The sequence below is a fragment of the Caballeronia sp. LZ034LL genome (assembly GCF_031451215.1).
Classification (GTDB): domain Bacteria; phylum Pseudomonadota; class Gammaproteobacteria; order Burkholderiales; family Burkholderiaceae; genus Caballeronia.
On the sequence record NZ_JARUXR010000003.1, the window covers coordinates 682,303 to 909,797 of the forward strand.

General features: G+C 65.1%; 209 protein-coding genes and 1 pseudogene (1 of these 210 running past the window's edge). 81 read left to right on the plus strand and 129 right to left on the minus strand.

The genetic code is table 11. The features are described from left to right. Window positions 1-222: 222 nt before the first annotated feature. The 7 genes from QCE83_RS24210 to hutG are packed head-to-tail and all read left to right on the plus strand — an operon-like array spanning window position 223 to window position 6,040. Entirely contained in the window at window positions 223-978 is a 756-nt protein-coding gene (locus QCE83_RS24210) for an IclR family transcriptional regulator (protein WP_309817290.1), read from the plus strand. 56 nt (window positions 979-1,034) lie between these two features. Further along, on the plus strand, window positions 1,035-1,805 hold the full coding sequence (locus tag QCE83_RS24215; protein ID WP_309817293.1) for a transporter substrate-binding domain-containing protein: 771 nt from the start codon (window positions 1,035-1,037) through the stop codon (window positions 1,803-1,805). Window positions 1,806-1,822: 17 nt separating this feature from the next. Beyond that, entirely contained in the window at window positions 1,823-2,491 is a 669-nt protein-coding gene (locus tag QCE83_RS24220) for an amino acid ABC transporter permease (protein WP_309817295.1), read from the plus strand. Beyond that, the gene (locus tag QCE83_RS24225; protein WP_309817297.1) at window positions 2,488-3,252 is read left to right on the plus strand and encodes an amino acid ABC transporter ATP-binding protein; all 765 of its coding nucleotides are present in this window, start codon (window positions 2,488-2,490) and stop codon (window positions 3,250-3,252) included. The genes QCE83_RS24220 and QCE83_RS24225 overlap by 4 nt, the downstream gene beginning before the upstream one ends. Continuing rightward, window positions 3,249-3,797 (plus strand): HutD family protein, encoded by a 549-nt coding sequence (locus tag QCE83_RS24230; RefSeq protein WP_309817299.1) that lies wholly within the window; start codon window positions 3,249-3,251, stop codon window positions 3,795-3,797. Before QCE83_RS24225 ends, QCE83_RS24230 begins: the two co-directional genes overlap by 4 nt. Then, window positions 3,794-5,203, plus strand: a complete 1,410-nt coding sequence (locus QCE83_RS24235) for a formimidoylglutamate deiminase (protein WP_309817302.1) — start codon at window positions 3,794-3,796, stop codon at window positions 5,201-5,203. The genes QCE83_RS24230 and QCE83_RS24235 overlap by 4 nt, the downstream gene beginning before the upstream one ends. Window positions 5,204-5,230: 27 nt before the next feature. Further along, the gene (gene hutG, locus QCE83_RS24240) at window positions 5,231-6,040 is read left to right on the plus strand and encodes an N-formylglutamate deformylase (RefSeq protein ID WP_309817305.1); all 810 of its coding nucleotides are present in this window, start codon (window positions 5,231-5,233) and stop codon (window positions 6,038-6,040) included. On the opposite strand, the gene QCE83_RS24245 is transcribed toward hutG, so the two are convergent. After that, window positions 6,041-6,913 (minus strand): LysR substrate-binding domain-containing protein, encoded by an 873-nt coding sequence (locus tag QCE83_RS24245; protein WP_309817308.1) that lies wholly within the window; start codon window positions 6,911-6,913, stop codon window positions 6,041-6,043. It abuts the gene before it with no gap. 97 nt (window positions 6,914-7,010) lie between these two features. Here QCE83_RS24245 and QCE83_RS24250 point away from each other — a divergent pair, with 97 nt between their 5' ends. Beyond that, window positions 7,011-8,207, plus strand: coding sequence for a YbfB/YjiJ family MFS transporter (locus tag QCE83_RS24250; RefSeq protein WP_309818734.1), 1,197 nt, complete (start codon window positions 7,011-7,013; stop codon window positions 8,205-8,207). Window positions 8,208-8,213: 6 nt separating this feature from the next. Here QCE83_RS24250 and QCE83_RS24255 read toward each other — a convergent pair whose 3' ends face one another. After that, entirely contained in the window at window positions 8,214-9,407 is a 1,194-nt protein-coding gene (locus QCE83_RS24255) for a GGDEF domain-containing protein (RefSeq protein ID WP_309817311.1), read from the minus strand. Window positions 9,408-9,749: 342 nt separating this feature from the next. On the opposite strand from QCE83_RS24255, the gene QCE83_RS24260 reads away from it, so the two are divergent. Then, window positions 9,750-10,004, plus strand: a complete 255-nt coding sequence (locus QCE83_RS24260; RefSeq protein WP_309817314.1) for a hypothetical protein — start codon at window positions 9,750-9,752, stop codon at window positions 10,002-10,004. A 209-nt stretch (window positions 10,005-10,213) separates the two neighbouring features. Here the strand turns inward: QCE83_RS24260 and QCE83_RS24265 are convergent, their stop codons facing one another. The 3 genes from QCE83_RS24265 to QCE83_RS24275 form a co-directional block, all read right to left on the minus strand. Next, a complete protein-coding gene (locus tag QCE83_RS24265) occupies window positions 10,214-10,972 on the minus strand; it encodes an SDR family oxidoreductase (protein ID WP_309817317.1) in 759 nt (252 codons plus the stop codon). A gap of 117 nt (window positions 10,973-11,089) precedes the next feature. Then, window positions 11,090-13,825, minus strand: a complete 2,736-nt coding sequence (locus QCE83_RS24270) for an ATP-dependent Clp protease ATP-binding subunit (protein ID WP_309817320.1) — start codon at window positions 13,823-13,825, stop codon at window positions 11,090-11,092. A gap of 168 nt (window positions 13,826-13,993) precedes the next feature. Then, window positions 13,994-14,830, minus strand: coding sequence for a helix-turn-helix transcriptional regulator (locus QCE83_RS24275; RefSeq protein WP_309817323.1), 837 nt, complete (start codon window positions 14,828-14,830; stop codon window positions 13,994-13,996). Window positions 14,831-14,922: 92 nt separating this feature from the next. Between QCE83_RS24275 and QCE83_RS24280 the strand changes: the two genes are divergently transcribed. From QCE83_RS24280 to QCE83_RS24290, 3 genes are all read left to right on the plus strand, one after another. Further along, window positions 14,923-15,822, plus strand: coding sequence for an SDR family oxidoreductase (locus QCE83_RS24280; RefSeq protein WP_309817327.1), 900 nt, complete (start codon window positions 14,923-14,925; stop codon window positions 15,820-15,822). 66 nt (window positions 15,823-15,888) lie between these two features. After that, complete coding sequence (locus QCE83_RS24285; protein WP_309817330.1) at window positions 15,889-16,587, plus strand: SDR family NAD(P)-dependent oxidoreductase; 699 nt, start codon at window positions 15,889-15,891, stop codon at window positions 16,585-16,587. A gap of 207 nt (window positions 16,588-16,794) precedes the next feature. Further along, on the plus strand, window positions 16,795-17,052 hold the full coding sequence (locus tag QCE83_RS24290) for a hypothetical protein (protein WP_309817331.1): 258 nt from the start codon (window positions 16,795-16,797) through the stop codon (window positions 17,050-17,052). 84 nt (window positions 17,053-17,136) lie between these two features. Here QCE83_RS24290 and QCE83_RS24295 read toward each other — a convergent pair whose 3' ends face one another. Then, window positions 17,137-18,075 carry an AraC family transcriptional regulator gene (locus QCE83_RS24295; RefSeq protein WP_309817333.1) on the minus strand — a complete coding sequence of 313 codons (939 nt, stop codon included), beginning with the start codon at window positions 18,073-18,075 and terminating at the stop codon, window positions 17,137-17,139. A gap of 98 nt (window positions 18,076-18,173) precedes the next feature. Here QCE83_RS24295 and QCE83_RS24300 point away from each other — a divergent pair, with 98 nt between their 5' ends. Beyond that, entirely contained in the window at window positions 18,174-18,917 is a 744-nt protein-coding gene (locus QCE83_RS24300; RefSeq protein WP_309817334.1) for an SDR family oxidoreductase, read from the plus strand. A 13-nt stretch (window positions 18,918-18,930) separates the two neighbouring features. Here the strand turns inward: QCE83_RS24300 and QCE83_RS24305 are convergent, their stop codons facing one another. Genes QCE83_RS24305 through QCE83_RS24315 form a run of 3 tightly spaced genes read right to left on the minus strand, consistent with a single transcriptional unit; the run spans window position 18,931 to window position 21,093 of the window. After that, complete coding sequence (locus QCE83_RS24305) at window positions 18,931-19,725, minus strand: hypothetical protein (protein WP_309817337.1); 795 nt, start codon at window positions 19,723-19,725, stop codon at window positions 18,931-18,933. A gap of 60 nt (window positions 19,726-19,785) precedes the next feature. Next, window positions 19,786-20,151 (minus strand): DUF3331 domain-containing protein, encoded by a 366-nt coding sequence (locus QCE83_RS24310; RefSeq protein WP_309817339.1) that lies wholly within the window; start codon window positions 20,149-20,151, stop codon window positions 19,786-19,788. A 24-nt stretch (window positions 20,152-20,175) separates the two neighbouring features. Next, the gene (locus QCE83_RS24315) at window positions 20,176-21,093 is read right to left on the minus strand and encodes an AraC family transcriptional regulator (protein WP_309817342.1); all 918 of its coding nucleotides are present in this window, start codon (window positions 21,091-21,093) and stop codon (window positions 20,176-20,178) included. A gap of 510 nt (window positions 21,094-21,603) precedes the next feature. On the opposite strand from QCE83_RS24315, the gene QCE83_RS24320 reads away from it, so the two are divergent. From QCE83_RS24320 to QCE83_RS24330, 3 genes are all read left to right on the plus strand, one after another. Further along, window positions 21,604-21,912 carry a DUF4148 domain-containing protein gene (locus tag QCE83_RS24320; RefSeq protein WP_309817344.1) on the plus strand — a complete coding sequence of 103 codons (309 nt, stop codon included), beginning with the start codon at window positions 21,604-21,606 and terminating at the stop codon, window positions 21,910-21,912. Between the two features lie 35 nt (window positions 21,913-21,947). Next, complete coding sequence (locus QCE83_RS24325) at window positions 21,948-22,730, plus strand: alpha/beta hydrolase (protein WP_309817348.1); 783 nt, start codon at window positions 21,948-21,950, stop codon at window positions 22,728-22,730. A gap of 140 nt (window positions 22,731-22,870) precedes the next feature. After that, entirely contained in the window at window positions 22,871-24,241 is a 1,371-nt protein-coding gene (locus QCE83_RS24330) for a DUF308 domain-containing protein (protein ID WP_309817350.1), read from the plus strand. A gap of 13 nt (window positions 24,242-24,254) precedes the next feature. Here QCE83_RS24330 and QCE83_RS24335 read toward each other — a convergent pair whose 3' ends face one another. The 3 genes from QCE83_RS24335 to QCE83_RS24345 form a co-directional block, all read right to left on the minus strand. Beyond that, complete coding sequence (locus tag QCE83_RS24335; protein ID WP_309817353.1) at window positions 24,255-25,472, minus strand: NYN domain-containing protein; 1,218 nt, start codon at window positions 25,470-25,472, stop codon at window positions 24,255-24,257. Window positions 25,473-25,549: 77 nt separating this feature from the next. Next, window positions 25,550-25,939 carry a cupin domain-containing protein gene (locus QCE83_RS24340; RefSeq protein WP_309817356.1) on the minus strand — a complete coding sequence of 130 codons (390 nt, stop codon included), beginning with the start codon at window positions 25,937-25,939 and terminating at the stop codon, window positions 25,550-25,552. A gap of 94 nt (window positions 25,940-26,033) precedes the next feature. Then, a complete protein-coding gene (locus QCE83_RS24345) occupies window positions 26,034-26,861 on the minus strand; it encodes an AraC family transcriptional regulator (protein ID WP_309817359.1) in 828 nt (275 codons plus the stop codon). A 160-nt stretch (window positions 26,862-27,021) separates the two neighbouring features. Here QCE83_RS24345 and QCE83_RS24350 point away from each other — a divergent pair, with 160 nt between their 5' ends. Beyond that, entirely contained in the window at window positions 27,022-29,184 is a 2,163-nt protein-coding gene (locus tag QCE83_RS24350) for a hypothetical protein (protein WP_309817361.1), read from the plus strand. Window positions 29,185-29,193: 9 nt separating this feature from the next. On the opposite strand, the gene QCE83_RS24355 is transcribed toward QCE83_RS24350, so the two are convergent. From QCE83_RS24355 to QCE83_RS24410, 12 genes are all read right to left on the minus strand, one after another. Continuing rightward, complete coding sequence (locus tag QCE83_RS24355) at window positions 29,194-29,601, minus strand: polyketide cyclase (protein ID WP_309817364.1); 408 nt, start codon at window positions 29,599-29,601, stop codon at window positions 29,194-29,196. Between the two features lie 7 nt (window positions 29,602-29,608). Next, complete coding sequence (locus tag QCE83_RS24360; protein WP_309817367.1) at window positions 29,609-31,258, minus strand: DNA-binding protein; 1,650 nt, start codon at window positions 31,256-31,258, stop codon at window positions 29,609-29,611. A 234-nt stretch (window positions 31,259-31,492) separates the two neighbouring features. Then, window positions 31,493-31,813: a DUF4148 domain-containing protein gene (locus QCE83_RS24365; protein ID WP_309817369.1), complete on the minus strand. Its 321-nt coding sequence runs from the start codon at window positions 31,811-31,813 to the stop codon at window positions 31,493-31,495. 193 nt (window positions 31,814-32,006) lie between these two features. Then, window positions 32,007-32,387 carry a VOC family protein gene (locus QCE83_RS24370; protein WP_309817372.1) on the minus strand — a complete coding sequence of 127 codons (381 nt, stop codon included), beginning with the start codon at window positions 32,385-32,387 and terminating at the stop codon, window positions 32,007-32,009. A 51-nt stretch (window positions 32,388-32,438) separates the two neighbouring features. After that, window positions 32,439-33,290 (minus strand): amidohydrolase family protein, encoded by an 852-nt coding sequence (locus QCE83_RS24375; RefSeq protein ID WP_309817374.1) that lies wholly within the window; start codon window positions 33,288-33,290, stop codon window positions 32,439-32,441. A gap of 23 nt (window positions 33,291-33,313) precedes the next feature. After that, window positions 33,314-34,963, minus strand: a complete 1,650-nt coding sequence (locus QCE83_RS24380) for a class I adenylate-forming enzyme family protein (RefSeq protein ID WP_309817375.1) — start codon at window positions 34,961-34,963, stop codon at window positions 33,314-33,316. A gap of 68 nt (window positions 34,964-35,031) precedes the next feature. Next, a complete protein-coding gene (locus tag QCE83_RS24385) occupies window positions 35,032-36,120 on the minus strand; it encodes an ABC transporter ATP-binding protein (protein WP_309817377.1) in 1,089 nt (362 codons plus the stop codon). 39 nt (window positions 36,121-36,159) lie between these two features. Further along, window positions 36,160-37,749 (minus strand): NAD(P)/FAD-dependent oxidoreductase, encoded by a 1,590-nt coding sequence (locus QCE83_RS24390; RefSeq protein WP_309817378.1) that lies wholly within the window; start codon window positions 37,747-37,749, stop codon window positions 36,160-36,162. A 17-nt stretch (window positions 37,750-37,766) separates the two neighbouring features. Continuing rightward, window positions 37,767-38,618, minus strand: coding sequence for an ABC transporter permease (locus QCE83_RS24395; protein ID WP_309817380.1), 852 nt, complete (start codon window positions 38,616-38,618; stop codon window positions 37,767-37,769). Further along, window positions 38,615-39,448, minus strand: a complete 834-nt coding sequence (locus QCE83_RS24400) for an ABC transporter permease (RefSeq protein ID WP_309817381.1) — start codon at window positions 39,446-39,448, stop codon at window positions 38,615-38,617. The genes QCE83_RS24395 and QCE83_RS24400 overlap by 4 nt, the downstream gene beginning before the upstream one ends. Before the next feature lie 16 nt (window positions 39,449-39,464). Continuing rightward, window positions 39,465-40,544 (minus strand): ABC transporter substrate-binding protein, encoded by a 1,080-nt coding sequence (locus tag QCE83_RS24405; protein WP_309817382.1) that lies wholly within the window; start codon window positions 40,542-40,544, stop codon window positions 39,465-39,467. Between the two features lie 36 nt (window positions 40,545-40,580). Further along, window positions 40,581-42,074, minus strand: a complete 1,494-nt coding sequence (locus tag QCE83_RS24410) for an aldehyde dehydrogenase (protein ID WP_309817383.1) — start codon at window positions 42,072-42,074, stop codon at window positions 40,581-40,583. A 142-nt stretch (window positions 42,075-42,216) separates the two neighbouring features. On the opposite strand from QCE83_RS24410, the gene QCE83_RS24415 reads away from it, so the two are divergent. Next, complete coding sequence (locus QCE83_RS24415; protein WP_309817384.1) at window positions 42,217-43,113, plus strand: LysR substrate-binding domain-containing protein; 897 nt, start codon at window positions 42,217-42,219, stop codon at window positions 43,111-43,113. An 18-nt stretch (window positions 43,114-43,131) separates the two neighbouring features. Here the strand turns inward: QCE83_RS24415 and QCE83_RS24420 are convergent, their stop codons facing one another. The 3 genes from QCE83_RS24420 to QCE83_RS24430 are packed head-to-tail and all read right to left on the minus strand — an operon-like array spanning window position 43,132 to window position 46,009. Continuing rightward, complete coding sequence (locus QCE83_RS24420; RefSeq protein ID WP_309817386.1) at window positions 43,132-44,397, minus strand: patatin-like phospholipase family protein; 1,266 nt, start codon at window positions 44,395-44,397, stop codon at window positions 43,132-43,134. A gap of 27 nt (window positions 44,398-44,424) precedes the next feature. Continuing rightward, window positions 44,425-45,207, minus strand: a complete 783-nt coding sequence (locus tag QCE83_RS24425) for a 3-hydroxybutyrate dehydrogenase (protein ID WP_309817389.1) — start codon at window positions 45,205-45,207, stop codon at window positions 44,425-44,427. A 25-nt stretch (window positions 45,208-45,232) separates the two neighbouring features. Next, window positions 45,233-46,009, minus strand: coding sequence for an acetoacetate decarboxylase (locus tag QCE83_RS24430; RefSeq protein ID WP_309817391.1), 777 nt, complete (start codon window positions 46,007-46,009; stop codon window positions 45,233-45,235). Window positions 46,010-46,381: 372 nt separating this feature from the next. Between QCE83_RS24430 and QCE83_RS24435 the strand changes: the two genes are divergently transcribed. Then, entirely contained in the window at window positions 46,382-46,564 is a 183-nt protein-coding gene (locus tag QCE83_RS24435) for a hypothetical protein (protein ID WP_309817394.1), read from the plus strand. 36 nt (window positions 46,565-46,600) lie between these two features. Here the strand turns inward: QCE83_RS24435 and QCE83_RS24440 are convergent, their stop codons facing one another. From QCE83_RS24440 to QCE83_RS24450, 3 genes are all read right to left on the minus strand, one after another. Further along, window positions 46,601-47,203 carry a hypothetical protein gene (locus QCE83_RS24440; RefSeq protein WP_309817396.1) on the minus strand — a complete coding sequence of 201 codons (603 nt, stop codon included), beginning with the start codon at window positions 47,201-47,203 and terminating at the stop codon, window positions 46,601-46,603. Between the two features lie 11 nt (window positions 47,204-47,214). Next, a complete protein-coding gene (locus QCE83_RS24445; RefSeq protein WP_309817399.1) occupies window positions 47,215-48,066 on the minus strand; it encodes an oxidoreductase in 852 nt (283 codons plus the stop codon). Between the two features lie 138 nt (window positions 48,067-48,204). Beyond that, window positions 48,205-48,819, minus strand: a complete 615-nt coding sequence (locus QCE83_RS24450; protein WP_309817404.1) for a hypothetical protein — start codon at window positions 48,817-48,819, stop codon at window positions 48,205-48,207. Between the two features lie 430 nt (window positions 48,820-49,249). Between QCE83_RS24450 and QCE83_RS24455 the strand changes: the two genes are divergently transcribed. Next, window positions 49,250-50,413 (plus strand): porin, encoded by a 1,164-nt coding sequence (locus QCE83_RS24455; RefSeq protein WP_309817407.1) that lies wholly within the window; start codon window positions 49,250-49,252, stop codon window positions 50,411-50,413. Window positions 50,414-50,463: 50 nt separating this feature from the next. On the opposite strand, the gene QCE83_RS24460 is transcribed toward QCE83_RS24455, so the two are convergent. After that, a complete protein-coding gene (locus QCE83_RS24460) occupies window positions 50,464-51,099 on the minus strand; it encodes a TetR/AcrR family transcriptional regulator (RefSeq protein ID WP_309817410.1) in 636 nt (211 codons plus the stop codon). A gap of 86 nt (window positions 51,100-51,185) precedes the next feature. Between QCE83_RS24460 and QCE83_RS24465 the strand changes: the two genes are divergently transcribed. After that, on the plus strand, window positions 51,186-52,304 hold the full coding sequence (locus QCE83_RS24465; protein ID WP_309817413.1) for an MBL fold metallo-hydrolase: 1,119 nt from the start codon (window positions 51,186-51,188) through the stop codon (window positions 52,302-52,304). Window position 52,305: 1 nt separating this feature from the next. Here the strand turns inward: QCE83_RS24465 and QCE83_RS24470 are convergent, their stop codons facing one another. Next, window positions 52,306-52,914 carry a TetR/AcrR family transcriptional regulator gene (locus QCE83_RS24470; RefSeq protein ID WP_309817414.1) on the minus strand — a complete coding sequence of 203 codons (609 nt, stop codon included), beginning with the start codon at window positions 52,912-52,914 and terminating at the stop codon, window positions 52,306-52,308. Window positions 52,915-52,928: 14 nt separating this feature from the next. Next, a complete protein-coding gene (locus QCE83_RS24475) occupies window positions 52,929-53,633 on the minus strand; it encodes a glutathione S-transferase family protein (protein ID WP_309817417.1) in 705 nt (234 codons plus the stop codon). Between the two features lie 153 nt (window positions 53,634-53,786). On the opposite strand from QCE83_RS24475, the gene QCE83_RS24480 reads away from it, so the two are divergent. After that, complete coding sequence (locus QCE83_RS24480) at window positions 53,787-54,245, plus strand: MEKHLA domain-containing protein (RefSeq protein ID WP_309817420.1); 459 nt, start codon at window positions 53,787-53,789, stop codon at window positions 54,243-54,245. Between the two features lie 7 nt (window positions 54,246-54,252). Here QCE83_RS24480 and QCE83_RS24485 read toward each other — a convergent pair whose 3' ends face one another. Continuing rightward, window positions 54,253-55,113 carry an NmrA family NAD(P)-binding protein gene (locus QCE83_RS24485; protein ID WP_309817422.1) on the minus strand — a complete coding sequence of 287 codons (861 nt, stop codon included), beginning with the start codon at window positions 55,111-55,113 and terminating at the stop codon, window positions 54,253-54,255. Between the two features lie 175 nt (window positions 55,114-55,288). Here QCE83_RS24485 and QCE83_RS24490 point away from each other — a divergent pair, with 175 nt between their 5' ends. Then, on the plus strand, window positions 55,289-58,024 hold the full coding sequence (locus QCE83_RS24490) for an MGH1-like glycoside hydrolase domain-containing protein (RefSeq protein ID WP_309817425.1): 2,736 nt from the start codon (window positions 55,289-55,291) through the stop codon (window positions 58,022-58,024). A gap of 4 nt (window positions 58,025-58,028) precedes the next feature. Here the strand turns inward: QCE83_RS24490 and QCE83_RS24495 are convergent, their stop codons facing one another. From QCE83_RS24495 to QCE83_RS24510, 4 genes are all read right to left on the minus strand, one after another. Continuing rightward, on the minus strand, window positions 58,029-59,486 hold the full coding sequence (locus QCE83_RS24495; protein ID WP_309817429.1) for an NAD-dependent succinate-semialdehyde dehydrogenase: 1,458 nt from the start codon (window positions 59,484-59,486) through the stop codon (window positions 58,029-58,031). A 115-nt stretch (window positions 59,487-59,601) separates the two neighbouring features. Beyond that, window positions 59,602-60,549 (minus strand): ornithine cyclodeaminase family protein, encoded by a 948-nt coding sequence (locus QCE83_RS24500; RefSeq protein ID WP_309817433.1) that lies wholly within the window; start codon window positions 60,547-60,549, stop codon window positions 59,602-59,604. Window positions 60,550-60,584: 35 nt separating this feature from the next. Further along, a complete protein-coding gene (locus QCE83_RS24505) occupies window positions 60,585-62,033 on the minus strand; it encodes a TIGR00366 family protein (RefSeq protein ID WP_309817436.1) in 1,449 nt (482 codons plus the stop codon). 60 nt (window positions 62,034-62,093) lie between these two features. After that, window positions 62,094-65,483 (minus strand): molybdopterin-dependent oxidoreductase, encoded by a 3,390-nt coding sequence (locus QCE83_RS24510; RefSeq protein WP_309817439.1) that lies wholly within the window; start codon window positions 65,481-65,483, stop codon window positions 62,094-62,096. A 123-nt stretch (window positions 65,484-65,606) separates the two neighbouring features. Here QCE83_RS24510 and QCE83_RS24515 point away from each other — a divergent pair, with 123 nt between their 5' ends. From QCE83_RS24515 to QCE83_RS24545, 7 genes are all read left to right on the plus strand, one after another. After that, on the plus strand, window positions 65,607-66,515 hold the full coding sequence (locus QCE83_RS24515) for a LysR family transcriptional regulator (protein ID WP_309817442.1): 909 nt from the start codon (window positions 65,607-65,609) through the stop codon (window positions 66,513-66,515). Window positions 66,516-66,853: 338 nt separating this feature from the next. Next, the gene (locus QCE83_RS24520) at window positions 66,854-68,074 is read left to right on the plus strand and encodes an efflux RND transporter periplasmic adaptor subunit (protein WP_309817446.1); all 1,221 of its coding nucleotides are present in this window, start codon (window positions 66,854-66,856) and stop codon (window positions 68,072-68,074) included. A gap of 33 nt (window positions 68,075-68,107) precedes the next feature. Beyond that, window positions 68,108-71,272: a multidrug efflux RND transporter permease subunit gene (locus QCE83_RS24525; protein ID WP_309817449.1), complete on the plus strand. Its 3,165-nt coding sequence runs from the start codon at window positions 68,108-68,110 to the stop codon at window positions 71,270-71,272. A gap of 1 nt (window position 71,273) precedes the next feature. After that, entirely contained in the window at window positions 71,274-72,737 is a 1,464-nt protein-coding gene (locus tag QCE83_RS24530) for an efflux transporter outer membrane subunit (RefSeq protein WP_309817451.1), read from the plus strand. Further along, window positions 72,734-74,014 (plus strand): paraquat-inducible protein A, encoded by a 1,281-nt coding sequence (locus QCE83_RS24535; RefSeq protein WP_309817453.1) that lies wholly within the window; start codon window positions 72,734-72,736, stop codon window positions 74,012-74,014. Before QCE83_RS24530 ends, QCE83_RS24535 begins: the two co-directional genes overlap by 4 nt. Then, the gene (locus QCE83_RS24540; protein ID WP_309817457.1) at window positions 74,011-75,615 is read left to right on the plus strand and encodes an MlaD family protein; all 1,605 of its coding nucleotides are present in this window, start codon (window positions 74,011-74,013) and stop codon (window positions 75,613-75,615) included. The genes QCE83_RS24535 and QCE83_RS24540 overlap by 4 nt, the downstream gene beginning before the upstream one ends. Continuing rightward, the gene (locus tag QCE83_RS24545; RefSeq protein WP_309817459.1) at window positions 75,612-76,199 is read left to right on the plus strand and encodes a PqiC family protein; all 588 of its coding nucleotides are present in this window, start codon (window positions 75,612-75,614) and stop codon (window positions 76,197-76,199) included. Before QCE83_RS24540 ends, QCE83_RS24545 begins: the two co-directional genes overlap by 4 nt. On the opposite strand, the gene QCE83_RS24550 is transcribed toward QCE83_RS24545, so the two are convergent. The 3 genes from QCE83_RS24550 to QCE83_RS24560 form a co-directional block, all read right to left on the minus strand. Continuing rightward, window positions 76,193-76,672, minus strand: coding sequence for a hypothetical protein (locus QCE83_RS24550; protein ID WP_309817462.1), 480 nt, complete (start codon window positions 76,670-76,672; stop codon window positions 76,193-76,195). The genes QCE83_RS24545 and QCE83_RS24550 overlap by 7 nt on opposite strands. A 137-nt stretch (window positions 76,673-76,809) precedes the next feature. Continuing rightward, a complete protein-coding gene (locus tag QCE83_RS24555; RefSeq protein ID WP_309818737.1) occupies window positions 76,810-78,042 on the minus strand; it encodes a Zn-dependent hydrolase in 1,233 nt (410 codons plus the stop codon). Beyond that, the gene (locus QCE83_RS24560; protein WP_309817466.1) at window positions 78,042-79,340 is read right to left on the minus strand and encodes an L-fuconate dehydratase; all 1,299 of its coding nucleotides are present in this window, start codon (window positions 79,338-79,340) and stop codon (window positions 78,042-78,044) included. The genes QCE83_RS24555 and QCE83_RS24560 overlap by 1 nt, the downstream gene beginning before the upstream one ends. Window positions 79,341-79,535: 195 nt before the next feature. Between QCE83_RS24560 and QCE83_RS24565 the strand changes: the two genes are divergently transcribed. From QCE83_RS24565 to QCE83_RS24580, 4 genes are read left to right on the plus strand one after another with little or no spacing between them, the layout of a single operon-like run. Further along, window positions 79,536-80,297, plus strand: a complete 762-nt coding sequence (locus QCE83_RS24565) for a GntR family transcriptional regulator (protein WP_309817468.1) — start codon at window positions 79,536-79,538, stop codon at window positions 80,295-80,297. Window positions 80,298-80,355: 58 nt separating this feature from the next. Continuing rightward, window positions 80,356-81,870 carry a sugar ABC transporter ATP-binding protein gene (locus QCE83_RS24570; RefSeq protein ID WP_309817471.1) on the plus strand — a complete coding sequence of 505 codons (1,515 nt, stop codon included), beginning with the start codon at window positions 80,356-80,358 and terminating at the stop codon, window positions 81,868-81,870. A gap of 18 nt (window positions 81,871-81,888) precedes the next feature. Beyond that, complete coding sequence (locus QCE83_RS24575) at window positions 81,889-82,917, plus strand: ABC transporter permease (protein ID WP_309817475.1); 1,029 nt, start codon at window positions 81,889-81,891, stop codon at window positions 82,915-82,917. A gap of 59 nt (window positions 82,918-82,976) precedes the next feature. Next, a complete protein-coding gene (locus tag QCE83_RS24580; RefSeq protein ID WP_309817478.1) occupies window positions 82,977-83,918 on the plus strand; it encodes an ABC transporter substrate-binding protein in 942 nt (313 codons plus the stop codon). A 154-nt stretch (window positions 83,919-84,072) separates the two neighbouring features. On the opposite strand, the gene QCE83_RS24585 is transcribed toward QCE83_RS24580, so the two are convergent. The 4 genes and pseudogenes from QCE83_RS24585 to QCE83_RS24600 all read right to left on the minus strand — a co-directional run bounded on the left by QCE83_RS24585 (window position 84,073) and on the right by QCE83_RS24600 (window position 87,271). Next, complete coding sequence (locus tag QCE83_RS24585; RefSeq protein ID WP_309818738.1) at window positions 84,073-85,164, minus strand: TrkA C-terminal domain-containing protein; 1,092 nt, start codon at window positions 85,162-85,164, stop codon at window positions 84,073-84,075. Window positions 85,165-85,248: 84 nt separating this feature from the next. Continuing rightward, a pseudogene (locus QCE83_RS24590) lies at window positions 85,249-85,773 on the minus strand (aspartate-alanine antiporter); the annotation flags it as partial. A gap of 136 nt (window positions 85,774-85,909) precedes the next feature. Next, the gene (locus tag QCE83_RS24595) at window positions 85,910-86,674 is read right to left on the minus strand and encodes a hypothetical protein (protein WP_309817484.1); all 765 of its coding nucleotides are present in this window, start codon (window positions 86,672-86,674) and stop codon (window positions 85,910-85,912) included. 471 nt (window positions 86,675-87,145) lie between these two features. Continuing rightward, a complete protein-coding gene (locus QCE83_RS24600) occupies window positions 87,146-87,271 on the minus strand; it encodes a hypothetical protein (protein WP_309817487.1) in 126 nt (41 codons plus the stop codon). A gap of 344 nt (window positions 87,272-87,615) precedes the next feature. Here QCE83_RS24600 and QCE83_RS24605 point away from each other — a divergent pair, with 344 nt between their 5' ends. Then, complete coding sequence (locus tag QCE83_RS24605; RefSeq protein WP_309817491.1) at window positions 87,616-88,479, plus strand: acyltransferase; 864 nt, start codon at window positions 87,616-87,618, stop codon at window positions 88,477-88,479. A 22-nt stretch (window positions 88,480-88,501) separates the two neighbouring features. Here QCE83_RS24605 and garD read toward each other — a convergent pair whose 3' ends face one another. Continuing rightward, on the minus strand, window positions 88,502-90,094 hold the full coding sequence (gene garD / locus QCE83_RS24610) for a galactarate dehydratase (protein ID WP_309817495.1): 1,593 nt from the start codon (window positions 90,092-90,094) through the stop codon (window positions 88,502-88,504). Window positions 90,095-90,284: 190 nt separating this feature from the next. On the opposite strand from garD, the gene kdgD reads away from it, so the two are divergent. Further along, the gene (kdgD, locus tag QCE83_RS24615; protein ID WP_309817498.1) at window positions 90,285-91,202 is read left to right on the plus strand and encodes a 5-dehydro-4-deoxyglucarate dehydratase; all 918 of its coding nucleotides are present in this window, start codon (window positions 90,285-90,287) and stop codon (window positions 91,200-91,202) included. Between the two features lie 142 nt (window positions 91,203-91,344). Beyond that, window positions 91,345-92,697: an MFS transporter gene (locus QCE83_RS24620; RefSeq protein ID WP_309817500.1), complete on the plus strand. Its 1,353-nt coding sequence runs from the start codon at window positions 91,345-91,347 to the stop codon at window positions 92,695-92,697. A 54-nt stretch (window positions 92,698-92,751) separates the two neighbouring features. Here QCE83_RS24620 and QCE83_RS24625 read toward each other — a convergent pair whose 3' ends face one another. After that, window positions 92,752-93,084, minus strand: a complete 333-nt coding sequence (locus tag QCE83_RS24625) for a DUF2322 family protein (RefSeq protein WP_309817504.1) — start codon at window positions 93,082-93,084, stop codon at window positions 92,752-92,754. Between the two features lie 44 nt (window positions 93,085-93,128). After that, a complete protein-coding gene (locus QCE83_RS24630) occupies window positions 93,129-93,605 on the minus strand; it encodes a hypothetical protein (protein WP_309817506.1) in 477 nt (158 codons plus the stop codon). Between the two features lie 113 nt (window positions 93,606-93,718). On the opposite strand from QCE83_RS24630, the gene QCE83_RS24635 reads away from it, so the two are divergent. Further along, on the plus strand, window positions 93,719-94,261 hold the full coding sequence (locus QCE83_RS24635) for a hemerythrin domain-containing protein (protein WP_309817508.1): 543 nt from the start codon (window positions 93,719-93,721) through the stop codon (window positions 94,259-94,261). A 46-nt stretch (window positions 94,262-94,307) separates the two neighbouring features. Here QCE83_RS24635 and QCE83_RS24640 read toward each other — a convergent pair whose 3' ends face one another. Further along, on the minus strand, window positions 94,308-94,505 hold the full coding sequence (locus QCE83_RS24640; protein WP_309817510.1) for a DUF2934 domain-containing protein: 198 nt from the start codon (window positions 94,503-94,505) through the stop codon (window positions 94,308-94,310). 171 nt (window positions 94,506-94,676) lie between these two features. On the opposite strand from QCE83_RS24640, the gene QCE83_RS24645 reads away from it, so the two are divergent. From QCE83_RS24645 to QCE83_RS24675, 7 genes are all read left to right on the plus strand, one after another. Then, window positions 94,677-95,117, plus strand: coding sequence for a DUF3597 domain-containing protein (locus tag QCE83_RS24645; protein WP_309817512.1), 441 nt, complete (start codon window positions 94,677-94,679; stop codon window positions 95,115-95,117). A 105-nt stretch (window positions 95,118-95,222) separates the two neighbouring features. Next, complete coding sequence (locus tag QCE83_RS24650; RefSeq protein WP_309817515.1) at window positions 95,223-97,502, plus strand: FdhF/YdeP family oxidoreductase; 2,280 nt, start codon at window positions 95,223-95,225, stop codon at window positions 97,500-97,502. A gap of 10 nt (window positions 97,503-97,512) precedes the next feature. Beyond that, the gene (locus QCE83_RS24655) at window positions 97,513-97,662 is read left to right on the plus strand and encodes a hypothetical protein (protein WP_309817517.1); all 150 of its coding nucleotides are present in this window, start codon (window positions 97,513-97,515) and stop codon (window positions 97,660-97,662) included. After that, window positions 97,659-98,717: an FUSC family protein gene (locus QCE83_RS24660; RefSeq protein ID WP_309817519.1), complete on the plus strand. Its 1,059-nt coding sequence runs from the start codon at window positions 97,659-97,661 to the stop codon at window positions 98,715-98,717. Before QCE83_RS24655 ends, QCE83_RS24660 begins: the two co-directional genes overlap by 4 nt. A gap of 54 nt (window positions 98,718-98,771) precedes the next feature. After that, window positions 98,772-99,440 (plus strand): HAD family hydrolase, encoded by a 669-nt coding sequence (locus QCE83_RS24665; RefSeq protein WP_309817521.1) that lies wholly within the window; start codon window positions 98,772-98,774, stop codon window positions 99,438-99,440. Window positions 99,441-99,518: 78 nt separating this feature from the next. Further along, a complete protein-coding gene (locus tag QCE83_RS24670; protein ID WP_309817523.1) occupies window positions 99,519-99,983 on the plus strand; it encodes a GNAT family N-acetyltransferase in 465 nt (154 codons plus the stop codon). Continuing rightward, entirely contained in the window at window positions 99,980-100,597 is a 618-nt protein-coding gene (locus QCE83_RS24675; RefSeq protein WP_309817526.1) for an NAD(P)H-dependent oxidoreductase, read from the plus strand. The genes QCE83_RS24670 and QCE83_RS24675 overlap by 4 nt, the downstream gene beginning before the upstream one ends. 10 nt (window positions 100,598-100,607) lie before the next feature. On the opposite strand, the gene QCE83_RS24680 is transcribed toward QCE83_RS24675, so the two are convergent. Next, on the minus strand, window positions 100,608-102,074 hold the full coding sequence (locus tag QCE83_RS24680) for a PLP-dependent aminotransferase family protein (protein WP_309817529.1): 1,467 nt from the start codon (window positions 102,072-102,074) through the stop codon (window positions 100,608-100,610). Window positions 102,075-102,177: 103 nt separating this feature from the next. Here QCE83_RS24680 and QCE83_RS24685 point away from each other — a divergent pair, with 103 nt between their 5' ends. Further along, window positions 102,178-102,945 (plus strand): NAD(P)H-binding protein, encoded by a 768-nt coding sequence (locus QCE83_RS24685; protein WP_309817531.1) that lies wholly within the window; start codon window positions 102,178-102,180, stop codon window positions 102,943-102,945. A 5-nt stretch (window positions 102,946-102,950) separates the two neighbouring features. On the opposite strand, the gene QCE83_RS24690 is transcribed toward QCE83_RS24685, so the two are convergent. Further along, a complete protein-coding gene (locus tag QCE83_RS24690; RefSeq protein WP_309817533.1) occupies window positions 102,951-104,057 on the minus strand; it encodes a porin in 1,107 nt (368 codons plus the stop codon). Between the two features lie 137 nt (window positions 104,058-104,194). Then, window positions 104,195-104,506 (minus strand): curli-like amyloid fiber formation chaperone CsgH, encoded by a 312-nt coding sequence (csgH, locus tag QCE83_RS24695; RefSeq protein ID WP_309817535.1) that lies wholly within the window; start codon window positions 104,504-104,506, stop codon window positions 104,195-104,197. A 168-nt stretch (window positions 104,507-104,674) separates the two neighbouring features. Between csgH and QCE83_RS24700 the strand changes: the two genes are divergently transcribed. After that, the gene (locus tag QCE83_RS24700) at window positions 104,675-105,151 is read left to right on the plus strand and encodes a LuxR C-terminal-related transcriptional regulator (RefSeq protein ID WP_309817537.1); all 477 of its coding nucleotides are present in this window, start codon (window positions 104,675-104,677) and stop codon (window positions 105,149-105,151) included. A 27-nt stretch (window positions 105,152-105,178) separates the two neighbouring features. Here the strand turns inward: QCE83_RS24700 and QCE83_RS24705 are convergent, their stop codons facing one another. Together QCE83_RS24705 and QCE83_RS24710 are read right to left on the minus strand one after the other, a co-directional pair. After that, complete coding sequence (locus QCE83_RS24705; RefSeq protein WP_309817539.1) at window positions 105,179-105,925, minus strand: SDR family oxidoreductase; 747 nt, start codon at window positions 105,923-105,925, stop codon at window positions 105,179-105,181. Between the two features lie 17 nt (window positions 105,926-105,942). Further along, on the minus strand, window positions 105,943-106,689 hold the full coding sequence (locus tag QCE83_RS24710; protein WP_309817541.1) for a glucose 1-dehydrogenase: 747 nt from the start codon (window positions 106,687-106,689) through the stop codon (window positions 105,943-105,945). A 157-nt stretch (window positions 106,690-106,846) separates the two neighbouring features. On the opposite strand from QCE83_RS24710, the gene QCE83_RS24715 reads away from it, so the two are divergent. From QCE83_RS24715 to QCE83_RS24725, 3 genes are all read left to right on the plus strand, one after another. Continuing rightward, complete coding sequence (locus tag QCE83_RS24715; protein WP_309817543.1) at window positions 106,847-107,746, plus strand: LysR family transcriptional regulator; 900 nt, start codon at window positions 106,847-106,849, stop codon at window positions 107,744-107,746. A gap of 165 nt (window positions 107,747-107,911) precedes the next feature. Continuing rightward, window positions 107,912-108,130: a hypothetical protein gene (locus tag QCE83_RS24720; protein WP_309817545.1), complete on the plus strand. Its 219-nt coding sequence runs from the start codon at window positions 107,912-107,914 to the stop codon at window positions 108,128-108,130. A gap of 241 nt (window positions 108,131-108,371) precedes the next feature. Next, window positions 108,372-109,853, plus strand: coding sequence for a SulP family inorganic anion transporter (locus QCE83_RS24725; RefSeq protein ID WP_309817547.1), 1,482 nt, complete (start codon window positions 108,372-108,374; stop codon window positions 109,851-109,853). A 51-nt stretch (window positions 109,854-109,904) separates the two neighbouring features. Here QCE83_RS24725 and QCE83_RS24730 read toward each other — a convergent pair whose 3' ends face one another. Continuing rightward, window positions 109,905-111,872, minus strand: coding sequence for an alkaline phosphatase PhoX (locus QCE83_RS24730; protein ID WP_309817548.1), 1,968 nt, complete (start codon window positions 111,870-111,872; stop codon window positions 109,905-109,907). A 407-nt stretch (window positions 111,873-112,279) separates the two neighbouring features. On the opposite strand from QCE83_RS24730, the gene QCE83_RS24735 reads away from it, so the two are divergent. After that, window positions 112,280-112,543, plus strand: coding sequence for a DUF4148 domain-containing protein (locus tag QCE83_RS24735; protein WP_309817551.1), 264 nt, complete (start codon window positions 112,280-112,282; stop codon window positions 112,541-112,543). Window positions 112,544-112,549: 6 nt separating this feature from the next. Here the strand turns inward: QCE83_RS24735 and QCE83_RS24740 are convergent, their stop codons facing one another. The 7 genes from QCE83_RS24740 to QCE83_RS24770 all read right to left on the minus strand — a co-directional run bounded on the left by QCE83_RS24740 (window position 112,550) and on the right by QCE83_RS24770 (window position 123,268). Further along, window positions 112,550-113,959, minus strand: coding sequence for a heavy metal sensor histidine kinase (locus QCE83_RS24740; RefSeq protein ID WP_309817552.1), 1,410 nt, complete (start codon window positions 113,957-113,959; stop codon window positions 112,550-112,552). Continuing rightward, entirely contained in the window at window positions 113,956-114,633 is a 678-nt protein-coding gene (irlR, locus tag QCE83_RS24745; RefSeq protein WP_309817554.1) for a heavy metal response regulator transcription factor IrlR, read from the minus strand. Before irlR ends, QCE83_RS24740 begins: the two co-directional genes overlap by 4 nt. Next, window positions 114,633-117,872, minus strand: a complete 3,240-nt coding sequence (locus QCE83_RS24750; protein WP_309817556.1) for a CusA/CzcA family heavy metal efflux RND transporter — start codon at window positions 117,870-117,872, stop codon at window positions 114,633-114,635. Before QCE83_RS24750 ends, irlR begins: the two co-directional genes overlap by 1 nt. Before the next feature lie 6 nt (window positions 117,873-117,878). Further along, on the minus strand, window positions 117,879-119,333 hold the full coding sequence (locus tag QCE83_RS24755) for an efflux RND transporter periplasmic adaptor subunit (protein WP_309817558.1): 1,455 nt from the start codon (window positions 119,331-119,333) through the stop codon (window positions 117,879-117,881). 10 nt (window positions 119,334-119,343) lie between these two features. After that, window positions 119,344-120,612, minus strand: a complete 1,269-nt coding sequence (locus tag QCE83_RS24760) for a TolC family protein (protein ID WP_309818740.1) — start codon at window positions 120,610-120,612, stop codon at window positions 119,344-119,346. Window positions 120,613-120,789: 177 nt separating this feature from the next. After that, a complete protein-coding gene (locus QCE83_RS24765) occupies window positions 120,790-121,050 on the minus strand; it encodes a DUF4148 domain-containing protein (protein ID WP_309817561.1) in 261 nt (86 codons plus the stop codon). 25 nt (window positions 121,051-121,075) lie between these two features. After that, window positions 121,076-123,268: a heavy metal translocating P-type ATPase gene (locus tag QCE83_RS24770; protein ID WP_309817564.1), complete on the minus strand. Its 2,193-nt coding sequence runs from the start codon at window positions 123,266-123,268 to the stop codon at window positions 121,076-121,078. A gap of 72 nt (window positions 123,269-123,340) precedes the next feature. Between QCE83_RS24770 and cadR the strand changes: the two genes are divergently transcribed. Beyond that, the gene (cadR, locus tag QCE83_RS24775) at window positions 123,341-123,772 is read left to right on the plus strand and encodes a Cd(II)/Pb(II)-responsive transcriptional regulator (protein WP_309817566.1); all 432 of its coding nucleotides are present in this window, start codon (window positions 123,341-123,343) and stop codon (window positions 123,770-123,772) included. A gap of 18 nt (window positions 123,773-123,790) precedes the next feature. Here the strand turns inward: cadR and QCE83_RS24780 are convergent, their stop codons facing one another. From QCE83_RS24780 to QCE83_RS24790, 3 genes are read right to left on the minus strand one after another with little or no spacing between them, the layout of a single operon-like run. Continuing rightward, complete coding sequence (locus QCE83_RS24780; protein ID WP_309817569.1) at window positions 123,791-124,822, minus strand: alpha/beta hydrolase; 1,032 nt, start codon at window positions 124,820-124,822, stop codon at window positions 123,791-123,793. A gap of 39 nt (window positions 124,823-124,861) precedes the next feature. Further along, window positions 124,862-126,385, minus strand: a complete 1,524-nt coding sequence (locus QCE83_RS24785; RefSeq protein ID WP_309817572.1) for a M81 family metallopeptidase — start codon at window positions 126,383-126,385, stop codon at window positions 124,862-124,864. Window positions 126,386-126,416: 31 nt separating this feature from the next. Beyond that, complete coding sequence (locus tag QCE83_RS24790; RefSeq protein ID WP_309817575.1) at window positions 126,417-127,730, minus strand: MFS transporter; 1,314 nt, start codon at window positions 127,728-127,730, stop codon at window positions 126,417-126,419. A 134-nt stretch (window positions 127,731-127,864) separates the two neighbouring features. Here QCE83_RS24790 and QCE83_RS24795 point away from each other — a divergent pair, with 134 nt between their 5' ends. After that, window positions 127,865-128,812, plus strand: a complete 948-nt coding sequence (locus tag QCE83_RS24795; protein WP_309817578.1) for a LysR family transcriptional regulator — start codon at window positions 127,865-127,867, stop codon at window positions 128,810-128,812. Window positions 128,813-128,820: 8 nt separating this feature from the next. Here the strand turns inward: QCE83_RS24795 and QCE83_RS24800 are convergent, their stop codons facing one another. Next, the gene (locus tag QCE83_RS24800; protein ID WP_309817581.1) at window positions 128,821-130,041 is read right to left on the minus strand and encodes an MFS transporter; all 1,221 of its coding nucleotides are present in this window, start codon (window positions 130,039-130,041) and stop codon (window positions 128,821-128,823) included. Window positions 130,042-130,244: 203 nt separating this feature from the next. Here QCE83_RS24800 and QCE83_RS24805 point away from each other — a divergent pair, with 203 nt between their 5' ends. Together QCE83_RS24805 and QCE83_RS24810 are read left to right on the plus strand one after the other, a co-directional pair. After that, window positions 130,245-131,384 carry an AAA family ATPase gene (locus QCE83_RS24805; RefSeq protein ID WP_309817584.1) on the plus strand — a complete coding sequence of 380 codons (1,140 nt, stop codon included), beginning with the start codon at window positions 130,245-130,247 and terminating at the stop codon, window positions 131,382-131,384. Then, window positions 131,381-131,872, plus strand: coding sequence for a hypothetical protein (locus tag QCE83_RS24810; protein ID WP_309817588.1), 492 nt, complete (start codon window positions 131,381-131,383; stop codon window positions 131,870-131,872). The genes QCE83_RS24805 and QCE83_RS24810 overlap by 4 nt, the downstream gene beginning before the upstream one ends. Before the next feature lie 20 nt (window positions 131,873-131,892). On the opposite strand, the gene QCE83_RS24815 is transcribed toward QCE83_RS24810, so the two are convergent. From QCE83_RS24815 to QCE83_RS24835, 5 genes are all read right to left on the minus strand, one after another. Continuing rightward, window positions 131,893-134,172 carry an EAL domain-containing protein gene (locus QCE83_RS24815; RefSeq protein WP_309817591.1) on the minus strand — a complete coding sequence of 760 codons (2,280 nt, stop codon included), beginning with the start codon at window positions 134,170-134,172 and terminating at the stop codon, window positions 131,893-131,895. Between the two features lie 115 nt (window positions 134,173-134,287). Continuing rightward, complete coding sequence (locus tag QCE83_RS24820) at window positions 134,288-136,402, minus strand: ATP-binding protein (protein ID WP_309817593.1); 2,115 nt, start codon at window positions 136,400-136,402, stop codon at window positions 134,288-134,290. A gap of 143 nt (window positions 136,403-136,545) precedes the next feature. Then, a complete protein-coding gene (locus QCE83_RS24825; protein ID WP_309817599.1) occupies window positions 136,546-137,184 on the minus strand; it encodes a PQQ-binding-like beta-propeller repeat protein in 639 nt (212 codons plus the stop codon). 53 nt (window positions 137,185-137,237) lie between these two features. Then, window positions 137,238-138,458: a helix-turn-helix domain-containing protein gene (locus QCE83_RS24830; protein WP_309817602.1), complete on the minus strand. Its 1,221-nt coding sequence runs from the start codon at window positions 138,456-138,458 to the stop codon at window positions 137,238-137,240. A gap of 72 nt (window positions 138,459-138,530) precedes the next feature. Then, window positions 138,531-140,195 carry a PQQ-binding-like beta-propeller repeat protein gene (locus QCE83_RS24835; RefSeq protein WP_309817607.1) on the minus strand — a complete coding sequence of 555 codons (1,665 nt, stop codon included), beginning with the start codon at window positions 140,193-140,195 and terminating at the stop codon, window positions 138,531-138,533. A gap of 506 nt (window positions 140,196-140,701) precedes the next feature. On the opposite strand from QCE83_RS24835, the gene QCE83_RS24840 reads away from it, so the two are divergent. From QCE83_RS24840 to QCE83_RS24860, 5 genes are all read left to right on the plus strand, one after another. Then, window positions 140,702-141,259 (plus strand): SCO family protein, encoded by a 558-nt coding sequence (locus QCE83_RS24840; RefSeq protein WP_309817609.1) that lies wholly within the window; start codon window positions 140,702-140,704, stop codon window positions 141,257-141,259. Between the two features lie 26 nt (window positions 141,260-141,285). Next, window positions 141,286-143,250 carry an RICIN domain-containing protein gene (locus tag QCE83_RS24845; protein WP_309817612.1) on the plus strand — a complete coding sequence of 655 codons (1,965 nt, stop codon included), beginning with the start codon at window positions 141,286-141,288 and terminating at the stop codon, window positions 143,248-143,250. Between the two features lie 21 nt (window positions 143,251-143,271). Next, entirely contained in the window at window positions 143,272-143,685 is a 414-nt protein-coding gene (locus QCE83_RS24850) for a hypothetical protein (RefSeq protein ID WP_309817614.1), read from the plus strand. A gap of 258 nt (window positions 143,686-143,943) precedes the next feature. Then, a complete protein-coding gene (locus QCE83_RS24855) occupies window positions 143,944-144,918 on the plus strand; it encodes a glycosyltransferase (protein WP_309817617.1) in 975 nt (324 codons plus the stop codon). 277 nt (window positions 144,919-145,195) lie between these two features. Next, window positions 145,196-146,752, plus strand: a complete 1,557-nt coding sequence (locus QCE83_RS24860; RefSeq protein WP_309817619.1) for a methyl-accepting chemotaxis protein — start codon at window positions 145,196-145,198, stop codon at window positions 146,750-146,752. Window positions 146,753-146,816: 64 nt separating this feature from the next. Here QCE83_RS24860 and QCE83_RS24865 read toward each other — a convergent pair whose 3' ends face one another. Continuing rightward, window positions 146,817-147,734 carry a LysR family transcriptional regulator gene (locus QCE83_RS24865; RefSeq protein WP_309817621.1) on the minus strand — a complete coding sequence of 306 codons (918 nt, stop codon included), beginning with the start codon at window positions 147,732-147,734 and terminating at the stop codon, window positions 146,817-146,819. A 106-nt stretch (window positions 147,735-147,840) separates the two neighbouring features. Between QCE83_RS24865 and QCE83_RS24870 the strand changes: the two genes are divergently transcribed. Next, complete coding sequence (locus tag QCE83_RS24870) at window positions 147,841-148,941, plus strand: NADH:flavin oxidoreductase/NADH oxidase (protein WP_309817624.1); 1,101 nt, start codon at window positions 147,841-147,843, stop codon at window positions 148,939-148,941. 12 nt (window positions 148,942-148,953) lie between these two features. Here QCE83_RS24870 and QCE83_RS24875 read toward each other — a convergent pair whose 3' ends face one another. The 6 genes from QCE83_RS24875 to QCE83_RS24900 are packed head-to-tail and all read right to left on the minus strand — an operon-like array spanning window position 148,954 to window position 154,438. Continuing rightward, window positions 148,954-149,343 carry a hypothetical protein gene (locus QCE83_RS24875; RefSeq protein ID WP_309817629.1) on the minus strand — a complete coding sequence of 130 codons (390 nt, stop codon included), beginning with the start codon at window positions 149,341-149,343 and terminating at the stop codon, window positions 148,954-148,956. Continuing rightward, window positions 149,340-150,035 (minus strand): substrate-binding domain-containing protein, encoded by a 696-nt coding sequence (locus QCE83_RS24880; RefSeq protein ID WP_309817632.1) that lies wholly within the window; start codon window positions 150,033-150,035, stop codon window positions 149,340-149,342. The genes QCE83_RS24875 and QCE83_RS24880 overlap by 4 nt, the downstream gene beginning before the upstream one ends. Before the next feature lie 8 nt (window positions 150,036-150,043). After that, window positions 150,044-150,727, minus strand: a complete 684-nt coding sequence (gene ligK / locus QCE83_RS24885; RefSeq protein WP_309817634.1) for a 4-carboxy-4-hydroxy-2-oxoadipate aldolase/oxaloacetate decarboxylase — start codon at window positions 150,725-150,727, stop codon at window positions 150,044-150,046. A gap of 2 nt (window positions 150,728-150,729) precedes the next feature. Next, a complete protein-coding gene (locus tag QCE83_RS24890) occupies window positions 150,730-151,755 on the minus strand; it encodes an amidohydrolase family protein (protein WP_309817636.1) in 1,026 nt (341 codons plus the stop codon). 18 nt (window positions 151,756-151,773) lie between these two features. Next, window positions 151,774-153,123 (minus strand): aromatic acid/H+ symport family MFS transporter, encoded by a 1,350-nt coding sequence (locus QCE83_RS24895; RefSeq protein WP_309817640.1) that lies wholly within the window; start codon window positions 153,121-153,123, stop codon window positions 151,774-151,776. Window positions 153,124-153,145: 22 nt separating this feature from the next. Continuing rightward, window positions 153,146-154,438, minus strand: coding sequence for a gallate dioxygenase (locus QCE83_RS24900; RefSeq protein WP_309817644.1), 1,293 nt, complete (start codon window positions 154,436-154,438; stop codon window positions 153,146-153,148). A 410-nt stretch (window positions 154,439-154,848) separates the two neighbouring features. Here QCE83_RS24900 and QCE83_RS24905 point away from each other — a divergent pair, with 410 nt between their 5' ends. Beyond that, window positions 154,849-155,136 carry a hypothetical protein gene (locus QCE83_RS24905; RefSeq protein ID WP_309817647.1) on the plus strand — a complete coding sequence of 96 codons (288 nt, stop codon included), beginning with the start codon at window positions 154,849-154,851 and terminating at the stop codon, window positions 155,134-155,136. 6 nt (window positions 155,137-155,142) lie between these two features. Continuing rightward, a complete protein-coding gene (locus QCE83_RS24910) occupies window positions 155,143-157,293 on the plus strand; it encodes a hypothetical protein (protein WP_309817651.1) in 2,151 nt (716 codons plus the stop codon). A 25-nt stretch (window positions 157,294-157,318) separates the two neighbouring features. On the opposite strand, the gene QCE83_RS24915 is transcribed toward QCE83_RS24910, so the two are convergent. From QCE83_RS24915 to QCE83_RS24965, 11 genes are all read right to left on the minus strand, one after another. Then, window positions 157,319-157,591, minus strand: a complete 273-nt coding sequence (locus QCE83_RS24915; RefSeq protein WP_309817653.1) for a DUF4148 domain-containing protein — start codon at window positions 157,589-157,591, stop codon at window positions 157,319-157,321. Window positions 157,592-157,785: 194 nt separating this feature from the next. Next, entirely contained in the window at window positions 157,786-158,925 is a 1,140-nt protein-coding gene (locus QCE83_RS24920; RefSeq protein WP_309817656.1) for a porin, read from the minus strand. Between the two features lie 213 nt (window positions 158,926-159,138). Continuing rightward, on the minus strand, window positions 159,139-160,188 hold the full coding sequence (locus QCE83_RS24925) for a phage tail sheath C-terminal domain-containing protein (RefSeq protein WP_309817659.1): 1,050 nt from the start codon (window positions 160,186-160,188) through the stop codon (window positions 159,139-159,141). A 199-nt stretch (window positions 160,189-160,387) separates the two neighbouring features. Continuing rightward, window positions 160,388-161,155 (minus strand): glutaredoxin domain-containing protein, encoded by a 768-nt coding sequence (locus QCE83_RS24930; RefSeq protein ID WP_309817661.1) that lies wholly within the window; start codon window positions 161,153-161,155, stop codon window positions 160,388-160,390. Between the two features lie 63 nt (window positions 161,156-161,218). Further along, a complete protein-coding gene (locus QCE83_RS24935) occupies window positions 161,219-162,310 on the minus strand; it encodes a TauD/TfdA family dioxygenase (RefSeq protein ID WP_309817666.1) in 1,092 nt (363 codons plus the stop codon). A 32-nt stretch (window positions 162,311-162,342) separates the two neighbouring features. After that, window positions 162,343-163,338: a DUF6282 family protein gene (locus QCE83_RS24940; RefSeq protein WP_309817669.1), complete on the minus strand. Its 996-nt coding sequence runs from the start codon at window positions 163,336-163,338 to the stop codon at window positions 162,343-162,345. Window positions 163,339-163,362: 24 nt separating this feature from the next. After that, window positions 163,363-164,259 carry an isocitrate lyase/PEP mutase family protein gene (locus QCE83_RS24945; RefSeq protein WP_309817672.1) on the minus strand — a complete coding sequence of 299 codons (897 nt, stop codon included), beginning with the start codon at window positions 164,257-164,259 and terminating at the stop codon, window positions 163,363-163,365. Then, window positions 164,256-165,095: an ABC transporter permease gene (locus QCE83_RS24950; protein WP_309817677.1), complete on the minus strand. Its 840-nt coding sequence runs from the start codon at window positions 165,093-165,095 to the stop codon at window positions 164,256-164,258. Before QCE83_RS24950 ends, QCE83_RS24945 begins: the two co-directional genes overlap by 4 nt. Then, window positions 165,092-165,892, minus strand: coding sequence for an ABC transporter ATP-binding protein (locus QCE83_RS24955; RefSeq protein ID WP_309817681.1), 801 nt, complete (start codon window positions 165,890-165,892; stop codon window positions 165,092-165,094). Before QCE83_RS24955 ends, QCE83_RS24950 begins: the two co-directional genes overlap by 4 nt. A 37-nt stretch (window positions 165,893-165,929) precedes the next feature. Then, on the minus strand, window positions 165,930-166,682 hold the full coding sequence (locus QCE83_RS24960) for an ABC transporter permease (RefSeq protein WP_309817685.1): 753 nt from the start codon (window positions 166,680-166,682) through the stop codon (window positions 165,930-165,932). Window positions 166,683-166,693: 11 nt separating this feature from the next. After that, on the minus strand, window positions 166,694-167,653 hold the full coding sequence (locus QCE83_RS24965; RefSeq protein ID WP_309817688.1) for an ABC transporter substrate-binding protein: 960 nt from the start codon (window positions 167,651-167,653) through the stop codon (window positions 166,694-166,696). A 107-nt stretch (window positions 167,654-167,760) separates the two neighbouring features. Here QCE83_RS24965 and QCE83_RS24970 point away from each other — a divergent pair, with 107 nt between their 5' ends. The 4 genes from QCE83_RS24970 to QCE83_RS24985 all read left to right on the plus strand — a co-directional run bounded on the left by QCE83_RS24970 (window position 167,761) and on the right by QCE83_RS24985 (window position 170,972). Continuing rightward, complete coding sequence (locus tag QCE83_RS24970) at window positions 167,761-168,489, plus strand: GntR family transcriptional regulator (RefSeq protein WP_309817691.1); 729 nt, start codon at window positions 167,761-167,763, stop codon at window positions 168,487-168,489. Between the two features lie 65 nt (window positions 168,490-168,554). Next, window positions 168,555-169,949 carry a 3-isopropylmalate dehydratase large subunit gene (gene leuC, locus QCE83_RS24975; protein WP_309817695.1) on the plus strand — a complete coding sequence of 465 codons (1,395 nt, stop codon included), beginning with the start codon at window positions 168,555-168,557 and terminating at the stop codon, window positions 169,947-169,949. Further along, window positions 169,946-170,557, plus strand: a complete 612-nt coding sequence (leuD, locus tag QCE83_RS24980; RefSeq protein WP_309817698.1) for a 3-isopropylmalate dehydratase small subunit — start codon at window positions 169,946-169,948, stop codon at window positions 170,555-170,557. The genes leuC and leuD overlap by 4 nt, the downstream gene beginning before the upstream one ends. A gap of 28 nt (window positions 170,558-170,585) precedes the next feature. Continuing rightward, entirely contained in the window at window positions 170,586-170,972 is a 387-nt protein-coding gene (locus QCE83_RS24985) for an ester cyclase (RefSeq protein ID WP_309817701.1), read from the plus strand. Between the two features lie 10 nt (window positions 170,973-170,982). Here QCE83_RS24985 and QCE83_RS24990 read toward each other — a convergent pair whose 3' ends face one another. From QCE83_RS24990 to QCE83_RS25025, 8 genes are all read right to left on the minus strand, one after another. Then, window positions 170,983-171,753 carry an ABC transporter ATP-binding protein gene (locus tag QCE83_RS24990; RefSeq protein ID WP_309817704.1) on the minus strand — a complete coding sequence of 257 codons (771 nt, stop codon included), beginning with the start codon at window positions 171,751-171,753 and terminating at the stop codon, window positions 170,983-170,985. Between the two features lie 11 nt (window positions 171,754-171,764). Further along, window positions 171,765-172,547: an ABC transporter permease subunit gene (locus QCE83_RS24995; protein WP_309817706.1), complete on the minus strand. Its 783-nt coding sequence runs from the start codon at window positions 172,545-172,547 to the stop codon at window positions 171,765-171,767. A 10-nt stretch (window positions 172,548-172,557) separates the two neighbouring features. After that, window positions 172,558-173,382, minus strand: a complete 825-nt coding sequence (locus QCE83_RS25000; RefSeq protein WP_309817711.1) for an ABC transporter permease — start codon at window positions 173,380-173,382, stop codon at window positions 172,558-172,560. Window positions 173,383-173,404: 22 nt separating this feature from the next. Then, on the minus strand, window positions 173,405-174,430 hold the full coding sequence (locus QCE83_RS25005) for an ABC transporter substrate-binding protein (protein WP_309818741.1): 1,026 nt from the start codon (window positions 174,428-174,430) through the stop codon (window positions 173,405-173,407). A gap of 89 nt (window positions 174,431-174,519) precedes the next feature. Further along, a complete protein-coding gene (locus QCE83_RS25010; protein WP_309817713.1) occupies window positions 174,520-175,458 on the minus strand; it encodes a TauD/TfdA family dioxygenase in 939 nt (312 codons plus the stop codon). Between the two features lie 116 nt (window positions 175,459-175,574). Next, the gene (locus QCE83_RS25015) at window positions 175,575-176,666 is read right to left on the minus strand and encodes a nitronate monooxygenase (protein ID WP_309817717.1); all 1,092 of its coding nucleotides are present in this window, start codon (window positions 176,664-176,666) and stop codon (window positions 175,575-175,577) included. Window positions 176,667-176,692: 26 nt separating this feature from the next. Continuing rightward, window positions 176,693-177,607, minus strand: a complete 915-nt coding sequence (locus QCE83_RS25020) for a LysR family transcriptional regulator (RefSeq protein ID WP_309818742.1) — start codon at window positions 177,605-177,607, stop codon at window positions 176,693-176,695. Between the two features lie 213 nt (window positions 177,608-177,820). Further along, window positions 177,821-179,332, minus strand: coding sequence for a CoA-acylating methylmalonate-semialdehyde dehydrogenase (locus tag QCE83_RS25025; protein ID WP_309817720.1), 1,512 nt, complete (start codon window positions 179,330-179,332; stop codon window positions 177,821-177,823). A gap of 111 nt (window positions 179,333-179,443) precedes the next feature. Here QCE83_RS25025 and QCE83_RS25030 point away from each other — a divergent pair, with 111 nt between their 5' ends. After that, entirely contained in the window at window positions 179,444-180,385 is a 942-nt protein-coding gene (locus QCE83_RS25030; protein ID WP_309817723.1) for a LysR family transcriptional regulator, read from the plus strand. A 67-nt stretch (window positions 180,386-180,452) separates the two neighbouring features. On the opposite strand, the gene QCE83_RS25035 is transcribed toward QCE83_RS25030, so the two are convergent. Next, the gene (locus QCE83_RS25035) at window positions 180,453-180,770 is read right to left on the minus strand and encodes a DUF4148 domain-containing protein (RefSeq protein WP_309817725.1); all 318 of its coding nucleotides are present in this window, start codon (window positions 180,768-180,770) and stop codon (window positions 180,453-180,455) included. Window positions 180,771-181,030: 260 nt separating this feature from the next. On the opposite strand from QCE83_RS25035, the gene QCE83_RS25040 reads away from it, so the two are divergent. Then, window positions 181,031-182,263, plus strand: a complete 1,233-nt coding sequence (locus QCE83_RS25040) for an FAD-dependent oxidoreductase (RefSeq protein ID WP_309817728.1) — start codon at window positions 181,031-181,033, stop codon at window positions 182,261-182,263. A 30-nt stretch (window positions 182,264-182,293) separates the two neighbouring features. On the opposite strand, the gene QCE83_RS25045 is transcribed toward QCE83_RS25040, so the two are convergent. Together QCE83_RS25045 and QCE83_RS25050 are read right to left on the minus strand one after the other, a co-directional pair. Beyond that, entirely contained in the window at window positions 182,294-183,196 is a 903-nt protein-coding gene (locus QCE83_RS25045) for a fructose bisphosphate aldolase (protein ID WP_404985523.1), read from the minus strand. Between the two features lie 203 nt (window positions 183,197-183,399). Further along, window positions 183,400-183,813: a hypothetical protein gene (locus tag QCE83_RS25050; protein ID WP_309817734.1), complete on the minus strand. Its 414-nt coding sequence runs from the start codon at window positions 183,811-183,813 to the stop codon at window positions 183,400-183,402. A gap of 289 nt (window positions 183,814-184,102) precedes the next feature. Here QCE83_RS25050 and QCE83_RS25055 point away from each other — a divergent pair, with 289 nt between their 5' ends. Together QCE83_RS25055 and QCE83_RS25060 are read left to right on the plus strand one after the other, a co-directional pair. Then, the gene (locus QCE83_RS25055; RefSeq protein WP_309817738.1) at window positions 184,103-185,299 is read left to right on the plus strand and encodes a GAF domain-containing sensor histidine kinase; all 1,197 of its coding nucleotides are present in this window, start codon (window positions 184,103-184,105) and stop codon (window positions 185,297-185,299) included. A 62-nt stretch (window positions 185,300-185,361) separates the two neighbouring features. After that, window positions 185,362-185,823 carry a response regulator gene (locus QCE83_RS25060; protein WP_309817740.1) on the plus strand — a complete coding sequence of 154 codons (462 nt, stop codon included), beginning with the start codon at window positions 185,362-185,364 and terminating at the stop codon, window positions 185,821-185,823. Between the two features lie 9 nt (window positions 185,824-185,832). Here the strand turns inward: QCE83_RS25060 and QCE83_RS25065 are convergent, their stop codons facing one another. From QCE83_RS25065 to QCE83_RS25075, 3 genes are all read right to left on the minus strand, one after another. Then, window positions 185,833-187,065 (minus strand): phosphatidylserine decarboxylase family protein, encoded by a 1,233-nt coding sequence (locus QCE83_RS25065; protein WP_309817743.1) that lies wholly within the window; start codon window positions 187,063-187,065, stop codon window positions 185,833-185,835. An 18-nt stretch (window positions 187,066-187,083) separates the two neighbouring features. Continuing rightward, window positions 187,084-188,172, minus strand: coding sequence for a catalase family protein (locus QCE83_RS25070; protein ID WP_309817747.1), 1,089 nt, complete (start codon window positions 188,170-188,172; stop codon window positions 187,084-187,086). An 81-nt stretch (window positions 188,173-188,253) separates the two neighbouring features. Further along, a complete protein-coding gene (locus QCE83_RS25075; RefSeq protein WP_309817749.1) occupies window positions 188,254-189,165 on the minus strand; it encodes an alpha/beta hydrolase in 912 nt (303 codons plus the stop codon). A gap of 102 nt (window positions 189,166-189,267) precedes the next feature. On the opposite strand from QCE83_RS25075, the gene QCE83_RS25080 reads away from it, so the two are divergent. Beyond that, a complete protein-coding gene (locus QCE83_RS25080) occupies window positions 189,268-190,119 on the plus strand; it encodes a LysR family transcriptional regulator (RefSeq protein WP_309817753.1) in 852 nt (283 codons plus the stop codon). Here QCE83_RS25080 and QCE83_RS25085 read toward each other — a convergent pair. The 6 genes from QCE83_RS25085 to QCE83_RS25105 all read right to left on the minus strand — a co-directional run bounded on the left by QCE83_RS25085 (window position 190,097) and on the right by QCE83_RS25105 (window position 193,904). After that, window positions 190,097-191,158 carry a phytoene/squalene synthase family protein gene (locus tag QCE83_RS25085; RefSeq protein ID WP_309817757.1) on the minus strand — a complete coding sequence of 354 codons (1,062 nt, stop codon included), beginning with the start codon at window positions 191,156-191,158 and terminating at the stop codon, window positions 190,097-190,099. The two genes, QCE83_RS25080 and QCE83_RS25085, sit on opposite strands and share 23 nt — an antisense overlap. 239 nt (window positions 191,159-191,397) lie before the next feature. Continuing rightward, a complete protein-coding gene (locus tag QCE83_RS35170) occupies window positions 191,398-191,880 on the minus strand; it encodes a toxin-activating lysine-acyltransferase (protein ID WP_404985528.1) in 483 nt (160 codons plus the stop codon). After that, window positions 191,877-192,047, minus strand: coding sequence for a hypothetical protein (locus QCE83_RS25090; protein ID WP_309817759.1), 171 nt, complete (start codon window positions 192,045-192,047; stop codon window positions 191,877-191,879). Before QCE83_RS25090 ends, QCE83_RS35170 begins: the two co-directional genes overlap by 4 nt. Before the next feature lie 3 nt (window positions 192,048-192,050). Further along, the gene (locus QCE83_RS25095; RefSeq protein ID WP_309817762.1) at window positions 192,051-192,278 is read right to left on the minus strand and encodes a hypothetical protein; all 228 of its coding nucleotides are present in this window, start codon (window positions 192,276-192,278) and stop codon (window positions 192,051-192,053) included. A gap of 469 nt (window positions 192,279-192,747) precedes the next feature. Beyond that, a complete protein-coding gene (gene galU / locus QCE83_RS25100) occupies window positions 192,748-193,674 on the minus strand; it encodes a UTP--glucose-1-phosphate uridylyltransferase GalU (RefSeq protein WP_309817765.1) in 927 nt (308 codons plus the stop codon). 77 nt (window positions 193,675-193,751) lie between these two features. Next, on the minus strand, window positions 193,752-193,904 hold the full coding sequence (locus QCE83_RS25105) for a hypothetical protein (protein ID WP_309817768.1): 153 nt from the start codon (window positions 193,902-193,904) through the stop codon (window positions 193,752-193,754). A 151-nt stretch (window positions 193,905-194,055) separates the two neighbouring features. Between QCE83_RS25105 and QCE83_RS25110 the strand changes: the two genes are divergently transcribed. Further along, window positions 194,056-195,195 (plus strand): acyltransferase, encoded by a 1,140-nt coding sequence (locus tag QCE83_RS25110; protein ID WP_309817770.1) that lies wholly within the window; start codon window positions 194,056-194,058, stop codon window positions 195,193-195,195. A 1-nt stretch (window position 195,196) separates the two neighbouring features. Here the strand turns inward: QCE83_RS25110 and QCE83_RS25115 are convergent, their stop codons facing one another. The 3 genes from QCE83_RS25115 to QCE83_RS25125 are packed head-to-tail and all read right to left on the minus strand — an operon-like array spanning window position 195,197 to window position 201,393. Then, a complete protein-coding gene (locus QCE83_RS25115) occupies window positions 195,197-197,656 on the minus strand; it encodes a glycosyltransferase family 4 protein (RefSeq protein ID WP_309817774.1) in 2,460 nt (819 codons plus the stop codon). Next, window positions 197,653-199,140, minus strand: a complete 1,488-nt coding sequence (locus QCE83_RS25120; RefSeq protein WP_404985532.1) for an oligosaccharide flippase family protein — start codon at window positions 199,138-199,140, stop codon at window positions 197,653-197,655. Before QCE83_RS25120 ends, QCE83_RS25115 begins: the two co-directional genes overlap by 4 nt. Before the next feature lie 30 nt (window positions 199,141-199,170). Then, window positions 199,171-201,393 (minus strand): hypothetical protein, encoded by a 2,223-nt coding sequence (locus QCE83_RS25125; RefSeq protein WP_404985534.1) that lies wholly within the window; start codon window positions 201,391-201,393, stop codon window positions 199,171-199,173. Between the two features lie 250 nt (window positions 201,394-201,643). Here QCE83_RS25125 and gmd point away from each other — a divergent pair, with 250 nt between their 5' ends. Beyond that, window positions 201,644-202,687 carry a GDP-mannose 4,6-dehydratase gene (gene gmd, locus QCE83_RS25130; protein WP_309817780.1) on the plus strand — a complete coding sequence of 348 codons (1,044 nt, stop codon included), beginning with the start codon at window positions 201,644-201,646 and terminating at the stop codon, window positions 202,685-202,687. Window positions 202,688-202,693: 6 nt separating this feature from the next. Then, window positions 202,694-203,611 (plus strand): GDP-mannose 4,6-dehydratase, encoded by a 918-nt coding sequence (locus QCE83_RS25135; RefSeq protein WP_309817783.1) that lies wholly within the window; start codon window positions 202,694-202,696, stop codon window positions 203,609-203,611. A gap of 51 nt (window positions 203,612-203,662) precedes the next feature. Here QCE83_RS25135 and QCE83_RS25140 read toward each other — a convergent pair whose 3' ends face one another. The 11 genes from QCE83_RS25140 to QCE83_RS25190 are packed head-to-tail and all read right to left on the minus strand — an operon-like array spanning window position 203,663 to window position 216,602. Beyond that, a complete protein-coding gene (locus tag QCE83_RS25140; RefSeq protein ID WP_309817786.1) occupies window positions 203,663-204,829 on the minus strand; it encodes a glycosyltransferase family 4 protein in 1,167 nt (388 codons plus the stop codon). A 24-nt stretch (window positions 204,830-204,853) separates the two neighbouring features. Further along, window positions 204,854-206,038 (minus strand): glycosyltransferase family 4 protein, encoded by a 1,185-nt coding sequence (locus QCE83_RS25145; protein ID WP_309817789.1) that lies wholly within the window; start codon window positions 206,036-206,038, stop codon window positions 204,854-204,856. Then, window positions 206,001-207,527, minus strand: coding sequence for a glucose-6-phosphate isomerase (locus QCE83_RS25150; RefSeq protein WP_309817792.1), 1,527 nt, complete (start codon window positions 207,525-207,527; stop codon window positions 206,001-206,003). The genes QCE83_RS25145 and QCE83_RS25150 overlap by 38 nt, the downstream gene beginning before the upstream one ends. Further along, the gene (locus QCE83_RS25155; RefSeq protein ID WP_309817795.1) at window positions 207,524-208,657 is read right to left on the minus strand and encodes a glycosyltransferase; all 1,134 of its coding nucleotides are present in this window, start codon (window positions 208,655-208,657) and stop codon (window positions 207,524-207,526) included. Before QCE83_RS25155 ends, QCE83_RS25150 begins: the two co-directional genes overlap by 4 nt. Next, window positions 208,654-209,625, minus strand: a complete 972-nt coding sequence (locus QCE83_RS25160; RefSeq protein ID WP_309818746.1) for a glycosyltransferase family A protein — start codon at window positions 209,623-209,625, stop codon at window positions 208,654-208,656. The genes QCE83_RS25155 and QCE83_RS25160 overlap by 4 nt, the downstream gene beginning before the upstream one ends. 25 nt (window positions 209,626-209,650) lie before the next feature. Continuing rightward, window positions 209,651-211,864 carry a polysaccharide biosynthesis tyrosine autokinase gene (locus QCE83_RS25165; RefSeq protein WP_309818747.1) on the minus strand — a complete coding sequence of 738 codons (2,214 nt, stop codon included), beginning with the start codon at window positions 211,862-211,864 and terminating at the stop codon, window positions 209,651-209,653. A gap of 30 nt (window positions 211,865-211,894) precedes the next feature. Further along, window positions 211,895-213,064 carry a polysaccharide biosynthesis/export family protein gene (locus QCE83_RS25170; RefSeq protein WP_309817798.1) on the minus strand — a complete coding sequence of 390 codons (1,170 nt, stop codon included), beginning with the start codon at window positions 213,062-213,064 and terminating at the stop codon, window positions 211,895-211,897. Further along, the gene (locus tag QCE83_RS25175; protein ID WP_309817800.1) at window positions 213,058-213,501 is read right to left on the minus strand and encodes a low molecular weight protein-tyrosine-phosphatase; all 444 of its coding nucleotides are present in this window, start codon (window positions 213,499-213,501) and stop codon (window positions 213,058-213,060) included. Before QCE83_RS25175 ends, QCE83_RS25170 begins: the two co-directional genes overlap by 7 nt. A gap of 7 nt (window positions 213,502-213,508) precedes the next feature. Beyond that, window positions 213,509-214,906, minus strand: coding sequence for a UDP-glucose/GDP-mannose dehydrogenase family protein (locus QCE83_RS25180; protein WP_309817803.1), 1,398 nt, complete (start codon window positions 214,904-214,906; stop codon window positions 213,509-213,511). Window positions 214,907-214,953: 47 nt separating this feature from the next. Further along, the gene (locus QCE83_RS25185) at window positions 214,954-216,351 is read right to left on the minus strand and encodes an undecaprenyl-phosphate glucose phosphotransferase (protein WP_309817806.1); all 1,398 of its coding nucleotides are present in this window, start codon (window positions 216,349-216,351) and stop codon (window positions 214,954-214,956) included. Between the two features lie 29 nt (window positions 216,352-216,380). After that, window positions 216,381-216,602 (minus strand): hypothetical protein, encoded by a 222-nt coding sequence (locus QCE83_RS25190; RefSeq protein WP_309817809.1) that lies wholly within the window; start codon window positions 216,600-216,602, stop codon window positions 216,381-216,383. A gap of 103 nt (window positions 216,603-216,705) precedes the next feature. Between QCE83_RS25190 and QCE83_RS25195 the strand changes: the two genes are divergently transcribed. After that, window positions 216,706-218,217, plus strand: a complete 1,512-nt coding sequence (locus QCE83_RS25195; RefSeq protein WP_309817811.1) for a mannose-1-phosphate guanylyltransferase/mannose-6-phosphate isomerase — start codon at window positions 216,706-216,708, stop codon at window positions 218,215-218,217. A gap of 54 nt (window positions 218,218-218,271) precedes the next feature. On the opposite strand, the gene QCE83_RS25200 is transcribed toward QCE83_RS25195, so the two are convergent. Together QCE83_RS25200 and QCE83_RS25205 are read right to left on the minus strand one after the other, a co-directional pair. After that, window positions 218,272-219,105 (minus strand): transposase, encoded by an 834-nt coding sequence (locus QCE83_RS25200; protein WP_309817813.1) that lies wholly within the window; start codon window positions 219,103-219,105, stop codon window positions 218,272-218,274. A gap of 333 nt (window positions 219,106-219,438) precedes the next feature. After that, the gene (locus QCE83_RS25205; RefSeq protein ID WP_309817815.1) at window positions 219,439-220,569 is read right to left on the minus strand and encodes an acyltransferase; all 1,131 of its coding nucleotides are present in this window, start codon (window positions 220,567-220,569) and stop codon (window positions 219,439-219,441) included. A 253-nt stretch (window positions 220,570-220,822) separates the two neighbouring features. Here QCE83_RS25205 and QCE83_RS25210 point away from each other — a divergent pair, with 253 nt between their 5' ends. Then, on the plus strand, window positions 220,823-221,944 hold the full coding sequence (locus QCE83_RS25210; protein ID WP_309817817.1) for an acyltransferase: 1,122 nt from the start codon (window positions 220,823-220,825) through the stop codon (window positions 221,942-221,944). 73 nt (window positions 221,945-222,017) lie between these two features. On the opposite strand, the gene QCE83_RS25215 is transcribed toward QCE83_RS25210, so the two are convergent. Both QCE83_RS25215 and QCE83_RS25220 read right to left on the minus strand, forming a co-directional pair. Continuing rightward, window positions 222,018-222,734, minus strand: coding sequence for a DUF899 family protein (locus QCE83_RS25215; protein ID WP_309818749.1), 717 nt, complete (start codon window positions 222,732-222,734; stop codon window positions 222,018-222,020). A gap of 30 nt (window positions 222,735-222,764) precedes the next feature. Beyond that, window positions 222,765-223,424 carry a glutathione S-transferase family protein gene (locus QCE83_RS25220; protein WP_309817819.1) on the minus strand — a complete coding sequence of 220 codons (660 nt, stop codon included), beginning with the start codon at window positions 223,422-223,424 and terminating at the stop codon, window positions 222,765-222,767. 619 nt (window positions 223,425-224,043) lie between these two features. Between QCE83_RS25220 and QCE83_RS25225 the strand changes: the two genes are divergently transcribed. Continuing rightward, window positions 224,044-224,196, plus strand: a complete 153-nt coding sequence (locus QCE83_RS25225) for a hypothetical protein (protein WP_309817821.1) — start codon at window positions 224,044-224,046, stop codon at window positions 224,194-224,196. A 70-nt stretch (window positions 224,197-224,266) separates the two neighbouring features. Beyond that, window positions 224,267-224,974 carry an MgtC/SapB family protein gene (locus QCE83_RS25230; protein ID WP_309817824.1) on the plus strand — a complete coding sequence of 236 codons (708 nt, stop codon included), beginning with the start codon at window positions 224,267-224,269 and terminating at the stop codon, window positions 224,972-224,974. On the opposite strand, the gene QCE83_RS25235 is transcribed toward QCE83_RS25230, so the two are convergent. Next, window positions 224,975-225,679: a glutathione S-transferase C-terminal domain-containing protein gene (locus QCE83_RS25235; protein WP_309817826.1), complete on the minus strand. Its 705-nt coding sequence runs from the start codon at window positions 225,677-225,679 to the stop codon at window positions 224,975-224,977. It abuts the gene before it with no gap. Window positions 225,680-225,856: 177 nt separating this feature from the next. Here QCE83_RS25235 and nudC point away from each other — a divergent pair, with 177 nt between their 5' ends. Continuing rightward, complete coding sequence (gene nudC, locus QCE83_RS25240; protein ID WP_309817828.1) at window positions 225,857-226,780, plus strand: NAD(+) diphosphatase; 924 nt, start codon at window positions 225,857-225,859, stop codon at window positions 226,778-226,780. Between the two features lie 112 nt (window positions 226,781-226,892). Further along, window positions 226,893-227,477: a histidine phosphatase family protein gene (locus QCE83_RS25245; RefSeq protein WP_309817830.1), complete on the plus strand. Its 585-nt coding sequence runs from the start codon at window positions 226,893-226,895 to the stop codon at window positions 227,475-227,477. On the opposite strand, the gene QCE83_RS25250 is transcribed toward QCE83_RS25245, so the two are convergent. Then, window positions 227,474-227,495: the 3' portion of a ribonuclease activity regulator RraA gene (locus QCE83_RS25250; RefSeq protein WP_309817832.1), read on the minus strand. Its footprint extends 710 nt past the window's final position; only the last 22 of its 732 coding nucleotides appear in the window; its start codon lies off the right edge, out of view — the gene reads right to left on this strand; the stop codon is at window positions 227,474-227,476. The two genes, QCE83_RS25245 and QCE83_RS25250, sit on opposite strands and share 4 nt — an antisense overlap.

A 227,495-nucleotide genomic window follows, 5' to 3' on the forward strand; every position in this document is an offset into this window, starting at 1 on the left:
CGGGTGGGGGTGTTATTCCGGTGGACCATTCCAGCCCGCCACCCCGCTGCATGAATTACTGACGGGCGCTCGCCATCGGCGAGCGCCCTTTCCTTTTTACTGTCTGGATAAGCGTAAACCCTATATTTAAATTTCTCACTCACTGAGAAACCGATTTTTGTCCAGCGGGAGCGGCGTGGCATTCTCTGTCCATCGACATCGCTTCAAGCAACGCACAACATCGTGAACAAGGAATCCAGCGTCATCGGGGCCGAGCGCCTGCTGCTCGTGCTGAGCGCACTCGCCAGCCACGGCAAGGCCATGTCCGTGAAGGACATGCTCGGCGCCACCGGTCTCGCGCAAAGTACGCTCTACCGGCAAGTCGCGCTGCTCAAGCGCTGGGGCTTCGTGTCCGAAGACGCCGGCTACTACGCGCCCGGTCCCATCAGTCTCCAGCTCGCGCTCGGCTTCGACGTCAACTCGATGCTCGTCGAAGCCAGCCGCGACAGCATGCTGCAACTCTCCCGCGCGACGCAGGAAAGCGTCGGCCTCATCGTCGCCGTGAACGACCAGGTGATCTGCCTCGAAATGATCGAGAGCACGCACTCGCTGCGCTGCTCCTTCGAGAAAGGCCGCGCCGTGCCGCTGCGTGCGGGGGCATCGGCGAAATCGCTGCTCGCCTTCATGGCCGACAAGACCCGCGCCGAAAGCCTCGACCGCCAGTTCGCCGACAACCCCGCCGCGCGCGCCGCCCTCGAAGCCGAACTCGACGCCATCCGCGCCCGCGGCTACGCAGTCAGCGACAGCGAAATCGATATCGGCGTATGGGGCGTCAGCGCGCCCGTGTTCCGCCGTCCGACGCGCGGCAGCGGCGGCGGCGCGGCCGCCTCGATCACGCTGATGGCGCCCTCCTCGCGCGCCGCCGGCCGCGAACAGCAACTCGCCGACTGGACCGTGCGCACCGCCAACGCCATTTCCACCCAATTGCAGTCCACCTGACCCGCATCAAAGACCGCACCAAAAACCACGACCGAACCACACCCGGAGCCCACACGATGAAACTCAAGAACCTCTTTACCGCCGCGAGCCTCGGCTTTGCGATCATGGCCGCCGTGCTGCCCGGCAACGCCGCCGCTGAAGACTCGAAGGTGCTGAACGTCGCCACCGACGCCACCTTCCCGCCGATGGAATTCGTCGACAAGGGCCAGCGCACCGGCTTCGACATCGACATCATGAACGCGCTGGCGAAGGCAATGGGCAAGACGGTCCAGTGGACCGACATCGACTTCAAGGGGCTGATTCCAGGTCTCGTCGCGCGCCGTTTCGATGCCGCCATCTCCGGCATCTACATCACGCCGGAACGCTCGCAAGTGGTCGACTTCACGCAGTCGTACTTCGCAGGCGGCCTCTCGGCGCTGGTGAAGGCCGATTCGCCGATCAAGACCCTCGCCGATCTCAACGGCAAGAAGGTGACGGTTCAGGTGGGCACGAAGTCCGTGAACTTCCTGCGTGACAACTATCCGCAAGTGCAGCGCGTGGAAGTGGAAAAGAACCAGGAAATGTTCGATCTCGTCGGCATCGGCCGCGCGGATGCCGCCGTTACGGGCAAGCCCGCCGCGTTCCAGTTCGTGCGCACCCGCCCCGGTTTCCGCGTGCTCGACAAGGAGCTGACCACGGAAGCGTATGGCATCGCCGTGCGCAAGGACGAGCCGCAACTGCGCGACCAGATGAACGCCGCGCTCGCCAAAATCAAGGCCGACGGCACCTACGACGCCATCGTCAAGAAGTGGTTCAGCACGACCGCCACGACCGCCAGCGCCAAGTAAGCCGACGGACCTGACCCATGCAACTCGACTTCACTCCCGCCTTCGCCGGCTGGGCCGACATCGCGCACGGCGCGCTGGTCACGGTGGAAGTGACCGCCGCCGCGCTCGTGCTGTCGTGCCTGCTCGGGCTTCTGATCGGCATCGGCCGGCTGGCGCCGCAGCGCCGGCTCGTCTACGGCTTCTGCACCGGCTATCTGATCTTCTTCCGCGGCACGCCGCTGCTCGTGCAGTTGTTCCTGCTGTTCTTCGGCCTGCCGCAGTTCGATATCCTGCTGCCCGCGTTCGTGTGCGGCATGCTCGGGCTCGGGCTGTATTCGGCGGCGTATGTGTCGGAAATCGTGCGCGGCGCGATTCAATCGGTGGATCGCGGCCAGACGGAAGCGGCGCGCTCCATCGGCATGTCGTCCGGACAGGCGATGCGCGCGATCATCCTGCCGCAGGCCATCGTGCGCATGATTCCGCCGCTCGGCAACGAGTTCATCGCGTTGATCAAGAACTCCGCGCTGGTGTCGCTGCTGACCATCCACGACCTGATGCACGAAGGACAGAAGATCATCAGCGTCTCCTACCGGTCGCTTGAGGTGTATATCGTGATCGCGCTCGTCTATCTCGTGCTCACCCAGACGACCAATTACATTCTTCACCGCGTCGAGCGTCGGCTGCGCGCAGGAGGCATGGTGCAATGAACAGCGCTCAACCCATCGTCAGCATCCGCGAACTCACCAAGTCCTTCGGCACGCATCGCGTCCTGAACGGCATTGACTTCGATATCCAGCCGAGCCAGGTCGTCGTCGTGATCGGGCCGAGCGGTTCCGGCAAGAGCACCTTCCTGCGCTGCTGCAACGGTCTCGAACAGCCGGAACGCGGCACCATCGACATCTGCGGGCATCGGCTCGTCGATCACGGCACGATGCTCAAGGAGCGCCCGCTCAACGCGTTGCGCACCGAAGTCGGCATGGTGTTCCAGTCGTTCAATCTGTTCCCGCATCTTTCGGTGCTGCACAACATCACGGTCGGCCCGCGCATGCTGCGCGGCGTGTCGAAAGCCGATGCCGATACCGCCGCGCTCGCGCTGCTCAAGAAGGTCGGCCTCGAACACAAGGCGCATGCGATGCCCGCGAGTCTCTCGGGCGGACAGAAGCAGCGCGTCGCGATTGCCCGCGCACTCGCCATGCAGCCGCGCGTCATGCTGTTCGACGAACCCACGTCGGCGCTCGATCCGGAACTCGTCGGCGAAGTGCTGCAAGTGATGAAGCTGCTCGCCGCCGAAGGCATGACGATGCTCGTCGTCACGCACGAAATGGGCTTCGCGAAGGAAGTGGCGGATGTGGTCGTCGTGATGGACGGCGGCGAGATCGTCGAGGCGGGTCCGCCCGCGCAGATCTTCTCGACGCCCACGCAGCCGCGCACGCGTTCGTTCCTGCAAGCCGTGCTGACGCGCGCATGAACCTCGCCCTGATACGCGGCGACGCGCTCGTCGCCTCACCCTGGAAGAACGGCGGCGGCATCACGCGCGAAGTCGCAGCGCAAGCCCAGGCGTGGCGCGCGAGCGTCGCGGATATCGACCGGCCCGGGCCCTTCTCGCGCTTCGACGGCATCGACCGCATGCTCGTGCTGCTCGACGGCGCGGGTCTCGTGCTCGGCGAACACGTCGTCGGGCAGGCGTTGGCGCTGGCCCGGTTCGCGGGCGAGACGCTCATCGACGCGCAGCTCACCGACGGCCCCGTCCGCGTGTTCAACCTGATGACGCAACGCGATGCCGCGCGTGCATCGGTGGATATCTGGCAGACGCCGGGCACGCGCGTCGTGAGCGGCGACACCGTGCTGCTGCACTGCGCGCGCGGCACGCTCGACGTGCGCGTCGGCGGGACGCATATCAGTCTGACGAAGATGGACACGCTGCGCTTGGACGAAGCGTGCGACGTCGAAGTCGGCATGCAAGGCGACGGCGCGCTGCTGTGCGCGTCGCTCGAAACCGAAGTCCGATCATGAACTCATCGAACGCATTGAACCCGACGCTTTTCGCGGCGCACGCGCTGCTGCCGGACGGCTGGCGCAGCAACGTGCTGCTGGAGTGGAACGACGCGGGCACGCTCGTCGCCGTGACGCCTGACGTGCGCGAGATACCTGCGAACGCTGCGCGCGCCGCGGGACCGGTCGTGCCCGGCATGCCGAACCTGCATTCGCACGCGTTCCAGCGCGCGATGGCGGGCCTCACCGAATATCGCGCGAACCCCGCCGACAGCTTCTGGAGCTGGCGCGACCTGATGTACCGCTTCGCGCTGCGCATCACGCCCGAGACGCTCGGCGCGATCGCGCGCTGGCTCTATGTCGAGATGCTCAAGGCGGGCTACACGTCCGTCTGCGAGTTCCACTACGTGCATCACGCCGAAGACGGTGCGCAGTATGCGCATCCCGCCGAACTGGCGATGCGCGTCGTGGATGCGGCGCGCGAGACCGGCATCGGCATGACGATGCTGCCCGTGCTCTATCAGCAAGGCGGCTTCGACGCACAGCCGCCGCGCCCCGACCAGCGCCGCTTCATCAACTCCACCGAAGGCTATCTCGACTTGCTGCGCAGCCTGCGCACGGCGCGTCCCGAAGACGGCGCGCTGCGTTACGGCGTCGCGCCGCACTCACTGCGGGCGGTGTCGGAGGCTTCGTTGCGCGCGTTGCTCGACGGTCTCGACGCCATGTCACCCGGCGCGCCCGTGCATATCCATATCGCGGAACAGACGGCCGAAGTAGACGCATCGCTCGCGGCGCTCGGCGCGCGCCCGGTGCAATGGCTGCTCGATCACTTCGACGTGAACGCACGCTGGTGCCTCGTGCATGCCACGCACGTCGATGCCGGCGAAACGCTCGCGCTCGCCCGCAGCGGTGCAATCACCGGGCTGTGTCTCACGACCGAGGCGAATCTCGGCGACGGCTTCTTCCCCGTCGCGGAATACCTCGACGCGCAGGGTGCGTTCGGCGTCGGCTCGGACAGCCATATCGGCGTGGACTGGCGCGCGGAACTGCGTCTGCTCGAATATGGCCAGCGGCTCCAGCGGCGGCAGCGCAACGTGCTCGCGTCGCCGGACACGGCGCAGGTCGCGGACCGGCTGTTCCACGGCGCGCTCGAAGGCGGCGCCCGCGCGACGGGCCGCGCCACCGGCAAGCTCGAAGCCGGCGCGCGCGCCGACTGGCTCGTGCTCGACGCCGATCATCCGAATCTCGCCGAACAAACGCCCGCGACGTGGCTTTCTTCCGTGGTCTTCTGCGAACATGGCGAAACGCCGGTGCGCGATGTTTTCGTCGGTGGAGAATGCGTGGTGCGCGAGCGTCGTCATCGGGACGAAGCGCGGCACTACGCGGACTATCGCCGGGCGCTCTCGCAACTGCTTGCCGACGCCTGACCGTCGGCCAACCCAGGACGCAAGCTCATGAACGATCTCTTTTCCCTCGAACGCGGCGATGCGCCGCTGCTGATCTCCATCCCGCACCTCGGCACGCAGATTCCGGACTCGTTGCGCAGCCAGTACACCGACGTCGCGCTGACGGTCGCGGATACCGACTGGCATCTCGACCGCCTCTACAGCTTCGCCCGGATGCTCGGCGCGACGATTCTCGGCGCGCGCCTGTCGCGCTATGTGATCGACCTGAACCGGCCGCCGAGCGATGAAAGCCTGTATCCCGGACAGACGACGACCGGCCTGTGCCCCGACCTGACCTTTCGCGGCGAGCCGGTGTATCGCGAAGGCTGCGTGCCCGATGCCGCCGAGAAGCAGCGGCGCGTCGCGGCGTACTGGCAGCCGTATCACGACACGCTGCGCGCCGAGTTGAAGCGTCTGCGCGAGCGGCATGCGAACGTGCTGCTGTGGGAAGCGCATTCCATCGCGAGCGTGTTGCCGCGTCTCTTCGACGACAAGCTGCCCGACCTCAATATCGGCACGCAGGACGGACGCACGGCGGCGGCTTCGGTGCAGCAGGAAGTGGAACGCGCGGCTGCGGCAGGTCCGTTCACGTGGATCGCCAACGGCCGCTTCAAGGGCGGCTATATCACGCGGCACTTCGGCGCGCCCCAGGACGGCGTCCACGCAGTCCAGCTGGAGATGTGCCAGTCGACCTACATGAACGAGGCCGCGCCGTTCGAGTATCGGCCCGAGGTGGCGCAGCAGGTCGAGCCGGTGGTCGAGAACATGGTGAGCGGCGCGCTGCGGGCGGTGGTCGCGCTGAGCACGGCGGCCGGCTGATCAGGCGTCATTGAGGAGCAAGTCTCGCAGCGCGTCGAGCGCCGCCGAATAGTGGCCCTTGCGCCAGACCAGCAGCGTGTCCACCTGCCCCAGCTTGCCGAGCGGATGGACATCGACGTCATCGTCGAGACGCGCCAGTTCCAGCACCGAGCGCGGCGCCACCGCGACGCCCGCGCCCGCCGCCACGCACGCGATGATCGCGTGGTACGAGGCCAGTTCCAGCACCCGCGCGGGACGGATGCCCTGCTGCTCGTACCAGCGCATCGCATAGGAGCGATAGGCGCAGCCGCGTTCGAACGCCACCAGCGTGAGGCCGGCCGGCTCCTGCGCCAATGATGTCGGATCCTGTCCGCGCGGCGTGACCAGCGTGAGTTCTTCACGAAACACCGGCACGGTGTCGAACTGCCCGGCGCCGAGCGCGTCCGGTTCGATCGGCCGCGCCATCACCGCCGCATCCACGTCGAAGGTGCGCACGCTCTCGATCAGCGCGCGCGTCACGCCCGTCGCCAGTTCCAGCGTCACCTGCGGCCAGCGCCGGTGATACGCCGCCAGCACGCGCGGCAGACGGCTCGCCGCCGTGCTTTCCATCGTGCCCAGGCGCAGGCGTCCTTGCGGCCGGTTCTCGCTGACTGCATGACGCGCTTCCTCGGCCAGCGCGAGCAGGCGTTCGGCGTAGGGCAGCAGGGTCTCGCCGGCGGGCGTCAGCACGAGGCGCCGGCCATCGCGGACGAACAACTCCGTGCCGAGGGTTTCCTCAAGCTGGCGAATGCGCGTCGTCACGTTCGATTGCACCCGGTTCAGCTTGAGCGCCGCGCGCGTCACGCCGTTTTCGCGGACGACCGCCCGAAAGATGGTGAGCGCAGCCAGGTCCATGATCTTTCCTGAAGATTGATTCCATCTCGATTATTCATTTTTCAAGATGGATCGGTCAAGGTAGGATCAGCGGACCATCGCTCTGACTTTCATGCTCATGGCATCGCCGCTGCCCGTCTCGTCCGCCTCCGCCCATCCCGCGCGCCATGCCGCGCTTGCCTGCGCCGTGGTGCTGGCCGTCGCGCTGGGTGTCGGGCGCTTCGCGTTCACGCCGCTGCTGCCGCTGATGCTGCACAACGGCGCGCTCGATATCCGGCACGGCGGCTGGCTCGCGTCGGCCAACTACGCGGGCTATCTGATTGGCGCGCTGTCCTGCGCGGCGATTCGCATCGACCACGCCCGCATGGTGCGGTTCGCGCTCGCCGCGACCATCTTGCTGACCCTCGCAATGGGCGTCGTTCACCTGTTCTGGCTCTGGACGGCGATCCGCTTCGCGGCGGGCGTCGCCAGCGCGTGGGCGTTCGTGTTCGCGTCGCAATGGGGCCTGCGGCGGCTCGCGGAACTCGACGCGCACGGCTACGGCGGCGTCATCTATGCCGGGCCGGGCGTCGGCATCGTCGCGACCGGCCTGCTCGGCGCGGCCGCCGCCGCGTTCGCCGTGCCCGCGCCATGGGTGTGGGACGGCTTCGCAGTGTGCTCGGCGCTGGCCGGCCTGGCCGTCTGGAAGACCTTCACGCGGCAGGTATCGGCCGCGCATGGCCGCGCGACGCATCACGGCGGCAGCGAAACCGGCGTAGCGCGCGCCGATTCGATCGGACTGATCGGGCTCTACGGACTCGCCGGGTTCGGCTACATCATCTCGGCCACCTTTCTGCCCGTCATCGCCCGGCAAGCCTTGCCCGGTTCAGCGTGGCCCGACTTGTTCTGGCCGGCCTTCGGACTTGCGCTGATCGCCGGCGCACTGCTGGCCGCGCGTCTGCCGCTGTCGTGGGATAACCGTCTGCTGTCGGCCGGGTTCTATCTGATTCAGGCAGTGGGGATCGCGTCGGGGATCGTCTTTCCCACGGCGCTCGGGTTCGGCATCGGCAGTCTGCTGCTGGGCTTTCCATTTACCGCAATCACGCTGTTCGCCATGCGCGAGGCGCGCCGCCTGCGCGGCGATGCAGCCGCCGGATTGATGGGCTATGCGACGGCGTCGTATGGATTGGGGCAGATCGTCGGGCCGCTGGTCGCGGCGCCTATCGCGGAACACACGGGTTCGTTCTCGGCCGCGCTGTGGATCGCAGCGGCGGCGCTGTTAGCGGGTGCTATCGGATTGGTCTGGCTGGGGACGCGTGCTTCAGCCCGGCGCTAGAAGAGATCAGCAGGCCACGCTGTCGCGCGGCGCTTGAGAACGCGTCGCCGGTTGCGCGAGTTCCACCCGGTTGCCGCCGAGCGACTTCGCCCGGTACAACGCGCGGTCGGCGATGGTCAGCAGATCGGTCAGCGCGGCGCCGGCCGTGCCGCATTGCGCCAGACCGATGCTCACGGTCGCGCGGATCTCCACGCCCGCCGCGCCGGGCGTGCCCGCTTGCGCGAAACGCCGGACCACGGCTTCCGCCGTCGCGCGGGCGCGATTGCAGTCGCGTCCCGGCAGCAGCGCGGCAAATTCCTCGCCGCCGATGCGCGCAAAAATCGCCTCCGGTCCCAGCGCGTCCTGCGCGATCGACGCGAAGGTCTTGAGCACGGCGTCGCCCGTTTCGTGACCGTGGCGGTCGTTGATGTTCTTGAAGTTGTCGAGATCGAGTGCAATCAGGCAGACCGGCTGCCGTGCATCCGCGCGCCGGATGAGGCGCGCGCCTTCCTCGAAGAACCAGCGGCGGTTGCCGAGCCCCGTCAGGTAATCCGTCCGCGATTCCCTCAGCAGTTCGCCATGCGCTTCGTCGCGCACGAAGCGCAGCAGGATCATCGGCAGAATGACGGAATAGAGCACGCCTTCGTACATCGTCGCCTTGGCGATCGCCGACAGCATGCCCGGCCCGAGCGACGCCGCCAGCCACGGCAGGATCAGCGCGCGCGCGGCATAGAAGAGCCCATGAAAACCCGCGACGAACGCCGCGATATCGCGCGACTGCAGGCGCCGGGCGCGATCGCCGCGCAGCAGCTCGCGGGCGGTCATGCCGCTGGCGAAGGCAATCGGGATGGCGCTGACGTAGTTCCACATCGGCACTTCCCAGCGCACGCCGGCGATGACCCACGCGAGCGCCACGGCGGTCAGCACGCCGATGGACAACCCGCCATGACGCCGGCCGTTCATGATGGCGACGCCGCGCAGCAGCAGTAGATAGCCCGACACCATGATGAGGTTGCTCAGCGCCGATCCGATCGCGCCGGGCAGCGCGTGGCGCACGGCGACGGCCGCGCAGCCGGCGGCAAGCGTCGCGTAGCCGGCGGCCAGCGTGCCCAGCTCCTGCCTGCGTCCGGCATGACCGCGGCGTTCCCACAGCGTCATCCCGCAACTGGCGAGGAGCGTGCCGATGGCAAGCAGATAGATGGTAATTAGATCGACATGCATGCTGTCGCGTGCCTGATGTGCCCGAAAGACTTTTCCGTGCGACTGTTAACGGCAGGCAAACGTCAAACTTGAAGTGAATCGGCGGCATGTGCTTTTTTCGGGCGCACGCTCCGCACTGTCGGACCGGCGGCAACGCACCGCGCGCGGCCGTTCTGTCGCCGCCAACACCTCGCCGCATCACACGAATGCAGACGGGCGCCGCAGTCTACCGCCTTTCCCTTACGCATCAACGGCTTGCACGATCCTCACGCCCGCGAACCGTTCGCTGGCACGGCTCTCGCAATGGATGTCGCGAGCGCAACGACACGCGCTCCCACCCAACCGGAACCCAGGAGATTCACCATGAAGATCGACAACCTCGCTGTCAGCAAAGACCTCGCCCGTGAAGAAATGGAAGCCATCGTCGGCGGCAGCGTTTTCCAGAACAACGGCGTCAACGCCAACCTCGAAGCCGGCGGCGTCTCCTTCGCGAGCCCGCAAACCAACGTCGCGCCCGTGACGCAAGTGGATGCATCGACGCACACGGACGTCGACCTGAAGAACATCACGAAGTCGGTCTCTTCGGTGGGCAGCCTGATTCAAGGCATGAAGATCTGAAGCACGCAATCCGGCGAGCGAAGGATTCGGGGATCCTTCCCTCGCCGGACGCAACACCGCTCAGCGCGGCGCCGATATCACTTCCAGCGCGACCAGATTCGATACGTAGCGGCCGGCGAAACTCGACGGGACATCGAAGAGAGCGCAGATTCGAGCTTCATCAACGGCGCGGAGATCTTCGCCGACGGCGGACAGGCGCAGGTATAACGTCAGATCGCCATGCCGCCCGAGACCTCGATGCGTTGCGCATTGATCCAGCGATTGTCCTCCGACAGCAGCGACGCGATCATCGGTCCGATGTCGTCGGGCAGGCCCGGGCGGCCGAGCGCCGTCATCTCGGTGACGCGCCGGTTGACCTCGGGGTTGTCGCGCACAATGCCGCCGCTGAAGTCGGTCTGAATCGCGCCCGGCGCCACCACGTTGACCGCGATGCGCCGTGGCGCCAGTTCCTTCGCCATGTACTTGGTCAGCACTTCCACCGCGCCTTTCAGCGAGCCATAGGCCGCGCTCTCCGGAATGATGATGCGCGTGAGGCCCGACGAGATATTGACGATCCGGCCGCCGTCGTTGATCAGCGGAAGCAGCTTCTGCGTGAGAAAGAACACGCCCTTGAAGTGGACGTCATAAAGCGCGTCGAGCTCGGCTTCCGTCGTCTTTTCGATGCTGTTGTGATGCGACGTGCCCGCGTTGTTGACGAGATAGTCGAAGCGTTCGGCGTGCCAGCCGGCGAGCGTGCGGCGCACGTCATCGGTGAAGGCGTCGAAGGCCGCGACCTTGCCGGTATCGAGTTGCAGCGCGGCCGCCTTGCTGCCCGTCTCGGCGACGAGCGCCAGCACCTTGTCCGCTTCCGCGCGATTGCTGTGATAAGTGAAGATGCAATCGACGCCGCGTTGCGCGAGATTGAGCACCGTGTTCCGACCGAGCCCGCGGCTTGCGCCGGTCACGATCGCGATCTTGCTGGCAGACATGAATGACCTCTCTGTGAAGTGAATCCACAGGATAGTCATTCGCATCCGTTCGCATAATCCGTGCAACGTTGCACGGGCTGTGCTGGCATGCGAACAATGACGCATGCCAGCATGAGATCAAGGCGTAGGCGGCGTGCCTTCGCCCGGCTGGTTCGCGAGACCCGCGCGGGTCACATCGAAGGCCAGCTTCTTCGTGCTCTCGTCATAGCGGCAGCGCACCTTCGCGCCTTCGCCGACCTCGCCGCCGAGCATCTCCCTCGCGAGCTGGTTCTCGATCGACTGTCGGATCTGCCTGCGCAATTCGCGCGCGCCGAACTCAGGCCGATAACCGACTTCCGCGAGATGATCCACGACGGATTCGTCGAATTCAAGCGCTATGTCCTGACTGTGCGCGAGACGCTGCACCTGATCGAGCATCAGCCGCACGATCTGCCGCACTTCATCGCGTCCAAGGGACTTGAACAGGATGATGTCGTCGATCCGGTTCAGGAACTCCGGCCTGAAGTGTTGCTGCAACACCTTCATCACGCCGCTTTGCAGCGACGCATCCGCATCCGACGCCGTGCTTGTGAAGCCCAGCACGCCGCGTTTCTGTCCGGCGATCACATCGGAACCGAGATTGCTCGTCGCGATGATCAGCGTGTTGCTGAAGTCGACCACACGGCCCTTGCCGTCGGTGAGGCGTCCGTCGTCGAACACTTGCAGCAGCACGTTGTAGACATCCGGATGCGCCTTCTCGATCTCGTCGAGCAGGATCACGCTGTAAGGCCGCCGACGCACGCGCTCGGTCAGCTGGCCGCCTTCGTCATAACCCACATAGCCCGGCGGCGAACCGATCAGCCGCGACACCGCATGGCGCTCCATGTACTCGCTCATGTCGACGCGCAGCATCGCGTCTTCGTCGCCGAACACGACTTCCGCGAGCGCCTTCGCCAGCTCGGTCTTGCCGACGCCCGTCGGCCCGAGGAACAGGAACACGGCAATCGGCCGATTACGCCCTTGCAAACCGGTGCGCGCGCGGCGCACGGCGTCGGACACGGCCTCGACCGCTTCGTCCTGGCCGATCACGCGCTTGTGCAACCGCTCTTCCATCTGCAACAGGCGCGCGCGTTCTTCCTCGGTCAGTTGCGCGACCGGAATGCCCGTGAGCGTCGCGACGATCTCCGCGATCTGCGCGACCGTCACCGTCGACGTGTTCGTGCCGACACGCTTCTTCCAGGTGTCGGTGGCGTCGTCGAGTTCCTTTTGCTTCTGTTCGAGTTCGCTGTCGAGCGCATGCGCGCGGTCGAACTGCTTGCGCGAGGCCGCGTAGTCCTGTTCCCGCCGCAACTGCGCGTGCTCCGCTTCCAGTTCGAGGATTTCGGCGGGGCGCGAAGTGGCCGAGAGATTCACGCGCGCGGCGGCCTGATCGACGAGATCGATCGCCTTGTCGGGCAGGAAGCGCCCGGTGATGTAACGGTCCGACAATTCCGCCGCGCCGACGATCGCATCGTCCTGGATGGTCACCTTGTGATGCGCTTCGAGACGGTCGCGCAGGCCGCGCAGGATGTTGATGGTCTGCGCGACGGTCGGCTCCGCCACCAGCACCGGCTGGAAGCGCCGTTCGAGCGCCGCGTCCTTCTCGATGTGCTTCTGGTACTCGGCGAGCGTGGTCGCGCCGATCAGGTTCAGCTCGCCGCGTGCCATGGCCGGCTTGAAGACATTGGCGATGTCGAGACCGCCTTCGCCGCCGCCCTGCCCCGCGCCGACGATCGTATGCACCTCGTCGACGAACAGCAGCAGCGTGTCGCGATTTGCGCCGATTTCATCGACGACCTGCTTCACGCGCTCTTCGAACTCGCCGCGAAACTTCGCGCCCGCGACCATCGAGTTCACGTTCAGCTCGACGAGCCGTTTCTCGCGCAGCGACTCGGGCACGTCGCCGTTCACCATGCGCTGCGCCAGGCCCTCGACGACCGCCGTCTTGCCGACGCCCGGCTCGCCGATCAACACCGGATTGTTCTTGCGGCGGCGCGCGAGCACTTCGACCATCGTCTCGATCTCGCGTGCGCGCCCGATCACCGGATCGAGATGTCCTTCGCGCGCAAGGGCGGTGAGGTCGCGGCTGAACTTGTCGAGATTCGGCGTGCGCGAAGGCGGCGTGTCGCCGCCGCGCGGCGGTGCGCCCGCGCCGACCGTCTGCGCGGTCTGCTGCCTGAGCGCCTGCGGATCGACGCCAAGCTTGCCGAGCAGTTGCCCGGCGAAGCTGTCGGGCACGTCGGCAAGACCGATCAGCAGATGTTCCGGCGCGACATAGCTGTGGCGCAGTTGCCGCGACGCGAGGAAGGCGCGGTCGAGCGCGCTCTTCAGACGCGGCGACACGCCGATCATGCCGTCCGCCGGCGGCGGCGACGTGCCGTAGCAGCCGGGCGCGTTGGCATCGATATAGGCACGGATCTGCGCGGGTTCGAGCCCGAGGCTCTTCATCAGCGACTCGATCACCGCGTTGTTCGCGAGCTCGTAGAGCAGGTGTTCCGTATCGACCTGCGAACATCCGGATTGCACGGCGCGCTCGGCCGCGCGCATCAGCATCTCTTTCGCGCCGTCGCTGAAATAGCGGTCGATGTTCGCGCCTTCGGCTTCGTTGCGCCGGGCGCTGGGGGCCGTGGCGGTATCGGCAGATGCGGGCGTCTCAGGCTGTTCAGGCGCGCCGCCGAGAAACAGCGACTCCAGCGGCGAGAGCGCGCGCTGATGCCGTGTCAGCTGGGCATAGTGAAAGTCGCATACGTCGATGACATGCCGCTGACCGTTGCGCAAGACGGCCAGCCGCACCGTGGCGGGACGCGCGGCGCAAACGTCGCACAGATGAGCCATGTTCGGATTCCTTTCATGAGGGCGTGCGCCCGGCCAGGCATCGATGCAACCGCTATTCCTGATCCCTGGCCTTGCAAGTGCCGTGAACAAGATCGGGCAGTCATGGTACTGCGCAAGCCGCCCTGCATGCGGGAACGATGTTTGCAGTAGGCCGTGCCGATTGCGCGCCTACGCGGACCTTGCTTGCTCGCCCGCCGCCAGCGTCTTGATGCGCCCGGCCACTTCGGCGTCAAGCGGTGTATAGACGATCATGCCGAGGTCAGGCCGGCCATCGACCGCGAAGGCCGAATACTCCAGCTCCACCGCGCCGAGCAACGGATGCTGCAGACGCTTGACGGCATGCACATCCGAGTGCCCGAGCACATCGTTGTCGCGCCACAGCGCTTCGAACTCGGGGCTGGCGCTGCACAGTTCATCGACGAGATCAGCGGCTTCCGACACGATCCCCGCACGCGCCACGTCCGCCCGAAACGCCCCGACGACAAAGCGCGCGACGTTCTCCCAGTCATGCTGCTTCGCGCGCACGGCGGGATGGCGGAACAGAAACTTCAGGATATTGCGCTGGCCTGGCGGCAATGCGCCGTAGTCGGTCAGCACGACGGCCGCCGCGCGGTTCCACGCCACCACATCCCACGTGGCTGTCTTGATGATCGCCGGACTGGCTTCGAGCGAATCGAGCAGGCGCTGCAAGCGCGGATTCACGCCTGCCACGGATTGATAACGGACTTCCGGCGGCCTGCCGAGACCGAGCATGAACAGGTGCTCGCGTTCGGTATCGGTCAGCAGCAACGCGCCGGCGATACGGTCCAGCACGTCCGGCGAAGGCGCGCCGCCGCGTCCCTGTTCGAGCCACGTGTACCACGTCGGGCTGATGCTGGCGCGTTGCGCCACCTCTTCGCGGCGCAGTCCGGGCGTGCGGCGGCGGCCCGTGAAGCCGAAGCTGGCCGGATCGAGACGGGTGCGGCGGCTACGCAGGAAATCGCCGAGTGAGCGCGGTGTGTTCAAGGTGTTAGTCGTTTTACTATGATGCCGTCACTACTTTAACGGGATAAGAAAACGCAGGATAGTGCATGGGTTCGATCAAGGAGAACCACACCATGCGAATCTTTCTGACAGGCGCGACCGGCTTCATCGGCTCGGCGCTCGTTCCCGAACTCATCGCGGCGGGTCATCAGGTCATCGGCATGACGCGTTCCGATGCCGGCGCGCACGCCCTGACCGCTGCCGGCGCCGAAGTCCACCACGGCACGCTCGAAGACCCCGCCAGCCTCCGCGACGGCGCAGCCCGCGCCGACGCCGTCATCCACACCGCCTTCGACCACGACTTCTCGCGCTTCGTCGAGAACTGCGAGAAGGACACGCGCGCGATCGCCGCGCTCGGCGAAGCGCTCGCGGGCTCGGACCGTCCGCTCGTCATCACGTCGGGCACGGGGATCGGCATCGGCGAACAGGGTGGCCTGGCGCGCGAGGACATCTTCAACCTGAAGCATCCGAATCCGCGCATCGCGTCGGAGATCGCGGGACAGGCGTTGCTCGAACAGGGCATCAACGTGTCAGTCGTGCGCCTGCCGCAGGTCCACGATCCGTTTCGTCAGGGGCTCATCACGCCGCTCATCGGCATTGCGCGCGAGAAAGGCGTCTGCGCGTATGTGGGCGACGGCGCCAATCGCTGGCCGGCGGGGCATCGTTCGGATGTCGCGCGGCTGTATCGGCTCGCCGTCGAGAAGGCCGAACGCGGCGCGCGTTATCACGCGGTCGGCGAGGAAGGCGTCAGCGCGCGCGACATCATGGAGTCGCTCGGGCGCGGCATGCAGTTGCCGGTCGTGTCGATCACCGCAGACGAAGCAAAGGATCACTTCGGCTGGATGGCGATGTTCATCGCCCTCGACATGCCCGCCTCCAGCGCACAGACACAAGCTCGACTCGACTGGCAACCCACAGGGCCGACGCTGCTGTCCGATCTCGATCAGGCGCGGTACCTGGAACAGTCCGCCTGAGCGTCGGGCGAGGAAAGCGGCTTGCGTTTATGATCGATCGGCACCCACCCTTTCGAGCGTGAATCCATGAGCGGCTTTCCTTATCGCAGCGCGCTGATCGTCGGCGCCGGAGCGGGCATCAGCGCTTCGCTCACGCGGCGCCTGCGCGCCGAGAACATTCCTGTCGTGATCGCGGCGCGCAACGTCGACAAGCTGGCCTCGCTGGTGGCTGAAACCGGCGCCGTCGCACTGCCCGCCGATGCCGCCGATGCCAGCCAGATCGACGCGCTCTTCAGCGAGACTGAAGCGCGCATCGGTGCGCCGGAGATCGTCGTGTACAACGCCAGCGGCCGCGTCCGCGGGCCGCTGGCCGAACTGGATGCGGCGGCGGTGGAACGGGCTGTCGCGGTCTCCGCGCTGGGCGCCTTCCATGTCGTGCAGCAGGCCGCGCGGCGCATGACGCCGGCCGGTCACGGCGCGATCCTGCTGACCGGCGCGACCGCCGGCGTGAAGGGCTTTGCGCTGTCCGCGCCGTTCGCGATGGGTAAGTTCGCGCTGCGAGGTCTCGCGCAAAGCGCCGCACGCGAACTGATGCCGAAGGGCATTCACGTCGCGCATTTCGTCATCGACGGCGGAGTGCGCGGCTCGCATCCCGAAGCCGCCGACGCGCCCGACAGCATGCTCGACCCCGATGCGATCGCGCAGTCCTATATCGATGTGCTGCGCCAGCATCGCAGCGCGTGGACGTGGGAGATGGAACTGCGGCCATGGGTGGAAAAGTTCTGAGTCGGCGCTGCACCGACAGGCGTCCCAGCTTCGTCGGGCGCACGCCGACATATCAACCGCGCCCGAAAGCTCTTCAAAACCGCCCTTTCCTTTGCTGACAAGGACTTCAACGCTCTCCGCACGCCGCTGGCACAGCTCTCGCATATGTATCTGCGAGCGCAACGAAACATGCTCAACCAACCCAACCAGCCACTCAGGAGAACCATCATGTTGAAGATCGACAACCTCGCCGTCAGCAAAGAACTCGACCGTGCCGAAATGGGCGCCATCGTCGGCGGCAGCGTGTTCCAGAACAACGCCATTAACGCCAACGGCCAGTTCGGCGGCGTGTCGTTCGCCAGCCCGCAAACCAATGTCGCGCCCGTCACGCAAGTGGATGCCTCCACGCACACGGACGTCGACCTGACCAACGTGACGAAGTCGCTCACCGCCGTCGGCAGCCTGGTTCAAGGCATGAAGCTCTGAGCATTCCGCAACACGAGCACAGGCACGAGATGGGACGGACTGCTCCGTCTCCTCTCCTGGAACCTTGGCCCCGCCTCACCTCGATCACGCCGAGGTTCCCGGAGAGGACTGCTGGCTTGCCGGCGGCCTCTCGTGCTGCTGCGCGTAGTGCGTCGGCGGCACGCCGACATGACGCGTGAACGCCACGCTGAACGCACTCGCCGAACCGTACCCCACGCGCTCCGCCACCTTCGCGACACTGCCTTCCTTCTGGCGCAGCAGCTTCCTCGCCAGCGCCATGCGCCACGACAGCAGATACTCCATCGGCGCCACGCCCACCGCACGGCTGAAACGCTCGAAGAACGCCGAGCGCGACAGCGCCGCCGCCCGCGCCAGCTCCACGACGGTCCAGGCCCGCTCGGGACGTTCGTGCATCTGCCGGATGGCCTGCGCCAGACGCGCATCGGCGAGACCGCGCACCAGGCCCGGCGATGCCGCCGTGCCCGTGGAACGCAAGGCCTCGATCAACAGCACTTCCAGCAGGCGCGCGAGCACCATGTCGCGCGCGGGCCGCTGCGCGCGCGATTCCTCCCGGACGAGCTTGACGAGCGTGGCCAGCCGGCGCTCGCCGCGCACATGCACGAGCTCCGGCAGCAAGGAAACGAGCAGCTCGGCATCCGGCGAACCGAACACGCAATGACCCACGAGAATCTGGATATCGCGTGGAGCGGTTTCCGCGCCGATCCGGAAGCCGCCGTCCGCCAGCGCGACCGGAACGGCATCGGCTTCGTCGGCTTCGGGCGGTTCGAGACTCGACATCGTGAATTCGTCCAGTTCCGGGACCAGCACGAAATCGTCGGTCTGCAACGTGACGGGCTCGCGGCCGTTGGCCACGAGACGGCACGCGCCTTCGAGCACCACGCAGTAGAACGGCATGTGCGCGTCCGAGCGCCGCACGCGCCACCGGCCACTGCCGCTCACCACCTTCGAGAACGCCGCAACCGGCTGCAACAAGGTGACGACGTCCGCGAACGGATCGATCATGGCCGGACTTCCTCGAATGAAAACTGGACGTTCGATTGTAGCAAGTCCGGCCCGGGCGACTTATCGTGAGAGCTCATTCACTCACCCGCGGATTTGCCATGCCCACCGTATTGATCACCGGATGCTCGTCCGGTTTTGGCCTCGAGATCGCCCGTTATTTCCTGGAGCAGGACTGGAATGTCATCGCGACGATGCGCACGCCGCGCGCAGACATCCTGCCGAAGTCCGACCGCCTGCGCGTGATCGCGCTCGACGTGACGGATCCGCACAGCATCAGCGCGGCCATCGCGAGCGCGGGGCCGATCGACGTGCTCGTCAACAACGCGGGCATCGGCTTTCTCAACGCGGTCGAAGCCACGCCGATGGCCACGGCGCGCGAGATCTTCGAGACCAACACGCTCGGCACCATCGCGATGACGCAAGCCGTGCTGCCGCAGTTTCGCGAGCGCCGCTCAGGCGTGATCGTCAATGTGACCTCCACCGTGACGCTGCGGCCGCTGCATCTGCTGTCCGTCTATACGGCCAGCAAGGCGGCGGTCAACGCGTTCTCGGAATCGCTCGCGCTGGAGCTGGAACCGTTCGACGTGCGCGTGCGGATCGTGCTGCCCGGACGGTCGCCCGAAACCAAGTTCGGCGACAACGCCCGGACGCGCATGCAAAGCGGCTTCCCCGAGCCTTACGCGAAGCTCGCGCAAACGGTGTTCGAGCGCTTCGAGAACGACCCGACCGTCACCTATTCGCGCGATGTCGCCGAGGGCGTGTGGCGCGCGGCCACGGACCCGTCAAGCCCGATGCGCATTCCCGCCGGCGCGGATGCCATCGAGTGGGCGAAGGCGGGCTGAGGCCTGAACAGGCTCACTCGGCTGTCGCGACCGCCGTTTCCACGCTCTTCGGCCGGCGCATCACGGCAAGCCGCTTCGTGCAGGCCTGAACAAGCATCGCCAGCGCCGCCGACTCCGCGAAAGCAAGCGCTGTCGGCTGGCGCGTCAGCGAGAACGCCAGCAGCAGGCAGAACGCGGCGAACGAGAAACGGCCGAGCACCATTCCGCGCAGCAGCGAGATCACGAAGTCCGGTCCATGCGCGCGATGCGACGACACCGACAACACGATCCCCAGCAACGGAAACACCGCGAGCAGCCCGCTCCACGAGGCGCTGGCCCAGCCGGACAAGGCGGTCACCGCCAGCGTCAGCAAGGCGCCGGCGGCCATCCGTCCGATCAGGTCGCCCCGTCCGAGCGGGACGCCTGCCGCGACCGCCGCACTGCGCGGCAGGAACGACTGCCCGAAGCAAACCGCGCCCAGCGCCACCGCCGCGGCCCATGCCGGCGACGCGGGCAGCATCGACAAACCCCACGCCGAAACGAACCATGCACCCAGCCCGGCGCTCAGCGCGACCGGCCAGGCGCGCGAACGGCAAGTCCACGCATAAGCGAAGTTGAAGGCTTCCGACGCGAAGATCGCGGAAAGAGAAAGGATCGCGGCGTGCGCGCCGAACGCGGGTCCATGCGCGAGCACGAGCAGCCAGAGAATCGGGCCGGCCACGACCGGCAAGCCGGCGAGCCATCCCGCAACGGACGGCCCCCACCATCTTCCCGACATCGACACGATCAACAGGAACAGCGGAACCAGCGTGAGCTTGAGCGCGAGCATCGCAAGGCCGTGCGGAGGTAAAGCCGGATCATACCTTCGCGCCTGAGCGGTGCGTGCCGCTTATCGCGGCATCGCCTGGTCGAGCACCGACGCCAGGATCATCGCGCCCGCATTGGACGGCACCGGCCGCGAGTTGGGCGCATAGACCTGATCGCCCGGCAGGATGGCGCCGCCGCTCATCGCACACACGCCGGCCGTGCGGGCCCGCATGGCACGCCACACCTGATCGCCGTAGCTGCAGCGCGTGGCGTCGCGCCATTCGATCGTGGCGGTGGTCGTCGACTGCCGCTCGATCAGCTTCACGGCCACGCGCCGTTCGCCCGTTTGCGTACCGTTGCGCCGGAACGGCGGCGCCTCGATACGCAGGCCGTTCAGTTGAAAGATCGTGCGTGCCCATGGATCGAGGGCGATGGCTGTTGCGGTCATGATCGACTCCTGTTGACGGTTCGTTCACGCGGCGTCGAGCGCGGAGGTCTGCCAGGACTTCGGCGTCGCGCCGGTGAGGCGCTTGAAGACCGTCGTGAAATGCGCCTGCGAACGGAATCCGCAGCCCAGCGCGACGTCGAGCACGCTGTGCCGCGACGTGCGCAGGAGCGCCTGCGCGCGCTCGATGCGCTTCTGCAACAGGAACTCGTGCGGCCGCATGCCCGTCGCGCGCCGGAACTGCGCGGCGAAATGCATGCGCGTGAGTCCCGTGCTCGACGCGATATCGGCGAGACTGAGGTTCTCGCCCAGATGCGCATCGACGAATTCGGCCACGCGATTGATGCGCCATTGCGGCAACGCCGACGGCACGCGTCCGCGCGCAACCGGCGCCGCGAAATGGCGCGCCACGAGTCGCGACACGATGGCAAGACTCACGCTCTCGACGAACATCCGCCCGGGCGGCGCGTCCCCGGTCTTGCAGACGCCGAGTGCCTGACTCAGGCGCTCGAGCGCCGGATCGCGGATCAGCCGTGGATCGCCGAGCACGATGTCGCCCGGATGCGCGCGCTGGAACAGGTCTTCGTAGCACTCCGCCAGCACCGCGTGCGGCACGAACAGATGCAGCACGTCCAGCGCCGATTCGAACACCGCGCCCACCCGGACGCCCGGCGCCGTGACCTGCACGATGCCCGCCGGCACACGGCCATGCAGCAGCGTGCGGCCGGCGTGATGGAAGGCGAGCTGCGCGCACCTGAGATTCAGGCCGATGCAATGCAGGTCGCCGCTGCCGTCGTGATTCACTTCGAGAGGCGCCTCGCCGTGATGCAGCCAGCGCGACATGGCCATATGGACCACCGGCCGTTCAGGCATGCGCCAGCGCGCTTCGATATCGATGGGAGAAACGCGCGGCATCGTGGCGGGCGAAAGCAGAGTCAGGGTCATGGCGGTTCGGTCCTTACCAGGAGTCTTGCGATCCGCCGGAGCACCGGCAGCGCGATGACTCAAAGTTAGAGAACCAGAAAGCGCGCGGCTAGCCGTACGTTGGGTTGACCATCCCGTCCAATGGTTGAGTCAACCTATATCAAGGTTTGATCCGCGTGCCTCGTTTCATGCGCCTGGCATGCAATCGGGCGATTCGGAACAGGCGCAGGCCGCGCGCGGCCGATTACACCTTCGTATGAACGTCCCGAACCTCGGTGCGACTCCGCTCATCCGCGCGACCCATCCATCCCTTCCTTGAGGAGCGCCAAGCCCCACAGCGCTCATGCAAACGTATCCGCGACTGAACCATGGTCAGTGCGCGCACGCGCTTTCGTAGAGGTGTTCGCGGGCGGAACGCGCTCCTACAGTGTGGTCACGGTCGCGATACGAAGCCACAAGACGCGGCGGATCACAGACCGGTACACGGCTTCAATCATTCGGAACCCGGATCAATCACTCAAGGAGATGGTCATGAACAAGTTTCTCGTCTGCATCGCGCTCGCGGCTCCTGCATTTGCGTTCGCACAATCGAATGGCCCCGTGACGCGTGCCGAAGTGCGCGCGGACCTGGTGGCAGTCGAACAAGCCGGTTATCAGCCGGCAGTCGCCAGCGACGCGAATTACCCGGCGGACATTCAGGCCGCCGAGGCCAAAGTCGCGGCACAGTCCTACGGCGGCGTGCAGACCGGCCACAGCGCGTCCGGCGCTTCCACGCACATGGCGATGAAGAATGCGTGCGTCGGCCCCACCGACTACTGCCAGCCCTACTTCGGCAGCTGAAACGCGCTGAATCTCGTTCGATCAAGGAGACTTCGATGAACCGCATCTTGCAAGCCGCTTCAATGCTGGCGCTGTCCGCCGGTATATTCGCATCGGCCTCGAACGACGCGATGGCGCACGCCCCGGTCCGCAACATCGTGCTCGTGCATGGCGCATGGGTCGATGGCTCGGGATGGAAGCCGGTGTACGACATCCTCACGCGCGACGGCTATCGCGTCACGCTGGTGCAGGAACCGCTGACCTCGCTGCAAGCCGATGTCGCCGCGACCCGTCGCGTGCTGGACCTTCAGGACGGACCGGCCATCCTGGTGGGTCACAGCTACGGCGGGTCGGTGATCACCGAAGCGGGCGTCGATCCGCACGTGGCCGCGCTGGTCTATGTCGCGGCCCATGCGCCGGACGTGGGCGAGGACGAAGGCGCACTCGGCAAGCAACGGCCGAGCGCTCTCGCGAAGCAGTCCAACGCAGTGGAAAAGACCGCCGACGGCTATACGTACCTGAACCCCGCCGTCTTCCCGCAAGACTTCGCCGCCGACCTGCCGCTTGCCCAAGCACGCTTCGAGTCGCACTCACAGATGCTCACGGCCGCGCAGGTCTTCACGACCCCGCTGACCGACGCCGCGTGGAAGACGAAGCCGAGCTGGGGCATCGTCGCGGGCAACGACAGGATCATCAATCCGGATCTCGAACGCTGGTACTACGCGCGCGCTCACAGTCATCTGACGGTGATTCCGGGCGCCAGTCATTCCGTGTACGAATCGAAACCGAAACAGGTCGCCGCGGTCATCGAAGACGCCGCGCAACACGCGCTCCGCTGAAAGACACGAAAAGGGCGTTTCATCTGCGCATTCGTCGCGCTTGCCGCCTGCACCGTCGATGCCTTATATAGAGAGTGGCCGCGCCTGCCGTACGCGCGGCCGCCCCGTACAGGACATGAAAGATCAGACGGAGGAACGCGATGGTTCGTCTCGTGATGATTCTGCTCGGCGTCGACTATCTGCGCTCTCGCTGGCGTTCGCTGCTGACGCTCGGCTTCCTGAGCATCCTGCTGGGCGGCGTCATCTTCACCGACGCGCTCGACGGCTCGCTCTACTTCCCGATCATCCCGTTCGCGCTGCTGATGCTGCTCGAAGGACTTGCCACGCTGGCTGTTGCGTGGACCGGCATGGGCGGACAGCGCACGCTGCGCTACGTCAAGGGCGCGACCTTCTGTCTCTCGGCGCTGCTCGTGCTGATCGGCGGCGAACACGGCAACTTCGCGCTCTCGCTCATCTTCGGCACGCTGTTCCTCGTCGATGGCGCGCTGCAAATCGTCTCGGCGCGCGTCGTGCGATATCGCCGCTGGCGGCTGGCGGCCGGCATCGGCGCCGTGGAGATCGCCATCGCGATCTTCTTCTATCAGCCCTACCCGGATCACTATGCGGGCACGGTGGCCTATTGCGTCGCGTTCGGGCTGTTCTTCGCGGGCTGGAACATGATCCTGCTCGCGTCGCGGGTGCGCGGCATGGCGGCGAATCCGGCCGCCGAAGGCGCCGTGCAGCGCGCGACGCAGGACACCACCCGCCCGCCCTCGTTCGCCAACGCCGTCTACGACGGCCCGCCCGCGCCCGACGAAGCGGCCTTGACCGTGCATGTGTGGACACCCGTCGGCACGGCGAAGACGCAGGCGAAAAGGCAATTGATCGTGGACCGCTACATTGCGGCCATCGACCGGAACGGCACCATCTCCACCGGCCACGCTGCGCTGGAAACGCCCGAGGGCGTGTATATCAGCCTGTATCCGGCGGTGGAGATCGACCGCTCGCCGAACGAATTCTCGCGCACGCTGCGGGCCACGCGCGAGAACGATGTCCCCGGACTGTTCCAGCCCGACTACGCGACCGAATCGACGGCCTGGTGTCCTTCGACCCAGCAGGTCCGCATCCGCAATTACGATCCGCAACGGCTGGCGCGTTTCTGGGACGAGTATCGGCGCGACGCGACCTACAACCTCGCCTACCGCAACTGTTCGAGCACGGTGGCGCGGGCGCTGGAGGCGGCGATAGAAGGGGCATCGGCCCGCGTGTGGGGTACGGGCGGCGGATGGCGGCCGCTGGTGCGGATCATGACGACGCCCGAGCTATGGGTGGCCGCGCAGGTGCGCAAGCGCGCCGCCACGATGGCCTGGACGCCCGGTCTCACGCTCGACTACGCGCGGGCGCTCAGCATGCTGGCGGATCCGCGTCCGTCGGGCTGGGTGAAGATGGCGCGCATCGCGCTGGCGACGATGTACCGCTCGCGGCAGCGCTGGCGCGCCGAGGAACATGCGGCGGCGCGCCACGGGTCGTGACGCGCCGTGATGCTCATTGCTCGACGGGTTTCTCTTCGGACTTGCGCGAACGTCTCGCGCGTGACGGCGCGCGTGACGACGATTTGCGCGAAGACTTCTTGGCGGGCGCGGCTTCCTCGACGGGTGCTTCAGCCGTTGGCGCGCCAGCCTCAGGCGCCTGGGTAGCGACCGGTGCTTGCGGTGCTTGCGGTGCCTGCGGCACGTCAGCCGCCGCCTGCCGGGCGCTCTTGCGCGCGCGACGCGGCGCGGCCGCCTTCTTTTTCTTCGCCTTGCCGGCGCTTTCGGCCGTTTCAGCCGTTCCGGCCGTTTCAGCTTCGCTGACCGGAAGCGCTTCGTCCGCTTCCGCCGACACGTGCGGCGCCACCGCCGGTTCCACCTGCGTCACTGCCGGAACCTCTGCCGGACGGACATCGGCGGAAACCGCCACTGCCGAGCGGAACACGAACGCGCCGGACTTGTCGTCGCGTCCGACTTCCAGCAGCCCGCGCGATTGCGCTTCATCCAGCAGATTGCCGAAGGCCTTGAAGCCATACTGGGTTTCGCTGAAGCCCGGCTTGCGGCGCTTGATCGCGCTCTTCAGCACCGATGCCCAGATCTTGCCGCTCTCGCCACGTTCGGAGGCGAGCGCCTCGAAGGTCTCGACCGTAATGGCGATCGCCTGCGACTTGCGCGCTTCCGTCTCCTGCTTCGGCTCCGATGCGCGCTTCGGCTCGCGGGTCTCGCGCGACTCGCGCCGGGCGGCCGCGCGTTGCTGCTCGCGGACGAGGTCGTCGTAAAAAATGAACTCGTCGCAGTTCGCGACCAGCAGGTCGGACGTCGAATTCTTCACGCCGACGCCAATCACCTTCTTCGCGTTCTCGCGCAGCTTCGAGACGAGCGGCGAGAAGTCGGAGTCGCCGCTGACGATGACGAAAGTATCGACGTGCGACTTCGTATAGCAGAGATCGAGCGCATCGACGACCAGGCGGATATCCGCCGAATTCTTGCCCGACTGCCGCACGTGCGGAATCTCGATCAGCTCGAAACTGGCTTCATGCATCGACGCCTTGAAGCTCTTGTAGCGATCCCAGTCGCAATACGCCTTCTTGACGACGATGCTTCCCTTCAGCAACAAGCGTTCGAGCACGGGACGGATGTCGAACTTGTCGTAATTCGCATCGCGTACGCCCAGCGCGACGTTCTCGAAATCGCAGAACACCGCCATGCTGACGCTTTCCTGAGGTCCAGCCATATGGTTCTCCGGCCTGTGCGGCACATTTTGCAATGCGCACATGATAGCTTGCCGGCGCGGTTCCAGAGGCGGGCGCGTCAGATCCAGAGGTCGTTGGGCACGGTGCGGTCGCTCTGTGCATCGCCGGTGTTCACCACGCCGCGCGGTTCGATCAGCATGATCTTCACCTCGCTCGCGGCAAACGGCTTGTGCTCCACGCCCTTCGGCACGACGCCGATCTCGCCCGCACGCAGCGTCATCGCACCGTCACGAAAGTCGATGCGCAGCTCGCCTTCGAGCACGATGAAGGTCTCGTCGGTATCCGCGTGACGATGCCAGACGAACTCGCCTTCGAGCCGCGCGACCTTGAACTGGTAGTCGTTCATTTCGGCGATGACGCGTTGTTGCCAGAAGCCGTCGATGCGGCGCGCCTTGTCGAGCGGATCGATGGCGATGCCTTGTCCGCGTGAGGAGGGAATGTCCTGCATGGTGCGACTCCGTGTTGTCATAGATGGAACGGAGCCTACTGTGCGCGCATGCGGCGCCGGGGTCTTGAACGATCGTGCAGCCGTGAGATGCCCGTCAACGCTGCGCTGCGATCGCCCGCCAGCGCGCGGGCGGCATGCCATAGGCGCGCGTGAACTGGCGCGTCATGTGGCTCTGGTCCGCGAAACCCGCCTGCGCGGCGACGTCGGCGAGCGGCGCCCCGGCGAGCATCAGGCGGCGCGCGAGATCGAGCCGGCGCAGTGTCAGATAGCGATACGGACTCGTGCCGTAGAACTTCCGAAAGTCGCGCGACAACGCGAAGCGGTCGCGCCCGGTCACGCGTTCGAGTTCATCGAGTGTCATGATGCGGTCGCAATGCGCGTGCAGGAAGTCATGAGCGCGCACGGCGCTTGCGTAGTCACCGGTGTCGTCGGCGAGTCGCGCGCCGGAAGCCTGCGCGAGCGCCAGCGCGAGTTCGGTCAGCGCGTCGTGCCGTTCGAGTGGTTCGAGCGGCGGCAGCGGGCCTTCCGTACGCCGCAGCAGCGCTTCAGTAGCGCGGGACACGCGCGGATCGGTGGTCAGTCCGCCCTCGATGAACGGCAGCGCGCGGCCGCCGAGCACGGCCTGGATCAACGCCGGATCGACATACAGCATGCGATAGCGAAAACCTTCGCCGGTGCCAGCCTGGCCGTCATGCGCTTCATCGGGATGCAGGACCATGGTCTGTCCCGCGATGCTGTTGCGCAGGCCGCGCCGGTAGTTGAAGCTCTGCACGCCCGCGAGCGTGCGGCCGATCGCGTAGGTATCGTGCCGGTGCATGCCGTACGCCTTGCCGCCGAACCAGGCTTCGATGCGCTCGATGCCCTCGCCCGGCACGGCCCGCCGCACCCAGTCGAGCGTGTTGTCCTGCCTGCGTCCGTCCATGTTCACTCTCAATCCAACGCTTGCGCTGATTCGCTGTCCAACTTCCGTGTCGAATACTAGCCGATGCGCACCGAATCCGTGCTTCGGCGCTTCCGCCTCAAGCATCGCTCCAGCACGCCGACAAGCAGACTGGACGCGGCATCAAGCAAAGGAACACGCAATGAAACGCTTGACACTCCTTCTGGCCTGCATCGTGGCGAACTCCGCCCTGTCCGCACCGCTCGCCTATACGACCTCATGGCTCGGCAACACCTGGGGCTATGGCGACGGCAAATGGATGCAGCAGGACATCCAGGCGCTGCACGTCGCCGCCGACGGCACCGTCTACACGAACTCGCCGTGGGACGAAAGCGGCGCCGAGATCGCCGCGTATCGCAATGGCGACCGCCTTGCCGTCGCCGGCGGGACGCACGGATGGGGCGCAGCGGGCGGCGACGCCGTGACGTCCAACGGCGCGTATCTTTACGCGGCGATGTCGATCGGCAATCAGAACGGCGGCCTCACCGGCGCGGACTATCCGCCGAATGGCTATACCTGGTTCGGCATCACGCGCCGGTCGACCGGCAACATCGCGCAGGGCGCGCCGTTCGCGGGCGGCGTGGGCAACAGCGCGAATGCGTCGAAGAACAGCTTTCTGATCGTCGATACGGTACCCACCGGCACCGATGCCGGCATTCGCGGACTGGCCGCGAACGACACCGAGCTGTTCGTCGCCGATCAGTATGCGAACCGCATCATCGTGTTCGATGCCGTGACGATGCGCCGCAAGCGTACGTTCGACGTGCCGTCACCGGGACGCATGGCGCTCGACAACGACGGCTCGCTCTGGGTCATCACCGGCGCGCTGACCGGGCAGCCGGCCATCGCGCACTATGCGGCGTCCGGCGCCCTGCTCGGCGGCGCGCCCGTGCTGCCGCCCGGCGCGGTGCCGGCGGACATCGCCGTCGCGCCATCAGGCGATCTGTATATCGCCGACATCGGCCCCGGCCAGCAGATTCTTCCGTACCGCAGGACCGCATCGGCGTTTCAGGCGCTGACGCCGGTCGGCACGCTGAACGGCGTGAGTCATGCGACGCCCGGAACCATCGAGGCGGGCCGCTTCAACTTCATTACGGGCCTCGGCTTCGACGCGGCAGGCAACCTGTACGCGGGCCAAAACGGCGAAGGCCCGCGCGGGCTGAATTCGGCGTCGGTGGGTTCGGGTGCGGTCCTACAAGCCTTCAGGGGAACCTCGCGCGCGTTGTTGTGGGAACTGGACGGCCTGGTCTTCGTCGACGGCGCTGACTTCGATCCCGGCGCGCCCGACACGATCTACACCGGCTCGAAGATCTTCAAGATGGACTGGACCCAGCCGCCCGGCAAGCAGTGGAACTACACGGCCTATACGGTGGACCGCTTCGCGTATCCCGACGATCCCGAACTGCATATCGGCCGTAATGTGCGCGGCGAGCCGATGGTCCGGCGTCTCAACGGCAACCGCCCGTATCTCTACACGCTCGATCCTTATTCGCACGAGTTGTACGTGCATCGCTTCGACGCGGCGCACGGCAAAATCGCGATTCCATCGGGCATGTTCGCCGAGAGCTTCATCTCCGGTGGCTATCCGGCGAACCAGCCGGCCTATGGCGAATGGCTGTGGCGCGACCTGAACGGCGATGGCCGGATGGACGATGGCGAATACACCGGCAATGCGTCGACGGGCAGCACGGTGGGCAACAGCTTCATCTGGGTCGATGCAGCGGGCGCGGTCTGGTTCGGCACGCCGACGAGCGGCATCCGGCAAATGCCGGTGCAGAGCTTCGATGCGTTCGGCAATCCGGTCTATTCGTACGTCACGGCGAAGACCTACGCGATGCCCGCGCCGTTCACGCGCATCGGACGCGTGCTGTATGTCGCGGCCACCGACACGATGTATGTCTCGGGCTTCACGCAGAACATCCCTTACGATGCTTCGCGCTGGAAGGAAGCCGGCCCGGTGCTCGCGCGCTACGACAACTGGAGCGGCGGCGCGCCGGTCATGACCTGGTCGATCGCGCTGCCATGGAATACCGCGAGCACGCCGCCCGTGACGACGGTCGGTCTTGCGACGGCGGGTGACTATGTGTTCGTCGCGGAGCTTTATACACAGAAGGTCGATGTGTACGACGCGCGCACCGGAGCGGCGGTCGGCGTGATGACGCCGGGCGCGAATGTCGGCGGCACGAGCGGCTATGTGGATGTGGAACTGGGCATCAGCGCGACGCGCCGGGCCAATGGCGAATATGTTGTGCTGGTGGAAGACGACGCGCGCGCGAAGATTCTTGTGTACCGGTGGACGCCTTGAGGATCAACGCTATGCCGCACCATAACGCGCAGCGAGCGTAGCGAGGTCGCGGCGGACCCAGTCGGCATCGGCGGCGAATTGCTCGTCGGACATGCCGGGCTGCTGGAAGAGCGTCAACAGCACTTCTGCGCCCGCGCCATTCGGAATCACGCGCAAGGGCATGGTGATCTCGTGACCGTCGGGCAGCGTCACGCGATGATCCATCACGCCGAACGCATTGTGCGCGGTGAAGCGGATCAGCACGTCGCCTTCGGGACCGCGTGCGCGCCAGTGATCGCCTTCGGCTTCCAGCGTCGATTGCGCGAGCCCCGAAGCCCAGGTCGGAAAGACTTCGGGACGCCAGATCGCCTCGTAGAGTTCGCGCCAGTCGCGCGCGATGGACACACTGAGCGTCGTGGCGTGCATCGTCGCGCTCATGGCCGTGTCAGCCTTCGATCTTCGACATGACCGCCGTCGCCGGATCGTAGCGATAACCCTTCTGCGCAAGCTGTTGCGACATCTTGTCTCCAATCAGCTTCTGCTGCGCCTCGCGGAACACGAGTTCGTGATCGGGCTTCAGGCGCTCCAGTTCCACCGCAAGGCGTCGCATGAGCGCGACTTCGCCGGTGCTGCGGGCATCGATGAAGAGGATTTTCTCGTTGGCCACGTCGAGACGCTGACGCAAGTCCTTGGCGTACGTGACCCACTGCTCCGCGTTGCCGCGCAGTTCGTCGTAGGACTTCGAATGCGCCTTGGCCTGCGCGGCGACCTGACGTTGCAGCGACGCCAGTTCCGACTCCTCGCCCTGCTCTTTTTCGACGAGACGCCGCGCGAGTTCGGTGGCGTTCTTCTCGGCGGTTTCGGCGCGCTCGCGCAGGGCCGTGACCTCGTTCGACACGCGCGCGAGTTCGGCGCTTTCCGTCGCCCGCTCCTCGGTGATGCGGTTGAATTGCGTGCGCGCTTCTTCGAGTTCGCCTTGCAGGCGGTTCACCTGCTCGCGCTGCGCAGAGGCTTCCTCGCCACGCGCGGACGCCGCTTCGCGTTCCGCCGTCAACGCGGCGCGCGCTTCGTTCAGCTCGGCTTCGAGGGCGGTGATGCGCTGGAGCGTATCGCTGGCGCGTGCTTCGGCGGCTTGCAGCTGGGCGCTGGCTTCGTCGGAACGGACTTGCGACGACTGGCTGAGCGTCGCGTGGTCCTGACGGGCCGCGTCGCGTTCCTGCGCGATGCGCGTCAGTTCTTCGTCCTTGCCGGAGATGAGCGCTTGCAGCTCCGCATGATTCTGGCCGATGCGCGCGATTTCCTCGTCCTTGCCCGACACCAGCGCTTGCAGGTTCGCATGCTCCTGACCGATACGTGCGATCTCGTCATCCTTGCCCGACATCAGCGCCTGCAGGTTCGCATGCTCCTGACCGATGCGTGCGATCTCGTCATCCTTGCCAGACACCAGTGCCTGCAGGTTCGCACGCTCCTGACCGATGCGCGCGATCTCGTCATCCTTGCCCGCGAGCATCCCGCTGAGTGTCTCGTTCGTGCGGCGCTGTTCTTCGAGCGATTCCTTCACCGCCTGCAATTGCGACTGCTCCATCGCTGCGCGCGCCTCGATCGCCTGCAAGCGCGCGCTCGTCTGCGAGAACTCGTCCTTCAGCCGCACCGCCGCTTCCTCCGCGGCACGCAGGCGGCTGCTGGCTTCTTCGGCTTCCCGTCGATAGTTCGCGGCTTCGTCGCCGGATTTCTGAATTTCGGCCAGCGCCTCGTCGCGGTCCGAGAGCGCTGTCGCGAGCCGCTGACTCACCACGCTCAGATGCTGCCCGGACAGGCGTTCGGTTTCGTCGCGCGAGACCGTCCACAACCGCCGCGCCACGTTGACGAGCGTTTCGGCGAGGTCGTCGGGCAGGCCGCTCGGGGCCTGCTGCGGCGGCACCTCGGGCTGACGCGCCTCGCGCCAGCGTTGCAGGCCGGCCGCGATCGCGACGATCGACGCGCCGGGCAGCTCTGCCCGGACGGTCAGCGGGGAAACCTTGCGGCCTTCTTCGGTGAGCCGAGTGGCGATGGACGCGATCTGCTCGTCGGTAATGGTGTCTACGTCGTTGGGCATATGCGCCTCGGAAATCAGTGGCGTCGCACGCAAACCGTCTGCGATGCGTTGTTACATTTGGCGAATTCGCCGCCGGAGGACATGGATGATACCGATTTTCCGTGAAGCGCTTGCGGTGCGGACCCGGTTCGGCGGTGCGCGACGCGGCTTTTTGCCGGTCCCGGCATGCATCAAGCCCGGACGGCATAGGCCGTCCGGGCTTGATGAAAAACCGTCTGGGTAGCGCTGAAACGCTTACGGCCTGGCGTACACCGAACCGAGGCCGATGACCGTCGTATCGCCCGAAGCGGCATTGGAGCGCGCGCCCGACACCACGCCGGCATCCGCCACCGCGCCGTATGCCGAACTGCCTTTCGCGGCGTTCAGCCGTGCTTCGGCCGCCTGGATGTTCTGCGGATATTGCGTCTGGTCGCTTGCCGGATCGTAGCCGGCCTGTTGCAGTTCGACGAGTTGCGCCCGGACTTCGGCGCGCGTCAGCGGCTGGTTCGACTGTGCGAACGACAGAGCGGGAAGCGCGACAGCGGCGGCGACGATCAGCGACGAGATGAGTTTCATGACTTACCTCCAATGGATGTGTTGGGAAGAGCCTGTTGTGATCCGCTGTGTGTTGCAGATCGTTCGGGCCTGGAGGTATTTGAACTGCGGGACGTATCTGCCGTGTTTCGCTGAAGGCCGATAATGAATCGACGTGTATCGTCGCGTCGGGCGGATACAGTGAGATACAAAAGGACGGCGGCAATTCAGCCGTTCACTGCGTCGCCACCCACCAAGTCGTGCCGGCGGCGTCGCGAAAGCCGCCGCGGAAATCATCGTCGTCACGCTTGCGGCCGGGCGCCTGCACGCTCTCCGCGCCCTGCCGCAGCGCGCGCTCGTAGACCGCCTGCGCATCGCGCACGTACACGTGCACATGCGTTCCCGCCGACCCCTGCCCGGCCGCCCCGCCGCCGATCATCACGATGCTGTCGTCGATGCGCACTTCCGCGTGCATCAGCGAGCCATCGGGCCGGTCGAAGCGGCGCACGAGCGACGCTTCGAACACCTGTTCGAGGAAGTCGATGACTTTCTCCGCCTGCTCGCACACCAGATACGGGCTTACCGACGGATACGACGCGGGTTTCCATTCGCTCATGACCGCTCCTTTGCGTGCCGACAAAGGCCCAGACTAACGCAAAAACCGCCGTCACAAACCGAGAAAAGCCAGCGCGTTATGGCAGCGCCAGTCCTCACGCACTTCGTCGGCCATCTCCAGCGCATCGAACTCTTCCAGCGCGCGCTCGACCGGCATCATCGGAAAAGCGGAGCCGAAGATCATGCGCTTCTTCAGCACGGTCCGGCCGTATTGCAGCAAGGCCTCATACCCGGAATGCGCAGTGGCCAGCAGCTTCGGACGCACCGCCACCGTGCCGATCCACACGCCCGGATGCCGCCACGCCACCGCCAGCAGTTCCTGCACCCATGGCCAGCCCGGCGGCGACGCGCACACGCGCAGGCCGGGATACGCCATCATCACCCGGTCGAGCGCGGCCGGATGACCGTACATCATCGACGTATGGGTGGAAAAGTTCGCGCCGCAATGGATGTTCACCGGCACGTCCAGTTCCACGCACTTCGCATACAGCGGAAACAGCAACGGGTCGTCGATCGCCAGCCGGTGTTCGAAGCCTTGCACGTTCAGACCGCGCAAGCCGAGCTCCCGCACGGCGGTCTCGAACTCGGCGACGGCTGTCGCGCCCGCATGCGGATCGACACCCGCGAAGCCGATATAGCGCTCGCCATGCTGGCGGCAGAACGCAGCCACATCCTCGTTCGATATCTTCACGCCGAACGTGCTGGTCAGGTCGCGCGCCTTGAGCACGACGTGCCGTGCCTGGAGCCGCTCGTAGATCGCGAGGTAGTCGGCGAGCGGATCATGACACACGGTGCTGGCCGCCTGCGCCTCGGTGCCCTGATACACGCGCCGGTAATTCGACAGATGGTCCGCAGGCCCGTTGAACTGCAACACGGGCGGACGACTCGAAAAGTCCACGAACATGAGAGACTCCTGCACAAATCAGGTCACCGCCAGCGCGCTTCCTGGCGGTCGTAGGTGTTCACGAAGGGATCGGCCGTCTCGGCAATCAGCCGCTTCTTGGCGATCTTCCTCGAAGGCGTGCGCGGAAAATCGCCTTCCATGTATTGGAGATAACGCGGCACCTTGAACGCCGCGAGATGCCGCGCGCAATGCTCGAACACGGCGGCAGGCGTCACCTCCGCGCGCGTGAAACCCTCGCGCAGCTTCAGATAGGCCTTCACTTCCTCGCGGCGCAGCGGATCGGGCACGGGCACGACCGCGGCTTCGTCGATGGCGTCCATGCTGCGCAGCACGGTCTCCACTTCCGTCGCCGAGACGTTCTCGCCCGCGCGCTTGATCATCTCCTTGATGCGGCCGACGATGTAATAGAAGCCGTCGGCATCGCGCCGGAACAGGTCGCCGGTGCGGAACCAGTCGCCGTCGAAACTTTCGGCGTTGGCCTCGGGCCGCTTGTAATAGCCCCACAAAATGCCGCGTCCGCGTATCCACAATTCGCCGACTTCATCCACATGCGCGGGGCTGCCGTCTTCCCGGCGAATCTGCAGCTCGCGGAACGGCGCGGGCAGGCCGCAGGTGCGCTCCAGCGCCTTCTCGCCGGCCCACGCCGGCACCAGCGCGCCTGTCCCCACCTCGGTCATGCCGAAGCCTTCACGCGCGATCACGCCGAAGCGCGCCTGCACTTCCTCGCGCGCCGGCCGGGTCCAGCCGTAGATGCTGATGTACTTCAGGCACACGGCGGCATCGCCCGGGCCGCGCGGATGCTGGCTCAACGCCGGCTCCGGAAAGATGCAGTAGTGAATGCGATAGTCGATCAGCCAGGACATGAAGCGCGTCAGGCTCATCCGCTCCGCAATGTAGGCGGTGCCGCCGAGCTTCAGCGTCATCAGGAACTGCCACAGCGGGTCCATGTAGAAGAACGGCGCCCAGATCAGCACGTTCTCGATGCCCGCGTCCGCGCCCCGGCGATGCCGCGCCGCGCCGTGGCAATGGATCATCCAGTAGTCGTGGCTCAGCATGCAGCCCTTCGGGAAACCCGTGGTGCCGGAGGTGTACTGGAGGTTCAGCAGATCGTCGCGGGAAACATGCGTCGGCGCCGCGAAGTCCGCGCGCCCCGAAGCCAGCAGCGTCTGCCATTGCAGCAGGTCGGCGCGCGCGCCGTACGCTCCGCTGACGATCACGCGTTCCCATGCCAGCAGTCCGGGCAGTGCGTCGAAGCCTTCCAGGCGTGGGACGTATTCTTCATCGATCACGAGATACTGGACATCGGCGTCATCGAGCACGAAGCGCATTTCATCGCGCGTATAGGCGGTATTGACCGGCACCATCACCGCGCCGATGCGCCCGAGCGCGATCCACGTCACCGGAAACTCGGGCGCGTTCTTCAACATCAGCGCCACGTGACAGCCCTTGCGCACGCCGCGCCTGACGAGCGCATCGGCAAGCTGCGACGCCGCGCGATCGAGTTCGGCGTAGGTCATGCTGACCCCGCGCTCGAACCACACGGCCGCGGTCTTGCCGCCGTAGAGCGCGGCCTGCTCGCGCACGAACTGTCCGAGCGACTCGGGCAACGCGAGCTGCTCCTGCCGTTTTCGACGGACGAGTTCGTCCTCCACGGTCGGCGACTGTGTTGTCATCGTGTTCTCCTGAAACCCATCCTCGTAGCGCGGCGCACTGCACGCCGCGGGTCTGGCCCTGGCTGACGCTAGTCCTGCGCGATCACCTGACAATCCTCCGGCGCCCAGTCGAGCATCACCGGCGCGCCCCGCGCATGGGCCGTGCCGTGCCTGCCGCCCTGCTGCTGCACGACGATCTGCATGTCGCCCGGCAGGCGCACGTGATGGCGCACCACACTGCCGAGCGTGATCGAATCTTCGAGCGTGCCGGCGTGGCGCGGCGCCTGTTGCGCCTCTTCGCCAGACGCTGCCGGCAGCATCCGCACGCTCTCCGGACGCACCAGCAGCTTGACGGCCGCGCCGCGCGACAGGCCGTTCACCCCGCGCGCCGCGCGCAGCATGCCGAGCGCGGTCGACACCACGATGTGCTCGCCGCCGCTCTCCTGCACCGTGCCCGCAATCAGGTTCGCCGTGCCGATGAAGCTCGCCGCGAACGCCGTCCGTGGCGCGCGATACAGCTCGTCGGGCGTCGCGATCTGTTCGACGCGTCCTTCGTTCATCAGCACGATGCGGTCGGACATCGAGAGCGCCTCGTCCTGATCGTGCGTGACGTTCAGCATCGTGATGCCGAGCCGCGCATGCAGCCGGCGAATCTCGAACTGCATCTGTTCGCGCAGCTTCTTGTCGAGTGCGCCGAGCGGTTCGTCGAGCAGGATCAGCGCCGGGTTGTAGACGATGCAGCGCGCCAGCGACACGCGCTGCTGCTGCCCGCCCGACAGTTCCTTCGGCTTGCGCGCGGCCAGGTCCGGCAGGCGCACCATGTCGAGCACCTCGTGCACGCGGCGGCGGATCTCGTCCTTCGGCACTTTGCGCACGCGCAGCGGGAACGCGATGTTGTCGAACACGGTCATGTGCGGCATCAGCGCATAGTTCTGGAACACCATGCCGAGGCCGCGCGCGCTCGGCGGCGCGTTCGTGATGTCGACGCCGCGCACGAAGATCTGTCCCGACGATGGCTTCACCATGCCCGCGATCAGATTAAGCAGTGTGGTCTTGCCCGAGCCGCTCGGCCCGAGCAGCGTGACGAATTCGCCCTGCTTCACGCTGAAGTCCAGCGGCGCGAGCGCCTGCACGTCGCCGTAGCGCCGCGAGACCTGCTTCAGTTCGATCATGTTCATCGTCGGAATCCGCTATTCGTTGCTTCGTTGCTTCGTCGCTCAATGCCGCTCGCAGCGCATCACGACCTGCGCCGCGTTGTGCCCCGGCACGCCCGTCACGCCGCCGCCGGGATGCACCGACGCGCCGCACTGATAAAGCCCTTTGACAGGCGTGCGATAGTCCGCCGCGCCGCGCACCGGGCGGCGGAAGAAAATCTGGTCGGCGCTGAGTTCGCCGTGATGCACGTGGCCGCCCGGCAGCGCGAAGATGCGTTCCAGATCGACGGGCGACAGGACCTGCGCCGCGTCGATGCATTCGCGAATGTCAGGCGCGTACTGCGCCAGCGTATCCAGCACGATCTCGACCAGCCGCTCGCGCTGCGTGTCCCACGAACCTTCGCGCAACGCATAGGGCGCGTGCTGGCCGAAGATGCTCATCAGATGCTTGCCCTCGGGCGCGACACCAGGATCCACCGCACTCGGGCTCATCACCACGAGCGGCGGATGCGGCGCGATCTCGCCATACTTGGCGGCGTCCCACGCGCGTTCCAGATACTCGACCGAAGGCCCGATACGCACCTGCGCCGGATAATCGAAGCCAGCCGCGCGTGCGTCGAAGTCCGTGAAGACGGGCAGGCGGTTCAGCGCGAGATTGACCTTGAACGCCGTGGAACGGTCGCGGATCTGCGCGACGCGTGCGCGAAACTCAGACGGCACGTGCTCCGCGCCGACCAGTTGCTGGAACAGCACCTTGGTCGCCACGTTCGAGATCACGCAGCCCGCCTCGATCAGTTCGCCCGATGCAAGCCGCACGCCGGTCGCGCGCTCGCCCTTCACTTCCACCGAGGCCACCGGCGCATCGCAGCGCACTTCCATGCCGTGCGCCTTGCCCGACGCGGCAATCGCCTCCGAGATCGATCCCATGCCGCCGCGCACGAAACCGGCAGGTCCGGCGGGCGTCGTGTGATCGCGGATGAAGCCGCGCAGCAGCACATACGCCGATCCCGGCGAACAGATGCTCGTGGCCGCGCCGCCGCAAGAGGCGTAGAAGCCCATCGCCGTGATCATCTCGTCGGATTCGAACCAGCGCGCGAGGTAGTCGCGCGCGGAAAGCGTCAGCACGTCGTAGAGATCGTAGAAGCGCTCGCCCATGTCCCGGAAGCGCCACGCAAAGCCAAGCAGACGGCTTCGTGCGGCGAGCGCGCCATCGGCGGGATCGGGCGGAATTTCCCACAGCATGTCCGCGACCAGCTTGCCGAGCTTCGTCATGTGCGCGCGATACTTGCTGTAGGCGTCGGCGTCCTTCGCGCTGAAACGCGCGATGTCCTCGAACAAACGTGGACCTTCCGCGCGCACGATCAGGCTGCGGCCGTCACCGTACAGATGCGTCATCGGCGGCGGCACGATGATCTCGTAGCCATGCTTCGCCAGTTCCAGTTCCTCGATGATGCGCGGTTGCAGCAGCGCCATCGTGTACGACGCCACCGACACGCGATACCCCGGCCACACGGCCTCGCTGACCGCCGCGCCGCCCACCAGTTCGCGACGCTCCAGCAGGCACACCTTGAAGCCCTTGCGCGCGAGATACGCGCCGCACACCAGGCCGTTGTGGCCCGCACCGATGATCACCGCGTCGTACTGGTTCGCCATGATGGTTGTCAGAGAGATTATTCGGCGGGCGCGTCGCGCCGTTGCAGGGCCATGATGCCGAGGCACACGGCGAGCGAGACGAGCGTCAGCAGCGTCGATACCGCCGCCAGCACCGGCGACACTTCCCAGCGGATCGCGCTGTACATCTTGACCGGCAAGGTGGTCGTCTGCGGGCCGGAGATGAAGTACGCGACCACGACTTCATCGAACGACAGCAGGAACGCGAACAGCACGCTCACGGCCACCGACGCGCGAATCTGCGGCAACACCACCTGGAAGAAGATGCGCACGCGGCTCGCGCCCATCAGCATGGCCACCGCTTCGAGCGCCGGGTCCGCATGCTTGAGTCCCGACCCCACCGCGATCACGACGAACGGCACCACCAGCACCGCATGCGCCAGCGCGATGCCCCACACCGTGTTGACCAGCGCCAGCATGGAAAACTGCTTGTAGATGCCGAGGCCCAGGACCACGACGGGAATCAGCATCGGCGTGATCGCGAAGGTTTCCAGCACGCGGCGCCCCGGAAAGCGACCGCGCGCCAGTGCATACGCGCCCGGCAGGCCCACTGCGACGGAAATCGCCGAAGCCAGTAGCGCCACCATCACGCTCGTGAGCGCCGAGCCCCACCACGCGGGATCGGTCAGGAAGCGGTGGAACAGTTCCAGCGAGAAGGTCTTCGGCGGAAAGCTCAGTTCGCTGCCGCCGCCGAACGACACCGGCACGACCACGAGACTCGGCAGCAGCAGGAACAGATAGCCGCACCAGCCGCCGAGCGCGCCGAGCACGCGCCACATCCCGCGAAAATCACGGCGGCGCGGTTCCGGCACCGCAAAGTCCTTGCTGACACGGGCGGCGGTGGACGTCATGCGAAGGCCTCCTGGCCGCGCTGCACGCGTCCGAGCAGCGCGATCAGCACGCCGGACAGCACGAGCAGCATCATCGCGATGGACGCGGCGAGCGTCCAGTCGAGCGTCTGGCGCGTGTAGAAGTCGATCAGGTTGGCGAGCATCATGTCGCGCGGTCCGCCGAGCAATGCGGGCGTGATGTACATGCCCATCGAGAGCGTCAGGCACATCAGCACGCCGGCGATCACGCCGGGCATCGAGAGCGGCAGCGTGATGCGCGCGAAGATCAGCCACTGGCCCGCGCCCATCATCTCCGCCGCGAACTTCAGGTTGCGGTTCTGCGCGGTGAGGCTGGTCAGGATGGGCAGCACCATGAAGGGCAGCAGATAGTTGCTCATGCCGATCACCACGCCCGTACGGTTGAACATCGGGTCCGGATGCCAGGCGTCGCCGCTGATCCATCCGGCCAGCTTCGCGATGATCCCCGCGCTCCCCAGCACCACCGTGAACGCATAGCTCTTGACGAGGATGCTGGTCCAGAACGGCAGCATCACCATCACGAGATACGGCGTGCGCTTCGACGCGGGCAGCCGCGCCAGATGCAACGCGACGATATAGCCCAGCACGAGACTCGCCACCGTCGCGGTCACGCTGATGACGAGCGTGTTGCCTAGCACGCGATGAATCAGCGGATTGCTCAGCACCTGCGCATAGCCGCGCAGGGTGAAGCCGTTCTCCCAGATGCTCGACCAGCCCACCAGGCCGAGCGGCCAGAGAAAGAACACCGCGAGCAGCCCGTAGAGCGGCAGCAGCATCACGACCACGGACTTCAGGTTCAGCGAGTAGTTCATCGCGCGCGCCGGGGACTCAGGTCAGCATCCAGGTGGTGAAGCGGTTCTGCAGCGCATCGTAGTGATCGCCCCACCATTGGTCGTTGATGACGATGCTGTTCGGATCGTGCATGTCCGGCATGCGCGCCTTCGCGGCGGCCGAGACGAGCGGCATCGCGGCGGCCGTGTTCGGCGCGAATTCCACCATCTCGCAGAACGCCGCCTGCCGGTCCGGACGCAGGCAGAACGCCACGTACTGCATCGCGGCCTGCGTGTTCTTGCCATACTTGGGCACCGCGAGGTATTCGAGGCTGTTGAGGGTCTGCTTCATCGACATCTGGATGGACGTGCCCGCGCGCTGGGCCGGCAGCACGCGGCTCAGATACGTGTAGGTGAAGTCCAGTTCATTGCTGGCGATGAGCGTCACGGTTTCCGGCGTGGTCTCGATCCACTTGCGCACCGCCGGCTTGATGCGGTCCATCGCCTTGAAGGCGCGTTCGACGTCGAGCGGATAGAGCTTGTCGGGCGCGACGCCGTCGGCGAGCAGGGCCATCTCCAGATTCTCGCTGACGCGCGGACGCAGCCCGCGCCGCCCCGGATAAGTCTTCACGTCCCAGAACTCGGCGTAGGTCGTCGGCGGCTTGCCGCTGCGCTTCGGATCGAAGCCGATGCCCCCCGCATACGAATACGTGCCGACGAAATCCGCCCCGGTCTTCGTGATGAGGCCATCGGTCTTGACGATCGCCGGATCGAGCTTTTCCCACATGCCCTGGCGCGAGCCGGTGACGATCTGCGGCCCGATGCTGTCGAACACGTCCCACGAGACGTTCTTCGACTCCACCTGCACCTTCATGCGCGCGAGGTCCGCGCTGTTGACGAGCGTCACCGCGATGCCCGTCTCCTTCGTGAACGGCTCGGCGAACGCGCCGCGTATCGCGGCTTCGTAGGCGCCGCCCCAGCAGGTCACGGCGATGCTCTTCGACTGCGCGCGCACGATGGCCGGCGCGCCGAGCAGCGCGGCCCCGGCGAGCGCGCCCGCCTGTTGCAGGAATACGCGGCGCGCGGGCGCCGGGGCGTCGGCATCGGCTTCGGGTTGCTGCGGGACTTGCGCTTTCATGTCGGTCTCCCTGAGTGGTCGGGTCGGGGCGATGCTTTATCCGGCGATCCAGATGGCCTTCCAGTCCATGTATTTGTCGAAGGCGTGCATCGACTTGTCGCGGCCGAAGCCGGATTGCTTGAAGCCGCCGAACGGCGACGACATCGTGCCGCGGTCGAAGCAGTTGACCCACACGACGCCCGCCTTCAGTTGACGCGACACCTGCTGCGCGCGCGTGATGTTCGAGGTCCAGACGGCGGCGGCGAGGCCGTAGATGGTGTCGTTGGCGATGCGCACGGCTTCTTCCGGCGACTCGACGGTGATCGCCGCCAGCACCGGCCCGAAGATCTCTTCGCGCGCGATCCGCATGGTGTTGCTGACCTGGTCGAAGACCGTCGGCTCGATGAAGAAGCCGCCCGATTCCGTCCGCGCCGCGCGCCCGCCCGCGATGACCTGCGCGCCATCGGCCCGGCCGGCGTCGATATACGACAGCACCGACTCGTGCTGCACCTGGCTCACGATCGCGCCCATCTTCGTGGCGGGATCGAGCGGATCGCCGGGCACGAGATCGCGCGCGATGGCCGCGACCTTCTCCAGCAGTTCATCGCGCACGGCGGCGTGGACGATCAGGCGCGAGCCCGCATTGCACACCTGTCCGCTGTTGGCGAAGATGCCCGCCGCGACGGCGCGTGCGGCGGCGTCGAGGTCGGGGCAGTCGTCGAGCACGATATGCGGGCTCTTGCCGCCGCATTCGAGCCCGACGCGCTTGATGTTCGACTGCCCGGAATACTGCATGAACAGCTTGCCGACCGCCGTGGAGCCGGTGAAGCCGACGGCATCGACGTCCATGTGCAGGCCGAGCGCACGCCCCGCCGTCTCGCCGTAGCCCGGCAGCACGTTGAGCACGCCGGGCGGCAGGCCGGCTTCGGCCGCGAGCGCGGCGATGCGGATGGCGCTCAGCGGCGACTGCTCGGCGGGCTTCAGGATCACCGAATTACCCGCAGCCAGCGCCGGGCCGAGCTTCCAGCTCGCCATGGACAGCGGATAGTTCCACGGCACCACCGCCGCGACCACGCCGAGCGGCTCGCGCACGATCATCGTGGTCATGTCGGGAGCGGCGGGCGCGGTTTCGCCATAGAGCTTGTCGATGGCCTCGCCGTACCACTGGATACAGGTCGCCGAACTGACGATGTCGCCGTTATAGGCGTTTGCGATGGGCTTGCCGACATCGAGCGATTCGAGCAGCGCCAGTTCTTCGCGATGCTCCATCATTAATTGCGCGAAGCGCAGCAACACGGCCTTGCGCTCGGCGGGCGCGCGGCGCGACCAGACGCCCGCTTCGAACGCGCGCCGCGCGCTGGCGACCGCCACGTCCACGTCCTCGCTGCCGCACTCGGCAATCTCCGCGATGACCCGGCCCGTGGCGGGATTCACGGTGGCGAAGGTCTTGCCGGAGAGCGCGGACACGTATTGCCCGTCGATGAACGCCCGCCCCTCGGGCCGGAGTGACTCGGCGCGTGCGCGCCACACCGTTGCGTCGGGAATGCTCACAGCAAGGCTCCTTGAATGTCAGTTCGATTGGCTCATGCGTTCATGCGACTGAAATCAGTGTACGGTTTCAAAAGTATGAAAACCAATACATTCTGCTAAGCTTGTTCCTGCCGAAAAGTTATACCTTTTCCCGGTGCCCGCCATGCTCAAAGTGCGTCATCTCGAGATCTTCCGTGCGGTCGTGAAGGCCGGCAGCGTGTCGGCGGCAGCGCGGCTGCTGTATGTGTCGCAGCCCGCCGTGACCAAGACGCTGCGCATGCTGGAGGAAGAGATCGGCCTCACGCTCTTTCTGCGCGTGAAAGGCCGGCTGGTCTGCACGCCCGAGGCCGAGGCCATCCTGCCGGAGATCGAACGGTTGTTCGGCAGCGTGCAGTCCATTGCCGAAACGGCGCGCGAGATCCAGCAAGGCCAGCGCGGCTCCATTCGCGTGTCCACCGTGTCCATGCTGGCCACGACCATCGTGGCGCGGGCGGTCGGCGAGTTTCGCGAGACGCATCCGTCTGTCGAATTCGATATCCGCGCGCTGCCCACGCGGCATGTCGTCGAATACGTGAACAACAATCAGGCGGACTTCGGCATTCTCGATGTGGCCGCGCCGTCAGGCACGCTCGAAGTGGAAGAGTTTTGCAGCGCGGAGCTGCGTTGCGTGATGCGCGCCGGGCATCCGCTGGCGGAGCGCAAGACCGTGACGCCGCGTTTGCTGGATACAGAAATGCTCGCCACCTTCGGCGAGGACACGCTGACCGGCTGGCGGCTGCGCGAGGCGTTTCGCGCGCAAGGCAGGAGTTTTTCGAGCGCGTTCGTCTCGAACAGCACGCCGGTGCTGTGCGCGCTGGTGCGGGAGGCCAATGCCGTCGCGCTGGTCGATCCGTTCGCGCTGATGGGCCGCTCGTTCCCCGATCTCGTCTCGCGGCGCTTTTCGCCGGCGGTGCCCGTCGAGCCGCGGTTCCTGTTCGCGCCCGGCAGGCCGAGATCGGTGATCGTCAATCAGTTCGTCGCGCAGCTGAAGGAGACCGCCGCGCGCATGGCGGCGGGCTGAGGCGCGCCTGGCCGACGTTCAGGCGTCGGCCGGAACGTCGTCTTCCAGCGGCTTAGACACCGCCTTCGGCGGCTCGGCCACGGCTTGCGGCGCGGCCTCGAAGCGATGCACGTCATGGGTGACGAAACCCAGGTCGTGACTCGGAATCTCGAACCATTCCGGATGGCCGAACGACCGCCGGATATCTTCCAGGCCGCTCGCCCAGTGCTCGTCCATCGTGTCGTTGCTGAACTCGTAGTCCTTGTAATGGCCTTCGAAGAACTTGTTCTTGTAGATCAGATGCACGACGTTCACCGCGCCGCCGTCCGCCACCTTCTGCGCCTCGCGCAGCAGCGGATGCGAACGCCGCACCTTTTCCGGCACGTGTTCGAGCAGTTCCTTGATGAGCCGCGCGTGCTTCTGGTTGTGCGAGACGAAATCGGTAATGGCGCGCGTGCGGCTCGAATACTGAATGTCCTTGGTGCGCTCGCTCACGTCGAGGAAATCGCCCGGCAAGGTGCCGCGCGCGCTCCACAGATCCACCTGGAACACGAGCGTGTCCTTGTGCTGGCTCTCGCGGATGATCTCCGTCAACGGCGTGTTCGAGACCAGCCCGCCGTCCCAATAGAACTCGCCGTCGATCTCCACCGCCGGAAAGCCCGGCGGCAACGCGCCCGAGGCCATGAAGTGCTCGGGCTCGAGACGCATTTTGGTGTTGTCGAAGTACACGAGATTGCCCGTGCGCACATTCACCGCGCCCACTGACACGCGCATGTTGCCGTCGTTGATGCGGTCGAAGTCGGCGAATTGCAGCAGCGTCGCGCGCAACGCCGAGGTGTCGTAGTAGCTGACATTGCTCGGGAGCTTCGCCTGCGCGTCCGGAACGAGCGCCGGCACCTGCACGCGCGGCGAGAAGAAGCCGCGCTGGCCCTCGGTCAAGGCGCGCGCCGCCGCCCACATGCTCGAAAACGTCCGGCCCATGTTCGCGAAGCCAAACGCGGCGGGCACGAACGCGCCCACGTGCCCGATCAGATCCGCCGGCTGGCAGATCGTGTTCCAGAAGCCGCGCAGCGCCGCCACGCGGTGTTCAGGCGCATTGCCCGCGACGATCGCCGTGTTCAGCGCACCGATGGAAATGCCCGAGGTCCAGCTCGGCTCGACGCCCACCTCGGCCAGTCCCTCGGATACGCCCGCCTGGTAGGAACCCAGCGCGCCGCCGCCTTGCAGCACGAGACAGACCTCGTCGTAGTCCGGCAGCGCGACGTGGTTCGCCTGCGTGAGTGAGTTGCGTTGACTGCGGCGCATGGATTCTCCTTGTCGTTGTGCTTGTCTTTATTGCATGAACCAGCCGTGACTCACGACCACCGACTGCCCCGTCAGCGCGTTCGATTCGAAGCCCGCGAGGAACGCGACCGTGTTCGCGACATCGGCGACCGTGGTGAACTCGCCATCGACGGTTTCCTTCAGCATGACGTTCTTCACGACTTCTTCCTCGGAGATGCCGAGCGCCTTCGCCTGTTCGGGAATCTGCTTCTCGACGAGCGGCGTACGGACGAATCCGGGGCACACGACGTTGGCGCGCACGCCGCGCGGGCCGCCTTCCTTCGCAACGACGCGCGCCAGACCCAGCAGGCCGTGCTTCGCCGTGACATAGGCGGACTTCAGCTTCGATGCTTCATGCGAGTGCACCGAACCCATGTAGATGATCGAACCGCCCTTGCCCGACGCGTACATGTGCTTGATGGCGGCCTTGGTCGTGAGGAACGCGCCGTCGAGGTGGATGGCGAGCATCTTCTTCCAGTCCGAGTACGCGTACTCCTCGATGGGCGCGACGATCTGGATGCCCGCGTTCGACACCAGCACGTCGATGCCGCCCAGCTTGGCCACCGTGTCTTCGATGCCCGCGTTCACCGCTTCTTCGCTGGTGACGTCCATGGAGACGGCGATCGCCTTGCCGCCCTCCGCGACGATGCTGTCCGCCACCTTCTGCGCGTTCGCGAGGTTCAGGTCGGCGATGACGACGGCCGCGCCGTCGGCAGCGAGCTTGCGTGCCGTCTGTTCGCCGATGCCGCTTGCGGCGCCCGTGACGAGCGCGACTTTTCCTTGCAGTGCCATGTGCCTGCTCCTTGTTCGATGAGAGTTATTGATTGACCGCGAGCTTCAGTTCGCCGGGGGCGAGATAGTCGTAGGCGACTTCGCCGATGTCCAGCGTCAGGTTCGCGATCACGTGCCGCGCGCCGACCACCTTGCGCACCGGCAGATCCGCGACCGGCGCGAGCGCGTGCGCATTGAGTTCGAGCGCGGCCGGGCCTTCCCATGCGCCGATCACGCTGACGTCGCGCAGGAAGAAACGCACCAGTTCGCACACGCGCGCCGTGCCGTCGACGTGCGGCAGCACTTTCAGCAGATAGTTGGGCGTGTCGGCGAGCTTTTTGCGTTCGGTTTCGAGATCGAGCGGACGATACTTGTAGCCCATCGTGCCGGTGGCAATGCGCTGCGTGCCGTAGTCGAGCGTGCCGAGCAGCGTGTCCTTGCCATCCACCGAAAGACGCGGCGACGCCAGCTTCTTCGGAAAGCCCCAGATCTCGCGGCCGCCCGCGATCGGGCCTTCATCGTCGAGATACATTGCATGGGTGTAGTTGGCCTTGGCGCCGTCCGGATCGATCACCGAGATCACCTGGCCGCTCTCGGTGTAGTCGCCGAAACCGGATGAATCCGGCATGCGAATGAATTCGTAATGCACGAGGGCGCTGTCGACTTCGAGCGGCTCCGGCACCACGGCGCGCAAGGCATCGAGGTCCGTCTCGTACGAGATGATGAAGTACTCGCGATTGAGGAAGCGGAACGGCGGACGCGGATACGCCGGGTTATGCACCGGCATGGCGAAAGCGTTTCGGCGGATGTCGTCTTCTTTCACTGGATCGTCCCTGAGTTGAGAGCAGGCACGATAGTAGATGGAGAAGATGACAGTTGTCGCGGACCACAGGCAGCTTGATGACCCTCAGGCCCGCAGTGCGAACCGACAATAGTTTTGTCGCTTCAAGAGCTTATGGATACCTACTGGATGATTGCATTTTTTTGTGCAATATACTGTTGCCTGAGCGCGCGGCCTTCTCCAGGCGCCGCGCCGTCGCATGAGAGCCGGATTCGATGGTTGCGGTATTGGTTGCGGTATTGGTTGCGGTATAGGTTGCGGTAGTGCTTGTGGTCTTGTATGTTTCCGAACGCAACGCGGCGGGCCATGCGTTGCCTTGCAGGTTCAGGCCATCTCCTAAAAAGCGAGTCTCCGATGAAAACGTCTTTGAAGAAGTCCCTCGTGCTCCTGGTGCTGGCGGCTTTTGCGGCGCCTACTCTGACTTACGCTGCTGCGGACTACCCGGACAACAAGCCGCGTCCCGCGTATCACAAGAAGGGACAAAAGCATAAGCACCACAAGAAGTCGTCGACGCCGCCCGCCGCGCCGGCACAGTAACGCGTCATTTTTGTCATGGAAGCACGCACGTCCGCATCAGGACGTGCGTGCTTTTTCGTTTCTGCCGGTTTCAATCGTTCGACCTGAGTTCGACATGAGCCGGGCGCGCATCGCGTCGAGCCGCGCGGCGTCGATACGGCCGCGCGTCGCCATCACTTCGAGCGCCTGCAACGACAGCGATGCGCCGTGGATCGAAGCCGCTTTGGCGTCGGCATCGAGTTCGAGGGCCGTGCAGCGTCTCGCGGCATGCGTGCGCCAGATTCTCCGCGATGCGAACAAGGCCAGCACCACGCCGATGCCCGGCGCACTCACGCGCCACAGCTCTTCCTCGGGCGAGGCCGCGAACAACACGCACGGCACCGACATCAATGCCGCCATGAGCAGCATGGCCCGCGCGAGGTCGAAGAGCATGGTCCTGCGCTGCGTCGCATGGCCGACTTCATGCGCGACTACCACGTTCAGCAGCGGCTCGGGCAAGGCGAGCGTGGCGGCGTCGATCTCGATGCGGTTGAACAGCGCCTCGTAGCACGGCCCGCCCCCGCGCGTCACGAAGCACACGCGCGGCGGTGCGACGTGCAGCACGGCGGCGTCGGCGGCGACCAGCGCGCGGACGTGGGCATGGGCTTCGAGCGGGTTCATCGGCGGGTGCTTCAGCTCGGGTTGTCGGTCCAGGCGCTGCGTTCGTGCCACGTGTCGATCTCGGCCGTGAGGCGGGCAAGCTTGGCGCGCACCAGTTCGAGACCCGGACCGCCGAGCACCAGATGTCCCGGCGGCTCGGCCGCGGTCACCGCCTCGATGATTACCTGCGCGGCGCGCGCCGGATCGCCCGGCTGCTTGCCACTGCGTTCCGCGATCGCCGCGCGCCGCGTGCCCGCGCCGTCGGCGTAGTCGTCGATGGGATGACGCGTCTGCTTCAGCGAGCGCCCCGCCCAGTCCGTACGGAACGGGCCGGGCTCGACCGCCGTCACCTTGATGCCGAGCGTCTCGGTCTCACGGGCCAGCGCCTCGCCGAGACCTTCGAGCGCGAACTTGGTCGCCGCGTAATAGCCGCTGCCCGGATTGCCGACCAGCCCGCCCACCGACGTGATATTGACGATGTGTCCCGAGCGCCGCTCGCGCATGCGCGGCAGCACGGCGCGGATCATCGCCGCCGCGCCGAAGAAGTTCGCTTCGAACATGGCGCGCACTTCGTCGTCCTCGCCTTCTTCCACCGCCGCGAGATAGCCGAAGCCGGCGTTGTTGACGAGCACGTCGATCCTGCCGAACGCTTCGTGCGCCTGCGCGACGGCGGACTGGATTTCATCGGCGCGCGTGACATCCAGGCGCACCGCGATGGCGCGGTCCGCGGCACGCGCGACGAGATCCGCGACGCTGTCGGGATTGCGCGCCGCGACCACCGCGCGCCAGCCTTTCTCGATGACCGCGGCGGCCAGTTCACGGCCGAAGCCGGTCGAGCAGCCGGTGATGAACCAGACAGGGGTATCGCTTGATGATGCGGACATTGCGCTTCTCCATGGGATGCGCGCGGCGCGGCGGCCGGGTTGCGGTCAGGGTGCGGTCATGCGCACGCGCGGCTTGAACGTTGAACGCCTTCAACGTCATCTTGAAGCAAATGACGCAAGCGTGCTGCGGGCCGAAGTTCAGCCTGCATCGCCCGAACTGATCGCGGTCTGCATGCTCTTCAGCAGCTTCGTCAGGTAGCGCAGCAGGCCCACCGTATCGCCGAACTCCATGAAGCCGGGCTTGACGCCATCGCTGAAAAGCAGCGTGCCGTCGAGCGTGGCATCGACGATCAGGCCGGCATAAGCGGCGTGCGGCATGTAAGTGTCGGCGATGGCGAAGGTGTTGCCGTTCACGGCCGCGTCGCGCACCCGCATCAGGAACTGCACCTCGGGCGCGCGCGACGCCGACAGCCGATGCACATCGAAATACTCGGCGACCGCGAGCAGCGCATTCGTACACGGCACGATCAGCGCGAATGCAATGCGCTGGTCCGGGGTATCGAATGACGGCCATGCAAGGTCTTCGTCGGGCGGCGGCGCTTTCATCGGCGTGCCGGCCTCGCTATGCGTATGCGCCTCAGGATGCGAACGGCGGCGTGCCGTCAACGGGGCCGCCTTGCTGAAGTCGGGCGGCGGCGCACCGCGCTCGATCCAGTCCGACAACAACGCGGCATAAGCATGCAGCATGGTCAATTGCCCTTCGATGAACGCGACACCGATCCGGCATGCGTCCGGGTGGCTGTGCTCTGACATTTCATCTCCTCCTGATAGCTGCTGATAAGAAGCACGCGTCTTCTGTTGCAACAAGCGCGCCTGTATAAGGACGCAAGAAAAATCGACAGTTAGTTGCCTGATAACTTCGGAATAAACGTAGCTTTGTGACAGCCATGTGGAATAAAGACTACAAACTGCATGGGAGATATTTACCGGACACTGACGATCCGCTATATTCCGTTCGCTACAGCGTCAGTCATCGGCGGCAAGGCGCCGGGGCAACGCCATCCGTCCGCTTCCATCGGAAGCGGAACATCAGCCCCTTCGTTTGACGATCATTTTTTTCTCAAAGCACTCGACCTTCGCAGGCATGTCTTGCGAAGCCGGGAAGATCGCGTTCGCGCGCTGAAAACGTTGCGCCGTGTACTGCCCACACCGTGTCGAGCGGACAACCTCAAGGAAAACAACAATGAAGAAGCACATCGTAGCGGCGGCCGCGCTCGGCCTGTTCACGCTGTTCAGCACGGCGGCGCACGCACAAAGCAGCGTCACGCTGTACGGGATCATCGATGCCGGCATCACCTACGCCAACAAGGTCGCCACCACGCGCGGCCATGACAGCGTCGTCAAGTACGGCGACGGCGTGGCGCAAGGCAGCCGCTGGGGCCTGCGCGGCGCGGAAGATCTGGGCGGCGGCCTGAAGGCGATCTTCGTGCTCGAAAGCGGCTTCAACAGCGGCGACGGCACGCTCGGCCAGGGCGGCGCGGAATTCGGCCGTCAGGCCTATGTCGGCATCTCGAAGAACGAAATCGGTTCGGTGACGTTCGGCCGTCAGTACTCGTTCTCCACCGACTACCTCGGCGGCAGCTACACGATGGGCAGCCAGACGCCCGCCGGCAACTACGCGTATCACATCAACGACCTCGACCAGCTGACGTCGAGCCGCATCAACAACGCGGTCAAGTTCAGCAGCGCCGATTTCCACGGCATCACGTTCGGCGCCATGTACGGCTTCTCCAACTCGACCAACTTCGCAGGCTCGCCCACGACGGGCACCGGCGCGACCGCGGTGCAGGGTTCGTCGAGCGCCTACAGCTTCGGTTTGAACTACAAGCAGGGTCCGCTCGGCGTCGGCGCGGCGTACACCAACATCCGCTTCCCGAACGGTGCGACGCCGGCGTTCAGCGTGAGCATCGCGAACATCAACACGACGGGCCTGCGCGATCTGGAAACCTTCGGCGTCGGCGCGCGCTACACCATCGCGGCCGCGCTGATCTGGGCGAACTGGACGCACACGAAGTTCGAGCCGATCACGGCCGGTTCCTCGACGCTGAACAACTATGAAATCGGCGGCAAGTACACCTTCACGCCGGCTCTGAGCGCGGGCGTCGGCTACACGTTCTCGGACCTCGACGGCAACTTCGACGGCCGCTGGCACCAGGTCAACGGCGTCGTGGACTACGCGCTGTCGAAGCGCACCGACGTCTATGTGATCGGCGCCTTCCAGAAGGCATCGGGCAGCAACCGGGGCGTGCCGGTGCAGGCGGAAATCGGCTCGTCGTCGTCGTTCGTCGGCAATGCGGGCGGGAATACGCAGCTCGTGACGCGCGTGGGTCTGCGTCACCGCTTCTGATCGAACTCCGGTTCGTCAAGGCGCGATGCTTGCAAGGGCATCGCGCTTTTTTATTGGTCGGACGCCGCGCGTGCGTAACGCGCGAGGAACATGTCGGCGGCGGCTTCGGCGACCTTCTTCTGCTCGTGCTTCGTCAGCGTGGGCTGGCCCATCGCCACTTGCGGCCAGAAGGCGAAGCCCTTCACGATGCCATGCAGCTGCTGCCCGGCGAATACGGGATCGGTGACGCTCAGGCGGCCATCGGCGGCGGCTTTCCTGATCCACACGGTCAGGTCCTCTTCCCGTTCGCCGATACGCGCGACGATATCGCGCGCCCGCTCCGGCGAGTGAATGCCCGCTGATATCGCCATGCGCGCCACCGACAGGAACGACTCGTCGTTCATCAGGCGCAGCTTGCGCGCGAGCAAGGCCAGCAACTGCGCGCGCAAGGGTTCGCTGCTGCTGTAGGCGGGGGCATCGCCGGCATCGCTTTCGTCCCAGAGACGCAGCAGGATGGCCGCGAACAAGGCTTCCTTGCTCGGGAAATGGTTGTACACCGTGCGCTTCGAAACGTCCGCGCGCGCGGCGATGCGGTCCATGCTGGTGGCGTCGTAGCCGGCCGCAATGAACTCCTCGACCGCCGCGTTCATGATGGCGGCGCGCTTGCGATCCGTCAGGCGCTGGGGAATGTCGTCGTTCGAACTCATCCGTTGATTTTACACCGCACGGTTTACTTTTTTGGCGAGATTAAACTACACTGTGCAGTGTACATTTTGCGTCGGATGCCATTCTCATGAGTTCTTTTGCTGATCGCATCAATCGTGCCCTCGGACTGGCCGCCGCACGGCGTGGCCGCGAGATGTCGAGCGCGTCGCCGCAGCATGACGGCACGCGCTTCCACAACGTGAAGCCGCGTCCGTCTGAAGGATTCGGCAAGACCTTGCGCATCATGTGGAACATGCTGTTCAACAAGCCGCGCAATACGGTGCCGGCGCAGGCGCCTGTCGTCGATACGCTGACGCGCGAGCAGCTGGACGCCGCGCCGGATCGCAGCCTGTATCGGCTGGGGCACTCCACCTTGCTGTTCAAACTGCGCGGCGCGTTCTGGCTGACGGATCCGGTATTCGGCGAGCGCGCGTCGCCGTTCAAGCGCGTCGGTCCGAAGCGGTTTCATGCACCGCCCATCGCGCTGGAAGATTTGCCGCCCCTGCGCGGCGTGATTCTCTCGCACGATCACTACGATCACCTCGATCGCGACACCGTGCTTGCGCTTGCCGCAAACACCGACGTGTTCCTGACGCCGCTCGGCGTCGGCGATCGTCTGATCGAATGGGGCATCGACGCCGCGAAGGTCCGTCAGCTCGACTGGTGGCAGAGCGCGGAGATCGACGGCCTGACCTTGACCGCCACGCCCGCGCAGCATTTCTCGGGGCGCAGTCTGTTCGATGGCAACAGCACGCTGTGGGCTTCATGGGTCATCGCCGATGACGCGCTGCGCGTGTTCTTCAGCGGCGACACCGGCTACTTCGACGGCTTTCGCGCCATCGGCGAGAAGCTGGGTCCGTTCGATGTCACGTTCGTCGAAACCGGCGCCTACGATGCGCAATGGCCCTACGTGCACATGCAGCCGGAACATACGGTGCAGGCGCATATCGACTTGCGCGGACGCTGGCTCGTGCCGATCCACAACGGCACCTTCGACCTCGCGATGCATCCGTGGCAGGAGCCTTTCGAACGCGTGACCGGGCTGGCATTGGCGCGTGGCGTCGCGGTGTCCACGCCGCGCATGGGCGAGCGGCTCGATCTGGAAGCGCCGCATCGCGGCGAGCGCTGGTGGCGCGAGACGGCGGCCGAAGAACCCAACGCACCCGCATGGCGGATGTGCGCGTCGCGCGCGCAGGACGCCAAGTAAGTCAGTGCTTGCGGCGCGCAGCCGCGTCCACGCCGAGCAACGCGAGCACCGGCCGCAGCGCGCCTTCGAGCAACTTGCGCTGCGGATTGACCCGCGCGAGCACGCGCAGCCCCATCAGCGAGGCGAGCAAGGTCTTCGCGATGTCGCCGGCGTCGAGATCGCGCGGAATCGACCCGTCTTTCTGACCCGCGAGCACACAACGCAGGAAGAAGCCTTCCATATCCTTCAGCACGCCATTCAACGCGCGATGGAACGAATCGTCGTGCGGCGCGAGTTCCAGCGCCGAGTTGACGACCATGCAACCCCGGCGATGCGGATCGTTCACTGAGAGCCTGATGATCTCGTCGAAGAACATCGCGATGGCATCGCGCGGCGGCACCTTGTCTTCCAGACGCTGCACCCGCGCGCGAAAGCCGCGTTCCACATAACGTTCGAGCACGCGTTCATAGAGCGCGCGCTTGTCGCCGAACGCGTTGTAGAGACTCGCCGATGTCAGGCCCATGGCCGTGGCGAGATCGCGCACCGAACTCGCTTCGTAGCCGCGCGACCAGAATTGCGTCATGGCCGCATCGAGGGCGGCATCTTCATCGAACTCACGCGGACGCGGCATACGCTGGCTTCCTTTCAGGCCGTCTTCGGATAGTTCGACGGAAACAGCGCGCGCTTCGTCTCGTCGTCATTGACGCTCTTGAACGCGTGCGTCTTGTTGACGGCGCGCGCACGGGCGACGGCGGGACGCGCGTCGATTTGCGCGAACCAGCGCTTCAGTTCGGGATAGGGACCGAGCGGATCCTCGCTGTTCTTGAGCACCCGCGACGCACGATCCAGCCAGCCCCACGCCGACATGTCGGCAATCGTATAAGCATTCCCGACGATGAATTCACGCCCCTTCAAGTGATCTTCGAGCACCTGATAATGCCGGTCCACTTCGCGGCGATAGCGGTTCACCGCGTAATCGAGGCCTTCGGGCGCGGCGTACTGGAAGTGCACCGCTTGCCCCGAGAACGGGCCGAGGCCGCTGGCGATGAACATCAGCCATGAAAGCAGTTGCGGCCGGTCTTCCGGCGCGCCGATGAACTGACCGCTCTTCTCCGCGAGATAGAGCAGGATGGCGGTGGAATCGAACACGACCGCACGCGTGCCGCCAGGGCCTTCCGTATCCACGATGGCCGGCACCTTGCCGTTCGGATTGATGGCGCGGAACGCGGGAAGATGCTGCTCGCCCTTGCTCGTATCGACCGGTTTCAGCGTGTAGGGAAGCCCCGACTCTTCGAGAAAGAGCGCGATTTTCGCGGGATTGGGCGTCGGGTGGAAGTAAAACTCGATCATGCCGGTCGTCTCCTGGAGTGCGCTTGATGGATGCAGCCGGAGCATTTTAGATCGACCGATATAAAACCTGCAATCCTCTGCCGCGGTGCTGCGCGAATTCCTGCGAGCAGGTATGGTTGCGACTTCGGCCTCAACCCTGCTTTTTCAAGCGCAATGCAGCCCACCGATTCCAACTTCTTCACGCTTCTCAGCGAAAGCTACGCGCGCCTGCTGAACACGCCGCTGGTTCCCGACACCAGCCTGACGCCCGCCGAGGCCGCGCGCTGGCTCTACGAAGATGCGCCTTTCGGCATCCTTGCACACGACACGCAGGCAGACCCGGTCTTCGTGTACGGCAATCTGCAAGCGCAGAGGCTGTTCGGCTATACGTGGAACGAGCTGACCGCACTGCCCTCGCGTCTTTCCGCCGAAGCCCCCGAGCGCAGCGAGCGCCAAGCGTTCCTCGAACAGGTGACGCGCGATGGTTATGTCGATGGCTATCGCGGCGTGCGCGTCAAGAAGTCGGGCGAGCGGTTTTATATCGAGCGCGCGACGGTCTGGCAGTTGTTCGACCGCGATGGCGAATATCGCGGACAAGCGGCGATGATTCCGCAAGTCAGCGATATCGCCTGAAGCTCGCTCAGACCGCGCTCAGCTTGCGAATCACCTCGACGAGCGGCGTCGTTCCCTTGACGATATCCTCGCGACGCCCTTCGAAGTCGATCCAGCCTTCGTTGAAGCCGTCGAGCATCTGCATGCGCGGCAGCGGATGGCGCATGCCCTGACTCGTGAACAGCGCTTCCCACGTGTCGCGCGGGACGATCTCCACACGCACCGGCCTGCCAAGCACCTCTGAGAACGCGGCGGCGATATCGACGGGACGCACGCGCGCCGGACCTTCCAGTTCCACCACGCGCACGCCTTGCCATTCCTCCTGCATGAGCCGCGCGGCGAGTTGCCCGATATCGTCGGTGGCGACCATCGGGATAGCACGATCAGCCGGTTGCAGGAACGAGTGCACGACGCCTTCGTCGCGCGCCGAGGCCACGTCCCACGCGCAGTTCTCCATGAACCACGCCGGGCGCAGGAACGTGACCGGAACCGGCTGCTGACGCAGCGCCTCTTCCAGCAACGAGCGCTGGGTCAGCAGATTGGTCTGCGTGGCCTGCGCGCCGACGGTCGAGAGACACACGATCCGTCCCGGCCGCGCACGCGCCACAGCAGCGACGATCGTATCGATCACTTCACGCGCTTCCGGAAAACCCGGCTGCGGATCAAACTCCGAAGGCGGCAGCAGGAACACCACTTCGGCGCCCTCGAAGGCGCGGGCGAGCGCATCGGCGTCGGTCATCGTGGCAAGCGCGATCTCGCAACCGCGCGCCGCCCAGGCCGCACCCTTCTGCGCGTCGCGCACCACTGCGCGCACCGCCTTGCCTTGCTGCAACAGTGCGTGTCCGAGCGCGCCGCCGACTTGTCCGGTAATGCCTGTGATGACGCACATGGTTCGACTCCCTGGTTCGTTTGACATCGATGAGTTGAATGTTAAGGAACGGGATCCCATGAATAAATGGCGTGTCGGTTATGGGATTGATGACGCGACGGCATGAACCGGCACGCCGGCGCGCCGAACATGCCGGACGCGCTTATCATCGAACTTCATTCGCCCCGGAGGTCCCATGCCGCCGCTACGCGCAATCCATCTGCTGCAAACGAAGGAAGGCTCACGGCTGCACGGCACGGAACGCGAGTCATGGCGGCGCTGGGGCCCTTATCTGAGCGAGCGTCAATGGGGCACGGTGCGCGAGGACTACAGCGAATACGGCACCGCTTGGGACTTTTTCCCGCACGACCATGCGCGCAGCCGCATGTACCGTTGGGGCGAAGACGGCATCGCGGGCTTCGGCAACGATCCGCTTGACTGGTGCATCTCGCTCGCGCTGTGGAACGGACGCGATCCGATCTTCAAGGAACGGCTCTTCGGTCTGACGAACGAACAGGGCAATCACGGCGAAGACGTGAAGGAGCTGTACTTCTACGTGGACGGCACGCCCACGCATTCGTACATGAAGATGCTCTACAAGTATCCGCATGACGCCTTTCCCTATCAGGATCTGATCGATGAAAACCGCCGGCGCGGCGCCGATCAACCCGAATACGAAGTGCTCGACACCGGCGTGTTCGACGCCGACCGTTACTTCGACGTCTGGGTCGAGTATGCGAAGCACACCGCCGACGACATCGTCATGCGCGTGACCATCGAGAACCGCGCGAACGAGGCCGCCACGCTGCACGTATTGCCCCAGTTCTGGGCGCGCAATCGCTGGGCGTGGTCGGCGAAACATGGAAAGCCGTCGCTGACCTTGCACGGCCAAACCGGCAACGATGAACACGTCATCGCGCATCATCCGGCGCATGGCACCCTGCACGTGAGCGCCACGGCCGACGTGCCGCTCGAATGGCTCTTCTGCGAGAACGAGACGAACGTTCGGCGTATCTTCGGCATCGAGGGCGAAGGACCATTCAAGGACGGCATCAACGACTATCTCGTCGATGGCGATACCACCGCCATCCGCCGCGATCACGGCACACGCGCGGCCGCGCATGCGTGTCTCGAACTCGGCCCGCATCAGCAGGCGGTGATGACGATGCGCTGGCGTCCCGCCGCTCAGAACGTGCCGCTCGATACGGATGCACTGGTCGCACGCCGTCAGGCGGAAGCCGACGAGTTCTACGCCACGCTGCAGCACGACATCGAAGACCCCGATGCGCGTCTCGTGCAGCGTCAGGCGCTGGCCGGCATGTTGTGGACGAAGCAGTATTACCAGTTCGACGTCACGCGCTGGCACGACGGCGATCCCGGCCAGCCCGAGCCGCCGAAGCAGCGCCGGCACGGCCGCAATGCGGACTGGCGGCACATGTGCAATGGCGATGTCGTGTCGATGCCGGACAAATGGGAATACCCGTGGTACGCGTCGTGGGACCTCGCGTTTCATGCGGTTGCCTTCGCGATGATCGATCCGGACTTCGCGAAGAAGCAGTTGCTGCTGCTCGTGAAGGAACGCTACATGCATCCGAACGGGCAATTGCCGGCCTATGAATGGGCGTTCGGCGATGCGAATCCGCCGGTGCATGCATGGGCCACGTGGCGCGTGTACGAACTCGACCGCGAGATGACCGGCATCGGCGATCACGCCTTTCTCGAAGTGATGTTCCACAAGCTGCTGCTCAACTTCGCGTGGTGGGTGAACCGCAAGGACGCCGACGACCGCAATATCTTCCAGGGCGGCTTTCTCGGGCTGGACAACATCGGCATCTTCGACCGCTCGCAGCCGCTGCCGACCGGCGGACGCATCGATCAGGCGGACGGCACCGCATGGATGGCGTCGTATGCGCTCGACCTCATGCAGATCGGCCTCGAACTCGCGTTGAAGAACGACGCGTACGTGGAGATCGCCGTCAAGTTCTTCGAGCATTTCCTGTATATCGCGGAGGCCGTCAGTTGCGGCGACGGCTGCATCACCGGCCTGTGGGACGGAGAAGACGAGTTCTTCTACGATGTGCTGCATCTGCCCGACGGCACGCGCGTGCCGATGCGCATCCGCTCCATCGTCGGCTTGATACCGTTGTTCGCGGTGCACGTGCTGGAGGAAAGCGTGTATGGCGAGCTGCCCGGCCTGCGCGAACGGCTTGCGTGGTTCCTCGATCACCGGCCGAATCTCGCCAGGCTGGTCTCGCGCTGGATGGAGCCCGGCAAGGCCAACACGACGCTGCTGTCGCTGCTGCGCGGACATCGGATGAAGGCGCTGTTGCGGCGCACGCTCGACCCCGAAGAATTCCTTTCCGATTACGGCGTGCGCGCGCTCAGCCGCGTGCATTGCGACAAGCCCTATCTGTTCGATCGCGACAACGTGCACCTGTGCGTGCGCTATCTTCCGGCGGAATCGGATTCGCGCGTGTTCGGCGGCAATTCGAACTGGCGCGGTCCGATCTGGATGCCGGTCAATTACCTGCTGATCGAGTCGCTATACGAGTTCCACCGCTATTACGGCGATGCGTTCCGCATCGAGGATCCGGCGCAGCCCGGGCGCACGTGTTCGCTGAGCGAGATCGCCGATAACCTGTCGCGGCGCGTGACCACGCTGTTCCTGAAGAACGCCGAAGGCAAGCGGCCCGTCATGAGCGCCTATCCGCAACTTCAGGCGGACCCGCGCTCACAGGATCTCGTGCTGTTCCACGAGTACTTCCATGGCGATACGGGCCGGGGCGTCGGCGCATCGCATCAGACCGGCTGGAGCGGGCTGGTGGCGCTGCTGTTGCAGCCGCGTCTGATGAAGCTGGCGCATGCGCGGCCGGAGGCGCCGGTCATGTCGGTGCGTCTGCATGAGGATCCAACGGCCGCGATGGCGCGCTAGTCCTTCATCGTTCCAGATTGCCGAAGCACACGTACTTGGCCTCGAGATATTCCTCGATGCCCGATGACGCGCCCTCGCGCCCCATCCCCGATTCCTTGATGCCGCCGAACGGCGCGACCTCGTTGAACACCAGACTGTCGTTCACGCCGACGACGCCGCATTCCAGCGCCTCCATCACGCGGAAGGCCCGGCTGATGTCGGCCGTGTAGAAGTAGGCCGCGAGGCCGGTGCGCGTGTCGTTGGCGAGCGTGATGACGTCGTCCTCGTCGCGGAACGGCAGCACGCTCGCCACCGGTCCGAGCACTTCGTCGCCGCACACGCGCATGTCGGGTTTGACGTCCGTGAGCACGGTCGGCCTGAAGAAACCCGAATCGGGGCGCACGCGCACGCCGCCCGCCGCGACCGTCGCGCCCATGCTCACGGCTTCACCGATCAGTGCCTCGATGCGCGCAACCGCTTCCTCGCTGATGAGCGGACCGATCTGCACGCCTTCATCGAGACCGTCGCCCACCTTCAGCAGCGCGACCTTCGACACGAGCCGCGCCACGAAAGTCTCGTACACGTCCTCATGCACGAAGAAACGGTTCGCGCACATCGCCGCCTGGCCGGTATGACGGAAACGCGCGTCGAGGGCGCCCTTCACAGCGAGATCGATATCGGCGTCGCTGAACACGATGAACGGGCAATTGGCGCCAAGCTCCAGAGACATCTTCTTGACCGTCGATGCACACTGCGACATCAACTGCTTGCCCGCCTCGATCGGTCCGGTGAACGACACCTTGCGCACGTCGGGATGCGCGAGCAGCGTGCTGCGGATCGGGCCGGCTGCGCCGGTCAGCACGGAAAGCACGCCGCGCGGCAAGCCGGCGTTCTCGCCGAGCGCGCACAGTGCGAGCGCCGAGAACGGCGTGCGGGGATCGGGATGAAGAATGACGGTGCAGCCCGCCGCGAGCGCCGCGCCGACGCGCCGCGCGACCATCGAAGCCGGAAAGGTCCACGACGTGAAGGCGCCGCACACGCCTACCGGCTGATGCAGCACGCGGATGCGTTGATTGCGCCGCGGTGCGGGTATGTTGTCGCCGTAGATGCGGCGCGCCTCTTCAGCGAACCAGTCGAGATAATTGGCGGCCTGCGTAATCTCGGCGCGCGCCTCGTGCAGCGGCTTGCCCTGCTCGCTGCACAGGATGATGGCGAGGTCGTCGCGATGATGTTCGACCAGACGCCCCCACTCGCGCAGCACCGATGCACGCTCGCGGCTGCTCCAGTTGCGCCAGTCCTGCAAGGCCGCCTGCGCGCATTCGACGGCATGCGCCACCTGTTCCTCGGTCACCTGCGGCACCGAACCGATGACGGCGCGCGTCGACGGATTGATGACCGGCACGCGCGGCAGTGTGGTCTCGTCCACCCATGCACCAGCGATGTAGGCGGATTGCTCGAACAGACTTGGACACTGTAGTTCCATGGTGTGCTCCAATGCGTTGACCGCTTCGTGCAAAAGTCGTCACGAGCTTAACGCATTTTCGCGCGGCCGCCGCCCGTATCCGGCTCATGACCGGTATACGGGGGCAGACGTCCAGTCACGCCGCCACAGCTTCTCCGCATCGCTCATACACCAGCGCAGCGGCCGCCAGATCTTCCAGCGCGGTGCCCACCGCCTTGAACAGCGTGCGCTGCGTGTCGCCGGTGCGGCCCGGCGCTTCGCCGCGGCACAGGCGTTCGAGCGTCGGCCAGTGTTCAGGACCGGTGACGACGCCACGTTCCAGCGGCCCAAGCAGATCGCCGGACTTCTGGAAGGCCTCAGCCGTATCGACGAACACCCGCGCGCCGGCGAAGCACGCGTCATCGGCTTCACGCATGGCCGGCGTGAAGCTGCCGATCAGATCCAGATGCGAACCCGGCGCAAGCCATTCGCCTTGCACGACCGGCTGCGTCGCGAGCGTCGCGGAGGTCACGACATCGGCGCATGCGACGCTCGCGGGCAAGTCCTGCACCACGCGCGCGCCGAAGCCCAGTTCGGAAAGCCGCGCCACCAGACGCTCCGATGCCGCCGGATTCGCATCCCACACATCCACTTCGCTGATCGGCAGCACGCAGCGGTAAGCCTCCGGCACCAGACTGCCGACACGTCCCGCGCCGAGCAGCGTCATCCGCGTCGCATTCTTGCGCGCCAGGAAGCTCGCGCCCAGCGCCGAAGCGGCAGCCGTGCGGCGCGACGTGATCTCGTTGCCGTCCATCTGCGCGAGCGGTGCGCCAGTGCGCGCGTCGTACAGCACATAGGTCGAATGCAGTCCCGGCAATCCAAGCGCCGCATTGCCGGGATACACGTTCACGGTCTTGATGCCGAGATAACGCCCTTCCTGCCACGCGGGCATGATGAGCACGGTGCCCGCATCGCTCTCCGTTTCGATCTTATGGTTATGCCGCAGCGGCACCGTGCAGCCTTCGACGAACATCGCCCGCAAGGCCGCGATCAGCGCGGGGAACTCCAGTGCGCCGCCTGTCGTGGCGGCATCGAACATTTTCATGACTTCACTCGCTTGAACATTCAATACTCAAAGACTCAGGGCATGACCGGCGCGTGATAGGTCAGCGTCGGCGCGAGCACCCACAGCATGAACACCACCAGCGGCGTATGGATCACCAACTGCGTGAACGTGAAGCCCACCACGTCCTTCGCGCGCAGTCCGAGCACGCCGAGCAGCGGCAGCATCCAGAACGGATTGATCAGGTTCGGCAGCGCCTCGGCCGCGTTATAGACCGTGACCGACCAGCCCAGATGCACGTGCAGCGCCTTGGCCGCCTCGATGACATACGGCGCCTCGATGATCCACTTGCCGCCGCCCGACGGCACGAAGAAGCCCAGCACCGCCGAATACACGCCCATCACGGCGGGGAACGAAGCCTGCGACGAAATCGCGACGAAGAAATGCGCCAGATGCTCCGAAAGCGGCAAGCCGCCCGGCGCGGCCGCCTTGGTCAGGATGAACGCGATGCCGCCATACAGCGGGAACTGGATCAGCACGCCGGCCGTCGAGGGCACCGACTTCGCCACCGCGTTCAGGAAGCGGCGCGGACGCCAGTTGAGCAGCATGCCCAGCAGGATGAACACGAAGTTGTAGGTGTTGAGGTTCGAGATCGCCAGGAGCGGGTTCTTGGTCGTGAACTCATGCCCGATCCAGACGAGCCCGAGCGCCACCAGCAACACCGTCACGACAGGGCTGTATTCGAGCCACTCGCCCGGACGCGTGGGCTTCTCCATCTTCAGATCGATGTCGTCGAGCGAGACGCCCAGATCCGCCGCCGTGCGCGCGCGCTCGCCAACCGGCGCCGAGAAGCCCGCGATCAGCAACGAGGCGATCATCAGCACCGCGACCATCAGCATCGATTGCGGCAGGAAGATGGTTTCCGAGAACGGGATCACGCCGGTGATCGCGAGGAGCGTCTTCGGCAGGCTGTCCGGGTTGGCCTGCAACTGCGCCGCCGCCGAACTCAGGCCGAGCGCCCAGGTCGCGCCCATGCCCAGATACGCCGCCGCGCCCGCCGCGCGGTAGTCCATGCGCATGTCGGTGCGGCGTGCGAGCGCGCGCACCAGCAGGCCGCTGAACACGAGGCTGATGGCCCAGTTGAACAGCGAGGTCGCGATGCTGATGAACGCGACGAACATCACCGCGCCGCGCGCCGTCTTCGGCAGACGCGCGAGCGCCGCGATCATCTTCGAGGCCGGCGGCGACACCGCGACCACATAGCCGGAAATCGCGACGATGGCCATTTGCATCGTGAACGGAATCAGGCTCCAGAAGCCGTCGCCGAACGCAATGCCCACGCGTTGCGCCGGCGCGCCGACGGCCAGCGCGCCGATCGCGACGACGATCACCGCCACCGCGGCGAAGATATAGGCATCCGGGAACCAGGCTTCAGCCCAGCGCGTGACGTTGGCCGCCATGCGTTCCATCAGGTTGCCCGACCCGCCTTCGGGCCGTAGCGCTTTTGTCCGTGTGACCTGTTCCATTTTTTCCCTCTCCCCTGTTCGCGCGTTGGCGTGTTTAAGCAAAATCAGTTGATGACGCCGTCATGCATCGACGACGAGGTCCGACAGCGGAATCGCCTGGCACGCGAAGCACATGTCGGGTTCGTCGGGCGCGTGGCCCGACAGGTGATCGGTCGCACCGCGCGCAATCCGCACCGCGCAGCTTTCGCACTGGCCGACGCGGCAGCCGCTCGGCATCGCGACGCCCAGTCCCTCGGCGAAGGACAGCAGGCTGCCGTCCACCGGCGTCCATTGCGCGACCTTGTGCGAGCGCGTGAATTCGACGGTGAAGCGCTGCGCCGCGTCGACGCGCGGCGCGGACGGCGAGCGGAACGCCTCCTTGAAGATGTCGAACGCGGGCACGCCGCGCGCGATCAGGCCGTCGGTCAGCGCGCTCATCATCGGTTCCGGACCGCAGAAGTAGAAGCGCGCACGACGGCGGATCAGGTCGTCGCTCACGGCTGACGCGTCGAGATAACCCGCGCGGTCGTAGTCGCGGCCCGCCATGTCCACGCCCTCGCGCGGATGCGCATAGCAGTCGAACACGTGCAGGCCGGGCCACGCCGCGCGCAACGCAGCGATGCGCTTGCGGAACGCATGCGCCGCGCCGTGCCGGTTCGCATAGAAGAGCCAGACTTCGGGCCGCTGGCTCACCGGTTCGATCGCCGCCAGCGATTCGAGATACGAAATGAACGGCGTAATGCCGATGCCGCCCGCGAACATCACCACCGGCTGACGCGAGCGCAGCGGCAGCACGAAAGTGCCGCCGGGCGCGCGCAGATCGACGCGATGCCCGATCTCCAGCGCCTCGTGAATGTGCCCGGACATCGCGCCTTGCGGCTGTTGCCGCACCGAGATGGTGTAGGTGCGCCGCGCCGCTTCGCTGGCCGCGCCGACGAGCGAATAGGCGCGCGTCGTGCCGCGTGCGCCGAGCGTCGGCACGTGTACCGTCACGTGCTGGCCCGGCTGGTAGTCCGGCAGCGTGCCTTCGTCCTTGGCCGTGAACGTGACGGTGCGCACGCCTTCGGCTTCGTCGTGCAGATTCGTCACGACGAATTCGCGCCAGCCTTGCCATGCGCGCCGCGTGCGGTCGAATGACGGATCGGGTTCGATGTCGCAGGCGAGCGCGCGCATCGGCATGGAGCCGCTCAGCGGATCGTGCCGCGCCGACGACACCAGATTGCTGAAGTTGCTGTTGATCTCGCCGAGCGCCGGAAAGCCCGGCATGCCGAGTTCGTCGCAGGCCTGCCACCAGCCGTATTCGGCGATCAGCACGTCGTCCGCGAGCGCTTCCTCGACGCGCGCGACGAAGCGCGCCTTGCCCTGCGCCGTGCGCAGGATGACCCAGTCGTTCGACTCGACGCCCTTCTTCAGCGCCAGCGCGCGGCTCATCTCGACCACCGGATACGGCGCGCGCTTGCGCAGGCGCGTGACGCCGCGATGCTGGCTGTGACAGTAGTAGCCGTTCTTGGTCGAAGTCAGCACGTACGGATACGCGGCATCGCACGCCGGAGCGGCCTGCGGCTCATGCACCGGCACGGGCGGATAGCCATGGCGCAGCAGTTTTTCCGAATACAGTTCGACCTTCAGCGTTTCCGTACGGAAGCCGCGCACGCCGTCGGGGGTGGCCTTCGCGTACTGCTGCTCGCGCTGTTCGAGCGGCGGGCGGATGCCTTCGGGATGCGCCCGCAGCGTGTCCACGTCGAGCCCGAGCGGCGCGAGCATGTGATTCCAGCCTGCCTCGATGCTGCCGCCGAAGAACGCGTCCTGCATGCCGAGCCGCTTCGCAAGCTCGAACACGATGTCGTAATCGGCGCAGCTTTCGCCACGCGGCGCCACCATGCGCTGACGCAATTGCACGAGTTCCACCGCGCGCTCGTCGATCTCGAAGCCGATGCGCAAGCCCTCGCGCTCCCACGGCGTGTTCACCGGCAGGAAGATGTCGGCATAGCGCGACGACGGCGTTTCATACAGATCGCAATGCACATGGAAATCCAGCGCGCTCAGCGCTGCGTGCGCCCGCGCGGTGTCGGGCTGCGACACCAGCGGATTGGTGCCGAACGCGAACAGCGCGCGCACCTTGTACGGCTCGCCTTCGATCATCGCGCGATACATGTCGCGCGCCGTGACCCAGCCTTGCGCGGGCGGTCCGAGCGGCCGCTCGGCCAGACCGAGCGCCTTCTCGCGCTGTTGCGGCGACAGCAACGCATACGTGCTCACCGCATTGGCCGGCTGCTTGACGAATTCGCGGTTCGCGCCGCGCTTGTCGAAGGCGCCGGTGAGCGCGTAGAGCGTGGCGATGGCGCGTTCGGTCTGCGTCGCGTTGGCCTGCTGGCCGACGCCCGACCACGCGTGATAGGCAATCCGCCGGCCCGGCGCGAGCAGTGCCGCGGCGCGCTTCAGGTCGGCTGCCGAAACGCCAGTGAGCGTCTCGACATGTTCCGGCGTGTACGCATCGAGCGTGCGCACATAGCAGGCGAAGGCCGGTTCGCATTCGACCGATGCCGCCACATACCGTCCCGCCAAGGCGAAATCGTCGGGCGACGTGGCGGCTTCTTCGCCCAGCGCCTCCGCACGGCCGCGCGTGCCGCTCCAGATCACGTAGCGGTTCTGCTGAGCGTGCGGATCGAGGTCGCGCTCGCGCAGGAACAACCCGTTATCGCGCCGCACGAGCAGCGGCGCGTTGGTCCACGCGCGCACGAAACCCTCGTCGATGCCCTGCGTCGCGACCATCTCGCGCGCGATGCCCAGCGCCAGCGCCGCATCGGTGCCGGGACGCACGCGCAGCCAGACATCGGCTTCGCGGGCGAGCGCGGTCGGACGCGGATCGGCGACGATCAGCCGCGCACCGTTGCGGCGCGCCGCCGCGATCGCGTCCGCCTGCGCGAGCCAGGTGTTCGCCGGGTTCGTGCCCCACAACATGATGACTTCGGAGTTGCGATAGTCCGCCGTCGGCATCCCGCAGCCGAACGTGAAGATGTGCGCCACGTCCTTGTGCCAGTTGCAGATTTCCGTCGCATAGCAGATGTTCGGGCTGCCGTACGACCAGATGAAACGCTCCACCCAGTCGATGCTGTCGCTCATCGGCGTGCCGCTCGGCGTCGTCACGCCAAAAGCCACGGTTTCCGCGCCGTGCTCGCGGCGCAGCACGTCGAGTTTCGTGGCGATCTCGTCGAGCGCCTCGTCCCAGCCGATACGCACCCAGCCTGGATCGGCGGCGCCCTTCGGCGCGGTGCGGCGCATCGGATGCAGGACGCGGTGCGGGCTGTGGACGAGTTCAGGCGCGGACTTGCCCTTCAGGCACATGGCGTGGCCGGTCGGGTGCTCGCGGTCGGGGCGCACTTCCGCGAGCATGCCGCCGCGCACGACGTTGACCGTGCCGCAGCGCGAGCGGCACAGCGTGCAATAGCCCTTTTTTTCCTGAACTTCCATCTCGTCTCCGGATTTCATAGTCGCGATGCTATGAAATCAAAATGCAATGAAGAATTCATATTTCCGATTCAGCGATATAGAATTTTTAGATATCGCCTGCTCGCCGAAACCTGGATCGCCCCTATGCCCCGTCAAATCACCCTGCGTCAGATCGAATATTTCGTGTCCGTCGCCGACACCGGGCAGATCTCGCGTTCCGCCAATCTGTGCAGCGTGTCGCAGTCGTCCATGACGATCGCGTTGCAGAACCTGGAGGACACGGTGGGCGTGGCGCTGCTCGCGCGTCACGCCAAGGGCGTACGGCTGACCGAGGCGGGTGTGCGCTTCCTGCGCCATGTCCAGCAGGCCAGGCAATCGGTGGACCACGCGGTGCTCGCCGCGCAGGAGGAACCCGGGCAGATTTCGGGGATGGTGCGGATCGGCGTGACCGAGACCATTTCCGCCTACCTGTTGCCCTCGATGATGGCCACGCTCACGCGCCGCTTCCGCAATCTTCAGGTGGAGGTGATCGAGCGCGAGCGGGAAGTCGTCGAGCAGCAGTTGCTCGCCGGCGATCTCGACATGGCGCTGCTGCTCGTCTCCAACACCGCGCTGCACGACGATCTCAAGGGCGAGACCATCGTGCGCTCGCCGCGGCGCCTGTGGACGCCGCCGGATCATCCGCTGCTCGATGCACAGCGCGTCACGCTCGAAGACGTCGCGCGCGAGAACTATCTGCTGCTCGACATGGACGAGCACATTCAGACGGTTGCACGCTACTGGGGCAAGTTCGGCGTGGAGCCGCGCGTGCGCATGCAGAGCAAGTCGATCGAAGCGGTGCGCAGCCTCGTGGCGTTCGGCGAGGGCGTGACCATCCTGTCGGATCTGGTCTACCGGCCGTGGTCGCTGGAAGGCAACCGCATCAGCAAGCGCGACCTGAGCGTGCCCGTGCCGACCATGGACGTGGGCGCGGTCTGGCGTCGCAACGATCCGCCCGGACGGCAGGTGCGCACGCTGCTCGATGTCTTCAGGGCATGGAAGCGGGCTGACTGACGCGTCTTCGCATCTGCAAATTCATGCTAACGCTATGGCGTTTTCAGCCGTCTTCGACTATTAGTAATTGGGTCACGCACGCCGCGTCCGTTGCATGAACGGCGCGGGCTTCGAGGCATGACGCATCATGCGCCGCTCTCTTACAGGCATTCGACCGACAAGACCGGAGGCAGCCACGACCCATCACTTCCATCAGGCTCGCGCGCGCTGACGTTGCAAGCTGGCCTGTCCAGCGCGTTCTCATCGCAAGGCGGCACGGTCACGCATACGCGCATGACCGGGAAAACGCTCGCCTGCGCGCCGCTCAACTGTCGGCCGTCCCAGAGGGGGAGGCGCCTATGGCGTTCGTGTCGGAACGGATACTGGACTGCTGCCGGTTCGCCCCACGGTCACGCACCGGGCACGCCGCGCGGTGTGCATCGCTTGCCGCGTTCGTCCTGCTGGCGCTGGCCGCCTGCAAGAAGCCGCCCCCCGAGGCACAGAAACCTCCGGTCGATGTGACCGTCGTCACGGTCGCCGCCCAGTCCACGCCCGTCGAGTTCGAGTTCACCGCGCAGACGCAGAGTTCGCGCGAGGTCGAGATCCGCGCGCGCGTGGATGGCTTTCTCGAGAAGCGCCTGTACACCGAAGGCGCGCTCGTCGCAGAAAACCAGATCATGTTCGTGATGGACAAGCGGCCGTTCGAGGCCGCGCTGCAAACCGCCAAGGGCGCGCTCGCGCAGCAGCAGGCGCGGCTCTACGTGACGCAGCAGAACCTGGCGCGCGTGAAGCCGCTTGCTGCAATGAACGCATTGAGCAAGAAGGATCTCGACGACGCCATCGGCAACGAAAAGCAGGCCGAGGCCGCCGTCATCTCCGCGAAAGGCGAAGTGCAGACCGCCGAGCTCAACCTGAGCTATACGACCATCCGCTCGCCGCTCAAGGGCCTCTCCAGCTTCGCGCGCGTGCAGGAAGGCAGCTACGTGACGCCGACGCAATCCGGCCTGCTCACCTACGTCTATCAGCTGGACCCGATGTGGGTGAACTTCAGCATCTCGGAGAACGAGTTGCTGACCTATCGCGAGCAGATCCAGAAGGGCCTGCTGCGCTTTCCGCCCGAGAACAAGTTCGACGTGACGATCATCCAGGCGGACGGCTCCGTGTATCCGCAGACGGGCCGCATCGACTTCACGAATCCGGCCTTCAGCACCGATACCGGCACCTTCCTGGTTCGCGCGGTGTTCGCCAATCCGAAGGGCATCCTGCGGCCCGGCCAGTTCGTCAAGGCGCGCGTGGCGGGCGCGGTGCGTCCCAATGCCATCCTGCTGCCGCAGCGCGCCGTGCTGCAGGGCGCGAAGAGTCATTTCGTCTGGGTGCTCGACGAGCAGTCGAAGCCGCGTCAGCGCGTGGTGGAAGTGGGCGAATGGCATGGCGACGACTGGTTCATCACGAGCGGCCTGCGCGCGGGAGAGCGCGTGATCGTCGATGGCGCGATCCGCGTGTCCGCCGATTCGCAACTGCACGTGACCAGCACCGCACCCGCTGCGGGCGCGTCCGCAGCCAGCGAGGCCGGCCAGTGATCTGATTGAAAGCTCGTCGCGCGGAAGAGGCCAATGAACATTTCACATTACTGCATCGACCGCCCGATCTTCGCCTCGGTCATCTCGATCGTCATCACACTGGGCGGCGCGCTGTCCATGCTGGCGTTGCCGACCGCGCAGTATCCCGACATCACGCCGCCGCAGATCACCATCTCCGCGACCTATCCGGGCGCGAGCGCCGACGTGGTCGCGAACAACGTGGCCGCGCCGATCGAGCAGCAGGTCAACGGCGCGGACAACATGATCTACATGAGCTCGTCGAGCTCATCCACGGGCAACCTGACGATCAACGCATACTTCCAGATCGGCACGAATCCGGAACTCGCGCAGGTGGACGTGCAGAACCGCGTGAACCTCGCGCTGCCGCAACTGCCGCAGTCGGTGACCTCGCAGGGCGTGCAGGTGCAGAAGAAGTCGCAGGCGTTCATGATGGTGATCGCGATCTATTCGCCCGACGAACGCTACGACGCCACCTATATCGCGAACTACGCCAACGTCTATGTGCTCGACGCGCTCAAGCGCATTCCGGGCGCGAACCAGTCGAGCATCTTCGGCACGCCCGACTACGCGATGCGCATCTGGCTCAAGCCCGACCGCATGGCGCAGCTCGGCATCACGGCCGCCGACGTGCAGCGCGCCGTGTCGAACCAGAACCAGCAGTTCGCGGTAGGCCGGCTGGGACAGTCGCCGACCGGCGCGCCCGTCGAACAGTCGTTCGCCGTGACGACCTCCGGACGCCTCACCGAGCCTTCCGAGTTCGAGAACATCATCATCCGCGCGCAGTCGGGCGGCGCGGCCATCGTGCGGCTGCGCGACGTGGGCCGCGCCGAACTCGGGCAGAAGGACTACTCCATCCGCAGCCGCTTCCAGGGCAAGCCCGCGACGGTGCTCGCCGTGTACCAGCAGCCGGGCGCCAATGCGCTCGACGTGTCGAAGCTGGTGCGCGCGCAGCTTGCCGAGATGAAGAAGACCTTTCCGGAAGGCATCGACTACCAGATCGCGATGGACACCACGGAGTTCACGCGCGCGTCCATCACCGACGTGGTGCATACCTTCTTCGAGGCGGTCGTGCTGGTGGTGATCGTCGTGTTCGTGTTCCTGCAAAGCCTGCGCGCGACGCTCATTCCGGTGCTGGCGGTGCCGGTGTCGATTGTCGGCACCTTCATGGGCATGGCGGCGCTGGGCTTCTCGATCAACATGCTCACCTTGTTCGGCATGGTGCTCGCCATCGGCATCGTGGTGGACGATGCGATCGTCGTGATCGAGAACGTCGAGCGCAACATGACCGTGTTCAAGCTCGATCCGAAGACCGCCGCCAAGAAAGCCATGGACGAAGTGGCGGGACCGGTGGTCGCCATCGTGCTCGTGCTGTGCGCGGTGTTCGTGCCGGTGGCCTTCCTCGCCGGCATCACCGGGCAGATGTACAAGCAGTTCGCCATCACCATCGCGATTTCGGTGGTGATCTCGGGGCTCGTGGCGCTCACCTTGTCGCCGGCGCTCGCCGCATTGCTGCTCAAGCCCGGCCATCACGAGAAGAAAGGCTTCTTCCGCTGGTTCGACCGCCAGTTCGAACGCATGACGCACGGCTATACGCGTGCCGTGCAACTCGTGATCCGGCGCTTCGTGATCGGGCTGTGCATCTTCGCGGGCGTGATCGCGCTTGCCGTCGTGATGATGCGCGACATTCCCACCGCCTTCCTGCCGCCCGAGGACCAGGGTTATCTGCTGGGCGCGGTCATCATGCCGGACGCGGCCTCGCTCGACCGCACCGGCGCGGTGTCCGAGCGCGTCACCGAATACTTCATGAAGCAGCCGGCAGTGGGCAGCATTACGACCGTCGATGGCTTCAGCATTCTCGACAGCCAGAACAAGAATAATTCGTCGACCTTCTTCGTCGGCCTCAAGAGCTTCGACGACCGCTATACGTCGGCCAATATCCGCACCGAGAATGCGCGCGCCGTGCTGATCGACGCTTACAAGCATCTGTCGCAGATTCGCGAGGGGATCGTCGTGCCGCTGAATCCGCCGTCGATCCCCGGTCTCGGCACCACCGGCGGCACCGAGATGTGGATCCAGAGCAAGGGCGATGCGCCGATCGCGCAGTTCGCGGCGCTGGTGCAGGATTTCGTCGAGCGGGCGAAGCAGCGGCCGGAACTGACAGGCGTGACGTCGACGTTCAACGCGTCGTCGCAGCAGTTGCTGGCGGACGTGGACCGCGACAAGGCCGAGACGCTCGGCGTACCGGTTGAGGATGTCTACAGCGCGATGCAGACCATGTTCGGCTCGCTCTATGTGTCGCAGTTCAACCGCTCGAGCCGGCTGTGGCAGGTGATCCTGCAGGCGGAGCCGTCGTATCGCATCAAGCCCGACGATCTCACGCAGATCTTCGTGAAGAGCAAGAACGGCAACATGGTGCCGCTGAAGGCCGTGGTCAACACGCGCTATGTCACCGGCCCCGATCTCATCACGCGCTTCAACAACTTCCCGGCGGTGAAGATCACGGCGAACGCCGCGCCGGGTTACGCATCGGGACAGGTGATCCAGGCGCTCGAAGCAGTCGCGGCGACGCTGCCCACGGATTACGGCATCGCGTGGAGCGGCGAGGCCTATGAGGCGAAGCAGTCGGGCAGCAGTTCGGCGCTGGTGTTCGTGTTCGGTCTCGTGATGGTGTTCCTGATCCTCGCGGCACAATACGAGAAATGGAGCCTGCCGATCGGCGTGCTGATGGCGGTGCCGTTCGCGATCTTCGGCGCGCTGCTCGCCATCCTGCTGCGCGGCCTCAACAACGACGTGTACTTCCAGATCGGCCTGACGATGCTGGTTGCGCTCGCGGCGAAGAACGCCATTCTCATTTTCGAGTTTGCCGTGCTGAACCGCGAGTCGGGCAAGTCCGTGCTCGACGCCACCATGGTCGCCGCCGAAGAACGCCTGCGCCCGATCGTGATGACTTCGCTCGCGTTCATTCTCGGCTGCGTGCCGCTGGCCATCGCGACAGGCGCGTCGGCGAACAGCCGGCATTCCATCGGCACGGGCGTGATTGGCGGAATGCTCGGCGCCACGGTGATCGCCGTGTTCTTCATTCCGATGTTCTTCTTCGTGCTCGAAACGCTGTCGGAACGCTCGGACAAGAAAAAGAAGAAGCCAGCCGATGCGCCGCCCAGAGAACAGGGAGACTGACATGCGCCGGTTTCCCCTCGCCCTCCCGGTTCTCGTCATGACGCTGATGCTCGGCGGCTGTCTGCTCGGGCCGGACTATTCACGCCAGCCGGTGGAAACGCCCGCCAACTGGCGCTTCTCCTCGGGCGAAGCCGCAGACACCGCCAACACCGAATGGTGGAAGCAGTTCCAGGATCCCGTGCTCGACGAGCTGATCGACACCGCGCTGGCGAACAACAAGGACGTGAAGATCGCGGCGGCGCGCATCGACCAGTTCATGGGCCAGTTCGTGACCACGCGCGCGGCGCTGTTCCCGCAGGTCTCGGCGGGCGCGACGGCGGCGCGCCAGCGCGCTTCGCAGGCGGGTCCGCAGCCTCTGGCCGGCTTCGGGCCGGTCTACAACAGCTACGAGGTGTCGGTGTCCGCCGCCTGGGAACTCGACGTGTTCGGGCGCAACCGGCGGCTGACCGAGTCGGCGCGCGCGAACCTGCTGTCGAGCGTCGAAGGGCGGCGGGCAACGATCCTCTCGCTGGTGGCATCGGTGGCGTCGTCGTATCTGAATCTGCGCAGCCTCGACAAGCAACTGGAGATCGCCAAAGCGACGACCGACAGTCGCGCCGAATCCGTGCATGTCTTCACGTTGCGCTTCGAGGGCGGCGAAGTCTCGCAGATGGAACTCGCGCAAAGCCAGTCCGAATACGAAGCCTCGCTCGCGACGATTCCGCAGATCGAAACCTCCATTGCACAGCAGGAGGACGCGTTGTCCGTCCTGCTCGGCGACAATCCCGGCCCGATCCTGCGCGGCCGCACGCTCGGCGAGATGCAGACGCCGGTGATTCCAGCGGGCCTGCCATCGGATCTCCTCGAACGACGCCCCGATCTGCTGCAAGCGGAACAGGATCTGATCGCGGCCAATGCGCTGATCGGCGCGGCGCGCGCGCTCTACTTTCCGCAGATCTCGCTGACCGGCCTGCTCGGCACGGCGAGCGGGCAGTTCTCTTCGCTGTTCACGGGGCCGTCGCGGGTCTGGTCGTTCGCGGGACAGGTCACGCAGCCCATCTTCACGGCGGGCAACATCTCGGGACAGGTGCAGTCGGCCGAAGCGCAGCAACGCGGCGCGCTGCTGACCTACCAGAAAGCGATCCAGGTCGCGTTCCAGGAAGTCGACGACGCGCTCATCGCCTCGACCAAGCTGCACGAGCAGCTAGAAACGCAGGGCCGTCAGGTCACGGCGCTGTCCACCTATTCGCGTCTGGCGCGGGCGCGTTATGAAGGCGGCTACACGAGCTATATCGAAGTGCTCGATGCCGAACGCAGCCTCTTCAACGCCCAGCTCTCGCTGACGCAGACGCAGGCGGCCGCGCTGGTGTCGTTCGTCACGTTGTACAAGGTGATGGGCGGCGGCTGGGTCGTCGCCGCCGACAAGCTCACGACGCAGCAAGACGCAGCGTCGTCCGCGTCATCCACTCCGCAGACGGTGCAATGAACACGCCCGCTTCCGGCCGCGCGCTGATCGCCTGCCACGAATGCGATCTGCTCCAGCATGAACACGCCGTGCCGCCGGGCGGCGTGTTGCGCTGCTGCCGCTGCCGCGCCGTGCTGTACCGCAGGCGCGCGCCGGGCTTCGAGCGCGCCCTCGCCTTCGCGCTCGCGGCCTGCGTGCTGTGGCTCATCTCGAACGCGTGTCCGATCGTCGGTTTGTCGGTGAACGGCGATCTGGTGGAGACGACGCTGATCGGCGCCGTGCGCGTGCTGTATCGCGACGGCATGTGGCCGCTCGCCGCGCTCATCTTCTTCACGACGATCCTGATGCCCGCGTTGCAGGCCATCGGCATGGTGTGGCTGCTGCTGCCGCTGTTTCTCGGGCGCGTGCCTTGGCGCGCGGACACGGTGTTCCGCCTGCTGCGCGTCGCGCGCGAGTGGGGCATGACCGAAGTGCTGATGCTGGGGCTGCTGGTGGCGCTGGTGAAGCTCGCTCATATCGCGTCGGTGGTGACGGGGCCCGCGCTGTGGTCGCTGGCGGCGCTGATGGCCTTGCTCGTGGCGGCGTCCTCCGCCTGGGACGAACGCGCGATGTGGATGCGCATCGACGGCGCACCGCCCGGCCTGCCCGCCGGCACGCCGCTGCATGGACCTATCGCGGCGGCGAGCGGCATCTGCGTCTGTCACGACTGCGGGCTCTGTACCCCTGGCACGCACAGGCACCAACGGCTGGTCTGCCCGCGCTGCGGCGCGCATCTGCATCTGCGCAAGCCCGGGAGCCTGTCGCGCACCTGGGCGTTCCTGAGCGCGGCGGCCCTGCTCTACATTCCCGCGAACCTGCTGCCGGTGATGAACACCAGTTCGCTGTTCGGCGCGGAGAAAGACACGATCATGAGCGGCGTTGCGTATCTGTGGCAATCGGGCTCGTGGCCGCTTGCCATTGTCGTGTTCATCGCGAGCGTCGCGGTGCCAATGCTCAAGATCCTCGCCATCGGCTATCTCGCCGCCAGCGTCAATCTGCGTTCGACACAGCGCAGCCCGCTGCGCGCGCGCATCTACCGGATCGTCGAGTTCGTCGGCCGCTGGTCGATGCTGGATATCTATGTGATCGCCGTGCTGGTCGCGCTCGTGCAGTTCAGCGCGCTCGCCACCATTGCCGCGGGGCCCGCCGCGATTGCGTTCGGCGCCGTGGTCGTACTGACGATGTTCGCCGCCATGTCGTTCGATCCGCGCCTGATCTGGGACCCGCCGCCCGACGCGCGCCCGGAGACATTGCGATGAACACGCCGAACGACATGCCCGACGCCGAAGTCGTGCCGAGGAAACGCTGGCGCATTCCATGGGTGTGGGTGGTGCCGGCGGTCGCGCTGCTGATCGGCGTGTGGCTGGCGGCGCAGGCCGTGCTCGAAAAAGGTCCGACCGTCACCATCACCTTCAAGAGCGGCGAAGGACTCGAAGCAGGCAAGACCAAGATCAAGTTCAAGGACGTGGACATCGGCCAGGTGAAGTCCGTCACGCTCTCGAAGGACTACACGCACGTGGTCGCGACGGCCGATCTCACGCGCGATGCCGCCAACATGCTCGTCGAGGACACGCGCTTCTGGGTCGTCCGGCCGCGCGTGGCAGGCGGCTCGGTGTCGGGCATCGGCACCTTGCTGTCGGGCGCGTATATCGGCATGGATATTGGCAGGACCAGGCGCGACCGGCGCGATTATGTCGGACTGGAAACGCCGCCCGTGTTCGCCAGCGATGTGCCGGGCCGCCAGTTCGTCCTGAAGGCCAGCGATCTCGGTTCCGTGGATGTCGGCACGCCGGTGTTCTTCCGGCGTCTGCAAGTGGGACAGGTGACGTCGTTCGAACTCGACCGCGACGGCAGCGGCGTCACGCTGCATGTGTTCGTCAACGCGCCCTACGACCGCTATGTGAACGCCGATTCGCGCTTCTGGCAGGCGGGCGGCATCGACGTCACGCTCGGCACCGACGGACTCAAGGTCAACACGCAGTCGCTGGTCTCGATCCTGGTGGGCGGCCTCGCCTTCGAAACGCCGGCGGTCTCGCTCAGCTGGGCCGAAGCGCCCGCCGATACCGTCTTCAATCTCTTCGGCACGCGCGCCGATGCGCTGCGCGTGCAGGAACGCATCGTCGAGACCTATGTGTTCAACTTCCAGGGCTCGGTGCGCGGACTGGCCGTGGGCGCGCCCGTGGAGTTTCGCGGCATTCAGATCGGCGAGGTGTCGGCCATCTATACGCGCTTCGACCCGGCGACGAAGCAGATCAGCATACCGGTCGAAGTGAAGCTGTATCCGGAACGCTTCACGTCGCGCTTCGCGAATGCGCCCCCGAAAAGCGGTCGCATGGTCAGCGACCCGAAGGCGCTCGCGGACTTTCTCGTCGAACGCGGGCTGCGCGGGCAATTGCGCACGGGCAGTCTGCTGACGGGGCAGTTGTATGTGGCGATGGACTTCTTCCCCGCCGCGAAGCAGGCGAGCGTCGACTGGAGCCGCACGCCGCCCGAACTGCCGACCACGCCGAGCGGTCTCGATTCATTGCAGGACTCGATCAACCGCATCATGACGCGCATCGACAAGCTGCCGATCGAGCAGCTGACCGCGAGCGCACAGAAGACCCTCAACGCGACGAGCCTGCTGATGCAGGGCCTCAATACCGATGTCCTTCCGCAAGCCGCGGCGACGCTCAATGCCGCCCGCAGCGCGCTCGATGCCGCGCACGCGACGCTCAGCCCCGATTCGGGCTTGCAGCAGGACACGGCGGAAGCGGTTCGCGAATTGACACGCACGGCGGCTTCGTTCCGCAATCTCGCCGATTATCTTCAGCAGCATCCTGAAGCGCTGCTGCGCGGCAAGCCGGAGGAGAAACCATGACGCCGCGTGTGATCGTGCTGCTTGCCATTGCGGCGCTCTGCGCGGGCTGTGCTTCGCCGCGTGCGAGCTTCTATCGATTGAGTCCGGATGCCGCTTCGGACACGGCAGGCGCAAGCGCGATTCAGCAGGCGGTGATCGTCGGGCCGGTGACGGTGCCCGAACTCGTCGACCGCCCGCAGATCGTCACGCGCAGCACCAACAACGAAATCGCGATCAACGAATATGCGCGCTGGGGCGAACCGCTGAGAAGCGGCATCGCGGATGCCATTGCCGGCAATCTCGGCCTGATGCTCGGCTCGGACCGTGTCGCGGTGGCGTCGCGCGCGCCGGCCGATGCGCGGGCGTGGCGCGTGCGCATCGATATCCAGCAGTTCGAATCCGTGCCTGCCGAAGCGGTCGTGATCGATGCGCGCTGGTCCGTGCGCCGGGACAACGACGGCGGCGCCGTCATCCATGCGAGTGGGCGGACCTTCGTGCGCGAACCGGTGAACGGCGGCGACACCGACGCGCTGATCGCCGCGCATGACCGTGCGCTCGCCCGCGTGAGCCGCGACATCGCGACGGCCATCCGCAACGGTCACTGAATGGTGTAGCCGCGTCCCTGCATGCACGCCGACCACGCGCGATAGTACGTCGACATCGCGCCCTGGCTTTGCGATTGGGCGTTCGCCTGCTCCGCGCGCTTCGCCTGCCGCGCACGCGCGCCGCCCGCCATCGTGCCCGCGACTGCGCCGGCGGCGGCGCCCTTGCCCGCATCGCCCGCGATGGCGCCGATGGCCGCGCCGCCCGCCGCCCCGCGCGCCGCACCACCCAGACGCTGGCCGCCATGCCCGGCTTGCGCGCTCTGCGAGCTTTGCGCGCCGGTCGTGGCGGGATTGGCGGGATCCACGCCCGTGTTGCTCTTCGCCCAGCTATAGCAGGCGCCGTCGTCGCTCTGTTGCTGCTGCGCGCTCTGCCCCTTGGCGGGATAGGCAATCGGCTTGCTCTGCGCGATGACATCGAGCGCGATCATGGCCAGCACGATCGCGCAGCACGTCCGTACGTTCCTTGCTCTCATGGCGACTCCTTGCGTGAGTGGCGGAGGCTCGATGGTCTGTCACGGTCGTGCGCGCCTGTGTGTGCTTGAACTGATGTTGAACTGATGTTGAACTGATAGTGCCGTGCGTCGCCCGTGTCAATGGGCGACGCAGGAGGTCAGCGCGCCATGCTGCGCAGCATGTCCACCGCCGCACGAGCGGCCACTTCGCAGCCCAGCACGAGATCCGCTTCGGACGTGTCTTCGATGAAATCGTGACTGACGCCGCCGATGCTCGGCACGAACAGCATGCACGCAGGAAGATGCGGCGCGATCACCTGCGCATCGTGCGATGCGCCGCTCGGCATGGCTTCCCAGCGCCCGGGCGCGAGCGCTTCGGCGGCATCGGCGAGTTGCGCTTGAAGTGCTGCGTCCATCGTGACGGGATCTTCGGGCGGTTCGGTATCGAGGAACTCGACTTTTACTTTTTCCTTCGCGTTGAAGTCGCTTATTAGCGCAGCGAGTGCAGCTTCCATCGCGTGCAGACGAGCCAGGCTCGCGTCGCGGAATTGCAAAGACAGCTCAGCGCTGCCGGGCACGATGCTGAACGATCCTGGATCGAGATCGATGCGGCCGACGGTCCACACGGTATCGGCATCGGCGAGCTGACGGAATGCTTCGTCCATGCGCCCGATGAACGCCACCAGCGCGGCGCCCGCGTCGCGACGGATCGACATCGGCGTGGTGCCCGCATGGTTGCGCTGGCCGGTGAAGCGCAACCTGAGCTCACGAATGCCGACGATGGTCGTCACCACGCCAATCGACTTGCCATGCGCCTCCAGCCGTCCGCCCTGCTCGATATGCGGCTCCAGATAAGCCTTGTGACGCGTCTTGTCGAGTTGCACGCGCGGCCGGTCTGCTAGTCCCGCCTGAGCGATGGCATCGCGCAGCAGCAGGCCGTCGCGATTGCGCGCGTGGTCGAGTGCATCGTCCACGGATGCGCCCACGAAACTGCGGCTGCCCAGAAAGCCCGAGAAGCTGCCTTCCTCATCCATCCACGACGCGACATCCAGCGCGAGATGACGCGTGCTTTCACACTCGGCCAGCGCCCGCGCGATCTCCAGGCCATAGATCACGCCGAGCGCGCCGTCGAGCCAGCCGCCGGTGGGCTGCGTGTCCGTATGCGAACCGATCAGCAGCGCCGGGCTCGGATGGCGCGACTGGCCGAAGATGTTGCCGACGCCGTCGATGGTCGCGGACAGCCCCGCTTCTTCCATGCGCTGCGCGAGCCAGCGCCGTGCGTCCATGTCGATTGGCGAGAGCGCCAGACGCACGACGCCCGTTCCCGTCGCGCCGAAGCTGCGCAGCCGTTCGAGATCTTCGATCAGCCGCTTGCCGTTGATCTTCGGCATCAGCTTTGCCATGCGGCGCCGTCCGGATAGTGATGACGCGCGAGCGACTCCGCTTTCATCTCGATGCTGTAGCCCGGACGCTGCGGCGGCATGTAGCGGCCGTTGCGGATCACGACGGGATCGAGGAAGTGCTCGTGCAGATGATCGACATATTCGAGCACGCGGTTTTCCAGCGACCCCGACACGCAGATGTAGTCGAACAGCGAGATGTGCTGCACGTATTCGCACAGGCCCACGCCGCCCGCATGCGGGCAAACGGGCACGCCGAACTTCGCCGCCATCAGCAGCACGACGAGCACTTCGTTCAGTCCGCCGAGACGGCAACTGTCCACCTGACAGAAGTCGATGGCCTGCGCCTGCAGCAATTGCTTGAACATCACGCGGTTCTGGCAGTGCTCGCCTGTCGCCACGCCGATGGAACCCAGCCGGCGACGTATCGACGCGTGGCCGAGGACATCGTCGGGACTGGTCGGCTCTTCGATCCACCATGGGTCGAACTCCGCGAGACGACGCATGTTCGCCACGGCTTCATCGACTTCCCAAACCTGGTTCGCATCCATCATCAGCTTCGAACCGGGACCGATCTCTTCACGGAGGATGCGCGCACGCCGCACGTCTTCTTCGAGATTGCCGCCGACCTTCTGCTTGAAGTGCGTCCAGCCCTGCGCGACGCCTTCGCGCGCGAGGCGGCGAATCTTGTCGTCGTCATAGCCGAGCCAGCCCGCCGATGTGGTGTACGCGGGATAGCCCTGTTCGAGCATTTCCTTCTCGCGCTGGCCGCGCGTCTTTTCATGGCGGCGCAGCAGTGCAATGGCCTCGTAAGGCGTGATGGCGTCCGTCACGTAGCGGAAGTCGAGGCAGCGCACCAGTTGTTCCGGCGTCATGTCCACCAGCAGTTTCCACACCGGCTTGCCTTCCGCCTTTGCCCACAGGTCCCATGCGGCATTCACGACGGCTGCCGTGGCCAGATGGATCGCGCCCTTGTCCGGACCGATCCAGCGCAACTGACTGTCCGAGGTGAACGCGCGCCAGAACGCACCCATGTCCGACGTGATCTCCTCCAGCGTCTTGCCGACGATCAACGGCGCAAGCGCCTGCACCGCCGCCACGCAGATCTCGTTGCCGCGTCCGATGGTGAACGTGAGACCGTGACCCGTAAGGCCTTGCGGTGCATCGGTGGCGAGCGTGACATAGGTGGCGGAGTAGTCCGGCGCGGCGTTCATGGCGTCGGAGCCATCGAGCGAACGCGACGTGGGGAAGCGGATGTCCTGCACGGACAGGCCGGTGATCGTAGTCATCTGAATGCGCTCCTGAGCGAAGACCTGAACGAAAACGAAGCGGGAGAAGCGGATTGAATCTGCGGGATAACACCATGCGCCATGCACTGAAACACATGCTTTCCCAAACTGAGAGATACGCCATGACATCGAGCATGCCTTAGCGGGTTTATACGCATTCGGCACGCGTTGACAAGGCTGCTCCGGCTTCCTAGCATGCTAGCATCTTCATCGCAAAGCAAGCATGCCGTGAGTACTTCATCCGATACCGCGAGCGTCATCAGCAATCCCTACGATGCGTTGCACAAGATCAAGAGCGGCGACCGTGGCAGCCTCACCGACGCCGTCGAGGCCGCATTGCGCGAAGCCATCGTGACGCTTGCGCTGGAGCCCGGGCTCATGATCGACAAGCTCGCGGTCTGCGACCGAATGGGCGTGTCGCGCTTTCCGGTATCCGCCGCGCTGGCGCGCCTCGAACATGCGGGGCTCGTCGAAGTCCTGCCGCAGCGCGGCACGCGTGTGAAACCTATCGCGCTGGAAGATATCCGTCAGCATCTGTTCATTCGCAGCGCGCTCGAAGTCGAGACCGTGCGCGGCGTCGCGAAGCTGCGCGACAGTACCGTGCTCGATGCCCTCGCGCTCAATCTCGATCAGCAGCGCAGCACGATCGGCGACGGCCAGCGTCTCGCGTTTCATGAACTGGATCTGGCCTTTCACGAGATCCTGCTCGACGCCATCAAGCTGCCGCGCGTGAAGGAGATCGTCGCGGTGTCGCGCAGTGCGCTGGATCGCGCGCGGCAGTTGCTGGCGAGTCCCGAGCGTGTCGCGCATACGTTCGCCGAACACGAACGCATCTTCGAAGCCATTCGCAGCGGCAAGGCCGAAGCCGCCGGACGGGCCATGCACGACCATCTGGATCAGGTGGTCGCTGAACTGCGGCGCTCGGCGGCGGAACGGCCGGACCTGTTCGCGCCGTGAGCCTGCGTGAGCGCCATGATCGACAATGCCTACCGGAACAGGACCCGAAGCCACTCCCATGACACCCCCGCTCATATCGGTCAGCAAGCTCTGCAAGCGCTTCCCCGGCGTGCGCGCGCTGCATGAGATCCAGTTCGATCTCAAGCCAGGCGAAGTCCATGCGTTGATGGGCGAGAACGGCGCGGGCAAGTCGACGCTCATGAAGATTCTCGCCGGCGTCTACACCCGCGATTCGGGCGACATGCTGTTCGACGGCCAGCCGGTGGAGTTCACGAGTCCACGCGAGGCGCAGGCGCTGGGCATCGGCATCATTCATCAGGAACTGCAACTGATGAATCATTTGAGCGTCGCGCAGAACATCTTCATCGGGCGTGAGCCGCGCAAGTGTCTCGGCTTGCTGCTCGATGAAGACAAGCTCAATGCCGCCGCCCGCGACATCCTCGCGCGCATGCATGTAAAGCTCGATCCGCGCACCATCGTGGGCACGCTGACCGTTGCGAGTCAGCAGATGGTGGAGATTGCCAAGGCGCTGTCGTTCGATTCGCGCGTGCTCATCATGGACGAGCCGACCTCCGCGCTCAACGATGCCGAAATCGCCGAACTGTTCCGCATCATTCGCGAGCTGAAGGCGCATGGCGTGGGCATCGTCTATATCTCGCACAAGATGGACGAGTTGAAGCAGATCTCCGACCGCGTCACCGTGATGCGCGACGGCGAGTATGTGGCCACGGTTCATACGGCGGAGACGAGTGTGGATACGATCATCGGCATGATGGTCGGGCGCACGCTCACGGATTTGACCTCGTTCCTCGGCGGCTCGGATCAGGGCGAGGTTGCGCTGGAAGTGAAGCATCTGAACGCGGGGCCGCTGGTGCGCGACGTGAGCTTCACGCTGCGTCGCGGCGAGATACTCGGCTTCGCGGGCCTGATGGGCGCGGGCCGCACCGAAGTCGCGCGCGCGGTGTTCGGCGCGGATCCGGTGCAATCCGGCGAGATTGTCGTGAAGGGCGTGCTGGCGAGCATCAAGAAGCCGAGCGATGCAGTGCGGCGCGGCATCGGCTATCTCTCGGAAGACCGCAAGCGCTTTGGCCTCGCGACGGGCATGGACGTGGAATCGAACATCGTCATGTCCAATCTCGGCAAGTTTCTCAGCGGCCGCGTGTTCCTGCGGCGCTCGAAGATCCGCAAGACCGCCGCGCATTTCATTCGCCTGCTCGCGATCCGCACGCCCTCGCCCACGCAACCGGTGCGGCTGCTTTCGGGCGGCAATCAGCAGAAGATCGTCATCGCGAAGTGGCTGGAACGCGATTGCGACGTGCTGTTCTTCGACGAGCCGACACGCGGTATCGACGTTGGCGCGAAGAGCGAAATCTACAAGCTGCTGCGGTCGCTGGCGCAACAGGGCAAGGCGATCGTGATGATCTCGTCGGAACTGCCGGAAATATTGCGCATGAGCGACCGCATCGTCGTGATGTGCGAGGGGCGCATTACCGGCGAGCTGTCTTCGGGCGACGCGACGCAAGAGCGGATCATGGAGCTCGCGACGCGGCGTGAATCTTTGCAAGCGGCTTGAGCCGCAAAGGTCGATTACATGACACAACCCACGGAAACCGCCGCGCTCGCCAGCGAGGGACGCGCAAGCGGCCTGCGCGCACGGGTCTTCACGCCGACGGCGCTGCAAAAGCTGCTGGCGTTCGCCAGCCTGATTCTGCTGCTGGTGTTCTTCAGCTTCGCATCGCCCGCCTTCATGCAGATGGACAACATCCTCGGCATTCTCCAGGCGACGGCGGTGAATGGTGTGCTGGCCATTGCGGCCACGTTTGTCATCATCACGGGCGGCATCGATCTGTCCGTCGGCACGCTGATGACTTTCACCGCCGTGATCTGCGGCGTGTTCCTCACTTACTGGCACATGCCGATGACCATCGGCGTGATTGCCGCCATCATCACGGGCGCGATTTGCGGCACCGTGTCCGGCGCGCTGACCGCGAAGATGAAGATTCCGCCGTTCATCGCAACGCTCGGCATGATGATGCTGCTGAAGGGGCTTTCGCTGGTGGTGTCGTCGGACAAGCCGATCTACTTCACCGACACCGAGAACTTCTACATGATCTCGCAGGATTCGTTGATCGGTTACTTCCTGCCGAGCGTGCCGATTCCCAATGCGGTATTGATCCTGTTCTTTCTTGCCATCGTCAGTTCGATCACGTTGAATCGCACTGCGCTCGGACGCTATACGTTTGCGCTCGGCAGTAATGAGGAAGCCGTGCGGCTGTCCGGGGTGAATGTGGATCGCTGGAAGATCGCTATCTATGGGCTGGGCGGCGCGATTTGCGGCATCGCCGGGCTGCTGATTGCGTCGCGGCTGAATTCCGCGCAGCCGGCGTTGGGGCAAGGTTATGAGCTCGATGCCATTGCTGCGGTTGTGATTGGAGGGACATCGCTTTCCGGGGGATCGGGGACGATTCTCGGCACCATCATCGGTGCGTTCATCATGAGCGTGCTCACCAATGGATTGCGCATCATGTCCGTCGCGCAGGAATGGCAGATCGTCGTGACGGGACTCATCATCATTCTCGCGGTGTATGCGGATATCTTGCGGCGCAGGAAAAGCAGCTGAACTTTATGTGCCTGTCAGACCAACAAAGGGAAGCATCGAAACCAAGGAGGAGACGCATCATGCTGAAAAGAACCATCATCGGAGTGCTGGCGGGCGTGTTTGCTATGGCCGGATCGGTTGGAGTCGCGCAGGCAGACGAGCCGTATATTCCGCTTATTTCCAAAGGCTTCCAGCATCAGTTCTGGCAAGCCGTGAAGGCCGGGGCGGAGCAGTCGGCCAAGGAACAGAAGGTCAGGATCACGTTTGAAGGACCGGAAACCGAGGCGATGGTCGACAAGCAGATCGATATGCTTTCGGCTGCGCTGGCGAAGAAGCCGCAGGCTATCGGGATCGCGGCGCTGGATAGCAAGGCGGCTATTCCCTTGCTGAAGCGGGCGCAGAACAACAAGATTCCTATCATCGCGTTCGACTCGGGCGTGGATAGTGATATTCCCTTGACTACCTGCTCCACCGATAACCTGGCGGCCGCGGCGCTTGCAGCGGACAAGATGGCTGAGGCTATCGGGAATTCAGGGGAAGTCGGGGTCATCGTGCATGATCAGACCAGCCGTACGGGGATTGATCGGCGGGATGGGTTTCTCAATCAGATGAAGGCCAAGCATCCTGGGATCAAGATCGTTTCCGTTCAATATGGTGGAGGCGATCACTTGAAATCCGCCGAAATCGCTAAGGCGATGCTTCAGGCTAATCCGAACATCAAAGGCTTGTTCGGGGCGAATGAAGGGTCGGCTGAGGGTGCTGCTATTGGCGTGAAGGAGTCGGGCAAGAAGCTCGTGCTGATTGGGTATGACTCGGGCAAGGAACAGAAAGATGACATCATGTCCGGGTTGATGTACGGGGCGATTACGCAGAATCCGATCGGGATCGGGAAGTGTGTCGTGGATTCGGCTGTGAAGGCGATGAAGGGGGAGAAGCTGCCGAAGAAGATCGATACCGGGTTCTACTGGTACGACAAGGCGAATATGAGCGATCCGAAGATCAAGGCGGTTTTGTATGATTGAGGCTTGGCGGTAGCAATCGAGCACGCGAAGCAAGCCCCTTATCAGAGGGGCTTCTTCTTAGGTCGGAGACTGCGTTTGATACGTTCCGATCTGCCCCGCGGCGTGTCCCGCCCAAAGCCGACGTTCTCCGCCCCGACAATGAGCGTGTTTCCTGTCAGCTCACCAGCGCCACGATCACAGTTCCCCATAGCGCCAACAGCACATTCCCCACCGCATAGGCCACGCCATAGCCCAAGGTCGGCACCGCGCTTTTCGCTGCCTCCTGCACCGCTGCCAAAGCCGGCGTGGCAGTCGAAGCGCCTGCGCACACCCCGAGCATGACACCCGGATGCATCTTCATGATCTTGTGCCCGACGAATACGCCCACCAGCATGGGAATACTCGAGGTCAATACGCCTGCAAGCAAAAGCGAAAGTCCGCTCGATTGCAGTCCTTTGACGAAGTCGGGCCCGGCGTTCAAGCCTACGATGGCGACGAAGCCCGTCAATCCAATCGACTCGAACACCCACAACGTCGGCCCGGGAATACGCCCGAAGAGGCGCGGCTGCACCGAACGCAGCCAGCCACACACCAATCCGCCCAGTAGCACGCCCACGCTGAGCGACAGGCCGATCTCCACACCGCCGACAACCAGCGCCGGAACGCCTATCAGCGCACCGGCCACGATACCAAGCGACACCAGAACCATGTCCGTCGCATTGGTCGCGCGGTCGGCCACGCCGAGTTTGGCGACGATCGCTTCCACGCGGGACATGCTGCCCACGAGCGTGAGCACGTCACCACGGTTGAGCACGGTCTCCGGCGAGATCAGCACCGGCGTGCCCGCGCGCGTGAGGCGCGACACGAATACGCCGCGTGCGGCCTGCTCTCGCGCCAACTCGCCAAGTCGGCGGCCGTCGATCGTCCTCGATGTGACCACCACATCGAGCGATTCGGCCTCCACGTCCAGTAACTCCCGGTCGTCGATCTCACGTATGCCCGAGGCCTGCCCTGGCATGTGCTCGACCAACAAGGTGCGCCGTCCGGCGGCACTGATGATGTCGCCTGCGCGCAGCACAGTGTCGGGGGCGGCGTTCATGACCTGGCCGTCGCGTCGCATCCGGTCTATGAAGAGACGCTGATCGCCCATGTTGGCTTCCGTGTCCGATATCGACGCACCCGCCAGCGGCGATCCTTCCTCGATGACATAGGCGCGCAGCTCGAACTCCCGTCTTACGGGAATACCTTGCGCGCTGGCGCCTTGCATCTTGTCTTCGAGCTCGCGGCAAGCTGCAGGCAAGTCCACCCCGATGAGCCTGGGAGCCAGTTGACTCAGGATCCACGCCGTACCGATCACACCTATCAGATAGGTAACAGCAAAGGCGACTGGAATCTGATTGGTCAGCATCTGCCGATCGGCGTCGGACAAGTTCAGCCGTGTAATGGCGTCGGTGGCAGTACCGATGGTGGCCGACTCGGTGAGCGACCCGGCTACCACGCCCGCCGCGGTGCCGGCCTGATAACCCAGGAGCTTGCTCACGATGAACGCCACCGCAAGACCCGTCGTGGCCACGATCGCAGCCAGGAACCCTTGCTGCAGGCCGTCGCGACGCAGGCCGCGAAAGAACTAGGGGCCGGTGCGAAATCCGATGGAAAACAGAAAGAGCAAAAAGAAACATTGCTTCACTTCGCCGGAGATCCTGAACTCCAATTGGCCCACGAGCACCCCCGCCAGTAACGTGCCGGTGACCGCGCCTAACGTGAAGCTGCCGATCTTCAGTTTGCCGAGCGCATAACCGAAGCCCAGGACCAGGAAGAAAGTGACTTCGGGATGGATTCGAAGCACGTGCTGAAACCAATTGAACGCGACGCTCATCGATAGCTCCCTGACATGGCTTCGAGCCGGTTTGCAAGGCACGCAACCTGACAGTCCCGCAATTTCCAGGGACGGCTCTTATGCGCAGCGGCCTGGTGCACACGCGAGGGGCGTCCATGCGTTTCACGTAGCGCCTTCACGGCGCGATCGACTGCAAGAGCCGTGTGAGATCGCGCGGCTCCACGCGGATGATGCCGCCCTTCGGGCTATCGATGTCCGCGATGAGCGCAAGAGAAAGCGCGACGGTCGCGGGAAGAATGGTGATGAGCAATCCCTTTCGCAGACTGCCTTTCGCGCCATAACCCTGAACGACACATCCGAGCAGTGCGATGATGATCATCAGATACCACGCTCCCAGCGGGATATGATTGATTCGCGCGGCCTCCGAGTAATCCTGTGAATTCAGAACATCGTTCATGCCTGCGACGACGAGCGCCCCGATGGGCGTCGGCTGCGCTTTCGCGACCTGGATCGTGAGCGCCCAAAGTTCCGTCTCGGTAATCGCCATGTCGCGGTTGATCTTCGCCAGTTCCACCGGATCCCGCGTACGGTAGCTGGTGAGTCTCAGCCTCGTATAGTGAACCAAGGCGGCTTTGATCTTTCCACCGACTGCCGCATCGGCGAGGTCCGCACGCGAATACTCGGTGCCGATGGCATTCGCTTCACTTTCTTCCAGCGTCTTGCGAAGGTCGTAGCGGTTCACCGCCATCGACAGGCTGAAGCCGACCAGGAGCGCAAGCAACGTCAACGTGGAGGTCTGAATGATGTTGAAGTCCTCCCGGTCCTCGGCAGGCAGCACGGCCATGCGGCGCAACACGTAGGCGCCGAAGGCCACCGCGCTGATGAGCATCAGGAAAAGCGCAACGAACAGGAGAGCGGGATGATCGACGAATGCGGTCATTTCATGCCCCTCTCGCGCAGGGTGCGGTCGCGGATTCGAGTGAGGAGAAGGAATCGAGGTTCACCATGATTCACCTTGCCGCGGACCGCCCAGCTTTTGCCTCATGTCAATGCCGTAACGTCGGCGCAGGCCATCGCCCATTCCCGTGACGAGGCGCGCGGCGACATGAGCATTCGGGCCGTCGTGCCGTGCAAGCAATGCGGCCAGCGCAAAGCATGCGCCCGCGAGAGCATCAAGTATCTTCATCGAGTCTGATGCATCGACCTCGGTTCACGCTCCGTTGCATGCCAGATCACCTCCGGCAGTCTTTCATCGCCGCTAATGAGTTGAGAAAATCTAGTATTGGTCACCGTGTGAAGCGAACGCGACCTTGATGACCGATATAGCTAACCCGCTCGATTGGCAAGCAGTTTCTATCCGAAAGCAGATAGGCACCTGACGTTCGGGCTGTTCGATATAACCGCATCAGTGTCACCCCGGCATGCTCGCCGGCCGAGCCTGCAGATGCCGCCAGATAATGATGCCGGCAGTTTGTGCGAAGGCGGCGGCGAGTTCCATATCGATCTGGTCGGGTTCACGCGGGTCCTCGAAGTACATCGCAAGCGACTCCGGCGAAATGAGCAATCCGATCACGCATTGAGCATAGGACTCTGACATGCCCACGACATGCCGCAGGACATTGCCGTCCGCGATATAGAACGCGCACTGGCGACCGTAGAAACCGTGTCATCACCGCGCCGGATTGCAGCACACAGCTTTGCATCGCCATCTGCGTGGTGTTCTCCTGCAGATGGCGATTCGCATTGTTGAGATCCGCATTACTTCCATTCAACTGCATCACGTCGTTGACAGATTCAGGCGAGCCCGGTCGTACATACTCGGGATCAGCGCAGGCCAGAAGCTGACGGGCGATTGCGCTCACAGGCAGCACGTGATCATGGATGCTGCGTTATCCGCTATACGTCGTCACACTGCTCGCCGTCGCCGCACTCAATCTCGCGGGCTTCAGCCATTCCTGGTCAGGCGGATTCGCGAACTTCGTCTTCAACGTGCTGATGATTCACGGATGGGGCTTCTATGACTCCATCAATTCGCCGGCATGGTCGATCAGCACCGAGTTCGCCGCCTACCTCCTCTTCCCCGCGTTCACGCTCCTGGTCTTGCGACAGCGCTGGCTGCGCATCGCCTCCGTGACGCTCTTCATCGCGGGCATCGCATTGATGTCATGCGCATCGCTGCATCAGGGCGCTCAAAACGGACCGCTCGATATCGCGAACGAAGCGACCATCTTCCCGCTGCTTCGTTGCTTGTGTGAATTCGGTATCGGCATGGCGGTGTATGTCGCGGCGAGAGATCCACGCATTGCGAAGGCGTGCTCCGGCAAGTGGGTATCGGTGTTCATCGTCATCGCGTTGTTTGCCTGCCTGCTGACGCCGGGAAGCGATCTGGTCGTGGTTCTCGCGACGCCTTTCGTCATCGTCATTGCGGCGACTTCAAGAAAGGCACCCGTCAGCAAATTCCTGGGCTCTGCTCCCGTCTTCTTTCTCGGCGAGATCTCGTATGCGATGTATCTGCTCCACTCGCAATTCTTGCGGATCTACCGGCTCGGACCGCTGATTCTCGAACGACATCACATGCCGCATATGCTCGCGCTATTGCTCACCGTCGCCGCGTTGTTCGGCAGCCTGATTACCGCGAGCTATCTGGCCTTTCGTTATCTGGAAGTTCCGGCGCGCAATGCAATCCGCAGGCTCGAAAGCCGATTGCAACCGCGCGTTGCGAACGCGGTCGCCGTCCAGTCCTGAAGAAAGAAGCACCCGAGGAGAATCACGTCACCGGCGCCGGATTGAACAACACCAAAGCGTTATGGAGCTTGAGCGCCTCGGCCTTGGTCTGCTTCTTCCCGCTGGCGACATCGAGCATCAGCCGGAACAGTTCCCAGCCCACATCGGCGATGGTGGCCTCACCCGTTGCGATGGTGCCCGCATTCACGTCCATCAGATCATGCCAGCGACGCGCCAGGTCCGAGCGCGTCGCGACCTTCAGCACCGGCACTTCCGCAAGGCTATAAGGCGTTCCGCGCCCTGTCGTGAAGACATGCAGGTTTATGCCCGATGCCAGCTGCAACGTCCCGCAAATAAAATCACTGGCAGGCGTAGCAGCATAGATGAGCCCCTTCTGCTTCACCTTCTCTCCCGGCGACAACACACCGGAGATCGTCGAACTGCCCGACTTCACGATGGACCCCATCGCCTTCTCGACGATGTTCGACAACCCGCCCTTCTTGTTCCCCGGCGTCGTATTCGCGCTCCGGTCCGCCCCGCCGCGCTTCAGATAATCGTCGTACCACTGCATCTCGCGGATGATCGCCTGCGCCACTTCGCCGTTCGCCGCACGCGCCGTCAACTGCGCCACGCCATCGCGCACTTCGGTGACTTCCGAGAACATCACGGTCGCGCCCGCGCGCACCAGCAGATCGGTCGCAAAGCCCACCGCCGGATTCGCCGTCAGCCCGGAAAACGCATCGCTGCCGCCGCATTGCACGCCGACGACGAGATCCGCCGCCGGACACGTCTCGCGACGCCGGTTGTCCAGCCGCTTCAAATGCGTCTCCGCCATGCGCATGATCGAATCGATCATCGACTGGAAGCCCACATGCTCCTCGTCCTGCAACACGACCGTGCCGCCGTTGCCGTCGAGCGTGTTGTCGCCGATATCGGCCACGTCTTCCGTCTGCGCCGCAGCCGCCGCGATAGGGATCGTACCCGCCGGCATCAGCCGCTCCGGCTGCAGCTTCTCGCAGCCCAGGCTCACCATCATCACTTCGCCGCCGAAGTTCGGATTCAGCGCGATGTTGCGCACCGTGCGGATCGGCACCATGGCGTCCGGCGCATCGATGGCCACGCCGCACCCATAGGTGTGACCGAGGCTCACGACATCGTCGACGTTCGGGTACTTCGGCAGCAGTTCCGCCTTGATGCGCGTCACGGCGTGCTGCACGACGTCCGCCACGCACTGCACGGTGGTGGTGATGGCGAGGATGTTGCGCGTCCCGACCGACCCGTCCGCGTTGCGATACCCCTCGAATGTGAAGCCTTCGAGCGGCGACTCGTCAGGCGCCTTGATGGTGGCGATGGGCAAGTCGTGCAGTTCGGGCGGCGTCGGCATGCGCGTGACGTGCTCGTTCACCCAGCTTCCCTTCGGCAGGAACCGCGTCGCATAGCCGATCACGACGTTGTAGCGGATCACGGCATCGCCTTCCGCCAGATCTTTCAGCGACAGCTTGTGGCCCTGCGGCACGCGCTCGCGCAGCACGAGGCCATCGGCAAACGTGGCGCCTTCGCCCAGACCGCCGTCGTTGACGACGATCGCGACGTTGTCGTCCGGATGCACACGTATATAGAGAGGGGACTGATTCATTCTGACGATCCTTCGGCACGCAACGGGCCGCTTAGAGTTATGTCATCCTACAACATGACGACCCATTACGGATAAGTATTTACCCTATCCATTGATTCCATTGCGATAAACCCGTTGTCGACGGTCATCCTATGTTGTACGATGACTTATAAGCTCGGCAACCGCCGGTCGCCGCTCAACGGACATTCTCATGACGACTCCGCAAGAACTGAAGCACATCGTTTCCGAAGGCCTGCTCTCCTTCCCCGTCACCGACTTCGACAATCAAGGCAACTTCCGCGCCGACACCTACGCGCAGCGCCTCGAATGGCTGGCTCCGTATGGTGCGTCCGCGCTGTTCGTCGCGGGCGGCACGGGCGAGTTCTTCTCGCTGACGCAACCCGAATACTCGCAGATCGTGAAGACGGCCACCGAAGTGTGCCGCGGCAAGGTGCCCATCCTGGCGGGCGCGGGCGGTCCGACGCGCACGGCCATCGCGTTCGCGCAGGAAGCCGAGAAGCAAGGCGCGCAGGGCATCCTGCTGATGCCGCACTACCTGACGGAAGCCTCGCAGGACGGCATCCGCGCGCACGCCGAGGAAGTGTGCCGCGCCGTGCCGAACATGGGCGTCATCATCTACAACCGCGCCAACTCGAAGCTCAACGCGGACATGCTGGAGCAACTGGCGGAACGCTGCCCGAATCTGATCGGCTTCAAGGACGGCGTCGGCGAAATCGAGAACATGGTCACCATCCGCCGCCGCCTGGGCGAGCGCTTCTCGTACCTCGGCGGCCTGCCGACGGCCGAAGTCTACGCAGCGGCATACAAGGCGCTGGGCGTGCCGGTGTACTCGTCGGCGGTGTTCAACTTCATTCCGAAGACGGCGATGGAGTTCTACCGCGCCATCGCAGCCGACGACCACGCGACCACCGGCCGCCTGATCGACGAATTCTTCCTGCCGTACCTGAAGATCCGCAATCGCAAGGCCGGTTATGCCGTGTCGATCGTCAAGGCCGGCGCGAAGCTGGTCGGCCACGACGCGGGCCCGGTGCGCGCGCCGCTGACGGACCTCACGGGCGAGGAAATGGAGCAGCTCGACGCGCTCATCAAGAAGCTCGGCGCGCAGTAACTCCACGTTGCAGCGGAAGTACAAGCAGACAGGCGAAGCGCGGCATGGCCGGACGCTTCGCCGACGAGGGCCGCGCGAGCGGCCCTCCGTGTATCGGCACGCCTGAATCCGCGCAGTGCCCAATCGAAGCAAGGGGACGTTCATGTCGATGAGCCGCGCCGCGAATCCCGCGGACCTCATGAAGCGCAGCAAGACGCGCTATCTCATTCTGTTGCTGATCTTCGTGATCACGACCTTCAACTACGCCGACCGCGCGACCCTCTCGGTCACCGGCTCGGCGATGCGTGCCGAATTCGGCTTCGACGCCATCCGCATGGGCTACATCTTCTCGGCCTTCAGCTGGGCGTACGTGCTGTCGCAGCTGCCGGCCGGCTGGCTGCTCGACCGCTTCGGCGCGCGGCGCGTGTATGCGGCGAGCATCTTCCTGTGGTCGCTGTTCACACTGCTGCAGAGCTCCATCGGCTTGCTGGGCAGCGCGGCGACCGCCGTCACGGCGCTGTTCGCGCTGCGTTTCATGATGGGCGCGGCTGAAGCGCCCGCGTTCCCGGCCAACGCAAAAGTGGTCGCCAGCTGGTTCCCGACGAAGGAGCGCGGCACGGCATCGGCGATTTTCAACTCGGCGCAGTATTTCGCGGCCGTCGTGTTCACGCCGTTGATGGCCTGGCTCACGCACGCATTCGGCTGGCATCACGTCTATATCGTGATGGGCATCGCGGGCTTGCTGCTCGCGCTGACGTGGCTCTCGGTGATGAAGAATCCCGCCGACCATCCGCGCGTCAACCGGCAGGAACTCGACTACATCGAGGAAGGCGGCGGGCTGGTGCACGGTCATCGGCGCGGCTCGGCGGGCGGCGCCGCGAAGTCCGGGCAGATCGGCTGGCCGGTCGTCAAACAACTGCTGACCAACCGGATGCTGCTGGGCGTCTATCTCGCGCAGTACTGCATCAACGTGCTGACGTACTTCTTCCTGACGTGGTTCCCGATCTACCTCGTCCAGGCGCGGCACATGACGATCCTGAAGGCGGGTTTCGTCGCGTCGCTGCCGGCCATCTGCGGCTTCGCGGGCGGCGTGCTCGGCGGCGTCATCTCCGATGCGCTGCTGCGCCGCGGCACATCGCTGACGGTGGCGCGCAAGCTGCCGATCGTCGGCGGCATGCTGCTGTCGTCGTGCATCATCGGCTGCAACTACGTGGACACGGACTGGCTCGTGGTCGCGCTGATGTCGCTGGCGTTCTTCGGCAAGGGCATCGGCGCGCTGGGCTGGGCCGTGGTGGCGGATACGTCGCCGAAGGAAGCGATCGGGCTGTCGGGATCGATCTTCAACATGTTCGGCAACGTCGCCGGGATCGTGACGCCGATCGTGATCGGCTATCTCGTCGCAAAGACCGGCTCGTTCAACGGCGCGCTGGCGTTCGTCGGCATCAACGCGCTGGTGACCGTGTTCAGCTATCTCGTGATCGTGAAGGACATCAGGCGCGTGGAACTGAAGGTTTAAGTCTCTTCAGGCAAAAAGCCCGTTCTGTTTGCGACAGAACGGGCTTTTGTTTTTTCAGGCCGCGCGAATCACGTCGATACGCAATGCCTCGCCGCCTTCGACGATCGCCAGCAGACGGTCCACATTCGGATGCGCGCCGGGACGGCTGCGCGCGTCGGCGGTGTGTTCGGCGAACACGGCGAGTGCGTGCTCGGCGGCGCGGGCGTCGAGCGTCCCGAACGCTTGCTGCACGTAGTGATACACCGCGAGCGAGCCCTGCTTGCCCGGCTTGTTCTCGATGCTCGCCACCACATTGCCCGCGCCGTCCACGAGATCGATGCGCTCGATGCCGTCGATGGCGGGCAGTTGGGCGAGGTTGTCCTTGAAGACGTTGCTCGGTTGAATCACGGAATGCACTCCACGTTAGAAGTCAAAAGCTGGGGCGCAGTATCTTAGCCGATCGTCGGGCGAGCCCGCGGCATCCTGACCAGCGCGGCAATCGCGAAGCCTGCAGCGAGCGCGACGTAAGTCATCGCCAGCGAACGTTTCGGGAGATGCACTTCGAAGCCCGGCGTCACGCGCTTCGGCACGACGTGATAGTCGACGACATAAGCGACAAGCGCGCTGGCCCCGGCAGCGGCAACAATGCCCACAGGGCCGGCGCGCCGCGGACAGAGCGCCTCGAACAGCACGCCCCAGAACACTGCACTGCCCATGTGAATGCCTGCGCCGAGCGCGGTGTACTTGATGCTGAACGTCTGTTGCCGTTGTGCGTCGCGCCACAAGCAATGCGTGACGGCATTGAGCGCCGCGCTCGCGCCGTGACCCGCGCGCACCGCGCCGGTCGAAGCCGCACTCGCCGACGCAAGTCCGGCGGCCGAGCCCGAGCACAGGGCGCGGACAAGCAGTTGATCGGCGGAAACTCTCATGATTCGCTCCTCGGGTGACGAGAGGACTTGAGCATCGCGTGTTCCAAGTCATTCGTGACACCCTGGTCCGCACTTTGCTCAATACCGGAACCCCTCAATAACCGGAGATCACCATGTCCCGAGATACCCAGATGAGTTCGAGCACGACTGCATCGGCCAAGCCGGCGCGCAGTGTCGACGCCACGAAGCTGCTCACCGAGGATCACCGCGCCGTGCAGAAGTTGTTCGATGCATTCGAGAAGGCAGGCGACAACGATCTGGACGCAAAGGGCACGCTGGTCCGCCGCGCGTGCGAGGAGCTGACGGTGCACGCAATGATCGAGGAAGAACTGCTCTATCCGGCAGCACAAAAAGCACTGCCGGAAGACGAAAGGCCGGACGTCGAAGAAGCTTATGTGGAGCACTTCCTGGTCAAGGTGCTGATCGAAAAGTTCGCCACGCTGAAGCCCGGCGATAAAGGTTTCGACGCGACCTTCAAGGTGCTGAGCGAGATGGTGAATCACCACATCGAGGAAGAGGAGTCGGAGCTCTTCCCGAACCTGCGCAAGTCGGGAGCCGATCTTGAAGAACTCGGCGGCAAGATAATGAAGCGCAAGGAAGAACTGGAGGCAAAGATCCCGAAGGACGCCGGCGACAACACCTTGCGTCTGCATTGATCCCGCGCTGCGCGCCGGTCCTCTTGCGAGAGGACCGGCGTTACCGTTATTTCGCCGCCGAAGAAACAGCGGCGCCTTCCGACGCCACCGCAGGCGTTACCACCGTTCCCTGCGCGTCTTCCTCCTCCAGCGAGGTCTTGGCCTGCTCCCAGAATTCCTCGGCACGGCCATCGGGGCTGCCTTCACGCTCCCAGATCTCATAAGCACGGCGACGAATCCGGTCCTGCTCTTTCTGATCTTCCATGACAGTCTCCCAGTAACACGATGACGGATCCGCCTGGCGCTTGCCGGGGCGTTCCAGATGCTCACTCGCATTAGCAACCGCCGTGCCCTCGCAGGCGTAATTGCGCAGGCGAATCCGGCATGACGCTTGCGCCATGACAAGCCCCTATCGTCTGTTTAAAAAGGAGGCGTCATGAGCATTTTCTCTTCAATCATGGGCAAGATTTTCGGGCACCACGACAACGCAACCGCGACGCCCAATCAACCGGCGCAACCCGGTTCGGCGACGCCACCCTCCAGCGTTGCGGGAGGCGCTGCTGCTGCACCCACCACGTCGACTGCCGCGTCCACGCCCGTGCAGTCCGCACCGCCGCAGCAACCGGTCGACGTGGAAGCCGTGCTCACGCAAATGCAGTCGAGCCACAGCGAGCAACTCAACTGGCGTACATCAATCGTCGATCTGATGAAACTGCTCGGCCTCGATAGCAGCCTCGCCGCGCGCAAGGAACTGGCGACTGAACTGCACTACAGCGGCAACACGGAAGACTCTGCCGCCATGAACATGTGGCTGCACAAGCAAGTGATGCAGAAGCTGGCCGAAAACGGCGGCAAGGTGCCCGACGACCTGAAGTAATTTGCGGGGTACAGGCGGCACACGTGGCCGCCTGGCTTGGCATCCGACGAATGGAACGCACATTGCTGTTGCATGCTTGAACCGCTCCACGCCTCGGATTCCACCATGACACTCCCCGACAAGCCTTCCAGTTACCCTTTCGCATCCGGCGGATGGGGCTCGCTCAGGGCCGTGACCCAGATCGTCACGAAAGAGAAAGTCGCCCTGAAGGGCGGCCCCATTCTGCTCAAACAGAACAAACCCGAGGGCTTCGCCTGCGTCAGTTGTTCGTGGGCCAAGCCCGCCCATCCTCACACCTTCGAATTCTGCGAGAGCGGCGCAAAGGCCACTGCCTGGGACACGACCTCGAAACGGATCACGCCAGAATTTTTTGACCTCCACACCGTAACCGAAATGCTCGACTGGCACGACCACGATCTCGAGGATGCCGGCCGGCTCACCGCGCCGATGAAGTACGACCACGCCACCGACAAGTACATCGAGATCAGTTGGGAACAGGCGTTCGAGGAAATCGGCCGGGAGATGCGCGCGCTGGATCCCCGAAGCGTCGTGTTCTACACGTCCGGTCGTGCGTCGCTCGAAACGGCTTATATGTTCCAGTTGTTCGCGCGCATGTACGGCTGCAATAACCTGCCCGACAGTTCGAACATGTGTCACGAAAGCACCAGCGTGGGATTGACGGAAGCAATTGGCGTGGGCGTCGGCACCATCGTGCTGGACGACTTCGAGAAGACCGACCTGATGTTCTTCTTCGGCCAGAACGTTGGCACCAACAGTCCGCGCATGCTGCATCAGCTCCAGGACGCCCGCAAACGCGGCGTGCCGATCATCACGTTCAATCCGCTGCGCGAGCCGGGGCTCGTGTCCTTCGCGAATCCGCAATCGCCAGTGCAGATGCTGACGCCTGCCGAGACGCGCATCAGCACCCAATACCATCAACTGAAAAATGGCGGCGACACGGCTGCAATTTTGGGTATCTGCAAGGCCGTCATCGAAGCCGACGATCGCGCCCAGGCCGAAGGCCGGCCGCGCAAGATCGATGTCGAGTTCATCGAGCAGCACACGACCGGCTTCGACGATTTCGCCGCCCATGCACGCAGCACCGATTGGCGCGACATCGAACGCGTCAGCGGCCTGCCACGCACCGCCCTGCTCGAAGCCGCCGACGAATACATGCACGCCAACGCCGTCATGGTTCACTACGGCATGGGGCTGACCCAGCACCGGCTCGGCGTGCAGAACGTGCGCATGGTGTGCAACCTGCTGCTTCTGCGCGGCAATATCGGCAAGCCGGGCGCCGGGCCTTCGCCGATTCGCGGGCATTCGAACGTGCAGGGACAACGCACGGTCGGCGTGACGGAGAAGCCGGAACTCGCGCCACTGGATCAGCTGGCGAAGCAGTTTTCCTTCGAGCCGCCGCGCGACAAAGGCATGAACACGGTCGAGGCATTCGAAGCCATGCTCGAAGGCAAGGTCAGCGCGGTGCTGAATCTGGGCGGCAATCTCGTGCGCTCCGTGCCCGACCGCAGTCGCATCGAACCCGCGTGGAGCAAGCTGCAACTGACAGTGAACGTGGCGACCAAGCTTAACCGCAGTCACCTCGTCAACGGTAGGAACGCGTACCTGTTGCCGTGTTTGAGCCGCATCGAAATCGATCGTCAGGCCAGCGGCGAACAAGCCGTTTCGATGGAAGACAGCACCGGCTGCATGCACGGCTCGCGGGGTGTGACCGAACCCGGCAGCGACGACACGCGCTCGGAGCCGTTCATCGTGGCGGGCATCGCGAAGGCGGCGCTCGGCGCGCGTTCGACGGTGGACTGGGATGCGTGGCGCGACGATTACGCTATCGTGCGGAACGAGATCGCCACGACCTATCCCGACATCTTCCATGACTTCAACGCGCGCATGTGGCAGCCGGGTGGCTTTCATCGACCGTTGCCGGCGCGCGAGCGCGTCTGGAAGACCAAGTCCGGCAAGGCGGGTTTTCTTGTGCCTGAGTCGTTGGGCGAGGATCCGGACATGCCGGAGACCACGCCGGACGCGCTGCGCCTGATGACCCTGCGCAGCGACAGCCAGTTCAACACGACCATCTACAGCCTCGACGACCGCTTCAGGGGCGTGAAGGATACGCGCATGGTGATCCTGATGAATCAGGCCGACATGGCGAAGCGCCAGTTGCAGGAAGGTCAGGAAATCACCTTGCAGACGCTCTCGGACGATGGCTTCGACCGGCGGCTCGGCGGGCTCCATGTGAAGGCGTATGACATTCCGGAGGGGTGCATCGGCGGATATTTTCCAGAGTGCAATGTGCTGCTGCCGCTGTGGCACTACGCCAAGGAAAGCAAGGTGCCGGGTGCGAAGTCCATCCCGGTGCGCGTCATTTGAAGGCCTGACCATGATGAATGAAACCCCCACTCCCCCCGACGACGACAGCGACGACCTCGACGACGTGCTCGGTGAAACCGGCGACATCGTGAACCGCAGCAACGGCAAGACCGGCACCGCGACGGAAGCCGAACCGGATCCGAAGCCCAAACCCGCGTGAAAACGAAGGTTAGGAGGCGGATCGGCCGCTTCGACGCACTGCGCATGTGCGTGCAGTCGCTCATCGCGAGCGGGCTGGCCTATGGCTGCATGCAATTCGTCGCGTCATCGAACCTGACGTGGGGCGTCTTTGCGAGCCTCTTCACACTGCAAGTGAATTTCGACCGCAGCCTGAAACATGGCGTCGGCCAGATGGTCGGCGCGGCCGTGGGTACGGCGGTCGGCCTCGCGGCGTTGCACTTCTTTCCAGGTGCCGATGCAACCTTGCCGCGCCTCGCGCTCGCCACGCTCGTCACCTGCCTCGGCGCCACGCTCTTCCCCACCACCAACTACAGCATCGTCGTGGCGGCGGCGCTGGCGCTGGAACCGTCGATGAGCATCGACGGCGCCTTCTCGCGCGCGGAAGCCATTGTGCTGGGGTCGGCCATCGGCATTGCGGTGTCGGTGAGCGTGTGGCCGCAACTGGCCCGCTCGCGCGCGTTCGACATCATGGCCGAACTGCTCGACGACTGCCGCACGCTGCTCGCCACGCTGCCGATCCTGCATCCCGCCGAAGACCGGCAGACCGTGGACGCGCTGCATGAACGCTTCCTGCGCCATCTTGTCGACGCTCGCGCGGTCTGCTCGGAGACTCGTGTGCGCGCCCGTTTCGCGACCGGCCCCACGCTCAACGCCGCGCTCAATGCCTTCGAGACGCTGTGGCATGGACTGGTGCTGCTCGATCGCGCGGGACAGGTGCAGGAGGGACTGTCGGCGTCCGAGCGGGAGTCGTCGGCCGGGCACATCCGCACCGTCAGCGATTGCGCCGGCGCTTATCTGGAAGCTCTTGCCGGATGGCTGCGCGACACCCAAACGCAACCGCCGACCGAGCGTTTTCTCACGCCGCTCCACGACGCCACCGCGGCCATCAAGGCGAGCTTTTCGCACATCATTGCGTCATGCCCGCCGGATTCGCCGCGCGTCCAGCGACTCTCCACACTGACGTTCGCGCTGGAGCAGATCGAGTCGAATCTGGCGAACATCGGCCGGGTGCTCGAAACGCGCTTTCATTCCTAGCGTGCGACGGCATGCAACATGCTCGCGTCGGTATCGACACCGAACGGAGGAATCATGTTACGCGCCGCCATCTTCGATATAGACGGAACCCTGGTCGATTCCGTGGACCTGCACGCCCTGGCGTGGCATGAAGCATTCAAGCACTTCGGACACGATGTCGGTGTCAACGAGGCGCGCAGCCAGATCGGCAAGGGCGGCGACAAGCTGTTGCCGGTGTTTCTTTCCGAGGACCAGATCCGCGATCATGGCGAGGCGCTCGAAGCGTGGCGCGGCAAGCATTTCAAGGCGCGTTACCTGTCGCTCGTACGACCGTTCTCGGCGGTGCCCGCGCTGTTGCAGCGGCTGAGCGATCAGGGCACGAAGCTGGCCGTGGGATCGTCGGCGAAGAAGGACGAGCTTCAGGTATATCTCGACATCGCCGGCGTGGCGGACCGGTTCGACGTCGCTGTGTCGTCCGAAGACGTGGAACGCTCGAAGCCCGATCCCGATGTGTTCCAGACCGCGCTGCAAAAACTCGGCGTGCAGGCCGACGAAGCCATTGCCATCGGCGACTCGCCCTACGATGCCCAGGCTGCCGGGCGAACGGGCGTGCGCACGATCGGGGTGCTGGCGGGCGGCTTTTCGGAGGCATCGCTGAGAGAGGCCGGCTGCATCGACGTCTATACGGGTCCTGCAGGCTTGCTGGCCCGATTCGACGCCTCGCCGCTCAAAGCCATGGACTAGTCCATTGTCCGATTCTTGGCCCTTCTGACTGAGTCATCGAGCCGGTATCGTGTAAATCATGCAACGTGGAGAGCACGCATGAACACGACACTCGATTTCCGGCATCTCGATTCACCCGACGAATGGGCCCGCGCCTTTCCGGTCATGAAGGAATTGCGCCCGCATTTGACGGACGCCGCTGCGTTCGTCACGCGCATGCAGGCTCAACGCGAAGAGCGCTATCGCCTGCTGGCCGCCTGCGATGCAAATGGCGTTATCCTCGGTCTCGCCGGCTATCGCTTGCAGACGAACACGCTGTACGGACGCTTCCTCTATGTCGACGATCTCGTCGTCACCGCACGGCTGCAACGCAGCGGCGTCGGTGCGCAGTTGATCGATCAGGTACGCGACATTGCGCGCCGCTCGGAGTGCGCGCATCTCGTACTCGATACCGGTCTGCACATGGCGCTCGCACAGCGCTTCTATTTCCGCAACGGTTTGCTCGCGCGAGGCATGCATTTCGTCGAGCCATTGCACTCCACCCACGAGGAGGCCGCGCAATGAAAGTACTGTTCATCAACGCAAGCCCGCACAGCGCAGCGAGCCACGGCTACCGGCTGGCGCTCGACATGATCGGCAAGCTGGGCAGGCGTGCGCGCGTGCACATTGTCGAGCGCGACCTCGCGGCGCAGCCGCTGCCGCCGGTCACCGTCGATTACGCGCGCGCCATCACGTCGCGCGAGCCGGACACGCGTCACTTCGACATCTCAGAAGAATTGATCCGCGAAATCGAGATCACCGACGTGCTCATCATCAACACGCCGATGCACAACTTCACGGTGCCCGCCGCGCTCAAGCTGTGGATCGATTATGTGCTGCGCATTCATCGCACCTTCGCGTCGACGCCGCAAGGCAAGGTCGGGCTGATGCGCGACCGGCCTGCATTCGTCATCGTCGGATCGGGCGGCCATCACCGCGGCGAGCATGCGTTGCAACAGGATTTCCTGACGCCTTACCTGCGTTATGCGCTGGGTTGCATCGGCGTGACGAGCGTGCATTTCCTGCTGCTGCAAGGTCTCGTGCGCGGCGGCGAAGCCGTGACGGAAGCGCTCGAAGCGGCACGCGAGGAATTCGAGCAACACGTCCTCTTCACGTCCGACCACGTCATCACCCAATAGCTCAATAGGCTCAACCGTCATAAGCGCGCCGCAGCAGGCGCGCGAGGCGTGCCGCTTCGGCTTCGTCGGCGACGTTCGCGAAACCCAGCACCACGCCGCGCAACGTGCGCTTCGTGCGCGCGCCGATATGCCACGACGACAGCGCGCTCACCCCCAGCCCCGCTTCCTGCGCGCGAGCGACGATGGCGCCATCATCGACGGGACCGGTGCGGCCGCTGTTGAACAGCATCGCGAGATGCATGCCGCCCGCGGGCCGCTCGATGTGCACCCTGTCGCCGAACGCCTTCTCCAGCGCCCGTGCGCAGACCTCGCGGCGCTCCGCGTAGAGCGCGCGCATGCGCTTCAGATGCCGCGCGAAATGCCCTTGCGCGATGAAGTCCGCGACCGCCGCCTGCAACAGGTAAGGCGGTCCTGCGTTCATGCTCGTCGTGAGCTGCGCGAAGCACGCCATGGCCCGCTCGGGCGCCACCACGTAGGACAGCCGCAAGCCGGGGAACAACACCTTGCTGAAGGTGCCGCAATAGATCACGCGGTCGTCGACGTCCAGGCTCTTCAGCGCGGGCAACGGCCGCCCGGCATAGCGGAACTCGCTGTCGTAGTCGTCCTCGATGATCCAACTGCCCGCCCGTCCCGCCCATTCGAGCAACTTCATGCGGCGCGCCAGCGAGAGGGTGGCGCCGAGCGGACTCTGGTGCGAAGGCGTCACGATGGCAAAGCGCGCGTGCGGAGCGAGCGCCTGTCCGGCATCGACATCGAGCCCGTCGCGATCCACCGGCACGGGCGCGAGCTTCAACCCCGCCTGATCGAGGAAATCGCGCGCCAGGAAATAGCCGGGTTCCTCGAACCACGCGCTGTCGTCCGGTTTGGCGAGACTGCGCAGGATGAGTTCGAGCGACGCGCGATAGCCGCTGGTCACGAACACCTGTTCCGGCGCGCACTCCACGCCGCGCGACAGGCCCAGATACGTCGCGATGCGCTCACGCAGCGGCCCGAAGCCCGCCGGGTCGGGATAGGTCAGCGAAGCGAGATCCACGCTGCGCGCCCGGTGCGCGATGATGCGGCTCCAGACCTTGCGAGGAAATGCATCGAGCGCGGGCAGTCCGGGACGCAGCGGCCGGGCTTCGTGACCGGGCCCGGCTGCCGGCGCCGGCTTCGCGCGCGGCACGCCAGTGCGCTCGCGCCCCCGACGCGCGGCCGGCTTCAGCACCGATGCCGGCAACGACGACGACACGAAAGTGCCCGCCGCGCCGCGCATCTGCAGATAGCCTTCGTCGACGAGAATGTCGTAGGCCATTTCCACCGTGCCGCGCGCCGTGTTCAGCTGCGTGGCGAGACCGCGCAGCGCGGGCACGCGATCGCCCGGCTTCAGGTGTCCCGCTGCAATCGCGGCCTTGAAGCGCTCGCAGATCTGCAAGTAGACCGGCAGCGCATGGCGCCGGTCAATGTCGATCTTCAGCGCCTGTTCCGGTTTCCGCATGGCAAAATCCTTGGACTAGTCCAAATGATGATTCTTGTCCCTTCTGGCTAAGACATGATTGTCACACAATGACTTCACTTTCACGAACCAAACGAGGTGTGTCATGAAGATCGTCGTCATCGGAGGGACCGGGCTGATCGGTGCGAAGGCCGTGGCCTTGCTGCGCGAGAAGGGTCATGAAGCCGTCGCTGCATCGCCGAGCACGGGCGTCAACGCCATCACCGGCGCGGGCCTCGCCGACGCGCTGCGCGGCGCGCAAGTCGTGATCGACGTGACCAATCCGCCCACGCACGACCGCGAAGCCGTCATGGCCTTCTTCCGCGACGCCACGCGCAACCTGCTTCAGGCCGAGCGCGATGCGGGCGTGCAGCATCATGTCGTGCTGTCGATCGTCGGCGTGGACCGGATGGAAGGCAATGCGTACTACGCGGCGAAGTGCGTGCAGGAACAGCTGATCGCGGAATCAGGCGTACCGTATTCGATCGTGCGCGCCACGCAGTTCTTCGAGTTCCTCGGCACCATCGCCGACCTGAGCACCGTCGACGGCACGGCGCGGCTCTCGCCGCATCAGTTCCAGCCCATCGCCGCCGACGACGTCACGGCCCTCATCGCGGAGATCGCGCTGGGCGCGCCGCTGAACGGCATCGTGGATATCGCCGGCCCCGAGCAGGGTGCGATGCATGCGTTCATCGGCACTTACCTGCGAGCCGTGCGCGATGCCCGCCGGGTCATCGCCGACGACAAGGCCACCTACTTCGGCGGCGTGATGAAGGAACGTTCGCTGGTGCCGACGGGCACGGCGCGGTATGGCCGCACGAGTCTCGGCGCCTGGCTCGACCGCGCCCGCCTGAAGCCGCTCGCCACGGCCTGACGCGTCTAGAAGATGTGCATCATGCCGACATACGCGCCGGTCTGCGATTCGCCCGCGAGCGGACTGGTGGGACTGGACGCGTCGCGCGGCGTCGCGAAGACGGAGAACGTGCCGTTTGCGCTGTTGCGCACGTAGGCCACCGTGCCGTACAGGAAGGTGCGCTTGGTGAAGTTGTAGGTCGTGCCGAGCGCGTAGAGGGTGGCGTGGCTCGCGGGATCGTGCGCCGCGTCGCCGCTGCCCGCGCCGACGTGAATGTAGAAGCCCGCCGCCGTGACGGCCCATGCGGGCGTTGCCTGATAGGTGGCGCCGAGCCAGTAGTGATCGGCGCCGTCGGCCACGCCTGCCGGCGAGTCGGGCGCGGCGTAGTGCGTGTAGGCCGCCTGCACCTTCCACTTGTCCACTTTCAGATTCGCGCCGACGAAGTACTCGCGTGAGGCCTGGAAGATGTTGTCGAGCTTGCCGTCCTGGCTGCGGAGTTCGTCGTAGATGCCGCGCAGGTCGAGCAGCGTCGAGTGATAGCTCAGCATGATGCCGTCGGAGCGGCCGAACTCGCCCGGCGCGCCGCGATTGAACGCGCCCGGCTGATTGCCAAACGCATATTGCCCCTGCACGTCGATGCCATGGAACACCGGGCTGTGGTACTCGACGTTATTGCTGGACTGCTGCCAGTTGCGGCCTCGCACCAGCGAAGCCGACGACACCGCTTCCTGGACAAACGGATCGAATTCCCAGACGCCGTCGCTGTCGATGAAGAGATTGCGGCCCGCCTGGATTTGCCCCCAGGTCGTCGAGTTCAGGCCCGCGTACGCGCGGCGTGACCACAGGCGCCCGCCGCCGGTCGTGCCATTCATGATTTGTATGGCCGTTTCGAGATCGAAGACCGCGCTCAGGCCGCCGCCCAGATCCTCGTTGCCTTTCAAGCCCCACATGCTGGTGCCCCAGTCGCCGCCTTCCGCGCTCCAGCGCGAGGCGTTGCCGTTGGCGCCGTTCGCAATGTGGTTCAGGTATTCGATGCCGCCGTCGATGCGGCCGTACATCGTGACGGTGGACTGGGCAAAGGTAGTGGAGGCGAACAGGAGGAGCGGGGTGGTGATCCAGACGTACGGTTTCATGAGCGAAGCGTCTCCGTTCTGATTCTGTCCTCGGGCGGGGCACGGCAACGGTTCACGGGAACATAGCACTATCCAGGGGAGAGGGGTGGATTTGGTGCAACCCGGCATTGGGTCGATCACTGTCCTCGGACATCAACCTAACGCGTCCCGCAGTCCGTACTGAACGTGCGTATCACGCGCCCGGCCTGCGTCAGCGTGATGCTGACCTTGCAGACATCGCCCTTGACGGACGATACCTTCAGCGTCGATACCGCGTGGCTCTCTCCTGCTCGCAACTGCAGCCTGCCCATTTGAGCCACATTCGACGTTCCCGATGCACCCGAGCGAAAGACGCGCAGGTCATAACCAAGATCGGCGTCGCTTGCGCTGACAACATACGGGACCACGCGAATCGCGCCATTGGCAGAAGCGACATCGAAGGAAACGAGGACATCGGATAGCGCGAGCATGATTGACTCCTTGTCGGCGGAACGCCCCGCGACGAAAAAGCACCCCGCGCGCCGAAGCCAGAAGCGCACTCCGATCACGCGGGGCAAAAACACACACATCGACCGGACAGCCGGGGGCATGGCCGTCCGGGTCAGGCCACGAGAGGCACGCCTGGGTACAGGTGCCAGATGTCGAACGCGGCGTCGCTTCTGACGGAAGGCGCAGGTCTGTCGATTCGTGATCGACGGCTCACGCATCAGGACCCGGGCGTACATCAGGGACTGCGCGCCAGGCTGGCGAAGGCGCTGGTTCCCGGCATGCCCTGCGCAATCGTGCTGCCGGGAACGTGGGGACATGCATGGCATGTCGTGATCACGCCGGAAGCGAACATCTCGTTCTCGTCGCCGCCGCGCGCCGTGTTGCGGATCGAGCGACGTCACATCTTCCGTCGGCCGGAAGTCGACACGCTGCAAAGCGTCTTGCGGCTTTCGCAAGCGGAGGCGCGCGTACTGTCCGAGCTGATCTGCGGCCACAGCGTGATCGAATGCGCCGCGATTCTCGGTCTCTCGGTGGCCACCGTACGCAAGCACCTCGCCGCGACGCTCAAGAAAACCTGCTGCTCGCGTCAGTCGGAACTGATGCGGCTCGCGAGCATCGTGATGTGAGTGAACGGCCGGGTTCCGCTCGCTCCATCAAAGCTTCGATCCTCCATCCACACGCAAGGTATCGCCCGTGATCCAGCGCGCCTCGTCGGACGCGAGGAACGCGACCGCCGCGCCGATGTCGCCAGGGTCGGCCATGCGCTTCAGCGCCTGGATGCCGAGCGCGAAATCCCGTCCCGCGTCCGTCTTTGCGAAACTGGACATATCGGTCGGCACGATGCCGGGAGCCACCGCATTGACGCGGATGCCGCGCTCGCCCAGCGTCGCGGCGAAGTGCTTGACCAGCGTGTCGATCGCGCCTTTGGTCGCGGCATAGGCGGCCAGCGTACCGAGCGCCGCGTGCGCCGCCAGCGATGACAGCAACACGATGCTGCTGCCCTCGCACAGCACCGGCAGCAACTGCTGGACGATGAAGAACGGCGCACGTACGTTGACCGCGAACAGATCGTCGAACTGCTGCACCGTGGTCTCTTCGATCGTCGCCGAGCCGGCAATGCCGGCATTGGCCACGAGGATGTCGAGACGGCCCCCGACGATCGCACGCGTGCGCTGTGCCAGCAGATGCGGGCCGTCGGCGGCGCGCAGATCCGCGGCGATCTTCTCCGAGGTGCCGCCTGCCCGGCGGATCTCGTCGACCACCGCGTCGGCTTCCTGCTCGCCGCGGCCATAGTGCACCAGCACCTGCGCGCCCGCTCGCGCCAGCGCCAGCGCACTGGCGCGGCCGATGCCGCGTGATGCGCCCGTCACCAGCGCGGTCTTGCCATTTAGCGTATCCATGTCTGCTCCCTGAATGATCAGCCTGCGGTCTTGCCGCCATCGACCGTGACGATCTGCCCGGTCACGAATGCAGCGCCTTCGGACGCCAGATAAAGCACCGCCGCCGCGATGTCCTCCGGTGCGCCGATGCGTGCAAGCGGCACACGGCTCGCGAGCGCTGCCTTGCGCTCGGCGGTGCCGGTAAAGCGGTCGAGCATGCCGGTGTCGGTCGGTCCGGGCGCGACGGCATTGACGCGCACACCGGTGCTGGCCACTTCCAGCGCCGCCGATTTCGTGATCCCTTCCACCGCGTGCTTGCTGCCCGCGTAGATCGCCGCGTAGGCCGCGCCTTCGTGGCCATAGGTCGACGAAATGTTGATCACGCTGCCCGACCGTTGCCCGGCCATGATTCGCAATTCGTGCTTGAGGCTCAACAGCACGCCCAGCACGTTGGTGTCGAAGGTCGCCGCATAGCTCTCCGGCGAGACATCGGTGATCGGGCCCGGCGTGCCTTCCGTGCCGGCGTTGTTGACGGCGACATCCAGCCGGCCGAAGCGGGCGATGGTCTGATCGACGAGATGGCGGACATCGTCGTCGTGGCGCACGTCGGCCTGGACGAAGAAGGCCTCGGCGCCGAGTTCGCGCAGTTCGGCTTCGAGCGCGGCGCCTTCGGCCGGACGACGGCCGGACACGGCAAGCCGCGCGCCGGAGCGAGCGAAGGCGATGGCGGTGGCGCGACCGATGCCGGTCAACGCACCGGTGATGAGAACGACGGGCTGGCTCATGGTGAAACTCCTGTAAGGTATCGCTGCGATGCATGACTCACGGGTCAGGTACGCGGCTGGACTGGGTTGCGACAGGAGTCAATGTAGGCGTCCGTTGCACCGATGAGAAAGACTTTCGAGGCGGGTGGGCATGCCCCGCAGGCATGGAGGGAGAGCGATGGAACTACGGCATTTGCGCTACTTCATTGCGGTCGCCGAAACCGGCAGCCTGACCGAGGCAGCCGCCAGCCGCCTGCACACTTCACAGCCGTCGCTGAGCCGGCAGATTCGCGATCTCGAGGATCGGGTCGGCGCGGCGCTGTTGCAGCGGAGTGCGCGCGGCGTCGAATTGACCGACGCGGGTCGCGCCTTCCTCGACCATGCGCGGCTCGCGATGGCCCAGGTGGACGCCGCCGTCGAAGCCGCGCGCCGCGCCGCGCAGCCCGCCAAGGCACGCCTGGCGCTGGGCTTCCTGACCGGTCAGGAGATGACCTGGCTGACCGAGGCGATGCATCTGTTGCGCGACGAGTTGCCGAACCTCCAGGTCACGGTCACGAGCGACTACTCCACGGAACTGGCCAGCGCACTGGCGCACGGCAAGCTCGACGTCGCGTTCATGCGCGCCGAACCTGGCTATGGTCTCGAGTACCGGGTCATCGGCGAGGAACCGCTCGTCGTGCTGATGCCGAGCGATCATCCGTTGGCCGCGCGCAAAGCCGTGCGACCCGAGGACCTTCGGCAGCAGCCGTTCATCGCAATGGCGGACAAGGCGAAGGTGCTGGGTCAGGTCATCGACGGGTATCTGGCGAACGCGGGCGTGGAAGTGGATGTCACGCAACGGGTCGACAACCCGGCCATGGTGATGTCGCTGATCGCTTCGACGCGGGCCGTCACGTTGATCCCCGCGTATGTGCAGAACCTGATGCCGTGGTCCGTGGTCAGCCGGCCATTGCAAGGCGAAGCGCCGACCATCGATCTGGTGGTCGGCTACAGTCCGGGCAACGCGGCGCCCATCGTCAGGCTGTTCTTGTCGCGACTGGCGGAGTTGAAAGCGAACAGCACGCGGCGCCCGGAGTGAAGTGGACGTGTCGACCGACTGATTCTCGCCGGGAGGCAAAGCCGCGATCAGCGGTGCTTTTAAGCGGCAGCGTAAAGAACCGCCCGCCCCTGCCGATAAACGTGAAACAAAGGGGGCCGGACGACCGTTCGACCTGATCCGCAGCGCTTTCAGGGAGAGAACGAATTGGTCTTCAGCTACAGGGACATGATGGTCACGCCGGCAGCGGTCCGGCACGGCGACATGTTTGCCGCGACGGCGCGCATCCAGGACCTCGACGGCACCGAACGTTCCGTGCGCCTGCCGGGCGCTTTCCCGAATGTGGAAGACGCGATCCGTTTCGCGATTGCCGCCGGCTTTGAATACATCGACTGCGCGCCCCGCTGCAGAGCCGCTTCACGCTGATCGAGCCGTAAAACCGGTCGCACCGCCGATCGGTTAAAATCCCCCGCTTCCCCTCCTTCAGTCCCATCCAGACACCTATGTAGCGTATCGCGAGCCTCCTTCGTCACATCCATCTGACCGACAGGGGTTCGCGGACCTATGACGTGCGTCGCCGGCCATCGCTCATGCGAGCGCCGCGCCGCGCATGCATCGCCTTGCCGCGCCCGCGGTCGTCGTACTCATTCTCCATCCAGGTTCACCCATGAAGACCCAGACATTGCGCGAGGAATGGCTCTCGAACGTGCGCGCCGACGTGCTCGCCGGCATCGTCGTCGCGCTGGCGCTGATTCCCGAAGCGCTGGCTTTTTCCATCATCGCGGGCGTCGACCCCAAAGTCGGGCTGTACGCCGCGTTCAGCATCGCGGTGGTCTCGTCGATCGCGGGCGGCCGGCCCGGCATGATCTCGGCGGCCACCGGCGCCGTCGCGCTGCTGCTGTCGTCGCTCGTGAAGGCGCATGGCGTCGAATACGTGCTGGCCGCGGGCATCCTTGCCGGCATCCTGCAGATCGGCGCCGGATTCGCCCGGCTGGGCGCGCTGATGCGCTTCGTGTCGCGCTCCGTCATCACCGGCTTCGTCAACGCGCTGGCCATCCTGATCTTTCTCGCGCAGTTGCCGCAACTGAACGCGCAGCCCTGGTATGTGTACGCGATGGTCGCGGGCGGGCTCGCCATCATCTATCTGCTGCCGCGCCTGACCAGGGCAGTGCCGTCGCCGCTCATCTGCATCATCGTGATGACGGCCATCGCGATGGCCCTGCATCTGCAACTGCGCACGGTCGGCGACATGGGCTCGTTCCCCGACCGCCTGCCGGTGTTCGCGTTCCCGCAGGTGCCCTTCTCGTTCGATACGCTGCGCATCGTCTTCCCGTACTCGGTGGCCATTGCCATTGTCGGGCTGCTGGAATCGCTGATGACAGCCGCCATCGTCGACGACTACACCGACACCCCCAGCGACAAGAATCGCGAATGCCGCGGCCAGGGCTGCGCGAACATCGTCGCGGGCTTTCTCGGCGGCATGCCGGGCTGCGCGATGATCGGCCAGACGGTCATCAACATGAAGTCGGGCGGGCGCCAGCGCCTGTCCACCTTCGTCGCAGGCGCGTTCCTGCTGGTGCTGGTGGTGTTCCTCGGTCCGTGGGTCAAGCAGATTCCGATGGCCGCGCTCGTCGCGGTCATGATCATGGTGTCGATCAGCACGTTCAGCTGGAAGTCGATCGGCAATCTGCGCACGCATCCGAAGAGTTCATCGGCGGTGATGCTGGCCACGGTGATCGTGGTCGTGGCAACGGGCAATCTGGCGATTGGCGTCGGGGTCGGCGTGCTGCTCTCCGCGTTGTTCTTCACGTCGAAGGTGCGCCGCGTGCTGGCGGTGGAATCCACGCTCGACGAAGCCGCGAGCGAGCGTCGCTACGTGGTGCGCGGACAGGTGTTCTTCGCGTCGTCGGAAGCGCTGGTGGCCGAGTTCGATTTCAAGGAACGGGTGCGCGCGGTGCGGCTCGATCTGTCGCACGCGCACTTCTGGGACATCACGGCCATCGATGCGCTGGACCGTATCGTGAACAAGTTCCGCCGCAACGGGATTATGGTGGACGTGACGGGTTTGAATCGCGCGAGCGCGACGATGATCGAGAAGTACGCCACGCACGACAAGACGTCCGCGACGCACTTCGAACCCACGCATTGACACGCAGGCAACGCAGCGAAGCAGGGCGCTTCGCTGCTTTCCTGAGCTCGCTCAGCCGAGCTTGATCGAGGTCGGATCGGCGGTCAGGTAGCCCACCGCCGCGCCGAAGCGATCCTTGTAGTTCGCGCGGATCAGCGGATCGAGCGTGGCCTGCACCTTCGCATGCAGCGGCAGTTCCCAGTCGCCGGCGTGCTGGAAGTTGCTCATGATGTAAGTCCAGCCGTTGATCTCGTCGACGGCATGCAGGCCCGTCGATTCCGCGCCCGCCGGCGCCGAGAGAATCCGCGTCAGCGACTTCGTATCGACGTTGTACGCCCACAGGAAGTTGTTGACGTGCCGGCCGCTGTCTTCGCCGATGAAGAGCGTGCGCAGCTTCTCCGAGAACTTGAGGTTGTCCGGATTCGCCACCTTCTCCGGATTGCCGATATTGCCGAGCTCGTCCGCCGTGATGTCCTCGCCGACCAGCGCCGCAGGCGCGCCGATATCCACCGGCACCCATTCGCTGTCGATGGCCGCGCCGCTCAGGTCGCGCTGGCCGCCCTTCAGGTTGAACGCATACACGGCGCCGGAATTGATCGCCTTGTCCACGGCGAAGTCACCGGCGTGCGCATCGCCCTTGACCATCGACTTGACGATCTGCGACATCGCCGAATAGACGATCTTGTCCTTCGCGTTGACCGTCGTGCCTTCGAGCTTCGTGAAGGTCATGCTCGCGCCGCGCAGCGCCGCATAACGGTGCGTTTCCAGGAACGCGGCGGCCTTCTCCATGCCCGGCTTCACGCGGATCCAGTTGAACGCGCCGTTGAAGTTGATGCGCGTGTAGCTCGCGTCCAGCGTCGTGCCGACGGTCGCGTCGCTGACCACGTCCATGATGTCGGCGAGCGTCAGCGTGTTGGCCAGATTCTCGATTTCATCGCTGGTTGCGTGACCAAGGTTGAGCCACGTGAGCGTCGCCGCGCCCGCGCCCGCCGTCGAGGTCTGCGTGCACTTCGCCACGTAGAGCGTGCCCGCCGAGAGATCCGCCTTCTTGTCCGCGACGAACATGAACACGCCGCCATTGGTGGCGTCGTCGCCCATCATCACGGTGCGCTCGTCCGGCAGCACCTGGATCAGCTCGTGCGAGATCCGGCCGAGGCAGTAGTGCTTCTTGATCGTGCCGGTGCCGTCCGGATGCACGGTGACTTCCGGCAGATGGCCGTAGTGATACGGGCGCCCCTTCGTTTCGTCGCCGTAAAGGTTCTTGCTGTAGGCGAGGAACTGCGCGTCCTTCGAGCCCAGCGCTGCGTCCGGCTCGTACTCTTCGCTCGACAAATGCGTGTTCCACGGCGACAGGCTCGCGCCGCAGGTGATCCACAGGCCGTTCGCCTTCGAGGTATCCACGTTGGCGTAGCTGACCAGCGAGAGCTTGCCGGTGGCCGGATCCTGGTCCAGCGTCAGCACCGCGATCGGCGACGGCAGGCGGCCGTACATGCTGGCCGCGTTCTGGTCGCGCGTGGTGTATTCGAACTGCACGACTGCGAACACGGCATTGCCCTTCACGCCCTTGACAGTCGGGTTGTCGAGCTTCAGCAGCGAGGTGCCATCCGGGCAGTCCGAGAAGAACTGGCGCTCCTTGCCGGCCACCGAGCGATCGATGATCGGCTGGTTGTTGATGTCGAAATAGCCGCCCGCGACGATCGTGCCGCCGGCCGTGTTCGGCACCGTATCGCCGGTGACGAAGAACGGCTGGTAGGCCAGCTTGTAGGCGCGCGCGCTGCCGTCGCTGAACTTCACGGTCATCGACGAAGCCACGGTCGTGGTGGCCATCGCGTTCGGCGTGGCCAGCGTGGGCGCCGCCATGCCGGTGAAGGCCGCCGTGGCGAAGGCGGCGGTGGGCTTGGGCGTGGCCGGACTGCTGTCGCTGCCGCCGCAGGCCGTGGTCAGCAGCGCGGCGGTCGCAGCGCCGCCCAGCGGCAGCATCGGTGCGCCGGCGAGGATCTTGAGGGCTTTGCGGCGGGAAAGGTCAGTGGGCAGCGCCATGAGTGGTTTCGAGTCCTGGTGTGTGGGGTTGTTGTCATTGCATCGCGGGCCGGATGCGGCCCTGGCGTCTGATCGACGCGCTACTTTAGGAAAAGATTGTGAAATCAATTTGACAGTCTTTAGTAATTTTATTGCCTTGTATCCGAAAGAAAGACGCGGTACGCGTCACGGCAGGCGCTCACCATTCGCGAACGGCGTTCATGGCCGCGCTGGACTTCGGCTATGCCAGGCTGATCACGGCGCAGGACTTCGTCGGGTCGCGCCGGAAAGCAGCGGCCTGATCCCTGCCGCAGACCGGCGGCGAGTCTTGCGCAGTTCTCATCTGCCCGTCATCTTCAGGCACCGCGCGCCTTCCATACTGCCTCTCAGGCTCGGCCAGCCGGCCGGCTGCACTCAAGGAGGCTCACATGAAGAAGTCGCTTCTCGTCGCCGTGCTGATTACTTCGTCGCTGGCGCTGGCGCTTGCATCGGGCGCCGCGTCCGCGCAAGGCAAGTCGCGCGATCAGGTCAGGCAGGAACTCGTGCAGGCTCAGCATGACGGCGACGTGCCGTCGGGCAAGACCCAGTACCCGCCCTCGGAGCAACTGGTCGCGCGCAACAAGGAAGTGCATGCATCGGCGGTGCATGCGGGCGAGAAGTCCCCTTCCGTCGATCAGCACGACAAGCGTTGATCCGTCTCAGTCACTCGTACCTGCCGCGTCGGATTGCAAGGCGGGATGCGGACGGCGCGGGAACGCCATCCAGAAGGTCGTGGCCACGTGCGGCACGCTGCGCACGCCGCACGCTCCGCCGTGCCGTTCCATGATCGACTTGACGATCGCGAGGCCCAGGCCCGTTCCCGCCGCCGAGTTGGAGCGCGCCGGATCGACGCGATAGAAGCGGTCGAAGATCCGGTCCAGATGCGGCTGCGCGATGCCCGCGCCGGTGTCCGACACGCTGACCTTCGTCATGTCGGCGCCCTCCAGCACGCAGGTTTCGCAGTCGATCCTGACCACCGAACCCTGCGGCGCATGCGACAGCGCGTTCGAGAGCAGATTGCTCAGGGCCCGCTGATAGAGCAGCAAGTCCGCATCGACAGCCGCCGCGCCGCATACCTCGATGCTCACGCACGCTTCCTCCGCCATCGACTCGTAATAGCCCGCCACGCGTTCGGCTTCGGCTGCGGCATCGAGCGCGCGCACCGCCAGCAGCGCGCCGGCCTGTTCCGAGCGCGCCAGGAACAGCATGTCCTCCACCATCGTCGTGAGCCGGCGATATTCCTCGAGGCTCGACTCGATCACCTCGCGATACTCGTTCGCCGTGCGTTGCTGCGACAGCACCACCTGCGCCGCCGCCTGCAGATTGGTCAGCGGCGTGCGCATGTCATGCGCGAGATCGGACGAGAACTGGCTCAGCAACGTGAACGATTCGTTCAGCCGCCGCAGCATGGCGTTGAACGCGCGTTCCAGTTCCGCCAGTTCGCCCGCCGCGCCGAGCGCCGGCAAAGGCTGCGCGAGCCGGTTCACGGAAATGGCCTCGGCATGCTCGACCATGCGCCGCAACGGGCTGATGCCGAGCATCGTGATGCCGTAGGCGAGCGCGGCAGCCAGCAGCACGCCGAGCGCCTGGATCAGCACGATGGTCCGCGCCTGCGCGCCCAGCAACGCAATATCGCTCGTGCGGTCGTAGCGCACCACCACCTCGACGGAACGCGGGCTCGACCCCAGCGGCACCATCGCCGTCAGATAGCGGTAGCGCACGGTCGGGTTGTCGGGCTTTGCATCGTCGGCGCCGCGGCGGAAGCCTGGCGTCGAGATCAGCAGGCGGCCGTCGACAGCGAGGATCGCGAGATCCACGTTGGCGCGCCCGTGGAGCGTTTCGGTCACGGCCGCGATACCGGCTTCGGGCGTGCCGTCCGGCACCGCCTCCGCGAGATGCGCGCGCACTTCCTGCAGCGTGCCCGTCATCTCCGCGGACGAGGTCGCTTCGAGACGGCCCTTCAGCGTTTCATAGACCAGCACGCCGGTCGAGGCGAGCACCAGCGAAGTCGACAGCACGATCAGCACCGTCAGGCGCGCACGCAGCGTGCGCGGCAGGAAGCACGTCACTGGAAGCTCCGCGCTTCCAGCACGTAGCCCATGCCGCGCACCGTGTGGATCAGCTTCGGGTGATAGTTGTCATCGACCTTGGAACGCAGCCGGCGGATCGCCGAGTCCACCACGTTCGTGTCGCTGTTGAAGTTCATGTCCCAGACTTGCGACGCGATGGTCGCGCGCGGCAGGATCTCGCCCGTGCGCCGCATCAGCAGCCACAGCAGCGCGAACTCCTTCGCCGTGAGCAGGATCGTGTCGCTCTTGCGCACGGCCTTGCGCCGCACCAGATCGAGTTCGAGATCGTCGACGCGCAACGTGGTGACCTCGCGCGGCTGGCCCCGGCGCAGGATCGACTTGACCCGCGCCAGCAGTTCGACGAAATCGAATGGCTTGACCAGGTAATCGTCCGCGCCGAGTTCGAGACCCTTGACGCGGTCGTTCACGTCGTCGCGCGCGGTGAGGAACAGCACCGGCAGCGACTTGATGCGCCGCAGGTTGCCGAGCAGCGTCCAGCCGTCCTGACCCGGCAGCATCACGTCGAGCACCAGCAGGTCGTAGTCTTCCACCTCGGCCTGATGCTGGCCGGCAATGCCGTCGCCGACCCAGTCGACCACATAGCCCGCCTCCGTCAAGCCTTTCTGCAAATACGCGCCGCTCTTGGGCTCGTCTTCCACGATCAAAATCCGCATCAGTCAACACTCCGTGCAGGCCCGGCGCGGTGCGTGAGCACGCGGGGCAGGACACGCGCGAGCGCCGCGCGCAGCGATACCTGATGACTCAGGCGATACAGCACCGGCAACACCAGCAGCGTGAGCACCGTCGAAGAAAGAATTCCGCCGATCACCACCGTCGCGAGCGGCCGCTGCACCTCGGCGCCGGTGCCGGTGGCGAAGGCCATCGGGATGAAGCCGAGCGACGCGATCAGCGCCGTCATCAGCACCGGCCGCAGCCGGGTGAGCGCGCCTTCGCGAATGGCGTCGTCGAGCGTCGCGCCCGAGTCGATCAGATTGCGGATGAACGAGATCATCACGAGACCGTTCAGCACCGCCACGCCGCACAGCGCGATGAAGCCGACCGCTGCCGTGATCGACAGCGGCATGCCGCGCAGCCACAGCGACACCACGCCGCCGCACAGCGCGAACGGAATGCCGGTGAACACCAGCAAGCCGTCCTTCATGTCGCCGAACATCACGAACAGCAGCACAAGCACCAGCAACAGCGCCAGCGGCACGACCAGCTTCAGGCGTCCGACCGCGCTCTGCAATTGCTCGAACTGTCCGCCCCATGCGAGCCAGTAGCCGGCAGGCAGACGCACGTTGTCGTCGATGCGCGCCTGCGCCTCCGTGACGAACGAACCGACATCGCGGCCGCGCACGTTGGCCGTGACCACCACGCGGCGCCTGCCGTTCTCGCGGCTGATCTGGTTCGGCCCCACACCGACCTCGACCTTGGCGAGCTCGGCGAGCGGGACGTACAGCGTGCGCGCAAGCGGCGCGCCCCCGACACCGGACGCTCCACTGTCCGCCGCCGCACGCGCCGTCACCGGCAACGCGACCGGCAGACGCTTGATCGCTTCGATGTCCGAGCGGAGGTCATCGGGCAGACGCACGACGATGTCGAAACGCCGGTCGCCCTGGAACAGCGTGCCGGCCTTCTGTCCGCCGACCGCCGCGAGCACGGTGTCCTGCACGTCGGCGACGCTGAGCCCATAGCGGGCGAGCTTGTCGCGCTCCAGCTGCACGCCGAGCACCGGCAGCCCCGAGGTCTGCTCGACCTTCACTTCGATCGCGCCCGGCACCTTCTGCAACGCGCCCGCCACCTTGTCGGCGTTCTCGCGCAGCACGGTCATCTCCTCGCCGAAGACCTTCACGGCGACATCGCTGCGCACGCCCGAAATGAGTTCGTTGAAACGCAGCTGGATGGGTTGCGAGAACTCGTAGACATTGCCCGGAAAATCGGCGAGCACGGCCTCGACGTCCTCGATGATCCGCTCATGCGGCTTCTTCGGATCCGGCCACGCGGACGGCGGCTTGAGCATCACATAGGCATCGGAGAGATTGGGGGGCATCGGATCGGCGGCGATCTCGGCCGTGCCGGTGCGCGCGAACACGCGCTCGACTTCGGGCACGCGCGCCTTCACCGCGTGCTCGATCGCCTTCTGCATGTCCACCGACTGCGACAGGCTCGTCCCCGGAATGCGCAGCGCCGCCACCGCCAGGTCGCCTTCGTTCAGGTTCGGAATGAATTCGCTGCCGAGCCGCGTGGCCAGCACGAGCGTCAGCGCGACGATCCCCGCCGCGCCCAGCAGCACGCCGCGCGGCCGCGCCATGAAACGGTTCAGCGTGGGCTCGTAGACGTGCCGCACGGCCCTCAGCAGCCGGCTTTCCTTTTCCTCGACGCGCCGGTTCACGAACAGCGCGACCGCCGCCGGAATGAACGTGACGGTCAGGACCATCGCGGCCGCCAGCGCCATGACGACGGTGATCGCCATCGGATGGAACATCTTCCCTTCGACACCGGTGAGCGCGAAGATCGGCAGATACACCACCATGATGATGAGCTGCCCGAAGATCAGCGCGCGGCGCGCTTCCTGCGAGGCCTCGAACACTTCGGCGAAGCGCTCCTCGCGCGTGAGCGCCCGGTTCGCGGCGCCCTGCGCATGCGCGAGCCGCCGCACGCAGTTCTCGACGATCACCACCGCGCCGTCGATGATGATGCCGAAGTCGAGCGCGCCGAGACTCATCAGGTTGGCGCTGACGTGCGCGTTCACCATGCCGGCGAAGGTCATCAGCATCGACAGCGGAATCACCAGCGCGACGATCAGCGCCGCGCGCAGGTTGCCGAGAAACAGGAACAGCACCGCGATCACCAGCACCGCTCCTTCCAGCAGGTTCTTCCGGACCGTTCCCACCGCCTTCTCGACCAGCCCGGTGCGGTCATAGACCGGCACTGCGCGCACGCCCGGCGGCAGCATGCGGTTCACCTCGGCGAGCTTCGCAGCCGCGGCCTTCGCGACCGAGCGACTGTTCTCGCCCATCAGCATGAAGACCGTGCCGAGCACCGTTTCCTCGCCGTTCGAAGTCGCCGCGCCGGTGCGCAGTTCGCGCCCGATGTCCACACGCGCCACGTCGCGCACGCGCACCGGCACGCCGCCCGAATTGGCGAGCACGATGTTCGCGAGATCGTCGGTGGAACCCGCCTGACCCGGCACGCGCACCAGATACTGCTCGCCCCGCTTCTCGATGTAGCCCGCGCCGACGTTCTCGTTATTGCGCTCGACGGCGCGCACGATATCGGCGAGTGTCAGGCCGTAGGACATGAGGCGGCCCGGATTCGGCGCGATGCGGAATTCCTTCACATAGCCGCCGATCGAATTCACCTCCGTCACGCCCGGCACGTTACGCATCTGCGGACGCACCACCCAGTCCTGGATCTCGCGCAGGTCCGCGAGCGTGTAGCGGTTGCCGTCGGGCTTGCGCGCCGCCGCGCTCGCCTCGACCGTCCACAGGAAGATCTCGCCGAGACCCGTCGAGGTCGGACCCATGGCGGGCACGACGTTCCCCGGCAGCTTGTCGCGCGCCTCCTGAATGCGCTCGTTGACGAGCTGGCGCGCGAAGTAGATGTCGGTGCCGTCCTTGAAGATCACCGTGACCTGGGAGAGGCCGTAACGCGAGATGGAACGGGTCTGCTGCAGGTTCGGCAGGCCGGCCATCGCGGTTTCGACCGGGAACGTGATGCGCTGCTCGGCTTCGAGCGGCGAGTAACCCGGCGCGGATGTATTGACCTGCACCTGGACGTTGGTGATGTCCGGCACGGCGTCGATGGGCAGTTGCCGGTAACTGAACACGCCCCAGCCGGCCGCCGCGAGTGTCGCCAGCATCACCAGGAAGCGGTGCGCAATGGCAAATCGAATCAGCTTCTCGAACATGCGGCGTCACTCCTCGGCGCTGGCCTTGCCCAGCTCGGCTTTCAGCACGAAGCTGTTCGCGGCGGCGTAGCGCTGGCCGGGCGCAAGCCCGCTCACGACCTCGACCGTATGCTCGTCCTGGCGGCCCACCGTCACGGGCTGCGCGACGAATCCCTGGTCCGACTGCACGAACACCGACGCGGCGCCCTCGACGTCTTGCAACGCGTCCTTCGACACGGCCACCGTGACGCCCGCGCGGCGCGCTTCCACCGCGACGTTCACGAACATGCCCGGTCGCCAGACGCCATCCGGATTCGGCAGCACCACGCGCGCGACCGCCGAGCGCGTTTCTTCGCCGAGCAGTTCGCCGACATAGGACACGCGTCCCGTCGAACTCGAATCGAACGCGGCGGCCTTGACCGTCGCCGTGCGTCCGATCCGCACTTCGTCGAGCTGTTGCGGATTGACGGCCATCTCAGCCCATACGGTGGAAAGGTCGGCGAGCGTGAACACGTTGGTGTCGGCGGCGATGGCCTCGCCCGGCGTCACATGCCGCTCGACGATGGTGCCCTCGAACGGCGCGCGCAATTCATAGCGGTTGAGCGCTTCGCCGCCGAGCGGCGCGCCGATCGCCTCGAGCTTCTGACGCGCGCCGCGTGCGGCAATCTCCGCCTCGCGCAACTGCACTTGCGCCTGCAAATAGTCCTGTTCCGCCGAGATGCGTTCGAGCCACAAGGTTTTTTCGCGCTCGTAGGCGACCCGCGCGGCGGTCAGCCTGCGTTCCGCCGTCAGCATTTCGCTGCGCCGGTCGGCCAGATCGGTGCTCGCGATCACCGCGAGCAACTGCCCCTTCGTCACCCGCTGGCCCACCGACACCGGCACCCGTTCGACCACGCCGCCGACCCGCGGCCCCACGTGCGCGGTGCGATCCTGGTTGAAACGGATTTCGCCCGGCAGTTGCAAGGTCGTCACGACTTCGCCCGGACCCGCGCTCGCCAGTCCGATGCGTGCGGCGTTCACCTGCTGCGGGCTCAGCTTGACGAGGCCGTCCTTGCGCGCAAAGACGAACGACGCCGACTTGCCTTTCCATGAAGCCTTCAATGTCGCGTCGAAGACATGCGGCCTGCCGACCGATTGCGACGACACCAGATCGGCGCCTGAAGGCAGGAAGCGCAGCGACTGCGGCGGCGCGAACGGCCGCGCGAGCGAGCCCGTGATGCTGACGCCCTGCGTGACGGGCTTGCCGTTCGAGAAGGCGGCGACGATCAGGCGCGGATCGCCCGCCTGTTCCGACAGTCCGACTTCGATGACCAGACCCATCAGCCGATACTGGTCGAAGCCGGGCCGGGACGCATTGCCGGAGACCGATGCCGTCGCCGGCTGGAGGGCGGAGTGTCCGGGGGAAAACAGCAGCGAATCGAGCACGAAGCCCGCGCCGATCCCGCCGGCCGCCAACGCGACATAGAGAAGTTTGCGCAACATGAACTGACCTTCAGGGAAGAACTGCAACCGGCGACGCGCCGGACGATGCGGAGGATGCGGAAGATGTCGACCAGTCCGGGGACGACGGCAGCGGCGTGCCTTCCAGCCGTCCAAGTTCTGCGTACGCCAGATGCGCGGTCGTCAACGCCTGCACATAGCGCGACTGCTCCTGGTACAGCGTGCGCTGCGCGTCGAGCACGTCGAGGAACGCGAACTTGCCAAGGTCGAAGCCGCGCGACATCGCCACGAGCGTGTCGCGCGCGGCGGGCAGCACTTCGGATTTGAGCCGTTGCGCTTCGGCGGCGGCGTTCTGGAAATTCGTATAAGCCGACGAGAGTTGCAGCCGCAAGGTCGCCTTCTCGTTGTCGAACTCGGCTTCGGCCTGCTCCGCGTTATGCGCCGCTTCGAGCAGCGCGCCCTTGTTGGTATCGAAGAGCGGCAGCGGAATCGACACGCCGATCACCGCCTGATTGAACGGCACGCCGCCCGTGACCATGTGCTTCATGCCCGCGCTCACCGTGATGTCCGGCAGGCGCCGCGCGCGTTCCACCTGGATCGCCGCATCGGAGCGCAGCATCTGCGCCCTCGCGGTGCGCACCAGCGGCGCGCTGTCGGTTCGCGCGACCATCTCGGTGAGCGGCTCGGGCGTCGGCAGGGTTTCGATATCGCCCGCGACGGCACGCTCGCGCACCGCGGACTCGCCGGTGATCGTCGCGAGCTGGTCGGCCTGCACGGCGGCTTGCGCGCGTGCCCGCTGCAATTCGATCTGCGCACCCGCTTCGGCCACGCGCGCCTTGCCTGCTTCGACCGGCGAGATCTTGCCGGCACGCACCCGCTTGTCCGCGGAATCCAGCGTGCGGCGCGCGATGTCCGCGGATTCGGTCGCCACCTGCAATTGACGTTGCGCCGCGAGCAGGCCGTAGAACGCATCGATGACCTGGGCCCGAAGCGCCGCATTGCGTGCGTCGAGACGGGCGAGCGCGGCCTCGCGGCCATACGACGCGACGTCGAGCCGCGCGCCGCGCTTGCCACCGAGTTCGATGCGCTGGCTCACGAGGCCGGTGCTGGTGCGCTCGGACGGTCCGAAGCCTTCCTGGAGAAACGACACATCGGGATTGGGCCGCATGCCTGCCTGGAGGAATGCGCCTTCGGTGGCATCGGCGCCCGCGCGCGCGGCACGCAGCGATGGATTTGCGACGGCCGCCGACGCCAGCAGCGCATCGAGCGTCAGCGGCGCATCGGCCGGCAGCGGCTCGGCGCCGGCACGCGACAGGGCCATCGAGAGAATGAGGAAGGAAGCAGTGCGCTTGAGCATGGGGAAGCGTGACCGGTGGAAGTCCTGCATTTCGACGTTTCACATAATGTTAGGGTAACTACCCAATCTGTGGATGATCGTCAGATGATGTTTTCGTCATTTGCGTTGCGCAGTCTGGTTGTGTCCTTGCCGCGATGCCTGTCAATTGCCCGTCTTCGCCGGTGCAATCGCGGCATCCTGGGGATGTTCGATCGCATGCCGCTGCTTGTTGCGCGCAATGCTTGCCGCGGTAGGCGGATATTCACTGTCGCGATGCGGCAGAAAGCCGTCGCGCCACGCCTGCTCCAGCGGGTCGATGGCCTGCGCCGTGGTCCTGCCCGCGTCGGGTCCGTCGCCATGCGCAAGAACCGGCGCGGACGCCGCGCCCAGCAACAGCGCCAGCCCGATGATCGTGTGTTTCATGGTTGAACCTCCTGGTTTCCGGCTCTTATTGAAGGCGCGTGCGCAACAGCCGCAGCCCGTTAGCGATGACGATCAGGCTCGCGCCCGTATCGGCGAAGACGGCCAGCCACATCGACCCATGTCCTCCCAGCGTCAGCCCGATGCACGCCACCTTGATCCCCACCGCAATCGCGATGTTCTGCAGCAGCGTGGCGTGCATCGCCTTCGACAAGCGGATGAACGCCGGAAGCTTGCACAGGTCGTCGTCCATGAGCGCGACGTCGGCGGTGTCGAAGGCGGCGTCGGTGTCCATCGCGTTCATCGCGAACGTGATGTCCGCGCGCGCGAACGCCGGCGCGTCCTTGATGCCGTCGCCGACCATGCCGACCGGCGCAGCGCGCCCGAGCGTATCGATGACACGCAGCTTGTCTTCCGGCAGGAGATCGCCCTGGGCGCGATCGATGCCGGCCTGCTTCGCGACCGCGCGCGCGAGGTGCGGGTTGTCGCCCGTCAGCACCGCCGTGCGCACGCCGATGGCGCGCAGCCGGGCCACGGCGTCGCGGCTCATTGGCCTGAGCGTGTCCGCCACGGCGAAGAGCGCCAGCACGCCGGCATCGCTGGCGAAGATCACGACGGTGCGCGCGGCGCATTCCTGCGCTTCGACGCGCCGCCGCAGGTCGTCTGCGTCGTGGCCGATCTCCGCCATCAGACGCAGGTTGCCGAGCCAGTAACGTCGTCCGCCGATGAAGCCGAACACGCCGCGCCCCCGCACCGAGCCAAAGCGGCTCACCGCGAAGCGCGGAATGTGTTCGTTCCTTGCAGCCTGCGCGATGGCGCGCGAGGCGGGATGCGGCGAGCGTCCCGCCAGGCTGGCCGCGAACGCGCGCACGATGCTTTGCTCGAAGCGCGCGTCGAGCAGTTCGAAGGCGGTCTGCACCGGCATGCCGAACGTGAGCGTGCCCGACTTGTCGAGCGCGAGCCAGCGCAGGCGCCGGCCGCGCTCGAGGAACACGCCGCCCTTCACCACGATGCCGTGGCGCGCGGCGCGGGCGAGTCCGCTGACGATCGTCACGGGTGTCGAAATCACGAGTGCGCAGGGACACGCGATCACCAGCAGCACGAGCGCCCGATGAACCGAGGCGAACCATCCGCCGTCCAGCGCCAGCGGCGGCAGCAACGCCAGCCCGAGCGCGCCGAGCAGCACGGCCGGCAGCCACGTACGCACGACTCGTTCGAGCAGACGCTGCGTCGGCGCCTGCACCATCTGCGCTTCCTCGATCGCATGAACGATGCGGGCGAGCGTCGAGTCGTTGATGCCGCCGGTCACGAGCATGTCGAGCGTGCCGGTCTCGTTGAGCGTGCCCGCGAACACCGCGTCGCCCTTGCCCTTGGCGACCGGCCGGCTCGCGCCCGTGATCGGCGACTGGTTCACCGTGGAGCGGCCCCTGACGACTTCGCCGTCGAACGGAATGCACTCGCCCGCCTTGACGCGCACGATCTCGCCCGCGGCGATGCCATCCACCGCGCGCTCGCTCCAAGCGCCATCGGCTTGCAGGACGGCCGCCTTCGCCGGCAGCGACTTCAGCAGCGCGGCGGTCGCATTGCGCGCGCGCCGCAGCGAATTCTTCTCGACCCATTCGGCGATCGCGAAGCACACCGAGATCATGGCCGCTTCCGGCCATTCGCCGATCAGCAGCGCGGCCGTGACGGCGATGCCCACCAGCGCGTCGATCGTGAGGTGGCCGCGACACAGCGCGAGGAGACCCGCGCGATACATCGCCAGGCCGGAGGCCGCCACGGCGCTGAGCGCAAGCACGACGATGGTGCTCGTCTGCGCGTCGAACCAGCTTGCGGCCTGCGACGCCATCGCGACAGCGCACGCGCAGCCGAGCAGGCAGATGGACACGCGATCCGCCGCGCCGGGTTCCGGCACGAGCCGCGGATCGAAGCCGAGCGAGCGCAGACCGGCAAGAATCGGCCCGAGTGCTTCGACTTCGTGTTCGATGATCAGCATGCGGCGCAGCAGGTCGAACTTCATCGACGTGACGTCGCGCATGCCGCCCAGCTTCTTGCGGATCAGCGCTTCCTCGGCGACGCACTCCATCTGTTCGATGTGGATCTGCGTGCGTGCGGCGCCGCGGCTCCGGATGCCGGACACGCCTGCTTCAGCCGGCCGGGCGCCCTGCATCGCGCTGCGTGAACCGAGGCGCGTGTTGCCGATATCTTCTGGCCGTAACATACTGACGTCCTTACTCGATCAAGCGCCAAGTAGAAACCTTGGAGCCGCTCAAGAGTCAAGAAGGATCAGCACATGAAGATAGGCGAATTGGCGCGCATCGCGAAATGCACACCGGACACGATTCGTTTTTATGAGAGGGAAGGTTTGCTTCAGCACGCGGAACGCACTGAAGCGAATTACCGCACGTACAACGCAAGCCACGTCGAACGCCTGCGCCTCATCCGCAACTGCCGCGAACTGGACATGACGCACGATGAAGTGCGTGCGCTGCTGCGCGCCATCGATGAAACGGCAGATAGTTGCCAGCCAATCAATTCACTTGTCGATGAGCACATTCATCATGTGGCTGAACGCATCGATGAACTGATCGGTTTGCAAACGCGGCTGCTCGCATTGCGCGAGAAGTGCCAGGGCGAACAACTGGTGGATGACTGCGGCATCATGCACGAGCTGACATCGAAAGAGGCCGCCAGCCGGAAGACGAAGAAGTCGCATCTCGGCTAGCGGTTTGCATTGGCGGGATCAGGCCTTCATGCGGTCAGCGGCGACGATCGCATCCGCGAAATCGCGCGGCGCTTCCTGCGGCAGGTTATGCCCGATGCCGCCCGTCACGTTCCGGTGCTGGTACGGGCCCGTGAATCTCTTCGCGTAGACCGAAGGGTCCGGATGCGGCGCGCCGTTGGCATCGCCTTCCATGGTGATCGTCGGCACGTTGATGGTGGGCGCGGCGGCCAGGCGCTGTTCGAGTGCGTCGTACTGCGGCTCGCCCTGCACGAGCCCGAGACGCCAGCGATAGTTGTGAATCACCACCGCCACATGATCCGGATTCGCGAATGACTGCGCTGAACGCTCATAGGTGGCGTCATCGAAGCGCCATTGCGGCGATGCCAGTTGCCAGATGAGCTTGTTGAAGTCGTGGCGATTCGCTTCGTAGCCGGCCTGGCCGCGCTCCGTCGCGAAATAGAACTGATACCACCACGCGAACTCGGCCTTCGGCGGCAGCGGCGCGCGATTGCCCTGCTGGCTGCCGATCAGATAGCCGCTCACCGACACCATCGCCTTCACGCGCTCGGGCCATTCCGCCGCGATGATGTTCGCGGTGCGCGCGCCCCAGTCGAACGCGCCGAACACGGCCTGCCTGATCTTGAGCGCATCCATCAGCGCGATGATGTCCACCGCGACCACTGCCTGTTGTCCGTTGCGCGGGGTATCGGCGGACAGGAAACGGGTCGTGCCGTAGCCGCGCAGATACGGCACGATCACGCGATAGCCCTGCGCCACGAGCAACGGCGTGACTTCGACGAAGCTGTGGATGTCGTACGGCCAGCCATGCAGCAGGATGACGACGGGGCCATTGGCGGGGCCTGCTTCCGCATAGCCGATATTTAGCGTGCCCGCGTTGATCTGCCGAAGCGTGCCGAAGCCGGCCGGTGTCACGGGGCGGGTCTGGGCCTGCGCCAGGTTGCCGAAGCCCGCTTGCAGCAGGCCGATACCGGCAGTCGCCAGCGTGGCGCCAAGCAGGCGGCGGCGCGACGTGTCGATGATGTCCGTCATGATGCGGTTCTCCTGTTTCACTGTTTTAAAACGTAGCCGTCACGCGGCCGACGCACGCAGCTCGGCGAGCGTCGGGCCCATCGGCCGCACGCGCATGTGGGCGGCGAGATGGCGCCAGGGCAGATCGGCGGGATCGGCGGCCATCGGGCCCGGTGCTTTCGCGACCAGTATGCGCGATGCAATCGGCTCGAAGTCCGCACGAAAATGCACTGAGCTCTTGTTGACCAGAATCTTCATGCGCTCGGGTTCGATACCCGCGACGCGAAACAGATTGCGGTCGAAGACCTGCATCTTGATGCTGCTGACGGCAATGCGCACGCCTTCGATACGCAGACACGCCGTGGGACCGAGTTCGCCGCTCATGCCGTTGAGCATCGGGCCGTCGAAACGGAAGCGGCCATCGGAAAGATGTTCGACTTCGAACTCGCCTTCGAGCGGCGAATCGCCCGGCACGTTCGAACCGCCGCCCAGCGCCAGCCGGATGTGCGCGCCGACACCCGCCCGATGCGCCGCACGGGCCGCATGCTCGTCCCAGATGACGCCGACGGCCGCCTCGCGCGCGCCGTTACGCAGCAGCGCGCGGACCATGCCCATGGTGTTCGAATCGCCGCCCACGCCCGGATTGTCCTGCGTGTCCGCGATGATCACCGGACCTTGCGCCGTGTCGCTTGCTTCGCTTGCTGCGCTTGTTTCGATTGCCTCGCGCGCCGCTTCGTCGGGCGACAGGAAGGGCACGTCCCAGCGCGCTTCATCGTCGACGAGTTGCGTGTACAGCGCGTCCACCACGCGGTCCGCCGTTTCCTGTTCGACCGCATAGCCCCAGATCACCGGCCCGCATTCCTCGAAGTCCGATGCCGGAAATCCCGGCGCGAACGACAGCGACACAGCCTCGCGCTCCAGCATCGCCAGTGCGCCGTACATGCCGCGCGCGGGTTCGACGAGCGTACACATGCCGTTCACCGGAATCAGGAACGGCACCCGGCGCACGGCGCGCGCCAGCGGTTTGCCATGCGCGATGCGCTGTGCGAGCAGATGACCCGCGCGCAGACCGGTTTCCGCCATGTCGACGTGCGGATAGGTGCGATACGCGACCAGCGCATCGGCGAGTTCGACCATGCGTGCCGTGACGTTCGCATGCAGATCGAGGGAGACGACGAGCGGCATGTCGTCACCGACGATCCGCCGCACGCGCGCCAGCAACTCGCCTTCGCCGTCGTCGAGATGCTCGGCGACCATGGCGCCGTGCAGGTCGAGGTAGATCGCATCGAAGCCGCCTGCGCGCACGTGCTCGACGATCACGCCCGCAATGCGCTCGTACGCGTCTTCCGTCACATGCGCCGATGCGCTCGCCCCGGCCCAGATCACCGGCAGCAACGCGTGCCCTTGCGCTTCGGCCCACTGGATGAAGCCGCCGATCGGCACGTTCACGTCGCGCAGCTTCAGCACGTCGGCGCCGTGGGCCATCGGCGGAAAGCCTTCGCCCTGGATGAAGCTCTGGTAGCTGGCCCGGGTCGGCGCAAAGGTGTTGGTTTCGTGCTGGAATCCGGCGATCAGGATCTCCATGATGGTCATCCTTTGTCTTCGATGAGAGGTGTCAGGCCGCGCGCGTCTTCGCGACGGCCACGGTGCAGCGGTTCGCCAGAATCAGCACGCAGGCGAGCGCGGCCATGCCGGCCATTGCATACAGGCCGCCGTTCGTGCTGCCGGTGGCGGACTTGAGCCAGCCGAACACCGCTGGTCCCCAGAACCCGCCCGACAAACCAATGGTGTTGATCAGCGCGATGCCGCCTGCCGCTGCGGAGCCGGAGAGGACTTCGGAAGGAATGGCCCAGAACACCGTGTACGCCATCCACATGCAGGCGGTGGCAAGCGTGAGCAGGACGAGCGTCGCGGCGAGGCTGCCGGAGGCATACGGCGTCATCACGAGCAATGCGGCTGCGGCAACCGCCGGCAGCGCGCTGTGATAGCGCCGCTCGCCGAGCGCGTCCGACCGGCGGCCCGCGCCGTACATGGCCACGGCGGCGGCCACGTAGGGAATCGCGACATACCAGCCGAGCTTCAAGGTGTCGTGCGCGCCCTGCTCCTTCAGCAGCGTGGGCAGCCAGAAGCTGATGGCGTAGATCGGAAAGATGATGCAGAAGTAGGCGAGCGCCAGCACGAGGATGCGCGGGTTCCGGGCGATCTCGCGAAACGATGCGATCCGGTGGGACCCGCCGCCATGCGCCCCGACCTCGGCCTCGACGAGACGCTGCTCGTCGCGCGAGAGCCAGCGTGCTTCGGCGGGACCGTTGGCGAGCGTGAACCACACCAGCGCGCCGAGTGCGATGCACGGCAGCCCTTCGACGAGAAACATCCACTGCCAGCCGGTCAGCCCGCCGACGCCCGCGAGCGAGGTCATCAGCCACGCCGACAACGGCCCGCCGACCACCCCGCCCAGCGGCCCCGCGACGAACACGAGCGCGATGGCGCGCGCCATGCGCTTCGGTCCGTACCAGCACGAGAGGTAATAGATCATGCCGGGCGCGAAGCCCGCTTCGAAGACGCCGAGCAGGAAGCGCATCGCGTAGAACGCGGGCACGTTGCGCACGAACAGCATGCAGGCCGACGTGATGCCCCACAACACGAGAATGCGGCTGAAGGTGAGACGTGCGCCGATCTTCGGCAGCATCAGGTTGCTGGGAATCTCGAAGAGCACGTAGCCAATGAAGAAGATGCCCGCGCCGACGCCGTATGCCGCATCGGAGAAGCCGAGATCGCTTTGCATCTGGAGCTTCGCGAAACCGACGTTCACGCGGTCCAGATACGCGAACAGATAGCACGCGATGAGCAGCGGCAACAGCCGCCGGTTGATCCTGCTGTAGAGCGCCTGGACGGCAGCGCCGCCCTGCTGGAGTTGAATCGTCGACATGCGCGTCTCCTGGTGGTCTTCCCTCTCCGGGTGAAACCATGGTGAGCGCGTTCGACTGTGCCAGCAAGAGCAACCAAGTTCACGTATCGTTGCTCTGTGAGCAACACTCCATTTTTCGTCCCGGAGCCTTCGAGATGCGTGAGATCAATCAGCAACGCCTGCGTTACTTTCATGAAGTGCTGTCGCACGGCACGATGCGCGGGGCGGCGGACCATCTGAACACGTCGCCGTCGGTGATCGCGCGGCAGATCAAGCTGCTCGAAGACGAACTCGATACCACGCTGTTCGAACGCGAGGCGCGCGGTGTGCGGCCCACCGAAGCGGCGTTTCATCTGCTGGAGTTCTGGCGGGGGTATCGGTCGCAGCAGGAGCGGCTCGAAGACCAGCTGCACGCGCTCAAGGGCTTGCAGCAAGGGCAGATCCGGCTGGCGGTGAGCGAAGGCTATGTCGATACGCTCGTCGATGACGTGCTCGCGCCGTTCTGCGCGCGCTATCCGCGCCTCGAGATCGACGTGCAGATGCTCGCCGTCGACGACCTGCTCGACGAAGTCGCGCAAAGCCGCGCGCATATCGGGCTCGCCTACAATCCGCCGCCGCACGAGCGGATCGAGATTCGCGCGAGCTGCGCGCAGCCGGTCGTGCTGCTGATGCGGCGCGATCATCCGCTGGCGCGGCGCGGAGGCGCGGCGCAGATTCACGATCTGCTCGATTACCCGCTCGCGCTGATGCCGCCGAGCTTCGGCATCGGGCATGTGGTGAAGATGCTCGAAACGACGGACGGTCTGTCCATTCGACCCGCCGTCACGACCAATTCGCTCAGCGCGCTGAAGCGGCTCGTCGCGGCGGAGCAGTTCATGACGCTGATCGGCGAGTTTGCCGCGTATCGAGAGCTGGCGAGCGGCGAGCTGACCATCGTGCCGGTCGCGCATCCATTGTTCGAGAGCGCGCAGGCGCGCGTGCTGGCGAAGACCGGCCGGCCGCTCGCGGCAGGACCGCAGGCGTTGCTCGAATCGATCCTCGAACGGATGCCGATGTTCGGCGAGCTTGCCAGCAGTAAGCCGCGTCGCAAGACGAAGCGGTGACGCGTGCTTCACGCGCCCCGTGCGCCTTCCGGCACGCCATCCAGCCGCGCCGCCCGCGACGCCGCAATGATCGCCGCCTGCACGACGAAGCACACGGCCGCCGCTGCAAGACACGGGCCGATGCCGAGACGCGCGCTGATCGCCGCGCCCAGCAGCGCGCCGAGCGGACGGGCGCCGTAGGTCGCCGTGCTGTTGAGCGCGGAGACGCGGCTCAGCATCGAGGCGGGCGTGATGGCCTGGCGCAGTGTCGTGGAGCCGACGGTCCACAGGATCGGGCCCGCGCCCAGCAGGAAGAAACTCGCGGCCGCCAGCCAGAACGACGGCGCGGCGAGCGTCGCGACCAGCATCAGCGAAGCGGCCAGTCCGCACAGCGGCCCGACCATCAGCATGCGTCCGAAGGTGATGCGGCGCGCCACCGCCGGCGCCGCCAGCGCGCCGCACACCATGCCGATGCCATAAGCCGCGAGCGTCATGCCGATCGCCGATGCATCGAGGCGCAGATGCTGCGCCGCGTACGGCACATACACCGCCTGCACGATGAAGAAGCCGAGATTGAAGAACACGGCGGTGGCGAGCATCGGACGCAGCAGCGCATCGCGCGCGACGAAGCTCGCGCCTTCGCGCAGTTCGGCGAAGAAATGCCTTTTGGCGGCGTGCTGGCGCGGCGGTTCGAGCAAGCGTGCGAGCAACAGCGCCGCGCAGGCCGAAAGGCCGGCCGCGCAGCCGTAGGCCCAGCCCGCGCCGGTCCATCCGACGAGCAGTCCGCCGAGCGCCGGCCCCGCCGAATAGGCGACGCTGCGCGCGAGTTCGATGCGTCCGTTCGCGGCGGCCAGCACGGTGCGTTCGACGAGCGCGGGCACGAGGGCGGGCGCGGCGACGTTGTAGGCGACGGTGCCGGTCGCGCCGAGAAAGCCGAGCAACGCGAGCAAGGGCAGCGTCAGCGCGTGCGCCTGCACGAGCAGCAGGACGGACAGCATGGCGAGCGCGCGGGCGCATTCGGCGCAGGTCATGAGCGTGCGGCGCGAGCGGCGGTCGGCGATGACGCCGAGCGGGATCGACAGCAGCAGGAACGGCAGCGTCTGGGCGCTTTGCAGCAGGCCGGTGTCGGTTGCCGAAGCGCCGAGCGCGAACACGGCGACGAGCGGCGTCGCCGCGAGGCCGATCTGCTCGGCGGACTGCGCAAGGAGGTTGGACCAGGCAAGGCGCTGGAAGGCGGCGGGGAACGGCATGGACGGGCTCCGGAGGGAAAGGATGGCCCATGGTCGCGGGTGAGGCGCGCGGGGGCACTCCGGGGCTTGCGGTGTGATTCGGGGGGTTAGGAGGCGGTTTCCGGGGTTCCTGCTTACCGGCGAAAGAGAAATGAAGTTAAAATGGCGTATTCCGTCAAATCGGACGGAAACCACGAATTTTGCGTTCCTCCCGGAGATCCAATTTGCTACTCGAATACGGCGTCAAGAATTTCTTCTCGTTCAAGGAAGGAGCCGTAGTGGATCTCCGGTTTGACGGGAACACGCCGGAAGACATCAGCGGCTCCCTGCCGGCTGCAACGATTGCGGGTTTCAGCGGTGCGAACGCCGCAGGCAAGACGCATCTTCTCAAGGCTTTGAACTTCCTGAGATGGTTCGCTGCGGAATCCTTCGACTGGAAGCCTGACGCGGCCATGCCGATAGAGTCGTATGGCGGAAGCGCCGAAGCCAGCGAATTCTTCCTGGAGTTCAGCATCGGTTCCGTCACGTATGTCTACGAGATCGAGGTCACTGAAAGAGAAGTCGTGCGCGAGACCTTGTATCGCACACGCACGAAGCGCACCTTGGTATTCGAGCGGGTGGGGAACCAGATTGCGAGGACCACAAAAGAGTTCAGTTCGCTCAACTCGCTCAAGCTGAGAAGCAATGTTTCAACGATCTCGATGGCCAACCAGTATCAACTCGAGATTTTGAAGGACGTTCATCAGTTCTTCGTCAACGTCTACACCAATGTGAGTTATGGAGGATTGCACGCGCCCGTCTTCGACATGAACGAGATGTCCCGCCTGCTTTCCGAGAGTCCAAACGCGCATCGCTTTGTTGAAGAGTTCATCAAGTCGTGCGATACAGGCGTGTCGAGAATTGATCTTTTGAAGCGGGAGGGGGAGAAAGGAGAAGCTGTCTACTTCCCTGCCTTCATCCACGAGATAGAGGGAAGGGAATACCACGTCAGTTCGTTTGAAGAGTCCAGCGGGACGAAGCAACTCTTTCTCACATTGGCTCACTACTTCTCGACCCTTACGACGGGCGGCATTCTGGTCGTGGACGAGATCGATCAGCATCTTCATCCCCATATCCTGCCGAAACTGGTGAGCTTGTTCACTGACCCTGCTCTGAACAAGAAGAACGCGCAGTTGCTGTTCACATCGCACGACACGCGGATCATGGACACGCTGGGGCGATATAGAACCTTCATCGTCAACAAGCGAGAGAACGAGAGTTTCGTGTTCAGGCTCGACGAAGTGCCTGGCGACCTGCTGCGGAATGATCGTCCTATCTCACCGATCTACGAAGACGGCAAGGTTGGAGGAGTGCCGCGAGTATGAAAGCTCGGAAGTTCGAGAACGCCAGGAAGATTGCGCATCTGGCCGCCATACCCGAGACAGGACTTGAATCCCAGGCCGACTCGCTCACGATTCGCTGCAAATTCAATTTTTCGTATTTGTGCTGCCAGGAGAAGGCGGGACGCGCGCTATCGGATCTGAACCGCGACCAACTGGCTGATCTGTTCGACAAGCTCGTTCAGTTCAGCCACCAGCCGTTGGCCTACTGGCAGAGGCAGAAGCACGGCATAAGCTCCACCTTGGCGATTTACAGAACCTTCCCTTCGCGGAGTGATTTCACTCATCCCAAACATGTTCCGCACGATGTTCACTGGGGAAGATTTCGCCTTTCCGGAGAAGTGCGGCTCGCGGGTTTCGTCGTGCCTCAGACGCTTGCAGGAAAAGTCCACGCGAGTACGCAGGCGGCTTTCGATGCGAACACGTTCTACGTGGTGTTTCTCGATTACACGCACGGGTTTTACAAGTCCTAGCGGTCCGCCTCGCGTACGCTTCAATGCGCCACCGCCGTCTCCACCGACCCCGCCTGCTCCATCAGCACCGCCAGCGGAATCGGCCGGCTGAGCAGATAGCCTTGCACCTTGTCGCAGTGAACGGCGCGCAAGGTATCGAGCTGTTCCTGCATCTCGACGCCCTCCGCCACCACCGTCACGCCGAGCTTGTGCGCAAGGTCGATCACGCCTTCCACGACGGTGCGCACCATCGCATCGGTGGCGATGTTGTCGACGAAAGACTTGTCGAGCTTCAGCACGTCCGGCCGGAAGCGCGCCAGATAACTCAAACTCGAATAGCCCGTGCCGAAATCGTCGATGGCAATGCGCACGCCCATTTCGCGCACCTTCGACAGCACCTCCTGCGCGTCGTCCACATTGTCGATCAGCGCGGACTCGGTGATCTCCAGCATGATGCGGCTCGAGTCGATGCCCGCGCGTCTGATGGCCTGCCGCAGCACATGCACGAGACGCGGATCGCGGAACTGTTTCGGCGACACGTTCAGCGCCACGGAACACACGGTCGGCAGCGCGCCTGCGAGCCGCGCCGCCGACTGCACGGCTTCGCGGATCACCCAGTGCCCCGCTTCGACGATCAACGCGCTTTCCTCCAGCACCGGCACGAACGCGCCGGGCGAGAGCATGCCGAGCGACGGATGATTCCAGCGCAACAGAGCCTCGACGCCCACGAGCGCGCCCGACTTGACGCGATATTGCGGCTGGTAATGCAGCACGAACTGGTTGTCGCGAATCGCGCCGTGCAGTTCGGATTCCAGATGCGCGCGCGCCAGGTCGTCCTTCTCGCGCTCGCCGAACACGCGGAAGGTGTTGCGGCCGGCGCGCTTGGCGGCGTACATCGCCATGTCGGCGCTGATGAACAGCGCTTCAGGCGTGCGCCCGTGTTCCGGATACAGCGCGACGCCGATCGAGCAGGTCATCGTCACGCTCTTGCAGTCGACCTTGATCGGCCGGTGACACGCCGCCGCCAGCTTGCGGCATGCGCGCTCGATACTTTCCTGATCGAACGGACCGGGCAGGATCACCGTGAACTCGTCGCCGCCCGGACGCGCCGCCACCGCGCCGCCCGGCAGCGCCTCCTGGATACGCCGCGCGATGGTGCGCAACACGGCGTCGCCGGCAATATGGCCGGCCGTATCGTTGATCGACTTGAAGCGGTCGATATCCACGAACAGATAGGCGAACGCCGTGCCCGCTTCGCAGCGGCCCACCAGCGTTTCCATCATCGCATTGCGGTTCGCGAGGCCCGTGAGGCTGTCCGTGTTGGCGAGCCGGTGCAGTTCCTGAAGACGCTCGCGTTCGTCGGTGGCGTCCACGCACACGCTCACCACACGCGACACCGCGCCGTCCTCGGTTACCGGATAGATATCCGCGCGCACCCAGCGGGTCCGCTCATGCGGCAGGCACAACCGGAAATAACTTTGCTTTGCGGAGCCGGTCTGCACCGCGCTGCGCATTTCATCGCGCAGCGCAGCGATATCATCGGGATGCACGCGCTGCGACCACGAGGTCTGGTCGGCTTCGAGCGCGGACATCGGCATTTCCCACATGCGCTCGAACGCCGAACTCACGTGCAGCAGTTCGCGGAAGTCGTGCGTGGCGGTCCAGAACACGGCATCGACGTGATCTTCCATGTCCTTCTGCACGCGCGCGTTACCGCGCAGTTCATCGATGAGATTCCTTTCGGCCGTGATGTCGCGCGACTTGCACAGCACCGCCGTCACGCGGCCATGCTCGCCATAGACGGGCGCGAAGGTCGAAGTCCACCATTTCAGCGTGCCGGTCATGGTGCGGCACGCGCCGGAGAACGAGGTCGATTCGCCGGCCTTGGCGCGTTCGAAGGCCTCTCGTGCGTCAGGACCTTCCCAGAGCGCAAGCCAGTCGATGTCGATCAGCGCATCCGCGCATTCCGCCTCGATAAGATTGCGGCCCACGTCCGAAATGCACATGATGCGGCCGTCGAGGCTCAACAGTTTGAGGCAATCCTCGGCGATGGCGAGCAGCGCGTGCGCCACCTGACGCGCGACAAAGATATTCCGGTGCGCGGCCTGCATGCGATGCACGACCAGCGTGAGCGCCAGCACGAGCGCGGCCAGCGCGATATTCCATGGCATCGGCACGAAAAACGTGCCGCAGGCGGCAATCAGCACGCCGAGCGGTGCCAGGCCGAGGCCATCGAAACGGCGCGCGTATTCGAGGTACGGCAACTTGCTGGCAACGTTCTCGCCAATGGTTCCGAGAAAGTCGGTCGGTTCTCTCTGCACCGCGTTGACCCTGTTCTGCTATTAGTATGATCGTTGTTTATCGGCGCAGTACCGAGGGTCTTTAGTGCGGCAGAGCTAAACGAAGCCAGCCGCCGCGGTAAGTGTTACGGCATGCTCAGCCATTCAAGGCCGCCGCGATCTCGCGCGCCAGCGTCTCCGCCCGATACGGCTTGTTCAGCAGCGTCACGTTCGGCCTGAGCACGCTGTCGCGCGAAATCATGTCGCGGGTATATCCCGATGCGTAGATCACCGGCACCGGACGCGTCTGTGAAAACGCCCATTCGGCCAGGTCCGCGCAACTCACCTTGCCCGGCATCACGACGTCGGTGAGGATCAGGTCCACATGCACGCCGCTTTCGAGCACGCTCATCGCGGCGTCGCCGTTGGCCGCGCGCAGCACGGTATAGCGCATCGCCTCCAGGATTGCGACCGTCGAGGACAACACCGACGCATCGTCGTCCACGACGAGCACCGTCGCGCCGCCGGTCTGCGTCATCAGCGCATCGGCGCGCGGGGTCGCGGTTTCGTCGTCGTGGCTGCGCGGAAAGAAGATATCCACGGTGGTGCCCACATCCACCGTGCTCGACACCGCGATATGTCCACCGGACTGCTTGACGAAACCGAACACCATCGACAGTCCCAGTCCCGTGCCATGTCCTTCCGGCTTGGTCGTGAAGAAGGGTTCGAAGGCGCGTTCGAGCACCTCGGGCGGCATGCCCGTCCCGGTGTCCGAAGCGGACAGCCTGACGTACTCGCCCGGCCGCAATTCCTTGCCTTCGCAGGCGGCCGCATCGAGCACTTCGTTCGAACTCGCGAGCAGGAACTTGCCGTCGCCGCGCATGGCGTCGCGGGCGTTGATCGCCAGGTTCAGCAGCGCGTTCTCCAGCTGGTTGCGGTCGACGCAGAAATTCCACGGCTCCTCGACGATCATCGTACCGATCGTCACGGACGCGCCCACCGCGTGCTGCAGCAATTCGCGCAGCTCGTCGAAGAGCCGGCGCGGATTGATGACCACCGGCGATTGCGGCTGCCGCCGCGCGAAGGACAGCAGTTGCGAGGCGAGCTTCGCGCCGCGCTGCACCGCGTCCATCGCGGCCTGCAGGCGCTCGGGCACGCGCTTGTCGGTGGGCGGCAGATATTGCAGCAGTTGCAAATTCCCGCTGATTGCCTGCAGCGTGTTGTTGAAGTCATGCGCGACGCCGCCCGTCATCGCGCCGAGCGCCTCCATCTTCAGGCTCTGGCGTAATTGCGCCTCGACCGCCGTGCGCGCCGCCACCGCCTCCGCGATCTTGTCCTCGAGGTCGTGCGTCAGCTCCCTGAGCTTTTCCTCGGCCACCTTGCGGTCGTGAATGTCGATGATGACGCCGGGGAAACGCATCGGCCGGCCGCTTTCGTCGTATTCGCAGCGGCCCGAGGCCATGATCCACGTCCAGCCGGATTCGGCCGTGCGAATCCGGTATTCGGCCCGATACGACGTGTTCTCGCGCACCGTCCGCGCGATCAGCGAGGTGATGCGCTCGTAGTCGTCGGGATGGATGATGTCAAACGCCCGTTCGATCGGCAGGCCGGCCGTCACCTGTTCCAGCGAGAATAGGAAGGTGCGCGCGAAGCGCTCGTCGCCCTTGACGCGGTTGTGCTGGATTTCCCAGACGAAGGTGCCGAGCACGGCGCCCGAGTTGAGCGCGAGCTGCAGGCGTTCGTCGGCCGCGCGGAACGCCGCTTCGGCCTCGGCGCGCGTGCGCTCCAGCGTCACCCGCACGGTGGTTTCGACGACCACCGCCAGCACGCCGAGCGGCATGCCCTCGTCGGAGGCGATCGGGCTGTAGTGCAGGTCCAGCCAGACGTGGGCCTCGCGGCCCGCGCGCGGCAGCACGAAATCGATGTCCAGGTAGGACAGCGTTTCGCCGCGCAGCCCGCTTTCGACCACATTGCGATTGAACGCCGCCGCCTCGGGCCAGGCGCGTTCGATCGGCATGCCGAGGATCTCCGGATGACGTCCGCCGGAAAACTGCGCATAGGCGTCGTTGTAGAGCAACGTGCCTTCCTCGCCCCACAGCACGGCCATCGGCAGTGCATTGCGCAGCATGATCTGCACGGCGGAACGCAGCACTTGCGGCCATGTGTCGATGGGGCCGAGCGGCGTGGTGCTCCAGTCGAAGTCGCGTATGGCGCGCGCGGATTCCCCAATCCATGAATCGAGCTGGCGGGGATCGGCGGTGTTCGAGGTCAAACGATGGTTCCTTGTGGGTCGGGACATCAGGCGCGCAGTACGGCGCCCGACAGCATAAGGGTTCGGCCGCTGTTTCCATAGCGCCGGAGACCCTGTTTCCGCCATTTTGCTCTACCCAGCAAGGAACCGGCCCACCCGCCCCTTTAGTCGCGCTTCGGCCTGCGTACTGCACGAACCTTGCCGGTCCGGCCGCCGCCGCAGAAAAAGCGCTCCCCGCCGTCCGATTCGAGCCCCGATACCGCCGCGCCCGCGGGCATGTCGAGCCGCTCCAGCACCTCGCCGGATTGCGGATCGATGCAGCGCAGCTCGCTCTCGTCGCCTTCCCAGGTCGCGTGCCAGAGCTCCCCGCCGACCCACGTGACGCCCGTGACAAAACGATTCGATTCGATGGTCCGCAGCACCTTGCCATCTTGCGGATCGACCTGATGGATCTTGCGCGCCTTGTATTCGCCGACCCACAGCGTGCCTTCGGCCCACGCGAGGCCCGAGTCGCCGTCGTTGCCCGGCGCGGGAATCGTCGACAGCACGCGGCCGGTCTTCGGGTCGATCTTCTGGATGCGGTCCTCGGCAATCTGGAACAGGTGCTTGCCGTCGAACGCGGTGCCCGCGTGCGCCGCGATGTCGAACGAGCGGCGCGGCTCGCCGCTCGCCGGATCGAAGGCGTTGAGCGTCTCGCCGGCGGCGAACCAGACGTTCTCGCCGTCCCAGGTGACGCCGTGCACGCCTTCGACGCCGGCAAACGGCCCGTATTCGCGGATGATTTCCGCCTTCGCGCGTTTCATGTCGATGTCCTCCCGATTGATTGATTGAATGAATGAGCGACGACGGCTTCATCCTAGTCATTCGCCAGCGCCGCAGGGAGTAACAAGACCGTCGTGAATCCGGGCATCGGCGGCATGGTCCAGCGGCGCGCCCGGCCGCGCCCGAAGGATTGCACCTTGCCCGCGGCATCGAGCGTGTCGAGCGCGCGCTGCACGGTGCGCTGGCTCGCGCCCAGCGCAAGCGCCAGCGCGGAGCTCGACCACGCCTCGCCGTCCGCCAGATGCGCGAGCAGCGGCGCGTGTTCGTCCTCGACCGGCAACGCCAGCACGGCGACTTCCCGCGCGTGCAGCGGCTGCAGCGCGAAACCGCGCGGCGTGGCGTCGATGCGCGCATGCGGCCGCAACAGCGCGCGCAGCCGGCCCATCTCGACGCGCAAGCGCGCGCGATGCGTTTCGTCGGCCTCGCGGAGGCGGAACGCGCGGGCGATCAGCGCATCGCGGGGGACATCGCCGGGCCAGGCATCGGCGAGCATGCGCACGAGCGTGAACAGCACGGGACGCGTCGCCAGCGATACCGCGCTGCCCCTCTCGCGCACGCACAGACGGCAGGCATCGACGACGAAGGTCTGCGATGCGAATAGCGCTTCCACTTCGTCGAGCAGCAGGAGCCGCTCGCCGTCGTGCGCGATGAGGCGCGCCGCCGGCGTCCGCAACAGCCGCCACGCGCTCTCGACTTCCGCTGCGAGCGCTGGAATACCCGCCTGCTTCGCGGCTTCCCGCGCGCGCCCGAGCGCGTCGCGTGCGTCCGACGTGCATAGACGGCGCAGCGCAAGTCCCGCCGCAAATAGTTCGTGCGCCGCGCGCAGCGCCGCAGGCAGCGCCGCGGGATCCAGGCCGGCGAGCATCTGGCCGGCGTCATCGAGTTGGCCGAGCAGCAACGCGCGCCGCACGTCGAGATAACGCGCGTGGGCGGCGTTCACGGTGTCGCCATGGGCTTCGAGGATGGCGCGGGCCTGATGCAGCGTCTTCTCCGGCCAGCCGAGGTCGCGCGACGCCAGCGCGATTTCCGCTTCCGCGACGATGCAGCGCGAGCGCGCCAGCGCCTCTTTCGCGCCGAACGCGCGTGCCGCGCGCCTGACCAGCACGCGCGCGCGGGTGAAGTCGCCGAGCTGGGCCATCGCGATGCCGCGCAACGCGAGCGCGCCGGCATCCTCGCGCAACGCGATGCGGTTCAGCGCGCCCAACGGATCCCCCGCCGCGAGCGCGCGGGCGGCGGCGGTGATCAACGAATCCATGCGGATGCCGGCACGCGGGTCACTCCCGGAGGGTAGAGGTCAGCGACCAATCTACCACCGTGCCGGACCCGGCTATTTCCCCAGCAAGCCGAACACGGCCACGCCGCTCTTCGTGCCGACGTACACCTTGCCGTTCGCGATCATCGGCGTGATGAACTTGTTGCCGGGGCCGAACTGGTCCCGGCTGCCCGCGTCGTTGCTGCTGTAGAGCGCGTTGCCGAGATTGGTCGCGTCGTACGCGCGCAGGACGCCCGTGCCGCCGTTCTCCGCTGCCCACAGGATGGCGTTCCCCGTGCCGTTCGCCGAAATGGCCGGCGTCGCGCCCGGATAGCCGAAGGTGTAGTAGGTCTGGCTCGTCGGCGTCCGCGACAGCGCAGCGTTCGAGACCGAAAACGCCTTGATGCTGTCGCCGACCGCGCCGAAATAGACCGTGTTGTTGAAGTACGCGGGCGCGCCGAACATCGGACCGGTGATCTGACCAACCAGCTCCTGATAGATGTGATCCGCGTTCGAATCAAACTTGCCCATCGAGAAACGGTTCACGACATAAATGGTCGAGTTCTTGCCCGCCCCCACCGCGAGATGACGCACGTTGCCGTTCACATCGACAAAATCCGGCAAGACCATCGCGCCGCCCGAACCGAGGTCTTCATCCTCGTTCGTCAGCTGCATCGTGTTCGACGGCTGGAAATAATCCTGCACGCGCAGCGGCGAGAGGTTGAGCCTCAGGAAGCCGTTGCCATGGTTGCCGTTGATCGGCATCTCGTGCTCGTTCTGCGTGGGATCGAAGGTGCCGTTTCCATCGAGCAGGTAGATGGCCTCTCCGTCCGATGCCGGTCCCGCGCCGCTCATCCAGATCGCGCCCATCTGGCCGTTCGGCGTGACGTTCAGCACGCTCGCCTGTTGCAGCGTGTTGGCGTCGTAACCCATGACCCAGCCGGTGTACGGCAGGAAGTCGCAATGCGAAGTCCACGCGGTATAGATGACGCCGTTCAGCATCAGCAGGGACGCGCGCTCCACGTACTGGCCCGGATCGAACGTGAGCGTGCCGTTTACGCTGCCCGAGCCTTTGCCGGGATAGGTCGCGCGGATCTCCGTCGGGCCGTTGAACAACTCGGCGCCTGTCGCGAGGTCGAGTGCGTGGATGCGCTGGTGGTAAGCGCCCGCGCCATCCTTCGACATCCCGACGACATAGATCGCGCCATTCGGCCCGCGCGTGCGGTCGATGACCGGCGTCGCCGTCACGCCGATGCGCGGCGTGATCTGGTTGCAGTTATGGTCGTCGCTCGGGTTCTCGCCGCTGCCCAGTGTCGAGACGCGCCAGAGCACCGTGCCGCTGTCGGCGTCGAAGGCATAGACGCTCGCGTTCTCGCTCGCGACATACACCACGTTGTGCGTGCCGCCCGCGATCTTCACGCCGGCGAGAAAGAGCGGCTGGGCATCGACGGCGCCATCGGCGGAGAAAATGGCGAGCTTGCCGAAGGTATTGGAACGAACGTTCGCGGGCGTGAGGACTGTCTCGGCGAGTTGCTGGCCGGTGCGTGCAATGTCGTTGTGCCAGGTGAGGACATCCATGGGACTGGCAGCGGCATTCGTGCTCGCTTTTGAAACGCTGGCCGGCGTCTTCGCTGCCGAAGCCGGATCGCCCCCGGAGTCACCCCCGCTGCACGCGCCGATGATTACCGTGATCAGCACGGCGCCGAGTGCGGCGGTACAAGCGGATAGACGCGCATTCATTTGCAATCTCCTTCAGCGGAAGGCATGGACGGACCAAACGGCGTCGAGCGACGATGGCGTCTTGGCAAAGCAATCGTAATGCCCCGTGTTTTTGTGTCCTGATCGATCCCCGCGATACGCGATGGTGTACGAAAGCCGGCATTTATGCTTCGCCGAACGTTCGGTTCGAAAGAGGCAAGCACGCGTGATGTGCTCCGATTCCGCAACACACTGTTCAGTCGCCAAATTGGAATGTGCCCAAGTGCACATAATTAGCCATTCATTTCGCTTACCGAACGGTTATTTCCTTTGCGGATTGCTAACCTTCGATCCAGAGTCTTTTCAGCACGTCTCGCGCTCATCAGGCTGCGTCTTCCGAAAGTCCCTCCGCCCCGAGTTCTCTCGACGGGGATCGTGAAGCCGTCGACCCGCACGGCTTCGGAAAGTCAGCCAAGGTGCGAGATCAAGTGGATTCCGGCGTACATGCGTGTGCTCCCTCGCGGACCCGACGCTCCCTGCTGTGGAGCATGGCCGCACTCGTCTCGGGCATCACACCTTCATTCACTCATGCGCAACACGGCGGCCCGGGGCTCGTCACGCCGCCCGTTCGTCTCGACGATGTCTGGCTCGTCGATCAGACCGGTGCGAAGCGCCGTCTGAACGACTGGCTACGCGGCGGCGTCACGGCGCTGCAAACGGTCTACACCGGCTGCGGCACGGTCTGTCCGCTGCAAGGCGCGCTCTTCAGCGCGGTCCAGGAACGGCTGCCAGGCATCCGGGCGCCTCGCCGCGTGCAATTGCTATCGCTTGGAATCGATCCGCTTTCCGATTCACCCGCTGCGTTACGCGCCTGGCTCGCCCGCTTTCAGGCCGGTCCCGCGTGGCATGCGGCGACACCGGCGCTGGCGGATGTGGACCAGATGCGCGTGACGCTGTCGGGCAGCAAGACGCCTCTCGGCGACCTCGCGGACCATTCGACGCAGGTCTATTGCTTCGATGCCGGCGCGACGCTGCGCTGGCGAAGCGCGGACCTTCCTCGCGTCGCTGACGTCTGCGACGTGCTCAACGCGCTTGCACGTGCATAACGGACTCATTCACGGAGAGCAGAACCATGCGAGGCATCCGTTCGACAAAGAGCGTGTCCGACTGGCTCGGGCGCTGCATGCGCGTGCTGCTGGCTGTCACGCTGCCGCTGGTCCTTGCATGCATGCCGGCCACGGTCGGCGCGCAGACCTATGGCCCGCTCACGGTGAATGGCACCAACCTGTGCGCCGATGTGAGCGGTGCATCCGTCACGCAAGGCGCGCCGGTGCTCTCGTGGACCTGCTGGGGCGGCAATAACCAGCAATGGCTGCCTTCAGCGACAGGCACCCGCTATAACCTCATCAACCGGAACAGCAACCTGTGCATGGACGTCTCGGGGCGCAGTCTGAACCCCGGCGGCGTCATCATCCAGTGGCCGTGCAGCGGCGGTCCCAACCAGGCCTTCTCGATGGTGCCGCAAGGCGGAGGCTATGCGATCGTCGTGCAGCAAAGCGGCCTGTGCGTGAGTACGTCCAGCACCACCACGCAGGGCCCGCAGCTGACCCAGCAGATATGCGACGGCAGCGCCGGGCAGACCTGGAAAGTCGGCGGCCTGCCGACGCAAAAGCCGCCGCTGGTCTCGAAGTGGACGGCGCCCATCACGCTGCCCATCGTGCCGGTGCAGGCGGCCAATCTGCCCGACGGCACCGTGCTGGTCTGGTCCGCCGACAGCGCGCTCAACTTCACCACCGGCGAAGTCACGCCGGGCAAGACCTACACGGCGATCTTCAATCCCTCGACCGGCAAGAGCCGGCAGGTGATCGTGACCAACACCGGACACGACATGTTCTGTCCGGGCATCGCCAATCTGCCGGATGGACGGATCTTCGTGACAGGCGGATCGGACACGCGCAATACGAGCATCTATTCGCCTTCGACCAATTCATGGTCATCGAGCAATCTGATGAACATCCCGCGCGGCTATCAGGGCAGCGTGACACTGAGCAACGGCAATGTGTTCCTGGTGGGCGGCTCGTGGAACGGCGGCCTCGGCGGCAAGACGGGCGAAACGTGGACCCCGGGCTCGGGCTGGCAGGTCAACGGCGCGATCACCGACGACATCATCCTCACCAACGACGCCGCCGGCATCTTCCGCTCGGACAATCACGCGTGGCTGTTCGCGGTCGGCAATGGACGCGTGTTTCATGCGGGACCGAGCCGCGCAATGCACTGGTTCGATACCGCGGGCAACGGCAACGTCACCGCGGCCGGCAATCGCGGCAACGACAACGACGCGATGAACGGCAACGCGGTCATGTACGACATCGGCAAGATTCTCGCGGTCGGCGGCGCGCCGAGCTATGACCAGTCGCAGGCGACGTCCAATGCCGCGCTCATCGACATCAGCAGCGGCACGGCGGTGACGCGCACCATCGCGCCGATGAGCTACCAGCGCGCCTTCAACAACAGCGTGGTGCTGCCGAACGGACAGGTCGTGGTGGTGGGCGGGCAGACCTTTGCAGCGCCGTTCTCCGATGACAACGCCATCCTCACGCCGGAGATCTGGGACCCGGCTACCAATGCCTTTTCGCCGCTCAATCCGCAGGCCGTGCCGCGCGTGTATCACAGCATTGCGCTGCTTCTGACCGATGGACGCGTGCTGAGCGGCGGCGGCGGACTGTGCGGCACCTGCGCGACGAATCACACCGACGTGGAGATCCTGACGCCGCCGTATCTGCTCAACGCCGATGGGTCCGCCGCGTCGCGTCCGAGCCTCACGTCCGTGCCCACCGACGCGCAACTCGGCACGACCATCGTCGTCAACGCCAGTAGAGGCGTGAGCGCTTTTGCGCTGATGCGTTCGTCGTCGGTGACGCATTCGCTGAACAACGAGCAACGGCGCGTGCCGCTGTCGTACAGCGTGGGAACCGCGGGCGAATATCACCTGAACGTTCCCGCCGATCCCGGCATCGTCGTGCCGGGCTATTACATGCTGTTTGCGCTGAACGCGAAGGGCGTGCCGAGCGTCGCGCGCGTGCTGCGCGTGCATTGAATGAGGCGGCTTTGTGGTGGCATGGCGGGCGCGCTTGCGCTCGCTTGCCTGGCCCTCGCCGCTCATGCGCAGCAGACGTGCAGACCGGGCGACCTCGGCTGTGCGATCTTCATCGGCGAACATCCGCTGCACGCTCATCTGCGCGACGACAATCGCGCGCTGCCTTCATCGACGACCCGCTGCGTCAATTGTCACGCCGCAACGCCGGACGCAGCGGCCTCGGCGGCCTTCGCGCCGCCGCTGACGCATGACGCTTTGCTCGGCGAGACGCGTCGCCGGGGCGGACCGCCGAGCCACTATGACGCCGCCGCGTTCTGCCGTGCGCTCGAAAACGGCGTCGACCCGGCTGGCGTGATCCTGCGCAAGGCGATGCCGCGTTATCAGCCAAGCGATGCCGAATGCGCCGCGCTGTGGAGATTCGTCACGAGCCGATGAGACTTCATGTGTTCGGCTTTGGCTCCACATGGATCGACGCACGAGGAAATCAACGTGTGCCGATCCTTGAACGAGTCAACGCCTGGCTACCTCAGCTAATCCTATAAGTCCGTCGAGCCATTTTTTTCTCATTATTTTTCGTCGTCTTTCTTCTACCTTGCTGACATTCGCGAAACATTTCGCATTATGAAGCGCCTGCTGAACAAGAGTAAAACAAGCGCGACTTCATCCGGATAACAAAAGACGACAAGGGACGACATGGCCAGCACACCGACCGTTTCCATCTGCCTGCCAAGCTGCGACCGGCCGGAACTGCTCGTCGAATGTCTCGATTCCGGTCTTGCGCAGAGCTACCCGCACATCGAGATCCTGATCGGCGACGATTCGCGCGACGACGCCACGCAGCAGCTGATCGACACGCGCTACGCAGACGACGCCCGTATCCGCTATGTCCGCAACGACCCGCCGCTTGGCCAGGCGCGCAATGTCGCGAGCCTGTTCGAACGCGCGACCGGCACGCTCATCATGCTGATTCACGACGACGATTACCTCGCGCTCACCGCCGTCGAACGGCTGGCGTCGTTGTGGGATCTCTACCCGCATCTGGAAGTCGCATTCGGCGACCAGCATGAAGTCGATGCCGCGGGCGTCATCGACCCGCAGCGCAGCGCCACGCTCAATGCCGCGTTTCATCGCACGCGCAGCGCGCGCGGCATGCAGCCGCTTGCCGGACGAACCGGCCTCGTGCAGATGTTTCCCAACAATGGCTGGATGGCGCTCGCGCCGCTGGTCCGGCGCGTCGGGTATCGCGAAGAAGCGGCGGCCTGTTGCGACTTCGTGTTCGGCGTCGAGTTGTGTCTCGCGGCGTCGCATGTCTATTACCTGCCCGAATACGTGTCGTATTACCGCAAGACGGACGTCTCCATCTCGAACAGCACGCGCCTGTCGCCGCGTGCCGCCGCCCTCGTCGCGTATTCGTTCGTGCTCGGCCTGCCGCTCGACGCTTCGCTCGAACCGGCTCGCGCCATGGCGTTGCGCAGGCTCGCGCCGATCGTCGTCTCGCTGCGTGCGCGGCAGGATGCGCCGCGTGCCGCGCTGCGCACCGCGCTTGCTCATCCGGATGCCTACGCGTATGGGCTCAGCCCGCGCCTCTACTACCATCTCGTGCTGATCGCGCGGGCGCTGCTTGCACGGAGCATGCGCCAGCGTTCGGGCGCGCCGCGCTTTCCCTGAGAACGTCCGGCATCCCGAATGAACGCGATAAACATTTTGTAAGGAATCCCGCCGGCGCGGACGTGCTTCCGGGCTAACCCTTATAAAAACAAGAAGTCCTTGTTAACAAGGACCTTTTTCGCCCGCCACCCTTCCCCGCGCCATCGTTGCCTAAAGGGCATCGTTTCGCTGTCGATATATAAGCGGCTGATGAACAACATCGGCCGCGCGACGGGCGAAGCCTCTTCGTCCGTCATCGCGCCCCGCGCCCAACGATGCAGCCCACCTAGAGATACCTATGTTTTCGACCATCAAAGGCCGTCTGGCCTTGGCCATGACCATACTGAGCGCGCTTCTGATCGCGATCGGCGCGGTCGGACTGATCGGCATGAGCCGCTCCAACACGGTCACTCACGACCTGTTCTCCAATCAGATGCCCAGCGCGGTGTCAGTGGGCAACGCAGAAATGTTCATGGCGCGCGAGCGGCTGAGCTTCGACCGCGCCGCTCTCAATGTCGGCACGCCCGCCGCCGAGGATGCGATCGGCCGGGGCGCGCTGATGCGCAAGATCTCCGACGACGCATGGGCCAAGTATTCCGGCCTGCCGCAAGGTCAGGGAGAAAAAGAACTCGCGGACAAGTTCAACACGGAGCGCCTCTCGCTGCAAAAGCTGATCGACCAGGGCTATGCCGACATCCGCGCGAAGGATCAGGCGAAGATCATCGACGATGCCAGCGCCATGCAGGCATCCTTCAACCAGTTCGCGAAAGCGGGCGTCGATTTGCGCAAGCTTCAGTTCGAACAGGCCAATCGGGCGTACGACGCCGGCCAGTCGACCTTCGACCTGTTCCGCACCATAAACATCATTGCCATTCTCGTGGGCGTGGCCGCCGCGTTCTATACGTGGATCTCGCTGCGCAGCCGCATTTCCCGTCCGCTTGACGCCGCGCTCGCACAGTTCGACGCCATCGCATCGGGCGACCTGCGCCGCAGCGTGAGCATCACGTCGAACGACGAAATGGGCCAGTTGCTGCGCGGCCTCGCGGCCATGCAGTCGAGCCTCATCGACACCGTGCGCACGGTACGCGGCGGCAGCGAGTCGATTGCATCGGCGACCAAGCAGATCGCGGCGGGCAACATCGATCTGTCTTCGCGCACCGAGCAGCAAGCCTCGGCGCTTCAGGAAACGGCATCGAGCATGGACGAACTGACCGGCACCGTGAAGCAGAACGCCGACAACGCACGTCAGGCCAGCGTGCTCGCGGCCAACGCTTCGGATATCGCGGGCAAGGGTAGTCAGGTCGTTTCGCAGGTCGTGACCACGATGGGCGAGATCAACCAGAGCTCGTCGAAGATCGCGGACATCATCACGATCATCGAAGGCATCGCGTTCCAGACCAACATCCTTGCATTAAACGCGGCAGTGGAAGCAGCGCGCGCCGGTGAAGAAGGACGCGGCTTCGCCGTGGTGGCGGGCGAAGTGCGATCGCTTGCGCAACGCTCGTCGGCGGCGGCGAAGGAAATCAAGGAACTGATCGACAACTCGGTGGAACGCGTGCAGTCGGGCACGGCGCTCGTCGATGAAGCCGGCCGCACGATGACCGAAATCAGCACGGCTGTGCAGCGCGTGACGGACATCATGGGCGAGATCGCGGCGGCCTCCGAGGAACAGAGCAGCGGTATCGATCAGGTCGCGCGCGCCGTCACGCAGATGGACGAAGTGACGCAGCAGAACGCGGCGCTCGTCGAGGAAGCGGCAGCGGCGGCGCAGTCGCTCGAAGATCAGGCCGGCGCGCTGCGCACGGCAGTGGAAACCTTCCGCCTGCAAGACGAAGGCATGCGCGCAACCGCCTGAGCCTTTAACTGCAAGCGGTAACCCGCGGCTCGCGTTCCGAAGGGAACGCGGGCCGCGTTTGCTTTCAGACCTTGAGTACGCGCTTGCGCTTCGCTTCGCACTTGATGACGGGCACGGAGACGTGCTCGCGCAAGTACTCCACCGTGCGCGCGCACCGTGCGGGCAGCGGCCATTCGGCGCGATGAATGAGCCACAGCGTATCGATGACCGGCGCGCCGCACTCCATGACGCCGATCTCCTCCTCCCGGCCGAAGGCAATGCGCGCATAACGCGGAATCACCGTGAAGCCGAGCCCGCGCGCGACGAATTCGAGGATCAGGCTGATCTGATTGCTGAAGCCCTGCCGCCGCAAACTGCCGACACCGGGATTGCCCGGAAAGCGCCGGCTCAACAAACGGCTGGCGGTGGCGTGCGCTTCGGGATAGTCGATGAAGCCGAGCCGTTCCAGATCGCTCCATTCGTGCACGTCTTCATGCGCGGGCACGACGAGTTCCAGCGGTTCCTCAATGAACCGGCTCGCGGCAAGACGCGGATCGTCCGGCTTCAACGCGACGATACCGAGGTCGTAGCGGCTTTCCAGCACGGCGTCGAGCACTTCGGAATCCGGCGCGAAGCGATGCCGCATCTTCCATTCGGGACGTTGTTGTTGCAGATCGAGCAGCAACGGAAACAGCACGAGCCCGATGCTGCCGGGCGTAATCAGTCCGACCTCACCCGCTTCGTCTTCCTGGTCGGACAGACGCGAGGCGAGGCGCCGGTCCGCCAGTTCCATCTCGCCGCAATAGTCGAGCAGCGCGCGGCCCGCCGGGGTCAGCTCGATGCCGCGCGGACGGCGCACCACCAAAAGACCGAGCTGATCTTCGAGATGACGCAGATGCTGGCTGACGGCGGCCTGCGTGAGATTCAACTGTTCAGCCGCGCGTGTGAAGTTGCCGTGTTCGACGAGAGCGAGAAAGGTGCGAAGCCATTGCGGATTGAGCATTACGAAATCTTATTGAAGCGATAATCGACAGATAGTTTTAATTATAACGAGGTAAGGGTAATCTCTGATGCCTCAACTCACTCGATCGCTTTCAGGAAACTCCCGGATGTCTGCACTTTTCACTCCCTTCACGCTGAAGGACGTTACGTTGCGCAACCGCATCGCCATCCCGCCGATGTGCCAGTACAGCGCCATCGACGGCTTCGTCAACGACTGGCACCTCGCGCATTACACGAGCCTGGCCCGCGGCGGCGCGGGCCTCGTGATCGTCGAGGCGACCGCCGTGTCGCCGGAAGGACGCATCACGCCGGGCTGCACCGGCCTGTGGGACGACGCGCAGATCGAAGGCATGAAGCAGATTGCGTCGGCCATCAAGGCGGCGGGCGCGGTGCCCGGCATCCAGATCGCGCACGCGGGACGCAAGGCGAGCGCGAACCGTCCGTGGGAAGGCGACGACCACATCAAAGCCGGCGATTCACGTGGCTGGGACACGATCGCGCCGTCGGCGGTGGCGTTCGGCGGCGGTCTGCCGAAGGTGCCGGCCGCGATGACGCTGGACGACATCGCGCGCGTGAAGTCGGACTTCGCGGCGACGGCGCGCCGCGCCCGCGAGGCCGGCTTCGAATGGCTCGAACTGCACTTTGCGCACGGTTATCTCGCGCAGAGCTTCTTCTCCGTCGATGCCAACCAGCGCGACGATCAATACGGCGGCGATCTTGCCGGCCGCAGCCGCTTCATCGTCGAGACCTTCGATGCCGTGCGCGAGGTCTGGCCGGAAAACCTGCCGTTGACGGCCCGCTTCGGCGTGATCGAATACGACGGCCGCGACGAAACCACGCTCGCGGAATCGATCGAACTGACGAAGACGCTGCGCGGCAAGGGACTCGACCTGATGAGCGTGAGCGTGGGCTTCTCCACGCCGGATGTGAGCATTCCGTGGGGCCCGGCATTCCTCGGGCCGGTGGCGCAACGCGTGCGCCAGGAAGCCGAGGTTCCGGTGGCGTCCGCATGGGGTTTCGATTCGCCGCCGAACGCTGAACACGCTGTGGCATCGGGGCAGCTCGATCTCGTGATGATCGGCCGCGCGCATCTTTCGAATCCGCACTGGCCGTATCACGCGGCGAAGCAGTTGAAAGTCGAGAAGCCGTCGTGGGCGCTGCCTGCGCCGTACGCGCACTGGCTCGAGCGCTACGCCGTCGCCGAGTGACCAACGCTTCGGCTAGCGCGCCTTGCGGATCGCGGCGTGGGCCGCCTGCGCCGCGAGGTCCGCGTACAGCTCGGCCCACTTGCCGAGCAGAGAACCGTCGTTGGTAAGAAACAGCGGCGCGGTGAGCCAGGCGTTCACCGTGCCGTCGTGCGAGCTGTCTTCGAACACGCGCACATCGCGATCTTCGCTGACGCCCGCCCGCGCCAGTTCGGCGAACGACAACGCCTCTTCCACGTGCGATTCATGCAACGGCACGTCACGCAGCATCGACAACGCGGTGCGCGCCCGGCGCGTCGCGCTCTCGCGGTTCTCGGCAAGGATGAAGATCACCAGCGCGGCAGGCGTCGCCATGCGCAGCCGATACAGCTGCGCACGACAGCGTTCGCTCAGTTGCGTGCTCATCGGACCGGCTCCATGCCGTGACGCACCTTGACGGCATCCGCTTCGGGAGAAATGGCGTAGGCGAGAAACTCGCGCGCGAGTGCGGGCGCGCTCGCCGTGGCGGCGATTGCGCCCGTGAAGACCGTGAGCGTCTGGATGGAGGCCGGCAGCATGCCGAGCACATCGATGCCCGCGATCCCGATCATCTCGCTCATCTGCTGGAATCCCAGTTCCACGTCGCCACGCGCGATCAGCGCGCCGACCGCGACGCCCGGCTGCGCCTGCACGCAACGCGCCGCGATACGCTCGGCAATGCCCCAACGCTCGAATAACTGCGTCAGATAGACGCCGCTCGGACCGGTCGAATAACCGATACTGCGCGCTGCCAGCACCGCTTCGCGCACGTCGGCTTCATCGTGCATGCGCGGATGCGGCGCCCCGGCCTTCACGGCGACCGCCACGCCCGAGCGCGCGATCGGAACACGGCTCTGTGGATCGACGTGACCCGCCGCAGCGAGCTGGTCGATCACGTTCGACGCCAGCACGACGATATCCATCGCCTCGCCTTCCTCGACGCGCTTGCGCGCCGCCACGCCGCCCACGGACTCGATGGCGACGCGCCGGCCCGAGTGCGCCATGAAGGACGCGGCAAGCTCGTCGAGCAGACGGCGCGTGGCCATCGACGAGAGGCCGTTCAGTGCAACATCGGTCATTGCTCGAATCAGTCGATATAGCGCAGGCCCGCCCGTTCGAGCGGCTCGCGCATGCTATACATGTCGAGCCCGAGTATGCCACTCGCGAGTTTCTCGCGCTTTCCGGCTTCGAGCGCCTCGCGCGCGGACGCCTTGTCGAGCACCTGTCGCGCGGACGCGGCCGGCACCACGACGACGCCGTCGTCATCCGCGACGATCACGTCGCCCGGCGTCACCAGCGCCCCCGCGCAGACCACTGGCACGTTGACCGAGCCGAGCGTCGCCTTCACGGTGCCCTTCGCCGAAATGGCCTTGCTCCAGACCGGAAAGTTCATCTCGGTCAGCACGCGCACGTCGCGCACCCCGCCGTCGATGATGAGTCCCGTCGCGCCGCGCGCCTTGAAGCTGGTCGCGAGCAGGTCGCCGAAGAAGCCGTCCGTGCAGTCCGCCGTACAGGCCGCGACCACGATGTCGCCGGGCCGGATCTGTTCGGCCGCGACGTGCAGCATCCAGTTGTCGCCCGGTTGCAGCAGCACGGTCACCGCTGTGCCGCTGGCCTGCGCGCCGACGAAAACCGGCCGCATATACGGCTTCATCAGCCCGACGCGCCCCATGGCTTCATGCACGGTGGCCGAGCCGAGCGCGCAGAGCTTCGCGGCGGCTTCCGCATCCGCGCGTTCGATGTTGCGATACACCACTCCCAGTTCAAACATGATCAACGTCCCTTTGCCTTGAGCGCCGCATCCAGGCGCGGATACACGCGGCGCGCGTTGCCTTCGTAAATCTTGTAGCGCGCTTCGGGCTCGATTTGCGCGGCCTCGACATAGCGCTTCGTATCGTCGAAATAATGCCCGGTTTCCGGATCGATGCCACGCACCGCGCCGATCATCTCGCTCGCGAACAGGATGTTGTCGACGGGAATCACGCGCGTCAGCAAGTCGATGCCCGGCTGGTGATACACGCAGGTGTCGAAGAACACGTTATTGAGCAAATGATCCTTCAGCAAGGGCTTCTTCAGCTCCTGCGCGAGACCGCGGAAACGGCCCCAGTGATACGGCACCGCGCCGCCGCCATGCGGGATCACGAACTTGAGCGTCGGGAATTCGCGGAACAGGTCGGACGTCAGGCATTGCATGAACGCCGTGGTGTCCGCGTTCAGGTAGTGCGCGCCGGTCGTGTGGAAGCACGCGTTGCAGCTCGTGCTGACGTGGATCATCGCGGGGATGTCGTATTCCACCATCTTCTCGTACAACGGATACCAGCTGCGGTCCGAGAGCGGCGGGCTGGTCCAGTGTCCGCCCGACGGATCCGGGTTCAGGTTCACCGCCACATTGCCGTATTGCTCGACGCACTTCATTAGTTCGGGAATGCACGTCGCGACATCCACGCCCGGGCTTTGCGGCAGCATCGCGGCCGGCACGAAAGAGTCGGGGAACAACTGGCTCACGCGATGGCACAGCTCGTTGCAGATCGCGGCCCACGTGCTCGACACCTCGAAGTCGCCGATGTGATGCGCCATGAAGCTCGCGCGCGGGCTGAACACGGTGAGGTCGAGGCCGCGCTCGCGCATCAGGCGCAGCTGATTGCTTTCGATCGACTCGCGCAGTTCATCGTCGCTGATGCGCAGTTCCGAGACGGCGGGTTTCTCCGCCGGGCTCTTGATGCCGGCAATCTGCCGGTTGCGCCAAGCTTCGAGCGCCTTGGGCGCGGTGGTGTAGTGGCCGTGTATGTCGATGATCATCCGTTATTGCTCCAGGGACTAGTGTGCTGCGGTGGTCTGCGCATGCGCTTCGTCGACGTGCGTGCGTTGCGCGACCAGAATCGAAATGGCGGCGAGCGTCGCGGGCACGGCGAGCATCGCGAGGATCGCGCCGAACTCCCAGCCAAGGCCCAGCAGTGCGCCGCCGAAGGCGGAACCGAAGATGCTGCCGAAGCGGCCCATGCCGAGCATCCAGCTCACGCCGGTAGCGCGCGCGACGGTCGGATAGCGGCTCGGCGCGAAGGCGTTGAGGCCGGTCTGCGCGCCGCTCATGCAGAAGCCGGCCGCGAACACCAGCACCGCGAGCGACGACGACAGCGCGCCGATCCATGCCAGGCCCAGCACGCAGATTGCTCCGCCGAGATAGGCGGCGCTGATGACCGGCGCGGGCCGCGCCCGGTCCATGATCCAGCCGACCAGGATCGCGCCGATCGTGCCGCCGATCTGGAACATCGCGGTGACATTGGCGGCCGCCGAGACGGTGAGGCCTGCGTCCTTCATCAGCGTCGGCAGCCAGCCGGTCAGCAGATAGATCACCAGCAGGCCCATGAAATACGTGACCCACAGCGCGGCGGTCAGCAAACCATAGCCGTGCGAGAACAGCACGCCGATCGGCTTCTTGGTGGGCAACGGCGGCTCTTGCGACACGAAGGTTTCGCTACCGTCGAAGCGCGCGCCGCACACGCGGCCCAGCACCTTGCCGATGCGTTGCGCCGTCGCGCCGCGCACGGCGAGCAGACGCGCCGACTCGGGCAGCAGCCACATTTGCAGCGGGATCAGCACGAGCGGCAACGCGCCGCCGAAGATCAGCACCGAGCGCCAGCCATGCACCGGAATCAGCGCACCCGCGACGAAGCCGATCAGCGCCGAGCCGAGATTGAAGCCCGTGAACATGATCGTGATGAGCAGCGCGCGCTTGCGTTGCGGCGCGTACTCGGAGAGCAGCGTGGTGGTGTTCGGCATGGCGGCGCCGAGGCCGATGCCGGTCAGCAGGCGCAGCAACGCCATGCTGGCGGGCGAGTTCGTGAACGCGGTCGCGATGGTGAACACGCCGAACAGGAACACCGAGGTGATGAGCACCCACTTGCGGCCGATGCGGTCCGAAGCCGGTCCCGCCGCCAGCGCGCCGATCACGAGGCCCAGCGGCGCCGCGCTCATGACGAGCCCGAACGCGGGTCGCGAGATGTGCCAGTCCGCGATGATCGAGGGCGCGACGAAGCCCATGATGGCCACGTCCATGCCGTCCGCCGCGACGATGAGAAAGCACAGCGCCACCAGCAGCCACTGGTACGCGGAGATCGGGCGCTCGTCGATGAAGCGCTTGATGTCGATGGTTTTACCGTTGTTCATGTCTGTCTCCTCCACGTGTCGTTCAGTTCTTGCTCTTGTCCCAGTCGAGCTTGTCGGCGCTCTTGCCCGCGACCGAATACAGCGCACCGGGCGCATTGCGGGTCTTCTGGAATTCTTCGAGGGTTTCGCCGCGCATGGCGGCATAGATATGCAGGTTCGAGATGCCCGTCACCGCGCCGAGCTTTTCCAGCATGAAGAAGATGACGCCGTAGTGCAGCAGGCCGCGCCAGTCGCGGCGGCGGATCAGGTCGCGCTCCTGTTCGGAAAGGCCGGCCGCCGCGAAGCTCGCTTCTTCATCGGCCTTGAAGGCTTCGCGATGCGCGGGCTCCACCATGCGATGCAGGTAATCGTTGATGCGATACGCGCGCACGGCGGTTTCGATGGAGAACGGATAGGTGCCGTCGAGCTTCTCGACATCGGTGAGCTCGACCGCCATCTTCTGCCGATGACGCTCGATGATCGCGGGCTTCGTCTCGCTGCCCTCGCCTTCGTAGATCGCCGTGGCGATGCCGGCCATCGACGGCAGGTAGTAGCTGCGATGCTTGCACACCACATTCGCCGACAAGGCGCCGCGCATCGTGAGCCACATGATGACTTCGGCGCCTTCGTAGCCGCCGAGCGTTGCGTACTCGGCGAGCGTCATGTCCGCCAGTTGCTCGGGATCGCGCTCGAACAGATCGAGGAAGCGCGCGTCCCATTCGGTGTTGTTAAAGCCCGCGCGTTCGCCGTGAACCTGATGCGAAAGGCCGCCGGTCGCGAGAATCGCCACCTTGAGGTCTTCCGGATAGCTCTCGATGGCGCGGCGCAGCGCCTGCCCGAGCTTGTAGAAGCGCCGCGCGCTCGGCACCGGCAATTGCAGCACGCCCATTTGCAGCGGCACGAGCTTGACCGGCCACGCGGGCTTGTGCGGGCACAGCATCGAGAGGGGCGAGAAGCAGCCGTGATCGAGCGGCTTGTTCTGGAAGAACGACATGTCGAACTCGTCGCTCATCAGCGACGTGCCGATGTGCGCGGCCAGTTCCGGATGGCCCTTGATCGGCGGCAGGTCGCGCGCGCCGCCGCCTTCGTCCGCGACGCTCCATTCGGGACCGACGCCCAGCGTGAACGCCGAGTAGTGATCGAAGAAGAACGACGTGACGTGGTCGTTGTAGATCGAGATGATGACGTCGGGCTTTTTCTCGGCGAGCCAGTCGGCGAGCGGCGCGAAGTTTTCGAAGATCGGCGCCCAGACGGGATCGTCGCGCTTGTTCTTGTCGAACGCGAAACCGATTGTCGGCGTGTGCGAGGCGGCAATGCCTCCGATGATCCGTGCCATGTGCGCTACTCCTTCGAAATGCGTCGCCGGGCGGGCGTGCTTCAGGGAAAACTGAAGTCGAAGGGTAGCGGAGATCGCGTCTTTGGCGGGACTACGCGTTAACCAGAAGATAGCTTTTATGGAAGGGGGTTCGTGCGCCCGGAACGGTGCTGCGACAGGGCTTTTCGGCAGTTCTTCACGAGCCGCTTCCCGCGTATCGCGATAAACAAAACAGATGGCGGGTGAAGCAGGACGCAAGCGGCGGCGTGGAATCCCTCGTCTGGACGAAAATTCGCACGACCCACGCCCCGCGCCTTTCAAACGTCACATTGTTGACGCAACACTGACGCACCATGCTCACTGCACACATCGCTCGAACCGGCGCCATCCCTTGTTCCGAGTCCCGGCGTCACTGACCTGTGGAGACGACCATGCGTGGCACACCGGCCCAGCCCCCGTCGCAAGGCGCGCAGCGGACCTTTCCGCCACGGCGCGATTTCTCGTCGCTCTCCGTACTCGATCTCCTGGAAGCCAGGGAAGCCCAGCACGTGCAGTTGTCGAATCTCGACAACGTCGTGGCTACGGCGATCGGCCGGTATCTCATTCATGAAGACGACTGGTACGCCAGCCATTCGCCGGAAGAACCCCGTCCCGCCGATGTCGCGAAAGCATCGACGCCGCGCACGCTGGATAACGGCGTCGTACGCGCGTGGTCCTAGCCGTGCGTGCTCGTCTTCGTGCGCGAGTGGGTCGAGCCCGAGCACCTGGGCGGCAATCTCGTTCCGCGCGCGCTGTATCTGAGCGACGGACGCGTCGTCCCGACGTGCGTCGTCCTCGCTCCCGCCGATGAAGAGGCCGGACCGCCCTCCCCCGGCCCGTCCCAGGTGAGCCCGATGGTCGGCGGCGGCTATGCCTGCCTGCGAACCGATCAAGGCATCGAACGCATGGGCACGTTCGGATGCATCGTGAACAAGGACGGATCGTTCTATGCCTTGACGAGCCGGCACGTCGCCGGCGAGCCGGGACAACCCGTGAGCGCTTATGTCGGCGATTCCACGCGCGAAGTCGGCAACGCCGTCAACCTCGGCCTCAGCAAACTTGCCTTTTCCGAAGCCTTTCCAGAGTTCTCGGTCCTGAAGGGCATGCTCAATTTCGATGTCGGCCTGGTTCGCATCAGCGATGTCTCGAACTGGACCTCGCAGGTCTTCGGCATCGGTGAAGTGGGCGAGAGCTATCAGGCGACGGCGGCGTCATTGACGCTCGACCTGATCGGCACGCCGTTGCGAGCGTTCGGCGGCACGTCCGGCGTGATGGAGGGCGAGATCAAGGCGCTGTTCTTCCAGCCGCGCGGCACGGGAGGCATCGAGTATTCGACCGATGTGCTGATCGGCGCCCGCAAGCAGACCGGAACGCGGACACGCCCTCAGGAACCGCCGTTCACCCGGCCCGGAGACTCGGGCACGTTGTGGTTCTACGATCCGCCGGGAACCCCGCGCGAGACTCATCCCGATCGGCTCGTGCATGAGCAGGCGCCGGAACGCGGCGCCCTTGCACGAAGGCTGCAGCCGGTCGCGGTCCAATGGGGCGGGCAACGCTTCCGGCTCCCCGACGGCAAGGCCAGCGCCTTCGCGCTGGGCGGTTTCCTGTCCACCGTCTTGCGCACGCTGGACCTGGAGCTCGAGCACGACTGGAGCACCGGTCACGACGAATACTGGGGCAAGCTCGGTCACTTCGCCATTGGCTGGAAGGCTTGCGAGCTGCTCAAAGGCAAGCTCTCGACACTCATGCTGGCGAACCAGGCGCGGATCGGCTTCGATGACGCGACCTTGGGACAAGGCAAGGCATTCAAGATGGGCAGCAATGCCTACGTGCCGCTCGCCGATGTCCCCGACTACGTCTGGGTGCATGCTCGTCCAAACGAGCCGATACAGCATTTCGCGGACATCGACATCGTCGATATCGACGGTGGCAAGAGCATGCTGGACCGCTGTCATCAGGACAAGCGCAATTGTTCCGCGACGCAGTGGAAGGCGTATTTCGACGGCTTCGCCAAAGCAGGCACAGGTCCCGAAGAAGGCGCACTGCCCTTTCGCGTGTGGCAGATCTGGGAGGCGATGGTGGCCTATCTCGAAGACGGCGACGTGCTGCGCTTCGTCGCGGCGACCGGGATACTGGCGCACTACGTGGGCGATGCGTCCCAGCCGCTTCACTGCTCGTGGCTGCACCACGGCACACCGCCGCTCGTCGAGCATGATGGCCGGCAATATCCCGTCCCGAAAAGCTCTGACGCATTCACGACCTTCTCCGGCAGCGCTGCCGCGAAGATTCACAGCATCTACGAGGAAGGCATGCTCGAAGTGGATCCGGTCGCGATGCTGGAAGGGGTCAACAAGGCCATCGCCGGCAGCGAGGCCGATGCAGGCGCGGCGGCCACGGGTCATGACGCCGCAAGCGCAACACTGGATCTGATGTACGCGGTGCACCAGCGCCTGAGCCCGCAACGCATCATCGATGCCGATGACCCGACGCTGAACGTGCCGCAGCGGCAGAAGCGCCTGTGGGCAAACGATACGATCCGGAAAGCCACGATCGCGTCGCTCGCCGACAGCGTCAAACTGCTCGCTTCACTGTGGGCATCGGCGTGGGCGGCGGGTTCCGGCGATGCATTGGCGAAGAACAAGCTAGTTGCGTTCTCCGAAGCCGAACTCGCCGACATCTACCGGCACGACAAGACCTTGATTCCGAGTCTGTCGCTCGCTGAGATGGCGTCCAGCGGCAAGTTCGAACCACCGGCGGCGACTGAAGCGCATGGCAACGGCGCGCTGCCCGCGAAGACGCCGGCAAAAAAGCGGCGCACCGCGGCGGCCAGAGCCTGAAACGCGCCTCGCGCTGTCCGCTCGATCAACGGGCGATGGCGCCCGCCTGCGACACGCCGTTCCAGTCCGCGCCATACCCGCCGACGGCAGCCTGATGCGCGGCCTTGTGGAATTCCGCGGCCTGCATCTCGCCTTCGGGGAAATAGGCCCAGGCAGTCGGGCTATAACCGGCCTTCTCGGCCTGGACCAGGTCGGCGCGCACTTGCGCGCGGGTAAGAGGCTGTGAACTTGCCTGCGCGAACGCGATGGCCGGAGCGGCAACGGCCAGCGCAATGACGACCCTGACGAGCGATTTCATGGCAAACCCCTGTGTTGCGGCGCGCTGCGCCCACGTTGTACTCGACTTGTGGGAAAAGCTTAGCAGCGCGCCAGGACAGGGTAAATGCCGGAGCGGGCAATCGTGATTGCCCGATGGTCAACCGCACCGGGAAGTCAGCGCGGCGTCATTGAATCGAACGTTGATGGACAGCTTCGTGACAGCATCGCGAGGCTTCAGAAGGTATGCCGGATACCCGCGATGATCGAGATCTGGCCGCCGCCGGCCGGCGGACTGGCCGTGGGCGACAAGGTGGTCGCCGCGAGTGCGAGGGTGCCCGAGTTGTTGATGTGCTCGCCGGTCAGATAGAGCAGGGTCCGCTTGGACAACAGGTACTCGCCGCGCAGCACTTCGACGAGCGCCTTGTTGGGCGACTGATCGTATCTGAGCTGGGCCACCATGCCGTCGATATGAAAGAACGGATTCACCGGCACGGTGCCCGACACCCAGAACAGATTGCTGCGGGGCGTCGCGATGCCGTCGTCGAGGCGCCGAATCCAGCCGACGCCCAGCTTGATGCCGTGGAACTTGACGTAGCCGCCCAGCGTGATGCGGGCATCGGCCTTGTCGGGCGAGGTGAGGCCGCCCCACGTCGCCGCGGTGCCGCCGTAGTTGCGCTCGTAGGAGGTGGCCACGCCCCACGTGTGCGCGTCGTACTTGAGCAGCGCCGACCATTCCCGGCACTGGTTCGACGGCGTGGTCTGCCCGGGACAATTCGTGGCGACTGAACTGTTGCCCGCCACGGCGTCGCGGCCGAAGCTGTAGTTCACGCCGCCTTCGAAGTCGCCGAGGAAGTAGCGATAGCTCACCGAGTTGTCGGCCCGCGCGTTGGCGATGCCGTTATCCAGCGTCGTGATGCCTTGCGCCCCCGTGCCGAACGGGTTGATGAACGACACGCCATAGAAGCGCATCGTGTACTGGCGGCCGAAGGTGAGCCGCCCGTATTTCCCGTCGATGCCCACATACGATTGACGTCCGAACAGACGGCCGCCCTGCCGCGAGGCGCCGTTGGTCGGCTGGAAACCGCCTTGCAGGTCGAAGATGGCGCGGATACCGCCACCGAGATCCTCGACTCCGCGAATGCCGAAGTAGGAGGTAGCGGTGCCGTCGCCGGTGCGCCAGCTGTTGGTGGTGGCGTTCTTGCCCTTCGCCACGTTGTTGACGAACTCCACGCCCTGATCGATCAGGCCGTAGATGGTGACGGAGCTTCCGCCCAATGGCAGCGGTGCGCTCGAAGTCGGGACTTCGGCATTCGCCCACACGGGAACGATGCTCATCAATGCTGCGCAGGTCCACGCTGCGGTCCGGTGATTCATGATCGACGCTGTCTCCTTGACGGGATCCGTACTTGACCTCGCCGGCGCGACAGCAATCGCCTTCAGGTGTGGATCACGTTCTTTTCATGTGTGTTTGTAACGCACTGAAATTCTGCCAGCGGGAGACGGCGTCGAGATTGAATAAAACTGCGTGTCGATTGAAGGAATGGTTAAGGCGTGGGCCCGTCCGGAAAGCGCCGCTTCATGAGGCGTTCAAGCGGTTTCCACGGTCTGCGTGAATTGCAGGACGATGAACTCGGCAGGCCGCGTCGCCGCCAGACCGATCTTGACGATCATCTTGCCTTGAGCGATGTCGTCTGCCGACATGGTGATGTCCTTGCCGATCTGCACGAAGTACGCTTCGTCGTCGGATGCTCCGGCTAAAGCGCCCTGCTTCCATAGCTGATGCAGATAGCTGGTAATCGCGGATCGCACTTTCTCCCACGTCAACGGCGTGTTTGGTTCGAAGACCATGTCCTTCATGGCGTTGTCGACATCGCGTTCGACGCTGTTGAACAGACGGCGTACTGAGATGTAGCGCCAGTTGTCGCTGTCTTCGAGCGTACGGGCGCCCCAGACTACCGGATTGTCATCATTGAACGAGCGGATCATGTTGATCGCGCGGCCGCTGGTGTACTGTGCTTGAAGGTCGTCCGTCACGTGTTGCACCGTGGTGTAGCCACGGGGCAAGGGCATGTTGGCCGGCGCCTTCCAGACACCTCGCTCACGGTCGTTCCTGCAATAGAGGCCAGCCACAACGACGCTCGGTGGAACGTCACGCTTGCTCCAGCTTGACTTGAGAGTGGGATAGTAAACGGCGGCTTGAGAGGTCGATTCCCATCCATCTGCCGCACCGGGGCCTGTGATCTCATAGGGGCCATCGAGGATCACAAAGATCGTTTCAGGCAATCCTTTGACCATCTTCTGCATATCGTGGATCGTTTCATTGTTCGAGACCAGCAATGAGACAATCGAACTCAGCATCGAGGCGCAACTGCACGCCGCCTTGAAGGCGACCGCATAGCATGGCCCTCCTCCCGCTTCGAAGTAAGCGCGAAGACCCGGTACCTTCCGGTCGTTCAGATCAATCTTGCCCGAGTAGTAGTTGACGACGTCAAGCCAATTGTTGAACTTCACAGGCTCGGTCGAGAACTGATCGCTCATGCAGATCAGCGGCACCGCCGTCGGAAGTCCGCCGATAGAGATAACCGGTGAAGCATCTTCCTGAACGTATATGCCTGGATAAGTCGTTTCGATGGTCATCTGGTCTGACTCCGCGTGGGAAATGCCTTTTATTATGCGGAGTGTTTTCACAGACCCTTAACCAACGTCACAAAGTCACGATCCCGGCGCAGATATTTGATTTTTAGCTTGGATTTATCGATCTATCGCTGCCATTTCGCAAGATCTAAACCGAAATGGCGATACGCCGCGCACAGGCCGCTCGGCGTCGCGTGCGCCCTCACCCCCATACTTCCTCCGGCAGCGGCAAGCCTTCGAGATCCGCCGCGCTCAACGGCCCATCCGGCGTCACGCCCTGCGTCTCCAGCATCAGCATGATCTGCCGCGTGTGCTGCGTGGCGTGCCACGCCGTGCGTTCCAGCACTTCGTGGAAGGGCCGCGTGCCGTAGTAGGTCTGCACCGTATAGTTCACTTCGGGGTCCGCTTCAGCGGCCCACCATGCATCGAAGCGGCGATGCACGTCGTCGCCCCAACGGCGGATGTCATCCGCCGTCCACGTCTCGGGCGGTATCTCATCGAAGCTCTCGAAGCGCAGCAGCATGCCCTGCGACGCTTCCATGCCCATCTCGGCAATGCGATACACGTGGTAGCACAACTGCGCCGGCGTGCGCCGCCGGTCGCGAAACGGTTCATGCAGATGCTCCGGCGCAAACTGGACCACGTAACGCGACACCGCGCTCATCACCGTGTCGAGCCGTTGCACGAGCATGCGCGGCGGCAAGGGTTCAGCGAGCGTCGTGCGCAGGTCGAGAAACTTCACTACGTCCTTGAGCGATTGCGCGAACGTGTAACGCGCGCCGATGGACACCACCGGCACGCTGCGCACGCCCAGCGCGATCAACTCGGCCTGCGCCTCGGGATCGTTATGCACGTCGCGCGATTCGAACTCGACGCCCTGCTGGGTCAGGAACTCCTTCGTGCGCAGGCACGACGAGCAGCCCGGCTGCCAGAAGACCTTGATGCGCGCACTCGTCGCGATATCGTTCATGAGTCTCCTCCGTTGCGTTGCATTGCATCGCGCGAGATCAAGCCACCCAACCACGCACCCGCGCTAGTCGTAAATGCGCATCGCCATGTCGTGATGCGCGGCGATGCGCGCCTCGAACGCGCGCGTCGCCTCCGTGATGTTCACGCCGCGAAACCCGCCGCGCACCGCCTTGCTCGCCACGTCCTTGTAGGTCGGCAACAGGCCCGGAGCGAGCGGCTGCGCATCCGGGATCGCCAGCCATAGACGATACAGCAGACGGCGTCGCCCCGGTTCCGGCCAGTCTTCGTAGCTGGTGCGCGAATGCAGTTGCGTATGGTTGTTGAGGAACTGCATGTCGCCGGGTTCGAGATGCATCGAGAAGCGCACGTCCTCGCGGGCAAGGATTGCGTCGAAGAGATCGAGCGCCTCGGTCTGTGCCTGCGTCAGGCGCGGCAAGTCGGGAAAGCCATCCTGCGCGCCCTTGATATGGTTGCGCACATGACGGCACGCGAAGTGCCCTTCCGTCACCGAAAACACCGGCGACTCGTACCACAGCCCTTCCTCCGGCGCCTGCTCGCCCTGCCGGCTGAAGATGAACGGCTCGTACAGCACCGCGACGAGATCGGGACGTTCCGCGAGCATCACGTTATGCGCATGCACCGAACTCGCGATCAAACTCTCGCCGCCGCGCTTCGCCGCGTTCACGCACATGAGCCCGACGATGTCCGCATTGTCCGCATGGAAGTCGAGCTTCGAGTTCGTGTTGTAGCCGCGGCCCGTGGTGCTGCGGTAAGTGCCGCCGGCATCGGTGACGTCGGACATGAACTGGCTCTGCTTGCCCTGCGGACGCGGCACGCCCATGTGCAGGCCGAGCCCCCAGAACAGCAGGCGCAGATGCGCCGGCTCATGACGCGCCACCGGAAAGCCGCGCAGCACCATCACGCCGAGTCCTTGCTGAGTCTCGTCATGCACGACATCGAGCGCGGCGCGGCCGGCGGCGCCGAGCAGAAAGTCTTCCACGCCGAGATCGAACAGATCCTTGCCCGATGCCACCGCCGTGCGCATCGCCGTTTCGAAATCGGCGATGGCGTCTTCCGACAAACGATGAAACCACGCCTCGGTCTGCGCGAGGTCCGGTCCTTTCCAGCCCGCGCGGCTTGCAACCTGCTGAATCATGAAGCTCGTCTCCTTTATCGGTCTACGTTAGCTCAATTCTCGATCTGTGCTGCACGGTATGCATCCTGTTCGGCGTCCAGCTTCGCGAGCCGGTCCGCATCCATGCCGAGCATGCGCGCCGGATTCTCGCGCACCATCTTGCGCACCGCGGTCTCGGACATGCCCAGCGCGAGGAACGTGCCGATCAGCATGCGCATGGTTTCCGGACCCGGCGGCGACCATTCGAAGAAGTAGTCCGTCGTCAGGATGACCTTGTCCTCGCCGATATCGCCCACCACATCGGCGAAGTCCTTCGGCTTCATGCGCATCAGCGGCGGCAGGCAGCCGAGCGCGCAGAACTCGCACACCGCGCCGAGCGCGCACATGTCGCGGATTTCCTGGCGGTTCGCGCCCACCGAATTGCTGTCCGGATGCGAAAAGATCACTTCGTTGATGCCGTAGTCCTTCGCTTCCAGCGCGAGCGCGATCGACTCGGTCGGCGAAACGTGTCCCGTGCAGATGGTCATGCCGTACTGGCGCGCGCAGTCGAGACACTCGCGGGTTTCCTGCAGCAGCTTGCCGTTGGAACCCGTCAGGCGGATGCCCTTGCCCGGCCGCAGCGTGCCTTCCGCGCGGTCGAGAAAATGCCGCAGGTGCCGGCTCATGCCGCCGCGCTCGATGTCATGCTCGGCGCTCCAGGTCGGCATGAACAAGACCTTCGCACCCTGCTTCGCCGCGCTTTCGATCGCCAGCGGATTGAGCCCGCCCACCGCGTAATTCAGCGTGATGCTCGGGAAGATCTCGATGCCCGGCACGAGGTTGCTCAGGTGATACGCGCGGCCCACGGTCGGGAACATGTGCGACTTCAGCACGATGCCGAGCATGCCGGCATTGCGTGCGATCGACATCTCGTCGATGTCTTCCAGACGCGTCTTCGCCTCGAAGCTGATCTCCGGGAAGCCGTGATGATGCAGGTCGATGGCGCCCTTCAGGATGCGGTCGGTGGCGGTGGCGCCGCCCGGCGGATACGGATAGTAGTTCGATGTCATGCGTGGGGTCTCCAATACCGTGCGTTACGCGAGACGCTTCTTCACGTCCGCGAGAATGTGGGCCTCGAACTCGCGCATCGTCTCGATGCCGAGCGCGCTGTTGGTCTGCGCGAGACTCGCCATGCGCTCGACCCACGCGCGCGAGTCGCCGCTTTGCTTGAGATCGGCGAGAAAGTCCTCGACGATGCGCACGGTCAGCCGCACCGTGCTGCTCGGGAACAGCGCGATCGCAAAGCCGAGCTCCTGTAGTTCCGCCGCGGAGAGCAGCGGCGTCAGTCCCGATTCCGACATGTTCGCGACCAGCGGCCCGCCCGCCAGTTCGCGTCCGATGATCTCGAGTTCCTCCAGCGACTGCGGCCCGTCGACGAACACGACATCCGCGCCCGCGTCGCGGAACATGCGGCAGCGTTCGAGCGCTTCGTCCAGCCCGTGCGGGCCGCGTGCATCGGTGCGCGCGATGATCACGGTGTCGGGATCGTTGCGCGCTTCGAGGGCGGCGCGCAGCTTGCGCAACGCCACCTCGCGCGACTCGACGATCTTCGCGTCCATGTGGCCGCAGCGCTTCGGCCAGGCCTGATCCTCGATCTGGATCGCGGCCACGCCCAGCCGCTCCATGCCCTGCACGGTGCGGATCATGTTGGTGACGTCGCCGTAGCCGGTGTCGCAATCGACGATCAGCGGCACGTTGGCGACGCGCGTCGTGGCCAGCACGGCGTTCTCGATCTCGCCATACGCGACCAGCCCGATGTCCGGCACGCCGTAGCGCGACGCCGCCGTGGCATAGCCGCTGAGATAGGCGGCCTCGAAGCCGGCGCGCGCGATCATGCGGATTTCCAGCGGCGAGCCGCCGCCCGGCACGACGACGATGTCCTTCCGTTGCAGGCGTTCGCGCAACACGCTGGCATGCGATGCAGATTTCATGACTTGTTTTCAGGTTGGGGATAGCGCCGCGACGCGATCCGTTGCAGGAAATTGACGAGCTGATCGAGGGCCACCGCGAGCACCAGCACGAGCAGCACGCCGAAATAGACGTTGGGGGTGTTGAAGAGCGTACGGTTCTGCGTGATGACGAAGCCGATGCCCGAAGTCGCGGCCATCATCTCCGCAACCACCACGCCGATGGCCGTCATCGCGCTGCCGAGACGCATGCCCGACAGCACCGAGGGCACCGCGGCGGGCAGCATCACGTGCCGCACCAGCTGCATGCGGCGCGCACCCATGCTGCGCGCCGCCACGAGCAGTTGCCGGTCCACCGTGCGCACGCCGGCGGCGGTGGCGAGCAGCATCGGAAAGAAGCCGTAGACCGCGCCGAACACGATCTTCGATTCCATGCCGATGCCGATCCACGCCGTCAGCAGCGGATAGAGGATCACGAGCGGCACCGCATACAACGACGACGCCAGCGGCAACAGCGTGTCGCGCAGCGCGGCCACGCTGCCGAGCAAGAGCCCGCACGCGCCGCCCACCACGAAGACGATGGCCAGCGCGGCCGCCATCTCGGCCACCGTGGACGCGAGGTTCAGCGCGAACATCGGACCGTTGTCGAAACCGGCCACGAGCGTGGACGACAGCGGCGCGAGCATCACTTCGGGCACCCAGCCGAGACGCGGCGCCAGTTCCCAGAAGGCGAGCAGCAATACGATGCAGACGAGCCGCAGCGTCCCTGCACTCAACGCGGGACGGCGCGGCGCGCGTTCGGCTGCTGCCTCTGCGGCGGCGGGCGCGTGCTTCGTGCGGACCAGGGGCTGCGAGATCATGCGTGCTCCACCGTGCGGATGAGTTCCCAGATCTCGTCGCGCAGTTCGCCGAAACGCGCGGTCGCCATCGTCTTGAAGGTGCGCGGACGCGGCAGGTCGATCTGGATGCGCTTGATCACACGCCCCGGACGCGCCGCCATGACCACGACTTCATCGCACAGATAGACCGCTTCCGTGAGGCTGTGCGTGACGAACACCACGGTCTTGCGATGCTGCTCCCAGATGGACAGCAGTTCGTCGCCGAGCGAGAGGCGCGTCTGTTCATCGAGGGCGGCGAACGGTTCGTCCATCAGCAGCACGCGCGGGTTCTGGCAGAAGCCGCGCGCAATCGCCACGCGCTGCTTCATGCCGCCGGACAGTTCGTGCGGACGGCGGTCGAGGAAGTCCTTCAGGCCGACGCGCGCCAGCATCTCGCGCGCGAGCGGCCGGCGCGTCGCGACATCGATGCCGCGCAGTTCCAGCGGAAACTCCACGTTCTCCAGCGCGGTCTTCCAGGGCAGCAGGCTCGACTCCTGGAACACGACGCCGATTTCCTCCGGCTCCGGCTGCGTGATGCGCCGCTCGCCCACGCGGATGCAGCCCGCGCTCGGCGCGAGCAGGCCGGCCATCATCATCAGCAGCGAGGACTTGCCGCAGCCGCTGGGACCGACGAGGCCGATGAACTTGCCGTTGTCGATGCTGAACGATACGTCGTCGAGCGCGTGGACCGGCCCGCTCTTCGATTGATAGGTTTGCGACACGCCGTCGATGTGCAGCGCGGCGGTCTCGTTGCGAGAGAGTGCGTTCGGTGTGCTCATTCGAATTGTGTGTTGTCGTGGGGTTGTGCAAACATCGTCAGCTGCGCCAGGCGCCGACCCGATGCTCGTACCAGCGCAGTGCTTCGTTCACCATGATCGACACGAGGCTCGCGAGCACGATGCCCGCCAGCAGACTGACGATGTCGAAGTTCATGCCCCAGTTGGCGATCAGATAGCCCAGTCCGGCGCGCGACACGTACATCTCCGCGAACAGCACGCCGGTGATGTTGAAGATCATGCCGAGGCGCAGGCCTTCGAGAATCACCGGGAGCATCGCGGGCAGATACACATGGCGATAAATCTGCGCGCGCGTCGCGCCGAACGAACGGGCCGTGCGCACGTAGTCCACCGGCACGCTCTGCGCCGCCGCGATGGCCGCGACCACCAGCACGAAGATCGCCTGGAACATGCCGAAGGCCACTTTCTGCGAGAAGCCCATGCCGAGCGCGAGAATGAAGACCGGCAGGAACACCGACTTCGGCACGCTCGACATGAAGTAGAACAGCGGCCGGAAGGCCGCGCCCCAGTACGCGTTCTCGCCGAGGAACAGGCCCAGCGCGATGCCCACCGGCGTGACCAGCACCACCGCCAGCATCACCTCGCCGAGCGTCACGCCGAGGTGATGCAGCGATTGCGCGTCGCCGAGCAGATGGATCATGCGGGCGAAGACTTCGGCGGGTCCGGGAAGCAGCATCGGATCGACGAAGCGGCCCGCCACCGTCAGGTGCCACACGAGCACGAAGCCCGCGATGATCGCCGCCTGCGTGAGACGTCGTGCCCAGGGGCTCATGGCGCCACCGCTCATGGGGCCACCGTCTTCACCGGCACGAAGCGCGTGGTGAACAGGTCCTTCGCGGGCGGCGTGTCGTTCATGCCGGCGAGCTTCGCGAGCTTGAGCGATTCCTCGACCCATTCGGCCTTGATCGAGCCGTCAGGCGAGAGGCCCTTGATGGTGTTGTCGTATTCGAGCTTGGCGATTTCCGGCGGCAGGCCGGTCTGCTTCTGGATGAACGCAATCGTCCACTCGGGGTGCGCCTGCATGTAGACCACCGCGCTGTACAGCGCGATCAGCGTCTTCTTCACGCCGTCGGGGTTCTTCGCGAGGATGTCGTCGGAGGCCATCCACACGTCGGGCACGTTGGCCGGCATGGCCTTGCCGAAATCGACCAGACTGCGGCCCGTGCCCGCCTGCAACACCTTGTAGCTGAGCGGCGGATACGCGACGATCGCATCCACGTTGCCCGACAGCAGGTTCGGCACCATGCCCGGACCGCCCACCGGAATGCGGTTCACCGGCGCGCCCGCTTCGTTGGCCGCCCACAGTCCGAAGAAGTCGGTCGTGGAGCCGGTAGCCGAAATGCCCACCTTCTTGCCCGCGAGATCCTTGACGGTCTTGAGCGGCGAATCCTTCTTGACGATCACGTCCCAGCCGCGCGGCGTCAGCGAATCCGCCCCGACGATGGTCGCCTTCACGCCGCGCTTCTTCGCCAGCGCGAGGCCCGGCGGAAAGAAATTGACGATATCGACTTCGTTGGCGGCCAGCGCTTCCATGCAGGCCGCGCCGCCGGGAAAGCCGGTGAACTGTGTCTGCACGCCGACCTTGTCAAACAGCTTGAGCTCCTGGGCGGCCATCACGGGCAGCACCGGCCCGTAGTTGCTCGTCCCGCCGATACGCACCACGTCCGCCGCATACGCGCCCGCCGCGCACATCCACCCCGATACCGCCAGCGCCACCGCGCCCAAGCGCATCAAACCCTTCATGTTGTCTCCGCATTTGTAGTGTTGTGGATCAAAGTGTCGAACACTTTTGTTTGAATTAAATGTTAAAACGTATGGCGCGTCAACGAAAACTGTTGGACAATCCGCTCATGGACTTCCCTCATATCCCCCTTCCCGCAGCCGCCGAAGCCGACATCGAAAGTGCCGGCCGCTCGGGCGAAACCGTCGAGCGCATCGCGGCCGAACTGAAAAGCCGCATCCTCGAAGGCCGGCTCGTGCCGGGCCAGCGGCTGATTTCACGCGACATCGTCGAGCAGCTCGGCATCAGCCGCGGCTCGCTGCGTGAGGCGTTCCGCCGGCTGGAAGCGGACGGTCTGATCGATGTCGTGCCGAATCGCGGCGCGGTGGTGCGCAGTCTGTCCGCAGCGGAAGTGGCGCACGTCTATCAGATTCGCGAGGCGCTGGAAGGCTATGCGGCCCGCGTGGCGGCGCAGAACATCGATGTCGGCGACAACCGCGCGCGCTTCGTCGCGGTGCTGGAGCAGGGCCGCGTGCACAACGACCGGCCGGACTTCCAGCGCTTCATCGTCGACAACCGGGCGTTCCATCAGGAAATCGTGCACATGTGCGGCAATCCGCAACTGGGCGAACTGATCGACAAATATCAGCTGCCGGTTTTCATGATCCAGTTGCGCCAGCAGATCGGCAGCGCGCAGATGATGAAGAACGCGCTCGCGGAACATGAGGACATTGCCGAGGGCATCCTCGCGGGTAATGCGGACATGGCCTATCAGGCCATGAAGCGCCATCTCTGGCATTCCGCCGACCTGATCCTGCAACTGCCCGCGCTCGCGGGCCTGGGTGCGCCGCTGAGCTGAAATCGCAGTCTGAAGGAGGAGACAAAAATGACATCCCATATGACGACTCATCAGGATGGCGAAGAATGAGCGCGCAAACGATGTTCGACAAGGTCTGGAACGCGCACGTCGTCGATGAATTGAGCGACGGCACCACGGTCTTGCATATCGATCGCCATCTGCTGCATGAACTGACCGCCGTCGAAGCGATCCGCGTGCTGGAGCGGCGCGGGCTCGGCGTGCGCGACGCGAAGCTGACCTTCGCGACGCCGGATCACGTGATATCGAGCGTGCCGGGACGCCGCGCCGGCGACCAGCCTTGGGCCACCGAAATGGTCGAGGCGTTCCGCGAGCAGACGCAGCGGCTGAAGATCGAGCGCTTCGATCTCGACGACGCGCGTCAGGGCATCGTTCACGTCATTGCGCCGGAACAAGGGCTGACCTTGCCCGGCACCACGCTCGTCTGTGGCGACAGCCATACGTGCACGCATGGCGCATTTGGTGCGATGGGCTGGGGCATCGGCTTGTCGGAGCAGGTGCAGGTGCTGGCGAGCCAGACCTTGCGCCAGCGCAAGCCCGCACGCATGCGCGTCACGCTGCGCGGCCGGCCCGCCCGGCGCGCGACGGCCAAGGACGTCATCCTGCATGTGATCGGCAAGCTGGGCGTGGCGGGCGCGGTGGGTCACGCGCTCGAATTCGCCGGCGACGCGGTGCGCGGCTTCGACATGGAAGCGCGCATGACGCTCTGCAATCTCGCGATTGAAATGGGCGCGCGTCTCGGCATGATCGCGCCCGACGACGTCACCTTCGACTATCTGCGCGGCCGTCCCTTCGCGCCGCAAGGCGATGCGTTCGACACCGCCGTCGCCGCCTGGCGTCAACTGGCGACCGACGCCGACGCGACCTTCGACAAGGACGTGGACGTGGATATCGAAGGCATCGATGCGCAGATCACCTGGGGCACGACGCCCGAGCAGGTGGTGTGCATCGACGGCTATGTGCCCGATCCCGCCGCCGAACCGAACCCGCAACGGCGCGCGCAATCGGAAGCGGCGCTCGGCTATATGCGGCTCAAGCCCTTGCAGCGCATGGAAGGCACGCGTATCGACCGGGTGTTCATCGGCTCGTGTGCGAACAGCCGCATCTCCGATCTGCGCGCCGCCGCGCAAGTGGTGCGCGGTGCGCGCGTGGCGCAGCACGTGAACGCGTGGGTCGTGCCGGGCTCGCTGCCGGTGCGCGAACAGGCCGAACGCGAAGGACTCGACCAGATTTTCCGCGACGCGGGCTTCGAATGGCGCGAGCCGGGCTGCTCTATGTGCGTCGGCGCCAACGGCGATCTCGGCGCGAGCGGCGAACGCTGCGTGTCCACGTCGAACCGCAACTTCGTCGGACGGCAGGGACCGGGCGTGATGACGCATCTTGCCAACCCGGCCACCGCCGCCGCATCGGCGCTTGCAGGCGAAATCCAGGGAGCCGCATGAAAGCCTTCGACGTATGTACGGGACATGCCGCGGTGATCGACCGCGATGATGTCGATACGGACCTGATCGTGCGGATCGAGCGCATCTCGCAACTGAAGCGCGGCGAGTTTCAGCCATGGGCCTTCGAGACGCAGCGCGGTCGGCCGGACGGCAGGGAGAACCCGGATTTCGTGCTGAACCAGCCGCCGTTTCGCGAGGCGCGTATCGTGGTGACCGGCAAGAATTTCGGCTGCGGTAGCTCACGCGAGATGGCCGTCTGGGCGCTCGACGAGTTCGGCATACGCTGCGTGATCGCGTCGAGCTACGGCGACATCTTCTACAACAACTGCTTCCAGAACGGCGTGCTGCCCGTGCGGCTCGCGCCCGAAGAGATTGCCGCGATCATGCCGGTCGCGGCGCGCGGCGAGTTGCTGACGGTGGATCTGCAAGCGTGTCAGGTGCGTGTTCCGGGGCTCGAACCGTTTTCGTTCAGCTTGCCCGAGTCGCAGCGCACTGCGTTGCTGAACGGTCAGGACGATGTCGATCAGGCCGTGGCGCGGGAAGCGCGCGTCGCCGAGTTTCAACGCGCCGACCGCGCGCGGCGTCCATGGGTTTATGCTTCGGCGTGACGCTCACACACACGCACGCACCGACACCATGACACCGGACGAACTCTCGGCAATCTATCGCGCGTATATCGACTGTCTGAATGCGCAGGACTGGGACCATCTCGGCAACTTCGTCGATGAAACCGCACGGCACAACGGCCGTGCGTTCGGCCTGGCGGGTTATCGGCGGATGCTGGAGCAGGACTTCCGCGATATTCCCGACCTGCGCTTCAACATCGAGTTGCTGGTGGCGGAACCGCCGCGCATCGCCAGCCGCCTGCGCTTCGACTGTTCGCCGCGAGCGGACTTCATGGGCCTGAAGATCGACGGCCGCCGCGTGACGTTCTGCGAGAACGTCTTCTACACGTTCCGCGACGGCAGGATTACCGAGGTCTGGTCGGTGATCGACAAGGCTGCGATCGAAACGCAGCTTTAGGCTCTAGGCTCTAGACGCCATCCGTGAAGAACCGGCCGACGATCTCGTCGCGCAGCCTGCCGACGCCCTGATCGCCCGGCTTGCGCGGCCTCGGCAGCGTGACATCGATCACGTCGCCGATACGTCCCGGCCGCGCCTCCATCACGACGATGCGGTCCGACAGCAGCACGGCCTCTTCGACATCGTGCGTCACCAGAACCATCGTGATGCGTTCATGCGCCCAGATGCGCTGCAACTCGGCTTGCAGACGCGAACGTGTGAGCGCGTCGAGCGCGCCGAAGGGTTCGTCGAGCAACAGCAAGCGCGGCCGGTTGACGAGCCCGCGCGCAATCGCCACGCGCTGCGCCATGCCGCCCGACAACTGATGCGGATAATGCCGCTCGTATCCTTCGAGACCGACGAGCGCGACATGCTCCGCAACCGCACGCGCTTTCTCCACCCGTGTAAGCGGCGCATTGCGCAGCGCCACCGCCACGTTTTGCGCGACATCCAGCCAGGGAAACAGCCGATGATCCTGGAACACGATGCCGCGTGACAGATCCGTCGTGACGACGCGCTCTCCGTCGAACTCGATCTCGCCGTCATGCGCGGGATCGAGCCCGGCGATGAGGCGCAGCAGCGTCGACTTCCCGCAGCCGCTGGCCCCGACGATGCTCACGAACTCGCCGCTCGCAATCGACAGCTCGATGCGATCCAGCACCGGCGGCGCGGTGTCGTCGTTGAAACGCTTGCTCACGTGCCGCAGCGTCAGGCCGCTGTCCTGTTCGATCAGGCTTGCCATCTTCATTCTCCTCAAACCGCGCGCGCTGCGCCGAACCAGCGGCGCTGCACGCCGCGCGCAAGGGCGTTCAGCGCCCATCCCGTGATCCCCACCACGATCACGCCGAACACGACGAGATCCATGCGGAACTGTTCGCTGCCGTCCACGAGCAGATTGCCGATGCCGCTGCCCGCCACGAGCAGATACTCCGCGCCGAGCGTCGCGAGCCACGAATAGATGAGCGCGAGATAGACGCCCGTGAAGATCGACGGCAAGGCGGCGGGCAGCACGACGAACGCCAGCGTCTGCAAGCGGTTATAGCGATAGGCGCGCGCCACGTCGAGATACGTCGGCGATACGGCGCGAATGCCGTCGCTGGTGTGCACGACGACCGGCACCAGCGCGGCCAGCGAGAGGAACACGACCTTCGCGACATCGCCGAGTCCGAACCAGACGGAGATCAACGGAATCCATGCGAACAGCGAGACCTGCTTGAACGTATTGAAGCTCGGCGCGATGGCGCGATTCGCCAGCTTCGACACACCCAGCAGCGCGCCGAGCACGAGTCCGAGCGTCGCGCCGATGACAAAGCCCGTCAGTTCGCGCGCCAGCGAGGCCGAGAGCGCACGCGCCAGCGCGCCGCTGCGGGTTTGCTCGACGGCCGTCTGCCACACGCGCGCCGGCGAGACGAGGATGCCGTGATCGGCCTGTGCGTGACGCGCGAGCCACCACCACAGCGCGAGTGCCGCGACCGGCAGCACAACGCCGCGCCACGAGCCCTTGACCGCGATCTGTTCCTGTTCCAGCGTGGACATGTTCTTCTCCTCAGTGGGCGCGGCCGCGCTGGAGCCTGCGCTCGAACACGGTGAGCAGCCGGTCCGCCGCATAGCCGATCGCACCGACGATCAGCACCGAAGCGAGCACGAGATCGAGCTGAAACAGTTGCCGTCCGTAGACGATCAGATAGCCGAGCCCTTCCGACGACGCGACGAGTTCCACGACCACCAGCGTCAGCCATGCCTTCGTGAACGCGAGCCGCACGCCGGTGCCGATCACCGGAATCGCGGCGGGCAGCGTGACGCGCGCAATCACTTGCCAGCGCGTATAGCGATAGGCCGCGGCCACCTCCCGCAAGCCGCGCGGCGTGTTGCGAAAGCCTTGCAGCGTGGAGAGCGTGACCGGCACGAGCGCCGCGTGGCCGATCAACAGATACTTCAACGGCTCGCCGATGCCGACGACGATCATCAGGAACGGCAGCCAGCCGAGCACCGGCACCTGCACGATGGCGTTGAAGCTCGGCAGCACCCACGCTTCGAGCGTGCGGGACAGGCCGAGCGCGCCGCCCAGCAGCACGCCGAGCACGACGCCGCCGCCGAAGCCGACTGCCGCGCGCGTCATGCTCGCCGACAGATGCATCCACAACTCGCCGCTCTTCACCAGTGCGGCCAGCGTGTCGAAGACGAGCGCGGGCGGCGGCAGCACTTGTGCCGAGATCCATCCATAGTGCGATCCGAACACCCACAGCAGCGCGCAGCTTGCGGGCAGGAGCCAGGGCAACGCAGTCCAGCTGGCGGCGCGCAGCGCGTCGATCGAAAGCGTCCGGTGCGCGCGCAGAGCGGGCAGCGCGACACGGGTCAGGGTACGGGCCATATTGACGGGTCTCCTCGAAGCATCAAGCGATGGGTTTGCCCGCCGCATCGAAACGCGGCCAGTACCCTTCGAGCTTCAGCGACTTCAACGCCTGGTCGAGATACTTCGGCTCGAACCAGCCATTCACGCTCACGGGCTGACGGATCAGGTTGAGCCGCAGCGCATCGTCGGCGACGGATTGATAGCGCGCCACCAGGAACGGATCGATCAGCGGCGACATGCGGTCCTTCAACGGCTGCTTCGCGTACTCCGCCTGCCATGATTCGGTCGGCACGCCGCTCTTCGCCCACAGCGTGAAGAGCGCATCGCGATTGGTTTCGTCGGATGACCATTGCGCCGCCTGCACGACCGCCGTCACCACTTTCTGCACGATCTCGGGGTGCTTCTGCTCGTAGTCGTCGAGTACCAGCAAGTGCGCCTGCCGCGTGAGCTGCACGCCGTCATCGCGCGATGCGTAGACGATCTTCGCCAAGCCCTGGCGTTGCAGCTTGAACAGCGAGTAGTCGAGGAACACCGCATCGACGCCCTTCGACGCCAGCGCCGCCTGTGCGGCAGCCGTGTCGAGATTGATGACGCGCAGATCGCGTTCGCTCAGGCCGTTTTCCTTGAGGACGTTGTCCGCCACGAGTTGCAGATTGGTCCCGCGAAACAGGCCGACGCGCTTGCCCTTCAGGTCCTTCACGCTCTTGATGCCGGAGTCCGGCGGCACGGCCAGATACACGCCCGTGCGCACGTTCGACGCCAGCAGCAGATGCGTCTTCAAGCCGTTCGCGCGGCCCAGCACCGAAGGCAGATCGCCTTGATACGCGAAGTCGATCTGCTGGTTCGCGAGCGCCTCGTTGACGGCCGGCCCCGCGCCCTTGAAGAACAGCCATTGCACCTTGGCCTGCCCGGACAACGCATCTTCCACGCGATGCTGCAACTGCGCGGTCGCGGCCGGTGAGCCGCCGAACGTAGGCGGATCGCCGCTCCCCTGTTGCGCCACGCCGATGCGGACCACGGCGGGATCGGCGGCTTGCGCAGGACCGTTGAACACGGCGAACAGCATCGCCGTGAAGGCGAGAAACTCGAATCGTGAGGTCATCTTGCTCGGGCTGAAGAAGGGTTGACGCGGCGATGGCGCGAAGGCGAAGCGCGTCAGGCGGCGCGCGTTTCCTGCTTGACGATGCGGCTGCGGCGTCCGTCGATGCCCACGGGCACGTCGCCATGAACCGTCGCGCGGCGCACGACGCGATGCGCGTCGCCATAGTCCGCCACCGCGTAATGCTGGGTCGCGCGGTTGTCCCAGATCGCGACGTCGCCTTGCGTCCAGCGCCAGCGCACGGTGTTCTCCAGACGCGTGACGTGATCGTGGAAGAGTTCGGCCAGCCGGTCCGAATCGCGCTGCGACAGCCCGATGAAGCGCTGCACGAAGTGCCCCAGCACGAGCGTGCGTTCGCCCGTCTCCGGATGCACGCGCACGACCGGATGCTCGGTCTCATAGAGCGTCGAGGTGAACTGCTTGCGATACGCGCGCTCGGAATCGGTGTCGGGCATGTTGCGCGTGGCGGCGTAGTCGTAGGTATTGGAATGCAGCGCCCATAGCTCGTCGGCGAGCGCGCGCAGCGGTGGCGGCAAGTTGTCGTAGGCGGCCGCCGTGTTGGCCCAGACCGTGTCGCCGCCAGCGGGCGGAATCACCACGCCGCGCAGGATGGAGATCTTCGGATAGGCATCGACGAAAGTGACGTCGGTATGCCAGGAGTTCGCGCGCGTGCCGTGTTTCGAATCGAGCTCGAGCAAGCGGCTGCTGCCCGCGAGCGAAGGCACCGTCGGATGCGCCACCGTCTCGCCGAAGCGCGCGGCGAAGGCTTCCTGCGCGGCGTCGTCGAGATGCGACTGGCCGCGAAAGAACAGCACCTTGTGCTTGAGCAGCGCCTGGTTGATGGCGCCGATGGCGGCATCATCGAGGTCGGCGGACAGCGTCACGCCGCGCACTTCAGCACCGATGCGTCCGCCTATGGGACGCACCTGGAACGGTTCATTCGACGTGACGGGTTCGCGCGCGGCATCGGCGGCGAGTGTGGGGCTCGTGGACATCGGGACACTCCGTTGGGTTGCGTTTGTCGGATGCGGCCGCGTTCAGCGCGACGGAATCATTGAAGCATCGACAGCACATTCGACCAACGAAGCGTTTCGACTAAGCTTTACAGCGATCAGCGCGATTCATATTGACGCAGACCCGCGATGCTTTCCTGCAACTCCTCTTCCAGCCGCGCCATCAGTTCGGCCGCCGGCAGTTCGCGCACCAGCGCGGCCGCCTGTCCCGCCCATTGCGCGCCATAGCCGAACTCGCCCTGCGCCTTCGCGGCCGCATGCAGCGCCTTGCCGGCGTCGTAGGTGACCGGATAGTCGGGAATCGAAGGCGCCTGTGCGCTGCGGCCGAGTTCGGTAAAGCGGTTGACGAGGCTGCGCGCCTCGCGGCCCGAGATCGCGGTGGTGAAGGTCGTGCGGCGCGCCGTATCGCTCAGCAGGGCGCGACGGTAGCCCGCATCGATCGACGTCTCCGTGCACGGCACGAAGGCCGTGCCAAGCTGCGCCGCCTGCGCGCCCAGCGCCAGCGCGGCCGCGATACCCGCGCCATCCATGATGCTGCCCGCAGCGATCACCGGAAGGTCGAACGCGCGTACGAGGAGACGCGTCAGCGCGAGCACGCCGAGCTTGTCGTCATCTCCGGCGGGATCGAAGAGGCCGCGATGCCCGCCTGCCTCGATGCCCTGCGCCACGATGGCGTCCACGCCCGCCTTCGCCACCTGTTCGGCTTCGCGCAAGTTGGTTGCGGATGCAATCAGTTTGATGCCTGCGCCACGCAAGGCGTCGATCGCAGCCTGCGACGGCAGCCCGAAGTGGAAACTCACCACCGCCGGCTTCTCTTCGACGAAGACCTGGAGCATCGCTTCATCGACGACAAAGCTCGTGTAGCGATCGATCAGAGTGGCAGGCGGCGTCGCGCCGTATTGCGCGAACACCGGCGCGAGCCAGTCGGTCCATGCCTTCTCCACTGCCGCGTTGGCGGTGGACGGCGCGTGGCAGAAGACGTTGACATTGAAGGGCCTGGCGGTCAGTGCACGGGTCTCGCGAATGACCTTGCGCGCGCCTTCCGCGTTCATCGCGCCGACGCCGAGCGAGCCCAGCCCGCCGGCTTCCGATACGGCCGCGGCCAGCGCGGGCGTGCTGACGCCGGCCATCGGCGCCTGGATGATCGGCGTCCGGATGCCGAGTAGCGATGTCAATGGATTCGTGCTCATGGATGATCGTCCCTTGAAGGTTGCATTCAGCGCGTGCCGAGCTTCTCGACGACGAAGTCGACGAACGCCCGCACGCGCGACGACAGATGCCTGCCGTGCGGATAAAGCAGGATGAATGGCCGGCTGCTTCCGCCGGCCTCAGTCAGCACTTCGACGAGCGTGCCCGCGCGCAGTTCCTCGTCCACCGCGAAGCGGTAGGTCTGGAACAATCCCGCGCCGTGCAGCGCCAGCGGAATGCCCGCGAGCGCGTCGCCGGACGTGCCGTAGACGGCTTCCACCACCATCTCCACGGCGTCGCCGTTCTGCATGAAGCGCCACGGCACGGGCCGGCCGGTGCTCGGCATCTCGAACTGGATGCAGTCGTGATGGCTCAGGTCCTCGATGGTACGCGGCACACCCGCCCGCTTCAGATAAGCGGGCGAAGCCACGATCACGAGTTCCGCGTCCTCCAGCTTGCGCGCGATCAGGTTGGAGTCGCGCGGCGCGCGGCCGCGTATCGCGAGGTCGAAGCCTTCTTCGGCGAAGTCGATATTGCGGTTGCTCAGATGCGCTTCCACCGTGACATCGGGATAGAGCGCGCGGAATTCCGCAAGGATAGGCAGCATGCGAAAGTGGCCGTAAGGCGTCGGCATGCTGATGCGCAACACGCCCTTGGGCGTGGTCTGCTGGCCGGTGGCTTCGCGCTCGGCTTCGGCCAGACGATTCAGCGCGTCGCGGCATTGCTCGAAGTAACGGCGGCCGGCATCGGTCAGCCGGATCTGGCGCGTCGTGCGCACGAACAGCCGCACGTCGAGGCGCTTTTCCAGCCGCGCGACGGCGCGGCTCACGGCAGCAGGCGTGACGCTCGCAGCCGTCGCGGCCAGCGTGAAGCTGCCGAGTTCAGCCGCGAGGCAGAACAGCTCGATGCTGCCAAGAAGAAGGTCGTCGAATTGCCGCTGCATGTCGGTGGACACACCGTCCCGGTTCACTGTGCTGCATCTTCGCCATGCGCGGCCCGCGAGTCAATCGACGCGCATGCATTTGACTTGTGACTGCGTGGAACAGGTGCGCTGGTTCAAGCCGCTTCAAGCCGGTTCAAAACAAACGCCCGCTTGTCCGGTCAGGAAAAAGCGGGCGTTGCTTGCAAGCGTGCCATCGGAATGGCAGGCGATGTCTTACTTCGCGGTCGGCATCGCGAACTCGGCGCCCTTCTCGGTGCTTTCGGGCCAGCGCTGCATGATCGACTTCTGCTTCGTGTAGAAACGCACGCCTTCCTCGCCGTACGCGTGCATGTCGCCGAACAGGCTGCGCTTCCAGCCGCCGAAACCATGCCATGCCATCGGCACGGGAATCGGCACATTGATGCCGACCATGCCCACTTCAATGCGGCGTCCGAACTCGCGTGCAATGTGGCCATCGCGTGTGTAGCAGGCCACGCCATTGCCGAACTCGTGCTCGTTCACCAGATCCACGGCTTCGCTGAAGTCCTTCACGCGCACGCAGGCGAGCACCGGTCCGAAGATCTCTTCCTTGTAGATGCGCATTTCCGGCGTCACGTGGTCGAACAGCGTGCCGCCCGTGAAGAAGCCGTCCTCATGACCCGGCACCTTGAAGCCCCGGCCATCGACGACCAGCTTCGCGCCTTCGTCCACGCCCATCGCGATATAGCCTTCGATGCGCTCCAGCGCCTGACGCGTGACGATCGGGCCCATTTCGGCATCGTCTTCCATGCCGTTCTTGATCTTGAGCTGCTGCGCGCGCTCGGCGAGACGCGGCACGATCTTGTCGGCGACATCGCCCACCAGCACCGCCACCGAGATGGCCATGCAGCGCTCGCCCGCCGAGCCGTAGCCCGCGCCGATCAACGCATCGACGGCCTGGTCGAGATCCGCATCCGGCATCACGACCATGTGGTTCTTCGCGCCGCCGAGCGCCTGCACGCGCTTGCCGTGCTTCGCGCCGGTTTCGTAGATGTAGTTGGCGATCGGCGTCGAGCCGACGAAGCTGATCGCCTTCACTTGCGGATGCGTGAGCAGCGCATCGACGACGACCTTGTCGCCCTGCACGACGTTGAAGATGCCGTCCGGCAAGCCGGCTTGCTTGAGCAGCTCGGCCATGAACAACGACGCCGACGGATCGCGCTCGCTCGGCTTCAGGATGAACGCATTGCCTGCCGCGATGGCGACCGGGAACATCCAGCACGGCACCATGCACGGGAAGTTGAACGGCGTAATGCCCGCGACGATGCCGAGCGGCTGGCGCGTGGTCCAGTTGTCGATGCCGGTGGACACCTGTTCGGTGTAGTCGCCCTTCAGCAGTTGCGGAATGCCGCAGGCGAATTCGATCACGTCGATACCGCGCGACACCTCGCCCTGCGCATCCGAGAACACCTTGCCGTGCTCGGCGGTGATGATGGCCGCGAGTTCGTCGCGATGCTTGTTCATCAGCTCCAGGAACTTGAGCATGACGCGCGCGCGGCGGATGGGCGGCATGTCGCGCCAGGCCGGAAACGCCTGCTTCGCGCTGGCCACGGCGGCGTCCACGTCGGCGGCTTCGCCGAGCACGAGCTTGCGCGGACGTTCGCCCGTCGCGGGGTTGAAGACCGGCTGCGTGCGCGTGGCCGAGCCGTTAGTCCGTTGACCGTGGATGTAATGGACCACGTCGGCGGTGTCGTTGAACGCTTGCATCTCGTCTCCTTCACTGAATGTTTGGGCAATGGTCACAGTGTAGGAAGCATCGGGCTCCGCGCAAAGACGCTATGATTGAACTCATTGTTTATTCTGGCAAACAATGAGCAGATGGAAGAGCAAAAGATCGAGGCTCTCTGGACCCATTTGCACTGGCTCACGGTGCTCGCGGAACAGGGCAGCTACACGGCGGCGGCCGCGCGCCTGAATGTCTCGAAGGCGGCCATGAGCCAGCGCATCGCGGAACTGGAGCGCGCGGCGGGCGTGCCGCTCGTCACCCGCACCACGCGCAGCGTGCGCTTCACCGAGGCGGGCCGCCGGCTCGTCGACGACACCCGCGAGCAGTATCAGCACATCGCGTTGAGCTTTCTGAGCGTAAGGGAAATGGCGGGCGTCGCGCGCGGGCTGATCCGGCTGACCGCGCCCATGGCTTTCTCGCGCCAGCAACTCGTGCCGAAGATGTCGGGGTTCCTGCATGCGCATCCGGAAGTGCGCGTGCAGCTGGAGGCCGCCGACCGGCTCAGTTCTATCGCCACCGAGGGTTTCGATCTCGCGGTGCGTCATAGCGCGCAGGTGCCGGACACGCATGTGGCCTGGAAACTGTGCGACACGTATTCGGTGATCGTTGCCACGCGCGCTTATCTCAAGCGGCGCGGCACGCCGCAGACGCCGAGCGATCTCGCCACGCACGACTGTCTTGTCTATCCGCGCGCGCAGTCGGCGAGTATCTGGTCGTTCCAGCGCAAGGGCGGCCGCAAGAGTTCGGCGGGGCCGCATACGCTGGCCGTCAGCGGGCCGTTCGAAGCCAATAACAGCGAGGTGTTGCGCGACGCCGCGCTCGATGACCTGGGCATCGCGTTGCTGCCGGACTTCACTGCGCAAGCGGCGGTGCAGACGGGCAAGCTGGTGGTGCTGCTGCCGGAATGGCGTCCGGTCGGCGCGTTCGCGGATCAGCTTTTCGTGGTGCGGCCTTATTCACCGCATGTGCCGCGGGCCGTCGCGCTGTTCATCGGGTATTTGCGCGAGACCTTTTCGGGCGGGTTTCCGCTTTGATTTTCGAACGCCTGAATGCAAACGCGCCCGCATGGTTGCGGGCGCGTTGCTTGATGAGGCTGCTTGCTTAGTGATGCGCGAACGTCGACGTCACGTCGTTTTGGATCGCGGTGACACGTGCGCCCGATTGCGAGCCGCCGTCCGCCACACCGCCGTATGCGCCTTGCGCCGCGCCGTTTTGCGCTGCGACACGCGCTTCGGCTGCCTGGATGTCGGCGGGATACGTCGTGTCGTTGACGACGCCCGGGTTGTAGCCAGCCTTTTCCAGTTGAACGATTTGCGCGCGGACTTCAGCGCGCGTCACGGGTTGGTTCGATTGCGCGAAAGATGCGACCGGAGCGGCAAAAGCAAGAGCGACCGCTGCAATACCGATGAGCTTGTTCATGATTCATTCCTCCGTACCTTCAGTTTTTGGGGTGTCGCTAACGCTGTCTTGCTGCCTGACTTGCTGCTTCGTTTGCGACCGTTGAGGCAAGTGTAGGGATCGCCTCATCTAGGGTAAATACCTAATCTGCGAAATCACTTTTGGCGAAAAACCGACTAATCCGGGCACATGCGAAGCCGGACGATAGCGGTCCGTATCGGCTATAAAGAAGAACGAGCGTGGGTTTTGGCGCGAACGATCGTTTAGACAGGAGAATCGCCTTGAAGCGCATCCTGGTAATCGGCGCGGGTTTCGCGGGTCTGTGGAGCGCGCTGTCCGCCGCGCGCAAGCTCGACGAGATGGGCCCCGCCGCCGGCGAGACCGAAGTGGCCATCGTCAATCCGGCGCCCTTTCACAGCGTGCGGGTGCGCAACTACGAACAGCCGCTCGATCCCACGCTGGTCCAGCTCGACACCGTGCTCGGCCCGGCGGGCGTGCGCCTGATCCAGGCGAAAGCCACGGACATCGACAGCGCGAACCGGCGCGTGACCGTCGCGCATGACGGCGCGTCCGAGACACTCGACTACGACCGGCTGATCCTGGCCGCGGGCAGCGTGCTGGTGCGCCCGCCCATTCCCGGTCTCGACCACCATTCCTTCGATGTCGATACCTACGCCGGCGCGTGCCGTCTGCAGGCGCATCTGCTGACGCTGCCCGCGCTGCCCGATACGCCCGGCCGCTACACGGCGGTGGTGATCGGCGCGGGTCTGACGGGCATCGAACTCGCAGCGGAACTGCCTGCGCGGCTGCGCGAGATCGTCACGGAAGGCGAACGCGGCCGCGTGCGCGTGGTGCTCGCGGATCGTTCGGCACGCATCGCACAGGCGATGGGCGGCGCGCAGCCGGTCATCGAAAACGCGTTGAATGCGCTGGAAGTGGAGACGCGGCCGGGCGTGTCGCTGGAATCGCTCGATGAACGAAGCGTCACGCTCACGAAAGACGGCACGCGCGAGACCATCGAGGCCGCGACGGTCATCTGGTGCGGCGGCATGCATGCGAACGCGCTGGCGGCGCAGCTGCCGGTGACGCTGGATCCGCTCGGCCGCGTGCCCGTCGATACCTTCCTGCGCGCGGAAGGCGTGCCCGGCGTGTTCGCGGCGGGCGATTGCGCGCGCGTGCTGATCGACGGCACGCGGCCTTCGGTCATGTCGTGCCAGCATGGCAGGCCAATGGGACGCTATGCCGGCCACAACGCGGTGTGCGATCTGTTCGGTATCGAGATGTTGCCGCTGTCGATCGACTGGTACACGACCATCTGCGATCTCGGGCCGTGGGGCGCGGTGTATACGGAGGGATGGGACAGGCAGCTCGTCTCGCAGGGCGAGACGGCCAAGCAGACGAAGCGCACCATCAATGGCGAGCGCATCTATCCGCCGAGGAACGGCACGCGCGAAGCGCTGTTTCAGGCGGCGGCGCCCGTGGTGCAGACGCCGCCGCCGACGCATCGCAGCTGACTCGCTACGATGCGGTGAATCTATGAAGCGTCAGACCTTCTGCACGGACGCGTCGTAGATCTCGTTGATCGACTGTTCGAGCGTCTTGTCGAACTCGCTGTCGCTCATCGACTTCTTCAGCTCGTTGATGAGCGCACGCGAGAAGCTCGCGATCATGCCGTGGTTCTGCGCGAGCTTCTTGCACGCGTCAGTGCGCGTATAGCCGCCCGACAGCGCCACCACACGCACGACACGCGGATGCTCGATCAGCGGACGATAGAAATCCGCCTCGTCCGGGATGGTCAGCTTGATCATCACCTGGCTGGATTCAGGCAGTGCGTCGAGACCCTTGAGCAGTTCGTCGCGCAGGATTTTTTCCGCGCCCTTCTTGTCCGGGCTCTTGATCGAGACTTCGGGTTCGAGGATCGGCACGAGACCATGCTTGATGATCTGTGCGCCAACTTCGAACTGCTGTTTCGACACAGCGGCAATGCCCTTTGCGTCGGCCTGATGGATCACCGAGCGCATCTTCGTGCCGAACACACCGAGCTTGGCCGCGCGCGCGAGCAACTCGTCGAGACCGGGGATCGGCTTCATCACCTGCACGCCGTCCGCTTCCGCTTCCAGACCCTTGTCGACCTTCAGGAACGGCACGATACCGCGGTCTTCCCACAGGAACGTGGGCACCGGCTTGCCGCCGGCTTCGCCATCCATCGTGCGCTCGAACAGAATGGCGCCGATCACTTTCTGGCCCGTGAACGAAGGCGCCGTCATGATGCGCACCCGCATTTCATGCATCAGCTTGAACATTTCGGCGTCGCCGTTATAGGCGTCTTCCGGAATGCCATATTGCTTGAGCGCGCCTGGCGTCGAACCGCCGCTCTGATCCAGAGCGGCGATGAAACCATTCTTCTCAGCCATTTGCGCGAGCATCTTTTCGTTAGCCACGAACATTTCCTCCTCGAAGTTCAAACACCGGGTTCGGCGCATTCGAATTCACGCCTTTACCCGGGCTTATGGTTCAGCTTCCTCAAGTGTAATGGTTTTGACGGATGTAAAAGGCGCGCAAAGCCGCCTTTTCCGCGCAAAGCGGCTGCGAATGAGCCGCTATCGTGCGTTAGCGCACTTGCTGAGTTGAATTTGGCGCCTGAGGCCGCTCAGGACGCGGCCGACTCGAGATCGCTGGCCCCGACGGGCTTGACGCCCGTGCGCCAGAACCGCATCGCCCGGCGCAGGACCGAAGGCGTGCGTGCAAAATCAGCGGCTTGCGGGAGTTCCGCATGATCGTTCGACGTGACGCTGAGCGTCTCGCTCGCTGGCGCCGGTGCAGTCACTTCAGGCTCAGGAAGCGGCGCGAGTCGCTCTCTGGCATCGCCGCAACGCGCATTCAGCTGGCGGCGTATTTCGGGGTCATCGATCAAGGCCTGTGCGCTCGGCATGCCGCGCTCGAATTGCAGTGCATAGGCGATGTCGGCGAAATTTTCATAGCGGCCGGTGTCGGCCAGTTCGAACGCCAGTTCCGCGGTGCGGCGGCGTTTCCATGTTTCGAGATCGTCTTGGCCCGTGCTCACGAATGTCCTCTTCTGAGCGATGAGGTGCCGACGATGTTAGCCCGCCGCCAAACGTTTTACCGTTGTCGCGTCACAACAAGCAGACGAAAGACGTTCAACAAATCGCACAAAAAACGCTTGCCTTGCGCATGGGATTCGCTTAGCCCGCGCATACCGTGCGCTGTGTGACGGTATTTCCGCTGTCGGCATGTTGTATTGCTTACAATTGCCGCGGCCGGAACGGCATCTTTCGGGCACCCATCAGTTCGCTGCGGTCTTGCGAGCCTCATCTACAGCAACCAGAAAGCGAATGGAACACGAGTCGAGAGAATTGATCCTGCGGGATCTGAGCGCGGTGGCCCGCATCAATGCAGTGCCTTCGATGCTCGAGATGATCTGCAATGAATCCGGCATGGGGTTCGCCGCCGTGGCGCGAGTCAGCGAGCTGACCTGGACCGCTTGTGCGGTGAAGGACAACATCAGCTTCGGCTTGCAGCCCGGCGGCCAGTTGGACCTTCACACCACGCTGTGTCATGAGTCGCGTGAGGCTCGCGTCCCGATCATCGTCGATGACTTCGACACCGACACCCGCTATTGCGGACATCACACGCCGACCCTCTACAAGCTGCGCAGCTATATCTCCGTGCCCATCGTGCTGCCGGACGGCGAGTACTTCGGCAATCTCTGCGCAATCGACAGCCGGCCCATGCACGTGTCCGATCCGCGCGTGGTCCGGATGTTCGAAGTCTTCGCCAATCTCATCGCGTTGCAACTGGACAGCGACAAGCGCCAGTGGTCCACCGAGAACCTGCTTTCCAGCGAGCGTGAAAGTTCGAAGCTCCGCGAGCAATTCATCGCGGTGCTGGGCCATGACCTGCGCAGTCCGCTGGCCGCGATCAGCGCGAGCGCCGAGTATCTGCAACTGAAAGCGGCGTCGCCCGACATGACGCTGGTGGCAAAGCGCCTGAGGTCGAGCGCTTCCCGCATGTCGAAGCTCATCGACGACATCATGGATTTCGCCCGCGGCCGGCTGGGCAACGGCATTCCCGCGCGTATCGAACGGGTGGAGAATCTCGGCCCGTACCTGCAGACGGTCGTCAACGAGATCACGCAGGCCAACGAAGACCGGAAGATCTTCGCGACACTGGCAATCGAACGTCCCGTCGATTGCGATCCGACGCGTCTGCAGCAGCTCCTCGCGAATCTGCTCGCCAATGCCGTGACCCACGGCAGCCCCGACGCGCCCGTGCGCGTGTCGGCCATCACGGATGCGACCCATCTGGTCATCGAGGTAGCGAATCAAGGCGATTCCATCGCGGAGGAGTCGCTCGCGAAGGTGTTCGAGCCGTACTGGCGCGCCGCGAACAAGACGCCCGGCGAAGGCCTGGGTCTCGGGCTGTATATCTGTCAGCAGGTCGTCAACGCGCACAAGGGAACGATCAGGGCGTGTTCGTCGCAGGCGGACGGCACATGTTTCACCGCACGCATCCCGCTGGTTGCATCATGACGGGATCAGGTCCGAACCATGCGCTCATGCACGATGGATTGTTTTTCCAGCCCGACAGTACGATGAGGACGCCACGCAGCATGAACGGCCAGGCAGCAAACCCACAATGCGTCATCTGGACGCGCCGGATAAAAGATGCGCTCGATGCGCCGCGCGTGCTCGTTGTCGACGACTTCACGGATACCGCGGACGCGATCAGCATGGTGCTGGCCATCGGCGGATTCGATTCGAATGCCGTCTACAGCGGACGCCGTGCGATCGACACCATCGGTCAATGGCACCCGCAGATCGTGCTCCTGGACATCTGGATGCCGGATATGTCAGGACTGGAAGTCGCCGCGGAGCTGCGGGCCGACGCGAGCACGTCGGATACCGTATTGATCGCGCATTCGGCGGCGTCATCGGCGTCCGATCTCGAACGCGCGAAGCACGCAGGCTTCGACGCATTCTGCGCAAAACCTACGGACTCCGCGATCCTTGCGCCGCTGTTGCGGCATTTCGTTCCGGACGTGCAGTCGGAATAGCCCGGCGCCTCAACGCGCCGTGCACAGATGCGCGTTGACGTGGACCGGCGGTTCGTCGTCGTGGAACGGCGGCTGCCTGCCGAAGCGCTCCACGACGCCCGGCCTGAAGATCAGGCAATACGTCGAGCCGCCGTACTGGAAATAACCCAGTTCGTCGCCCTTGGCTACTGTCTGTCCCGGCAACGCCTCGATCACGCAGGACGACACCTCGGCCATGCCGACGAACACGCACGCCACCTCGCCGATGGCCGGGTCGTCGCAATCGATCACGATGACCGCGCGCGCCGCTACGGCCGTGATGTAGCCTTGCGAATCGTTGAGGCTGCTGGGCTCCTCGCCTTCGGCTTCGGCGTCGGAGTAGTAGGAGCCATCCACGAGATACGCCTTGGCGATCGTGCCGCTCACGGGCGCATGCCAGCGATGATAGAAAAACGCGCTGAGAAACGCCTGGTACACCGTTCCACCGACAAAGCGGTGAGCCAGCTCGGCCTCTTTCTCCGTGAGTATCTCGAGCAGCGAATACGGTTGTTGCTTGATCCAGAACGAATCTTGAAAGCGGACGTTGTCGTGGATGCCGTAGGGCGACGCTTCACATGCGCTGACGATGACCTTGTGGTTGTCCGGCTCCGCCACGGGCCGTGCTTCCGGCTTGAATTCGCGCGTGAAGAAATGATTCCATGAGGCATAGCCCCAGTACGGTTTGTCCGGATCGCAGAGGAACTGGGACAGCCCGATCTTCTGGTCCGCCTCGGGACTGAACCAGCCTTCGGGCGGCGAGGCATTCAGATGCGTACGCGAGTACGGTCCGCTCAGAAAGCCGGACCATACGTTGAGCACGCGCTTGAGGTGCGCGTTGAACGCCGGATCACGAAACAGCGCATAGCCCGCCGGCATGACCATGGGCCAGTCGAGCAACGCGTTGACCGGACAATGGATCAGGCTCGACTCGCTGAAAGGCGGCGCATAGGTCAGCATGGCGTCGAGCAACGTCATGAACGCGTCGATGTCCGCATAGCCCAACTTGAAACCCGCCTCGCGCGCCTGCTGAATAGCCCGGCTGAAGTCCATGCGCACGACCGGATCGCCATGAACGAAAGCCTTGAATTCCTCGACGGCGCTGTTCATCGTTGCGGATCGGGCGCGCGTGAACGCGCGTTGCGCGAAGGCTTCGCGGAACGCCGCAATCCGGTGTTCCTCTCGTGGTAGCCATTCGCCGAGTCTTCGTCGGTTGCCGTTCGCCATGATTTGACCGGTTGGGATTTACAGATCGACGCGTTCGCGCGGTTCGCGCATCGGGCAGCCGTTGCGCTCGCCGCGAAAGTCCGACGACACCTCGTACGACATCCGCCGCGCACGCATCACGCCGCCCAGCGGCCGATGCGCCGCCACGCCATGCCACGGACTGAAGGCCATGCCGTCGTCGATGCCGCGCTCGCGCTCCGGGTTCCAGGTGCTCTGCGGCGCCACGCGAATGCGCGCCACCGTCACATAGGGACTCTCGTCTTCCGGCCATTGCACCGACGCATCCTCGATGGGCATCTTCCCGATGTCGGTCGCCAGTTGCACGCGCACTTCCCATTCGGCGCCGTTCGCCACGAAGAAATCGCTGACGGCTTCGCGCAGGCCATCGGGGCGGTCCTTCAGATCGACGGGGGCGTCGGTCAGCGCCGTCAGTTCCGGCGATACGGGCGCGACGCTCACCTTGCCAAAGTACCGGCCATGGAGAAGCGGCACGGCTGTATAGAAGGTCTCGCCCAGAATGTGCGTTTCGGGATGACCGCCCAGGCTCTTGATCATGCCGCTCTCGCCGCCCAGCTTTTCGATCAGCGCTTCCGTGCCGCGCAGCATCGCCGACAGCGCCTTCTTGCCGCCCGGCATCTTGTCGGTGGTCTTTGCGAGCAGCTTGAGATTCGAGAGGAATTTCTTCGGCGTCGCAGCTGTGAAGGCCGGCGCGTTGATCATCACCAGATCCTGCGTGCGATCGCCTTCGCTGCCCGGCAAGCGCTCGCCCTCGACACCAATGATCTTCACGGCAAGTCCGCGCGGCGTCGAGACGTTGTCGTCGAGCACGTCGCCCGGATTCGTCGACAGACGCAGCACCACGGGAAAGCTTGCAGGCTGCGCGAAGATGCCTTGCGCGAGTTCAGGCGGCAGGCCGGCGTTCACCTGCATTTCGCCGGTCAGCAGGCCGTGGCTTTTCGCATGCACGCTGCGGATCGCATGCCCCGAGTCGGAATAGGTCTTCTCGGTGATGCTGCGCATCGTTTCCGCGAGTTCCCTCGTGGTCTCGGCTTCGTCGTCGGGGATGTGTTCGAACGCGGGATCGAACGGCAGCGCGGGGTTGGGCATGGCAGCTCCGGTCTGTGGGTGTTGTGAACAACACCCAGCAACCCCTGTGCCGTCGCGCGTAGACAGGTCAGGATGCGCCGCTCACCACGCTCCGGCAAACGCCAGCACCGCGCGATTGAACGCGCCAGGGCTGGCAACATTCATCCCATGCGATGCCCGCGCGATCGTCTGGCGCTCGGCGAACGCAATCCACTCCGTCAGCTTCTCGACGTTGTTGCGGAACATGCGCGGGCTCTTCTCGCCGTCGATCAGCAGCGTGCGGCACTTGATGTCGCGCGCCAGGTCCCGCGTGTAGGCGGGCAGCGGATCGCGGAACTGCTTCGGCAGCGTCAGCGCGTTGTCGAGCGCCATGCGGCGGAAGCTCTCCGTGCTCTTCTTCCAGAAGCCCGGCATGCTCACCGAATCGACGAACAACTCCAGGCCGCGGTCGAATTCGCCTTGTTCGATCAACTCGGCCACGCGCGCGCGCAGCGCATTCGTGGCGGGCGGCAGCGCGGCCGGTGCGGCAGGTGCGGCAGGTGCGGCAGGTGCGGCCGTTGCCGAATGCGACTTCGTTTCCAGTTCCAGCGGACCGCCCGGATCGGCCAGCGTGAGCGTCTTCACGAGGCGCGGATACTCGCGCGCCAGATGAAACGCAATCGCGCCGCCGCGCGAATGCCCGACGAGATGGACGGGCGCCAGCTCCAGCGTCTCGATGAACGCAGCCATTTCCGCCACATGCGCTTCCCAGCCGAACTCGCCCTGCACGAAGGCATCGACGGCCGGCCAGTAATGCGACAGGCTCGGCACGATCACGCGGAACTGCTTCGCGAGCGGCAGGACTTGCGCCTCCCAGTACCGGTAATCGCACAGCGATCCGTGGATGAGCACCATCGGCTCGCCTTCCCCGCACTCGATATACGGCACGGAAATCCCGGACGCGGTCGTGGCGAACGACGGTTCAGGCAGGCCTTGCACGGCGGTGAGGACGGAAAGATCGGTACGGGCGTTCATGGATAGGCTCCTTGACTGCATCATGCGCCCCGCTCAGGTAAAAGAAAAACGCATAATCTTGATAGAATCGTTCAGATTTTCTGATACCAAGCCTGCCCGACCATGAAAGCACTCGACCTCGATGTCCTTGCGATGATCGTCGCCGTGGCCGATACCGGCAACATCAGCCGGGCGGCGGAACTCGTGCATCGTTCGCAATCGGCGGTGAGCATGCAGATCAAGACGCTGGAAACCGCGCTCGGCAAGCCGCTGTTCGTGCGCAAGCCGCGCAGCGTCGTACCCACGCAGGACGGCGAGGTGCTGCTCACCTACGCGCGCCGCATGATCGCGCTGCGCGACGAAGCATGGGCGGCCGTCGTGCGGCCGGACGTGACGGGCCGCGTGGTGATCGGCGTGCCGGACGATTACGCGTCGTCGCTGTTTCCGCCCATTCTGAAGAAATTTTCCGCCACCTATCCGAAGGTCGAGATCCAGGTGGTCGGCCTGCCGAGCGTCGCGCTCGCGCCGATGGTGAAGGACGGTTCGGTGGATCTCGTCTGCGCGACGCGGGTCAAGGGGCTGTCGGGCGACTTCGTGCGTCACGAGCCGATGGTCTGGGCCGCCGCGCCCGGCGCGACAGATATCTGGAAGGAGCGGCCGCTGCCCATCGCGGTGTTCCTGCCGGGCAGCGTCGCGCGGGAGAACGCGATCCGCAGCCTGGAGCACGCGCGCATCGGCTATCGCACGTCGTATGAAAGTCCGAGCCTGCTCGGTCTGCTGACGATGGCCGAAGCCGGCCTCGCCGTCACGCCGCTCGCGAAATGCGCGGTGCCCGCCCATTTCACGCTGCTCGGGCCGCCGCAAGGTTTGCCGGATATCGGCACGCTGGAAGTGGTGCTGGCGAGAAGCGCGGCGTCGAGACGACCGCCGTGCGACTTTCTCGCCGAACGCATCATGGCCGACTTGCGGCGCTGATCCGCGCTTCTATCGCTTGCATGCGCTTCGTGCTCCAGCTGCGCAGCGCGCCGTCCGATACCACCATCGGCAGCGACGCCGCGATGATGCGATAGACATCGTTGCGGCGCACCTTCGAGATGCGCGCGGGATCGAGCCACACGTCGTTCTCCGCGAGCAGCACCAGCGTATCGAGGCCGATCATGATCGGCCACAGGCAGGCCAGCCGCAAACGCACGGCGCCCGGCGCAATGGCCAGCGTGTAATTGACGGCGTCCTGATACAACGCCAGCGAAGTGCGCAACAGCTCGAACAGCACGGGCCGGGCGCGCAAGGACGCCTGCGGGTCCAGCAGATCATGCGGCGCGAGGCCATGACGCGCGAGCATCGTTTCAGGCAGATAGCAGCGTCCGATGCGCAGATCGCGCGCGCAATCGCGCAGCACGTTGGTCATCTGCAAGGCCTTGCCGAAGCGCACGCCGAGCGCCAGCATGGTGTCGAGCGGCGCCTGAAGCTTGCCTGGCTGATGCGCCGCCGTCATGCGCGTCCAGAATTCACCCACGCACCCCGCGACCAGATACGTATAGCGGTCCAGTTCGTCGAATTCCTTCAGCGCGGCGATCTGTCCGGACGTCTCGTCGGGAAAGGTGCGCAGGTCGAACTCCATGCCGGTGCTGAGCGTCGTCACGATGTCGCGCACCGCCGCGCCGTCCCGCGCATCCAGTTGCGGCAGGATCGCGAGCGCCGCGCCAAGCGCTTCCAGCAACGCGCGCTCGTCCGGCTGCGCCTGCTGCTGCGCCACTTCGCCGGCAATCCGCGCGAGCGCGCCGTCATCGGCGGCGCCGTTCACCTGCGCGCGCAACGACAGCAAGAGTTCGAGGCGGCGTTGCGGCGAGATCAACGAGGTATCGGCGATGGTGTCGGCCGCGCGCGCCAGCAGATACGCGAGCCCGATGGGATCGCGCATGCCGGCGGGCAGGATGCGCAGCGTCAGGTAGAACGAGCGCGACACACTCTTGAGTAGCGGACCGAGCAGGACGGTCCGTGATGAAGTGTTCATGACTTAGACACGGAAGAGACTGGCGAGCGGCGCGATGCAAGCGCGCTGCGGCATTGTAGCGGTCGTCGGCAGAATCGGACTCTCCGCATGGGGCGCGTCTTGGGCCGAATTGAGAAAACGCGAGCCAGTCAGGCAACGCTTGCGTGCGAATGACATGTGCCGGCCGATGATCATCCCACTGACGACGGCCATCCTTCTCTGCGATCAAAGTGCGACTCGAAGGCGAAGGAATATGCCGATCACAAAAGGATGTTTCGGTCCGGGTTTCCCACCTGCCTGATAACGCGGGATAAGCCCGTTAAAATGTTTTTGTTGAATATACGGAGATCTTTGTTTCGTTTCTTTGCCCAAAAAAAGTTGTCACTAATTCTCGCCAGCCTGGCACGAATTTTTGGCCCATAGATCGGCAAAGAGCCCGCGGGTATTGACGCGTCTACAACCCAGAGTAATTCGCCTTCGTTCCATTCCGATGGATGGATCGGGCGCCCTACCCTGAAAGCCTTATCAGCTACTTCGGGTGTTAGCAAGGCCCACATGAAGTATCCGACAGGCTCCCCATTCATAAAGAATATTTCAATCTGCTCGTGCGCAATCGCCTGCTCTGCCCAAACAGCTAGTCCGAAAATTTTATGCGTTCGATGAGAAGCGTTTAAAGCCATCACATGAGCTACACAGCCTAATCTCTCGTAGCGGCGTCTTATTTCTTCATTTGAGAAAGTCATATCAAGACAGGGGCGTGCAAGCCTCCAACCACGGCTCCCCCAACACTTCCACCGCCTGCGATCAACAGGAGTTCTTCGTCGGACAAATCAGCCAGGAAGTCTGATATATCCAGAACGCTTTCACGATTACGGACTGCGTGGCGAGTATCTTTTATAAGAATTTTCATCGATTATTCCTTCACGCAGATAACTCTTTGCGTTGCAAAAAGAAGCAAAACGGCCGCCACTGCATTCACAATGGACCTTTGCACTTGATTCACGATCAGATACACACCCAATTTTTGCAGCACAAAATCAACTGCAATATAGAAAATCGCGACCAGCAAAATTGAGAACAGAGTTCGTAAAATCTTTTTCTGCATGAGTAACGAACATTGAAAGCTCAGGATCTCGTCCATAGGAATATCCGAGAGCGCACCACCATGACAGCAATGCTAGCACCCCCAAATCTCGTTCATTAGCTCTTTGTTATAATTGCCCGCGTTTTCAGAATTATCAACAAAGGTGGGTAAGAAACGAATCAGTCCGATCAGCAATGGCGGCTAAATCGTTTCACATCCCCTAAAGAATCGCGCCAAGGAAAGCACCAATCCAAGATACGCTCGTCGGAGCGGAGTGAAAGAGGCCCATAGTCGGGCCTTGCACACTAACGAGGAAACACGCGTGAGTAATTCGCGTGGAGGGGAGAGCGGCTATGACCGCTTCAGCGAACGCGATGAGCCGAACTCAAAGATGGCGGAACCACTTCGAAGTCATCGTGCCAGTCAAGCACGCGTGCCGGCGACCTCGTTTCAATTCCGAGGAACACCGCCCGCATGCTTGTGCGTTACAGGAACGTTGAGTCGCGCCTCAGGGAGGTCTCCTGCGTCAAGTCAATACCGGCTCCGCCTGCCCTCCCTCCTCGCCCATCAACTCCGGCATCAACGCCCACACCTCCGCGCGCAGATACTGCTCGAAGTCCTTGCGCACTTCGGGATGCTGCAACGCGAACTGGATCGTCGCCTTGAGATAGCCGAGCTTGCTACCGCAGTCGAAACGCGTGCCGAAATAGCGATACGCAAGCACCTGTTCCTCACCGAGCAGCGCGCCGATGGCGTCGGTCAGCTGAATCTCGCCGCCGGCGTTGGGCCGTGTCTCGCGCAGATGCCGGAAGATGCTCGGCATCAGCACATAGCGTCCGACCACGCCGAGATTCGACGGCGCGAGCGCCGGCTGCGGCTTCTCGACGATGCCCGACATCTTGATGACATCCTCTTCCCACTCGCGCCCTTCGATCACGCCATACGAAGCGCTGTCCTCGCGCGCGATGCGTTCCACGCCGATCACCGAGCTGTGATAGTGATCGAAGACATCGACCAGCTGCTTCATCACCGGCTGCGGCGCGTGCAGCAAATCATCGGCGAGCATCACAGCGAACGGCTGCTCGCCGACGAGCCGTTCCGCGCACAACACCGCATGACCGAGACCCAGCGCGGACGGCTGGCGCACGTAGAAGCAATCGACGTTTGCGGGCTTGATGCTGCGCACGACGTCGAGCAGGGCTGCCTTGTTGCGCGCCTCGAGTTCGGCTTCGAGTTCATAGGACTTGTCGAAGTGATCTTCGATGGCGCGCTTGCCGCGGCCGGTGACGAAAATCATCTCCGTGATCCCTGCGGCAACGGCCTCTTCCACCGCGTACTGAATCAGCGGCTTGTCGACCACTGGCAGCATTTCCTTGGGACTGGCCTTGGTCGCCGGCAAGAAACGCGTGCCGAGTCCCGCGACAGGAAATACGGCCTTGGTCACCTTGAGCATGAGTCTTTCCTCCAGATCGAAACCCGTGATTGAGATGTCCCCGGACCGGGCGGTCCGTTGCTGCGCCCGGGCGTCGCTTATTCCGCGTCGTCCATCTGAGGCGCCGGGACGCGATTCGAGCCGCGCTTGCGCAACGGGCTCAGGGGGTCGTTGCGCAGTGCGTCTCGATAGGCCGAGGCGGCCACCAGCACGAGCAGCACCGCCACGCCGGCAATCGCATGCATATCCATGATCCGCATCCATTCGACGTTAGACAGGCATCGACCGTAACAGAAAAAAATCGATAAAAAATGAGCGCCCGTGCCGCGAATTATTTCGTTATTCGTGCCATTTCTGCTGCCCTAAGATCGACGCATTCCTTCTCGCGCGACCTTCCACTCCATGAGCGATTCCTCCCTCTTCGCGCCTGCCGCCGCGCGTCACGAAGGCCTCCTGTCCGACAGCCAGGATGTCGCCATCGACGCATGGCGCGGTGCCGCGGCGCTGCTCGTTGCGTACTTTCATTGCCGGCAGGTGACGTGGATCGGCATGCAGCAATTCCATCGCAGCCTGCATGGCTTCGACGCGAATGCGCTCATCAGCTACCTGACCTTTCCGATTGCCTGGGGTTCGGCGGGCGTGCCGGTGTTCTTCGTCATCAGCGGCTATTGCATCCATCGCGCGATGGCCCGCAAGCTGATTGCCGACCCGCTCGCTTCGTTCGATAGCCGCAACTTCCTGCTGCGTCGCTTCGTGCGCATCTATCCCGTGCTGATCGCCGCGCTGCTGCTGACGCTCGCGCTCGATGCGCTGAGCAGCACGTTCCTGCCCGTCAGTCACAAGATCAATCCCTTCGACCTGCATGCGTTTTTCGTCAATCTGTTTTCGTTGCAGGGCATCGCGGGCAAAACCTTCGGCTCGAACGGCGCGCTCTGGACGCTTTCAGTAGAGGTGCAGTTCTATCTCGTGTATCCGCTGTTGATCGCGCTGCGGCGGCGCATCGGCATGAATGGCGTGATGGCGGGCGTCGGGGTCATCAACGTGATGTCGGCGCTGGTCTTCGAGCCGCGCGATATTGTCGTGTTCACGTCCTACTGGTTCGCGTGGATGCTCGGCGCGTGGATCGCGGAAGCGAAAGCGCGCGGAGTCGAAGCGCGGCCGCGCATGGGACTGCTGGCCGGCGCGCTCGCGCTGGCCGGATGCGGCGCGTTCAGCCTCGCACAATATGCGGCGTTCCAGTTGTGGGCGTTCGCCTTCGCCGTCTACCTGCACGCCGCGCTCGACACGCCGATGCGCGCATCGCCCGTCGTCCGCTTCCTGTCCTGGCTGGGCACGTTCAGCTTCTCGCTGTATGTCGTGCATCTGCCCATTTTCGTGCTGCTGGGATCGGTGCTGTTCAGGTCCGTGCTGCAGACCGACATCTGGGCTTCGTTCGGCTTTACCGCCGTTGCGGTATGCGTGGCGCTGGTCTTCCATGCCGCCGTGGAGAAGCCTGCGATGGCGTGGTCAGCCGCGCTGCGGCGCACGCGCCGCAGCCGCTGACTCAACCGCGTTTGCGCGAACGCTCCGCTACATCGACGAGAATCTTCTCCACGCTCTCGACATAGCGCTCGGTGCCGAAGCGGCGCGTCGCATTCTCGTAACCCTGCTCGACAAGACGGTCACGCAACGGCTGGTTCTTTCTCAGACGGTCGAGAATGCGCGCCAGCTCGGCGGCGTCGCCGGGCGAACAGAGAATGCCGTTCTCGCCGTCCTCGACGATATCCATCACGCCGCCCGCCCGCGTCGCCACGACGGGCCGTTTCGACAGCATCCCTTCGATGATCACGCGCCCGAACGGCTCGGCCATGATCGAGGTATGCGTGACCACGTCCACCGCTTTCATGCAGGCTGCGATATCGTCCTGGAAGCCCAGGAAATGCACGCGGTCCTGCAAGCCATGCTCGTCCACATAGGCGCGCAATTCGGCTTCATAGGCGTCTTCGCCGAACAAGGCCGCGCCGACCAGCAACGCATGCATGTCCGGCGACTCCAGCAGCGCCTCCAGCAGAACGTGCTGACCCTTCCAACGCGCGAGCCGGCTGAAGCAGCCGACCAGGAAGGCATCGCGCGGCAAGCCGAAACGCGCACGCAGTTCGTGTTGCGCGACGGCTTCGATATCCGTGAACGGTTCGGCCGAGATGCCGTTGAACACGACATCGAGCCGTTCCTCGCGCAGCCGCGTCAGCGCCGTGACGGCGGCGGCCGAAGCGGTCGAATTGGCGATCACGTGTTCCAGCATCAGCTTGGTGCACCACTTGATGACCGCTAGTTGCGTGCGGCCAAAATGTTCCTCGCTGACGATGTCGCGCAGATGCCAGACCACCGGCCTTCGCGAGATCAGCCCTGCAATCGCGCCGATGACCATCGCGCGCTGCGTGTTCACGTAGATCACGTCGGCGTTGCGCGAGCGTTCCAGCGTGCCGCGCAACAGCTTCAGCATGCCGCCCAGCATGTTCATCCCGGGGCGCGCCTTGCCGTCCTTGCGCATGCCGTCGAGCGACTTGCCGTCGAGCACGTCCACTTTCACGCCGACCGCTTCCAGCGCAATCCGGAACGGGCCGTCGTCGAACAGGACGGTCTGCACGTCGCCGCGCATGTTCTTCACGACTTCGAGCATCGATAATTCGGCGCCGCCCAGCGCCCCGCTCTGATCGACGGCCAGCACTTTCAAGCCCGCTTGTTGCGTCTCGTCGATGGCCGGCGGCTCGGGCGCTTCCTCCACCGGCAGCGGCGGCAGCACGAATTGCGGCGCGATCCGCGAGATATGCGCATGCAGCGCCTCGCGGAAGCGTCCGTTCGAGAAACGCTCGGCGTTCGCGCGGCAATCGGCGGGATTGAAGGTGAGCGCGCCGCTGTCGAAGGCATCGACGGCGTCGATGATCGCCTGCGGCGTCTGGCTGTTGAAGAACAGGCCGGTGGGCCGCTCGTGCGAGGCATCAAGCACGGTTTCCAGCGCGCCGCCCTTGCCGTACGCGATCACCGGCGTGCCGCACGCCTGCGCTTCCACCACCGAGATCCCGAAGTCCTCTTCGGCTGCGAACACGAAGGCTTTTGCGCGGCGCATCCGGTCATGCAGCACGGCGAACGGCTGATAGCCCATGATCTCCACATTGGCGGTCGCCTTGGTGCGGATCTTCGCCATGTCGGGGCCTTCGCCGATCACGACCAGCTTGCGCCCGGGCATGCGCGCGAACGCTTCCACGATGAGATCGATTTTCTTGTACGGCACCATGCGCGAGGCGGTCAGATAAAAATCTTCTTTCTGCTCGCACACTTCGAACGAGGCCACATCCACCGGCGGAAAAATGACCTTGGACGTGCGCCGATACACCTTGTGAATCCGCCGCGCAATGAAATCCGAATTGGCGATGAAGTGATTCACCGAATTCGACGTGCGGATATCCCAGTTGCGCATGTAATGCAGGATCAGCCGCGCGAACAGCGACTTCGCGCCCGCGGTCAGATTGGATTGCTTGAGGTATTGGTGCTGCAGGTCCCACGCATAGCGGATCGGAGAATGCACGTAGCTCACATGCACCTGATCGGGTCCGGTCAGCACGCCTTTCGCCACGGCGTGGCTGCTGGAAATGACGAGGTCGTATCCGGAGAGGTCGAGCTGTTCGATCGCGAGCGGCATCAGCGGGAGATACGCGCGGTAGCGCGTCCGGGCGAACGGCAGCTTCTGGATGAACGACGTCGCTGCCTGCTTGCCGCGCAGGAAAGAGCGGTCTTCGAGAAAGTCCACGACGCTGAAGATATCTGCGTCCGGAAAGCACGCGATGATCTGTTCCAGCACGCGCTCCGCTCCGGCATACGTGACGAGCCAGTCATGCACGATCGCCACGCGGGGCAGGCCCGGCTGGCGTGTCACGGCGCGCGGTTGCGGCGCGAGGCCGTCATCGCGCAGAAAGTGACGTGTCTTTGCGCGTCCGACAAACGGGTCTTCGAATTCGGTGCTCATGCGTCACGCCTCGCTTTCAGAGGTGAAGGGGTCCTGCCGATGAACTTGCCCGCCAGGGTCAGCGCCAGCGCACGCAGCGATGGACGTGTCGCCACGGACCATGCTGCGTTGACGAAGGCGAAGAGCGCCGCTGCCGTGACGGCCTGGAAGGGATGCGCCATTGCATCGATTGCGCTGCCGACGGCAAGCGCGGCGAGCAGAAACGCGAGATGCGCGAGCATGTCGAGCGCGATGGGCCGCGCGCGAATCCGCGACATCCAGAGCAGGACCGCATAGTCCGCGAGCGCGCGCACCGCGACCACGCTTGCGGCGCCCACCGGCCCGTATCGTTCGATGCCGAACCAGAGCAAGCCGACGAAGAACGGCAATTGCGCCAGTCCCGCGCGCGCGGCCTTGGCGGGATCGACCTGTGACTGAATCAGGATGCGCGTCACGCCCGCCTGTCCGACGAGCCACACGGCGATCACGAGAATGCGGCCCACCGGCGCGCTTTCGACGGCAAGGTCCGCGCCGATCCACAGATGCAGGAAGGGTTCGAGCACCAGCATCGCGAACAGCGCGAGCGGTGTGAACACGCCGTTCAGGAACGTGAGCGACGTCGCGGCCATGCCGTTCGCATCGCTTCGATCGATGGCCGAGAGTCGCGGGAACAGCGTGCGCACCATGGCGTTGGGCAGCATGTTCAGGCGCGTGACGAGGTTTTGCGGCACCGTGTAATACGTGACGAAGCGCGCGCCGAGATGCGCGCCGAGCAGAACGCGGTCGAGCGAATCGGTGAGCATCGTGGTGATTGACGACACGAGCATCCAGCCGCCGAAGCGGAACAGGCCGCCCGCGACCTGGCGCGTCGGCCATTCGATGCGGCGGATATCGAGCAGCCTGAAACTCGCGCGGGCGAGCAGCAGCGCCGCAAGCAGACGCGCGACGACGGCGGCCGCGATCACCGTTTGCAGGTTCGGCGCGATCCACCACGCCGCGCCCAGCGGCAAGAGCTGAAACAGGAAGGTGCCGAAAGTCTGGTTCGCGTTATAGACGCCGAAGCGTTCCATCGCGTTGATGGCGCCCGCGAAGACCCAGGAGACGTTCGCAAGCGGTATGGCGAGCGCGAGCCACGGCAACGCGCGATACACCTCCTGCTGCAAGGCCGGCGCGGAGTGCGCGACATAGGCCGTGTAGGCGAAGGCGCCGGTGTAGATCGCGAGGCCGCCGAGTACGCCGGTCGCGAAGTTGAGCCATACCGCGCTCCAGAACACGCGCGTGCGCTGCGCGACATCGCCGGCCGCCTGCGCCTTCGCGATCTGATGTTGCGCGGCCATGCTCATGCCGAGATCGAGAATGCTGAAATAGCCGATCAGCGTCCACACGAGACTGATCACGCCATAGCGTTCGACGCCCACGAGCCGGATATACGCGGGGACCGTCGCGAGCGACACGAAGGTCGGCAGGATCAACCCGATGAAGTTGATTCCCACATTCCGCACCATGCTTCTTTCCATTCTTCGTTCCTCACGCGTTCAGCTTGACGGGGTCCAGCGGTACATCGTCACCTTGCCGCGCGCATCCTCTTCGACGAACACGAGGTATTCGCCGTTGCCGCGCCGGTGTGCGCTGATGCCGTTGGGCACGTCCACCCAGCCGGACGCCCGGCCCACTTCCGGCCCGGGCCGGATGACGCCCGCTTCCTTGCCGGAGTCCTTGTCGTACACATGCACCTCGCCTACCGGCTCCACCGCGAACACGTATTGCCCTTCCACCGTTACGCCGATCACGGTTGCCAGCGGCTTCGCCTGCGTGTCCCACGGCAGGTCGATCGCATAGCGCAGGCGCGGTCCGTTCGACCAGTTGTCGTAGCGCACCAGACGACGGCCCACTTCCTTCCAGTAACGGCGGTCGAAGGGTGCGTCGGCTGTGTAGCCGGTGAGGTACATCGTGTCGGTCGCGGCGTCGTACACCGCGCGGCGCAATTCCGTGAAGGGCGCCGGCACCGGATAGCTCTGCATGCGCGCGTAGTCGTAGATGGGATTGCCGTGCGCATCGAGGCCGCCGAAGCGGATGCGGTGAATGCCCTTCACGTCGTTGGTGCGCCAGATGTCGCCCTTCGTATCGACCCACCAGCCCCATCCGCCGGTGATGCGCGCGGTGCCCGGATTGCGCTGGAATTCGCCAGCTTCGAAGCGGCCATCGCCGTCGAGATCGCGCCAGATCCATTCGCCGCCTTCCGGCCGGTTCGGCACGTTCTGCACCGGACGCGGCCGCCCGGCGATGAAGCCCGAAGGAATCGCCAGTTCGCCGTCGCGTTTCGCGTCGAAGCGATAGATCTTCAGGTGATCCGCGTACATGTCCGTCAGGTACAGGAAGGTGCGGCCTTCGAGCCGGCGCGCGATCGGCAGGCCGGGCCATTGATCGACGTGAAACACCGGATCGTCGGGATATTTGAAGCGGCCCGACAGGAAACCCGCGTAACGCCACTCCTGTCCCGGCGGCTTCGACAGATCCAGCTCGAAGCGCTTGTTGCCCGTGTACACGCTGTCGGGCCGGGCGGGATCGATCCACGCACCATCGACGAACAGCAAGCCCTGCATCTGCCAGCGCAATGCACCGGCCGGGGAATAGCTTTCGAGCGTCGCGCCGAGACCCGCGCCGATGCTGCCGTCACGCGGACCGATGCCGTTGCCCGACACATACACGTTGCCCGATGCATCCACGCCCACGCCCGTCAGGCCGTTGAAGCGCTGCGGTCCCGGCTTGCCGGGCACGCCTGAAAAAATGCCGCCGCGTTCGCCGAGCGCGCCGGTTTCGCGATACGTGCCGCCCTGCTTCGAAAAAAACATTACTTGCTGACGCGGGCCGTTATCCGCGACGAGCAGACGGCCCTGACGGTCGAGCGCGATATCGACGGCGATCGTCTCGTCGGCGAGGTGCGGTGCATCGTCGAGCAACGCGCCGGACGCACTGAAGTGCGCGATGCGCGGATGCGCGCCAAGACTCTCGACGATGCCCCACAGCGAGCCGTCCTGCGCCAGCGCCATGCGTCCCGGCTGCGGCGCGTTCCATTGCGACCTGGGTTGCATGGAGCGCGCGTCGTAGCGCTCGATACGATCCCGCGCCGTATTGGCCACATACAAGAGCGCATCGTTCGCCGCGAGGCCGCCGATGTCGCCCCGCGCGGCATCGTCCGTGGTGTCGTCGATCTTCAGGAAGCTGCGCGCGAGCGTCGCGGCCGGGTCCTTGCTGCTCACGAGCGCTTTGTCCGAATCGGGCGCGCCATCGAAGGGCATGGCGCGTTTCGGGTCGTCGATGTCACGCCGCGACACGCCAATCCAGTGCCGCCCCGCAGGCGGCCACACGCCCGACCTGACGAGCCGTCCCTTTTCATTGCCGACGCCCACCGCGACGAACACCCTGTGCGCATTCACGGCCACCGCGTTGCCGCCGGATGCGCCCCAGCCATGCGTGCCGCCCGCGTACGAGAGCATCTTGCCGTCGCGATACACGCTCGCTTCGGCGCCGCTTTCGTCCCACGGCGAATTGGTGAATACGCGGCCGTCGGGCGCAACGGCAATCGCGGTGATGTTGATCTGCGTCCAGGTGCCGTCGCCGAAACCGGAGGTATTGCCGATCCACGACGTCCTGGCGTCGAGCACGCGCGGCGCCGCGCCCGCCGCATGCGATCCCGCCCATGCCGACGCGATGCAGAGGACCGTGCAGATCAGTTTCGACGAAACAATGCGCGGCAATCTACCCTCCCTGAGCACGGCCCGGACGACCCGTTTCGACGACTGGAGGTTAGAGGCCAAATAAAGCTAAAAAAACGAAAATATTGTCCGCACGATGAGACCTTCTTTTATCCCTCCCGCCTAATGCCACGTTCAAAAAAAGAACTCGCGCAATTAAAAAAACGCGCCCGCCGAAAATGAAAATCCCGCGGATATTTTTTCGATTTCTTTTCCCTAGAATCGGCTCATGACATCTTCAGGAGCGGAACTCATGGCCTCGCAGCTCAAAGCGATCATCACCGGCGTGTCAGGACAGGACGGCGCGTATCTCGCCAAGCTCCTGCTCGACAAGGGATACGAAGTGGTCGGCACGTATCGCCGCACGAGTTCGGTGAATTTCTGGCGCATCGCTGAACTCGGTATCGACCGTCATCCGAAACTGAGCCTCGTCGAACACGATCTGACCGATCTCGGCTCCAACCTGCGGCTGCTCGAAACGGCCGAGGCCAGCGAGCTGTATAACCTCGCCGCGCAGAGCTTCGTCGGCGTGTCCTTCGATCAGCCGTCGACGACAGCGGGCGTCACCGGTCTCGGCGCGCTCAATCTGCTGGAAGCGATCCGCGTGATCGATCCGAAGATCCGTTATTACCAGGCCTCCACGTCGGAGATGTTCGGCAAGGTGCAGGCCATTCCCCAATGCGAGGAGACGCCGTTTTATCCGCGCAGCCCGTATGGCGTCGCCAAGCTGTTCGCGCACTGGACCACCATCAACTACCGCGAGTCGTATGGCATCTTCGGTTGCAGCGGCATTCTGTTCAATCATGAGTCGCCGTTGCGCGGCCGCGAGTTCGTGACCCGCAAGATCACCGATACCGTCGCGAAGATCCGCCTCGGCAAGGAAGAACTGCTCGAACTCGGCAATCTCGATGCGAAGCGCGACTGGGGCTTCGCGGCCGAATATGTCGAGGGCATGTGGCGGATGTTGCAGGCCAGCGACCCCGATACCTATGTGCTCGCGACCAACCGTACCGAGACCGTGCGCGACTTCGTGCGCATGGCGTTCGGCGCGGCGGGCTATCAGCTGGAGTGGGCGGGCAAGGGCGAACGCGAACGCGGCATCGATGTCGCCACGGGCCGCACGCTGGTGCGGGTGAATCCGAAGTTCTATCGCCCGGCTGAAGTGGACCTGCTGATCGGCAGCGCGGACAAGGCGCGCGAGAAGCTCGGCTGGCAGCCGAAGACTACGCTGGAGGAACTGTGCAGGATGATGACCGAGGCGGATCTGAAGCGCAACGAAACCCAGCCCGGCTTCTGACGCGCCATGGCAAGACGCGCACTCATCACCGGCCTCAACGGCTTCACCGGCCGGCACATGGCCGCCGTCCTGACGCAGTCGGGCTACGACGTCTGGGGCACGGTCACGTCCTCTCCGGAAGACGACGTGCCGAACGCTGTCGGCATCCCCGTCGATCTGCTCGACATGGAGGCGCTCAAGTCCTTCGTCGCCGATGCCCGTCCGGATGTTGTCGTGCATCTGGCCGCCGCCGCCCATGTCACGGCCAATGCGCCGGGCAAGACGTATATGGTGAACATCGTCGGCACGCGCAACCTGCTTGCCGCGCTCAGCACGCTCGACAAGAAACCACGCGCCGTGTTGCTCGCGAGCACCGCGAACGTGTACGGCAATGCGGCCGTCGAGACCATCGACGAAGAGGTGTCGATCCAGCCCGCCAATGACTACGCCGTCAGCAAGCTGGCGATGGAGCACGCGGCCCGGCTCTGGCTCGACCGTTTGCCGCTGGTCTTCGTCAGGCCGTTCAACTACACGGGCGTCGGGCAAAGCGAGGACTATGTGCTGCCAAAGATCGTCGGGCATCATGCACGGCGGGAGGCGCGCATCTCGCTCGGCAATCTCCACGTGAGCCGCGATTTCTCGGATGTGCGGGATGTCGTCGCGACTTACGCGAAGCTGCTCGACGCCGCGCCCGCCGGCCAGACCTTCAACGTCTGCTCGGGCCGCAGCCATTCGCTCGGCGAGATGTTGCAGATGCTCGCGCGCATCGCGGGCTATGAGATCGACGTGTTCGTCGATCCGCGCTTCATGCGGCGCAATGAGATTGCGCGGCTGGTCGGCTCGAATCGCAGGCTGCGGCAGGTGATCGGCCAGGTGCCGCATACGCCCATTCATGACACGCTCGAATGGATGTACGACTCGATGAGCGCACAAGTCGCGGCTTAATCGGTGCTTCAGACTTCAGGCCGGCCTTTCGCGAGGCCGGCCTGAAGCACATCAGTGCATCGGTCCTTCCTCAATTGCTTCCTCATAAACCGCTGCCACACGCTTCGCGATCACCGAGCGGTCGAAGTGCTCCCACGCATAGCGCCGGCACGCGGCTTCGTCCGGCAGGTCGAGCGTGCCGTCAAAGGCGGCGATCAGGCCGTCCGCAATCGCATCGACGCCCGTGGACGCCAGCACCAGATCCTCCGACAGCCCGCGTACCGCTTCCGGCAAACCGCCCACCGGCGTCACCAGCACCGGCGTTCCCGAAGCCAGCGACTCCACCGTAATCAGCCCGAAGCCTTCGAGCGCCACCGTCGGCACGATACTGAGGTCCGCCGCGCGATACAGCGAAGCCAGCTGCTCGTCGGGAACGAAGCCGAGCAGGCGGACGTTGTCGTCGAGACCGGCGGCATCGATGCGGGCCTGCAACTCTTCCGCAAGGCGCCCCTTGCCCGCGATCAGCAGCAGCACGTCGGGCACCTTCTGCTTGACGCGCGTGATGGCGTCGATCAGCGATTCGAGCCCCATGCGCCGCACCAGCCGCCGCACGGCGAGCACAATCGGCCGCCCCGCCGGCAACTGCAACTTCCTGCGCGCTTCCGAGCGGCTCAGCTTCTGGTCGAACTGCGCGACGTCGACACAACCGGGCACCACGCGGATGCGTTCTTCCGGCACGCCGTAGCGCGCGCTCAGGATCTGCCCGAACGCTTCCGAGAGCACGATCAGCCGCGACGAACGCGCATACACGCGCCGCTCCAGCATCAGCTTCGCGCGCTGACCGAGGGTATCCGCGCCTTCGACATGACTCTCGTCGGCCCACGGCCCCTGGAAGTGCGAGACCTGCGCGATGCCGCGCGTCACGTCGAGGCCGGGAAACGTGTACAGCGCAAAGTGCGACGAGACGACGTCGGGCCGCTCCATATCGAGGCTGGCGCGCAGGGCGCTGCGTGCGTTCATCAAACGACGCGGCAGCGACTGCGCGGCGGGACCGAAACCACGGATGGCGCCGCCCGAATCGACCGCCACGCGCGGCGAGCCGGCCACGACGCCGCGCACCTCGACGCCCGCCGCCGGCAGCGCGCCGACCAGCGTGTAGTACATGCGGTCGAGGCCGCCCGCGCGCTCCGGAAACCAGTGCATGCCGATTTGCAGGGACTTGATGGATGGGGTGCTCATGGCTGTTTCCTGTTCGGGTTGATGTCAGACGCGCGATTGCGCGGAAGCCGCGTTCAGCGACGTCACGGTGTCGTTGCGTTCATGCCGCGCAAAGCTGCGATAGAGATCGAGATAACGCCGCGCCATGCGCGCCCAGTTGAAGTCCGCCGCCAGGACACGCGCCGCCGCGCCCATGCGCACGCAGCGTTCGCGCGACGCCGCCAGTTCGCCGATGGCGCCCGCCAGCGCGACGGCGTCGTCGGGATCGGCGAGCACGATGCCGCAGTCCTCGCCGATGATCTCCGCCCCGCCCGCCGTGCGCGCCGTGATGACCGGCAGGCCGGCGGCGAGCGCTTCCAGCAGCGAAAGGCTCATCGCTTCATAGCGCGACGGGAACACGAAGGCATCGACGGAATGCATCAGCGTCGGCATGTTCCTGACGAGCCCGAGAAAATGCACGCGGTCCCCAATGCCGAGCGCGCGCGCCTGCTCCGGATAAGGACTGCCCGCCAGATACCCCGCGACGACCAACTGCACATGCGGCGGCAGCGACACCAGCGCGTGCAGCACGGTTTGCAGGTTCTTGCGCGGCGTGCGCAGGTCGCCGACGAACAGCAGCAGGAACGCGTCGTCCTTCAGGTTGAACGCCGCGCGTTCGGCAGAGGCCGCCGCGAAGGCTTGCGTGTCCACGCCGTTGTAGACCACCTGCACGCGCTGGCTCTCGATGCCGCCCGCGCGGATCTCGTCCGCCACCTTCTCCGACACCGCCGCGATCACCCGCGAACGCCGGTACGCCCAGCCTTCGAGCCAGGCATTCAGGCGGCTGTAGATCACCTGATACGCCGACCACGCGCCGCCGCGCAGGCGGAACGGGTAATACGGGCTGCGGGTCCAGCCGCCGTGCACGAAATGCGCGGTGTTGACCTCCGCGCGCGCCCAGGTGATGAAGCCGTTCACGTGCAGCACGTCGTAGGCATCGCGATGCGCGCGCAGCCACAGTGCGCTCTTGATCGCGAAGACCTGTTGCTTGACGAGGCGCGTCGGCCAGAAACGCCCGGCGATCACCGGCACCCAGCGCAGCCGCGCGTGATCGAGCAATTCGGGCGCGACGTGCGATGCCACGAGAATCACCTCGTGCCCCTCGGCCAGCGCCGCGCGCGCGATTTCGTAGTTGACGCGGCCCTGGCCGTCGTTATGCCGCACCACGTGGGTGACGATCGCGATTCTCATTGGCTAGCCTTTGATGTTGAAAGAAGAGAGATTCGCGGCGGCGCACGAGCTTCGCATGATGGCGCGCGGCGATGATCGCAAACAGGCTCGTGAACAACAGCGATCCGCCGGTGCTGACGAAAGTGTTGGCGAACAGCAGGATGCCGATCATCGAAAAGGCCAGGCTCAGCGCGGCTTGCGCGAACTTGTCGTCGCGCAGCGAGAACGACGCACGCCACGCCCGCACCAGCAACAGCGTCACGCCCGCCATGTAGAGCAGGCCGCCCGGCCAGCCCAGCACGAAGGGCACGTTCATCACGCCGCTGTCGAAGCTGCCGTACTTGCCGAGATCGCCGTTGGCGCTCGCCAGCTTCGTCGACGTGCCGGTGGCGCCGAAGCCCTCGCCCGTGACATCGGTGAAGGCGGTCACCATGAAGTTCGTGTAGAACTCGTTGCGCGCGGCGTAGCTGCTGTCGTTGCTCAGGTTGGTCATGGTCTGGAGGCGTGTGCCGAGCTTGTCCGCCACCGGCCCGATGGTCAGCAGCGGCACCGACAGCCCGACCAGCACCACCGCGCCGAGCACGATGCGCAGCCGCACGCGGTTGCTCGCCTTGAGCAGTTGAAGCAGCATCGCGATGATCCAGCCGCCCCATGCCGAGCGCACCATCGACAGGGCAAAGGAGACAAAGCCGAGCGCGCCCGCCAGCCAGCGCGCGCATTGCGTGCCGGCCATCACGAAGGTCAGCCCCGCCATCACGACGAGCGCGAACGGGCCGGACGAGTTCATCGTGCTGAAGACGCGCACGCCGAGCGGCACCGGTTCGCCTTGCGAGGCCATCTGCGAGCCGATCATCCACATGGCGTCCCAGGCCGGCATGATGAAGAACTGCACGATGCCGTAGGCGCCCATCAGCAGCAGGCCGTAGACGAAGGTATCCAGCAGCACCTTGCGGTACTTCGGATACTCGTGTGCGTTCACCATGATGTGAAAGCCGATGAGCACCGGATACAGCCAGTTCGCGAGGTCGTAGGTGGCCGCCATCGGGCCGCTGGACGCCACGCCGATCAGGTAGGCATACGCGATGCCGAGCAGCATCAGCAGCATCGGCAGGCCGCGCCGCTGGGCCAGCACCTTGTACTGGCGCAACAGCGTGAGACCGCAGATCATCGTGACGACGAGCGGTGCGATCTGGATCAGGCTCGTCGGCGTGAACGAGCCGCGGCTCCAGTCCGCAAGACGCCGCACTTCCGGGCTCAGGAACCAGACCCACCACATGAAGCCGATGTACCGCGCCGGGCTGCGGAAGTAGAGGTAGAGCGCCGCGAACGTCGCCAGCAGCGGAAACGCCAGAGTCAGCACCGTACCCTGGCGCGCCAGCACCAGCAGCGCAGTCAGCCCCCAGACGACCGCCTGCGCGGTCCATTCGGGCGGACCCTTGCGCGCCCGGCGCACGGTCTTGACCCGGCCGGCGAGGTCCCGCGACATGGGAGGCAGCGGCGCGGCGTTCATCTCGTCAGCTCGCGCGGCGCGAATACCGCCTGTCCGTTCGGCGCGGCATCGCTCGTGCCCTGCGCGTGTTCCAGCGCCGCGCGCGTCAGCCGCACATGCTGGAGCGCGAACTCGCGGGTCGTGTAGTCGCGGGCGATGAAATGGCGCATGGCGGCCTGCGCCCGCGCCAGCGCGAGCGCGGGATTGCCGCGCAGTTCGTCGAGCGCGCGGCGCAGCGCCGCCGCATCGTGCGCGGGCACGTAGGACACGTGTCCGGTGCCGAAGTAATCGCGCAGACCGCCCACATCCGTGACGATCACCGGCTTGCCGAGCGCGACGGCTTCGAGCAGCACCGTCAGCCCCGAAGCATGCGTGTTCGCGCGCAAGGGCACGACGATCACATCGGCCCAGTCGTACAGTTCGCGCGCCGCATTCAGCCCGATGGCCGGCGCAATGCACACGTTGTCCGCATGCAGCGAGGCCGGCACGCGACGGCGCGTCGCGATGCGCACGTCATAACGCGCATCGTCGCGCAGCGCCGTGGCGAGCGTGCGCCAGTCGCGGTCGCGGTCATTGCCGATCGCTCCGACCCGCAACGGAGTGTGCGGCGTCCATGCGCGCGGCTCGGCGAGCGCGAAGTCCTGCAGGTTCAGGCCGTAGAAGACCTGCGCCGCCTCGCGGCCGAAGTACTCGCGCACCAGCGCGGCATTCACGCTGGAATGCGTGGTGAGGATATCGGCGCGCGCAATCAGCTTGCGAACCACCCAGCGGCGCACCGCGCCATAGCCGGGCCATTTGTCGAGCAGCCAGATCGATTGCGCGAGCAACAGCGGCCTGCCCTGCGCGCGGCCCTTGAGCAGCAGCAACAGCGCGGCGGACAGATATTCCTGTTCGGTGTGCGTCCATACGGCGTCGCAGGCGAGTATGGCCTCGCGGTTGCGCCACGTATGAATCAAATCGAAGCCGAGCGCGGCCTTCAACGCGCGGCGCAGGAAGCGCATCGGCTTGCGTTCGTCGGCGTCGCGCGAGTAGGTCAGCGTGAATTCCGCCGACTCCGCATGGTGATAGCCATACAGGCAGCCGATGTTGTCGCCCTGCCGATACCGCGCCGGATCAGCGCCATGGAAGAGATGCACATGCACGTTCGTCATAGTGTCCTCGCAGCGGGAAGCGCAGGCGTGTCCGACGTACGCGCGCGGCGGGCCTCGCAGCGCGCCTCGCGGGCGCCGCTGCGCACCGCTCGCCAGCGCCGCCATGCATGGGCCACGCCGCCGCGCGTCGCGAGCAGCGCCTGCGCCATGCCCGGATAAACCTTCGTGCCGACCAGCGCATACCACCACCACGCCAGTTCGCGATGACCCGGATCGAGCTGCTCGCTCAGGATCAGATGGAAGTTGTAGGCGGCATCGCTCAGTGCGCCGAGGGTCTGGGCGTCGCGCCGGTCGTCGTCGAAACGTTCAGCGGGAAAGTGATCCACCGCAACCAGCGGGTCATAGCGCACGGTCCAGCCCGCGCGCCGTACGCTCATGCTGAACGCCATGTCGTTGTGAACCTGGGCGCCCGCGCCGCGCAAGCGCGTATCGAAACGCAGCGCGCCCACCGCCGCGCGCCGGTAGCTCATGTTCGCGCCCTTCAGCATGCGCACGTCCCGCTCCGGTCCCACGCCGAGGTGATGGTTGCCGACGATCCGGCCCGTGCGGCGCACCACGCCTACTTCATGCCGCGCGCCGTCCAGCACGCGGCCCTTCTCATGAACCCAGTCGCGCCCGCCGAGCGCACCGAGGCGCTGGTCCTCTTCGAACGCGCCGGCGATACGCGCGATCCAGTCGGGATGCGGCGCGGCGTCGTCATCGGTGATCGCGACGATCTCGCCTTGCGCCGACTCCAGCCCGCGATTGAGCGCCGCCACCTGACCGCCCGCGCCGGTCTCGATCACGCGCAACGTGAAGCCTTGCGCGCCCTTCAGTTCGATCGCCAGACGCCGCGCCGTCGCCTCGTCTTCAGGACGCGCGATCACCAGCACTTCCTCCGGCAGGCGCGTCTGCGCCCGCAGCGCCGCGAGGCAGCGCTTCAGGTCCGCCGGCCTGCGATAGGTCGGCACCACCACCGAGACGCTCAAGCTCATGGTCATGGTCTGTTCTCCTTCACTGGCCCGCATACTCTTCCACCGCTGCGTAATGGGCGCGCCCGTAGCCGCGCGCACGTTGTGGCGTGCCGTTCAGGATCGCGCCCTGCACGACGATGCCCGCCGTACGCAGCCGCCGCGTCGCCTCGCTGATCTCGCCTTCGTTGTGCGCACCCGAACGCAGCACGAGGAAGTTCGTGCCCGCCAGCTTGCCGACGATCAGCGCGTCCGTGACCGCGAGCACCGGCGGCGTGTCGATCAGCACGGCATCGTATTTGCGGGCGAGCGCCTCGAGGGTGGGCTGGAGTCGCGGCGACATCAGCAGCTCCGACGGATTGCCCGGACGCTTGCCCGCCGCGATGAAATCGAGCGATGGAATCCGGGTCGTGCGGATCGCCTTCTCCAGGCCGATCGTTCCCGCCAGCAGTTCCGCGAGCCCCGGTTCGCGCCCGGCGCTCAACGCGCGTTCGAGCTTGCCCCGCCTCATGTCGGCGTCGATCAGCAGCACGCGCTTGCCGGTGGCCGCGAGCAGCACCGCGAGGTTGGTCGCGAGAAAGCTCTTGCCGACACCCGACGCCGGCCCGGTCAGCATCACCACGCGATTGCGCGCTTCCATCAGCGAGAACTGGATCGACGTGCGCAGGCTGCGCATGATCTCGACGCAGACGTCGTTGGGACGCAGCATCGCGAGAATCGGCGCTTCGGGGTCGTCGTGGCGGCGGCGCTTCAAGTCGATATCGAAGCGGGTTTGCTCGGTGCTGTGCGGTACGAGCGCGAAGATCGGCAGCGAGGAGACGCGTTCGAGGCGTTCAGGATCGTCGATGCCCTTGAAGATCGCGCGGCGCGCGAACACGAAGCCCGTGCCGAGTATCAGCCCGAGAATCACCGCCGCCGACATGATGAGGACCTTCTTCGGCTTGACCGGATCGCCGGGACGCAGCGCGGCATCGACGATATGCACGTTGCCGCCCGTACCGGCCCGCTGCACCGAAAGCTCCTGCACGCGGTTCAGCAGCAGCACGTAGATGTCTTCCGCCACCTTCGCGTCACGCTGCAACGCCACCGCCTTCACTTCCGATTGCGGCAGATCGCGAAAGCGCGACGCATAGCGCTCACGCTGCGCTTCGAGTTGCGCGAGTTGCTCGCGCGCCGTCGTCAGCGCCGGATGCAGATTGCCGTAGCGCTGTTCGAGCGTCGTGATCTGCAGGCGCAGCGCGGAAATCTGCGCTTCATAGCCGATGCTGCCTTCGAGATAGACCTTGGCTTCGTCGCTTGCGTTGATGACGCCCGCCTGGCGCTGATACTCGGTCAGCGCGGCTTCCGCATTGTGCAGGTCCGCCTTGAGCCGCGGCTCCTCGGTGCGCAGGAAGTCGAGCATCTTGCCCGCGTCGGCCTGCTTGGTCTCGATATGCTGGCGCAGATAAGACTGCGCGAGCGCATTCGCGATCTCGGCGGCCTTGTCCGGATTCTGGTTTTCGAGCGAGATCTGGATCACGCCGGTCTGCTTGCCCTGCTCGGTCACCGTGATGCCCGACTGGAAGCTTGCAATCGCCGAAAGATCATTGGCGCGCATCACCTTGAAACGCGTGCCGGGGCGAGCCACGAGCTGCTTCACGAGCAGCGTGACGCCCTGGCCGCTCGCCTCCGCGCCGGCCTGTCCCTGCAGCAGCGCGTGTCCCTGCGGGTCGGCCAGCGCATAGCGCCCGTCGCCGAGCGCGGTGAGCATCAGTTCCTTGCCTTCCCACTGCGGCTCGACCTCGATCGAATCCAGCTGGATGATCTCGCCGCCCCACGCATACGACGCCATGCCGAACCACGGCTTCGCCGGCACGCCGGGCGTCGCGAAACGTGCCGCGAGACTGCCGAGCAGCGGCAGCGTCACCGGCGCAACCGAGAAGTTGAGCTTGCATTGCGCCACCACCGGCGCCACCACGCCGCGGCTCTTGATGATCTCGATTTCGGCGTCGGTGGGCAGCGCGCTGGACCCGGAGTTGATCGCCTGGCCGGTTTGCGTCTGCGTGAGCGCCTGCGACGTGTTGTCGTTGGTTTCGACGCGCACGTGGGCATCGGCGGAATACACCGGCCTGGCGAGATAGCAGTACACGGACGCGCACAGCACCACGAAGGCGAAGACGCCGATCAGCCAGCCGATGTCGTCGATCACGGCCTGGATCAGATTGCCGAGCACGACGTCTTCCTCGTCGGGCTTCTGCATGAAGGGATGCACTTGCATGTTCACGATACGACTCCCTTGTTCGATGCCCTAGCGCGTCAGCTGCTTCAGATAGAAGAGCGTCTGCAAGGTCGGCAACACCTGGTTGATCAGGCGGTTGAACTGCACCGCGCCCGCCGTGCCCACATAGACCACGTCCTGCGGACGCAGCTGGAATTGCGTCGAGAGCAGCAGCGAGTCCGGCTGCGACATGTCGAGGCGGAAGATGTCGGGTCGCGCCGGATTGCTGCGCGCGCCGCGCACGACGTAGATCTGGCGCACGTTGGCGTCGGTGTCGAGCACGCCGCCTGCAAGCGTGAGCGCATCGGCGATCGACGCGCGGCCGCGCACCATGTTCACCGGCATCGGCGTCTTGACTTCGCCCATCACGAAGATGCGGCTGTCGTAGCGGTCCGGAATGTTGATGATGTCGCCCGACTGCAGCATCACGTTCTGCGAGATGTCGCCGCGGTCCAGCACGCTGTTGGCGTCGAGCACATACAGCTTGCCGCCGCGCGTCAGGCGCACGCGCTGGAGATCCGCCTCGGACGTGGTGCCGCCCGAGCGCGTGATGGCGTCCACGAGCGTCAGCGGCACGTCGCTCACGGCGAGCGGACCGGGCTGCTTCACTTCGCCGGTCATCGCGATCTTCTGGCTGCGGTACGCCAGCACGCGCACGTCGAGTTGCGGGTTCTTGATGTACGGCGCCAGCGCGGCCGCCAGCTGGTCGCGGATCTCGCCGGTCGTCTTGCCCGCCACGCGCACGCTGCCGACGAACGGGAAGAAGATCGTGCCGTTCGGCGAGACGGTCTGGCCGTACGGGTCCGCCTGTCCCGGCAGCGCCTGCGTGTAGGGCTGCCGGAGCGCGCCCGCGACCGTCTGCGTGGTGTTGCCGCCGGTGGAGAGCGTGCTGCCTTGCGGCGTCGTCAGTTCCGGGTGATCCCACAGCGTCACGCCGAGAATGTCCTGCGGTTCGATGCGATACACGTACTGCGCTTCATCGGCGAAACGCGCGGGCGGCAGCGGCTGCGGGGCATCCGGCGCCGCCTGCTCCTGCGCGATGACGTCCGCCGTAATGAGATGCACCGGATAGGTCGCGGTGGGCGTCGGATCCTTGTCTTCGAGCCGCGAGGTATTGAGGAAATTGCCTGGCGCCGTGCTGCACGCCGACAACAGCGCCGACATGAAAGACGTCAGCAAAAGAACACGGGGTATCAGCATATTTTGTCGAGCCATCCAAGCACCAGCCGTTCGATCAATCCAAAGCTCTCGCGATAGACCGCGTCATGCGCGCCGTACGGGTCGGCGACTTCCGCGTCTTCCCATTTGCCGAGCAGATGCACCTTGCCGCGCGTGGTCGGCGCGAGCTGCGTGACCGCGCGCATCTGGCTGCGCTCCGGGACGAGGATCAGGTCCGCGCCGCGCGCCATGCCGCGGTCGAAACGCCGCGCGCGATGCTGCGACGAATCGAGCCCCTGCTCCGCCAGCAGCCGCTGCATGGCCGGGTCGATGTCCTCGCCTTCGTGGGCGTAGAGCCCGGCCGAACGAAACTCCATCGGCCGGACGCCGCGCCTCGCCAAATGCGCGCGGAACAGTACCTCCGCAGTCGGGCTGCGGCAGATGTTCGCGTGACAGACGATCAGGACGCTCCCGAACATCGGCGCGTTACGCCACGCTTTCTGTCACGGCAATGTGGCTCACGCGCGCGCCACGGCCGATCGCGTGATACTCGATGCCCATCTCGCTCAGCGTCTCCGGTTCATAGAGATTGCGGCCGTCGAAGATGACCGGATGCCGCAGGCGACGCTTGATCGCGTCGAAATCCGGGCTCTTGAACACCTTCCATTCGGTGACGATCACGAGCGCATCCGCGCCGTCGAGCGCGTCCTTGTGATTCGCCGCATAGGAGAGCCGCGCGCGCGCTTCGGGCTGGCCTTGAAGGTCGAGTGCGAAGACGCGGCGGGCTTCGTCGGCGGCGACCGGGTCGTACGCGACGACCTTCGCACCGCGCGCCAGCAACGCCGCCGCGAGCACGCGGCTGGGGGCGTCGCGCATGTCGTCGGTATTCGGCTTGAACGCGAGACCCCACAGCGCGAAGGTGCGGCCCGTGAGGTCATCGCCGAAGCGCCGCACGATCTTGTGTGTGAGCGTGTCCTTCTGCGCCTCGTTGACGTCCGACACCGCTCTCAGGATGCTCATGTCATGCCCGAACAGCGACGCCGTCTGGATCAGCGAGCGCACGTCCTTCGGAAAGCACGAGCCGCCGTAGCCGCAGCCCGCATAGAGAAAGTCATAGCCGATGCGCGGGTCCGAGCCGATGCCACGCCGCACCGCTTCGATATCCGCGCCCACGCGGTCCGCGAAATTCGCCAGCTCGTTCATGAAGGAAATGCGCGTCGCGAGCATGGCGTTGGCGGCGTACTTGGTGAACTCGGCGGATTGCACGTCCATGTACAGCGTGCGTTCGTGGTTGCGGTTGAACGGCGCATACAGGCGCTTCATGCGTTCGCGCGCGCGTTCGCCGGGCACGTCCTCATCGCAACCGATCACGATCCGGTCCGGCCGCGTGAAGTCCTCGATCGCCGCGCCCTCCTTCAGGAACTCCGGATTCGATACCACCGAGAACATGTGCCCCACGCCACGCGCGTCGAGCTCGTACTGGATCGCGGCCTTGACGCGCCGCGCGGTGCCCACGGGCACGGTCGACTTGTCGACGATGGTCTTGAAGCCGTTCATGTAGCGGCCGATGTCGCGCGCCGCCGCGAGCACGTATTGCAGGTCGGCGGAACCGTCTTCATCCGAAGGCGTGCCGACCGCGATGAACAGCATCTCGCCGTGCTCCACGGCCTGCTGCACGTTCGAGGTGAACGCGAGACGGCCTGCCTCGCGATTGCGGTCGATCACTTCTTGCAGGCCCGGTTCGTGAATCGGCATGCCGCCGCCGTTGAGAATGGCGATCTTGCGCTGGTCGAGGTCGAGACACAGCACGTCGTTGCCGATGTCCGCGAGACACGCGCCCGTCACGAGCCCCACGTAGCCGCTGCCGATGATCGTCAGTTTCATGATCCAACTCCAGGTGTTGATGATTTGGCCGGTTGCATGGACCGGACTCAGTAGGCGTTCGCGCCCGCGAAGCCCTTCCACAGCGTCATCGCGACAATCTTCATGTCGAGACCGAAGGTCCAGTGCTGCATGTAGTAGAGATCGAGTTTCACGCGGCCCGACATCTTCTCGATGCGATCCGTCTCGCCGCGAAAGCCGTTGACCTGCGCCCAGCCCGTGATGCCCGGCTTGATGCGGTAACGGTGCATGTAACCCTTGACGAGGTCCTTGTAGATGTCGTCGTGCTCCAGCGCGTGCGGGCGCGGACCCACCACCGACATCTCGCCCTTCAGGACATTGATGAATTGCGGCAGCTCGTCGAGACTCGTGCGGCGCAGGAACGCGCCGATCTTCGTCACGCGCCGGTCGCCGCGTTGCGCCTGCGTGATCTGTCCGGCGGCTTCGTGATGCACCCGCATCGAGCGAAACTTGTAGATCCTGAATTCACGGCCGTCGATGCCCTTGCGCCGCTGCCTGAAGAACACCGGTCCTGGCGAAGACAGCTTCACGCCGATGGCGATCGCCGCCAGCAACGGCGCCAGCGCGACCAGCACGCAGGCGGCGAAAACGCGGTCGAACACGCGCTTGGGCAGGACCTTGACGTCGGTGATGGGCGAGGCGGCGAGGTTGATCGCGGGCACGCCGAGCAGATCGACCACCGCATGACCGAAGAACGACAGGCTGCGCACGTCAGGGATGAAGCGCACGTTGACGAAGTCGTCGCGGAACTCGGTCACGATGCGGTGAATCGTCGGCTCCTGCGAGATCGGCAACGCGAGCCACAGTTCGCGGACGGCGCGCTCGCGTACATGCTCCGCGAGCAGCTCGAAATCGCGTTCGATGCGCACGCCCAGCAGCGCATCGCCGTCCATCGGGGGATGCGAGGCAGCCGTTCCGGCGCCCGGATCGAACACGCAGACGGGACTGAAGCCCGCGTCCGGGCGGCCGCGCATCTGCTCGATCAGGAACGTCGCATAGGGCGCCGAGCCGATGATCGCAACCGTCTTCTGGTTGAAGCCTTCGCGGCGCAGCAGCTTGAGCGTGGTATGCACCAGCGCCTTCGAGACGATCAGCAGGCCCACCGTGCAGGCGGCCCAGTAAGCGAGCCAGCCGCGCGACAGCGAGTCCGCGCGATGAATGCTGAACGTGAGCAGCACGCCCGCGCTTTCCACCAGCAGCCATGCGAAGGTCGCGCGCAACAGCAGGTCATAGACCGGCTTGCCGCGCCACGACTGATAGATCCCGAGCGGCGGGAACGTCATGATGGTCAGCACGCAGGAAAAGCCGAGCAGGGTGCGTTCGACGTCGTCGAGCCAGACGAACTCGCCCGCTGCGAGCGCGGCGGCAAGCAGCGCGCCCAGCACCGCCATGGCCAGATCAGCGACTCTCGATATCACACTCAGCATTGCATTCCCCTCGGAACGAAAGCACACGTTTATCTGTTGTGGGCGTCATGCCAGTCCGCATGACGCAGTGCATGGGTGGTATGGAACTGGAATAAATATGGCGCTGCAACACCGAAAATATGCGGCTTCAATCGGGCGGATTTATTTGCGGATTTTTTATCGATGAGCGCCTTTGTTGATGCGGCTGCGGGCGATATCGGCATGGGAAGGAAATAAATCGCGCATGCCATCGCGATGCTGGTGCGGATCACGAAGCACGCGGATTTTTGATTCGTTTTTTCCTTTTATCGCGCGGTTTTCTCCATGCTAAATATGACGGGTCCGCTTTTGCGATCACGCGCCAGGAGGCAAACCATGAATGCACCAGACACCGCGCTTGCAAGCGCATCCACGATCGACGCCGGCGCCGGCGTACGCCTCAGCATTCAGCCCGTGATTCTCGCGGGCGGTTCCGGCACCCGGCTATGGCCGATGTCGCGCGAACACTTTCCGAAGCAGCTCATCGGGCTGATCGGCGAGCAGTCGCTATTGCAGGCCACCGTCAGCCGGCTCGATGGACTCTCCGCCGCCGGACTGCGCGTGGCCGATGCCGTTGTCGTCTGCAACGAGGAACATCGCTTCACTACTGCCGAGCAGTTGCTTGGTCAGGGCCGCCGCGCGCGGCTCGTGCTCGAACCCGTGCCGCGCAATACCGCGCCCGCGCTCACCGCCGCCGCCATGCACGCGCTGCGCGAAGGCGAAGACACCGTGCTCGTGGTCATGCCGGCAGATCATGTGGTCGCCGATCAGGACGCGTTTCATCGCGCGATCGGCGAAGGCGCGCGCTGTGCGGAAGCCGGCGCGATCGTCACGCTGAGCGTCGTGCCGACCCATGCCGAAACGGGCTATGGCTACATCAGGATGGGCGCCGCGCTGCCCGGCCACGGTGCGTGCAGTCTCGACCGCTTCGTGGAAAAGCCGCATCTCGAACTCGCGCAACACTATCTGGCTTCGGGCGAGTATGGCTGGAACGCGGGCATTTTCATCGTGCGCGCGTCGACCTGGATCTCGGCCATCGAACACTATCAGCCGGCCATGTATGCGGCCTGCGTCGCGGCGTTCGAAGGCGGCGACGACGATGGCGAATGCCTGCGTCTCGAACGCACGGCGTTCGCGTCATCGCCGTCGGATTCCATCGACTATGCCGTCATGGAGCAGATTGCCAGCGAACGTGGCGACGACCGTTTCGTGGGCGCGGTCGTGCCGCTGGATGCAGGCTGGTCGGATGTGGGCTCGTGGGACGCGATCTGGAACATCCTGCCGAAGGACGATGCGTCGAACGTGGCGCGCGGCCGCGTGATGTTCGAAGGCGCGACGTCGACCTACGCTCATTCGGAAGGGCGGCTGATCGCGTGCGTGGGTACGCGCGATCTTGTGGTGGTGGAGACGGCGGATGCCATCCTCGTCGCCGACAAGTCCTGCGCGCAGGACGTCAAGGCCATCGTGGGACGCATCAAGTCGGAACGGGGCCGCGAAGCCGCCGATCATCGCAAGGTGCACCGGCCCTGGGGACATTACGATTCGGTGGATCAGGGCGACCGGTTCCAGGTCAAGCGCATTGTCGTGAAGCCGGGCGCGCGCCTGTCATTGCAGATGCATCATCATCGCGCGGAGCACTGGATTGTCGTGCGCGGCACCGCGCTCGTCACGCGGGGCGGCGAGACCTTCATCCTCGCGGAGAACGAGTCCACTTATATTCCGATCGGCGTGCAGCACCGCCTGGAGAACCCGGGCAAGATGCCGCTCGAGATCATCGAAGTGCAGTCCGGAACGTATCTCGGCGAAGACGATATCGTGCGTTTCGAGGATACGTACGGGCGTCAGTGAAGTGACTTGCTGAAGACGCTTTAGGGACGCCGAGGGCGCGCCGGGCAAAGCGGGTCAATGCCCGCTTTCGGCCGCCACGCGTTCTTCGCCGAGATGCGCTTCGCGCGCCGCCCGCGCCACATCCGCGCGCGTGGCTTGCGCGGCGATCCAGCGCCGCGCCCATTCCAGCGCATAGCTCCTGGCCTCTTCCATCGACTTGAAGCGCGGCCCGATGAGCCCCGAACGCTCGACCCGGCGACCGTCCTTCACGATCTCCGCCCAGCCGCGATACATCCCGCCCGAGACGTCGCGTGCAATAGGATAGATGCTGTAGCCGCGCGGGTCGCCGACCGGCGCGCAAGCCGGCTCGAACGGCGCCGGCGTTTCATACGGCCGCGCGGGGCGCGGCGCACGCACGCGCGGGACGATGACCGGCGAGGCGCTCGCCTGGGCGACATCGCGCGCTTCAGGCAGACGGCGCGGCACCGCCGCAGCGCGCCCGAGCGGCAGGACATCGCGCGACTGCCACGATTCGGGGTTTTGCCAGAACACGCCTCGCAGGCGGTCGCAGTCGTAAGCCGGCGCGACCGGACGCGGCGCGGTTTCCACCACGGGCTGACGCGGCACGTAGGCGAACGAGCGGCCGGCATTGGCCAGCACCTTGACGATTTCGATCAGCGTGCCGTTCATCTGCCAGTCGACAAAGCGGCGCCGGCACGTGGGCACGGTCGGATAGTGGCTGGGCAGCTTCGACCAGGTTTCGCCTGTGGTGAGGATCCACAACACGGCATTGACGATGGTTCGCGGATGCGCCCGGGGCCGGCCGCGACGGTGCTCGCGCACCTCGCTTTCGCCGATCAAAGCCGAGACCAACGCCCATTCGTCATTGCTGAGTTCATTGAAAAACATTGCTTTGCTCCATGCAGTCGGACTTCGCTGCGGATATCGGACGTCGCGCTGATGAAATCAGAGGAAGGCGGCACAAGTCCGGCTCCCTGCACACTCTGCCCAAGGATCTCGAGGGTCTCGCAAACGTTTGCTCGAACAACAAAAACGGTGCACCGAGGTGAATGATCAATCTCTCATGGTGCAAGAGTTGACTCAATTCGGCGCACGATGCCTGGTCTCGCTCGTGTATGAAGATATAGTGCAGGAAGCATACCATTACTAAGGTTTGCCCGAATATGACAAACACCTAGGTTTCAGGCGGCGTTAATGTTTTTTTGTCCCAAGCAATATTCTTTAGCGAATAAGCGATCCCGGACGGGACTCGGGCGGCCGGTTTTCTTGTGCCGGACGACGACTCTTGAGCCGCAGAACGGGCTCTTCGATGAAACGCCAGGACAATCCGGCAAGCATCAGCGTTAGCAGGAACGAAGCGCCGAAGCTTGCCGCATGCGCCCATCCCGGTATGCCGGACGGACCGAACATCGCAGCCACCCGGGCGTTGCGGGTGAAGTCCGGCATGAAGCCGTGATAAAGATAGAAGCCATAGCTGATCTTTCCCAAAGCCGCCAGCGGCTTCCATTCGAGACATCCCAGCAGCATGGCGCTCCGGCTGCACGCGACGGCGCACACCAGGGCCGCGATGCATGCGCCATAGGTCACATAGAGCGCGGTGAAGCGCAGCGGATCCGCCATGCGCTCCCACGCCGGCTCGACGCCGCACATCAGCGCGATGCTGCCGGCCAGCCCCAGCGCCACCGGCAACGAGCCCAGGCAGCGCCTCACCGTGTCGTTCCGCCGCACCCATGCCCCGCCGATTCCGCCAAGCGCGAACAGCCAGAAGTTCGCGAGCGGATGCGTGTAGATCACGATGCCCGGCGTCTGCGTCGCCTTCATCCATAACAGCGTGGCGACGCCCGCGGCGAAGATCGCGCCGCAGATCCGCGTGTGCCATTGCGCGCCGATGGCCAGCAGCAGCGGCGCGAAGAACAGATAGAACTGCTCTTCGACCGACAGGCTCCACAGATGCGAATAGCGTCCGGGCCAGTAGTGCAGAACATCGGCGATCCAGAAATTGGACAGGTAAGCGAAATGAAACGGCATGCCGCCCGCCAGTTCGGGACCGGCAAGACCTGCCGTCATCAGGAGCGTCAGCGTGACGAGCAGCAGGTAATAGACGGGGAAGATCCGCAGCGTGCGCCGGAAGAGGAAGCGCCTGAGCTCGGCGCTGAACGAACTCGCGCCGGCATCGATGCGCTGCCGTTGCGTCGTCAGGATATCCGCGATCAAAAAGCCACTGAGCGCGAAAAAAATCCACACACCGAGGTGTCCAAGGCCGCTGTCTGCCGCCATGGCCTTGTGATGGATGAAGACCAGCAGGACGGCAAGCGCGCGCAGGCCGTCGAAGCCGCGAATTCTTTCGTTCATGAGTGCGCCCGGTCGATGATGTCAGACGCGGCCGTCAAGGCCGCTTCGCGAGCGCCCTATGCTAATTCGTGCAAAACGAGAAAAAAATCCTTGGCGAATTTCTTTAGCGCGCAAGGCAAGCGGCTTAGCGCTTGCCTTGCGATATTTTTTAACGCCGCAAATGATTTTCTTTTAAAAATTTCTGACCGAGACTCCATTTTCTCAAGCCGGCACGCGCATGACGCCCGCCATACACTCATTGAAAGGTTTTTTGATGAAAAATCATGTTCAGGAGTTGACCGGATTGCGCTGTGTCGCCGTCATGATGGTGGTCATGGGTCATGCACAGCACATGATTCCGGGCGGCTATCGCGGCGCGCTCGCGCCTTTGCGCCTGTTCTCGGACGGGCGTCTCGGCGTCATGATTTTTTTCGTGCTCAGCGGCTATCTGATCACCGGCATCCTGAAGGCCGAATGGCAGTCCAGCGGCACCTTGCGCCTGGTGCCGTTCTATATGAAACGCGCGCTGCGCATCTGGCCGGCGTTCTATACCTACCTTGCCGTCATTGCGCTGCTGTCGTTCGCCGGACTGGTGGATGTCGATCCCAGCCAGTTCGCGGTCGCCGCCCTGCATGTCTGGAATTTCTCCGGCGTCGCCGGCATGAGTTCGATCAACGCGCTCCACCCCGACGGCGCCTGGTATCTCGGCCACTTCTGGACCCTCGCGCTCGAAGAGCAGTTCTACTGGTTCTGGCCGCCCTTGCTCTTTTTCATTCTCGGTCGCGGCAGCCAGCGTGCGCTGGTCGCCCTGCTCGTGCTCGTGCCGCTCGTCAGGATCGGCACGTACTTCGCGTGGCCGGCCCTGCGCGGGCAGTTGAGCATGATGCTGCATACCGGTATCGATCCGATCCTGATCGGCTGCTTCGTCGCCCTGAACCGCGATGCGCTGAAGGCGCGCGTCGCCGCGCTGCCGTGGGGCGCGCTGCTTCCGTCCGCCGCGGTCCTGCTGCTGCTCTTCGGCATGCCCTTGCTGCACGAGCGGCTCGGCGGACTCTGGAGCGCAACCTACGGCGCAACGGTGGAAGCGGCGCTGGTCGGCTTCGTGATCGTCGTGCTGATATCGCGCGAGGCGTTCTGGTTCTCGCGCCTGCTGCGCAGCGCACCGTTTGTCTACATCGGCACGATTTCGTTCAGCCTGTATCTGTGGCAGCAGTTGTTCAGCGACATCCACTCGCCGGTGGCGTACCGCTTTCCGCTGGGCATCGTCGGCGCGCTGGTTGCGGCGAGCCTCAGTCATGTGCTGATCGAAACGCCCTTCCTTCGTCTCAAGGATCGCCTGACGATACGCAAGCCCGTCGAGGTCTACCCATCCGCGCACGCCGAGGGATCGAAATAAGTGCTGCGCTCCGACGCCGGCAGGACACTTCGTGCCCAGCCGCTGCCGGGGCCGCTCATGGTCACGATTGCGTTCACTCGCACGGCCCGTAATCCAGCTTCGGATACCAGTCCTTGCCGCGTCCTTCGGGCGTCATGTCGAGCACGTTCCACAGCGGCATCAGATCCGGCGCGCCGCGCGGATCCTCGCCCGGATCCACCGTATCGAAATCCATCTCGCCGCTCCAGAATTGCCGAATCACGCCCTCGCGCCGGGTGAACACGTGAAGCGCGGGTTCATCGCCGCCTTCCTTCGACAGCGCGAAATAATCCCGGCTGAATTCGCCGTTCAGATCCGAGAAGAGACGCAGGTCGCGCCAGCCGCGCTCCTGCGCGAACGCGGCGAGCCGCGCATACGGCGAACGCGCGATCACCGCGAGCGCGATCCGCTGGCCCATGTCGCGCGCCTCGCCCTCCCATGCGGACAGCAGCGACGTGCACATCGGACAGGGCCGTTCGCGTTGCGGCCCGAACATCCAGCTGTAGGTGACGAGCGTGTCCTTGTCGCCGAACAGCGCGGCGAAATCCACGGTGCCCTGCGCCCCTTCGAAGCGATAGTCGCCCTTCACTACGCCGCCCGGCGGCAACGCGCGGCGCAGCTGCGCGACGCGCTCGATCTGCCGTCTCAGCTCGATCTCCTCAGCCAGCAGCGCGGTGCGCGCCCGCCGATACTCGGCGCTTTCGTTCGGAATCCGCATGGTGGCGCGCTGCGCGAGTTCAGCGGCGGGAACGAGTGTGCTTGCCGTGCTCATGTCGCTCATGTTGATCTCCTTGTCAGTGAATCAGTCGCGATCCGGCGCGCCGAGCGGAAACAATCCGCGATACGGCCGCGCTTCCTCTACCGCGCGCGCAAACGAAGGCCGCGCCAGCAGCCGCTTGCGATACGCAATGACGTGCGCAAAAGCAGCATCGATGCGATGCACCCAGTCCGCATAGAACAGGAACGGCGCGGCGCCGCAATCGGCGAGACTGAACGCGTCGCCCGCCGCCCATTCGCGCGATGCCATCAGGCGGTCGAGATACGCATACGACGTGTCGAGCATCGCGCGGGCATCGGCGACGCCGCGCGCATCGTGCTCGTCCGCGGCCCGCATGGCGTCGAAGACGATCTTCTGCTGCGGCGTCGCCACGTAGTTGTCGAAGAAACGGTCCATCCAGCGCACCTCCAGCGCGGCGCGCGGATCGGCGGGAAGCAGCCGCACCGGACCGGGATGAAAGCATCCCAGATATTCGATGATCACCGTCGCTTCCATGACCGGCCGGCCGTCGTCGACGAGCAGCGGGAAGCGCTTCATCGGCCAGAATTCGACGAGCTCGCGCATGGACTGCGGGCGCTCCGGCGTCAACGCGCAGTAGTCGAAGGCCGTGCCGTTCTCGTACAGCGCGGTCAGCACCTTCTGGCAATAAGACGAAAAAGGATGGGCATACAGTTGCAAGGGCATCGGCTGATCTCCGGGCAGTTGGGCATGCTTACTCCTACGACGAGCATGCCGCGCCGCAATCGACATCGATTTGGAATATTTTGTGATGCAGCGCAGCGCTGAACCTTACGTTTCGCCGCGTCGGCCATGCTGCTCAACGCACACAGCCATTCATGCATGACAGCGATCCGGGTTGACCGACGTCATGAGCCGCGACTAAAATCGCCCAACTTCAAAAAGCCCAAGGTGATCCTTTGGATACCTGCAGTAGTCGATCTTCGAACTGTTTCGCCGCCTGAACGCAGGACGCCGCTCCCCGCTTTTCTTCAAGCTCAGCCGCCGTCTTGCCATCAGGCAGACGGTGCGCGTCGTGGTTTTTTTCCTCGTGCACCCATTCGTCAGCGCCGCCGGGCGTGATATCGCGACTCGCGCATGAAGCGCGTCGCCGTATCGCTCCGCGTGCGCTTGCGTGCGCCGCTCCCGCATCCGTTGCGGGACTGAGCGCGCGTGCGTAGTCATCCTTCACGGATTGCCGTGCGCCATTGCGGGCCGGCATCCGCGAGGCCGCTCGTCGCGAGCGTTTGCCCTGGCGATCCCTCGGACCGCCGCTACGCGCCAGCCATGGCGCACGGAGAAAACCATGAACCTGCTGCTGCTTTCGGACCTGCCGCGCGTCGAGGAATCCCGTCCGCATTACGACGCCATGCTCAACCTCGAACCCCGGGAAACGCGCTACCGGAAGCTGGCGCGGTTCTTCCGGCGCTTCACGTCGCGTCTGTTCCGGCGCGCCTAGTCACGCCGCCGACACGCTCGCGTGCGATGCTTGCCGGTTTGTTCCCGGAAAGCATCCCGCCTTCTGACCGATGCATCTCGATTTCACCCTGCGCCTGCTGGCCGCGTTCGCCTGTGGCGTCGCCATCGGACTCGAACGGCAGTTGCGCCAGCGCACCGCCGGCCTGCGCACGATCACGCTCGTCGCCAGCGGCGCCTGCCTGTTCGTCACGCTCGGCGTGCTGACGGGCAACGGCGTCGCGGGCGTCACGCAGATCGCCGCGTATGTGGTGTCGGGCGTCGGCTTTCTCGGCGGCGGCGTCATCATGCGCGAGAAAGGCTCGGTGCAGGGCATCAATACGGCGGCGACGCTGTGGTGTTCGGCGGCCGTCGGCGTGTTGTGCGGGTCGGGGCACTACGGGCCGGCCATCGAAGGCACGGGCATCGTGCTCATCACCAACACCGTGCTGCGCGAAGTCAGCCGCATGATCAACGCGACGCCGGTCTCCAGCGCCGACCTCGTGCGCGAATACGTGCTGACCGTCATCGGACGGCAGGAAGACGAGATTCACATCCGCACCCAGCTTTCAAACGCCATGGACGCGCAGCCGCTCTCCTTCCTGAGCCTGACGAGCGAAGACATCGAGGACGCGCCGCCGCGCGTGCGGGTGACGGCGACCGTGCGCATGCATCCGAAGGATCAGGCGAGGCTCGAACGCATGGCGAGCCGCATGAGCATGGAGCGCGGCGTGTCGAGCATCAGCTGGTCGGGCAAGAGCGTGGAGACGGCTCCCGAATGATTACGGCGAGCGGCGCTGTCCCATGCGTTCGCGCATCGCGTGACAGTGTTCGACCAACTGCGCCTGCGCCACGACGAATCGCTTGAGCGGCGTATCGATGTCATAAAACAGGATGTTCGCGACAAAGCCGTACACGGCGGCGTCGATGCTGGCGGGCGCGGCGCCGAACATGAAGGGTCCGTCCGCCAGCAGGTTCGTCACCGCCTGCAAGTCGCCGATGCCGCGCGCATACGCATCATCCGGCTCGTAGCGGCCGATGCCCTGATAACGGTAGCGCTCGAAGTTGTATTGCCGCGCATGCTCCAGCACGTCCGGATCGGCGTCCGGCAGCGCCGCCAGCAGCGCGGCGCGGAACAGCGGCCAGTAACGGTCGTCGCGCCAGCGCGAGTAGGACATCACCCAGTAGAGATCGTCGAGCGTGCGGCGGACCAGCAAGTCGAGATCGTGTTGCGGAGGCGTCAGCGGGTCGTCGAGCGTCAGCGTGTAGCGCTGCTTCAGGTGCGCGATGATGCTGTCGCTGTCGCCGATGGTCGCGTCGTCGTCGACGAGATACGGCAACTGGCCGCGCGGCGCGGCGCTCGTATCGATCACATGACGATGCTCGAAGGGCAGACCTGAAAGCTTCAGGAACGCGAACACCTTCAGTCCGAACGGGTTGTTGTCTTCCAGGCCGAACAGCCCGGGATACGAATAAAGCGTGATCATCGGCGTCTCCGCACGCGGTTCGGACAAGTGGACGGGCGGCCAGGCGACGCCCTGCACAGACGCGCCAAGTCCGCTACGATGCCTGACTGGCCTTGCCGCTTCCCGTCCCATGGACGCACGGCTTGCGGCATGCTCCGCTCCCCGCGCGCACTACGCACAACACGCTCGAAAAATACTATGCCCACGCCGCCTCATGCCATCGGTTTTACACTCGATCCGCTCGACCGCGTGTCGGAGAAGCGTGACGACGACGCCTTCGTCGCCACGCTGCGCGACGATCCCGCCACGCGCTTCCTGCTGTTCGTGAACAACGTGCCGCTGTTCAAGCGCGCGAACGGTCACGATCCCTTGTTCGATGCCCGCGAAGCCGCACAGCTGGGCACGCCGCTGCAAAGCGTGTTTCTCGGCCGTGAAGCGGACCGCCGCTCGCTGTTCGCGCTGTCGTTCGAAGAAGGCGCGGCGGGTCTGGCGGGCGAAGGTGTCGAGGCGGTCGAACTGCGTCCGGTCGCCATGCAGGGCCTCGTCCCGCCGCCGATGATTAGCGCCCTCGGCGAAGCGCGTTCGATGCTCGACTGGCATCGCCGTCACGGTTTCTGCGCCAACTGCGGCCAGCCGACCGATTCCGCCGGCGCCGGCTGGCGGCGCATCTGCGGCCATTGCCATGCGCAGCACTTTCCGCGCGTCGATCCTGTCGTCATCATGCTCGTGACGGACGGCGAACGCTGCCTGCTTGGCCGTCAGCCGCAGTTCCTGCCCGGCATGTATTCGGCGCTGGCCGGGTTCATCGAACCGGGCGAGACCTTCGAGCACGCGGTCTATCGCGAAGTGCTGGAAGAAGCAGGCATCCGCTCCACGGACGTGCGCTATTACGCGTCGCAGCCCTGGCCGTTTCCGTCGTCGCTGATGATCGGCTGCTTCGCGCGCGCGACTGAAACCGAAATCGTCGTCGATCAGAAGGAACTCGAAGACGCGCGCTGGTTCACGCGCGCCGAAGTGGCCGGAATGCTCGACGGCACCCATCCGCAAGGACTTTCGGCGCCCAAGCCGTTTGCCATCGCGCATCACTTGCTGAAGGCTTTCGCTGCCGGCGAACTGGACTGAGCGGCGGGCAGGTTCGCGGCGCGCGCCGGGCGTTCGGTGCAGAATGCGCGAGGCTGCGGCGCGCCTCTCAGAGGCGTGCGCGACGACATTAATCAGACACCGGGTGAACGACATGAACGTGAAAGACGGCGTCCAGATCTGGCTGATCAGGCATGGCGAAACAGAATGGAGCAAGTCGGGCCAGCACACCGGCACGACCGATATCGCGCTGACCGACGAAGGCCGCAAACAGGCGGCCGCGCTGGCGCCGGTCCTGGCGTCCCAGCCTTTCGATCTCGTGCTGACCAGTCCGATGAGCCGCGCCATCGAAACCTGCAAGCTCGCCGGCCTTGGCGAGCACGCGCAGGTCGAGCCGGAGCTGCACGAGTGGAACTACGGCGTCTACGAAGGCCGCAAGACGCCGGATATCCGCCAGGAGATTCCGGACTGGTCGGTGTGGACCTCGCCCATTCCGCAAGGCGAGAATCTCGCCGATATCGGCCGGCGCGCGCAGGCGCTCATCGACAAGCTGCTCGGCACCGGCGCGCGCCACATCGCGCTGTTCTCGCATGCGCATTTCTCGCGCGTCTTCGGCGCGCAATGGGCGACCGGTTCGCCGTCACTGGGTGCGCATCTGACGATGGAAACCGCCGCGATGAGCGTACTCGGCTTCGAGCGCGACGTGCGCGCCATCGTCAAGTGGAATCTGCTGCCCTAGCCGCGCTGTTTAAGCCAT

Excerpts from the sequence above, each read along its gene's own strand:
- QCE83_RS24940 (WP_309817669.1), bottom strand. The coding sequence starts at position 163,338 with ATGACATCGAACTACTATCCGTATCCGCCGGGCGGCGCCACCGCCACC.
- QCE83_RS24310 (WP_309817339.1), bottom strand. The coding sequence starts at position 20,151 with ATGACCGCAACAGCCATCGCCCTCGATCCATGGGCACGCACGATCTTT.
- QCE83_RS25195 (WP_309817811.1), top strand. The coding sequence starts at position 216,706 with ATGAATGCACCAGACACCGCGCTTGCAAGCGCATCCACGATCGACGCC.
- QCE83_RS35170 (WP_404985528.1), bottom strand. The coding sequence starts at position 191,880 with ATGACTTTCTCAAATGAAGAAATAAGACGCCGCTACGAGAGATTAGGC.
- QCE83_RS25245 (WP_309817830.1), top strand. The coding sequence starts at position 226,893 with ATGAACGTGAAAGACGGCGTCCAGATCTGGCTGATCAGGCATGGCGAA.
- QCE83_RS25005 (WP_309818741.1), bottom strand. The coding sequence starts at position 174,430 with ATGCTGTTCGCCGTGTTCAACGGTCCTGCGCAAGCCGCCGATCCCGCC.
- leuD (WP_309817698.1), top strand. The coding sequence starts at position 169,946 with ATGAAAGCCTTCGACGTATGTACGGGACATGCCGCGGTGATCGACCGC.
- QCE83_RS24300 (WP_309817334.1), top strand. The coding sequence starts at position 18,174 with ATGCCCACCGTATTGATCACCGGATGCTCGTCCGGTTTTGGCCTCGAG.
- QCE83_RS24480 (WP_309817420.1), top strand. The coding sequence starts at position 53,787 with ATGCAGCCCACCGATTCCAACTTCTTCACGCTTCTCAGCGAAAGCTAC.
- QCE83_RS24270 (WP_309817320.1), bottom strand. The coding sequence starts at position 13,825 with ATGGCTCATCTGTGCGACGTTTGCGCCGCGCGTCCCGCCACGGTGCGG.
- QCE83_RS24505 (WP_309817436.1), bottom strand. The coding sequence starts at position 62,033 with ATGGAACAGGTCACACGGACAAAAGCGCTACGGCCCGAAGGCGGGTCG.
- QCE83_RS24400 (WP_309817381.1), bottom strand. The coding sequence starts at position 39,448 with ATGAACTACTCGCTGAACCTGAAGTCCGTGGTCGTGATGCTGCTGCCG.
- QCE83_RS24560 (WP_309817466.1), bottom strand. The coding sequence starts at position 79,340 with ATGACTACGATCACCGGCCTGTCCGTGCAGGACATCCGCTTCCCCACG.
- QCE83_RS24530 (WP_309817451.1), top strand. The coding sequence starts at position 71,274 with ATGCGCCGGTTTCCCCTCGCCCTCCCGGTTCTCGTCATGACGCTGATG.
- QCE83_RS24405 (WP_309817382.1), bottom strand. The coding sequence starts at position 40,544 with ATGAAAGCGCAAGTCCCGCAGCAACCCGAAGCCGATGCCGACGCCCCG.
- QCE83_RS25145 (WP_309817789.1), bottom strand. The coding sequence starts at position 206,038 with ATGAGAATCGCGATCGTCACCCACGTGGTGCGGCATAACGACGGCCAG.
- QCE83_RS25020 (WP_309818742.1), bottom strand. The coding sequence starts at position 177,607 with ATGCAGCGGCAATTCGACGACCTTCTTCTTGGCAGCATCGAGCTGTTC.
- QCE83_RS24680 (WP_309817529.1), bottom strand. The coding sequence starts at position 102,074 with ATGCGGAAACCGGAACAGGCGCTGAAGATCGACATTGACCGGCGCCAT.
- QCE83_RS24730 (WP_309817548.1), bottom strand. The coding sequence starts at position 111,872 with ATGGCGCTGCCCACTGACCTTTCCCGCCGCAAAGCCCTCAAGATCCTC.
- QCE83_RS25220 (WP_309817819.1), bottom strand. The coding sequence starts at position 223,424 with ATGCCCTTGCAACTGTATGCCCATCCTTTTTCGTCTTATTGCCAGAAG.
- QCE83_RS24225 (WP_309817297.1), top strand. The coding sequence starts at position 2,488 with ATGAACAGCGCTCAACCCATCGTCAGCATCCGCGAACTCACCAAGTCC.
- QCE83_RS24545 (WP_309817459.1), top strand. The coding sequence starts at position 75,612 with ATGACGCCGCGTGTGATCGTGCTGCTTGCCATTGCGGCGCTCTGCGCG.
- QCE83_RS24795 (WP_309817578.1), top strand. The coding sequence starts at position 127,865 with ATGCGTGAGATCAATCAGCAACGCCTGCGTTACTTTCATGAAGTGCTG.
- QCE83_RS24915 (WP_309817653.1), bottom strand. The coding sequence starts at position 157,591 with ATGAAATCGCTCGTCAGGGTCGTCATTGCGCTGGCCGTTGCCGCTCCG.
- QCE83_RS24845 (WP_309817612.1), top strand. The coding sequence starts at position 141,286 with ATGCGAGGCATCCGTTCGACAAAGAGCGTGTCCGACTGGCTCGGGCGC.
- QCE83_RS25090 (WP_309817759.1), bottom strand. The coding sequence starts at position 192,047 with ATGAAAATTCTTATAAAAGATACTCGCCACGCAGTCCGTAATCGTGAA.
- QCE83_RS24825 (WP_309817599.1), bottom strand. The coding sequence starts at position 137,184 with ATGAAACGCGCGAAGGCGGAAATCATCCGCGAATACGGGCCGTTTGCC.
- QCE83_RS25075 (WP_309817749.1), bottom strand. The coding sequence starts at position 189,165 with ATGAACGCCCGTACCGATCTTTCCGTCCTCACCGCCGTGCAAGGCCTG.
- QCE83_RS24350 (WP_309817361.1), top strand. The coding sequence starts at position 27,022 with ATGAAACGCTTGACACTCCTTCTGGCCTGCATCGTGGCGAACTCCGCC.
- QCE83_RS25205 (WP_309817815.1), bottom strand. The coding sequence starts at position 220,569 with ATGAACGAAAGAATTCGCGGCTTCGACGGCCTGCGCGCGCTTGCCGTC.
- kdgD (WP_309817498.1), top strand. The coding sequence starts at position 90,285 with ATGACGACTCCGCAAGAACTGAAGCACATCGTTTCCGAAGGCCTGCTC.
- QCE83_RS24305 (WP_309817337.1), bottom strand. The coding sequence starts at position 19,725 with ATGCTCGCGCTCAAGCTCACGCTGGTTCCGCTGTTCCTGTTGATCGTG.
- QCE83_RS24415 (WP_309817384.1), top strand. The coding sequence starts at position 42,217 with ATGCTCAAAGTGCGTCATCTCGAGATCTTCCGTGCGGTCGTGAAGGCC.
- QCE83_RS25095 (WP_309817762.1), bottom strand. The coding sequence starts at position 192,278 with ATGGACGAGATCCTGAGCTTTCAATGTTCGTTACTCATGCAGAAAAAG.
- QCE83_RS25115 (WP_309817774.1), bottom strand. The coding sequence starts at position 197,656 with ATGAGCACCGAATTCGAAGACCCGTTTGTCGGACGCGCAAAGACACGT.
- QCE83_RS24870 (WP_309817624.1), top strand. The coding sequence starts at position 147,841 with ATGTCTGCACTTTTCACTCCCTTCACGCTGAAGGACGTTACGTTGCGC.
- QCE83_RS24950 (WP_309817677.1), bottom strand. The coding sequence starts at position 165,095 with ATGATCTCGCAGCCCCTGGTCCGCACGAAGCACGCGCCCGCCGCCGCA.
- QCE83_RS24585 (WP_309818738.1), bottom strand. The coding sequence starts at position 85,164 with ATGCAAGGCGCCAGCGCGCAAGGTATTCCCGTAAGACGGGAGTTCGAG.
- QCE83_RS24605 (WP_309817491.1), top strand. The coding sequence starts at position 87,616 with ATGCTGCGTTATCCGCTATACGTCGTCACACTGCTCGCCGTCGCCGCA.
- cadR (WP_309817566.1), top strand. The coding sequence starts at position 123,341 with ATGAAGATAGGCGAATTGGCGCGCATCGCGAAATGCACACCGGACACG.
- QCE83_RS24935 (WP_309817666.1), bottom strand. The coding sequence starts at position 162,310 with ATGATTCAGCAGGTTGCAAGCCGCGCGGGCTGGAAAGGACCGGACCTC.
- QCE83_RS24965 (WP_309817688.1), bottom strand. The coding sequence starts at position 167,653 with ATGAAGGGTTTGATGCGCTTGGGCGCGGTGGCGCTGGCGGTATCGGGG.
- QCE83_RS24380 (WP_309817375.1), bottom strand. The coding sequence starts at position 34,963 with ATGACAACACAGTCGCCGACCGTGGAGGACGAACTCGTCCGTCGAAAA.
- QCE83_RS25235 (WP_309817826.1), bottom strand. The coding sequence starts at position 225,679 with ATGATCACGCTTTATTCGTATCCCGGGCTGTTCGGCCTGGAAGACAAC.
- galU (WP_309817765.1), bottom strand. The coding sequence starts at position 193,674 with ATGCTCAAGGTGACCAAGGCCGTATTTCCTGTCGCGGGACTCGGCACG.
- QCE83_RS24325 (WP_309817348.1), top strand. The coding sequence starts at position 21,948 with ATGAACCGCATCTTGCAAGCCGCTTCAATGCTGGCGCTGTCCGCCGGT.
- QCE83_RS24960 (WP_309817685.1), bottom strand. The coding sequence starts at position 166,682 with ATGAGCCCCTGGGCACGACGTCTCACGCAGGCGGCGATCATCGCGGGC.
- QCE83_RS24725 (WP_309817547.1), top strand. The coding sequence starts at position 108,372 with ATGAAGACCCAGACATTGCGCGAGGAATGGCTCTCGAACGTGCGCGCC.
- QCE83_RS24990 (WP_309817704.1), bottom strand. The coding sequence starts at position 171,753 with ATGGCAAGCCTGATCGAACAGGACAGCGGCCTGACGCTGCGGCACGTG.
- QCE83_RS24420 (WP_309817386.1), bottom strand. The coding sequence starts at position 44,397 with ATGCGCCGCAGTCAACGCAACTCACTCACGCAGGCGAACCACGTCGCG.
- QCE83_RS24320 (WP_309817344.1), top strand. The coding sequence starts at position 21,604 with ATGAACAAGTTTCTCGTCTGCATCGCGCTCGCGGCTCCTGCATTTGCG.
- QCE83_RS24630 (WP_309817506.1), bottom strand. The coding sequence starts at position 93,605 with ATGAGAGTTTCCGCCGATCAACTGCTTGTCCGCGCCCTGTGCTCGGGC.
- QCE83_RS24995 (WP_309817706.1), bottom strand. The coding sequence starts at position 172,547 with ATGTCCACGCTGGAACAGGAACAGATCGCGGTCAAGGGCTCGTGGCGC.
- QCE83_RS24945 (WP_309817672.1), bottom strand. The coding sequence starts at position 164,259 with ATGAAATCTGCATCGCATGCCAGCGTGTTGCGCGAACGCCTGCAACGG.
- QCE83_RS24675 (WP_309817526.1), top strand. The coding sequence starts at position 99,980 with ATGAAAGTACTGTTCATCAACGCAAGCCCGCACAGCGCAGCGAGCCAC.
- QCE83_RS24760 (WP_309818740.1), bottom strand. The coding sequence starts at position 120,612 with ATGGCCCTGTCGCGTGCCGGCGCCGAGCCGCTGCCGGCCGATGCGCCG.
- QCE83_RS24905 (WP_309817647.1), top strand. The coding sequence starts at position 154,849 with ATGCGTGGCACACCGGCCCAGCCCCCGTCGCAAGGCGCGCAGCGGACC.
- QCE83_RS25060 (WP_309817740.1), top strand. The coding sequence starts at position 185,362 with ATGAGGACGCCACGCAGCATGAACGGCCAGGCAGCAAACCCACAATGC.
- QCE83_RS24265 (WP_309817317.1), bottom strand. The coding sequence starts at position 10,972 with ATGTCTGCCAGCAAGATCGCGATCGTGACCGGCGCAAGCCGCGGGCTC.
- QCE83_RS24455 (WP_309817407.1), top strand. The coding sequence starts at position 49,250 with ATGAAGAAGCACATCGTAGCGGCGGCCGCGCTCGGCCTGTTCACGCTG.
- QCE83_RS24715 (WP_309817543.1), top strand. The coding sequence starts at position 106,847 with ATGGAACTACGGCATTTGCGCTACTTCATTGCGGTCGCCGAAACCGGC.
- QCE83_RS24955 (WP_309817681.1), bottom strand. The coding sequence starts at position 165,892 with ATGAGCACACCGAACGCACTCTCTCGCAACGAGACCGCCGCGCTGCAC.
- QCE83_RS24670 (WP_309817523.1), top strand. The coding sequence starts at position 99,519 with ATGAACACGACACTCGATTTCCGGCATCTCGATTCACCCGACGAATGG.
- QCE83_RS24895 (WP_309817640.1), bottom strand. The coding sequence starts at position 153,123 with ATGAACAACGGTAAAACCATCGACATCAAGCGCTTCATCGACGAGCGC.
- QCE83_RS25210 (WP_309817817.1), top strand. The coding sequence starts at position 220,823 with ATGAAAAATCATGTTCAGGAGTTGACCGGATTGCGCTGTGTCGCCGTC.
- QCE83_RS24640 (WP_309817510.1), bottom strand. The coding sequence starts at position 94,505 with ATGGAAGATCAGAAAGAGCAGGACCGGATTCGTCGCCGTGCTTATGAG.
- QCE83_RS24850 (WP_309817614.1), top strand. The coding sequence starts at position 143,272 with ATGGCGGGCGCGCTTGCGCTCGCTTGCCTGGCCCTCGCCGCTCATGCG.
- QCE83_RS24525 (WP_309817449.1), top strand. The coding sequence starts at position 68,108 with ATGAACATTTCACATTACTGCATCGACCGCCCGATCTTCGCCTCGGTC.
- QCE83_RS25230 (WP_309817824.1), top strand. The coding sequence starts at position 224,267 with ATGCATCTCGATTTCACCCTGCGCCTGCTGGCCGCGTTCGCCTGTGGC.
- QCE83_RS24865 (WP_309817621.1), bottom strand. The coding sequence starts at position 147,734 with ATGCTCAATCCGCAATGGCTTCGCACCTTTCTCGCTCTCGTCGAACAC.
- QCE83_RS24655 (WP_309817517.1), top strand. The coding sequence starts at position 97,513 with ATGATGAATGAAACCCCCACTCCCCCCGACGACGACAGCGACGACCTC.
- csgH (WP_309817535.1), bottom strand. The coding sequence starts at position 104,506 with ATGCTCGCGCTATCCGATGTCCTCGTTTCCTTCGATGTCGCTTCTGCC.
- QCE83_RS24515 (WP_309817442.1), top strand. The coding sequence starts at position 65,607 with ATGCCCCGTCAAATCACCCTGCGTCAGATCGAATATTTCGTGTCCGTC.
- QCE83_RS25035 (WP_309817725.1), bottom strand. The coding sequence starts at position 180,770 with ATGAACAAGCTCATCGGTATTGCAGCGGTCGCTCTTGCTTTTGCCGCT.
- QCE83_RS24920 (WP_309817656.1), bottom strand. The coding sequence starts at position 158,925 with ATGAATCACCGGACCGCAGCGTGGACCTGCGCAGCATTGATGAGCATC.
- QCE83_RS25030 (WP_309817723.1), top strand. The coding sequence starts at position 179,444 with ATGGAAGAGCAAAAGATCGAGGCTCTCTGGACCCATTTGCACTGGCTC.
- QCE83_RS25080 (WP_309817753.1), top strand. The coding sequence starts at position 189,268 with ATGAAAGCACTCGACCTCGATGTCCTTGCGATGATCGTCGCCGTGGCC.
- QCE83_RS24550 (WP_309817462.1), bottom strand. The coding sequence starts at position 76,672 with ATGAGAGCAAGGAACGTACGGACGTGCTGCGCGATCGTGCTGGCCATG.
- QCE83_RS24230 (WP_309817299.1), top strand. The coding sequence starts at position 3,249 with ATGAACCTCGCCCTGATACGCGGCGACGCGCTCGTCGCCTCACCCTGG.
- QCE83_RS24750 (WP_309817556.1), bottom strand. The coding sequence starts at position 117,872 with ATGTTCGAGAAGCTGATTCGATTTGCCATTGCGCACCGCTTCCTGGTG.
- QCE83_RS24245 (WP_309817308.1), bottom strand. The coding sequence starts at position 6,913 with ATGGACCTGGCTGCGCTCACCATCTTTCGGGCGGTCGTCCGCGAAAAC.
- QCE83_RS24645 (WP_309817512.1), top strand. The coding sequence starts at position 94,677 with ATGAGCATTTTCTCTTCAATCATGGGCAAGATTTTCGGGCACCACGAC.
- QCE83_RS24445 (WP_309817399.1), bottom strand. The coding sequence starts at position 48,066 with ATGTCCGCATCATCAAGCGATACCCCTGTCTGGTTCATCACCGGCTGC.
- leuC (WP_309817695.1), top strand. The coding sequence starts at position 168,555 with ATGAGCGCGCAAACGATGTTCGACAAGGTCTGGAACGCGCACGTCGTC.
- QCE83_RS24800 (WP_309817581.1), bottom strand. The coding sequence starts at position 130,041 with ATGCCGTTCCCCGCCGCCTTCCAGCGCCTTGCCTGGTCCAACCTCCTT.
- QCE83_RS25015 (WP_309817717.1), bottom strand. The coding sequence starts at position 176,666 with ATGAGCACGAATCCATTGACATCGCTACTCGGCATCCGGACGCCGATC.
- QCE83_RS24220 (WP_309817295.1), top strand. The coding sequence starts at position 1,823 with ATGCAACTCGACTTCACTCCCGCCTTCGCCGGCTGGGCCGACATCGCG.
- QCE83_RS25150 (WP_309817792.1), bottom strand. The coding sequence starts at position 207,527 with ATGAACGCCGCGCCGCTGCCTCCCATGTCGCGGGACCTCGCCGGCCGG.
- QCE83_RS24890 (WP_309817636.1), bottom strand. The coding sequence starts at position 151,755 with ATGATCATCGACATACACGGCCACTACACCACCGCGCCCAAGGCGCTC.
- QCE83_RS25165 (WP_309818747.1), bottom strand. The coding sequence starts at position 211,864 with ATGCAAGTGCATCCCTTCATGCAGAAGCCCGACGAGGAAGACGTCGTG.
- QCE83_RS24440 (WP_309817396.1), bottom strand. The coding sequence starts at position 47,203 with ATGAACCCGCTCGAAGCCCATGCCCACGTCCGCGCGCTGGTCGCCGCC.
- QCE83_RS24255 (WP_309817311.1), bottom strand. The coding sequence starts at position 9,407 with ATGCATGTCGATCTAATTACCATCTATCTGCTTGCCATCGGCACGCTC.
- QCE83_RS24765 (WP_309817561.1), bottom strand. The coding sequence starts at position 121,050 with ATGAAACACACGATCATCGGGCTGGCGCTGTTGCTGGGCGCGGCGTCC.
- QCE83_RS24395 (WP_309817380.1), bottom strand. The coding sequence starts at position 38,618 with ATGACGTCCACCGCCGCCCGTGTCAGCAAGGACTTTGCGGTGCCGGAA.
- QCE83_RS24485 (WP_309817422.1), bottom strand. The coding sequence starts at position 55,113 with ATGTGCGTCATCACAGGCATTACCGGACAAGTCGGCGGCGCGCTCGGA.
- QCE83_RS24580 (WP_309817478.1), top strand. The coding sequence starts at position 82,977 with ATGCTGAAAAGAACCATCATCGGAGTGCTGGCGGGCGTGTTTGCTATG.
- QCE83_RS25010 (WP_309817713.1), bottom strand. The coding sequence starts at position 175,458 with ATGTCCACGAGCCCCACACTCGCCGCCGATGCCGCGCGCGAACCCGTC.
- QCE83_RS24985 (WP_309817701.1), top strand. The coding sequence starts at position 170,586 with ATGACACCGGACGAACTCTCGGCAATCTATCGCGCGTATATCGACTGT.
- QCE83_RS25200 (WP_309817813.1), bottom strand. The coding sequence starts at position 219,105 with ATGTTTTTCAATGAACTCAGCAATGACGAATGGGCGTTGGTCTCGGCT.
- QCE83_RS24520 (WP_309817446.1), top strand. The coding sequence starts at position 66,854 with ATGGCGTTCGTGTCGGAACGGATACTGGACTGCTGCCGGTTCGCCCCA.
- QCE83_RS24360 (WP_309817367.1), bottom strand. The coding sequence starts at position 31,258 with ATGCCCAACGACGTAGACACCATTACCGACGAGCAGATCGCGTCCATC.
- QCE83_RS25085 (WP_309817757.1), bottom strand. The coding sequence starts at position 191,158 with ATGAACACTTCATCACGGACCGTCCTGCTCGGTCCGCTACTCAAGAGT.
- QCE83_RS24900 (WP_309817644.1), bottom strand. The coding sequence starts at position 154,438 with ATGGCACGGATCATCGGAGGCATTGCCGCCTCGCACACGCCGACAATC.
- QCE83_RS24735 (WP_309817551.1), top strand. The coding sequence starts at position 112,280 with ATGAAGAAGTCGCTTCTCGTCGCCGTGCTGATTACTTCGTCGCTGGCG.
- QCE83_RS24785 (WP_309817572.1), bottom strand. The coding sequence starts at position 126,385 with ATGGAGATCCTGATCGCCGGATTCCAGCACGAAACCAACACCTTTGCG.
- QCE83_RS24335 (WP_309817353.1), bottom strand. The coding sequence starts at position 25,472 with ATGGCTGGACCTCAGGAAAGCGTCAGCATGGCGGTGTTCTGCGATTTC.
- QCE83_RS25185 (WP_309817806.1), bottom strand. The coding sequence starts at position 216,351 with ATGCTGAGTGTGATATCGAGAGTCGCTGATCTGGCCATGGCGGTGCTG.
- QCE83_RS24565 (WP_309817468.1), top strand. The coding sequence starts at position 79,536 with ATGCTAGCATCTTCATCGCAAAGCAAGCATGCCGTGAGTACTTCATCC.
- QCE83_RS24450 (WP_309817404.1), bottom strand. The coding sequence starts at position 48,819 with ATGTCAGAGCACAGCCACCCGGACGCATGCCGGATCGGTGTCGCGTTC.
- irlR (WP_309817554.1), bottom strand. The coding sequence starts at position 114,633 with ATGCGGATTTTGATCGTGGAAGACGAGCCCAAGAGCGGCGCGTATTTG.
- QCE83_RS25065 (WP_309817743.1), bottom strand. The coding sequence starts at position 187,065 with ATGGCGAACGGCAACCGACGAAGACTCGGCGAATGGCTACCACGAGAG.
- QCE83_RS24215 (WP_309817293.1), top strand. The coding sequence starts at position 1,035 with ATGAAACTCAAGAACCTCTTTACCGCCGCGAGCCTCGGCTTTGCGATC.
- QCE83_RS25055 (WP_309817738.1), top strand. The coding sequence starts at position 184,103 with ATGGAACACGAGTCGAGAGAATTGATCCTGCGGGATCTGAGCGCGGTG.
- QCE83_RS24595 (WP_309817484.1), bottom strand. The coding sequence starts at position 86,674 with ATGACCGCATTCGTCGATCATCCCGCTCTCCTGTTCGTTGCGCTTTTC.
- QCE83_RS24790 (WP_309817575.1), bottom strand. The coding sequence starts at position 127,730 with ATGTCGACGATTCAACTCCAGCAGGGCGGCGCTGCCGTCCAGGCGCTC.
- QCE83_RS24385 (WP_309817377.1), bottom strand. The coding sequence starts at position 36,120 with ATGAACATGATCGAACTGAAGCAGGTCTCGCGGCGCTACGGCGACGTG.
- QCE83_RS24290 (WP_309817331.1), top strand. The coding sequence starts at position 16,795 with ATGTTGAAGATCGACAACCTCGCCGTCAGCAAAGAACTCGACCGTGCC.
- QCE83_RS24685 (WP_309817531.1), top strand. The coding sequence starts at position 102,178 with ATGAAGATCGTCGTCATCGGAGGGACCGGGCTGATCGGTGCGAAGGCC.
- QCE83_RS24840 (WP_309817609.1), top strand. The coding sequence starts at position 140,702 with ATGGCCGCACTCGTCTCGGGCATCACACCTTCATTCACTCATGCGCAA.
- QCE83_RS24925 (WP_309817659.1), bottom strand. The coding sequence starts at position 160,188 with ATGACCATCGAAACGACTTATCCAGGCATATACGTTCAGGAAGATGCT.
- QCE83_RS24810 (WP_309817588.1), top strand. The coding sequence starts at position 131,381 with ATGAAAGCTCGGAAGTTCGAGAACGCCAGGAAGATTGCGCATCTGGCC.
- QCE83_RS24250 (WP_309818734.1), top strand. The coding sequence starts at position 7,011 with ATGGCATCGCCGCTGCCCGTCTCGTCCGCCTCCGCCCATCCCGCGCGC.
- QCE83_RS25045 (WP_404985523.1), bottom strand. The coding sequence starts at position 183,196 with ATGTTCGTGGCTAACGAAAAGATGCTCGCGCAAATGGCTGAGAAGAAT.
- QCE83_RS24370 (WP_309817372.1), bottom strand. The coding sequence starts at position 32,387 with ATGAGCGAATGGAAACCCGCGTCGTATCCGTCGGTAAGCCCGTATCTG.
- QCE83_RS24475 (WP_309817417.1), bottom strand. The coding sequence starts at position 53,633 with ATGATCGAGTTTTACTTCCACCCGACGCCCAATCCCGCGAAAATCGCG.
- QCE83_RS24355 (WP_309817364.1), bottom strand. The coding sequence starts at position 29,601 with ATGAGCGCGACGATGCACGCCACGACGCTCAGTGTGTCCATCGCGCGC.
- QCE83_RS24460 (WP_309817410.1), bottom strand. The coding sequence starts at position 51,099 with ATGAGTTCGAACGACGACATTCCCCAGCGCCTGACGGATCGCAAGCGC.
- QCE83_RS24860 (WP_309817619.1), top strand. The coding sequence starts at position 145,196 with ATGTTTTCGACCATCAAAGGCCGTCTGGCCTTGGCCATGACCATACTG.
- hutG (WP_309817305.1), top strand. The coding sequence starts at position 5,231 with ATGAACGATCTCTTTTCCCTCGAACGCGGCGATGCGCCGCTGCTGATC.
- QCE83_RS24315 (WP_309817342.1), bottom strand. The coding sequence starts at position 21,093 with ATGACCCTGACTCTGCTTTCGCCCGCCACGATGCCGCGCGTTTCTCCC.
- QCE83_RS24770 (WP_309817564.1), bottom strand. The coding sequence starts at position 123,268 with ATGTTACGGCCAGAAGATATCGGCAACACGCGCCTCGGTTCACGCAGC.
- QCE83_RS24555 (WP_309818737.1), bottom strand. The coding sequence starts at position 78,042 with ATGCCGAAGATCAACGGCAAGCGGCTGATCGAAGATCTCGAACGGCTG.
- QCE83_RS24835 (WP_309817607.1), bottom strand. The coding sequence starts at position 140,195 with ATGAATGCGCGTCTATCCGCTTGTACCGCCGCACTCGGCGCCGTGCTG.
- QCE83_RS24260 (WP_309817314.1), top strand. The coding sequence starts at position 9,750 with ATGAAGATCGACAACCTCGCTGTCAGCAAAGACCTCGCCCGTGAAGAA.
- QCE83_RS25070 (WP_309817747.1), bottom strand. The coding sequence starts at position 188,172 with ATGCCCAACCCCGCGCTGCCGTTCGATCCCGCGTTCGAACACATCCCC.
- QCE83_RS24575 (WP_309817475.1), top strand. The coding sequence starts at position 81,889 with ATGACACAACCCACGGAAACCGCCGCGCTCGCCAGCGAGGGACGCGCA.
- QCE83_RS24830 (WP_309817602.1), bottom strand. The coding sequence starts at position 138,458 with ATGGATTCGTTGATCACCGCCGCCGCCCGCGCGCTCGCGGCGGGGGAT.
- QCE83_RS24970 (WP_309817691.1), top strand. The coding sequence starts at position 167,761 with ATGGACTTCCCTCATATCCCCCTTCCCGCAGCCGCCGAAGCCGACATC.
- QCE83_RS24465 (WP_309817413.1), top strand. The coding sequence starts at position 51,186 with ATGAGTTCTTTTGCTGATCGCATCAATCGTGCCCTCGGACTGGCCGCC.
- QCE83_RS24875 (WP_309817629.1), bottom strand. The coding sequence starts at position 149,343 with ATGAGCACGCAACTGAGCGAACGCTGTCGTGCGCAGCTGTATCGGCTG.
- QCE83_RS24665 (WP_309817521.1), top strand. The coding sequence starts at position 98,772 with ATGTTACGCGCCGCCATCTTCGATATAGACGGAACCCTGGTCGATTCC.
- QCE83_RS24495 (WP_309817429.1), bottom strand. The coding sequence starts at position 59,486 with ATGGAACTACAGTGTCCAAGTCTGTTCGAGCAATCCGCCTACATCGCT.
- QCE83_RS25170 (WP_309817798.1), bottom strand. The coding sequence starts at position 213,064 with ATGCTGATACCCCGTGTTCTTTTGCTGACGTCTTTCATGTCGGCGCTG.
- QCE83_RS24855 (WP_309817617.1), top strand. The coding sequence starts at position 143,944 with ATGGCCAGCACACCGACCGTTTCCATCTGCCTGCCAAGCTGCGACCGG.
- QCE83_RS25225 (WP_309817821.1), top strand. The coding sequence starts at position 224,044 with ATGAACCTGCTGCTGCTTTCGGACCTGCCGCGCGTCGAGGAATCCCGT.
- gmd (WP_309817780.1), top strand. The coding sequence starts at position 201,644 with ATGGCCTCGCAGCTCAAAGCGATCATCACCGGCGTGTCAGGACAGGAC.
- QCE83_RS25155 (WP_309817795.1), bottom strand. The coding sequence starts at position 208,657 with ATGACGAACGTGCATGTGCATCTCTTCCATGGCGCTGATCCGGCGCGG.
- QCE83_RS24540 (WP_309817457.1), top strand. The coding sequence starts at position 74,011 with ATGAACACGCCGAACGACATGCCCGACGCCGAAGTCGTGCCGAGGAAA.
- QCE83_RS24510 (WP_309817439.1), bottom strand. The coding sequence starts at position 65,483 with ATGGAAGTTCAGGAAAAAAAGGGCTATTGCACGCTGTGCCGCTCGCGC.
- QCE83_RS24285 (WP_309817330.1), top strand. The coding sequence starts at position 15,889 with ATGAGCGGCTTTCCTTATCGCAGCGCGCTGATCGTCGGCGCCGGAGCG.
- QCE83_RS24710 (WP_309817541.1), bottom strand. The coding sequence starts at position 106,689 with ATGAGCCAGCCCGTCGTTCTCATCACCGGTGCGTTGACCGGCATCGGT.
- QCE83_RS24365 (WP_309817369.1), bottom strand. The coding sequence starts at position 31,813 with ATGAAACTCATCTCGTCGCTGATCGTCGCCGCCGCTGTCGCGCTTCCC.
- QCE83_RS24295 (WP_309817333.1), bottom strand. The coding sequence starts at position 18,075 with ATGATCGATCCGTTCGCGGACGTCGTCACCTTGTTGCAGCCGGTTGCG.
- QCE83_RS24535 (WP_309817453.1), top strand. The coding sequence starts at position 72,734 with ATGAACACGCCCGCTTCCGGCCGCGCGCTGATCGCCTGCCACGAATGC.
- QCE83_RS24425 (WP_309817389.1), bottom strand. The coding sequence starts at position 45,207 with ATGGCACTGCAAGGAAAAGTCGCGCTCGTCACGGGCGCCGCAAGCGGC.
- QCE83_RS24570 (WP_309817471.1), top strand. The coding sequence starts at position 80,356 with ATGACACCCCCGCTCATATCGGTCAGCAAGCTCTGCAAGCGCTTCCCC.
- QCE83_RS24345 (WP_309817359.1), bottom strand. The coding sequence starts at position 26,861 with ATGGACGGACGCAGGCAGGACAACACGCTCGACTGGGTGCGGCGGGCC.
- QCE83_RS25000 (WP_309817711.1), bottom strand. The coding sequence starts at position 173,382 with ATGGCCCGTACCCTGACCCGTGTCGCGCTGCCCGCTCTGCGCGCGCAC.
- QCE83_RS24635 (WP_309817508.1), top strand. The coding sequence starts at position 93,719 with ATGTCCCGAGATACCCAGATGAGTTCGAGCACGACTGCATCGGCCAAG.
- QCE83_RS25110 (WP_309817770.1), top strand. The coding sequence starts at position 194,056 with ATGAGCGATTCCTCCCTCTTCGCGCCTGCCGCCGCGCGTCACGAAGGC.
- QCE83_RS25215 (WP_309818749.1), bottom strand. The coding sequence starts at position 222,734 with ATGAGCACGGCAAGCACACTCGTTCCCGCCGCTGAACTCGCGCAGCGC.
- QCE83_RS24435 (WP_309817394.1), top strand. The coding sequence starts at position 46,382 with ATGAAAACGTCTTTGAAGAAGTCCCTCGTGCTCCTGGTGCTGGCGGCT.
- QCE83_RS25025 (WP_309817720.1), bottom strand. The coding sequence starts at position 179,332 with ATGCAAGCGTTCAACGACACCGCCGACGTGGTCCATTACATCCACGGT.
- QCE83_RS24600 (WP_309817487.1), bottom strand. The coding sequence starts at position 87,271 with ATGTACTTCGAGGACCCGCGTGAACCCGACCAGATCGATATGGAACTC.
- QCE83_RS24375 (WP_309817374.1), bottom strand. The coding sequence starts at position 33,290 with ATGTTCGTGGACTTTTCGAGTCGTCCGCCCGTGTTGCAGTTCAACGGG.
- QCE83_RS24705 (WP_309817539.1), bottom strand. The coding sequence starts at position 105,925 with ATGGATACGCTAAATGGCAAGACCGCGCTGGTGACGGGCGCATCACGC.
- QCE83_RS24650 (WP_309817515.1), top strand. The coding sequence starts at position 95,223 with ATGACACTCCCCGACAAGCCTTCCAGTTACCCTTTCGCATCCGGCGGA.
- QCE83_RS24235 (WP_309817302.1), top strand. The coding sequence starts at position 3,794 with ATGAACTCATCGAACGCATTGAACCCGACGCTTTTCGCGGCGCACGCG.
- garD (WP_309817495.1), bottom strand. The coding sequence starts at position 90,094 with ATGAATCAGTCCCCTCTCTATATACGTGTGCATCCGGACGACAACGTC.
- QCE83_RS24620 (WP_309817500.1), top strand. The coding sequence starts at position 91,345 with ATGTCGATGAGCCGCGCCGCGAATCCCGCGGACCTCATGAAGCGCAGC.
- QCE83_RS25105 (WP_309817768.1), bottom strand. The coding sequence starts at position 193,904 with ATGGATATGCATGCGATTGCCGGCGTGGCGGTGCTGCTCGTGCTGGTG.
- QCE83_RS24340 (WP_309817356.1), bottom strand. The coding sequence starts at position 25,939 with ATGCAGGACATTCCCTCCTCACGCGGACAAGGCATCGCCATCGATCCG.
- QCE83_RS24930 (WP_309817661.1), bottom strand. The coding sequence starts at position 161,155 with ATGAACGATATCGCGACGAGTGCGCGCATCAAGGTCTTCTGGCAGCCG.
- QCE83_RS24690 (WP_309817533.1), bottom strand. The coding sequence starts at position 104,057 with ATGAAACCGTACGTCTGGATCACCACCCCGCTCCTCCTGTTCGCCTCC.
- QCE83_RS24880 (WP_309817632.1), bottom strand. The coding sequence starts at position 150,035 with ATGACCGATGTTGCACTGAACGGCCTCTCGTCGATGGCCACGCGCCGT.
- QCE83_RS24755 (WP_309817558.1), bottom strand. The coding sequence starts at position 119,333 with ATGTTGCGCAAACTTCTCTATGTCGCGTTGGCGGCCGGCGGGATCGGC.
- QCE83_RS24390 (WP_309817378.1), bottom strand. The coding sequence starts at position 37,749 with ATGGCGAACCAGTACGACGCGGTGATCATCGGTGCGGGCCACAACGGC.
- QCE83_RS24470 (WP_309817414.1), bottom strand. The coding sequence starts at position 52,914 with ATGCCGCGTCCGCGTGAGTTCGATGAAGATGCCGCCCTCGATGCGGCC.
- QCE83_RS25140 (WP_309817786.1), bottom strand. The coding sequence starts at position 204,829 with ATGAGCACCCCATCCATCAAGTCCCTGCAAATCGGCATGCACTGGTTT.
- nudC (WP_309817828.1), top strand. The coding sequence starts at position 225,857 with ATGCCCACGCCGCCTCATGCCATCGGTTTTACACTCGATCCGCTCGAC.
- QCE83_RS25175 (WP_309817800.1), bottom strand. The coding sequence starts at position 213,501 with ATGTTCGGGAGCGTCCTGATCGTCTGTCACGCGAACATCTGCCGCAGC.
- QCE83_RS24280 (WP_309817327.1), top strand. The coding sequence starts at position 14,923 with ATGCGAATCTTTCTGACAGGCGCGACCGGCTTCATCGGCTCGGCGCTC.
- QCE83_RS24700 (WP_309817537.1), top strand. The coding sequence starts at position 104,675 with ATGTCGAACGCGGCGTCGCTTCTGACGGAAGGCGCAGGTCTGTCGATT.
- QCE83_RS25120 (WP_404985532.1), bottom strand. The coding sequence starts at position 199,140 with ATGGTGCGGAATGTGGGAATCAACTTCATCGGGTTGATCCTGCCGACC.
- QCE83_RS25180 (WP_309817803.1), bottom strand. The coding sequence starts at position 214,906 with ATGAAACTGACGATCATCGGCAGCGGCTACGTGGGGCTCGTGACGGGC.
- QCE83_RS24500 (WP_309817433.1), bottom strand. The coding sequence starts at position 60,549 with ATGAAAATGTTCGATGCCGCCACGACAGGCGGCGCACTGGAGTTCCCC.
- QCE83_RS24330 (WP_309817350.1), top strand. The coding sequence starts at position 22,871 with ATGGTTCGTCTCGTGATGATTCTGCTCGGCGTCGACTATCTGCGCTCT.
- QCE83_RS25135 (WP_309817783.1), top strand. The coding sequence starts at position 202,694 with ATGGCAAGACGCGCACTCATCACCGGCCTCAACGGCTTCACCGGCCGG.
- QCE83_RS24490 (WP_309817425.1), top strand. The coding sequence starts at position 55,289 with ATGCCGCCGCTACGCGCAATCCATCTGCTGCAAACGAAGGAAGGCTCA.
- ligK (WP_309817634.1), bottom strand. The coding sequence starts at position 150,727 with ATGTTTGAACTGGGAGTGGTGTATCGCAACATCGAACGCGCGGATGCG.
- QCE83_RS24780 (WP_309817569.1), bottom strand. The coding sequence starts at position 124,822 with ATGACGGACATCATCGACACGTCGCGCCGCCGCCTGCTTGGCGCCACG.